The organism is Citrobacter sp. Cpo100 (genome assembly GCF_030332595.1).
GTDB lineage: Bacteria > Pseudomonadota > Gammaproteobacteria > Enterobacterales > Enterobacteriaceae > Citrobacter > Citrobacter portucalensis.
On the sequence record NZ_JAOWHM010000035.1, the window covers coordinates 1 to 230,686 of the forward strand.

Consider the following 230,686-nt stretch of genomic DNA (forward strand, 5'->3'; position numbering starts at 1 on the left):
CTGTAGGCGCGGGTGAGAACAAACGGCAGCGGGCCGGGCAGGGTGAAATCAGTTTCACCGGGCAGGACCTTGGCGCCGAGGAGCGGGTTGACCGGGGAGCCGGAGGTGACGCCGCCGGGACAGACCGAGCAGGCGACGCCGGTGGGGGCACCAATCATCACGCCCATGGCACCCTGGACAATCGGGCCGCCGAATTTTGTCATGTCACCCGTCCGGGCCGCCGGTTTGCCACCGCTCATTGCCAAATCCTTTTGTAAAACATCAGGATTTGTAACTTACGCCTGTCTGGCGACATGAAGTAGCAGGATAAACAGGATATGAATAAAATTAGGAAAACGTTTAGATCAAGATACACTAATGAAACCTTTCACCCCCTTTCCCCTTCCCTCCGCTCCTGTGTTGCTTTAATGTAAAAATCAATTGCCCCTTCCGGAGAGTCGAAATGGAACTTCGCCAGCTACGCTATTTTGTGCGCATTGTAGAAACCGGCAACATGGGTAGCGCGGCACTCGATCTCAATATCGGGGTTTCGGCACTCAGCCAGCAAATGTCGCGTCTGGAAAACGAACTCGCTATTCGCCTGCTGCAGCGCACCTCGCGAGGCGTGACGCCCACCAGCGCCGGGCTGGCTTTTTACTCCCAGGCGCAACTGGCGCTTCGTCACGCAGACGACGCGATCCTCGCCGCACGCGAGTCCCGGCTTTCCGGGCACGTCAGCGTCGGTATGGCTCCCAGTACCGCTTCCGTTCTCGGAATGCCGTTTATCAACGCCATGCGGGAAAGCTACAGTGATGTCCGTCTGCATGTGGTGGAAAGCCTCTCTGGCAATCTGGAGCGGATGATTAATACCCGCCAGATTGATCTGGCTGTCGTGTTTCAGAAAGAAAAGATCCTGCGCTGGAGCGCCATACCGATTCTCGAAGAGCGGCTGTTTTTGATTGGGACTCATGCCTTACTGGCTGATATTGCCGATGACAATATTGCTCCAGCCCAGTTGGCAAGTATCCCATTGATAATGCCAAGCCCGGGCCACGGTCTGCGCGGCCGGCTGGAAGCGATTTGTCAGGAACACGCGCTGAACATTGAGATCGCCACGGAAATTGATGGTCTGGCGCTACTCATGCGCGCCGTGCGCAGTGGCATTGGTGCCACTCTCCAGCCCGGCGCGGCAATTTCCCATCTAGATAAAGAGACGCTAAGAGTGATCGGCGTTCACAATCCAATACTTAGCCGCCCCAACTTTCTGGTGAGTCTCTCAGACGATGAACTCACCCCGGCAGGCCTCGCGGCCCGCGTGGTGCTGACGAAAGTGATGCATCAACTGGTGGAAGCAGGAAGCTGGCCTGGCGCCATCCTTTACAATAACTAAAGTACCGTTTAGCACCACGTCATAGCGCCCGCACAAGCTGTGCGTATACATTTCAATTACAAATTTAACAAATGGTTAAATGGTAATGGAGTATACGATGGTTGATGTTCTGGTGATTGGTGGTGGCAATGCCGCGTTATGCGCTGCCTTGTCCGCCCGGGAGCAAGGAGCTTCGGTACTTCTGCTCGAAGCGGCTCCCCGGGAATGGCGAGGGGGAAACTCCCAACACACGCGTAATCTGCGCTGTATGCATGATGCGCCGCAGGATGTGCTGGTGGAAAGCTATCCGGAAGAGGAGTTCTGGCAGGATCTGCGCCGCGTCACGGAAGGAAATACCAACGAAGCCCTGGCGCGTCTGGTGATCCGTACCTCTTCCCAATGCCGCGACTGGATGCGCCAGCACGGCGTTAACTTTCAGCCTCCTCTCTCTGGCGCTTTGCACGTGGCGCGGACCAACGCCTTTTTTATGGGGGGCGGAAAAGCCCTGGTGAATGCCTATTACCGCAGTGCCGAAAAGTTGGGCGTGCAAATCCGCTATGACACTCCCGTTCAGGCGCTTGAACTGCACAACGGCGAGTTCGTGGCGGCGCTGTCAGGCAACGAGCGTATCACAGCTAAATCCTGCGTGCTTGCCGCTGGCGGATTCGAATCTAACCGGGAGTGGCTGCGAGAAGCCTGGGGAGAGAACGAGCGCGGCGAGTGGCCAGCGGATAACTTCCTGATTCGCGGCACGCGTTTTAATCAGGGCGTACTGCTTAAATTTATGATGGATGCTGGCGCAGACATTATCGGCGAGCCCTCCCAGTCACACTGTGTGGCAATTGATGCCAGAGCGCCATTATATGACGGCGGGATTTGCACCCGCGTGGACTGCGTTTCGCTCGGTATTGTGGTGAACCGGGATGCTGAGCGTTTTTATGATGAAGGTGAAGATTTCTGGCCCAAACGCTACGCCATCTGGGGACGTCTGGTCGCTCAACAGCCAGGACAGATTGGCTACTCCATCATCGACAGTAAAGCTATCGGACACTTCATGCCTCCGGTCTTTCCTGGCACGCAGGCCGATACGCTGGCTGAACTGGCCTTTCAGTTAGGACTGGATGCCGAACGCTTTACCCACACCGTGACAGAGTACAACAACGCCTGCCAGCCAGGTCAGTTCGACCATACCGTTCTGGATAACTGCGCCACTAAAGATTTGCTACCCGCGAAAACGCATTGGGCGCGACCGCTGGATCAACCGCCTTACTACGGCTACGCCCTTCGGCCAGGAATCACCTTCACTTATCTTGGGTTAAAAGTGAACGAACGCGCCGCTGTGCATTTTGCAGGGCTTCCAAGCCATAACCTGTTCGTCGCCGGAGAGATGATGGCGGGCAACGTGCTGGGCAAGGGTTACACCGCAGGCGTGGGGATGTCGATCGGCACGACCTTTGGCCGCATTGCCGGAAAAGAAGCCGCGCTGGCCGCACGTAAGGAGACACGTCATGAAGCAGCTTGAGAAACTGATCATCGAAGCGCAAATTATCACCGAACCGGAAGCAGAAGTTGAACGCCTGCCGCTATTGCGAAGGCTTTTGCGCCGTGTTCCCGGCCATGGCTCAGCGTCTGGAATTCGGTAAAGCGGATATCAATTATCTGGCAAACTTGTGCCATAACTGCGGCGCTTGCCTGCACGCGTGTCAGTATGCCCCGCCTCATGAATTTGCCATAAACGTGCCGAAGGCGATGGCGGAAGTCCGGCTCGAAACCTATCAGCATTACGCGCAGCCCGCCGCTTTTGGAGCGCTATATCGTCGCGCAGGCGTAACCGTGACGCTGGCGCTGGTATTCGGTCTGATCCTGTTTTTACTCCTCGCTATAGGCTTGAAAGGTTCACTATTCCATCCTCCGCTGGCCGGGGATTTCTATCAAATTTTCCCGCATAACCTGCTGGCCTGGATGTTTGGTTCGGTCTTTGTTCTGGCGATCGGTTTGCTGATGGCAGGCGTTATCCGCTTCTGGCGCGAGATTTCTCCGGACATGCCGCGTTCCGCCGAGATTGCTGAAGCCTCGCACAATGCGCTGACTCTGAAGTATCTCGATGGAGGCCATGGCAAAGGTTGTAACGAAGCGGATGATGCTTTCACCCTGATGCGTCGCCGTTTCCACCACCTTACCTTCTATGGTTTTATGCTCTGCTTTGCCGCCACCGTGGTGGCAACGGGCTATCACTACTTTGCAGGCACAGAAGCACCCTACCCGTTCTTCAGCGTTCCGGTCATGCTGGGCACGTTGGGTGGTATTGGCCTGGTTGTCGGCCCGGCTGGCTTGCTATGGCTTAATCTCAGGCGCTCACCGCTACACGGCGACGCCCGGCAAAAACCGATGGATCGCGGTTTTATTTTGCTGCTGCTGCTGACCAGTCTGACCGGTCTGGCGCTGCTGGCGGGAAGAGATACCTCATGGATGGCTATTTTACTGGCCATTCATCTCGGCGTGGTCATGGCGCTTTTTCTGACCATTCCTTACGGAAAATTTGCCCACGGATTTTACCGCTGCGCAGCCTTACTCAAGTGGGCGATTGAGAAACGGCGCGGCAAACAGGCGGGAGTCTCAGGCGACTAACCCGCAAACTCTTACCTCTATAAATATTATGATAAGACAGTGGAGCAAACCCAATGACACAACAACCATCGCGCACCGGAACTTTCGGCGCAATACTGCGGGTAACCAGCGGTAATTTTCTCGAACAGTTCGACTTTTTTCTGTTCGGGTTTTACGCCACCTATATCGCAAAGACTTTCTTCCCCGCGGAGAGTGAGTTTGCCGGGCTCATGTTGACCTTTGCGGTTTTCGGTTCGGGTTTTTTAATGCGGCCCGTTGGCGCAATCGTGCTGGGTGCTTATATCGACAGAATTGGTCGCCGCAAAGGACTGTGGTGACGCTGGCGATCATGGGCTGCGGGACCCTGTTGATTGCCCTGGTTCCCGGTTATCAAAGTATTGGCCTGCTGGCTCCTGTGCTGGTATTAGTCGGTCGATTATTGCAGGGCTTCTCTGCGGGCGTAGAGTTGGGCGGCGTTTCGGTTTATCTTTCTGAAATCGCCACGCCTGGCAATAAAGGTTTCTACACCAGCTGGCAGTCTGCCAGCCAACAGGTTGCCATTGTGGTGGCAGCGCTGATTGGCTACGGCCTGAATGCCACGCTGGGGCACGATGAAATCTCTGAATGGGGCTGGCGCATTCCGTTCTTTATTGGTTGTATGATTATTCCGTTGATCTTCGTCCTGCGCCGCTCGCTTCAGGAAACGGACGCATTTTTACAACGTACACACCGTCCCGACACCAGGGAAATTTTCACCACTATCATCAAAAACTGGCGTCTGATCTCAGCGGGTACACTGCTGGTGGCGATGACCACAACGACGTTTTACTTTATTACCGTCTATACCCCGACCTATGGCAGGGCTGTACTCCACCTGAGCGCGCGCGATAGCCTGGTCGTCACCATGCTGGTCGGTATTTCTAACTTTATCTGGCTGCCGATTGGCGGAGCGATTTCTGACCGAATTGGTCGCCGCCCGGTGTTGATGGGGATTACCGTACTCGCACTGCTCACCACCTGGCCGGTCATGCACTGGCTCACCGCCGCGCCAGATTTTATGCGCATGACGTTGGTTCTGCTTTGGTTCTCGTTCTTTTTTGGTATGTACAATGGGGCAATGGTCGCGGCACTCACCGAGGTGATGCCTGTCTATGTCCGTACGGTGGGTTTTTCACTGGCCTTCAGTCTGGCTACGGCGATTTTTGGCGGTCTGACACCCGTCATATCCACGGCGCTGGTCCAGCTAACCGGAGATAAAAGCTCGCCGGGATGGTGGCTGATGTGCGCGGCACTTTGCGGACTCGCCGCCACGGCAATGTTGTTTGTCCGCCTGAGTCGTCATTATCAACCGGCCGAACAGAAACTCTGACATACAAACGGGCGGAGAATTCTCCGCCCGTTGTATTTTCATTTTTCGATTTACTGCGCAGTATTCTTACTGCGTATTTCCTGCCAGACCTTGTCACAATCAGCATTGACGGACTGACCGTTACCCGTGCGCGTGGCCTGGATACACTGCTGATAATCCAGCACGCGTACGCTTTCTTCATTGGCAAACTGTTGGTGCTGTTTTTCTTTCTTCAGCACATTCAACACGCTTTGGCAGGCTTCAATTTTCTCCGGCGATCCCTGCGCGGTATTAATACACGCGCTGTAGGCTTCTTTCAGACGGCTGTCCTCTTTCGGCGCAGGAGATTGCGCGCACGCCACCAGCCCTGATGCCATAACGGCGATGAGTATCAGTTTTTTCATAGCACTTTCCTCAACGAGGCGGCAGGCACCCGGCCTGCCGCTGTTGGCATTAGAAGATGGTGAACGGAGCAATAACGATGAACTTCACGTCGCGCTCATCCTGGAACATGTTGCCGTAGCCACCGCCCCAGCTCGGAATGTCTGAATGGTTGTCGTACTGAGTGAAGTGCAGCTTAAACATGGTGCCCTTCGCACGACCTTCCTGCAGGGTGTAGACCGCATCCAGGCTGTAAGAAGATTCTTCGATAGTCCGGTTTTTGTCGTAGTACGCATCCGGGTTGAGCTGCCAGGTTGATGGCTTAGCATCCCATGCGTAAACGTAGGACGCGCCTACCGCCCAGCCCGGCAGATTCCAGTTCTTCAGGTCATACATTGCGCCGAAGAAGACTGCCTTTTCACCGTTGGCGTTGAAGTCAGAACGGTTATCCCACCAGACATCCAGACGACCGTTTGAAGAGGCGTAGGTTGGGGTCATACGCTGCAGGAAGTAACCCTGCTGGCCGTCCGCTTTAACCCAGGTCCCTTCCAGACGAAGGTCAACGACTTCTGCCACTTTGTAGCCAAAGGTCAACGCCTGCAACCAGGCAGTGCCATCATAAATATCGTTCACGGTACGATCATCAACCTTGTCGCGTGCACCGTAGAACTGGTAGCTGGTGGTAAATGGGTTACCGCCTAAATCGAATTTGTAGCTGGCTTTTGCGAAGTACTGATCGACATAACCTTCAGACTGACCAAATGCCGCTTCCAGCAAGAGGTTATTCTTGAAGTCATATTTCGCGCCAATTGAGTGCAGGTAATCAACGCTGGTCTTTTTATCAGCCTGATAGAATTTATCGACTTCGGTGTGCCACGGTGCTTTATATTCGTTAGCCCACATATAGGAGAAGCTCAGTGCGCCAGCATCACCGTAATCGAAGTTGGCACCGGCTTCAGCACCCTGATAGGTACCTGGCATAAAACTCCAGTGCGGTGCCAGCAGAGTCTGCCCGGTTGGTTGAATGTAACCGGCGCGCGCCCAGGTTGGGCCGTATTTAAATTTGGCTGCTGCTTTATAAAGGCTAATCCCGCTCTTATCGCCGGAGTAATCCTCGTCATAGCCTTTATTTTTAGAAGAGAATGCGATTTCGTTTGGATGGCCGCTTTCGCTACTTTCGTTCATTTCAATAGCGGTAAATGCTGCGATATCAATACCAAACATATCGGCCGCATAACCGGACTGGAAGTCGAGGTTAGCGTTCCAGGTGGAGTGAGAAAGGTTGGTTTTATATTTGTCATGATCGGTCACATCTTTACGGTCACGCTCACGCTGCCAGTAATAGATGCCGCCGGTTAAGGTTGAGTCATCAATAAATCCTTCGGCGTGTACCTGTGGAGCGACAACAAAACCCGACATTGCTGTGATACCGGCGATAGCCAGCGCCAGCGTACTACGTTTGCCACTAAACGTACGCATATGTTAATCCTCTTTGACGTATAAAATGCTGCCGACAAAAGCGGACAGCGAAAAAACAAAAAATAAAAAAGTAGCGCTAAGAAAACCTCAGTGACTACAATGAATAGACTATTTTTCGCGACGCGAATTATCAATCTCTTTCTGTAACGAGTATGTAATAGTATGAGCAACCGCACATATTTGATTGCTTTCTGTTACATTTTCATTGGAAGATAAAAAAGCGTTGAAAAAATGAAAAAATCGCTTGTTTTCCATGGAGATGAAATCGGTTTCAGCCCATTTCATATTGAGGTAAGTTATTTAAACGTAAAAACATTCGCCCAGTCCATTATTACGGACATGTAATTAATTCGCTCCGCAAACGGAGCCTGGAACACGGTTTTTTTGCGAAAAAAAACGCCGCATGAAGCGGCGTTTAGAGAGGATGTGTTGCGGCTTATTCGCCCGCTTTAGCCCACGTGTCACGTAGACCAACGGTACGGTTAAACACCAGCTTGTCAGCCGTTGCATAACGACTGTCCAGGCAGAAGTAACCTTCACGCTCAAACTGGAACGCTTTACCTGCAACCGCTGCCTTCAGCGACGGCTCACCGTAACCCTGCTTAATGACCAGCGATTCCGGGTTAATAACGGACAGGAAGTCTTCCGCCGCGCCTGGATTTGGCACGCTAAACAGACGATCGTACAAGCGGATTTCAATCGGCAGCGCATGGGACGCGCTCACCCAGTGAATAACGCCTTTGACTTTACGACCATCGGCCGGGTCTTTGCTCAGGGTGTCGGCATCGTAGGTGCAGAAAATGGTGGTGATATTCCCTTCCGCATCTTTCTCAACACGTTCGGCTTTGATCACATAAGCATTACGCAGACGTACTTCTTTGCCCATCACCAGACGCTTGTACTGCTTGTTCGCTTCTTCACGGAAGTCTGCGCGATCGATCCAAATTTCACCGCTAAATGGCACTTCGCGGCTGCCCATTTCCGGTTTGTTCGGATGGTTAGGCATGGTGACCAATTCGCTTTCGCCCTGCGGATAGTTTTCGATAACCAGTTTAACCGGATCGATAACCGCCATCGCGCGCGGGGCGTTTTCGTTCAGATCTTCGCGGATACAGGATTCCAGAGAAGCGATCTCAATGGTGTTGTCTTGTTTGGTCACGCCAATGCGTTTGCAGAACTCACGGATCGCGGCAGCGGTGTAACCGCGACGACGCAGGCCAGAAATCGTCGGCATACGCGGATCGTCCCAGCCTTCAACGTGCTTGTCGGTCACCAGCAGGTTCAGCTTGCGCTTGGACATCACGGTATATTCCAGATTCAGGCGCGAGAATTCGTACTGACGCGGATGAACCGGAATGGTGATGTTGTCCAGCACCCAGTCGTACAGACGACGGTTATCCTGGAACTCCAGGGTACACAGGGAATGCGTAATGCCTTCCAGCGCATCGCTGATGCAGTGGGTAAAGTCGTACATCGGGTAGATGCACCACTTGTTGCCGGTCTGGTGGTGTTCGGCGAACTTAATACGGTACAGCACCGGATCGCGCATCACGATAAACGGCGACGCCATGTCGATTTTCGCACGCAGGCAGGCTTTACCTTCTTCAAAACCACCGGCACGCATTTTTTCGAACAGCGCCAGGTTCTCTTCGACGCTACGATCGCGGTACGGGCTATTTTTGCCAGGCTGAGTCAGCGTGCCGCGGTATTCACGGATTTCGTCCGCTGACAGTTCGTCAACGTACGCCAGGCCTTTATTAATAAGCTCTACCGCATAGGCGTGAAGCTGATCGAAGTAATCCGAAGAGTAGCGAATGTCGCCAGTCCAGTGGAAACCTAACCATTCAACGTCGTTTTTAATCGACTCAACGTACTCGATATCTTCTTTAACCGGGTTCGTATCATCAAAACGCAGGTTGCACTGGCCCTGGTAATCTTGCGCAATGCCAAAGTTCAGACAAATGGATTTCGCGTGGCCAATGTGCAGATAGCCATTTGGCTCCGGCGGAAAACGGGTATGGATAGTGGTGTGCTTACCACTGGCCAGATCTTCATCGATGATCTGACGAATAAAGTTACTCGGGCGGGCTTCAGCCTCACTCATCGTGGATTCCTCAAAGCGTAAACAACGTATAACGGAGTATGATCTTATAAGCGACGTCAGGAGACAACTATTAGTTGCACAAAAAAGGTGTTTCAACAGGATATATGAGGGTATTTGCTGCAAAAAAAAGCGGCGGAGGAATATCCCCCGCCGCTTAAGGCACTTAACTCACTTTACTCAGGAGCAGTTATTTACCTTTAATCTCATACAGTGGTGTTTGACCGGCAACCACATGACCTTCGGCTTTAATAACCAGAGCGCCGAAATCATCGCTGTTGCTGCACACAACCGGGCTTATCATCGAACGTGCGTTAGCGTTCAGGAACTCCAGATCCATTTCCAGAATCGGTTGGCCTGCAGTAACTTCCGCACCTTCTTCAACCAGACGCTTAAAGCCTTTGCCTTCCAGCGCGACGGTGTCGATGCCCATATGGACCACGATTTCCGCGCCTTTAACAGTTTCCAGGCAGAACGCATGGTTAGTGTTGAAGATTTTCACGATAGTGCCCGCAGCCGGAGCAACCACGATTTTATCCGTTGGTTTCACTGCCACGCCGTCGCCTACTGCTTTGCTGGCGAAGGCTTCATCAGGAACCTGTTCCAGCGCAACTACGTCACCAGTAATCGGAGAAACCAGCGCTTCAACGGTGACTGCATTCGCTACAGCCTGCGGTTTTGCTACTGGGGCCGCTGCTGCTGGCGCACTTTCACCAGATGCTGCTGCCACCGGACCACGCGCGACAACTTTCTTCATTTCGTCGCCGATGGATTCGGCTTTCGCACCCACGATGACCTGGATAGTTTGCTTGTTCAGCTTAACTACTCCAGATGCACCTAAACGCTTACACATCGCATCGTTTACGCGACCGGAGTCGGCAACGGTCAGACGCAGACGAGTGATACAGGCATCAATCGCTTTCAGGTTATCAGTACCGCCAACCGCTGCAATGTAGTTGGTTGCCAGTTGAGCCAAACCTTCTTCAGTGTTGCTGTTGGCTTCTTCAGTAACGATATCGTCTTCTTTATCTTCGCGGCCCGGCGTTTTCAGGTTAAACATACGAATAACCGCGCTGAACAGCACAAAGTAGATAACGAAGAACACCAGCCCCATCACCACCAGCATCCAGACGTTCTTACTTGCTGCCGGCAGGTTGTACATCAACACGTAGTCGATAGCACCTGCGGAGAAGGAGAAGCCTGCGTGGATCCCCAGCAGTGTTGCAACGAACAGGCTGATACCCGTTAACAGTGCGTGCAGGAGGTACAGCAGTGGGGCCAGGAACATAAACAGGAATTCCAGCGGCTCGGTAACACCGGTCAGGAACGCGGTGATCGCAACGGACAGCAGCATACCGCCAACCATCGGACGACGTGCTTTCGGAGCCGCGAAGTACATCGCCAGCGCCGCACCCGGCAGACCAAACATCATGATTGGGAAGAAGCCAGACATGAACATACCCGCAGTGCCGTCACCCGCGTAGAAGCGGTTGATGTCACCGTGGAATACGGTACCTGCAGCGTTAGTAAATTCGCCAATCTGGAACCAGGCGATGGTGTTCAGCACCTGATGCAGACCGGTTGGGATCAGCAGACGGTTGATGAAACCAAAGATACCGGAACCCAGCGCACCAGCGCCCACGATCCACTCACCACCCGCATGGATGGCGTTCTGTACCGGCGGCCATACGTAACCGAAGATAGCAGCCAGCACCAGACAGAAGAAGCCAGTGGCGATCGGCACAAAGCGTTTGCCGCCAAAGAAGCTCAGGAAGTCAGGCAGTTTGATACCAGACCAGCGGTTATACACGGCACCGCCGACCAGACCGGTGATGATACCAGCCAGCACGCCCATATTGATTGCAGGGTTAATGGTAACCATTGCTTTGGTCAATATGAAATAACCGACCGCACCTGCCAGCGCTGCTGCACCTGCGCTGTCTTTTGACCAGCTGGAAGCAACACCGATCGCAAAAATTAACGCGAGGTTATCAAAGATGGCCCCACCCGCTTGCGCGATGAAGGGTACGTTAAGTAAATCTGGTTGGCCGAATCGCAGCAGCAGTGCCGCGACTGGCAGCACAGCGATGGGGAGCTGTAACGCCCTACCCAGCCGCTGGAAAAAACCTAAAATATTCATTTTATTCCCCCTACGAGACCCCGATTAGGCTTCTTTGAAGCCATATTTTTATTGTGCGACCATTCCTGACAGCAAGATTCTGGAACAACGATATTAACCATTCATCTACATTCAGAGTGTGTGAAAAATTAATTCGTATCGCAAATTAAACGCGTGTTTTTTGTGATTCCAGTCACCAAATATCGTTATTAACCCTCCCTTTCACTGGCTAACTACGAAAACTTATTTTATCATTCAAAAAATCGAAACGGATTGATCCTTACCGATGCAAAACCAGGTTACGCTTAATACTGCACAGAGACTCAATCCGCCAATTGCTTACATTTACTTTTGAGGTGAAGAATGAGACTGATCCCCCTGAATACCGCTGAACAAGTCGGCAAATGGGCTGCTCGCCATATCGTTAACCGTATTAACGCGTTCAAACCAACGGCAGATCGTCCGTTCGTTCTGGGCCTGCCGACTGGCGGTACTCCGCTGACAGCTTATAAAGCATTGGTTGAAATGCACAAAGCGGGCCAGGTGAGCTTCAAGCATGTTGTTACGTTCAACATGGACGAATATGTTGGCCTGCCGAAAGAGCATCCGGAAAGCTACCACAGCTTTATGCACCGCAATTTCTTTGATCACGTTGATATTCCAGCAGAAAACATCAACCTCCTCAATGGTAACGCGCCGGATATTGATGCAGAATGCCGTCAGTATGAAGAAAAAATCCGTTCTTACGGTAAAATCCACCTGTTTATGGGCGGTGTAGGCAACGATGGTCACATCGCGTTCAACGAACCAGCTTCCTCTTTGGCTTCCCGTACCCGCATCAAAACGCTGACTCACGACACACGTGTTGCTAACTCACGCTTCTTTGACGGCGACGTAAGCCAGGTACCTAAATATGCCCTGACCGTTGGCGTGGGCACCCTGCTGGATGCTGAAGAAGTGATGATCCTGGTTCTGGGCCACCAGAAAGCACAGGCGCTGCAAGCCGCCGTTGAAGGCAACGTTAACCACATGTGGACCATCAGCTGCCTGCAGTTGCATCCAAAAGCCGTTGTGGTCTGCGATGAGCCTTCCACCATGGAACTGAAAGTGAAGACGCTGAAATACTTCAACGAGTTAGAAGCGGAAAATATTAAAGGTCTGTAATTGATGTCTCCGCCCTGTCGATAAGTTGCAGGGCGGCATTTTTTTGAAATCGGGGGTCGGAATGTATGCTTTAACCCAGGGCCGGATCTTTACCGGTCACGAAATTCTTGATGACCATGCGATTGTTGTCGCCAATGGCCTGATCGACAGCGTTTGCCCACTGGCTGAATTACCGTCAGGGATTGAACAGCGCTCACTGAATGGGGCCATTGTTTCCCCCGGTTTTATTGATGTACAGCTGAACGGCTGCGGTGGCGTGCAGTTTAACGATACGGCAGAAGCCGTAACCGTTGAAACGCTGGAAATCATGCAGAAAGCCAATGAAAAATCTGGCTGCACCAACTATCTGCCAACGCTTATCACCACCAGCGATGATCTGATGAAACAGGGTGTTCGCGTGATGCGTGAATACCTGGCGAAACATCCGAATCAGGCATTAGGACTTCATCTTGAAGGCCCGTGGTTGAACCTGGTGAAAAAAGGTACCCATAATCCGGGATTTGTCCGTCAGCCGGACGCTGCACTGGTTGATTTCCTGTGCGATAATGCGGATGTGATTACCAAAGTCACACTGGCACCAGAAATGGTCCCGGTAGAGGTCATCACCAAACTGGTGAATGCGGGTATCGTGGTTTCTGCGGGTCACTCCAATGCAACGGTAAAAGAAGCAAAAATCGGATTCCGTGCAGGTATTACCTTTGCAACGCATCTGTTCAACGCGATGCCGTACATTACCGGCCGCGAACCCGGTCTGGCGGGCGCTATTTTGGATGAAGCCGATATCTACTGCGGTATCATCGCCGATGGCCTGCACGTTGACTACGTTAACATTCGTAATGCTAAGCGCCTGAAAGGCGACAAGCTGTGCCTGGTTACTGACGCGACCGCGCCAGCAGGTGCAAACATTGAACAGTTCATTTTCGCTGGTAAAACAATATACTACCGCAATGGACTGTGTGTTGATGAGAACGGCACGTTGAGCGGTTCATCATTAACCATGATTGAAGGCGTACGCAATCTGGTCGAGCATGCAAATATCGCCCTCGACGAAGTCTTACGCATGGCAACGCTCTACCCTGCTCGCGCCATCGGCGTCGACAAACAACTCGGCAGCATCGCGCCAGGCAAAGTAGCCAACCTGACTGCGTTCACGCACGACTTTAAAATTATCAAGACCATCGTTAATGGCAACGAGGTCGTTACTGAGTAAGAGAAAGAATGACACCAGGCGGACAAGCTCAAATAGGTAATGTTGATCTCGTAAAACAGCTTAACAGCGCGGCGGTTTATCGCCTGATTGACCAGCATGGGCCAATCTCGCGAATTCAAATTGCCGAGCAAAGCCAGCTTGCCCCCGCCAGCGTAACCAAAATTACGCGTCAGTTGATCGAACGCGGGCTGATCAAAGAAGTCGATCAGCAGGCCTCCACCGGGGGCCGCCGCGCTATCTCTATCGTCACAGAAACCCGCAATTTCCACGCCATTGGCGTACGACTGGGTCGCCACGACACAACACTCACGCTCTATGATATGAGCAGTAAAGTTGTCGCCGAAGAGCATTACCCCCTCCCGGAGCGCACCCAGGAAACGCTGGAATATGCGCTGCTCAACACCATTGCCATCTTTATTGAGAGCTGCCAGCGGAAAATCCGTGAGCTGATCGCAATTTCTGTCATCCTGCCAGGCCTTGTCGATCCTGAAAGCGGCGTCATCCGCTATATGCCACACATTCAGGTCGAAAACTGGGGACTGGTCGAAGCGCTCGAAAAACGCTTCAAAGTCACCTGCTTTGTTGGTCATGATATTCGCAGCCTGGCGCTGGCTGAGCACTATTTCGGGGCAAGCCAGGATTGCGAAGACTCTATTTTGGTGCGAGTGCACCGCGGAACCGGCGCGGGTATCATCTCCAATGGCCGAATTTTCATCGGTCGCAATGGCAACGTCGGCGAGATTGGTCATATTCAGGTAGAGCCGCTGGGTGAGCGCTGTCACTGCGGTAATTTCGGCTGCCTGGAAACCATTGCCGCCAATGCTTCTATTGAACATCGCGTGCAAAACTTACTGAAGCAGGGTTATCCAAGTCGACTCACGCTGGATGATTGCAGCATCAAAGCCATCTGTAAGGCAGCAAATAAAGGCGATAATCTGGCATCAGAAGTCATTGAGCACGTTGGTCGCCACCTGGGTAAAACTATCGCCATTGCCATCAACCTGTTTAACCCGCAAAAAATCGTCATTGCGGGCGAAATTACCGAGGCGGATAAGGTGCTGCTGCCTGCAATAGAAAGCTGTATCAACACGCAGGCGTTAAAGGCGTTTCGCCATAATTTACCGGTGGTTCGGTCCACGCTGGATCACCGCTCCGCCATTGGCGCCTTTGCGCTGGTGAAGCGCGCAATGCTCAACGGTACACTGCTGCAACGTTTGCTGGAAAGCTAATACACGTCATCCTTCGAGCTGCCTCTGCGTTAGCTGCATCTGCTCACCCCGGTCACTTACTTCAGTAAGCTCCAGGGGTTCGCAGACTTGCCGCCTTGATGCAACTCGAATGATGTAGTGTATTTTGTGTATAGTAATGCCTTCTTTTTTTAATGTCGGATTGTCCATGGCCATTAAGAATGTAATTTGTGATATCGACGGCGTGCTGATGCACGACAATGTTGCTGTACCGGGTGCGGCAGAATTTCTGACTGGGATCCTGGAAAAAGGCCTGCCGTTAGTCCTGCTGACTAACTACCCTTCGCAGACCGGGCAAGATCTGGCAAACCGCTTCGCCACCGCGGGTGTGAATGTCCCTGATAGCGTCTTTTATACTTCCGCGATGGCTACCGCTGATTTTCTTCGTCGCCAGGAAGGAAAAAAGGCCTACGTGGTGGGTGAAGGCGCGTTAATACACGAACTGTATAAAGCTGGATTTACCATTACCGACGTGAACCCCGATTTTGTGATTGTTGGCGAGACACGTTCCTATAACTGGGACATGATGCATAAAGCGGCGTATTTTGTCGCCAACGGCGCTCGTTTTATCGCCACTAACCCGGATACCCACGGTCGCGGCTTTTATCCCGCCTGTGGAGCACTCTGTGCCGGTATTGAGAAGATCTCAGGCCGTAAACCGTTTTATGTCGGCAAACCCAGCCCGTGGATTATTCGCGCGGCGCTCAACAAAATGCAGGCACACTCGGAAGAAACCGTTATCGTTGGTGACAACCTGCGTACCGATATTCTGGCAGGTTTTCAGGCGGGTCTGGAAACTATCCTGGTACTGTCTGGCGTTTCCAAGCTTGATGATATTGACAACATGCCGTTCAGACCAAGCTGGATTTACCCGTCCGTTGCTGAAATAGACGTCATTTAATCTCTTTAGCCGGATAACAACATCTGCAAGTTATCCGGCCTGAAAAATACATCCATTCAATAAAATCACCATTTCACTGCTGATTCATCAATAATAGCGCTCATTACATATTCTTTTTTCATCAATCCACAATGACCATTGCGTTTTTTATTTTCTGACCCGTAATTCGCTTGCGCCCTCTCCAGCTTTGCGGCATTTTCTTTATCAAGCAAACATAAAAAGCATCACGCAACAGGTTAACGGAGAAGGTTATGTGTTCTATTTTTGGCGTATTCGATATTAAAACTGACGCAGTTGAACTGCGTAAAAAAGCCCTGGAACTGTCTCGTCTGATGCGCCACCGCGGCCCGGACTGGTCAGGTATTTACGCCTGTGATAACGCCATTCTGGCGCACGAACGTCTGTCCATCGTCGACGTCAATGCCGGTGCTCAGCCGCTGTACAACATGAAGAAGACACATATCCTGGCGGTTAACGGTGAAATTTATAACCACCAGACACTGCGTGCTGAATACGGCGATCGCTACCAGTTCCAGACCGGTTCCGACTGCGAAGTTATCCTCGCGCTGTATCAGGAAAAAGGACCCGCGTTCCTCGATGACCTGCAAGGCATGTTTGCTTTTGCCCTGTACGACAGCGAGCAGGACGCCTACCTGATCGGTCGCGATCATATCGGGATCATCCCGCTGTATATGGGTTACGACGAGCACGGTAACTTCTACGTTGCGTCTGAGATGAAAGCGCTGGTTCCTGTCTGCCGCACAATCAAAGAATTCCCGGCCGGTAGCTATTTGTGGAGTAAAGACGGTGAAATTCGTCAGTACTACCAGCGCGACTGGTTTGAATACGATGCCGTCAAAGACAACGTTACTGATAAAAACGAGCTGCGCCAGGCACTGGAAGATGCGGTGAAAAGCCACCTGATGTCAGATGTTCCTTATGGCGTACTGCTGTCCGGTGGTCTGGATTCATCTGTCATTTCCGCGATAACTAAAAAATATGCGGCACGCCGTGTTGAAGATCAGGAACGTAGCGAAGCCTGGTGGCCACAGCTGCACTCCTTCGCCGTCGGCCTGGAAGGCGCTCCGGATCTGAAAGCTGCGCAAGAGGTGGCGAACCATCTGGGGACCGTGCACCATGAGATCCACTTCACCGTGCAGGAAGGTCTGGATGCGATCCGCGACGTGATTTACCACATCGAAACTTACGATGTCACGACGATTCGCGCCTCGACGCCAATGTACTTAATGTCGCGTAAAATTAAAGCGATGGGCATTAAAATGGTGTTGTCGGGTGAAGGTTCGGACGAAGTGTTTGGCGGCTATCTCTATTTCCACAAAGCGCCAGATGCAAAAGAACTGCACGAAGAAACCGTGCGCAAGCTGCAAGCGCTGCATATGTTCGACTGCGCCCGTGCCAACAAAGCCATGTCGGCCTGGGGTGTAGAAGCCCGCGTGCCCTTCCTGGATAAGAAATTCCTTGATGTGGCGATGCGCATCAACCCACAGGACAAAATGTGCGGCAACGGCAAAATGGAAAAACACGTTCTGCGCGAATGTTTTGAGTCCTACCTGCCGGCAAGCGTCGCATGGCGTCAGAAAGAGCAGTTCTCTGACGGTGTCGGTTACAGCTGGATTGACACGCTGAAAGAGGTGGCTGCAGAACAAGTTTCAGACCAACAACTGGAAACCGCCAGCTTCCGTTTCCCGTACAACACGCCATCGTCAAAAGAAGCGTATTTGTACCGTGAGATTTTCGAAGAGTTGTTCCCGGTAGCAAGCGCTGCCGAATGCGTGCCTGGCGGGCCGTCGGTTGCCTGTTCTTCTGCCAAGGCGATCGAATGGGATGAGGCGTTTAAAACCATGAACGATCCATCTGGCCGTGCCGTTGGCGTACACCAGTCCGCTTATAAATAAGTTAATCCTTAGATAAGAGCCCTGCGGGGCTCTTTTTTTATGTTTGTTTTCTGTGCAAAAAAACAATTAATAACTAATAATTGCCGAATATTGCGTCATGCTGTTCGCAACCTAACCAAACAGTCACATTCCAGCTATTTTCAATGAAAAAGGGGTTGACGCTTCAAGGCTCAATACGCATAATGCGCCCCGCAACGCCGATAAGGTTACGCGAAAAAAAGATGGCTACGTAGCTCAGCTGGTTAGAGCACATCACTCATAATGATGGGGTCACAGGTTCGAATCCCGTCGTAGCCACCATCTTTTTTGCGGGAGTGGCGAAATTGGTAGACGCACCAGATTTAGGTTCTGGCGCCGCAAGGTGTGCGAGTTCAAGTCTCGCCTCCCGCACCATTCACCCGTAAGCGTTGCACGGATGGGGTATCGCCAAGCGGTAAGGCACCGGTTTTTGATACCGGCATTCCCTGGTTCGAATCCAGGTACCCCAGCCATTTTTTCTTCGATATAGCGGTTCACCGCAACGGTCATTGGGGTATCGCCAAGCGGTAAGGCACCGGTTTTTGATACCGGCATTCCCTGGTTCGAATCCAGGTACCCCAGCCATCGAAGAAAATGTTAGTATTTGGCTACGTAGCTCAGCTGGTTAGAGCACATCACTCATAATGATGGGGTCACAGGTTCGAATCCCGTCGTAGCCACCATATTAAGGACATATCGACTCGTTCGGTAAATCCAAAAAATTGTTGGGGTATCGCCAAGCGGTAAGGCTCTGGTTTCTGATACCAGCATTCCGAGGTTCGAATCCTCGTACCCCAGCCAATTTCAAAAAGTCGTCCACTCTGTGGGTGCACCCGTTGGGGTATCGCCAAGCGGTAAGGCTCTGGTTTCTGATACCAGCATTCCGAGGTTCGAATCCTCGTACCCCAGCCATATTAAAAAAGCTCGCTTCGGCGAGCTTTTTGCTTTTCTGCATTTATCGCCTGATGGCGCTCCGCTTATCAGGCCTACGTATTTTCCCCGTAGGCCTGCCTGAATTACAATCCTAACGCATACTTCAGTGCCTGACGTTTCAGTACGCCAGCGCGCTCTGCGGCCATGAGCCCGAGATTACGCATGATGCGCAGCGGCTGCAGGTTATTGCTGAATCCGGCATAGAACAGATCCATACCGCTTTGCATGATGAAATTGTCAGTCATACGGCGATTCTGATAGCGCTTGAGCACCGGCTGACTGGCCCAGGATTCACCGTAGCTGCGCGCGTTCACCAGCACATCAATCAACGCATCAACATCACGAAAGCCCAGATTAACGCCCTGCCCCGCCAGCGGATGAATGGTATGCGCGGCATCACCTACCAGCGCCAGCCCCGGTTGCACATATTGCAGCGCATGACGACGCGTAAGCGGGAACGCCCCCGCAGCCACTGGCATCACCTTACCGAGTCGCGATGGAAAATGTTTAGCAATCTCCGTCTGCAATTGCGGCATATTCAGCGCTTGCAATTGGCGGATGCGAACCGGTGAGTCGTACCACACCAACGAGGCCCAGTTATCAAACAGCGGTAAAAACGCGCGCGGGCCGTCAGGCGTAAATTGCTGCCAGGTGCTGTCTCCCGGTGAATTTTCGCATTGCACGGTTATCAACATACAGGACTGCGCGTACTGCCAGGCATGGATACCAATCCCGGCCATTTTTCGCACCTGAGAGTTGGCACCATCGGCGCCGATGACCAGCTTCGCGCTGATGGTTTCGCCGCCTGCCAGCTCAAGCTCATGTCGATCGTTATGTTGATGCAAAGAAATCAGGGACGTCGGTACGCGCAGCGTGACTTTGGGGTGAGCTTCCAGCGCCTGCCAGAGCGCCTGTTGCAGGACCGTGTTTTCCACCATATAGCCCAACAGAGGCAGCTTAAGCTCGGCGGCATCAAACATCACATGGGCATTTTCCCACTCCCACGTTTCCAGTCGACGATAAGGATGGCTGCGCATCCCCTGCACCGTATCCCAGACGCCCAGCCCTTTTAGCAACGACACCGACGCGGAACTAATGGCAGAAATTCTGACATCAGGCTGTCCGTCAGCCACAAACGGCGCGGGAACGGCATGCTCGATGACCGTTACCGTAAATCCATGCTGCGCCAGTCCAAGCGCCAGCGCGCCGCCGACCATCCCCCCGCCGACAATGGCAATTTCCGTTGGTTGATTTGTCATGGTCAATTATCCAGTTACATGTATTGTGTAAGTTTACAGGATTTTTTACCCCTTGAGGCTGACATCCGTCATACTGGTCACAACCGCGCCAAAGCAGTACACTATGCGCCCTGCATTTCAGCCACAATTTCGCAAGAGCAAGTCGATGACCAAAAAACTCCATATTAAAACCTGGGGCTGTCAGATGAACGAATACGATTCATCGAAGATGGCCGATCTGCTGGATGCCACTCATGGGTATCAACTGACTGACGTGGCGGAAGAAGCGGATGTGCTGCTGCTGAATACCTGCTCAATCCGTGAGAAGGCTCAGGAAAAAGTGTTCCATCAACTGGGCCGCTGGAAACTGTTAAAAGAGAAAAACCCCAAGCTCATCATTGGGGTCGGTGGCTGTGTTGCGTCTCAGGAAGGCGATCATATTCGCCAGCGCGCGCATTACGTCGATATTATTTTTGGGCCGCAAACGCTGCACCGCCTGCCGGAAATGATCAACAAAGTGCGTGGAAGCACGACCCGTAGCCCGGTGGTTGATATCAGTTTCCCGGAGATCGAAAAGTTCGACCGCCTGCCAGAACCGCGTGCTGAAGGTCCAAGCGCGTTTGTGTCCATCATGGAAGGTTGTAATAAATATTGTACTTACTGCGTGGTGCCCTACACCCGCGGTGAGGAAGTCAGCCGTCCGGCGGATGATATTCTGTTTGAAATCGCCCAGCTTGCAGCCCAAGGCGTGCGTGAAGTGAACCTGCTGGGGCAAAACGTGAACGCCTGGCGTGGTGAGAACTACGACGGCACGATCGGATCTTTTGCCGATCTGTTACGTCTGGTCGCAGCGATCGACGGTATTGATCGTATCCGCTTCACCACCAGCCATCCGATCGAATTCACCGATGATATCGTTGAAGTTTATCGCGATACGCCAGAGTTGGTGAGCTTCCTGCATCTGCCGGTACAGAGCGGTTCAGACCGCGTACTGAACCTGATGGGGCGTACCCATACCGCGCTGGAATACAAAGCGATCATCCGCAAACTGCGCGCTGCGCGTCCGGATATCCAGATTAGCTCCGACTTCATCGTTGGCTTCCCGGGTGAGACCACTCAGGATTTCGAGCTGACCATGAAGCTGATTGCTGACGTCAATTTTGACATGAGCTACAGCTTTATTTTCTCTGCGCGTCCTGGCACCCCTGCCGCCGATATGGTTGACGACGTACCGGAAGAAGAGAAGAAACAGCGTCTGTACATTCTACAGGAGCGTATCAACCAGCAAGCTATGGCCTGGAGCCGCCGTATGGTCGGCACGACCCAGCGCATTCTGGTTGAAGGCACATCGCGTAAGAGCATCATGGAACTGTCAGGCCGTACCGAAAATAACCGTGTGGTGAACTTTGAAGGCACCCCGGATATGGTCGGTAAGTTCGTAGACGTAGAAATTACCGATGTCTGGACTAACTCCCTGCGCGGTAAAGTGGTGCGTACCGAGGACGAAATGGGTCTGCGTATCGCAGAATCCCCTGAATCGGTCATTGCGCGTACCCGCAAAGAAAACGATCTGGGCGTCGGTATTTATCAGCCTTAATCCTGCTGAAAAACGTAAAAAAGGCCCGATACCGCTACACTTATCGGGCCTACAATCCTGGGCTCGCTGTCCCGGCGGGTCTTGTAATCTGCCCTATCATCCCCATATTTGCTGCAATGCTTGCGCCTTTCCCCCATGGCGTGAATAATTTCCTTAGATGCCGGTAAATGTTCAGCGTCCGGCGAGACATGCATAAGAGGAACAGTTTGAACATAGACACTCGCGAAATCACCCTTGAACCCGCAGACAACGCCCGCCTGTTGAGCCTTTGCGGCCCATTTGATGACAACATCAAACAGCTGGAACGTCGCCTCGGCATCGAAATTAACCGCCGTGATAACCACTTTAAACTGACCGGTCGTCCAATTTGCGTCACCGCTGCGGCAGATATTTTACGTAGCCTGTACGTCGATACCGCCCCAATGCGCGGTCAGACGCAGGACATCGAGCCTGAACAAATTCATCTGGCGATCAAAGAAGCGCGAGTACTTGAGCAAAGCGCAGACAGCGTGCCTGAATTTGGCAAAGCGGTGAACATCAAAACCAAGCGTGGAGTAATTAAGCCGCGCACGCCGAACCAGGCACAGTACATTGCGAATATCCTCGACCACGACATCACATTTGGCGTTGGCCCTGCGGGTACGGGTAAAACGTATCTCGCGGTTGCCGCTGCGGTTGATGCGCTTGAGCGTCAGGAGATCCGTCGCATTCTGCTGACCCGTCCGGCAGTGGAAGCGGGCGAAAAACTGGGATTCCTGCCAGGAGATCTCAGCCAGAAAGTCGATCCGTATTTACGACCGCTGTATGACGCGCTTTTCGAAATGCTCGGCTTTGAAAAGGTTGAAAAGCTGATTGAGCGTAACGTCATTGAAGTTGCGCCACTGGCCTATATGCGCGGTCGTACGTTGAACGATGCGTTCATCATTCTTGATGAAAGCCAGAACACCACCATCGAACAGATGAAAATGTTCCTGACCCGTATCGGCTTTAACTCCAAAGCGGTCATCACTGGCGATATCACCCAGATTGACCTGCCGCGTAGCACCAAATCCGGTCTGCGTCATGCCATTGAAGTGTTGGCTGAAGTCGACGAAATTAGTTTTAATTTCTTCCATAGCGAAGACGTGGTGCGCCACCCGGTGGTTGCCCGTATCGTCACGGCGTATGAAGCCTGGGAAGAAGCAGAACAGAAACGCAAAGCCGAGCAGGCTGCAGAACGCAAGCGCGAAGCTCAGGAGCAGGAACAAAAATGAGTCAGGTTATCCTCGATTTACAGCTGGCATGTGAAGACGAATCCGGTCTGCCAACAGAAAGTCAGTTTCAGGGCTGGCTGGATGCGGTGATCCCGCAATTTCAGGAAGAGTCTGAAGTGACGATTCGTCTGGTCGATGACGCGGAAAGCCACGACCTGAACCTGACCTATCGCGGGAAAGACAAATCCACCAACGTGCTCTCTTTCCCGTTTGAGGCTCCGCCGGGCATTGAGATGCCGCTGCTGGGCGATTTGATCATCTGCCGTCAGGTGGTTGAGAAAGAAGCGCAGGAGCAAAGCAAACCGCTTGAGGCCCACTGGGCGCACATGGTGGTGCACGGTAGCCTGCATTTACTCGGCTACGACCATATTGAAGACGATGAAGCGGAAGAGATGGAATCCCTCGAAACAGAGATTATGCTTGCTCTGGGCTATGAGGATCCGTACATTGCCGAGAAAGAGTAAGCATTTCGACATCTTGTAGGCCTGATAAGGCCTACAAGGTTTGAAGTACAATGAAGAGATATGCCGTCAACAGCTGAGTAAACGCATGACGCGCTTTGTATTAACTAACATGAGAACCCATACGACGCCATGAGCGACGACAATTCACACAGTAGTGACACCTTAAACAGCAAAAAGGGATTTTTTTCCCTGTTACTGAGCCAACTTTTCCACGGTGAACCGAAAAACCGCGACGAACTGTTGGAGCTGATCCGTGATTCCGGGCAAAACGACCTTATCGATGAAGATACGCGCGATATGCTCGAAGGGGTAATGGATATTGCGGACCAACGCGTTCGCGACATCATGATCCCTCGCTCCCAGATGATTACCCTGAAACGCAACCAAACTCTGGACGAATGCCTCGATGTCATTATTGAGTCTGCCCACTCGCGTTTCCCGGTAATTAGCGAAGACAAGGATCACATTGAAGGGATTCTGATGGCCAAAGATCTGCTGCCGTTTATGCGTAGCGATGCCGAAGCCTTCAGCATGGAGAAAGTGTTACGCCAGGCGGTTGTCGTCCCTGAAAGCAAGCGGGTTGACCGCATGCTGAAAGAATTCCGCTCCCAGCGTTATCATATGGCTATCGTCATCGACGAGTTTGGAGGTGTCTCAGGTCTGGTGACCATTGAGGACATCCTTGAACTGATTGTCGGTGAAATTGAAGATGAGTACGACGAAGAAGACGATATTGATTTCCGTCAGCTCAGTCGCCACACCTGGACTATTCGCGCGCTGGCGCCGATTGAAGACTTCAACGAAGCTTTCGGCACGCATTTCAGCGATGAAGAAGTAGATACCATTGGCGGATTGGTCATGCAGGCCTTCGGTCATCTGCCCGCGCGTGGAGAGACCATCGACATTGATGGTTACCAGTTCAAAGTGGCAATGGCCGACAGCCGTCGTATTATTCAGGTTCATGTCAGAATTCCGGACGACTCACCCCAGCCCAAACTGGACGAATAAACCCGAAACTGGATCTAAGACTACATGGCATTTGCCCCTTTAATTGAACGCCAGCGCATTCGCCTGCTGCTGGCGTTATTATTCGGTGCCTGCGGGACACTGGCTTTCTCACCGTATGACATCTGGCCCGCTGCGATTATTTCGCTGATGGGCCTGCAGGCTCTCACCTTCAACCGCCGTCCGCTCCAGTCTGCCGCTATCGGCTATTTCTGGGGACTGGGACTGTTTGGCTCAGGCATCAACTGGGTTTACGTCAGTATCGCGCAGTTTGGCGGTATGCCGGGCCCTGTTAACGTCTTCCTCGTGGTTCTGCTTGCTGCTTACCTTTCCCTCTACACTGGCCTGTTTGCCGGCGTTTTGGCGCGTCTGTGGCCGAAAACCACCTGGATACGTGTAGCGATTGCCGCGCCGGTAGTCTGGCAAATCACTGAATTTCTACGCGGCTGGGTACTGACCGGTTTTCCGTGGTTGCAATTCGGCTACAGCCAGATCGACGGTCCGTTAAAAGGGCTGGCGCCGGTAATGGGCGTTGAGGCGATAAACTTCCTGCTGATGATGGTTAGCGGCCTGCTGGCACTTGCACTGGTAACGCGTAACTGGAAGCCGCTGGCTGCCGCCGTGGTGCTTTTCGCTCTGCCCTTCCCGCTACGTTATATTCAGTGGTACACGCTGGAGCCGGAAAAAACCACCCAGGTCTCGATGGTGCAGGGTGACATCCCGCAGTCGCTCAAATGGGATGAAGGCCAGTTACTCAACACCCTGAAGATTTATCTCGACGCCACCCAGCCTGAGATGGGCAAATCACAGCTCATCATCTGGCCAGAATCCGCTATTCCGGACCTGGAAATTAACCAGCAGCGTTTTCTGAGCATGATGGATGACCTGCTGAAATCGAAAAACAGCACGCTGATTACCGGTATTGTAGACGCGCGTCTGAACAAGCAGAATCGTTACGACACCTACAACACCATCATCACACTGGGTAAAGACAGCCCATACAGCTACGACTCCAGCAACCGCTACAACAAAAACCATCTGGTACCGTTTGGCGAATTTGTCCCGCTGGAATCTATCCTGCGCCCGCTAGCGCCATTCTTTGATCTGCCAATGTCTTCGTTCAGCCGCGGTCCTTATGTACAGCCACAGTTGCATGCACACGGCTTTAAGCTGACCGCTGCCATCTGCTACGAAATCATTCTTGGCGAACAGGTACGGGATAACTTCCGCCCGGATACGGACTACCTGCTGACTATCTCTAACGATGCATGGTTTGGTAAATCTATTGGCCCGTGGCAGCACTTCCAGATGGCGCGTATGCGTTCCCTGGAGCTGGCGCGACCTCTGCTGCGTAGCACCAACAACGGTATTACGGCGGTGATTGGTCCACAGGGCGAAGTTCAGGCGATGATCCCGCAGTTTACCCGTCAGGTGCTGACCACCAGCGTGACGCCAACGACGGGCTTAACCCCTTATGCCCGTACCGGAAACTGGCCGCTCTGGCTGCTAACCGCGCTGTTTGGCTTTGGCGCAGTGGTAATGAGTCTGCGCCAACGTCGTAAGTAAAACAGCGCCCCATCAAATGCAGGCCGGATAAGGCGGTACGCCGCCATCCGGCAGTTGTGCAGCATCGTGCCTGATGGCGCTACGCTTATCAGGCCTACTTCCCCCCTCCAAAAGACCATTCTGGCACGTCTATTGCTTTGTTCTACAAGGCAAACGCTGTTTTGGCTGAATGTGCAACCTGGTCGCACCAAAGTTGAGCGCCGGTAGCACCTGAAAAGTGCAACAAGATATTTTTGCCCCCAAATGGTGCGGCGCACTTCGCAAAAATAAACAATAACACAGCAAATTCTTTACATTCATCCAAACTAAATGTTAACAAACACATACAAGACTGCACGTTTTAGTAGCAAACAATAACAACATCACAATGGGTATCAATGCGTCCCTGGCGCAGACGATAAAGGAGTTGGATATGCAATTACGTAAGCTCGCCACTGCCATGCTGGTCATGGGAATGTCCGCCGGTCTGGCGCACGCAGAAGACGCAGCACCAGCGGCAGGCAGCACGCTGGATAAGATCGCCAAAAATGGCGTGATCGTTGTCGGCCACCGTGAATCATCAGTACCGTTTTCTTACTACGATAATCAGCAAAAAGTGGTCGGTTATTCACAGGATTACTCCAACGCGATCGTTGACGCCGTGAAGAAAAAGCTGAACAAGCCTGATCTGCAGGTGAAACTGATCCCGATTACTTCACAAAACCGTATCCCGCTGCTGCAAAACGGCACCTTCGATTTTGAATGTGGATCCACCACCAACAACGTCGAGCGCCAAAAACAAGCCGCTTTCTCTGACACCATTTTCGTTGTCGGCACCCGTCTGCTGGCGAAAAAAGGCGGCGACGTCAAAGATTTCGCCGATCTGAAAGGTAAAGCCGTAGTCGTGACTTCGGGTACCACCTCCGAAGTTCTGCTGCACAAGCTGAATGAAGAACAAAAAATGGATATGCGCATCATCAGCGCGAAAGACCACGGTGACTCTTTCCGTACTCTGGAAAGCGGTCGTGCCGTTGCCTTTATGATGGATGACGCCCTGCTGGCTGGCGAGCGCGCGAAAGCGAAGAAACCAGACAACTGGGAGATCGTCGGCAAGCCACAGTCTCAGGAAGCCTACGGCTGTATGTTGCGCAAAGATGATCCTGAGTTCAAAAAGCTGATGGACGACACTATCGCCAAGGCGCAAACCTCAGGCGAAGCTGAGAAATGGTTTGATAAGTGGTTTAAAAACCCAATTCCGCCGAAGAACCTGAACATGAATTTCGAACTGTCAGACGAGATGAAAGCTCTGTTCAAAGAACCAAATGATAAAGCGCTTAACTAACTAAAATAAATGGGAGGCTTCCCCTCCCTCTCGATTGTTACTCGGCACGGACAGACTATAAGCCTGATGGTCGTTCCCCATCAGGCCTGAAAACCGCAAAACGCCGAATAACAATCTTCGAGGGTAGCGCTGCTACCCTTTTTTTTCTGGAGTAGATTTATGTCTATAGACTGGAACTGGGGTATTTTTTTACAACAAGCCCCGTTCGGCAACACCACCTATCTCGGCTGGCTCTGGAGTGGTTTCCAGGTCACTGTCGCGTTATCCATCACCGCCTGGATTATCGCTTTCCTCATAGGCTCTTTATTCGGCATCTTACGTACCGTTCCAAATCGTTTCCTTTCTGGGATCGGCACGCTGTACGTTGAGCTATTTCGTAACGTTCCGCTCATCGTCCAGTTTTTTACCTGGTATCTGGTTATTCCGGAACTGCTGCCGGAAAACATTGGGATGTGGTTCAAGGCTGAGTTGGATCCCAACATCCAGTTCTTCCTCTCATCAATGCTTTGTCTGGGGCTGTTTACCGCCGCGCGCGTCTGCGAACAGGTTCGCGCCGCAATTCAGTCTCTGCCTCGTGGGCAGAAAAACGCCGCACTGGCGATGGGGCTAACGCTACCGCAGGCCTACCGCTATGTGCTGCTGCCAAACGCTTACCGCGTGATTGTTCCGCCAATGACCTCAGAGATGATGAACCTGGTGAAGAACTCCGCGATCGCCTCCACCATCGGCCTGGTCGATATGGCGGCACAGGCGGGCAAACTGCTGGATTACTCCGCCCACGCATGGGAATCGTTTACCGCTATCACTCTGGCCTACGTCCTGATTAACGCCGTCATCATGCTGGTGATGAATCTTGTTGAACGTAAAATCCGCCTGCCTGGCAATTTGGGAGGCAAATAATGTACGAATTTGACTGGAGTTCTATCATCCCTTCCCTGCCGTATCTGCTGGATGGGTTAATCATCACGCTGAAAATCACCGTTACGGCGGTAGTCATTGGTATTGTCTGGGGAACCATCCTTGCAGTAATGCGTCTGTCCAGCTTCGCGCCGATTGCCTGGTTTGCGAAAGGCTACGTCAACGTATTTCGTTCTATTCCGCTGGTCATGGTGCTGCTGTGGTTCTACCTGATTGTGCCCGGCTTCCTGCAAAACGTACTGGGTCTGTCGCCAAAAACCGATATTCGCCTGATCTCAGCAATGGTCGCGTTTTCGATGTTTGAAGCCGCGTACTATTCCGAGATTATCCGTGCCGGTATCCAGAGTATTTCTCGTGGGCAATCCAGCGCCGCGCTGGCGCTAGGGATGACCCACTGGCAGTCGATGAAGCTCATTATTCTGCCGCAGGCATTCCGCGCGATGGTACCGCTGCTGCTAACCCAGGGCATCGTACTCTTCCAGGATACCTCGCTGGTCTACGTATTAAGTCTGGCAGACTTCTTCCGTACCGCCTCCACCATTGGCGAGCGTGACGGCACGCAGGTTGAAATGATCCTGTTTGCTGGCGCCGTTTATTTTGTATTCAGTCTGAGCGCATCGTTGTTGGTCAGCTATTTGAAGAAAAGGACAGTTTAATGATTACCCTGAAAAATGTTTCTAAATGGTATGGTCACTTTCAGGTGCTGACCGACTGCTCCACGGAAGTGAAAAAAGGGGAAGTGGTGGTGGTCTGCGGCCCTTCAGGTTCCGGTAAATCAACGCTTATCAAAACGGTGAACGGGCTGGAGCCGGTACAACAAGGCGTCATCACCGTTGATGGTACAGTGGTGAATGATAAAAAAACCGATCTGGCCAAACTGCGCTCTCGCGTTGGTATGGTGTTCCAGCACTTTGAACTGTTCCCTCACCTGTCGATCATTGAGAACCTGACTCTGGCGCAGGTAAAAGTGCTCAAGCGCGATAAAAAGCCGGCCCGTGACAAAGCGCAAAAGTTACTGGAACGCGTTGGTCTGTCAGCACATGCGGAGAAGTTTCCAGCTCAGCTCTCAGGGGGCCAGCAACAGCGTGTCGCTATCGCCCGGGCGCTGTGCATGGATCCTATCGCCATGCTGTTTGACGAACCAACGTCGGCGCTTGATCCTGAAATGATCAACGAAGTACTGGATGTTATGGTTGAACTGGCCAATGAAGGGATGACCATGATGGTGGTAACCCACGAAATGGGCTTTGCGCGTAAAGTGGCGAACCGGGTGATCTTCATGGATGAAGGGAAAATTGTTGAAGACTCGCCGAAAGAAGAGTTCTTCGCTAATCCGAAATCGGACCGCGCCAAAGACTTCCTCGCGAAAATACTGCACTAATCTTGCTGGCGCGCACCTCCATGTGCGCGCCACCTCACGCTTTATCCCTTCGCCTCTCGAAACACATACAGCCCAGCGTTAACCTTGTCACAAAGTCCCACTTACAAGGAGCAACAATGGCACTTCCTATCCTGTTTGATTGCGATCCGGGTCATGACGACGCTATCGCAATTGTGCTCGCCCTCGCCTCACCAGAACTGGATGTGAAAGCGATAACCTCATCAGCCGGTAACCAGACACCAGACAAAACGCTGCGTAACGTGTTACGCATGTTAACGTTGCTCAACCGTACGGATATACCAGTAGCTGGTGGCGCAGTGAAGCCACTGATGCGCGATCTGATTATCGCCGATAACGTTCACGGCGAGAGTGGGCTGGATGGCCCGGCGCTGCCGGAACCCGCTTTTGCGCCACAAGACTGTACCGCCGTGGAACTGATGGCGAAAACCCTGCGTGAAAGCCCGGAACCGATGACGATTGTCTCCACCGGGCCGCAAACTAACGTCGCATTGCTCCTGAATAGCCATCCTGAGCTGCACGCCAAAATCGCCCGTATCGTAATTATGGGTGGTGCGATGGGCCTCGGAAACTGGACGCCCGCCGCCGAGTTCAATATTTTCGTGGATCCTGAAGCCGCTGAAATCGTATTCCAGTCTGGCATTCCAGTGGTGATGGCTGGTCTGGACGTCACGCATAAAGCGCAAATACATCGCGAAGATACCGAGCGGTTCCGCGCTATCGGCAATCCCATTTCGACGATCGTGGCTGAACTACTCGACTTCTTCTTTGAATATCACAAAGATGAAAAATGGGGATTCATCGGCGCACCACTGCATGATCCATGCACCATTGCCTGGCTGCTGAAACCTGAACTGTTTACCACCGTTGAACGCTGGGTCGGCGTGGAAACTCAGGGTAAATATACCCAGGGAATGACCGTGGTGGATTACTACTTCCTGAGCGGCAATAAGCCAAACGCCACCGTAATGGTAGACGTGGATCGTCAAGGGTTTGTCGATTTGCTGGCAGAACGGCTGAAGTTTTACGCCTAATACACGCCGGATGGCGCTAACGCTTATCCGGCCTACAAAATCGTGCAATTTGTAGGCCGGATAAGACGCTTTGCGTCGCCATCCGGCAATAAGCGATCACGGCTCAAACGGTCGCCGCTGGAACTGATCGTGCCCGCATTTCGGACACAGCGGTAGCACATCCGGGGTGTAAACCGCTAAATGGAAGTGGCACTTCTCGCAGACCAGATTACCTAATCCGACCACCTCACCGCTGTGATAAACCCCGTGATGACTGAGATCCTGGAACACTTCTCGCCATTCGAGCTGCGTTTTATCGGTAATATCGGCCAGTTCCTGCCAGATACTCTCCTTGATAACCCGCATAAAAACGCTGTCTGTCTCCTCATCGAGACTTTCTTCATAGCTCAGAGCAAACTCTTCCAGGTCACGTCTGACGGCCCGGGTGAGCTCTTCCACCTCGGTTCGCGTTAACTCCCCGGTCTGCATAACTCGTTGACGCGCCTGCTCCACCAACGCATCAATATCGCGTTCACCATTACGCAGACGTTCGCTCAGTGAAGCCACCAGTTCACGGTAATATTGAGCAACCTTGTTCATCGCTTCGCCTCCTGGGTCGTTAACTGTCTATAATAATAGACGTTATTTACGCTACGCTTTGCAAGACTGTCCACAGAGTGTGTAAATTCGTGCAAGAATTATCCTTGCGGGAATTCAACGCTGAATGCGCGAAAGGCTGTTTTGGCGCGGGCGTTTGGGCTATGCTATGCGGATCTGAAACACCACATCTAGAGCTACGTTTGTAGCTGTATTGAAAACAGGACCACTGGCTGCCATGCAAGAGCAATACCGCCCGGAAGAGATAGAATCCAAAGTACAGCTTCACTGGGATGAGAAGCGCACATTTGAAGTTACCGAAGACGAGAGCAAAGAGAAGTATTACTGCCTGTCTATGCTTCCCTATCCTTCTGGTCGACTACACATGGGCCACGTACGTAACTACACCATCGGTGACGTGATCGCCCGCTACCAGCGCATGCTGGGCAAAAACGTACTGCAGCCAATTGGCTGGGATGCGTTCGGTCTGCCTGCAGAAGGCGCTGCGGTTAAAAACAATACCGCGCCAGCACCGTGGACGTACGACAACATCGCATACATGAAAAACCAGCTCAAAATGCTGGGTTTCGGTTACGACTGGAGCCGTGAGCTGGCGACCTGCACCCCGGAATACTACCGTTGGGAACAGAAATTCTTCACCGAGCTGTACAAAAAAGGCCTGGTGTACAAGAAAACGTCTGCGGTCAACTGGTGCCCGAACGACCAGACCGTACTGGCAAACGAACAGGTTATCGACGGCTGCTGCTGGCGTTGCGATACCAAAGTCGAGCGTAAAGAGATCCCACAGTGGTTCATCAAAATCACCGCTTACGCTGACGAACTGCTGCGTGACCTGGATAACCTGGATCACTGGCCTGACACCGTGAAAACGATGCAGCGCAACTGGATTGGCCGTTCTGAAGGCGTGGAAATCACCTTCGATGTGAACGGTTACGACAACACGCTGACCGTTTACACCACCCGCCCGGACACCTTTATGGGTGCGACCTATCTGGCCGTTGCCGCAGGTCACCCGCTGGCGCAGAAAGCTGCTGCAAATAACCCAGAACTGGCTGCCTTCATTGACGAATGCCGCAACACCAAGGTTGCTGAAGCCGAAATGGCAACCATGGAGAAGAAAGGCGTCGACACGGGCTTTAAAGCCGTTCATCCGCTGACTGGCGAAGAAATCCCCGTTTGGGCAGCAAACTTCGTCCTGATGGAATACGGTACGGGCGCAGTCATGGCCGTTCCGGGCCACGATCAGCGCGATTACGAGTTTGCGACAAAATATGGCCTGACCATCAAGCCAGTAATTCTGACCGCTGAAGGCGCAGAGCCGGACCTGTCTGAACAAGCTCTGACCGAAAAAGGCGTGCTGTTTAACTCCGGCGAGTTTGACGGCCTCGACTTCGAAGCTGCCTTCAACGCCATTGCTGACAAGCTGGTAGCGAAAGGCGTGGGTGAGCGTAAAGTGAACTACCGTCTGCGTGACTGGGGTGTTTCCCGTCAGCGTTACTGGGGTGCGCCAATTCCGATGGTGACGTTGGAAGACGGTACCGTACTGCCGACGCCAGAAGATCAGTTGCCGGTTATTCTGCCGGAAGACGTGGTTATGGACGGCATAACCAGCCCAATCAAAGCCGATCCGGAGTGGGCAAAAACCACCGTTAACGGCATGCCTGCGCTGCGCGAAACCGACACTTTCGATACCTTTATGGAATCCTCCTGGTACTACGCGCGCTACACCTGCCCGCAGTACAACGAAGGGATGCTGGATCCAGAAGCCGCAAACTACTGGCTGCCAGTTGATATCTACATTGGTGGTATTGAACACGCCATCATGCACCTACTCTACTTCCGCTTCTTCCACAAGCTGATGCGCGATGCGGGCATGGTCAACTCTGACGAACCGGCCAAACAGCTGCTGTGCCAGGGTATGGTGTTGGCTGATGCGTTCTATTACGTTGGTGCAAACGGCGAGCGTAACTGGGTTTCTCCGGTTGATGCCATCGTTGAGCGCGACGAAAAAGGTCGTATCGTCAAAGCTCAGGACGCAGAAGGCCATGAACTGGTCTATACCGGCATGAGCAAAATGTCCAAGTCGAAAAATAACGGTATCGACCCGCAGGTCATGGTTGAACGTTACGGCGCTGACACGGTACGTCTGTTCATGATGTTCGCTTCTCCGGCTGATATGACGCTGGAATGGCAGGAATCCGGCGTTGAAGGGGCGAACCGCTTCCTGAAACGTGTATGGAAGCTGGTTTACGAACATACTTCCAAAGGCGATGTTGCTGCCCTGAACGTTGATGCGTTGAGCGAAGACCAAAAAGCGCTGCGTCGCGACGTACATAAAACCATTGCTAAAGTTACCGATGATATTGGTCGTCGTCAGACCTTTAACACCGCAATTGCGGCGATTATGGAGCTGATGAACAAGCTGGCGAAAGCACCGCAGGAAGACGAACAAGACAGAGCCCTGATGCAGGAAGCCTTACTGGCCGTCGTTCGCATGCTGAACCCGTTCACCCCACACGTTTGCTTCACGATGTGGGAAGCACTGAAAGGCGAAGGCGATATCGACAACGCACCGTGGCCGGTGGCGGACGAAGCGGCAATGGTTGAAGACTCAACGCTGGTTGTGGTTCAGGTAAACGGCAAAGTACGTGGCAAAATCACCGTTCCGGTAAACGCCACTGAAGAGCAGGTTCGTGAGCGTGCTGGCCAGGAGCATCTGGTAGCAAAATATCTTGATGGCGTTACCGTACGTAAAGTGATTTATGTACCGGGTAAACTCCTCAATCTGGTCGTTGGCTAAGCGCGGGAGGAAGCGTGCGACTTCTGACAACATTGTTGTTATCTCTGGCGGTGCTTGTCACCGCCGGATGTGGATGGCATCTGCGTAATACTACGCAGGTCCCACCCTCAATGAAAACCATGATTCTGGACTCTGGGGATCCAAACGGCCCATTAAGCCGCGCGGTTCGTAATCAGCTGCGTCTGAACGGCGTTACGCTGCTAGAGGACGGCTCAATGCGTAAAGATGTGACGTCCTTGCGTCTTGGCGCGGTCAGCATATCGCAGGATACGGCGTCGGTATTCCAGAACGGTCAAACGGCAGAATACCAGATGGTGATGTCCGTGAGTGCATCCGTGCTGATCCCAGGTCATGATATTTATCCAATCAGCGCCAAAGTTTATCGTTCGTTCTTTGACAACCCACAGGCTGCGCTGGCGAAGGATAACGAGCAGGACATGATCATCAAAGAGATGTATGACAAAGCGGCTGAACAGTTAATTCGTAAGCTGCCAAGCGTACATCTGGCCGATACTCTGTCATCCAATGCTGATGATGATGCTAAGCCAGCGGCAACAAAAGCCGCAGAGCCTGCGTCATCTCCGGCGCGTGTTTCCACCACGCTGGGTAACTGATGCTCAAGTTGTACCCTGAACAACTCCGCGCACAGCTCAATGAGGGGCTGCGCGCGGCGTATTTGCTCTTAGGTAACGATCCTCTCTTGTTGCAGGAAAGCCAGGACGCTATCCGTCAGGCTGCCGCCACACAAGGGTTCGAAGAACACCACGCTTTCACCCTGGACAATAGCACCGACTGGGGAGAGATTTTTTCACTCTGCCAGGCAATGAGCCTGTTTGCCAGCCGTCAAACCCTACTTTTGCAGTTGCCTGAAAATGGCCCCAATGCCGCCATTAACGAACAGCTCGCTTCACTCGTCACACTGCTACATGACGACCTGCTGCTGATCGTTCGCGGCAACAAACTGACTAAAGCGCAGGAAAACGCCGCATGGTATACCGGACTTGCCAATAATGCGGTGCAGGTAAGCTGCCAGACGCCGGAGCAAGCACAGCTTCCTCGTTGGGTCGCCGCCAGGGCGAGGCTTAACAATCTACAACTGGATGACGCAGCGAATCAGCTGTTGTGTTATTGCTATGAAGGTAATCTGTTAGCACTGGCGCAAGCGCTGGAACGGCTAGCATTGCTTTGGCCTGATGGCAAACTAACGCTGCCTCGCGTGGAGAAAGCCGTTAACGATGCCGCGCACTTTACCCCGTTCCATTGGGTGGATGCGCTGCTGATGGGCAAAAGCAAACGCGCGCTGCACATTCTGCAACAGTTACGCCTGGAAGGCAGTGAGCCGGTTATTTTGCTGCGCACGATACAGCGTGAATTACTGCTGTTGGTCAACTTAAAACGGCAGTCAGCTCATACGCCTTTACGCACGTTGTTTGATAAACACCGGGTGTGGCAAAATCGCCGGGGTATGATGGGAGACGCGCTAAACCGGCTGAATCCTGCGCAGTTGCGTCAGGCGGTAACGCTGTTAACGCGTACGGAAATTACGCTTAAACAAGACTATGGTCAGTCAGTGTGGGCGGAACTTGAGGGGCTTTCCCTGTTACTCTGCCATAAATCGCTGGCCGATGTTTTTATTGATGGTTGATATGAAATCATTGCAGGCTCTGTTCGGTGGCACCTTTGATCCGGTGCATTATGGTCATCTTAAACCGGTTGAAATTCTGGCGAATCTGATTGGCCTTTCCCGGGTCATTATCATGCCCAATAACGTGCCGCCGCATCGTGCGCAACCCGAAGCGTCCGGCGAACAACGTCAACGCATGGTTGAACTGGCCATTGCCGATAAGCCGTTGTTCTCCCTTGATGAACGCGAACTGAAACGCGATACCGCCTCCTACACCGCGCAAACGCTCAAAGAGTGGCGCGAGGAGCAAGGACCGGACGTGCCATTAGCGTTTATTATTGGCCAGGACTCACTGCTTACCTTTCCGTCCTGGCATGACTACGACACGATTCTGGGTAACACCCACCTCATTGTCTGCCGACGTCCGGGCTATCCGCTCGAAATGGCGCAGGAAAAGCACCAGCAGTGGCTGGAGGATCATCTGACCCATTCGCCAGATGACCTGCACAACTTGCCTTGCGGGAAAATTTATCTGGCTGAAACGCCGTGGTTTAACATCTCCGCCACGCTCATCCGTGAGCGTCTGGAAAAAGGCGAGCCGTGCGACGACCTGATGCCAGCTGCAGTGCTTGACTATATCAATCAGCAGGGGTTGTACCGCTAAGCACCTTGCGTAGAGCCGCCAACAGGCGGTTATTCTCTTCCTGGCTGCGAACGGCTACCCGATAATAGCGCGCATCCAGCCCCGGATAATTAGCACAACTGCGAATCAAGACATGTTGTTCCAGCATTGCGCGTTGCAGATCAAAATCCGCCCGATCGCAGCGCAATAAGCGATAATTTGCCCTGCCAGGATACACCGTCAGGCCGGGCAGTTCTTTCAACTGCCGATCAAACCTCGCGCCCTCTTGCTCCAGCCACTTCCATGTTGCCTGCTGATATGCGCTGTCGTGTAAAATAATCTCGCCTGCCAGTGCTGCAAATGCGTTAATTGACCACGGCATTTGTCGACGGCGCATCTGTGCAACAGCCTGTTCATTACTGTTGACCAGATACCCTAACCGCAGCCCCGGTATCGCATAGAACTTGGTTAGCGAGCGCAGCACCCAAATATGCGGGTTATCCCGAAGCAGCGGAATAAACCCCTGCTCCCCGGCAATAAAATCGATAAACGCTTCATCAAGGATCAGATTGATCCCAAGCAACTCACAACGCGCGGCTATTTCGCGCAGCAGGCGGTTATCGGGCAGCAAGCCAGTGGGATTGTTGGGCGTACAGAGAAACAGGCAGTCCAGCTCTGAGGTTAACGTATCGAGGATTGCATCGGTAAGCTGCCAGCCATCGTCTTCGCGCAGCGCAAACTCATGGATCGTACAGTCTCCCCATTGCAGCGCCCGACGATATTCAGCAAACCCGGGCGTCACGATCATCGCATGACGTGGTTTAAGTCCTTGCACCAAAGTGAAAATCGACTCAGTCTCGCCGTTTCCGGCAAGTATCCATGAGGCAGGAATCTGATGATGCTCCGCCAGCGCCGCATGCAATTTAGCGTAATCAACATCCGGGTAACGCTCCGCGCAGTCCAGGTTGTCGACGATCGCGCGTTTTAAACTTGCCGGCATACCCAGCGGATTAATATTCGCGCTAAAATCCAACAATTGTTCAGGCGAGATGCCCAACAGTTCGGCGGCTTCTCGGGTATTGCCACCATGCGCGCTCTTCAATAAAGACATCGTGCCGCTCCACGCAAAAAAAGGTATTTTAGTGAAAAATCTCTGCGCAATCAGGGCAAACATCATGTTTTGTGCGAATAACCTCAAGAGGAAAAAATGAGACTCTGGTTAGTACGTCATGGAGAAACTGAAGCCAATGTCGCTGGTTTATACAGCGGTCACGCCCCCACACCGCTAACGGAACGGGGTATCGCTCAGGCGCAAACACTGGGTACGCTGTTACGCAATGTGCCTGTCGACAACGTTCTGTGCAGCGAGTTGGAACGTGCCCGCCATACAACGCAGTTGATCTTAGGCGATCGCGAGGTTCCTGTGCGCAACATGCCTGAGCTCAATGAGATGTTTTTTGGTGACTGGGAAATGCGCCATCATCGCGATCTGGCGCGAGAAGACGCCGAAAACTACGCCGTGTGGTGTAACGACTGGCAGAATGCGACGCCAACCAATGGTGAAGGTTTTCAGGCGTTTTCCCAGCGCGTGGAACGCTTTATTGCTCAGCTCGCTGATTACAAAACGTGCCAAAACCTACTGGTGGTGAGCCATCAGGGTGTTCTGAGCGTGTTGATCGCCCGTCTGCTGTCCATGCCGGCTGCAGCAATGTGGCATTTTCGCGTCGAACAAGGTTGCTGGAGCGCAATTGATTTTTGCGACGATTTTGCGGTTCTGAAAGTGCTCAACAGCCGGGCTGTATGGCACGACGGGGAGTGAAAGCCCTGTTTTTTCTGCCGAAGGGCTTCTCTCCCATTGACACCCCATGACAGGCTGTTATTCTCCGCAACCTGACTTTTCCCGCCCTTCAGAGCTTTGCAGAAATTGTTTTACAAAAATGGCGATGCATTCTGCGGCGTGGGGTGGGATGATAGCGCACTTCAAAAGCGCTTTCGGAGACATTTGTCCCGATATCGCCTCTGGTTCAGGTATACTAACAGACGTTTTTAACTCTTTTCACCCAGGGGGAACACTTGCAGGGTAAAGCACTTCAGGATTTTGTAATCGACAAAATTGATGACCTGAAAGGTCAAGACATCATCGCCTTAGACGTTCAGGGCAAATCCAGCATCACTGATTGCATGATTATCTGCACCGGCACGTCCAGCCGTCATGTAATGTCTATCGCAGACCACGTTGTTCAGGAGTCCCGCACTGCTGGTCTGCTGCCGCTCGGCGTAGAAGGCGAGAACGTTGCAGACTGGATCGTCGTTGACCTCGGTGATGTGATTGTCCACGTGATGCAGGAAGAAAGCCGTCGCCTGTATGAACTGGAAAAACTCTGGAGTTAATGCGTGAAGCTGCAACTTGTCGCTGTGGGTACGAAAATGCCTGACTGGGTGCAAACCGGGTTTACGGAGTATCTCCGTCGGTTTCCGAAAGATATGCCCTTTGAGCTGATCGAAATCCCGGCAGGAAAACGCGGCAAGAACGCGGATATTAAACGCATTCTCGACAAAGAGGGTGAGCAGATGCTGGCTGCCGCAGGCAAAAACCGCATCGTCACCCTTGATATCCCTGGTAAACCCTGGGACACGCCGCAGTTGGCGACTGAACTGGAACGCTGGAAACTGGACGGTCGTGACGTCAGTCTGTTGATTGGCGGGCCGGAAGGTCTCTCTCCTGCCTGTAAAGCGGCAGCGGAACAAAGCTGGTCACTCTCTGCGTTAACCCTTCCTCACCCTCTTGTTCGGGTTCTGGTCGCGGAGAGTCTGTACAGGGCGTGGAGCATCACCACCAACCATCCTTATCACCGTGAGTGATCATTGATTCTTGAGTAGATTAAGCAGCGGATGAAACTACAGAATTCTTTTCGCGACTATTCGGCTGAGTCCGCGCTGTTTGTGCGCCGGGCGCTGGTCGCTTTTTTGGGGATTTTGCTGCTCACCGGCGTGCTGATCGCCAACCTTTATAATCTGCAAATCGTTCGCTTTACTGATTATCAGACTCGCTCGAACGAAAACCGCATCAAACTGGTGCCTATCGCCCCCAGTCGCGGCATCATTTATGACCGTAACGGAATTCCGCTCGCCCTTAACCGCACCATTTATCAGATAGAAATGATGCCGGAAAAGGTCGACAACGTTCAGGATACCCTCGACGCGCTGCGTAACGTCGTAGACCTGACGGACGACGACATTGCCGCCTTTAAAAAAGAGCGCGCCCGTTCACACCGCTTCACCTCCATTCCGGTAAAAACTAACCTCAGTGAAGTGCAGGTGGCACGGTTCGCCGTTAATCAATATCGCTTTCCCGGCGTCGAAGTTAAAGGCTATAAACGCCGCTATTACCCCTACGGCTCTGCGCTGACCCACGTCATTGGCTACGTATCGAAGATCAACGATAAAGACGTGGACCGCCTGGACAAAGACGGCAAGCTGGCCAACTACGCGGCGACGCACGACATCGGTAAATTGGGTATTGAACGCTACTATGAAGACGTACTTCACGGCCAGACGGGTTATGAAGAAGTTGAAGTGAACAACCGTGGCCGCGTCATTCGCCAACTGAAAGAAGTGGCGCCGCAGGCCGGGCACGATATCTATCTCACCCTTGACCTGAAACTCCAGCAGTACATCGAAACGCTGCTGGCGGGCAGTCGTGCCGCGGTGGTAGTCACCGACCCGCGTACCGGTGGCGTTCTCGCACTGGTGTCCATGCCGAGCTACGACCCGAACCTGTTTGTCGATGGTATCTCGAGTAAAGATTACTCCGGGTTGCTCAATGACCCGAATACCCCATTGGTTAACCGCGCAACTCAGGGTGTCTACCCTCCTGCTTCGACGGTTAAACCTTACGTCGCGGTTTCTGCATTAAGTGCAGGCGTCATCACCCGCAATACTGGTCTGTTCGATCCGGGTTGGTGGCAATTACCGGGCTCTGAAAAACGTTACCGCGACTGGAAAAAATGGGGGCACGGCCATCTGAACATCACCCGTTCTCTGGAAGAGTCGGCGGATACGTTTTTCTATCAAATCGCCTATGATATGGGGATAGACCGCCTTTCAGAGTGGATGAGCAAGTTTGGCTACGGTCAATATACGGGTATCGATCTTGCCGAAGAGCGCGCCGGAAACATGCCAACCCGCGAGTGGAAGCAAAAACGGTTCAAAAAGCCATGGTACCAGGGTGATACCATTCCGGTCGGCATCGGTCAGGGTTACTGGACAGCAACCCCTATCCAGATGAGTAAAGCGCTGATGATCCTTATCAACGACGGTTTGGTAAAAGTTCCGCATCTGCTGATGAGTACGGCAGAAAACGGCAAGCAAGTGCCGTGGATTCAGCCGCACGAACCACCCGTTGGTGACATTCATTCCGGTTATTGGGAAATCGCAAAAGACGGCATGTACGGTGTAGCCAACCGTCCTAACGGTACTGCACACAAATATTTCGCTGGCGCACCTTACAAAATTGCGGCGAAATCCGGTACTGCACAGGTCTTTGGCCTGAAAGCCAATGAAACCTATAACGCACATAAGATCGCCGAGCGCTTACGTGACCACAAGCTGATGACGGCCTTCGCACCCTATGATAAGCCCCAGGTTGCTGTCGCCATAATTCTTGAGAACGGTGGCGCGGGCCCGGCTGTGGGTACCATTATGCGCCAGATCCTTGACCACATTATGTTGGGCGACAATAACACCAATCTGCCTGCAGAAAACCCCGCGGTTGCAGCAGCGGAGGACCAATAATCGTGACGGATAATCCGAACAAAAAAACATTCTGGGACAAAATCCACATCGATCCCACGATGTTGCTTATTTTGCTGGCGCTGCTGGTTTACAGCTCACTGGTCATCTGGAGCGCCAGCGGCCAGGATATTGGCATGATGGAGCGCAAGGTCGGTCAGATCGCGATGGGCCTGGTCATCATGGTGGTGATGGCGCAAATCCCGCCCCGAGTTTATGAAGGCTGGGCTCCCTATCTCTACATCTTTTGCATCATTTTGTTGGTGGCAGTAGATGCCTTCGGCGCTATCTCCAAAGGCGCGCAGCGCTGGCTGGATTTGGGGATTGTGCGTTTTCAGCCTTCCGAAATCGCCAAAATTGCCGTGCCGCTGATGGTCGCGCGCTTCATCAACCGTGATGTTTGCCCGCCATCGCTAAAAAATACCGCTATTGCGTTGGTGTTGATATTTATGCCCACCCTGCTGGTGGCCGCCCAGCCAGACCTCGGAACTTCAATACTGGTCGCTCTTTCCGGTCTGTTTGTTCTGTTCCTTTCTGGTTTGAGCTGGCGTTTAATCGGTGTTGCGGTAGTCCTGGTTGCGGCGTTTATCCCGATACTGTGGTTCTTCCTGATGCATGATTATCAACGTCAGCGCGTCATGATGTTACTCGATCCGGAAACCGATCCGCTGGGTGCGGGTTATCACATCATTCAGTCTAAAATTGCTATTGGCTCCGGCGGTCTACGTGGTAAGGGCTGGCTACACGGTACGCAGTCACAGCTTGAGTTTTTACCCGAACGTCATACAGATTTTATCTTCGCGGTATTAGCGGAAGAACTGGGTCTGGTAGGGATCTTAATTCTGCTGGCGCTGTACATTTTGCTGATTATGCGCGGGTTATGGATCGCTGCCCACGCGCAAACCACCTTTGGTCGCGTCATGGCGGGTGGTTTAATGTTGATATTATTCGTTTATGTCTTCGTAAATATTGGTATGGTGAGCGGTATTCTGCCCGTGGTTGGCGTTCCTCTCCCACTGGTTAGTTACGGAGGCTCGGCACTTATCGTGCTGATGGCTGGGTTCGGGATTGTTATGTCGATCCATACCCATAGAAAAATGTTGTCGAAAAGCGTGTAAGGGGTACGCAATGCGTAAGCAGTGGCTTGGTATCTGCATCGCAGCAGGAATGCTCGCGGCGTGTTCGAGTGATGATGGTCAGCAACAGGGTGCTGTCGCGCCGCAGCCTGCGGTGTGTAATGGTCCGATTGTTGAAATCAGCGGGGCCGATCCGCGCTTTGAACCCCTGAACCCAACGGCGAATCAGGACTATCAGCGTGATGGTAAGAGCTACAAAATCGTCCAGGACCCTTCCCGCTTTAGCCAGGCAGGGCTTGCCGCTATCTATGATGCGGAACCCGGAAGCAACTTAACCGCGTCTGGTGAAGCGTTCGACCCGATGCAGTTAACCGCAGCGCATCCGACGCTGCCAGTCCCAAGCTATGCCAGAATAACTAACCTGGCAAATGGCAGGATGATTGTCGTGCGCATTAACGATCGCGGCCCTTATGGCAACGATCGCGTGATTTCACTTTCACGTGCAGCAGCCGACCGTCTGAATACCTCCAACAATACCAAAGTGCGTATCGACCCGATCATCGTCGCCCAAGATGGTTCCTTGTCCGGGCCGGGAATGGCTTGTACCACGGTAGCGAAACAAACCTATGCCCTGCCCGCGCGTCCTGATTTAAGCGGCGGTGGCAGTATGGGCAGCATGCCTGCGCCATCGGATGTGGGTCAGCCGCAAGGCGATATTCGTCCGATCAGCAATTCCACGTTGAAAAGCGATGATACAACCGGTGCGCCAGTGAACAGCAGTGGATTCCTCGGTGCGCCGACCACGCTCGCTGCAGGCGTGCTGGAAGGTAGCGAGCCGACTCCAGCTCCGCAACCGACCACCACCGCACCGGTAACGCCAACCGCACCGGCAGCAACACCAGCCGCCGTCGCTGCACCTGCGCCAGCGGCAGTAGCCAACGGACGCTACGTGGTTCAGGTTGGCGCAGTCAGCGAGCAGTCGCGTGCGCAGCAGTATCAAAAACGTTTAAGCCAGCAATTTGGCGTCCCAGGTCGGGTGGTACAAAACGGCGCAGTCTGGCGTATCCAGATGGGGCCGTTCGCCAGCAAAGCTGAAGCCTCCACATTGCAGCAGCGTCTTCAAGCCGAGGCGCAATTACAGTCCTTCATCACCGGCGTGTAATAACGTAAATCAGGTATCTGAACTGTCAGTTTCTGTAAATGACATTAACAAAGTCACGCGGAAAGTCAGATGCCTGCCCGTTTTGCATTTGCTATAGTAGGGCACTTTTTTTAATTTCATCACGGACGTCGTAGTTCAGACCATGAAGACCACTTTTTCCGCTCGTTTCGTGCAGCGTATGGCGCTCACCGCGGCTCTCTGCGCAGCTTCTCTCTCTGCTGCCCATGCCGATGACCTGAATATTAAAACCATGATCCCGGGTGTTCCGCAGATCGATGCGGAGTCATATATCCTGATTGATTACAATTCAGGCAAAGTTCTGGCAGAACAGAACGCTGACACTCGCCGCGACCCCGCCAGTCTGACCAAAATGATGACCAGCTACGTCATCGGCCAGGCGATGAAAGCCGGGAAATTCAAAGAAACCGATCTGGTCACCGTCGGCAATGACGCATGGGCTACAGGTAACCCGGTCTTTAAAGGTTCATCGTTGATGTTCCTGAAGCCAGGAATGCAGGTTCCTGTTTCTCAGCTTATCCGTGGTATCAACCTGCAATCCGGGAATGACGCGTGCGTGGCAATGGCGGACTTCGCAGCCGGTAGCCAGGATGCTTTCGTCGGTCTGATGAACAGCTATGTGAACGCGCTGGGCCTGAAAAACACCCACTTCCAGACCGTTCATGGTCTCGATGCTGACGGTCAGTACAGCTCGGCTCGCGACATGGCGATGATTGGTCAGGCGCTGATTCGCGACGTGCCTAACGAATACTCTATCTATAAAGAAAAAGAGTTCACGTTTAACGGCATCCGTCAGTTAAACCGTAACGGCCTGCTGTGGGATAACAGCCTGAATGTCGACGGTATCAAAACCGGTCATACCGACAAGGCTGGCTATAACCTCGTTGCATCCGCAACCGAAGGTCAGATGCGTCTGATCTCCGCCGTCATGGGTGGCCGCACCTATAAAGGTCGTGAAACCGAAAGTAAAAAACTGCTGACCTGGGGCTTCCGTTTCTTTGAAACCGTGAACCCACTGAAAGTCGGTAAAGAGTTTGCTTCAGAGCCCGCCTGGTTTGGTAATACCGATCGTGCATCGTTAGGCGTAGATAAAGATGTCTACCTGACTATTCCGCGCGGCCGCATGAAAGATCTGAAAGCAAGCTATGTGCTGAACACCACAGAACTGCACGCACCGCTGCAGAAAAACCAGGTTGTCGGCACCATCAACTTCCAGCTGGATGGCAAAACCATTGAGCAGCGCCCGCTGGTAGTCCTGCAGGAAATCCCTGAAGGCAACTTCTTTGGGAAAATCATTGATTACATTAAATTAATGTTCCATCACTGGTTTGGCTAAAAATCGAACACTTGAAAGTGTGATTTACGTCCCCATATACTAGGTATCCAGATAACTCCCACGCGCTGTGGGAGTTATTATTTATTGATGTAACGCCGGAGCTGACATGAAAACCAAACTTAACGAACTGCTTGAATTCCCTACTCCATTTACTTACAAAGTAATGGGGCAGGCGTTGCCTGAGCTGGTTGATCAGGTGGTTGAAGTGGTACAGCGCCATGCGCCAGGTGATTACTCTCCGACGGTAAAACCGAGCAGCAAAGGCAACTACCACTCGGTCTCAATCACTATTACTGCTACACACATTGAGCAGGTTGAAACGCTGTACGAAGAATTAGGCAATATCGATATCGTACGCATGGTACTGTAAAAACCTGTTGGTTACCCGCTGCATCCACGCTCGGGTAACCCCTCCCTCCTGTGATATACTTTTCCCCCTCTTTTATATTCTCTACTCTATGTGAGTATCTTCGGAGATGCCGTTTTGTATCAGGATAAAATTCTTGTCCGCCAGCTCGGTCTTCAACCTTACGAGCCAGTTTCTCTGGCCATGCACGAATTCACCGATACCCGCGATGAAAACAGTTATGACGAAATCTGGCTGGTAGAGCATTATCCTGTTTTTACCCAGGGTCAGGCAGGTAAAGCAGAGCACGTACTGATGCCAGGAGATATTCCGGTGATCCAGAGCGATCGTGGCGGTCAGGTGACTTATCACGGGCCGGGCCAGCAGGTCATGTATGTGCTGTTGAACCTGAAGCGTCGTAAACTTGGCGTTCGCGAACTGGTTACGCTGCTGGAGCAAACCGTTGTGAATACCCTTGCGGAAATCGGTATTGACGCCCACCCGCGAGCCGATGCACCAGGCGTATACGTTGGAGAGAAGAAAATCTGCTCTTTGGGGTTACGTATTCGTAAAGGTTGTTCATTTCACGGCTTAGCGCTCAATGTGGATATGGACTTGTCGCCTTTCCTGCGTATCAATCCTTGTGGTTATGCCGGAATGGAAATGGCGAAGGTATCGCAGTGGGATAGCACAGCCACGACCGAGAGCATTCGCCCAAGGCTGCTGGCCAACATTCTGGCGCTGTTGGGTAACCCACCGCACGAGTACATCGCGGACTGAAAATACGCGCATACTTTGCCACGGCATATGTTGTGGCAAATGGCACAAAACAACAACTATTTTACATTTTGCCAGCCTGTCAGGCTGCTTTCTGGCCCGTTTCAATGATATACTGCGTATCACTAATTCAAAAATAGTTGATAAATGCAACATTCCCTTGAATTGAAACGCTTTCCTTCGTAATTCGCAACTGGAACACGCAAGCTATGAGTAAACCCATTGTGATGGAACGCGGTGTTAAATACCGCGATGCCGATAAGATGGCTCTTATCCCGGTAAAAAATGTGGCAACAGAGCGTGAAGCCCTGCTGCGTAAACCGGAATGGATGAAAATAAAACTGCCAGCGGACTCCACTCGCATCCAGGGCATCAAAGCGGCAATGCGCAAAAATGGCCTGCACTCTGTCTGCGAAGAAGCTTCCTGCCCTAACCTGGCTGAATGTTTCAATCACGGAACTGCAACCTTTATGATCCTCGGCGCAATCTGTACCCGCCGTTGCCCATTCTGTGACGTTGCCCATGGCCGTCCGGTTGCTCCTGATGCTAACGAGCCGTTAAAACTTGCTCAGACGATTGCTGACATGGCGCTGCGGTATGTCGTCATTACCTCCGTTGACCGCGACGATCTGCGTGACGGCGGTGCTCAGCACTTTGCTGACTGCATCACCGCTATTCGTGAGAAAAGCCCGTCGATTAAAATCGAAACGCTGGTGCCTGACTTCCGTGGTCGTATGGATCGTGCGCTGGATATCCTCACAGCCACCCCGCCGGATGTGTTTAACCACAACCTCGAAAACGTACCACGTATTTATCGCAATGTTCGTCCAGGTGCTGACTACAACTGGTCACTGAAGCTTCTGGAACGTTTCAAGGAAGCGCACCCGGAGATTCCGACCAAATCAGGTCTGATGGTCGGTCTGGGCGAAACCAATGCGGAAATCATTGAGGTCATGCGTGACCTGCGCAGTCATGGTGTAACCATGTTGACGCTGGGGCAGTATTTACAGCCAAGCCGCCATCACCTGCCGGTTCAACGCTATGTGAGCCCGGATGAGTTCGATGAGATGAAAGCCGAAGCTATGGCAATGGGCTTTACCCATGCAGCCTGCGGTCCATTCGTTCGCTCTTCATACCATGCTGACATGCAGGCCAAAGGGCTGGAAGTGAAGTAATCGTGTAATACTCACTTACATATCAGCAATAAAAAAACCGGCAAATTGCCGGTTTTTTTTCATGCAGAGTATGCAGTAAGAGCATCATGCTCCTGACATTACTCTTTATGAGAAAGCTTCTCAGCCTGAACGCTACCATCAGCATCTTTCTTAGCATCGGCATTATCGTCGTTCATTGCTTTCTTGAAGCCTTTGATTGCCGTTCCCAGGTCTCCACCCAGTGTACGTAACTTCTTGGTACCAAACAGCAGAACAACCAGTGCGGCAACCACCAGCAGTTTGGTAATACTAATCTCACCCATAGATACCTTCTTGACTTAAACCAGGCTGCATAAAGCGCCATATTAACCTGAGAATATTAACGGCCTTTCGACGCGCGCACACAATAGCAATCTGTAACAAGGTGAATCAAGCCTTGTTTAAAAAAACGTCATAATAATTGCGGTGGCGCAAAGCGTCGGTTACTTAACACCGGGAGTTGTGCCCTAACCTGCCTCACCCGCTCGGCGGAAACCTCGGCCATAATTAGCGCGGGCGTTTCTGCCGCAGCAGCAATGGTCACACCAAGGGGGTCGATGACCCTGCTTTGGCCGATATTCTTGTTACCGCACTCTCCCGCCGCAATCAAGTAACACGTCGCATCTAACGCTCTTGCCGCCAAAAGCGTAGCCCAGTGATGCTCTTTAAGCGATCCCCGAACCCAGGCTGCGGGTAAGACAAGAATTTCCGCTCCCTGCAATGCGTGCGCCAGCGCCAACTCAGGAAAGCGCAGATCATAACAGGTCATTAACCCTACTTTTAACCCGTCTACGTCCAGCAGCGGCGCTATGGCGTCCCCTGCATCCACATTTCGTGACTCCTGAATCGAAAAGGCATCATAGAGATGTAATTTAGCGTAATGGGCCACGACCTGACCTGCCCGTAGCGCCACCAGCATGTTAAACGCCCGGCCTGGCACAGAAGGAACATGAATCGTCAGGATTGTCGTCATCTCGTTTTGCGCGCTTTCTCGCAGCAAGCGCGTCAAAAATCCGCCCTCCAGCAGTTGAGCTGATTTCACTGACAGGTCTGGGTCCAGATCGTCACGGGCCAGAAGCGCCTCCGGTAATACCAACAGCGACGCCCCCTCTCCTGCAGCCTGTGACATCAAAAAGACGCAGGTTTCTGCATTTTTTTCCCATGAAGGTCCCACGGCAAATTGCCCTGCTGCAACGAACATATTCCCTCCAGAAAACGTTGTTAGGCTCGCCAACCACGATTATTCAGCGTTACACTCATCCTATATACAATCAAATAGCAGGATTATGCAGTGTTACAACTCCTTTTAGCGGTTTTTATCGGTGGTGGTACAGGTAGTGTAGCAAGATGGATGTTGAGCATGAGGTTTAACCCGCTACATCAGGCCATCCCATTCGGTACGCTGGCTGCAAACTTACTTGGCGCATTTATCATTGGTATGGGTCTGGCGTGGTTTAATCGCATGACTAACATTGATCCAATGTGGAAGGTGCTGATTACCACTGGCTTTTGCGGGGGACTAACAACGTTTTCCACTTTCTCAGCTGAGGTGGTGTTTTTGCTACAGGAAGGACGTTTTGGTTGGGCTATGGTGAATGTACTGGTTAATCTGTTGGGATCATTTGCGATGACCGCCCTGGCATTCTGGCTGGTTTCGGCCTCTCCCGCGCACTGAAGCGAAAAAAACCCGCAATTAAGCGGGTTTTGAATGCTTGCTGTCGTATGCTTACAGAGCGATTACGTTTGCAGCAGAAGGGCCTTTGGCACCGTTAGTGATTTCGAACTCTACACGCTGACCTTCAGCCAGAGTTTTAAAACCATTGGTCTGGATTGCAGAGAAGTGTACGAACACGTCTTTGCTGCCATCTTCCGGAGTAATGAAACCGAATCCTTTGGACTCATTAAACCACTTAACGTTACCTTTAATCTTAGACATCAAAATTACCTTTACATGAAAAATAGACACAAATGCTGTGTCGGGTATCAGTACAACAATTGTGGTGGACTTTGTCCAGTCGAACTTTATCAAAAAGTGATAAATGTCGCGTTATTTTTCAGTTAAAGTTAATATAACACTGTTTTTAAAAGACTTTTTAATAATCCACCTGACAATACAGGTAGTCCATCAAAACTGGAAACGCATCCATGCAAAGTAGACGTTACCGTTGTTGTACGTTCCCGGAATGTAGGTCATCTGGAACGTTGCCGGACCATACCCTATCGATGCCAGCGGTAACAGCACGGGTACCGGAATGTAGTTCCAGTTATCGCGCGCGGTAAAACCGGCGGTAAAACCGAGACCTGTATGAAAATTTTCATCTGCCAGCGGTCGCCAGGTTTTTTCCCAGCCATAACCACCAATGGGTTCCCATTTATTGTAGGAATCCTTAAAGGCCATTATATAAAGCCCGTGCCAGTTACCTTTATCATCCCAACGGGATTGACCAAAGCCCGCCCCCCATGGACGTTCATTGTAGCGATCCGTTTTTTCTTTATCGTAGGCAAAGCGTGCATGCCAGGTAATAGCCGGCACGTACAGATCATAATGTTCTGGCTGCTGCCAGGTTTCACTGACGTTGTCTTTAAAAGTAGCGAACCAGCCTTTATCTTCAGCAGCGCCCTGGGGAATGAAAGCTAACTGAATAAAAAGAAATGAAAAAATGAGAAAATATCGTTTAGCGACAATCACAACTTAATTACCATCCTGGGATTTATTATTAATTGTAGCAAACCCAACCTTAATGTTAGCTTAACAAAAATGCGCAGCTAAAAAATCAGAATAATCCTCAGCCTATAATTTTTAAGATAATTATCCATGAGTTTATTGAGCCATCTAATAGGAACTATTTTCTCTTTATTGCCAATAAATTGTTCTTTCCTGCGAAAAAAGTTAAATATCATCACAATAAATTAACAATTAATATTCATCATCGCCACAAAACACACACATCAGCGCTGCGCTTCACAGTTTCTTATTGTGAGATTCTTTTTTAAACCGCGATGCTGAAAAAACGGCTTAACCATCGCTTGAATCCGTATTTTTATTGATTTTAATCAGCAAGAGTTATCGGTTTATTAGGCACATTCTGTCACCACTTTTTACTTTTTTTAGTTTTTTTACTTTCTGGGCAGCAATGCGACAGGGGAAACGATGTTGACATTTATTGAACTCCTTATTGGGGTTGTGGTTATTGTGGGTGTAGCGCGCTACATCATTAAAGGTTATTCCGCGACAGGCGTACTGTTTGTTGGTGGTCTGGTTTTGCTGATTATCAGTGCGCTGATGGGGCATAAAGTTTTGCCGTCCAGCGCGGCATCAACGGGCTATACGGCAACAGACATTGTTGAATATATTAAAATTTTGCTGATGAGCCGTGGTGGCGATCTCGGCATGATGATCATGATGCTGTGTGGTTTTGCCGCTTATATGACCCACATTGGCGCGAACGATATGGTCGTTAAGCTGGCCTCCAAGCCTCTGCAATACATCAACTCACCTTATCTGCTAATGATTGCCGCCTATTTTGTCGCCTGCCTGATGTCACTGGCGGTTTCGTCAGCAACCGGTCTGGGCGTATTGCTGATGGCAACACTGTTCCCGGTCATGGTTAACGTTGGGATCAGCCGTGGCGCCGCAGCGGCCATTTGTGCCTCCCCTGCTGCAATTATTCTTTCACCAACATCCGGTGATGTGGTGCTGGCGGCAAAAGCTGCGGAAATGCCGCTGATCGATTTCGCCTTTAAAACCACGCTGCCAATTTCCATTGCCGCCATCATTGCTATGGCGATTGCCCACTTTTTCTGGCAGCGTTTTCTGGATAAAAAAGAGAACATTTCTCATGAAATGTTAGATGTGGCTGAAATCACCACGACTGCTCCGTCATTTTACGCCATTCTGCCGTTTACCCCGATTGTTGGCGTCCTGATTTTTGATGGTAAATGGGGTCCACAGCTGCATATCATTACGATTCTGGTTCTGTGCATGCTCATCGCGGCTATTCTGGAGTTCGTACGTGGGTTCAACACCCAAAAGGTTTTCTCTGGTCTGGAAGTCGCTTACCGTGGCATGGCGGATGCCTTTGCTAACGTGGTGATGTTGTTAGTCGCTGCGGGTGTATTTGCCCAGGGCCTGAGCACAATCGGCTTTATTCAGAGTCTGATTTCTATCGCCACCTCGTTTGGTTCGGCGAGCATTATTCTGATGATGGTGCTGGTGATCCTGACTATGCTGGCGGCAATGACTACGGGTTCCGGTAACGCTCCGTTCTATGCCTTCGTTGAGATGATCCCTAAGCTGGCGCATTCCTCCGGCATTAACCCAGCTTACCTTGTTATCCCGATGCTGCAGGCGTCAAACCTTGGACGCACAATCTCCCCGGTCTCCGGCGTGGTGGTTGCTGTTGCAGGTATGGCGAAGATTTCTCCGTTCGAAGTGGTGAAACGTACCTCGGTTCCGGTTCTGGTTGGGTTGTTGGTTGTGATTATCGCAACTGAAGTGATGGTACCAGGTTCTTCTTCAGCCGTCGTTGGCGGCTGATACTCAGAGAAATATAGGCCGGATAAGGCATTCACGCCGCATCCGGCATTTCGACTGCAACGTTGCCGGATGTCGATGCTAAAGCATCTTATCCGGCCTACGTCAGAAATCAGCATTTAGCCGCCGTGATAGATACGCTGCGGCCTACCCACCTTACCGTGAATAATCTCCGCAATAATCAAATGTCGGCTGGCACAGTACTCCAGGTAACGTCTGGAAGTCGTTCGGCTGATAGTGAGCGCCTGGGCGATCGTTTCTGCTGTATGGTGTACCGTCGGATCGGCAAATAATTTCAGCACTGCATTCAGCGTTAAGGCATCAATCCCAGTCGGTAAATCCCCTTTCGGCTCGCCCCGCGCGTAGGCATTAAACATCTCATCTATCTGCTTTTGACTGGCGCTATTATTACCCGCCAACATGCGTCGCCGCTGTTGATAACGCGTCAGGGTCTGCCCCAGCCGCTCGTAGGCAATGGGTTTGACCAGGTAATCAAACGCGCCGCTGCGCACAGCTTCGGAGACTGTTTCCATGTCGCTGGCCGCCGTGGTAAACACCACACCGCCCGGATAACGCGCCTGGGTTAGCTCATGCAATAAGGTAATTCCCTTGCCGTCCGGCAAGTAGTTATCGAGCAGAATCAAACCGGGCTTAAAACGCTCAATCATCATCCTCGCCTGCGCAAGATTACCCGCCAGCCAAATCTGGCTGAAGCCGGGTATATGGCGGATATATTCAGCATGCATTTCCGCCAGTAGCGTTTCATCCTCAACGATCAATAGCGTTAATGGTTCCGTCATTGTTTTTTTTCACTTTCGGAAGAAATAAAGAAAATAAGGTGCCGCAGGGGGAGTTATCTTCGAGCGTAATCACCCCGTCACAGCGCCTCACATAACTAGCAATAAGATACAAACCGATGCCATGTTCACCTGGTTCATCGGTACGGGTGCTCACACCCTGTTCAAATATTTTTTCACGCAATGCTTCCGGCACACCGCATCCCTGATCGGCAACTTCGATGATCACGTCATCCCCTTCATCGCTCAAATAGAGTTCGACGACCTTGTTGCCTTGCTGGGTGCGCAAACTCGCTTCAAATGCATTATCAAGCAGATTGCCAACAATTGCTGCAAACTCTGTGCTATCCAGCCCCTCGGGGAGTTGATGCAGTTGGCTACCCGGAACAATAGTCATGGTGAGACCCAGTTCCCGCGCGCGCTGCACCTTGCCAAACAACAGACCGGCTACCTGACGATCGGCAAACGCGCCGCGCAGACTGTCAATCAGTTGCTGTTGCGCCTGGGATTCTCCCTGCACCATGGCCAGAACCTTGTCATACTCTTTCATTTGCAGCAGACCATTGATGGTCGACATCCAGTTCAGGTGCTCATGACGCAGCGTCCTCAGGCTCTCTACATACTGTTTGATTTGCGTTAACTGCGCATTAAGAGTAGCAATTTCATCTTTACTACGAAAACTGATGATTGCCCCAAGCAGTTCGTCACCGGAGCGAATCGCCTCACGGTTGGCGATAACGCTCAGTCCATTAAAGTTGACCATCGCGTCCTGTCGTTTTTCCGCAATCTGTTGGGTGAAAAAGTCCGCTGGCTGAACCACCTCACTCACCGGTTTTCCAAGCCACTTTCTCCCAGGTGAAGACAGCCCCAGCATTTTCCTCGCACTGCGGTTTATTGCGGTGATATATCCATCAGGATCCACGGCAATCAATCCTTCATATACCGAGCTGAACAACGCTTCCTGCTGACGTACCACACGCGCAATTTGTTTCGGTTCCATCCCCAACATCTGCCGACGAATATGGGCAGCGAAAAACCAGGAGAGCAGCATAAGTACCAGCAACAGCAGGATAAACACACCGGCCATCGGGAGTAAGAAGTCCGATCGCCAGCTATCGATTTTGCTAATCAGATAACCAATTGAGACTACGCCAATGATTTTGCCATCGTCATCAAAGATGGGCGTTTTAGCGCGCATTGCCATCCCGATGGATCCTTTACCGGTAATAAAGTAGCTCTCCCCTTTTTCCAGCGCACCGGGTTTGGTGAACTGCATCGGATAGCCAATCTTTTCCGGGTTCGGATGATATAGACGAATGGAGTTGGTATCCCCGATAACCACATAGTCGAAGTCAGTTCCGCTCTGCAGTTTGTCGGCAATCGTCGCCAACCGCTTGTAATCACGATGCTTAACCGCTGTGATGATACTGTCGTTAGAGGCGATGATTTTGGCCTGATTCATTGCCATATCGCGGACATGCGTTGCCAGATAATCTTCAAAGCTGGCGGTGAAGTATTGTGCCAGGGCGGCAATGATAAAAACAGAAACGACCAGAATGAGCAGAAAGATACGTAAAGGAAACGCCAGACTGCGGAAAAAAGGAAACCGTGTTTTATTTTTCTGTTCTGCCATCACATTTTTCCTCACCGACGTTAACTAAAACTAATTTCTCATTGTAGTTGTAATTAAAATGTTCTATTTACACGTTATGGTATAAAACAAGATCGTTGCAGATTCCCCACCTTAAATCAATTAAACAAATTAAAACCACACCTTATTTTAGGGTTAAATTAATTAAAAAACTTAAAACCATAAAACACATTAAAACCTTCTAACTTATTGTGAAATAAATCAAAAATTACCTCCAAAATACCCCTTACGATGTATGCAGCAGGGAAAAAAAGAAATACTCCGTAATAAAAAACCATTCCCTTCAATTGCAAACAAAACGTTATCAGGTTGCTAAACAGAGCAACAAAAACAGAAACCCAGTAACAAATATAGCATCGGGGCTCTATTCACTATGTTCGGTAATAATATATTCACGCAAGTTAAACGCTCAGAAAATAAAAAGATGGCGGCTATCGCGCAATTTCTGAAAGAGAATGATTTGAGCGTAGATACGACCGTCGAAGTATTTATCACCGTCACCCGTGACGACCGTCTGATTGCCTGCGGTGGTATCGCTGGGAATATTATTAAGTGTGTCGCAATCTGTGAATCTGTCCGCGGCGAGGGTTTAGCGCTGACGCTGGCGACTGAGTTAATCAACCTTGCCTATGAACGCCATTGTACACACCTCTTCATCTATACCAAAACCGAGTACGAATCGCTGTTTAAACAGTGCGGTTTTTCTACGCTCACCAGCGTTCCCGGCATTATGGTATTGATGGAAAACAGCACCACACGTCTGAAACGCTACGCCGAATCACTGGCAAAACAGCGTCATGATGGGAAAAAAATTGGCTGTATCGTCATGAACGCCAACCCCTTCACCAACGGACACCGTTTTCTGATCCAACAGGCGGCCGCGCAATGTGACTGGCTGCATCTGTTTTTGGTGAAAGAAGATACCTCACGTTTTCCGTATGAAGACCGCCTGGATCTGGTGCTTAAAGGAACAAAAGACATTCCACGTTTAACCGTGCATCGCGGTTCGGAGTACATCATTTCCCGCGCCACGTTCCCGTGTTACTTCATCAAAGAACAGAGCGTTATTAACCACTGCTACACCGAAATAGACCTGAAAATCTTCCGCCAGTATCTGGCTCCGGCTCTCGGCGTCACGCACCGCTTCGTCGGTACTGAGCCGTATTGCACCGTCACCTCCCAGTATAACAACGACATGCGTTACTGGCTGGAGACCCCAACGCTTCCCGCCCCGCCGATTGAACTGGTGGAAATTGAGCGGCTGTGCTTCCAGGAGATGCCGATTTCCGCCTCCTGGGTGCGCAAGCTGCTGGTTAAAAAAGATCTCACGGCTATCGCATCCCTGGTCCCTGACGCCACGCTGCAGTATCTGCAAAGCATGGTTGAGCGAGCCTCATCGGGTGCGGCAGTCCGCCAAAATACCCCCGCATTAGCAACAGGTGAAAAATGAAAATAAACCAGGCAGCCGTCGCAGGCACACTCGAGTCCGGTGATGTGATGATTCGCATCGCCCCACTCGATTCGCAGGATATTGACCTGCAGGTTAACAGTAGCGTCGAAAAGCAGTTCGGTGATGCCATCCGGGCCACCATTCTGGACGTTCTGTCCCGCTACAACGTACGCGGCGTGCAATTGAATGTTGATGATAAAGGCGCACTGGACTGCATTTTACGTGCGCGACTGGAAGCACTACTGGCCCGCGCTGGCGGTATTCCGGCACTGCCATGGGAGGATTGCCAGTGATTTCCGAATCTTTGCAACAACGTAAAACTCGTACTCGCCGCAGCATGTTGTTCGTACCGGGCGCCAATGCCGCCATGGTCAGCAACTCGTTCATCTACCCGGCAGATGCACTGATGTTCGACCTGGAAGACTCCGTCGCGTTGCGTGAAAAAGATACCGCTCGCCGCATGGTGTACCACGCGCTGCAGCATCCGCTGTATCACGACGTTGAAACCATCGTGCGTGTAAACGCCCTCGACTCCGAATGGGGTATCAACGACCTTGAAGCCGTGGTACGTGGCGGTGCTGACATCGTACGTTTACCGAAGACCGATACCGCGCAGGATGTCATCGACATCGAAAGCGAAATTCTGCGTATCGAAAACGCCTGTGGCCGTGAGCCAGGCAGCACCGGTCTGTTAGCCGCCATCGAATCGCCGTTAGGCATTACCCGCGCGGTAGAAATTGCCCATGCTTCCGAACGTCTGATCGGTATTGCCCTGGGTGCGGAAGACTATGTACGTAACCTGCGCACTGAGCGCTCACCGGAAGGTACTGAACTGCTGTTTGCCCGCTGCTCTATTTTGCAGGCTGCACGTTCTGCCGGTATTCAGGCGTTCGACACCGTGTATTCCGATGCCAACAACGAAGCGGGTTTCCTGCACGAAGCCGCACATATCAAGCAACTGGGTTTTGACGGCAAATCGCTCATCAACCCGCGCCAGATCGAACTCCTGCACAACCTGTACGCCCCAACGCGCAAAGAACTGGCTCACGCCCGTCTGGTTGTGGAAGCCGCTGAAGCCGCTGCTCGCGAAGGTCGTGGCGTAGTTTCCCTGAACGGCAAAATGGTCGACAGCCCGGTTATCGAGCGCGCCCTTCTGGTTATCTCCCGTGCAGAACTTTCCGGCATTCGCGAAGAATAAGGCAAAAAAATGACGCAGAAAATCGAACAGTCTCAACGCCAGGATCGCGTGGCGACCTGGAGCCGTCATGCAGAAAGTGAGCTTTCCGCTTATCAGAGCACCGCAAAAGTAGAATTGCAGGCGCAAAAACCGCGCGACAAAAAGCTGTGCACTAACCTGGAAGACGCTATTCGTCGTTCAGGTTTACAGGATGGTATGACTATCTCTTTCCACCACGCTTTTCGTGGTGGCGATCTGACGATTAACCTGGTGATGGACGCCATCGCCAATATGGGCTTTAAAAATCTGACGCTGGCCTCCAGCTCTCTGAGCGACTGCCATGCTCCACTGGTTGAGCACATCCGTCAGGGCGTGGTTAGCCGCATTTATACCTCCGGTCTGCGTGGCCCGCTGGCGGAAGAAATCTCACGTGGCCTGCTAGCCGAACCGGTACAAATTCACTCCCACGGTGGCCGTGTGCACCTGGTGCAAAGTGGCGAGCTCAGCATTGATGTGGCGTTCCTCGGCGTGCCGTCCTGCGACCAGTTTGGCAACGCCAACGGTTATACCGGTAAAGCGTGCTGCGGCTCACTGGGCTATGCCCGCGTAGACGCCGAAAACGCGAAACAGGTTGTCCTGCTGACTGAACAGCTGCTGACCTATCCGCATAACCCGGCCAGCATTACGCAGGATCAGGTAGATCTGATCGTGCAGATCGATCAGGTCGGCGATGCGGACAAAATTGGTGCCGATGCGACCCGCATGACCACCAACCCGCGTGAACTGTTAATCGCCCGTAGCGCGGCTGAGGTCATTGCTAATTCCGGCTACTTCAACGAAGGCTTCTCACTGCAGACAGGAACCGGCGGCGCTTCTCTGGCCGTTACGCGTTTCCTGGAAGACAAAATGCGCAGCCGCGATATCCGTGCCGACTTCGCGCTGGGCGGCATTACCGCTACCATCGTTGACCTGCACGAAAAAGGCCTGATTCGCAAACTGCTGGACGTTCAGAGTTTTGACCGTAACGCCGCAGAATCGCTGGCCCGCAATCCAAACCACATTGAGATCAGTGCCAACCAGTATGCCAACTGGGGCTCAAAAGGCGCATCCGTCGATCGTCTGGACGTCGTGGTGCTCAGCGCGCTGGAAGTTGATACCAGCTTCAACGTCAACGTACTGACCGGTTCTGACGGCGTACTGCGCGGCGCATCCGGCGGTCACTGCGATACCGCGGTTGCCGCTGCGCTGTCTATCATCGTCGCGCCGCTGGTTCGCGGACGCATCCCGACCCTGGTTGATAACGTGCTGACCTGCGTAACCCCAGGCTCCAGCGTTGACATTCTGGTCACTGACCACGGTATCGCCGTCAACCCTGCACGTCCGGAACTGGCAGAACGTCTGAAAGAAGCCGGTATGAAAGTGGTGTCCATTGAATGGCTGCGCGAACGTGCACAGCAGCTCACCGGTCAGCCATGCGCTATCGAATTCACTGACCGCGTGATTGCCGTTGTGCGTTACCGCGATGGTTCAGTGATTGACGTTGTGCATCAGGTGAAGGAATAAACCATGCACCTGCTCCCTGAATACGCCACCCAACACGCGGTTTCCATTCCCGAGCTGCTAGCCAGCCGCGATGAGAGACAGGCAAGGCAACAGGAGTGGCTGACACGCCACTCTGCGCCGCTGGTCTCGTTTACCGTCGTCGCACCGGGACCGATTAAAGACAGCGAATTAACCCGTCGTATCTTTAATCACGGCGTAACCGCCTTGCTCGCGTTGGCGAAACAATCCACCTGGATTGTCAGGGAGCAAACAGCGCTGGTTTCTGCCAGCGGTCCAGAAGGTCTTTTGTCTATTGAGGCTCCGGCCCACGACCTCAAGCTCGCCACAATTGAACTTGAGCATTCACACCCGCTGGGACGGCTATGGGATATCGATGTCCTGACCCCTGAAGGGGAAATTCTGTCCCGGCGTCATTTCGCACTCCCTGCCCGCCGCTGTCTGCTGTGCGAGCAAAGTGCTGCCGACTGTGCGCGGGGTAAAACCCACGCGCTTTCCGACTTACTCACTCAGATGGAGGCACTGCTGCATGATGCCGATTCCCGCAACATCAACCAATAACGCAGTCCTTCCTCTGGATCTGCCTGATGCTTACGCAACGCTTGCGTGGCGCGCCATGTTGACTGAAGTCAACCTGTCGCCCAAACCCGGTCTGGTAGATCGTATTAACAACGGCGCGCATAAAGATATGGCGCTGGAAGATTTTCATCGCAGCGCTGAAGCGATTCAGTCATGGCTGCCACGTTTTATTGAATATGGGGCGTTTAGCGCACAGCTGTCGCCTGAAGATGTATTGAAAGGACTGCGCCCGCTGGGCATGGCCTGCGAAGCCGATATGTTCCGCGCCACCGCCGGGGTGAACACCCATAAAGGGAGCATCTTTTCACTGGGACTGCTGTGCGCCGCCATTGGCCGCCTGCACCAGCTCCAACTCACTGTTACCGCTGAAACCATTTGCTCTACGGCAGCAACATTTTGCCGTGGCCTGACCGAGCGCGAACTGCGCCAGAACAATCAACAACTCACGGCTGGCCAACGTCTTTATCAGCAATTGGGATTAACCGGCGCACGGGGCGAAGCCGAAGCGGGATATCCGCTTGTCATCCAGCATGCCCTGCCGCACTACCGCGCACTGCTGACTCAGGGCCGCGACCCTGAACTGGCGTTACTCGACACATTATTGCTGCTGATGTCTATCAACGGCGACACCAACGTGGCTTCACGTGGCGGCGCAGAAGGTCTGCGTTGGCTACAGCAGCAGGCTACCGCCCTGATGCAGCAAGGGGGGATTCGTACCCCTGCCGATCTCGAATATCTACACCAGTTCGACCAACAGTGCATTGAACGCAACCTCAGTCCCGGAGGCTGCGCCGATCTGCTGATCGTCACCTGGTTCTTAGCTCAGATTTCACAAGTTCATCATTATCACAATTAAAGATCCTTTCCGGAGAATCACACACATGTCTTTAGCAAAAGATAAAATATGGAAGTTATTGGCCCCCCTGGTCGTCATGGGTGTCATGTTTCTTATCCCCGTCCCTGATGGAATGCCTCCACAGGCCTGGCACTACTTTGCCGTGTTTGTGGCGATGATCGTCGGTATGATCCTGGAGCCAATTCCGGCAACAGCGATCAGCTTTATCGCCGTAACGATCTGCGTTATCGGCAGCAACTATCTGCTGTTTGATGCTTCAGAACTGGCCGACCCGGCGTTTAAAGCGGGTAAGCAAGCGCTGAAATGGGGTCTGGCTGGCTTCTCCAGCACCACCGTGTGGTTGGTGTTTGGTGCGTTTATCTTCGCACTGGGTTATGAAGTCACCGGTCTGGGTCGTCGTATCGCGCTGTTCCTGGTGAAATTCATGGGTAAACGTACCCTGACGCTGGGCTATGCGATTGTTATCATCGACATTCTGCTGGCACCGTTTACTCCATCTAACACTGCGCGTACCGGTGGCACCGTATTCCCGGTTATCAAAAACCTGCCGCCGCTGTTTAAATCATTCCCGAACGATCCTTCCGCGCGCCGTATCGGTGGATATTTGATGTGGATGATGGTCATCAGTACCAGCCTGAGTTCCTCGATGTTCGTGACCGGCGCTGCGCCTAACGTGCTGGGTCTGGAATTCGTCAACAAAATTGCCGGTATTCAAATCAGCTGGTTGCAGTGGTTCCTCAGCTTCCTGCCGGTCGGTATTATTTTGCTGATCGTTGCTCCGTGGCTGTCATACGTTCTGTACAAACCAGAAGTTACTCACAGTGCTGAAGTTGCCGCTTGGGCCGGTGATGAACTGAAAGGCATGGGTAAACTTACCCGTAAAGAGATAACGCTGATCGGTCTGGTACTGCTCAGCCTGGGCCTGTGGGTCTTCGGTGGTAAACTGATTGATGCAACCGCAGTGGGCCTGCTGGCTGTCTCCCTGATGCTGGCGCTGCACGTTGTACCGTGGAAAGACATTACCCGTTATAACAGCGCATGGAACACTCTGGTTAACCTCGCCACGCTGGTCGTTATGGCGAATGGTTTAACCCGTTCAGGCTTCATCGACTGGTTCGCCAACACTATGAGCACGCACCTGGAAGGCTTCTCGCCTAACGCGACCGTGATCGTTCTGGTGCTGGTGTTCTACTTTGCTCACTACCTGTTTGCCAGCCTTTCCGCTCACACCGCCACCATGCTGCCGGTTATTCTGGCCGTCGGTAAAGGTATCCCGGGCGTGCCGATGGAACACCTGTGTATCCTGCTGGTACTGTCCATCGGTATCATGGGCTGTCTGACTCCATATGCAACAGGCCCAGGCGTTATCATCTACGGCTGTGGTTATGTGAAGTCCAAAGACTACTGGCGTCTGGGTGCTATCTTCGGCGTTATCTACATCGCTATGCTTCTGCTGGTCGGCTGGCCGATTCTGGCAATGTGGAGCTAATCATTCCCGTTCACGCTTGATGAAAATGATGCCAGTCAGCTAAACCTGACTGGCATTTTTTATGATTAAATAGATGATATTCAGAATTTATATAAGTGTCCGAAATCATCATGACATCAACATGGCGTTATTCTTCGTTGCTGGCAGCACTCCTGCTACCAGTTTCTGCAGCTCAGGCCGATGAACTTCAGGCAAAACAGTACGCTGATTTTGACAGCTATGTGCTGGCTCTCTCCTGGCAAACCGGATTTTGTCAGAGCCAACACGAGCGTAATCGTCAGGAGCCTGACGAATGTCGTTTGCAAAAAGAGAGCGCAGACAAAGCTGATTTCCTGACCGTTCACGGTTTATGGCCCAGCCTGCCTAAATCCATTGCTGCCCGTGGAGTAGACAATCGCCGTTGGATGCGTTTTGGCTGCGCGACTCGCCCTATTCCCAACCTGCCTGAAGCCCGCGCCAGCCGTAAATGCGCGGCCCCCGAAACCGGGCTGTCGCTGGAAAGCGCGGCAAAACTCAGCGCCGTAATGCCCGGCGCTGGAGGAAGATCCTGTCTGGAACGTTACGAGTATGCCAAACATGGCGCGTGTTTCGGTTTTGATCCCGACGCGTACTTCGGCACGATGGTGCGGCTGAATAATGAGGTTAAGGACAGCGAGGTGGGCAAATTCCTGGCGGAAAACTACGGCAAAACCGTCAGCCGTAACGCATTTGACGCCGCCGTTGCCAAAAGCTGGGGCAAAGAGAACGTCAAAGCTGTGAAGCTAAGCTGCCACGGCAATCCAGCGTATCTCACTGAGATCCAGTTATCCCTGAAAGCCGACAACATCAACCAGACGTTATCTGCCCAGTCATTCTTACCGCAACCGCATCCGGGTAGCTGCGGTAAACAGTTTATTATCGACAAAGTGGGATACTGAAACTTGCGACCGACGCTGCGAGCTGGCGTCGGTCCGTAAACTTAGCATTTTGCACGGGCGTCCGGGCGAACTAAATCAAAACGATGTGTTTCACTGATCGAATAATACGCCGTTGGCCCACCTGCACGCAGTACCGGTTTCGCTTTCGCCGTCTGATAGATGCCGTCTTCCAGGAGCGTTTCATCTATGTGAATGCCTACCACTTCTCCCAACACCAGCCAGGTATCAACCGGTGAGCCATCAGCGGTAGTCAGTTGCAGGCTTTGCGATAAGCGACACTCAAAATTGACCGGGCTTTGCGCCACGCGCGGCACGTTGACTATCCGGCTATCTGCCTTGCTAAGCCCGGCGGCAAAAAACTCGTCCTCACCGTGCGGCAAGCTGGCTGACGTTTCGTTCATCGCACTGGCCAGCTCAAGAGTCGTCAGGTTCCAGACAAATTCACCGGTTTCGATAATATTCTGCACGCTGTCTTTCCAGCCGCTGCTGGCGAAACCGATAATCGGCGGATGATAGTTAAAACAGTTAAAGAAACTGTATGGTGCCAGATTGTGCCGACCGTTGCTGTCACGCGACGCAATCCAGCCAATCGGGCGCGGTCCAATGATGGCATTTAGCGGATCATGCGGTAAGCCGTGTCCCTGTGACGGTTGATAGAAATACATAGCGTTCCCTGTTGAAGTTAACGTCAGCGCAGCACAAATTATGCTTCGCTCATCCCCCTGGAAAAAGAAGATCAGCGTAGAACAATCTGCCAACGATTACGACTGAATAAAGTTGAGCAGGTCACCGTTGATCTGTTGCTTATGGGTGGTGCAAATGCCATGCGAGCCGCCGACATATACCTTTAACTGCGAGTCCGGCAGCATTTCCGCCGCGACCTTTCCGCAGGTTTCAAACGGAACAATCTGATCGTCATCACCGTGGATCACCAGCGTCGGGATGGTCATCTTTTTGAGGTCTTCACGCAGATCTGTTTCCGAAAACGCATGAATGCAGTCGTACAACGCTTTGATGGACCCTTGTAAGCCCTGTTCAACAAAACTTTCCCGTACAGCTTTCGACTCTTTCGCGCCAGGACGATTGTAGCCATAGAATGCAGCGGTCAGCTCATAGAAAAAGGCGGCGCGATCGTTCACAACCCCCTCACGGATGCCATCGAATACCTCTTTCGGCACGCCATTTGGGTTAAAGTCAGTCTTGATCATGATGGGCGTCACCGCGCCAATTAACACCGCTTTTGCCACCCGCTGCGTCCCATGCCGGCCAATATAACGAGCCACTTCCCCACCGCCGGTAGAGTGCCCAACATGTACGGCATCTTTAAGATTGAGATGCGCGGTAAGTTCAGCCAGGTCGTCAGCATACTGATCCATATGATGTCCATCCCAGGGTTGGGCCGAACGCCCATGTCCGCGCCTGTCATGGGCGATCACACGAAATCCTTTCGATCCAAGGAACAGCATTTGATCTTCAAACGCATCTGCCGTCAGCGGCCAACCGTGACTAAACACAATAGGTTGTCCACTTCCCCAGTCTTTAAAATGCAAATAGCTGCCGTCTTTCAAGGTAAGTTTGTCGTACTGGCTCATGAGATCTCCTGTCGCGGAACACTGAGTTGTTTGACGCGCCCGCAGCGAGCGCTTAAAAAGCATAATGCAAATTGGAGAACGATCACGTTTTTCGGCTAAAATCACACCATATGCGACAATGTTGATGATTTACCTGAATGTGAACTAAATCACTTCAAACATGGGGTAAGTCTCAGTATCATCATAAAAGCTAAACCCTTGCCGCCTGACGGTGAGGGTTTTCTTTTGGGATTATTTACCTGCGCACCCGCAGTATCGACGACATGGAGTAATAAATGTCCAGACCAACTATCATCATTAACGACCTCGATGCGGAACGCATTGACCGCCTGTTGGAGCAACCTGCGTTTGCTGGTTTACCGATTGCCGACGCCCTTAACGCCGAGCTGGATCGTGCCCAAATGTGTTCTCCAGAAACCATGCCGCACGACGTCGTGACCATGAACAGCCGCGTGAAATTCCGCAATCTGAGTGATGGCGAAGTCCGTGTGCGTACCCTGGTGTATCCGGCTACTATGACTGACAGCAACACACAGCTTTCGGTAATGGCACCTGTCGGCGCTGCACTTCTGGGGCTGCGCGTTGGTGATACCATTCACTGGGAACTGCCAGGCGGGACCTCAACACACCTCGAAGTTATCGAGCTTGAGTACCAGCCTGAAGCTGCAGGCGACTACCTGCGCTAACTCTGTCTTATCAAAGCCACTCGCTTTATCTTACAGGGGATGCATCCGCATCCTCTTTCCGGTTAGATCTCCCTGCTCCTCGCTTTCTTTCCTGTTCGCAAAACATAAATCTGTGTCGTGACTGACAGAATCATTTTTAATACTATGCTGTTATGTGTTCATGTAATGACAAGGAGAATGTTTATGTACAACACAATCATAATGCCAGTTGATGTATTCGAAATGGAACTGAGCGACAAGGCTATTCGCCATGCAGAATTTCTGGCCCAGGATAAAGGGGTTATCCATCTACTGCATGTGCTGCCAGGCTCAGCGAGCTTAAGCCTGCACCGCTTTGCAGCCGATGTCCGTCGTTTTGAAGAGCATCTGCAACACGAAGCGGAAACCCGTCTGCAAACGATGGTCGGTCACTTCAGCATCGATCCTTCCCGTATTAAGCAACATGTCCGCTTTGGCAGCGTACGTGACGTGGTCAACGAGTTGGGTGAAGAGTTGAATGCGGATGTCGTTGTCATTGGGTCGCGTAACCCATCAATCAGCACCCATCTGCTCGGCTCTAACGCTTCCAGCGTTGTTCGACACGCGACTTTGCCAGTGCTGGTTGTTCGTTAACAGCCACTGATTTGCTAAAGAAAACCCCTGCCAGGTTAACGCCTGACAGGGGTTTTTATAGTGCAGGTGAGTCTTACTTTTTTTATGCTACTGTCGTGCGAATCAGATAATCAAACGAACTCAACGAGGCCTTCGCGCCTTCACCGGTCGCGATGATAATCTGCTTATACGGTACGGTGGTGCAGTCACCGGCAGCGAAAACGCCTTTCACGCTGGTTTCGCACTTGGCATCGATGATGATTTCACCCATACGGTTACGTTCAACGGCGCCTTCGAGCCAGTTGGTGTTCGGCAGCAGACCAATCTGAACAAAGATACCTGCCAGTTCCACATTGTGAACATCGCCGCTCACACGGTCACGATACTCCAGGCCAGTAACTTTGCTGCCATCGCCTTTCACTTCTGTCGTTTGCGCATTCAGAATGATGTCGACGTTTTTCAGACTGCGAAGCTTATTTTGCAGCACCTGGTCGGCCTTCATTTCAGGAGCAAACTCCAGCAGCGTCACATGTTCAACAATACCTGCCAGGTCGATAGCCGCTTCAACGCCGGAGTTACCGCCGCCAATCACCGCAACACGCTTGCCTTTAAACAGCGGGCCATCACAGTGCGGGCAGTAGGTTACGCCTTTGGTGCGATACTGATCTTCGCCCGGAACGTTCATGTTGCGCCATTTCGCGCCGGTGGCGATGATAATGCTACGTGCTTTCAGCACCGCGCCGGAGGCCGTTTCAATCTGATGCAAACCGCCTTCCTGCGCTGCTGGAATGAGTTTGCTCGCGCTCTGGCTGTCAATCACATCGACATCATAATCATCAACGTGTGCTTTCAGCGCGCCTGCCAGTTTCTGACCTTCAGTTTTCGGTACTGAGATATAGTTTTCAATATCAACAGTATCAAGAACCTGGCCGCCAAAACGTTCGCCCATCAGACCGGTGCGAATGCCTTTACGTGCGGAGTACACCGCTGCCGCCGCACCTGCAGGACCAGAACCGACAATCAGCACGTCATAAGCATCGCGCTTATTCAGCTCTTCAGCCGCACGTTTTTCTGCGCCGGTATCCACTTTCGCTACGATCTCAGTCAACGTCATACGCCCCTGACCGAACTCTTTGCCGTTCATAAATACCGCCGGAACGCCCATCACGTTACGATCGGTGATTTCGTTCTGGAAAGTACCGCCGTCAATCGCCGTATGTTTGATACGTGGGTTCAGCACCGCCATCAGGTTCAGCGCCTGCACCACGTCCGGGCAGTTATGGCAGGAAAGTGAATAATAGGTTTCAAACTCAAAATCACCGTCGAGATCGCGGATCTGCTCCAGCAACGTCTGCGCCTCTTTTGACGGATGACCACCGGTCCACAACAGCGCCAGCACCAGAGAGGTAAACTCATGACCCAGCGGAGAACCGGCAAAACGCGGTCCCTGGTGAGAACCGGGATTGGTAATCAGGAACGATGGCTTACGCACCGCCAGAGTATTGTCTTCTTTGAAGGTGACTTTTTCTGACAGTTCAGCAATTTCAGTCAGGAGTTCCTTGATTTCTGCCGATTTAGCGCTGTCGTCCAGCGTCGCAATCAGCTCAACAGGTTTGGTCAGTTTCTCAAGGTAAGCCCTGAGCTGGGTTTTCATATTTGTGTCGAGCATTCTTCTTCCCTCTCTGAAAACATCATCATGCAAGCCGATTTTGCGGGACTGCATTAATGCAACTTGCGTCATGGTGCTGGAATGAAACAGGCGCAAATTTGCGCCTGTGGAATGCCGGATGCACTACGTTTATCCGGCCTACAAACTACGCGACTTAGATTTTACCAACCAGGTCCAGAGATGGCGCTAAGGTTGCTTCACCTTCTTTCCATTTCGCCGGGCAAACTTCACCTGGGTGGGAGGCGACGTACTGTGCGGCTTTGATTTTACGCAGCAGGTCAGACGCATCACGGCCGATACCTTCAGCAGTAACTTCGATTGCCTGGATGATACCCTGCGGGTCAACAACGAAGGTTGCGCGGTCAGCCAGACCTTCATCTTCACGCATGTTGTCGAAGTTACGGGTCAGGGCGCCAGTCGGGTCGCCGATCATCGCGTATTTGATTTTCGCGATGGTTTCAGAGCTGCTGTGCCATGCTTTGTGGGTGAAGTGGGTGTCGGTAGAAACGGAATACACATCTACGCCCAGTTTCTGCAGTTCTTCGTAATGGTCTGCAACGTCACCCAGCTCGGTCGGGCATACGAAAGTAAAGTCAGCCGGGTAGAAGAAGAAGACGCTCCAGCGACCTTCGGTATCTTTCTCGGTTACTTCGATGAACTCACCGTTTTTGAACGCCTGGTTTTTGAAAGGTTTAATTTTGGTATTAATCAAAGACATCTGTACTTCCTCCGTGTTTTCGTTGAGAGATAAGTTAACGAAAATCTCTTCGCAGGGCTAATGCGTTTCCTTTATCAAATCAATAAGCGTTAACTAACAACCCACTCAAACTCATGTTGTGAACCTAAAGATAAAAGTAAAAAAGGCCCCCTTTGCAGGGAGCCTCATTACCCGAGCTACCCGCAGGTAACGTCAGTGCCAGCAGGGCTGGCTATGTGTTGCGCTCTACATTACCTTAACAAAGGTCGTAACAGCGATGGGGATTACATCACCCAACTAAAGAAAGGGCAATCGACAGACCGTCGATCTTACCTATGGCTGTGATAGGTTTTGCAATTAAGCCCACTTTCCTGCTGATTTTATAAGGAAAATCAATGTTTAAACGCACCTTACTCTTAACTCTTCTCCCCGCTATCGTGCACGCAGAGGAGCTCCCTGCCCCTGTTAAAGCCATTGAGAAACAGGGAATTACCATCCTGAAGCCCTTCGACGCACCGGGTGGAATGAAAGGCTATCTGGGAAAATACCAGGACATGGGGGTCACTATCTATGTCACGCCTGACGGTAAACATGCCATCTCCGGCTACATGTATAATGAAAAAGGAGAAAACCTCAGTAATGCGCTCATAGAAAAAGAGATCTATGCCCCTGCCGGACGTGAGATGTGGCAACGAATGGAAAAAGCGTCGTGGATTCTGGACGGGAAAAAAGAAGCCCCGGTCATCGTTTACGTGTTTGCCGATCCCTTCTGTCCTTATTGCAAACAGTTCTGGCAGCAGGCGCGCCCATGGGTAGATTCCGGTAAAGTTCAGCTGCGTACGCTGCTGGTTGGCGTGATCAAGCCCGAAAGCCCGGCAACCGCTGCTGCAATCCTGGCATCCAAAGATCCGGCCAAAACCTGGCATGACTATGAAGCATCTGGCGGGAAAATGAAGCTGGAAATCCCCACGTCTGTCCATCCAGAACAGATGAAAGTACTGAATATCAACCAAAAACTCATGGATGATTTAGGTGCTAATGTGACGCCCGCGATCTACTACATGAGCAAAGACAATACGTTACAACAGGAAGTGGGATTACCCGATAAAGATAAATTAAATATTATTATGGGAAATAAATAAAGGTAACAGAATGAGTGATTGTTATGGTTCTCATTTCAATCACTCTTTAAAATGTATTTTTATCGTAACCATCAAGCAATCTGTGTTATTTTAGTTTAAGTTAATTATTCATTAAGCCATAAACATAAACTCTAAGAATGATTAGAATTTAAATTATTCAACAATTGAATTATCCTATACATTACCATCACAGGAAGGTATGCATGGCTAACCTCTATGACCTCAAAAAATTCGATCTTAACCTGTTGGTAATTTTTGAATGTATTTATCAACATTTGAGCATCAGTAAAGCTGCGGCAACACTGTATATCACCCCTTCAGCCGTCAGCCAGTCATTACAGCGACTGCGTACACAGTTTAACGACCCCTTGTTTATTCGCTCAGGCAAAGGCATTACGCCTACGGTCACAGGGGTAAACCTTCATCTTCACCTTGAAAAAAATCTCAATAATCTGGAACAAACCATCAATATCATGCACGGTTCCAGCCTGAAAAATAAATTCGTCATCTACAGCCCACAAATTACAACCAACCTGAATGTGACATCTTTAATTAATAGCCTCAGAGAAAATTCAGATATTGAAATTGAGCATCATGATATATTAATGTCAGCAGAAACGGCCGAAAACATCCTTGCCTATCGTAAAGCCGATCTGGTGATTACAACAACGCCAGTTCACAATCGTTCTATTGTATGTACTCATTTCAAGACTATTGACTGTGTTTTAGTGTGCAGTGGCAACCATCCAAGAATAAATGAGACGAGCACGCTCGAACAAATCCAACAAGAGCAATTTACATATTTTTCCTCTGAAGATCAGGGCATTAAAGATTATCGCTCCCGTGCCAGCGAATCGATGGCATTCCATAAAGTAGGTTTTAGTAGCGACTCCTTACTCTCGATTGCTAACGTTATCGCCAGTACGGATATTATTGGTGTGATCCCCAGACAAATTTATGAAATTTATCAGCCAGCATTGAAATTTAAAGAAATTAAAACCAATTTTGAATTACCAAAAGTAAAATTATTTATAATGTATAACCGGGCATCCTTGAATAACAAAGCCTTCGCAGAATACATAAGCAAACTATCCTTGGATAGTTAAGGATAACATGATTAAAAGCACATTATAATTCATATAAAATATACAATAACAAAATAGCATGCAGATAATGAATATATTTAAATATTGCATGCTGCAAGAAAAAGCTTATCCTATTACGGACATTTATTATGGCTGCAAATAATAAAAATTCGATATGGATTTGATATGTCTGTTTATAAAATACCGTTGGATAAAAATGTTCTGCAAGCAGCACAGGAACGCATTACCTGGACGCTTGAAACTCTACCGCGTGTCTGCGTTTCTTTCTCTGGGGGTAAAGATTCGGGGTTAATGTTACATCTGACCGCCGCCATTGCCCGCCAGTTACAGAAAAAAATAAACGTCTTATTTATCGACTGGGAGGCTCAGTTTTCCTGCACTATCGACTATGTCCAGGCGCTACGCGAGAATTATTCCGATGTCATCGAAGAATTTTATTGGGTTGCATTGCCGCTGACGACACAAAATTCACTGTCACAATTTCAGCCTGAATGGCAATGCTGGGAACCGGGTACTCAATGGGTTCGCCAACCGCCTGCAGATGCCATTACCGATCCCGAGTTTTTCTCTTTCTATCAACCCGGTATGACTTTCGAGCAATTTGTTCGTGAGTTCGCTGAATGGTTTTCGCAGAAACGACCAGCCGCCATGATGGTCGGGATCCGCGCTGATGAGTCATATAATCGTTTTGTCGCCATTGCGAACTCGAAAAAACAGCGTTTTGCCGATGACAAACCCTGGACCACCAGCGCCCCCGGCGGGCATACCTGGTATATTTATCCGATTTATGACTGGAAAACTGCTGACATCTGGACGTGGTTTGCGAAGTCAATGCTCCCGTGTAATCCCCTGTACAACCTGATGTATCAGGCGGGGGTTCCCACGCGATACATGCGTATCTGCGAACCCTTTGGACCAGAACAACGCCAGGGGCTGTGGCTTTACCATGTTATTGAGCCTGAACGCTGGGCAATGATGTGCTCCCGCGTCAGCGGGGTAAAAAGTGGCGGGATATATGCTGGTCAGGACAACCATTTTTACGGTCACCGCAAAATATTAAAACCCGAACATTTAAGCTGGCAGGAATACGCCATGCTGTTATTGAAGAGTATGCCGGAAACGACCGCTGAACATTACCGCAATAAAATCGCCGTCTATTTACAGTGGTATAAGAAAAAAGGCATGGAGATTATCCCACAAACCCAGGAAAGAGATATTGGTTCAGTGGATATTCCGTCGTGGCGGCGTATCTGTAAGGTTCTGCTGAATAACGACTATTGGTGCCGGGCTCTCTCATTTAGTCCAACGAAACCCAAAAACTATCAACGCTACAATGAGCGCATGAAAACAAAACGCCAGGAATGGGGACTCTTATGCAACAGCGATTAACTCAGGAACTCCTCGGCTTTCTTTCTGGTTTATCAGAACCAGAGAGAATTGAAGCCATAAATGAATTCAGAAAGGCAATACACAGCGTCAGTCCCTTTCGCGAGGAGCCCGTAGATTGCGTACTTTGGGTTAAAAATGATCATATTTCACCCAATGACTACAACCCCAATAACGTTGCGCCACCGGAGAAAAAGCTGCTGCTGAAGTCCCTCGAAGCTGACGGGTTTACGCAGCCCATTGTAGTGGTTCACTCAACGGCTGAAGAATACGAAATTGTCGACGGTTTCCACCGCCACGAGTTAGGTAAAGCCAAAGCCTCACTGAGGCCCAGGCTGAAAGGATATCTGCCGGTTGCCTGTTTAGAACGCGAACGCCATGAGCGTATGGCGGCAACCATTCGCCACAACCGCGCTCGCGGGCGTCATCAAATCCACGCCATGTCCGAGATTGTCCGCGAGCTATCGCAACTGGGATGGAGTGAAGAAAGAATTGGCAAGGATCTTGGTATGGACAGCGACGAGGTGTTACGCCTGAAGCAAATCAACGGCCTGCAAGCGTTGTTTGCCGACCGTCGATTCTCCAAAGCCTGGACCGTGAAATAGCTATAACGAAACCAGACGCTCGGCTGCCGCTAACAGCGTCGATTCTTGCTTGGCAAAACAGAGGCGAATCAGTTTATGCGGGAAAGGATCGGCGCAGAACACCGACAGCGGAATTGCCGCAACGCCCACTTCAGTGGTCAGCCACTGGCAAAACTCCACGTCGTTAAGCGAGGAAACGGCGCTGTAATCGACCAGTAAAAAGTACGTACCTTCACACGGCAGAATTTCCAGCCGACTATCACGCAGTGCGTTCACCAACACGTCGCGTTTTTTCTGATAAAACTCGGGCAGTTCACGGTAGTGTGCCGGATCTTCTCGTAGCATATCCGCCAGTGCGAGCTGAGCCGGCGTGTTGACGGAAAACGTCAGATACTGGTGCACTTTTCGTAGCTCAGCGCTAATGGCGGCTGGCGCAACGCAGTATCCGACCTTCCAGCCGGTCAGATGGTAGGTCTTACCAAACGATGAAACAGCAACAGCGCGTTCCCGCAGCTCTGAATGTGCCAGCACGCTGGCATGCCCCTGTTTGGCAAAACAGATATGCTCATAAACTTCGTCGCTGATGACAAAGATCTCGCGTTCTTTAATCGCCTGCCACAGCGCATCAAAATCGGCGTGATGCCACACGGTGGCAGAAGGATTATGTGGCGTGTTCAGGATAACCAATCGGGTACGGTCGCTGAGTAAGGCACTAAACGCCTGCCAGTCAACGCGAAAAGATGGTGGTTGCAGGGCGATACGTTTAACCACACCGCCGGATAATTCAACCGCAGGCGCATAGCTGTCGTAGCTCGGGTCAAAACAAATCACCTCATCACCAGGGCGCACCAGCGCAGTGATCGCGGCATATAATGCTTCTGTGGCCCCCGCCGTGATGGTCACTTCACTATTCGCGTCAGGTTTATAGCCGTACAGGTCTGCCGTTTTATCCGCGATGGCTTCGCGCAGCGGCTGCACGCCCGTCATCGGCGCATACTGGTTTGCGCCATGCGCGACGTGATACGCCAGACGCTCTTGCAAAAAGAGTGGACCGTCAAAATCAGGAAACCCCTGCGAGAGGTTAATGGCCTGATGCTGCTGCGCCAGCGCACTCATTTGCGTGAAGATAGTGGTGCCCAGATTAGGCAGTTTGCTTTGCGGAATCAGCGGGTTATTACTCATTATTGTTATCCCAGCGTGTGATGTTGTGGTTGAAGCCACTATAGCACGATGCTAGTATTTGGCAATCAAGACGTTCAGACGTCTATATAAAAATAACCTGCCTGGACAGGACAGCCAAAAGGACAACACAACATGAGTAATACCGAAATTCGCGTCGTCACCGGCCCAGCTAACTATTTTTCCCATCCTGGTAGTCTGTCGAGACTGAACGATTTTTTCTCTGCCGACCAACTTTCACGCGCCGTGTGGGTTTATGGTGAACGCGCCATCGATGCGGCCCGCCCTTACCTGCCAGAGGCTTTTCATCTTGCCGAGGCTAAACGCCTGCTGTTTACGGGACATTGCAGCGAAACCGATGTTGCTCAACTGGCAAAAGAGTCGGGAGAGGATCGCAGTGTGGTGATTGGCGTGGGTGGCGGTACATTACTCGACACCGCTAAAGCATTGGCCCGTCGTCTGGATCTGCCGTTTGTCGGTATTCCTACTATCGCGGCGACCTGCGCTGCCTGGACGCCGCTCTCTGTCTGGTATAACGATGCGGGCCAGGCACTACATTTCGAAATTTTCCCTGACGCGAACTTCCTCGTGCTGGTCGAACCCGGGATCGTTCTCAATGCGCCAGAAGAATACTTACTGGCGGGGATCGGCGACACGCTGGCAAAGTGGTATGAAGCCGTCGTGCTCGCACCTCAGCCGGAAACACTGCCATTGACAGTACGTCTGGGTATTCAAGCCGCGCAGACAATCCGCGACGTCCTGCTGGAAAGCAGCGAGCAGGCGCTGGCAGACAAACAACAAGGCACGCTAAGCCGCACTTTTTGCGATGTGGTGGATGCGATTATTGCCGGAGGCGGCATGGTTGGTGGTCTGGGTGAGCGCTACACCCGCGTGGCGGCGGCGCATTCTGTTCACAATGGCCTGACCGTCCTCCCACAAACCGAGAAGTTTTTACATGGCACCAAAGTGGCGTACGGCATCCTGGTGCAGAGCGCGCTGCTGGGACAAGATGACGTGCTGGCGCAGTTAATTACCGCTTATCAGCGATTCAACCTGCCAACCCGATTAGCTCAACTGGAAGTGAACATCAATAACCGCGCCGAAATCGACAAAGTGATTGCGCACACTCTGCGCCCGGTGGAGTCCATTCACGCCCTGCCGGTAACGTTAAAGCCGGAGACACTGCGCGCAGCATTCGAAAAGGTAGAGTCGTTTACGGTGTGATTATGGTGCGGGTTGCCTGATGGCGGCTTCGCCTTATCAGGCCTACGACGACAAATTACGCCAATACGATGTTGTAGGCCGGATAAGCATCAACGCCATCCGGCAAAAAATCAACAGCACTTCGCGCCACCTTTCCCGCCATATCGTGCATCCTGGCGCTCGCGGAAAAATTCTTCGTAGGTCATTGGCGTCTGGTCCGGATGCGTGACGCGCATATGTTCAACATAGTTGTCATAATCCGGCACACCTATCATTAATCGGGCGGTTTGACCTAAATACTTCCCGGCTTTGGCGAGTGTTTCAAACATAGTGTTTCCCTGTCGTACAAACGCCCTCCCCGTTCAGGAGAGGGCTGGTTGGTTAAGAGAATATTAGTGCGCGCCTTTCGCCTGCGCCACGATCTCTTCGACATTCTCAGGCATCGGCTCGTACGGTGTCTCTTTCGACGTAGGTTTGTCCTCTTTCAATGCTGCCAGCGCAGTTTTGATGGAGAACAGACCCAGCACCACAACGACGACCATGAAGAAGATGGTAAGACCCGCATCCAGGCGGTTGTTAAACACCAGTTGCGTCAGCTGCGACTGGGTGTACTGCGCCGGAATGTTACCGCTGTCGATCATCGCCTGGAACTTGTTGGCGATAGCCAGGAAGCCGATTTTCGCATCCGGGCTAAACGCTTTCTGCCAGCCAGCGGTCAGGGTACAAATCAGCAGCCAGGCCGTTGGCACCAGCGCCACCCACGCGTAGCGCTGGCGTTTCATCTTGAACAGCACCACAGCACAGAGCATCAACGCCATACCGGCCAGCATCTGGTTAGCGATACCAAACAGCGGCCACAGGGTGTTGATACCGCCCAGAGGATCCACCACGCCCTGGTGTAAGAAGTAACCCCAGGCCAGCACGCACAGCGCTGTAGCCAGCAGGTTTGCAGGCAGCGAATCGGTACGTTTCAGGCTCGGTGATACCACGCCCAGCAAGTCCTGCAGCATAAAGCGCGCGGCGCGTGTACCGGCATCTACCGCCGTCAGAATAAACAACGCTTCAAAAAGAATGGCGAAGTGATACCAGAACGCCACATCCATCATGCCGCCCAGTGCGCCATGCAGAATGTACGCCATCCCGACGGCCAGCGTCGGCGCACCACCTGCGCGGGAGATGATGGATTGCTCACCCACTTCATTGGCGATTTGATGCAGGGTGTCTGGCGTAATGGCAAAGCCCCAACTGCTGACTACCTGTGCCGCAGAAGCCACTACGTCAACCGTGCCCGCAGGAGCCAGCACCGCCATCGGGCTGTTCATTGCAAAGTACACGCCCGGATCGATGATGCACGCGGAAACCAGCGCCATAATGGCGACAAAGGATTCCATCAGCATTCCGCCGTAGCCGATAAAGCAGGCCTGCCCTTCATTAGCCAGCATCTTCGGCGTGGTGCCGGAGGAGATCAGCGCATGGAAGCCAGATACCGCACCACAGGCAATGGTAATAAACAGGAACGGGAACAAGTTACCGGTCCAGACCGGGCCAGTACCGTCAACAAACTTGGTCAGCGCTGGCATGGTCAGCGTTGGACGCATGATCAGAATCCCTACCGCCAGGCCAACGATGGTGCCGATTTTCAGGAAGGTAGAGAGGTAATCACGCGGGGCCAGCAGCAGCCACACCGGCAGGACGGCGGCAACAAAACCGTAGCCCACCAGCATCCACGTCAGCTGTACGCCGGTAAAGTCAAAGTACGGTGCCCAGGTCGGGCTTTCAGCCACCCAGCCGCCGGAAATAATGGCAAACACCAGGAACACCAGACCGATGACCGACACTTCACCAATGCGGCCCGGGCGCAGATAGCGCAGATAAATTCCCATGAAGATCGCCAGCGGGATGGTGAACGCTACGGTGTAGGTTCCCCACGGACTGTGGGTCAGCGCTTTCACGACAATCATCGCCAGTACTGCGAGAATAATCACCATGATCATAAAACAGGCCACCAGCGCAATAACGCCCGCCGTTGGGCCCATCTCTTCTTTCACCAGTTCGCCAAGGGAACGACCATCGCGACGGGTAGAAACAAACAGCACCATGAAGTCCTGCACCGCACCCGCCAGTACCACCCCGGCGAGCAGCCAGATCATCCCCGGCAAATAGCCCATTTGCGCCGCCAGCACCGGTCCAACTAACGGACCCGCTCCGGCAATTGCCGCAAAATGGTGACCAAACAGCACTTTTTTATCGGTGGGAACATAATCCAGACCGTCGTTATGGCGCACGGCTGGCGTCATACGCGTCGGGTCAAGCGCCAGTACATTTTTCGCGATGTACAGGCCGTAGAAACGGTAAGCGATAAGGTAGACACAGACCGACGCCACGACTATCCACAACGCGTTGATCTGTTCACCACGATTTAATGCGATATAGCCGAGGGCAAATGCTCCCATAACGGAGAGCACTGTCCAGACGAGGTACTTCCCTGATTTGTTCATAGTTGTTATCCGTTGTCCGATCCAGAGAGATGTTACATTTTGTTTCTATAACATCTTTTCTGAATTTAACAACCTGACAACCATGCAAAGCAGATATATCACTGATTTTTTACATTGTATTGTTAACTTGATCACTATCAACGCAGAGACAACTGAAAAAATTGCGCAGTATGTGCCAACACCTCTATGTTTTATCCAATTCTCCTCTCAGCATGATGCTGAGCGTGCCACTTAATATTTTTATTATTAATAAGGATATTAATTAACAATATTAACCTGAATTTCTCAGCTTAACGGTTATTGCTCTTAGAGATTCAGACCATCCTGATTTTGTATGCAGTAAGTGCTTTATTTCACTTTAATCACCAATTTCAAAACAAAGAATATACCTGCAGCACCAGCTTTAATGACAAAATAACCCACATAAAAAATAAAATTAATTCAGCAGAATTTTTCAGCGCCAGGTTGTTCAGGATGGCCGTATAAGGATATAAATTATGAATAAATGCTATCGCATCGTCTGGAATATCGCGAGAAATATGTTTGTGGTGACGTCAGAACTCTCGCAGGGCGATCAACGGGTTCGCGCAACCGTCGCAGGCCTGGTGTTATCGGCAGTTGGATTAACGGCAAATTGCGTTCATGCCAGCGACTACGGCCCGCTTAGCGGTGAAACCATCAACTTAAATGATGGCGATACCGTGACATCTGTCGATGGAACCACGGGTATCGAAAGTCTGTCCTCAGGGGGGCAAGGCGTACAGATTAATGGTAAAACCACCATTAACGTTACCGGTGATAGTGGTTCTATTGGGGTAAAGCTTGATAACAGCGCCAATAATAATTTAGGTACCGGTACACATATTAACGTTACAGACACAGGAACGGCGAAAGCAGCATCAACCACAGGTCTTTATATTAACAACACCAGTCCAGGCACAAATATAGACGCCGAGAATATATCAATTAACACCATCAGTAAAAAAGATGCTTACGGAATTAACGTTAATACAGAAAACACCACGCTGAACTTCGGCAACAAGAGTAAAATTATCACCGAATCCCAAAATGGTAATGCGACGGGTGTCTATTTCTATGACGACAATAATACGTTAACCATGAACGCTGGATTAATCCAGGTTAACACCGATGCAACCGGTAAGGCTGTAGGTATCGACACATACTGGGCAAATGGTACCACGCTCAATTTTGGGGATGACAGCCGCATAGAATTAACCAGCGGCACAGCCGGCGGCAGCGCGCTCTATCTTGGAAAAAACACCCAGGTTAACGCGAACGGGCTGAACATTGATTTCACCGTATCAGAGACAGGAACAGGCACCACGATTTATGGTATCCAGGAGGGGCAATACAGCCAAATTAATCTGGGCAAGAACAGCGCAATTACGCTCTCAACGCCTGGAGGTACGGCATATGGACTTGTTTCTGGTTCACAAAGTTATTTTACGGCAGATAACCTTGATATCACCCTTTCCACAACCTCTAACGAGCGCGCAAACGGTACAGGCGCGGACATCAGCGGCAACGTGGATTTTGGCAATGATTCCACCATCACCGTGCACGGTTTCTCCGAAGGATACGGGATGATTGTTGAGGATTATTCGGCAACCAGTAAAGATGATGCCATCGGAACAGTAAAGGCCAACCACCTCACCATTGACGTCACCGGCCAGAAGACGGAAGGGCTTCGAATAGAAGGCGGCGTGGTTGATTTAGGGTCAGACAGCGCCATTAGCGCAAACGGGACTGCATCAACAATTTACCTGACCGGCCGAGGATACAGTGAATTCAATGCCAGAAATCTGACCGTCACGACCGCGCAGTCCACCGCTCTTACACTAATGAGCAGCATGCATGCCGCCGTCGCCAACATTGGTGAAGGCAGCAGCATTGATGGAAGAAATTCCACAGGCCACACGACCAACGGTATTGTGGCCAACACCCCTTACAGCGCACCGACAACCATAAATTTCAACGGTTCCGCAGAGCAGCGAAACACTATCTACGCGGTTAACGGCTATGGCGCATCAGCCCAATACAGTGGCGCGACGATCAATATATCCAATACGGATATCATCATGAGCTGTAAAAATCCTTACGGTCTTTGGGCCATCGGCGATGGGGATTTTACCCATGCAGGCATCATCAATGGTGAGAATCTGACCATTGATATGACCGGCGCTAACGGCAGTGGTTACGGCGTGGTGATGCAAGAAGGCGGTATCGTGAATCTGACGGGCGATACCACCATTATCGCCGACGGCGGCGTTGCCATCTGGAATCCGAAAGTTTCTTCGGGCGGGAATGTTCTACCTGGCGGGACGGTAAATGGCTCAGGGAAAATGACCATAACCGGCGACATCGTTAACAGCGGCTGGGGATATATCAACCTCAATATGGACGCGGATTCTTATTTCGCTGGGGCAACCTCGGTTAATGAAAGCTTCAACGACCAGGGTATTGATTCAATCCTCAACCTTAACCTTGCCGACCAGAGCCTGTGGCGGGTTACCGATGATTCCACGCTCACGACGCTGACTAACGCAGGAACCCTTGAGCTGGCGGCAGACCACGCAGCCGGAACTTACAGCACCGTGCATGCTGACGAGGTCACGCTGAAAGAAAGCAGTATTCTCAGCGTCGATTTAAGCGCCGCGGCGCTGGCCAGTCGGTCCGCTAACCCGCTAATTACCGGCGGACAGGTTAATCCAGGCGGCGATCTACACATCAGCAATTCGGGTAATGCGCTGGATCTCAACGCGCTGACCTCAGACAATCAACTGGCAGACATCGACACGGTTACGCTAATTGATGCCAACTCCGCAATCGTGAGCGATTTCGCTTCGATCTCAACCGATCCGGATACCCTGCCCGACTATATCGCGATTTCTGGTCAGGTTAATGCCCTTGATAATACCCAATATGAATTGGGCGTGGGGCTCAGTTGGTACGCCGGAGACTCCGCCGCGGTCTCTACGCCTGCACACGGTACGTTCACCCTGAACGCGGGCCAGGCATTTACCGTCAATGGGTTGCTTGCAGATACCTCACCCAACGCCACCACGGGATGGGACGGTAAAAGTCTGACCAAAAAAGGAGACGGCACGCTCACCCTTACCGCAAAGAATACCTGGAGCGGAATCACAGACATTCAGCAGGGAACGCTGTGGTTGACTAGTTCTGGCGCTATTGGCTCTGAAGGGAGCAAGCAGAGCATCGATGTTGAAACTGGAGCCACTCTCAGCGGTAACGGGGTAATCAACGGTGCTGTGAACAACGTCGGCCTGCTAAGCTTTGGTGATCGTACAACGCCAGATAGCCAGTTTATCGTTAATGGTAACGTAACCAATCAAGGTGTAATCCGCAGCAGTAGCACGACTCCCGGGAATGCGTTAATCATCAACGGCGACTACACGGGCAACGGCGGTCAGCTCTCACTTAACGCCATTTTAGGCGATGATAATTCACCAACCGACCAGCTCATTGTCTCGGGTAATGTTAACGGCAGCACCACACTCTACATCAATAATGTGGATGGCGTGGGTGCATATACCGATCAAGGTATCGAGATTGTCGACGTCGGTGGGGTGTCATCAGATAACGCGTTTTCTCTTGGCAATCAGATTCAAATCGGCCTGTATGAGTATCGTCTGTATGAAGATAACGAAAGCTGGTATTTGCGTTCCAAAGCAGAAACGCCTGATGACCCGGATGATGACGTCACTCCGATCGATCCTGACGACAGCGACGTGACACCAGTCGATCCTGATGACGGCGGCAGCGACGTGACACCTGTCGACCCTGACGACGGCGGCAGCGACGTGATGCCAGTTGATCCTGACGATGGCGGCAGCGACGTGACACCGGTTGATCCTGATGACGGCGGTAGCGACGTGACACCTGTCGACCCTGACGACAGCGGCAGCGACGTAACCCCATCGAATCCACAATATCGCGCCGACATCGGCGCTTATTTGGGCAACCAATGGCTGGCGCGTAACCTGCAGATGCAAACACTATTCGATCGTGAAGGTAGCCAGTACCGCTCGGCCGAAGGAAGCGTCTGGGCGCGAATGAAAGGCGGAAAAACGGACACATCAGCTGTCAACGGCAATATCGACATGGACAGCGATTACACCCAGTTTCAGCTTGGCAGCGATATTGCTATCTGGCGCGATGAACAACAAAGCATCACGTTTGGCCTGATGGCCAGTTACCTTGACGGCAGTACCGACAGCACCGGAAATCGTGGCGCGGATGGCAGTCAGTTTACAGCCACAGGCGATATCGACGGTTACAATCTTGGCGCGTATGCCACCTGGTTCTCTGATGCCCGGCAACATCGCGGCTGGTATGTTGATACGTGGTATCAGTATGGCTTCTACAATAACAGCGTCGAGAATGGCAATGCCGGTTCAACGCATTACGACTCCCTGGCTCACGCGATTTCGCTGGAAAGCGGTTATCGCTACAACATTAACTTGAGCAGCGCTAACACAGTAAGCCTGACGCCACAGGCGCAGGTTATCTGGCAAAACTACGAGGCAGATAGCGTTGAGACAAATGGAACACGCATAGACGGGCAAAATGGCGATAGCTGGACTACACGTCTTGGTCTGCGAATTGATAGCCAGCTTTCATTCGTCGATGCAACCGTCCGGCCATTCGCAGAGATTAACTGGCTACACTCCACCGACGATCTGGCCGTATCATTTGATAACGCAACGGTAAAACAGGATCTTCCTGCCGATCGCAGCGAGCTAAAAGTGGGAATTCAGGCGAATCTCAATAGCCAGTGGAACGTCAGCGTCCAGGCGGCGGGTCAGAAAGGTAATAACGACTACCGCGATCTCAACGGGAGTTTCAATCTGCGCTATAGCTGGTAACTGGTGTCACGAAGCGCGTCTAAACGACGCGCTTATCTTCACCCCATCACTGCAGTGCCTAAACGACAGGTGCAGCAGCGTCGTCCCTGCTCATCAAAGATGACGATTTCCCAGCTTTGATTTTGACGCCCAAGGTGCAGCGGCTGGCAAACGCCCCGCACTTTCCCCTGCGATACCGCCCGATGATGCGTGGCGTTGAGTTCCGTCCCCACTACGCATTGCCCGTCGCGGGTCATCAGATAACCCGCCATTGAACCCAGCGTTTCCGCTAGGGCCGCGGATGCGCCGCCGTGCAGCAGGCCAAATGGCTGATGCGTGCGGCTATCCACCGGCATTTCGGCTTCCAGCACATCATCACCCAGCCGGGTGTAGACCATGCCTAAATGCGCCACCATCGTGTTCTGACTGGTGGCATTGAGTTCATCCAGCGTTAAATGACGCTTCCAGATCATCGTCATGCCCCCAGCGTGGAACCGCCGTCCACCACGATATCCTGTAACGTAATGTGGCTGGCCAGATCAGAGGCGAGGAATAAAATAGTGTTAGTGATCTCTTGTGGCCGGGCGATTTTCCCCAGCGGAATCCCGAGTTTAAACTGCTCGCCAAATCCACGAATGCGCTGTTGCTCCGCGTCATCGCTAACCCACAGCGTGCGCTGCATATCGGTGTCGGTCGAGCCTGGCGACACCACATTACAGCGCACACCGCTGCCCGCCAGTTCAAGTCCGACGGTCAGCGCCAGACTTTTCAACGCGGCTTTTGACGCGCCGTAAGCACTCATGCCGATACGCGGCGTGTGCGCCGCATCCGACGCGACGGTCACGATCGCCCCGCCCTGCTGGCGACGAAACTGCGCCATCGTCTGCTGAAACAGATTGAACGCCCCACCAACGTTAACCGCAAACGTCTGCTGCCACTCCTCTGCGCTCAGCGCATCGGTGGCCCCCATACGCAAAATACCTGCGGCATTGACCAACACATCTAAACGCTCGCGCGCTTTGAGGACGCGCTGGCACACTTCAGCTACCTGTCCGGCATTCGCCACATCCAGCACTTCGGTCGCAAACGGGTAGTTATCCTGAGGAAATTCGCGATCGAATCCTGTCACCTCAGCACCAGCCTCCGCAAATGCCAACGCAGTGGTGTAGCCAATCCCTTTACCCGCGCCGGTTACCCAGACGGTTTTCCCGGCAAAATCAAATCCAGCCATTACTTCACCTCGCGGGAGAGCAGCGCCCACCAAGCGTCAATGGTCGGTTTTTTCGCCAGCATCACGAAATCAATGTCACCATGAACCTTACGCCAGTGCGCCGCCAGCGCCATCATGCGCACGGAATCCAGCCCGTAGTCGATCAGGTTTTCGTCATCCATCGGCTCTTCAGACTCATCCAGCAACGGCAGAATAACGCTGCGCAACGCATCTTTACTGGTCGGGACCGGTGTCGGCAATAATTCCTGGGTCATTACCACACGCCCGGAACGTCCCGCCACGTATTTCAGCGACATCAGGTGTTCGTCACGGCTAAAGTCCGCCAGCGCATCGGCAACCATAAACGGCTTGATGTCACGCATGAAGGCGTCCGTTGCGGTGGTCATACAGCCGATATGCGCATACACCCCGGTAATGATCAGTTGATTACGCCCGGTTTCCTTGAGCATCTGTTCCAGCGGGGAACGATGAAATGCGCTATAACGCCATTTCACCAGAATGGTATCCGCTTCATCCGGCGCCAGCGCCTCAACGATCTTTTGTTGTTCCGGGGAACGCGTCAGGCCCGGTCCCCACATATCATTGAGCAGAGCGCGGTCTTCATCACTCTGTTCTTTCGGCTGAGCGGTGTAATACACCGGAATGTTATGCTCTTTGCAGTACTGGCGCAGCGCGGCGATGTTCGCGACGACCTGCTCCATCATCGGGCAGTTATCGCCCCAAAAGCCGATAAAATAATCCTGCATGTCGTGGATCAACAGCGCGGCGCGTTCAGGGTCAAATGCCCAGTCGACTTTGTTCACCGGAACATCGAGCGCCGTTGGTAGCGCATAAGCCTGCAGTTTAGGAATTGCCATTTCTATTTCTCCTTCAGGCCAGTGAACGTGATGCCAGCCACTGACGTAATTGTTTTTTATCTACCTTCCCCACTGGAGTCAGCGGTAATGACTCAACGCACTCAACACGATCGGGTAATTTGAATTCCGCTATGCCCTGTTCGCGTAGAAAACGGCGCACCTGCACCGCGCGCAGCGGCTCTTTCACCACCAGCCAGGCACAGCTTTTCTCACCCATCAGTTCGTCTTCCATACTGACCAGCGCGGCATGGATAACCATTGGATGGCGCAGCAGCAAGTTTTCAATCTCTTCAGCGGCGATCTTCTCCCCGCCGCGATTGATCTGATCCTTTTCACGCCCCTGAACGGTGATGTAACCATCCGGATCGATAGCGATCAGATCGCCGGAACAGTAAAAGCCGTTGGCGTCAAAGGCGCTGGCATTATGCTCAGGACTTTTGAAATAACCGCGGAAGGTGTACGGACCACGCGTCATCAGGCGTCCGGTCTCTCCCTGGGCTAAAGGGTTACCGTCAGCGTCTGCTACCCAGACTTCATCATCGGGACACATCGGGCGCCCCTGGGTATTGATGATGCGCTCAGGACTGTCGTCCAGACGGGTATAGTTCACCAGCCCTTCCGCCATGCCGAAGACCTGCTGCAACTGGCAGCCAATCTCAGCCGGAATACGTGCCGCAAGCGTGGCGGAAAGCCTTGCGCCACCGACCTGTAGCAGTTTCAGCGAAGCCAGTTGCGCATTACTGCCCCACTCCGCAATCGCCTGCAACCACAGGCTCACCGCAGGCGGCACCAGCGCCGTGACGTTAACCTGATGCTGTTCAATCAACGGGAAACACAGAGTGGCACTCGGGTCAGCCGCCAGCACCACGGTGCCACCGGCCAGGAATACGCCCAGCGCGCCTGGCGAACTCATGGCGTAGTTATGCGCCGCCGGGATTGCGCATAAATAACGCGTTTCCCCGGTGAAGCGGCAAATCTCATTGCTGCGACGCACGCTGTAGTAGTAATCGTTATGAGTGCGAGGAATCAGTTTTGGCGTCCCGGTCGTCCCGCCAGAAAGCTGGAAGTACGCCACCTCATCAGCAGGCGATGGCGTGGCGGAAAAATCTGTCGCAGGCTGGTTTATCGCCGTTTGCAGATTGTGTTCACCTTCATCATTACGCAGTAACACCACGCGCACTGAATTGTGTTCGGCCACAAAAGCGTTAAGAAAATCGTCGCCGCTAAACAGCGTATGCTGGCGATCGGCAATCAGCAGTGCCGGCTCAATCTGTTTGGCGTAGGCGTTGAGTTCGTTACGCTGATGGCTGAACAGCGCCAGCACTGGAGCTACGCCCAGCTTGAGCAGCGCAAAGAAGGTGATATACAGCTCAGCCACATTGCCCAGTTGTACCAGCGCGGTTTCGCCGGGTTTGATCCCCTGGCAACGCAAACTGCAGGCAAGATTGTCAGCGGCCTGATTTAGCTGGCGATAGCTCAGATGGAATTCACCATCAATAATCGCCGTATGGTCGCTGTCGGCGTGACGGGTCAGAATGTCGGTCAGCGGCAAATCCTGCCAGTAACCTTTTTCACGATACCTGCGGGCAAACTCTTCCGGCCAGCGGGTGAAAGGAATACTCATTATTGCTCCTTAAAGCCAGTCCACAAGGCTCTTAATGCAGTCCAAAAACATTCAACATCGTGGAGAGCTTGGCCCCCGTTTCACGCCATTCCGCAACCGGGGAAGAGGCTGGAACAATTCCTGCTCCGGCAAAAAAACGCACCTGATTGCGCAGCAGCTTCGCACAGCGGATCGTCACCACCCACTCACCGTTACCTTCGGCATCACACCAGCCGACAATACCGCCGAACAATTCACGATCGAACGGCTCCAGCTCGGCGATAAGCTTGCGCGCAACCTGATGTGGGAAGCCGCTTAGCGCAGGCGTCGGATGCAGCAGGCACGCCAGCGTCAGGGCGTTTTCCTGCGGGTTGGCTTTACCTTCAAACGGCGTGCCGAGGTGCCAGAGCGTCGGCGTGGTAACCAGCTGCGGAGAAGAAGGCAGTTGCAATTCACGGCTGCGATCGCGCAATACCATTTTCATCGCCTGCGTCACAAGTTCGTGCTCATGGCGGTCCTTCTCAGACGCCAGCAGGCGGATCCCTGCTTCGCGATCCAGCACATCATCAGGCTGACGACGTGCAGAGCCCGCCAGCGGTAGAGAACTGAAACGATCGCCTTCTTTGCGCAGTAGCAGTTCCGGGCTGGCACCAATCAATACGCCGCCGTCTTCAATCGGTACATGGAAGTTGTAGCTCGCTGGATTTTGCGCCACCAGACGCTCCAGCAGCGCACCGCTGTCAATGTTGGCATCGGCGGTGATATCGATCAGGCGTGACAACACCACTTTGTCGACTTCCGGAGTGGACGTCAGCGCAGCCGCCCGGGCGACCATATCTTCAAAAAAGTCCTGTTCCGGGATCGATTTACGTTCAACGACGTTCAGCGACTGATGCGCGGTAAAGTAACGTGATGATTGCTGCTTCGCCGTACGAGAGAAGCTCTGCCATGATTGGGGAATAAACAGCGATGATGGCTGGCGGGTATCAAAGGGAATCGCCCCGACCATGACAGGGTTCGCGATGCCCTGCGATTTGGCATCAGCAAACAGTGCGTTCATTTTCTGTTGGAAAGGGCTGTCTGGCGAATCGCCATCAATTGCCGGTTCCGCATAGCGGGCGAAGCATCCTGACGTCGTAAAACTACGGTACGGCGACATAAAGAAAAAACTGTCGGGAGCGAGCGTCGGCATAGTCTGCGTTTTTTCCTCGGCCAGTGACGTATCCATATCATCCTCCAAAAATGATAAAGGCTCTAATAATGATTATCATTTATATTTTCGGTCGCTAACCTAAAAGTAAAGCGGCGGTATGTCAACTCTTGTGGTAGCACAATGTGCGACTTTGGCTTGCATCCTTGCTCGCTAACAATGAAAATGAGAAGCATTACTCATACTGATAACAGGAAGCCGATTCGTGAGTCTCCCCTCTTTTTGCCGCACCGTGCTCTTACTGGCAGGTTTATCTCTTTCAGGAATTTCTTCAGGTCACGCCGCCGACTGGCCGCGTCAGGTTACTGACAGCCGCGGCACGCATACGCTTGAGCATAAGCCGCAGCGAATTGTCTCCACCAGCGTGACCCTCACCGGCTCGCTGCTGGCGATTGATGCCCCGGTCATTGCCAGCGGTGCCACTACGCCGAACAATCGCATCGGCGATGCGCAGGGCTTTTTACGTCAGTGGAGCGAAGTAGCAAAAGAACGCAAACTGAGCCGCCTGTATATCGGCGAACCGAGCGCCGAAGCCGTCGCAGCTCAAATGCCGGATCTGATTCTGGTAAGCGCTACTGGGGGAGATTCTGCCCTCGCGCTATACGATCAGCTGTCCACCATTGCGCCAACACTCATCATTAATTACGACGATAAAAGCTGGCAGTCGCTGCTGACCCAGTTAGGTGAAATTACCGGTCAGGAGCAACAGGCAGCTGCGCGAATTGCCGAGTTTGATAAGCAACTTCAGGCGGTTAAGCAACATATTACCCTGCCACCACAGCCGGTCAGCGCGCTGGTATATACCGCCGCGGCGCACAGCGCCAACCTGTGGACACCGGAGTCAGCGCAAGGCAAGCTGATGGAGCAGTTAGGGTTCACGCTGGCAACGCTGCCTGCCAACTTGCACACCAGCCAGAGTCAGGGCAAACGCCACGATATCATCCAGCTTGGCGGTGAGAACCTGGCAGCAGGCCTGAACGGCGAAGCGCTGTTCCTGTTTGCTGGCGACAGCAAAGATGCCGACGCTATTTACGCCAATCCGCTTCTGGCGCATCTGCCAGCCGTGCAGAATAAACGCGTTTACGCCCTGGGTACGGAAACCTTCCGTCTCGACTACTACAGCGCCACGCTGCTGCTGCAACGTCTGTCGGCTCTGTTTTAATGTTCAGCGCCGGATGCGGCTCACGCCTTATCCGGCCTACAACAGTAGAGCACAACGCGATCAGACATTCACGGGGACCTGCCGGAATCGGCGCACTTCTCCCAACAGCAGCAGCAGTAACAGACCGACAATCACCAGCCCAAATCCACTCACGCTTGCCGAAGCAACCGGCGTCATCATCGCGCCCAGACCACCTAACAACGCCGCGCCAATCGCATCGCCGGTGACGTTTTGCGCCGTCCACAAACCGTTAATTCGACCGAGCATCGCTTCCGGCGTCTGCGTCTGTAACAGGGTGTACTGCAACAAAGAGCTGACCGCGCTCAACCAGCCAAACAGCGCCAGACAAACCACACCAAGCTGCCAGACGGGCATCAAGCCAAACAGGCCGATAGCCAGAAATGAAGCCACGGTCGATGCCAGCATAATCAGTCCCGGACGAACGCTGTGCGCCAGTTGTCCGCTGGTCAATGCGCCCACGGCTGCCCCCAGCGGAATAGCCGCATACAGCAGGCCAATTTGCGCACTCGACATGTGCCAGTTAATCGCCAATGCCGGATACAGCACACGCACGGCGCTCGCCATGGTTAACAGACCACCGAGCAGCGCAATGCCGCCAATCAGCGGGCTGGCAAGCAGAAAGCGAAATGCTGCCAGCAGCGATTTCAGCGGATGCTCGCGCGGCTGCGGCGGAGGCGGCAACGCAGGAAGGCTCAGCAACGGTAGTAAGGTAATGAAGGTTCCCGCCGCCGCCAGTCCGTAGTTCCAGGCCACGCCGCCAGTCGCGAGCAGCACCCCGCCAAGCATCGGTGAAATTACCGATCCCAGACGCACCGTCAGCATGGTAATCGCCCCGGCCTGCATCAAATTCTCGCGCCCAACCAGCGCTGGCGTCGCAGCCAGCAATGCGGTCACGCCCAGAGAGGCAAAGAAACCATCCCATAAGCCAAGCAGATAAATCGCCAGCAACGACGGTTCGGGCAGCAGCGCATTCAGACACAGGCCAATAAAGCCAATACCACAGGTTCCACGCGCCAGCAGGATCACTTTTTTACGCTCATAGCGGTCGGCCAGCACTCCGCCCACCATCAGGCCAATAAACATTGCGCTACCGGTCAACGTCACCGACAAACCCACCTGCCAGGTCGACTGGGTCATCATCTGGATCTGTACCGGAACCGCCACGCCGAGTAGCCCCAGAGAGACAATGGAAATAAAACGGGCGAGGAAGACAGCGCGAAATGCTGGGTGGGTCTTTAACAGGCTGAGATTGAGCAGCCAGGATTGTCGATTCATTACAGAGCCTTACCAGGTACTTTTTCAATATCCATTCGATGGCTGCACATGCTAACATATCCAAATAAGATCGATAACGATAATTACTATCATTATCAGGGAAGTTGATATGTCATGCTCTGTTTCCGCGACACGTGCCTTCGCCGTGCCCGGACTATTGTTATTACTTGTTCTCACCACGGTATTAAGTCTGGTTATTGGCGCCAAGTCGCTACCTGCCTCCGTGGTGCTGGATGCGCTCACCGGCAGTTGTCAAAGTGCTGATTGCACCATCGTGCTGGACGCGCGCCTGCCGCGCACGCTGGCGGGCCTGCTCGCCGGTGGTGCGCTGGGCCTGGCTGGCGCACTAATGCAAACGCTCACGCGTAATCCTCTCGCCGATCCCGGCATTCTGGGTGTCAACTCCGGCGCCAGCTTCGCTATTGTGCTGGGGGCCGCGCTGTTCGGCTTTTCCTCTGCGCAAGAACAGCTGCTGATGGCCTTTTGCGGTGCGCTGGCTGCATCGCTGATCGTAGCTTTTACCGGTAGTCAGGGCGGCGGGCAGTTAAGCCCGGTACGTCTGACCCTGGCGGGCGTCGCGCTGGGCGCGGTGCTGGAAGGATTATCCACCGGCATCGCCCTGCTCAACCCGGACGTTTACGATCAGCTGCGTTTCTGGCAAGCCGGCTCACTGGATATCCGCAGCCTGCAAACGCTGAAAGTTGTGCTGGTACCGGTACTGATTGCCGCGGCTGTCGCACTGTTTCTCAGTCGCGCTCTGAATAGCCTGAGTCTCGGCAGCGACACCGCTACCGCGCTTGGCAGTAAAGTCGCTCGCACGCAATTTATTGGCCTGCTGGTTATTACCGTACTGTGCGGCAGTGCGACCGCGATTGTTGGTCCTATCGCCTTTATTGGCCTAATGATGCCGCACATGGCGCGCTGGTTGGTGGGGGCGGATCACCGCTGGTCACTGCCCGTAACCCTACTGGCAACGCCTTCTCTGTTACTGATTGCCGATATAATCGGTCGCCTGATTGTCCCCGGCGAGCTGCGCGTGTCGGTAGTCAGTGCGTTTATCGGTGCACCGGTGCTTATCTTTCTGGTACGCCGTAAATCGCGCGGAGGTGGCGCATGATGCACCTCTCCCGCCGCCTGATTATCAGCAGCCTGCTGCTGGTTGCAGGTTGTCTCGTCATTGGTTTGTGGAGCCTGCGTAGCGGCGTTGTTACGCTGGAAACCCAGCAAATTATTGCCGCCTTGCTCGGCGATGCGCCGCGCAGTATTACGCTGGTGGTAACCGAATGGCGTTTGCCACGCGTGCTCATGGCGCTATTGATTGGCGCGGCGCTCGGTGTGAGCGGCGCAATATTTCAGTCGCTGATGCGCAACCCGCTGGGCAGCCCGGATGTGATGGGTTTCAATACCGGAGCCTGGAGCGGTGTGCTGGTGGCAATGGTGCTGTTCGGACAGCATCTCACCGCTATCGCGCTGGCGGCCATGCTGGGTGGGATTCTGACTTCTCTGGTGGTCTGGGCGCTCGCCTGGCGCAATGGGATCGACACCTTCCGGCTGATTATTATCGGTATCGGCATTCGCGCCATGCTGGTGGCGTTCAACACCTGGCTACTGCTGAAAGCATCATTAGAAACCGCGCTGACGGCCGGGCTGTGGAACGCCGGATCGCTCAATGGCCTGACCTGGGCCAAAACCTGGCCTTCTGCCCCGCTGATTATCATCATGCTGGTGTGCGCCACGCTGCTGGTGCGCCGGATGCGCTTACTGGAAATGGGTGATGACAGCGCCTGTGCGCTTGGCGTCAGCGTTGAGCGCTCACGTCTGATGATGATGCTGGTTGCGGTGGTACTGACCGCTGCCGCCACCGCGCTGGCCGGTCCTATCTCGTTTATTGCTCTTGTCGCGCCGCATATCGCGCGACGTATAAGCGGTACATCGCGCTGGGGATTAACCCTGTCGGCGCTGTGCGGCGCGTTGCTGTTGCTGATGGCGGATTTATGCGCCCAACAGCTGTTTATGCCTTATCAGCTTCCGGTGGGCGTTGTCACCGTAAGCCTCGGCGGTATTTATCTTATCGTCTTGTTAATTCAGGAGTCCCGCAAAAAATGATCGAATCAGTAGCCCGTTTGCGTGGCGACCAGTTAACGTTGGGTTATGGCAAGTTTACCGTGGCGGAAAACCTCAATGTGTCGATTCCCGACGGCCATTTCACCGCGATTATCGGGCCAAACGGCTGCGGGAAATCAACACTACTGCGCACGCTGAGTCGTCTGATGACGCCCGTGCACGGCAAGGTCTGGCTCGACGGCGAGCATATTCAGCACTATGCCAGCAAAGAAGTCGCCCGCAGAATAGGTTTGCTGGCGCAAAACGCCACCACGCCGGGAGATATTACGGTACAGGAGCTGGTTGCCCGCGGACGCTACCCGCACCAGCCGCTGTTTACCCGCTGGCGGAAAGAGGATGAAACTGCGGTCTCAAACGCCATGCAGGCGACGGGTATCACCCATCTGGCATCACAAAGTGTGGATACCCTTTCCGGCGGACAACGTCAGCGTGCATGGATTGCGATGGTGCTGGCGCAGGAAACGTCGATTATGCTGCTCGATGAACCCACCACCTGGCTGGATATCAGTCATCAGATCGATCTGCTGGAACTGTTGAGTGAGCTAAATCGGGAAAAAGGTTATACGCTGGCCGCCGTTTTGCACGACCTGAATCAGGCCTGTCGCTATGCAACACATCTGATCGCGCTGCGTGACGGAAAAATAATTGCCGAGGGTGCACCGAAGGAGATCGTCACCGCGCAGCTTATTGAAAAAATCTATGGACTGCGCTGTATGATTATCGACGATCCGGTTGCCGGAACGCCGTTAGTGGTGCCGCTTGGACGCAACAAATAACACGCGTTACAGTATGGCGGCCAGCTTGCCGCCATACGACAATTCATCACACCAGTTGCTGATCAATAAACGTCATTTTTTGCTTACGCGACATCATGGCATGGTTCAATAGAACACCACCACACGCCACCATTCCCCCCAGTAATGCGGCCAGAATAACGATCATTGATTTAGCCGGACCGTCTTTTTTCACCGGCAGCGAAGGTGAAAGTTGATATTTAAACGGAGTAAATGTTACGTCACCCACATTCATCGCTAACAGTTGCTCAACGTGGTACTGGCGATTACGTAATTCACCGTTAATTTCAGCAACATCCGTTACTGATTTTTCTATTTCTAATTTACGTTCGATGCCGTCAGCACCCAGTGAAATAGAGAAATCGGGGTCATCCTTCACCGCCTGGCCATTACTGTAGACCGGCTTTTTAATCCCGGCGGCATTGGCGATCTCCAGCGAGTAGTTCAGTCGCTGGATATTTGCTTCCAACTGGTTTTTGAGCCTGACGCGATCCATCTCCAGTCTTTCTTTTTCATAACTGGTTTTGATGGACAATTTATTGCGAATATCTTCCAGCGTTTCTTTCACCACAAGGGCAGAAATATACTGGATATATCCCTTCAGCACTGACTGGGCTTCTTCGGCCTGAGGTGCGGTAAAACTCAGTGTCCATGAGGTATACAGCGAAGTTTCGTTCTTCTTACCCAGGTTAGTATCAACCGCTTTCATTTTCTCACTGAGCCTGACAATTGCCTGATGCAACTCCATTTCGTCGATATCAGCACCTTTCAATTGATCCATTACGTAAGGCGAAGAGCGCAGATATTCTTCTAACAATGACGGCGACTGGAATTTTTTGATAAACAGGTTAAACACATCACCACGGCTAACGCTAATATCCATATCCAGCACGCGCAATTTGGTCAGCGTATTCTCTAATCCCTGCCATTGAACCGCTTCCGCCGGCGTCACGATGGCCTGACTGGTCCATTTTTGTGGCAGCAGAAAAGAGACCAGAATACCCACACAAGCAAAGGCGAAAACGGTCGCTATAATTTTCGTTCTTGCACGCCATAAGATTTCGATTAGATTCACTAAATCGATTTCATTTGCGTTTGCCGTTGGCTGAGGATACCCAGTAAATTCCGAAACGTTATCTTGCTTTATATTTAATGATGACATGTTGCGTGACCTGAAAACTTTCCTAAAAGAAAAACATTCCTGTGGGAGAAGTCTACCAGCTAGTCAGAATTATCCGAAACAATCTTTGTGCTTGTCGCCCTACCAAAAATTATATTCGGAATTTATTCACCCCTTTCATCACCTTGCATTGCATAAAAAAGAACAATTCCATAACATATTATTTACATTATGGAATTGTTCGATCACCGCGATAGCAATATTCGTCTTGTTACACAGATTTATTAATCAGTGCATTTATTACAGGCCCTATCGCCTCAAATGAGGCAGGGGAAATAATGTCAACATGCGCGCAATCCTGGCGGTAAACATCCAGACTGGATATCCACGGCGACCAGCTGCGTTCAGGACTGACACCCGGTACTAACGTGCGCTCAGCAACGAACAGCGTAGCGTGACCTGCAAACGGCACGCTGTGTGCCGTGGTGAGCAGGCGAACCGCATCGGCATAGTTGCCTTCGATTGCGTTAAATAAAGCCTCTGACGCATTCCCCTGCTGCGCCGCCAGAAACGCTTCGCGTTCACGCTCGATCTCTGCCAGTACCGCTGGATCCAACCCATTAGCTTCTTTTTCTTGCCAGTTTTGCGTTTCTGGCGGCCAGGTATCCAACAGCCCGAGGAATGCAACCGTCTCTCCTCTGGCATGTAAGCGCGCGGCGATCCCTTGTGCCAGCGTGCCGCCCAGCGAATAACCTAATAAATAGTAAGGTCCGTGAGGTTGTTGACTGAGCAACGTTGCCAGATGATGTTCGCATACCGCGTCGAGGTTTTCCGCCGTCTGCATAGGGCCATCCGGGCGCGGCGACTGAATGCCAATAATCGACCACTGCGGGCTGAGATATCGCGACAGCACGCTAAACTGCCAGGCAAAACCCGACGCCGGATGGAAACAGAACAGCGTTGGGCCGTGACTTTCACGCAGTGGAAGCAGTGCCTCAAATCCCATATGTTGCGACTGCTCATCATCAGTGCTCTCCAGTAGAGCACTCAGTTGTTCAACGGTAGAGGCCACCATAATCTGCCCCGGCGTCACCTGACGCTCAAAAACCCGGCTCAACTGTGCCGCCAGCTTCATCGCCAGCAACGAATGTCCGCCAAGCGCAAAGAAGTCTGCCGCCACGTCATTAACCTCGCAACCCAGCAAAGCCGCAAAAGACTGCGCGATGGTGGTTTCAGTCCCTGCTCGCGGTGCGCGCCCGGAAGTATGCGACGTCAACTGCGGCATCGGCAGCGCTTTACGATCCAGTTTACCGTTCGCGCTAAGCGGAAGCTCCGCCAGCTGCAACAATACCGTCGGCACCATATGCGCAGGCAGTTTTTCACGCAGCTTTTCCCGCAACGCTGACGTATCCAGCGGTAAACCCGATTGTGACACCAGATACCCCACCAGTTGACGCGCATCGCCGCCTGTCGCCGCCGCCTGGTTGAATACGCAGGCGTGGGCAACGGCATGCTCGACATCAGGCAACTGCTGCATCACCCGGTCAATCTCGCCGAGCTCAATGCGTTGTCCGCGAATTTTAAGCTGGTCATCGCTGCGCCCGAGGTATTCCACCGCGCCATTTTCCAGCCAGCGAGCCACATCCCCGGTACGGTACATGCGTTCGCCAACGTTAAACGGATCGGCGATAAAGCGGCTTGCTGTCAGATCCGGACGGCCCAGATAACCTTGCGCCAGTTGGATCCCCGTCAGATATAAATCACCAGCCACGCCGAAAGGCACCGGGCGCATCATGGCATCCAGGATACGTAAACCGGTATTCCATACCGGATAGCCAATCGGCACGCTGTTGCCGGTTACAGCAGCAAGGTCTTCCCCCCAGGCCGGATACCAGCTCACATCAACCGCTGCTTCCGTTGGTCCGTACAAATTGTGCAGTGGCGCATGAGTTAACTGTTCCCACTCACGGCATAAATCTGCAGGCAAGGCTTCGCCGCTGCAAAATACCCGTTTCAGCGAGGCACAACTCTCCCGCGCGGTTTCCGGCGTCAGTGAAGCGACAAAAGCGGCCAACATAGAGGGAACAAAGTGCGTGGTCGTCACCCCATATTGGGCAAAGAACTGCTGCATCGCCAGCGGGTCGCGGTGCGCCTCAGGCTCTGCCATTACCAGCTTTGCCCCGGCAATAAACGGCCAGAAAAACTCCCATACCGAGACGTCAAAACTGCATGGTGTTTTTTGCGCCACCACATCATCTGCGGTCAGTGGATAGTGATTTTGCATCCACAGCAGACGGTTAACGATGGCGGTTTGCCCAACCATCACCCCTTTTGGTCTACCGGTAGAACCGGAAGTAAAAATGATATAGGCAGTATGATTGGGCTGAGATAGCGCCAGCGGAGCAGCATCTTCTGCTGGCAGGGGCGAGTCATAGCACAGACTTTCCAGCTCAGGAATATCGCTAAAGCGCGCCAGTTGCTCATTGGTCGCGATCAACAATTTTGGCTTCGCGTCTTCGAGCATCATCCGCAGGCGATCGTCCGGGTATCCGGTATCCAACGGCAGCCAGGCTGCACCGGCTTCAACGATACCGTGCAGCGCCAGCGTCAGGAACACGGAACGCGGTAATGCCACGGCGACGCTGTCGCCAGGCTTGACGCCGCGTGCACGCAAAAGGCTCGCCAGCGCCACGACCTGCTGGCGCATTTCGCGATAGCTAAACTGATAGCGGGCATCGGCCAACGCCGGGGCATCCGGCGTTTTATCGGCCTGCTGTGCCACCAGCGCGCTCAGCGTAGTGGACGGGATCTCGACGGTGGTGTCATTAATCTTCGCCAGCCGCTCATGTTCTGTTGGCAACAGCATCCCGGCGTCGCCGCAGCATAGCGCCGGATTGTCGGCAAACTGCTCGATAAGCCCGATTAAACGCGAGGCATGCTGCGCCAGCGTTTCTGCATCGTAGCGCTGTTTATTGGCCAGGATTTCAATACTCAGCCCACCGTTTTCATCCGGGAATAACGCCAGTTCAAGATCGTTCACCGGCCCTGTCGCCAGCGTGTGGGTTTGCGCCTGAACGCCGGGAATATTCAGCTGATAGTCGAATATTTTCACGTTCAGCACCGGGCCAAACAGCGGCTCGGCACCGGCTGCACGCCCGCTGTCGCGAACGATTTGTTCGGCATCATAACGTTGATGCCGACGCATTTTCTTCAACTGTCCGGCCAGTCGTTGTGCAAGCGCAGGCAAGCTTTCTGCCGCATCCAGCCTCACACCAAATGGCAGTACGTTTAAAACCGGTCCAGTGGAGGTCAACGCCGCCGACCCCATGCGCCGCATAAAGATAAACCCGGCGGCATAATCCATTCGGCTGCATAAACGTCCCAGCCACAATGCCACCAGCGCGAGGGCCAGATCCGCACGCTGAACGTCAGGCATACGTGCCGCAAGCCGACGAAACGCCCCTTCAGGCGCGGTTAACTTCATACGAATAATATCCGCGCTGGCCGATCGTCCCGGCAACGGATTGTTCGACAGCGAATCAGGAGGTGGAAGTTGCTTTCGCTGCTCGCTCCAGAAAGCGCCGTCGCGTTGCCAGGCATCGCTTTGACGGTACTGTTGATACTCTTCCACCACCTCGGCGAACGGCGTAAAAGGCGAGTCTGGCGTAGGCTCGCCGTGTAGCCATGCGCGATAAATTGCGGCTATCTGGCGGGTAATGGCCGGAAAACTGAAGCCATCGACCAGCAAATGATGGTAACGCTGATACCAATACCAACGCTTTTCTCCCACCTGTATAAGCAGGTGAAAAACCAGCGGTTTATTGCCATCAGCACGTATGTCCTGCTGCAGGTCTGCCTGCATCAACGCACGCGCCGCCTCATGTGGATTGGATTTTGCGCGCAGGTCGATAATTTCAGGTTGCGCAAAGGCGAGCGCAGAATCCACCCATTGCCAGATCTCACCGTTATCTTCGCTAAACCGCATCCGCAGGGTATCGGCCTGCTCCAGGCCCGCCACAACGGCTTTCGCCAGCAACGACGCGTCCAGTTCGCCAGTTAACTCTACGTAGTGCGCCACGCTCCACGCCGAGGGCAATGTGGAGAGTTTTTCCGCCATCCAGATCCCCGGCTGAGCCGCCACTAACGGTAAACGCTGAGTCATGGAGCCTCCTGCACATCGACGTAGTTCGCGGTCGTAAGCGTGGTCCAGTTTGCTTCCAGCCATTGTTGGCAGGCTTCCTGGGATTGGGGTTCGCAAGCAATTTGCCAGCCAGCAGGAAGCGAGCACTGCTGCGGCCAAAGGCTAAACTGACGCTGGGGATTTTGCAGAATGTAAAACTGGCCCTGCGGATTATCGAAGGGGTTACTGAATTCCATACTCAACTCCTGTCGTGGAACATCGTCCGGTTAAATCATGTCGGTAAGCGGTTGCCAGAGCGTCATTAGCCCTTGCATCAGACCGCCGCGCCAGCAAAGAGCATCGTGTCCGCCATCAACCTGACGCCAGAAAATAGACTGTGGTGCAGAAGGTAACTGGGCATATAGCGCCTGATTAGCGCGATAAATAATGGGCTCGCGGATCCCCGCTTCCAGGACAATACGCAGCCCCTGAGCACTCACCTTCCCGCTTTTCAGTTGCTCGACGATCGCCCCGTCCTGATAACCACCACGATGCGGCCACCAGTAAGAGCCCGACTGGCTAAGCACACAGCCAAAGCGCGCGGGCCAGTTCAGTCCAGCATACAGCGATGACAACCCGCCAAAACTTTGCCCAGCCACCACGGTGCGCTGCGGATCGTCACTAAACGCGGTCGTTGTCTTCACCAGTGGTAATAACTCCTCCTGCACCGCCAACCAAAAATCCGCATTACACGGTAGCTCATGGCTGCGGTGAGCCGTATCAATGGCATCAATCAGGAGATAAACGGCAGAAGGAAGGTGGCCGCGATGCGTGAGTGAAGTCAACGCAGGCCAGACCGGCATACTCTGTGCCCAAAACTGCCCATCCAGCAGGATAGCCAACGGACGCGTTTCGGGTTGAGCATCACCGGTGGTAAACACCCATACGCGACGCGTATTGCCGAGCCTGGCGCTATGCCATTGCAGGCACACTGCGGGGGATTTGGGGGGTTCAGGTTGATCCCATCCGGGCTGTACGGGTGCCTCCGGCATTTCCAGCGCAGACACCGCGTGGCCACGACCGCCCTGCCAGCTCTGCGAATTAAGGGGATCGGCAATGGCCTGTGGCAGCAATTGCCGCCAGCCTTCACGCAGTATGCTTCGGTCAGGCGCAGCATCCGCCGCCAGCGGGGAGAAGATATCGTTGCGCTCTGTTGGGATAAAACAGTAGCTGCCACGCCAGTTGGCGCTGAGGGAAACACTCCAGCACCAAACATTTGTTCCATCAATACGTCGCATCGACTGAGGGGTGGCATTTTGATGGTGGTCGGTGACGCCGGTGATATAAACCCAAACGCGATGAATGGCTGACTCATTTTCCGTTCCCTGTGGGTCACGCCACCAGAAGGTTACCCGATAATTTCCGTTATCTTCACGCTCCCACTCCGGGCCTTTTTTCGACTGCCACCACGCCTCGCTTCCCATCTTTAACGTCGTCACAGCCATAACCCCATGTTTATTGTGAAATTTTATGATCTAGCGTGAAATATATTGATAATATTATTGATAACTATTTGCATTTGCAATAGCGTATTGTCGCGCTGTGGGAAGCGCGTACAGTTTTTCACCACTTATAAACCGACCTGGCACTGCGTACTTTTTCTGGAATGGATAGTTTACGCAGATGCGGGCGACATCAGGCCAAATGCCGCACCACGGCACATTGGCACTCGTGGCTAAAAGAACAGCAGGACATACAATGAACAACAAGATTCATTCACTGGCCTTATTGGTCAATTTAGGGATTTACGGGGTAGCCCTGCCAGCAATGGCAGAAGATCAAACCGATAGCGTCGCTGTCTCTCATGAAGACACCATCGTCGTTACCGCCGCCCAGCAGAACCTGCAGGCGCCGGGCGTTTCAACCATTACCGCTGATGAAATTCGTAAGAACCCTCCCGCTCGCGATGTGTCGGAAATCATCCGTACCATGCCTGGCGTTAACCTGACCGGTAACTCAACCAGCGGTCAGCGCGGCAACAACCGCCAGATCGATATTCGCGGCATGGGGCCAGAAAACACCCTGATTTTGATCGACGGTAAACCGGTTACCAGCCGTAACTCCGTGCGTCAGGGCTGGCGCGGCGAGCGTGATACTCGTGGCGATACCGCCTGGGTTCCACCGGAAATGATCGAACGTATTGAAGTGCTGCGCGGTCCTGTCGCGGCACGCTATGGCAACGGTGCAGCTGGCGGTGTGGTGAATATCATCACCAAAAAGGGCAGCAATGAATGGCACGGCTCCTGGGATACCTATTTCAACGCCCCGGAACACAAAGACGAAGGATCGACCAAGCGCACCAACTTTAGCCTGAATGGTCCAATGGGCGGGGATTTCAGCTTCCGCCTGTACGGTAATCTTGATAAAACCCAGGCCGACGCATGGGACATCAACCAGGGCCATCAGTCAGAACGTACCGGCACTTACGCCAACACCTTACCGGCCGGTCGTGAAGGGGTGATCAACAAAGACATTAACGGCGTGGTTCGCTGGGATTTCGCCCCGCTCCAGTCACTGGAACTGGAAGCCGGTTATAGCCGTCAGGGCAACCTGTATGCGGGTGACACCCAAAACACCAACACCAACCAACTGGTGAAAGATAACTACGGGAAAGAGACCAACCGTCTTTACCGCCAGAATTACTCTTTGACCTGGAACGGCGGTTGGGATAACGGCGTCACCACCAGCAACTGGGTGCAGTATGAACATACGCGTAACTCCCGTACACCAGAAGGCCTGGCAGGTGGTACGGAAGGGATCTTCGACCCGAATGCGTCACAAAAATATGTCGATGCCGACCTGAATGACGTCATGCTGCACAGTGAAATCAGCATTCCGTTTGATCTGCTGGTGAACCAAAACCTGACGCTGGGTACTGAATGGAACCAGCAACGCATGAAGGACATGTTGTCCAATTCGCAGACCTTTATGGGCGGCGATATTCCAGGGTCCAGCAGCACCAACCGTAGCCCGTACTCAGACGCAGAGATTTTCTCCCTGTTTACTGAAAACAACATGGAACTGACCGACAGCACCATGCTGACGCCGGGTCTGCGTTTCGACCACCACAGCATCGTTGGCGACAACTGGAGCCCATCTCTGAACCTGTCCCAGGGGCTGGGCGATGACTTCACCCTGAAGATGGGGATTGCGCGCGCCTATAAAGCACCAAGCCTGTACCAGCTCAACCCGAACTACATTCTGTACAGTAAAGGCCAGGGTTGCTACGCTACCGGTTCCGCGACCGGAATTGGTTGCTACATGATGGGCAACGATGACCTGAAGGCTGAAACCAGCATCAACAAAGAGATTGGTCTTGAGTTCAAACGTGACGGTTGGCTGGCTGGGGTAACCTGGTTCCGCAACGATTATCGCAACAAAATTGAAGCAGGTACGGTACCGTTCGACAGAACATCTATCACCAACAAAGGGAAGACGACTTACACCGATATCTATCAGTGGGAAAACATTCCTAAAGCGGTGGTTGAGGGTCTGGAAGGTACGTTGAACGTGCCGGTTAGCGAAACCGTTAACTGGACCAACAACATTACCTACATGCTGCAAAGTAAGAATAAAGAGACCGGCGAGCGCCTGTCGATTATTCCTGAATATACCCTGAACTCAACGCTGAGCTGGCAGGCACGCGAAGATTTGTCGCTGCAGTCCACCTTCACCTGGTACGGCAAACAGCAGCCGAAGAAATACGATTACCAGGGTAAACCGGTAACCGGTAGTTCGGCGAGTGAAGTCAGCCCGTACAGCATCGTCGGCCTGAGCGCGACCTGGGATGTGACGAAAAACGTCAGCCTGACCGGCGGCGTGGATAACGTCTTCGACAAACGTCTGTGGCGTGAAGGTAATGCCCAGACCACGGGCGATATTGTAACCGGGAACTATATGGCGGGCGCTGGCGCGAATACCTATAACGAACCGGGCCGGACGTGGTTCATGAGCGTAAACACCCACTTCTGATAAAGCTATCCCTCTCCTCGCTGCGAGGAGAGGGATATTATAACTATCATGCACACCACACACACACCGCTCACTTTCGCAGACCACACGCTGCACATGGTCGAGTTCGATCCCGACAGCTTCCATGAGCACGACCTGCTCTGGCTCCCCCACCATTCTCAGCTTCAATCCTGTGGACGTAAGCGTAAAGCTGAGCACTTAGCAGGACGTATTGCCGCAGTACATGCATTACGTGAATACAGTATCAAAACTGTACCTGGCATCGGCGGGCAGCGACAACCGCTGTGGCCACAAAAGTTGTTTGGCAGCATCAGCCACAGTGCATCAACTGCGCTGGCGGTAGTATCGACGCATCCCGTTGGGCTGGATATAGAAGCTATTTTTACGCAACAAACCGCAGTTGAGCTGGCTGACGGTATTATCGATAACCACGAACGACCGATTTTGCATCATTCTGAATTGCCCTTTCCACTCGCCTTAACTCTGGCATTCAGCGCTAAGGAGAGCCTGTATAAGGCGTTTTCCACTCAGGCATCCGGGTTACCAGGTTTCACCAGCGCAAAAATTACCGCACTCACGAATCAGCAATTAACATTGCAAATCATGCCATCATTTTCGCCTAACCTCGCCAATCAGGAAATTAACGTGCATTGGTTTCAACGCGATTACCATGTCATTACTCTGTGCGACGTTACTTTTTAACAAAGTCACCAATCGCCAGATAGGTGGCTTTTGCTTCCTGCGGGACTTTATCCTCCAGCATCAGATAAGCATGCGTCATCCCAGGAAAGTGAACATGCTGTACGGGTATCCCCTCAGCTTGCAGTCTGGCGACAAAAGCAAAATTCTCATCCCGTAAAGGATCCAACCCACCACTGACTACCAGAGTGGGTGGAAAATCCTGGCTCAACGGCAGGTAAAGCGGAGACGTCTGTTTACGATCTTCTTCATTGCGGAAATATTGCTGAAAATACCAGCGTATTTTGCTTTCATCCAGTAGCTTTCCGGTACCGTTCTCCTGCACCGATGGCCAGTTCAGCGTGTAGTCCAGGCTCGGATAAATCAGCACCAGGCGATGAATAAATCCTGGCTGCTCGCGGGAAAAGTAGGCCGCCAGCGTCGTGCTAAATGCGCCGCCACCGCTGTCGCCGATAAGCGTGAGTTGGCGAGTGTAAGGAATATGCTGACTTTCGAGCAGCGACCAGACGTTTTCTATTACTGCTTTTGCATCAGAAAGACCAGCCGGATACGGGTTTTCTGGCGCAAGTCGATAATCAACCGACACAACGATATTTCCTGTCGCCATCGCCAGATGACGGGCAACCGGGTCATAGACTTCCACCGAACCGCTCAGATGCCCACCGCCATGGATAAACACCACCACCTTCGGCTCTCCGGTCAGTGCCGGTCGATAAATCCGTACAGGGATGCGACGCTCTCCGGTATCCACTTCCGTATTGATAATCGCCGACATCGGTTCTGAGGTGGACACATTTGCTTTTGTCAGTGCTGCTAACCCTGCTCTTGAGCTGAACGTGTCGTAGCAAAGGTTGGGATTGCGAGGTTGTGCTGTGAGTAAATCAGCCAGAAGCGCGGGCGGTGTTTGCGTCAGCGAGCCATGTTCCTGTTGCCAGCGCTGTTGATAATCTTGCTGTTGCGTCTGCACAGTCTCAACGTTGGCAGTCTCACAGGAAAAGCACTCTGCCATCGACTGGCGTTGCCGCCCGTGTTCATCAAAGTTCTCTGCGGCCAACCAGCGCTGTAACACGGCGTCACACTGGGGCCATTCGCTATCAATCATTGATAACCAGTCGCTGTCGCGATTACGCCCCTTGCGCACAATCTTCTGGCGAAAGCGACCTTCGAAGATAAACCCAAGGCGTTCCGCTGCCCGTCGAGAAGCGGTGTTCAGAGAATCGCATTTCCACTCCACGCGACGATAGCCCAGCGCAAATGCCTGGCGTAACAGCAGCCAGATGCTTTCGGTGCCGAGAACCGTATTTTTCATACGCGGTGACCAGGTCACATGACCAATTTCGACCGAACCGTGCTCCCGTTCAATCGCCATAAAGCACACCAGTCCGACAGCTCGTCCTGAACGCTGTTCAATGACGGCATAGGGAACCAGAGATGCATCAGTAACTTTCCCCTGCACCCAGCAAACTGCGGCCTCGACGCTTGTGGGGCGAGAGCTTGCAAGCCAGGTCCAGTCGCGATCGTCCGGCGCCTGCGCGTAGGCATCAAACAGATCGGCGGCATGGCTGTCGGCATCCAGGGGAACCAGTCGACAATATTGCCCTATCAGCGTTTCCCGTGGCAGTACGGCAGCGCCATTCCAGTCCGGCACGACATCGCCGACGGTCTGCCCATAAAGATTTATTTCCGGCACGATTCAACCCCAGTAGCGAAGTAAAAAATAGTTATAACACTGGCCATTACACCTTCAAAGCGTCACAAGGGTGATTTTGACGACGAACAGAAAATCAGCAGTCCTTCTATACTGATTAAAAATCAACGCGGAAGAGAGCCTTATGCCACTACCTGATTTTCATGTTTCCGACCCTTTTACGTTAGGCATTGAACTGGAAATGCAGGTGGTCAATCCGCCAGGTTACGACCTGAGTCAGGATTCTTCCCGGCTGATTGACGCCGTAAAACCGCAGCTCACCGCCGGAGAAGTGAAGCACGATATCACCGAAAGTATGCTGGAGATGGCGACCGGAGTTTGCCGAAATATCGACCAGGCTGATGCTGAATTGTCCGCTATGCAGCAGATAATTATGCGAGTTGCTGCAGAGCATCACCTCGCCATTTGTGGCGGTGGCACACATCCATTTCAAAAATGGCAACGTCAGGAAGTCTGCGATGACGAACGCTATCGGCGCAACCTGGAAAATTTTGGCTATCTTATCCAGCAAGCGACGGTGTTTGGCCAGCATGTGCATATCGGCTGCGCAAACGGCGATGATGCCATTTACCTGCTACACGGCCTGTCGCGATTTGTTCCCCATTTTATTGCGCTCTCGGCCGCTTCACCTTATATGCAGACCTCCGACACGCGGTTTGCCTGCGCGCGCCTGAATATTTTCTCCGGATTTCCCGATAATGGCCCGATGCCATGGGTGAATAACTGGCAGGAATTCGAGGGGCTATTCCGTCGACTGGCTTACACCAGCATGATTGATAGCATTAAAGATTTACACTGGGATATCCGCCCCAGCCCGCACTTTGGCACGGTAGAGGTTCGGGTAATGGATACGCCGCTGACCCTTGATCATGCGGTCAATATGGCAGGACTTATTCAGGCTACCGCCCACTGGTTACTCACCAAACGTCCATTCAAGCACCAGGAGCGTGATTACCTGTTGTATAAATTCAATCGTTTTCAAGCCTGTCGCTTTGGTATGGCGGGAATCGTCACCGACGTCAATACCGGCGACGGTTGCCGCCTGTCAGAAGACACATTGCGACTCCTGGAGAATATCGCTACCTCTGCAGATAAAGTAGGCGCAACCAGCGCGATTGAAGCTATACATCTGCAGGTTAAAAATGGTCATGATGAAGCACAAAACATGCGTGACTTTGTCGCCGAAGGCGGGTCACTGAGTGGCCTGGTGAAAAAACATTGTGAGATTTGGGCGGGGATGTAAGCGTGGGAATTTGCGTTGCCCGCTGAGATCCCGGACAATAGCTTTTTAACTCAAGTTTAACAATGTCATGAAACACCCGCTTGAATCACTGATGACTGTCGCAGGGATCCTGCTACTGGCTTTTTTGTCTTGCCTGCTGCTACCCGCCCCCTCGCTTGGCCTGGTGCTGGCGCAAAAACTCGTCGCCATTTTTCATCTGATGGATCTCAATCAGTTTTATACTTTGCTGTTTTGCCTGTGGTTTTTACTGCTGGGCGTGATTGAATATTTGGTGCTGCGCTTCATCTGGCGGCGCTGGTTCTCGCTGGCGGATTAGGCCCGCGAGAACCCTCTGCTGTTAATGCGTTCGGCTATGATTTTCTTTGCGATAAGCTCCCGGCGGCTGGCTGAACGTACGGGTGAAAATACGCGTAAAGGTCTGCTGCGAATCGAATCCGTATTTCAAACAGATGTCGTACACTTTCTGGTCGGTATCGCGTAGATCGCGCGCCGCCAACAGCAGCTTGCGCTCGCGGATGTAACGCCCAAGACTTTCGCCTTTGTACTGCATAAAAAGACGCTGCAGGTGCCATTTGGAATATCCCGCATGGCGTGCAATATCATCAATGCGCAATGGTTGATTCAAATTATCATCAATCCATTCAACAATCGTATCAATTACCTGAGCAGAAATCGTCATCATGCTCTCCCCTGTATTCATTGAGTCACCTGTTGCCACCAGGCCGTAAACGGTTGGTCCGGTTCGGACAGTATTACCGGTTCACCCAGCATTGGCGTCAGCAGTCGGTAATCCTGATGACGGCTGGCAAGCGCCAGTCGTTTGTAAGGATCATCCCAGGTATGTTTTGCCAGAACGAAACGGCCGGCATGCCCTGGCAACACGGCTTTCGCATGCAGATCTGCCGCGGCCTGAGCCGTCTCTTCCGGCATCATGTGAATAAACTTCCAGTCCTGGTCATACTGACCGTTCTCCATAATCGCCAAATCGACAGAGCCAAACTGCTCGCCGATGGCTTTAAAATGCGGTCCATAGCCGGAATCGCCGCTGTAATAAACGTTCTGCTCCGGCGTTTCGAACATGAAGCTCGCCCATAGCGTTTGGTTGCGTTTGATACCGCGCCCCGAGAAATGACGGGCGGGCAGCACATGAACGATCAGCGAATCCGTCACTCTGACGGACTGATTCCAGTCCCGTTCTTCGATTATCTCGCTGCGCATCCCCCAGTAACGCAGATGCGACCCGACGCCAAGCGGCGTAATCACCCGCTTAATTTTCGGCATTAGCGCCTTGATAGTGGCGAGATCCAGATGGTCATAGTGATCGTGCGAGATGATGAGCAGGTCTATCTCCGGCATCGTCTGTGCGGTCCACGGATAATCACCGGCAAAGGCCTTGTTCAGGAACGAGAACGGTGCGGCATAATTGCTGAAAACCGGATCAATCAGGATACGTTGACCCGCCAGCTGTAAATACCACGAAGAATGGCCCAGCCAGACCAGGGTATCCTGCTGCGGCGAAAGCCCGGCGAGATCGGTCGCGACCATAGGTAACGGTTGTGCTGGTCGTGCATTTTCACGCTTAGCGACCAGAAACTCCCACCAGGCCGCCAGCATGCCTTTGTTGCCGGTATAGCCCGGTGTCGGCACCTGGTTATGAAACTGTCCATCACGATAGTGCGGTGACTGTTCAACCTGACTCAGTTGTGCCCCTTGCGGCGCCTGACCAAACCCGGCATTGAGTACAAACGGTAAACTTGCAGCTGCAGCAATAAGCATAATAACAACCACACAAACTGTGAGACGCTTCATATCCTGACCTTAAACGCGCCCCCTTTCCGCTGGTTTGCGCGACTGACTCTTGATTATGAGTGAGTAAGCACTCATTATAGAAATCGAAAGTTCTCCGTCAAGATGATTTTCAATCTTTGACATTCGCCGTTGCGGCGCAGCAAACGCCGTGATTCAATCATGTTTTTTACAGACTTAAGGGTAAAGTGTAGTGGCTCGTCCGAAGAGTGAAGACAAAAAACTGGCATTACTGGAAGCTGCAACCACAGCATTTGCACAATCAGGTGTTGCGGCTTCGACCGCCGTGATAGCCCGTAATGCAGGGGTTGCGGAGGGAACGTTGTTTCGCTATTTCGCGACCAAAGATGATTTGATCAACGAGCTTTACCTCTTTTTGAAGCAAGACCTTTGTCAGTCGATGATGGCAAACCTGGATCGTTCAGTGACCGATGCCAAAACCATGACTCACTACATCTGGAACAGCTACATTAGCTGGGGCCTGAACCACACCTGCGGGCATCGCACGATTCGTCAGTTGGCCGTCAGCGAGAAAATAAGCAAGGAAACCGAACAACAGGCTGACGATATGTTCCCGGAACTGCGCGATCTTTGTCATCGTTCCGTACGACCCGAGTTTATGTCTGACGAATATCGCGCCTTTGGCGACGGGCTATTCCTTTCTCTGGCAGAAACCACCATGGAGTTCGCCGCCCGCGACGCTGCCCGCGCAAATGAATATATTTCGATGGGGTTTGAAGCCATGTGGCGCGCCCTGACCCGCGAGGAACAATAATGGACGGCCAGACCCTTCCTGCCTGTGCGAAACGCCTTGCGCTCGAACTACCTTTTACCGAACACTGCTGGCCTTTCGGCCCGGAATACGATGTCTTCAAGGTTGGCGGTAAAATTTTTATGCTAGTCACGGAGCTTCGCGGACGGCCGCTTATTAACCTGAAATCCGATCCGCAAAAATCACTGTTAAACCAGCAGATCTACCCCAGCATTAAGCCCGGCTATCACATGAATAAAAAGCACTGGATCTCGGTCTATCCTGGTGACGATATTACCGAGTCATTACTGGCAGAGCTGGTGAATGATTCCTGGCACCGCGTCGTCGACGGCTTGCCGAAGCGGGATCAAAAACGCCTGCGTCCAGGTTGATTTATCGCTAACCCCGATAAGTGTTTTTGCATTTTCCTGTCTTATCTTTTTCCTGCTAACCCTGTACCCTGCTGAAACAAAACGCACCCGCAGGGTATGGAAAATCACCAGGAGTAGTTATGGATATTGTTTCTGTCGCCTTAAAACGTTACTCCACTAAGGCATTCGATCCGAATAAAAAACTGACCGCTGAGCAGGCCGAAAAATTAAAAACGCTGCTGCAGTTTAGCCCGTCCAGCACCAACTCTCAGCCATGGCACTTTATTGTCGCCAGCACTGACGAAGGTAAGGCGCGTGTGGCTAAATCCGCAGCCGGCGGCTTTGTATTCAACGAACGTAAAATGCTGGATGCTTCCCACGTTGTGGTGTTCTGCGCCAAAACGGCGATGGACGATGCGTGGCTGGAACGCGTGGTGGATCAAGAAGAAAGCGATGGTCGTTTCGCCACGCCTGAAGCGAAAGCCGCAAACCACAAAGGCCGCACCTTCTTTGCCGACATGCATCGCAAAGAACTGAAAGATGACAACCACTGGATGGCAAAACAGGTGTACCTGAACGTCGGTAACTTCCTGCTGGGCGTTGCGGCGATGGGCCTGGATGCTGTGCCGATCGAAGGCTTTGATTCAGCTATCATGGATGCAGAATTTGGCCTGAAAGAAAAAGGTTTCACCAGCGTAGTGGTGGTTCCTGTGGGTCATCACAGCGTAGAAGATTTCAACGCCGCGCTGCCGAAATCTCGTCTGCCGTTGGAAACGACGCTGACGGAAGTCTAATCCTCCGCATTTGCATAAGCTCCGCGCAGCGGTCATCATAGACCGCTGTTTATTAAGGAGACGTTATGCAGGAATTGATATCTCAGGTAGAAGAACTCGGCATTGAAATAAATCACACCACCTCATTGGTGATGATTTTTGGCATTATTTTTATCACCGCCATTATTGTTCACGTTATTTTGCACTGGGTGGTATTACGCGCATTTGAAAAGCGTGCCAGCGCCAGCTCCCGCCTGTGGCTACAAATCATCACGCAGAACAAGTTATTTCACCGGCTGGCATTCACCCTGCAGGGTATCATTGTCAATATACAGGCCGCACTCTGGCTACAGAAAGGCAGCGAAGCAGCAGAAATATTAGTGACCTGCGCTCAGTTGTGGATCATGATGTACGCCCTGCTGTCCCTGTTTTCCCTGCTGGACGTTATTCTCAATCTGTCGCAAAAACTCCCTGCCGCATCGCAATTACCGCTAAAAGGCATATTCCAGGGCATCAAACTCATCAGCGCAATTCTCGTCGGAATATTGATGATTTCCCTGCTGATTGGTCAGTCACCGGCAATACTGATAAGCGGTCTGGGCGCCATGGCCGCCGTGTTAATGCTGGTGTTTAAAGACCCTATTCTCGGTCTGGTTGCCGGAATACAACTTTCAGCCAACGATATGTTGAAGTTGGGTGACTGGCTGGAAATGCCGAAATATGGTGCAGATGGCGCGGTTATCGATATTGGCTTAACCACCGTGAAAGTGCGCAACTGGGATAACACCATCACCACTATCCCCACCTGGTCCCTGGTATCAGACTCTTTTAAAAACTGGAGTGGAATGTCAGCTTCCGGTGGTCGGCGAATTAAACGCAGCATCAGCATTGATGCCACAAGTATCCATTTTCTTGATGAGGATGAGCGTCAGCGGTTGCATAAAGCCCACCTGCTGAAACCGTATTTAACCGCACGTCACCAGGAAATAGACGAGTGGAATCAGCAGTTAGATGCGCCTGAATCGGTGTTGAATCACCGCCGGATGACCAATATTGGTACCTTCCGCGCTTATCTGAACGAGTATTTGCGTCATCATCCGCGTATTCGCAAAGATATGACGTTAATGGTGCGCCAGCTTGCGCCGGACGATCATGGTTTACCGATCGAAATTTATGCCTTTACCAATACGGTGGTCTGGCTTGAATATGAAAGTATTCAGGCTGATATCTTCGACCATATATTTGCCGTAGTCGAAGAGTTTGGCTTGCGCATTCATCAGTCGCCTACCGGAAACGATATTCGTGCGCTGTCTGGCGCGTTTCAGCGATAAAGCTCAGGTACTGGCGCGTGAAATATAGCGCCAGTCCATCATCACCCTTTCCGTCTGCGCGTCAGGATTTTCTATTTTATTCAGCAATAATCCTACCGCTTTGCGGCCTATATCCCGTGAGGGCTGCTCAATGGTCGAAAGCTGTGGAGAAACCATTTCTGCCAGTTCCGTACCGTCGAAACCAACAACGGCGATATCCTGCGGGATCTGTAATCCGGCATCGAAAATAGCGCGCATCGCACCAGCGGCTAGCGTGTCCGATACGGCAAACACCGCGTCGGGTTTCACCTCTGCGGCAAGTAGTGTTTTCATCGCCGCAATTCCTGCACTGGAACTTAATTCACTGGCATATTCCACAGCCTGATATTCAAGCGACAGCGCATGCAGCGCCGCTTTATAGCCGCGTTCGCGCAAACGAGCATATTTATAACTCAGGTCATGATTGATTAAGGCAATTCGTCGGTAGCCCTTATCCACCAGGTGAGATATGACCGACTGCGCAGCGTCAACATCGTTAATCCCCACGCAGGAAACCGCGCCTTTGTCAGCATATTCCGCGCACTGAACCCAGGGCGCGTCGCCAATCAGCGTAGTCAGTTCCGGTAATTTTGAGAATGCATCCATGGTGATAATGCCATCAACAATTTTCCCCGACAGGAGCTTCAACGCCGATTTTGAGCGGGCTGTATCCGAGCCGGAATTACACAGTAAAATGCGATAGCCATTCTTCTCCGCCTCCTCTTCAATGCCTTTAACAACCTCTGCACAAAAAGGATTGGCGATGTTGGAAACCATCACCAGAATCATCGAACTACGTGCCGTACGCAGCTGACGCGCCAGCAGGTTGGGCTGATAATTGCTTTCTTTAATAGCCTGTAGCACGCGCTCGCGATTTTTGGCTTTGACGGTATCACTGTGATTCAGCACACGCGATACCGTCGCCACCGACACACCGGCAAGCTGGGCGATTTTTTGAATAGACATAACGACGACACATCCTGCGGTTTACGCTTTGCGTTGAGGCTACCATAAAATCGCCGACTGGCGAACCGGATGCGTGTTTAGCGCTGTACTGATATCCAACGCTGCTGCTGATGGCTTTTTATAATTGCATCAATAATATACATCACATCCGCACCGTCAGAAAAAGACGCAAATCGACGCTCCGCCGTCGCGGGCATTTTGCCTGCCAACACCGCCTGATAAAACTGCTGCATCATATTCTTGAACGCATCCGGCCAGCCCTCAATATGCCCACCCGGAAAGTGCGCACTGGCAGCAACATCCGCATTCATCAATCCTGGGTCGTCCGTCAGGATCTGGTTCGCCTGCTGACGGTGCCCGACCCAAAGCTGTTGCGGCGTTTCCTGATCCCAGTGCAGTGAACAGTGGCTACCGTTAATTTCAAAGCTCAGGTGATTCTTGCGCCCGGCACTCACCTGCGAAACGCTAAAGCAGCCTTTGCTGCCATCATCAAAACGTACCAGCACCGACCCACGATCTTCTGTCGTAACCGCTTTTTCCTCAAATTGCACATCAGCCGTTTGCTGGCCAAACGTAGCGTTACTGGCAATGCTGGCTTTACGTACCGGCCAGACGATAGCCAAATCGGCCATCACCTCGACAATACGTTTTCCAGTCACGAATTGCACCGTATCGCACCAGTGCGAACCGATATCCGCTACCGCCCGTGAATCGCCGCCCTGTGCGGCATCGACCCGCCAGTTGTAGTCAGTCTCCAGCAGCATCCAGTCCTGCAGATAGCTCCCCTGTACGGCAAACAGACTACCCACGCTGCCGCTTCTGACCATACTGGCCGCCTGCTGCACCATTGCAAACTGGCGATAGACAAAGCTCACGCCGTGCACCACTCCAGCCTGCTGCGCCAGCGTTTCCAGTTCACGAGCCTCATCCGGCGTCATACATAGCGGCTTTTCTGAAAACACGTGCAGACCCGCGCGTAAAATCTGCCGATTGATGTCAGCATGCAGATGATTCGGCGTACAGTTATGCACTACCTGTAGTCCTGGATGCGCCAGCAGCGCTTCAACGCTACCGTACGCATGAGGAATATGAAGAGCATCTGCGCGTTCCAGGGCAACCGCCAGCGAGCTATCACAGAGCGCCACCACGTTCACACCGCCGAGTCGACGCAACGCCTCAATATGTGCAGGCCCAATAAATCCGCTGCCAATAATGCCAACCTGTATCATTTGCGTACCTCATCGCCAGCGGCGAAATCATCAAATGCACGTGCAGAAACCGGAATAACATGGCGGCGTATAAAATCACTCCCCTCACGCGCCCCGGTTTGCGCGTCTTTCAGGCAACACTCCCATTCCAGCACCGCCCAGCCAGGGAAATCATATTGTGTGAGCTTGCTGAAGATCGTTTTGAAATCGACCTGCCCGTCCCCCAAAGAACGGAAGCGCCCGGCGCGATCGAGCCACGGCTGATAACCGCCATAGACACCGCTGCGGCTACTGGCATGGTACTCAGCGTCCTTGACGTGGAACGCTTTAATACGCGAGTGATAGACATCGATAAACCCAAGATAATCCATCTGCTGCAATAACAGATGGCTCGGGTCATAGAGAATGTTGCAGCGAGGATGATTATCAACCAGCGCAAGAAAACGCTCGAACGTCACGCCATCGTGCAGATCTTCGCCGGGATGGATCTCAAAGCAAACATCCACCCCATGGTGATCAAAGCGATCGAGAATCGGTCTCCAGCGGCGCGCCAGCTCCAGAAAAGCCTCTTCAAAGCGCTGACGATTATGCGGTGGCCACGGATAAAAGAAAGGCCAGGCAAGCGAACCTGAAAACGTGGCATGTGCCGTCAGCCCCAGTCTTTGCGAAGCCGCAGCGGCCTGGTGTAAGGTTTCGATGGCCCATGCCTGTCTGGCCTGCGGATTAGCGCGTACAGACGGCGGAGCAAATCCGTCAAAAGCGTCATCGTAAGCCGGATGGACGGCAACCAGTTGACCTTCAAGATGGGTCGATAATTCGCTAATCACTAACCCATATCCGGCCAGCATCCCGCGAATATCATCACAATAAGCCTGACTTACAGCAGCTTGTTCGACATCAAACAGCGACTTGTGATTACACGGGATTTGTAATGCCTTATAGCCCAGCTCCGCCGCCCATTTTGCCACGCCTTCCAGGGTGTTAAATGGCGGGCGATCCCCAATAAATTGCGCCAGAAAAATGCCAGGCCCCTTGATGGTTTTCATAACCCCTCCTGAAAATTATGCCTGCTCTTTGTCGTCATACTTGAAAGAGAAAAGGAAAATCACGGCAATCACTGCGGCAGCGACTGCCGGGATCCACCAAAATGTGGTCCACGCCTGAGGCACGGTTTGCCCCGCCACCAGCCGGTTGTAAAGTGCGCCTGAAATTTGCGAGCCCAGCAGCATACCGATCCCATAGGTAAACATGACGATCATGCTTTGTGCCTGACCTTTTACTTTTTCCCCGGCGATACGATCGGTGTAAATAAAGCCGACCACGAAGAAGAAGTCGTAGCACACGCCGTGCAGCAGAATGCCGAGATACAGCAGGAATCGGCCCTCTTCGCTGATGCCGAGGGCAAAGAAGGCATAACGCACGAACCAGGCGCACATCCCGATTAACAGCATGTATTTCACGCCCAAACGTCTGAACAGTAACGGGATCACCAGCATGAAGAATATTTCAGACATCTGACCAAACGACATCGCCGTACTGACGTCGCCGACGCCCGCATCAGCAAGAAACGACGCGGTATACGCGTAATAGGTTCCCAACGGTACAGAGATAAGCGTCGCGCAGAGCGAGAAGACAAAAAAGTGACGGACCTTGAGTAAGGCAAAAGCATCCGCACAAAACAGATCGCGAACTTTTACCGGCAGTCCTTTCGCCGGTGCAGGCGTGTTGGGCAGCGTCAGGCTGTAGAGCGCCAGAATCACAGAGATAATCGCCGCCAGCGTAAAGATACCGGTGGTGTCCGAAATTCCGGTTACACCGATAAAGATCCCCGCGACAATCCAGCCAATGGTGCCAAACACCCGCACCACCGGGAAGGTTTTGTCCTTATCCGACAGGCTATGAAAAGCAATATTGTTGGTAAGCGCCAGCGTAGGCATGTAGCACAACGTGTAGCCAAACAGCAGACCAATCAACAGTGCACCGTTTTGCGCCACCAATGCCTGCGGAACAAACCACAGGATTGCCGCGCCAGCAAGGTGCATCACCGCCATCACCTTTTGCGAGGCAAAAAAGCGGTCTACCAGCATCCCTAAGACGAATGGCGACAGAATAGAGGCAATGGGCCCGGCTGAAAACGCATCGCCAATCAACAGCGACATGTTGTGCTGGCTCATCACCAGCCCCAGCGTGACGGACCAACTTCCCCAGATAAAGAACTGTAAGAACATCATTAGCGACAGCCGGGGCACCAGCAGCCGGTACTGTACGCTCTGTTTTCCACTACTTTCGGTTGTTGACACCATTTTTTGCCCCACCCTTAAAAAGTAATCGATTACAAATTAGATTCAATAGAAAAGTAATCGATTACAAAATAAAGATCCTGTCAGCAGCAGCAAAATTGCGAGAACGGTCACGATAAATGTTGAGTGAGGATCCGATCCCATCCTGACGATGGGATCGGTAATAACAAGATCGGTAGAAACTTAGCGGGACTTACGACGCAGCAGTTTGAAGGCAACAAACAGGAACAGGATCCACACCGGTAGCAGGATAGCTGACAGGCGCATCTCATCCATCGTACACATCAGCACCAGAATCATGCCAAGGAAAGCAATACACAGGTAGTTCCCTGCCGGATACAGCAGCGCTTTAAACTGCGTGTCACGTCCCTTACGACGCATCGCCGCCCGGAATCGCAGATGTGCCAGGCAGATCATAATCCAGTTCAGCAGCAGCGTCGCCACCACCAGCGCCATCAGCAGGCTAAAGGCCTTTTGCGGCAGCACATAGTTGATGAGTACCACCAGCGACGTAATAGCACCGGAAAGGATCAGTGAGTTCACCGGTACGCCGCGACGGCTGACGCGGGTTAAGAACTTCGGCGCGTTACCCTGAACCGAAAGACCAAACAGCATGCGGCTGTTAGAGTAGACGCCACTGTTATACACCGACAGTGAAGCCACCAGGATGACAAAGTTCAGTGCAGAAGCCACTACGTTGCTGTCGAGATTATGGAAAATCATCACAAACGGGCTGCTATTGGATTTCACTTCCACCCACGGGTACAGCGCCAACAGCACCACCAGAGAACCGATATAAAACAGCAGAATACGGTACACCACCTGGTTTACCGCCTTTGGAATGCTTTTCTGCGGATCCTGCGCTTCCGCGGCAGTAATCCCGATAAGCTCCAGCCCACCAAAGGAGAACATAATCACTGCCAGCGACAGAATTAATCCGTTCCAGCCGGTAGCAAAAAAGCCGTTGTAACGCCACAAGTTATCGATGCTTGCATGTTCCCCGCCGTTACCGGAAAACAGCATCCACACGCCAAAACCAATCATGCCGATAATGGCCAGTACTTTAATCAGCGCAAACCAGAATTCCGTTTCGCCATACAGACGTACGTTGACCAGATTGACGGCGTTGATGATCACGAAGAATGCCGCGGCCCAAATCCAGGTTGGAACATCGGGCAACCAGTACTGCATGTAGATCCCTGCCGCTGTCAGTTCTGCCATGCCGACCAGCACAAACATCACCCAGTAGTTCCAGCCGGACAGAAAACCCGCGAACGGTCCCCAGTATTTATAGGCAAAATGGGCAAACGATCCGGAAACGGGTTCTTCGACCACCATTTCGCCCAGTTGACGCATAATCAAAAAAGCGATGATCCCGGCAACGCCGTAACCCAGTAACACCGCAGGTCCCGCCATCTGAATAGCCGGGCCAATGCCCAAAAACAGGCCGGTACCAATTGCGCCGCCCAGCGCAATTAACTGAATATGGCGGTTTTGCAACCCTCGTTGAAGCGTCGGCTCGTTCGTCGACGCGGCATCAGACACGCTGGTGTCAGATGCAGTTGACGCGTTTTTCACGCCCTTCCCCTGTGTGGTTTTTATTGAAGGGGCTTCTTTTAACATTTCAACCTGGTTGTCGCAAGGCGCAATCGATTGGATACGCCGGGCTTCCTTGCCCAACGCACCGAGGCTCGGGAGAAAAACAATAGAAAGAAGGCGAGCTGTTATTGTTTATTCAGGTCAATACGTACCACGTTATCTGGCGCAGATGTAGAGTGGTCTTTATTAAATTTCTGTTTCACGGTGACAAACAGGGTTTGCCCATCCGCCGAGAGCAGCAAGCTGTTAGGGTTTGGTGGTAAATCCCAGCTTTTCTTCACGCTGTAATCGGTCGCATTCAGGCTGAGCAATTTCCCTGAATCACGCTGGGTAATATAGATTTCGTTGCGTTTTGCGTTAAATTTCACCGCCAGCGAATCACCCACATCCAATTTTTTCAGCAGCTTACCGGTATGGATATCCAGCACCAGGGTAGTCTTCGCTTTCGAGTTGTCGGTGACAAACAGGCGACCCGTTTGTGCGTCCTCCGCCATATTCAGCAACAGCGCAGGTTGTTCTCCCAGCGGTTGCCAGCGTTTTTCTACGCGCTGATTACGCGGGTTGATAACAAGAATTTCACCGCCGCCGTTAGCTGCATAAATTCGCTGCGTCACTTCTGAATAATGCAGTCCGGTCATCCATTTACCCGTATTTTTAATGCGGGTTTTTAGCTTCAGGGTTTCAGCGTCAACCACCCAAATCACCGCTGGATCCGCCACGGCACCAATATAGAGCAAACCGTTATGCAGCAGCACCTGGCGCGCACCATACGGGAAACCTTCTGGGTTACGTTCCGGGAACAGTACGCGATTTTTCACTTTGCCGTCAGCGGTATTCAGCGCGCTCAGGCCACCATCCAGTGAGTTGGTGACATACACTGTTTTACCGTCCGGCGAGATAGCCATACCAAAGTTTTTCATATCGGTATGACTCAAGCCGAGCGTTTTAAGCGTTTTTGGATCCAGCTTGTAAACCACGCCGCCCTGCACATCTTTAAATCCTTCGGCGCTGGCAACGTACAACGCATCCCCTGCCGGGCTAAGCGCCATTTCATATAACCCATCCGCCAGCGCGCATTGTTGCACATCACTGACGGCAGGTTGCGCTGTTTTTTCCGTAACGCTGGCGTTGCTGGCTGGCGTGGTATGCGCCGCACAACCGCTTAACGCCGCAGCAATCAGCAATGCCAGCGCGGATGTTGTTTTTTTCATTGTCGGGATCCTTACCAGAAGTAATACAGGGAGTTAATAACAAAAGAGAATGAGAACTATACGCATTATCTTTACTGAATCAAGAATAATTACCCGAGAGTAAAAAACATGAAACAGAGGTTTGAAGATGCAGACAGGTGCGCGCGACTTCCGGTTTTTCATAATTACAGTGAATTATTCTGGACGAAAAGGCATCGCAGGCCACAGAATGCGCTTTACTGTTTTTCTAACATTTTCAAACGGGTGAACCTGTTGTACTTCAGCCACTCGTTTTTTAGCCAGGCCAGGCAACGACTGTCATGAATAAGATCATCAAACGACTGGAAATCGTCAAAAGCGCTATTGAACTGGAAGATGAGGAGATTATTTTCCAGCAGGTGGCGCATCTTAAAAATGAGCCTTTGTCAGTCGTACCAGGCACCATTGTGCAGGCGATCGAAGAACGACGCTTTGGTGATGCCCTGCGTGAAATCTCGGCCTGGCTGCAATCTCAACGGGCAGTCTCTACGTGGCAGGATCCCGCCATTGCCGCCAGTAAGCTGGAACTCAAAGCACTCGAAACACAGCTGCGTGACCTGATCGATAAGCGCAACACGCGCATTCAAATCCTCGATGATTTCAACGATCTGTATCACCTTCGTCTTGGACCGCTGATGAGCCGCATTCTCGAACTGCGTAAACAGCTCGCCGCCAGTGCCCAGCGCAAACAGGAAGCGGAGCGAAAACGCCGGGAAAAAGACTATCAATCCTGTCAGCACTATATTTCCCAGGCTGTTGATCAACTGGCCAGGCTCAAGCAGCACTGGATGAACCAGAATTCAGATTCGCGCGAATCGGTGGAAACACGCCAACGTATTCAGCAGCAAACTGAACTGATTACCGCCCTGCTGGCGGAGATTCGTGAGCTGGAAAACGACTTTTCTCGCCAGGACGACAGCGCAACCCGTCAGGCACAGGAAGAGGCCAGCCATGAATATGATGAATATCAGGAGCAGCAGCAGGATGCACAGCATCGTTTTAGCCGTGACCAGCGGCTTTCCTCTGATGAACGTAATGAGTTAAAACGCCTGTGGCGTCAGGCAAGCCGTCTTTGCCACCCGGACGTGGTAGCCGATGATCTGAAAGAGAAAGCGCATCAGATGATGGTGCAGCTTAACCAGGCGCGCCAAAATGCCGATCTTGCCACCGTCCGGGCGCTACTGACTCAATTGCAAAGCGGCCTCGAACCGATGATGGCCAGTGACCGATTGAACGATTTGCAGCATTTACGCAGCAAAATACAGCAGCTCAGAGAACAAATTAACGCGCTGCTCAAAGAGATTACCGAACTGGAAGCCGAAAACGCCTGGCGGCTTGCCACCTCCGTGACAGATAAAGAAGCCTACTTCTCCGATCAACAACGGGCGCTTACGGAAATCCGCAATACACTGGAACAGCAGGTACATCAGGTTGAACAGGAACTGTTGGCGGGCTAAGCCCTATCAGCAATAGCAATCAGAAAAAATAACCTCTTCAAGTGAGTTTTTAAAATTAAGCACAAAAAGCTAAAAATAGGATAATTCCCTAAAAACATCACAACGCTAAGAATTATCAACCTGGATACTCGAGTTTCAGGTCGATAACTGCAAATTTAGCGATATTTCTCTCTTCCCCTCGACGCCCCTTCTCTTTGTCCTGGTCTTGATTAAGAATTCTCCTACCCACCAGTAAGCCCATTAAGAAAAACGTATATCCATCTGAAATATAATGTTTTTCATGTAAATTCCCTCCAAAACAGATAGGAATACCCTGTCTTTATAGAAACCACTCAATCATTATTCATGCGATTCATAAGCGAAATCTATCAATCATTTACGCAGAGCTGAAATAAACGATTTATCTTAAATTTTAACAAAGTGTAATATCTACTTTAAGAATAGTTAATGATTCTAATAAATACAGAGAATATCTGTTTAATCTGGAATTAATAAGGATACGTTCACAGCACAGAACGTAATACGAGATTTAATTAACATTTCACGCGTCGCAAGAAACTCTTTTTTAACCTACAAAAAGAGGCGGCTGCTTGCACCAAAATTTCAAGGAGATCGTTATGTCAAAGGCTATTTTTTTGGGTGACTCAATTTACCCTTGGCTAGGCATGCGAGAAATCCTACGTGGCTCATCATTATATATTGATATCGCGTATTACTCCTCCCAGACGCTCTCTGCTGTCAAAATGCTTCCTTATGAAACGGATTGCATCATCATTAATCCTGACAAATCAGATTTTTTAAAATATGCCAGGATTATCCGCAACATGGCTTTACGACCTGTCACCAAAATTATTGTTTTGGCAGATGAAGCTACTTTTACTCTTTTTCAAACCGTTTGTGGGAAGAACATGCTGTTTCTTGATCAAGATGCCAGTCTTGATCGGCTACACCATGCCGTTACACGTATCACAAAAAACAATAACCAACAAAATATCAAAGCATTACACAACAAGATCACAGCAAACGAATTCAACGTAATGATGATGCTTGCACGAGGATGGTCACTGACACAAATCGCCGGGGCATCACAAAAAAGTGAAAAAACCATCGGGGCGTACAAAAGCAATATTGCCAGAAAACTCGGCAAAAATAACACCCGGCTCAAGTACACCATTTCTCACTATAGCCAGCCGTAACTGACTTATTTAAGGACAATTATCACGGTTATTATTTAAAAAAAGTTTTCTTTCGACTCGCTTTTTAATTCCGCATCGCACGGAAGGAAACCCTATTCCCAAAAATCGATTACCGGGTAGCACATCCGCGTGCCAACCATAGCCAACAACTCAATGTATTAACACATGCATAACAGGAATGTAGACGAGGGTTATATATGAACAAAGTTTACAGCATTATTTGGAACGCGGCGCTCGGTATCTGGGTGGTCGTTTCTGAATTAACCAAAGGAAAGAAAAAAAGCAGCTCGCGCAAAACTGTTGCGGTATTAGCAGCGGGTGCATTAAGCGCTGCTTCAATGCAGGTTTCCGCTGATCCGATTATCGATATCGGTGATCACAATATTTTCACCGACTACCAGGCAGGTATTTCCGTTGGGGATTATGCGGGTATCCACGACTACGGATTCTTATATAAAGATATCACTGCTGGTCAGGCGCTCAATATCAGCGGTGCGATCCCAACGATCAGTCCGGGTCAAAGTGGCGTTGTTGAATCAACGACCATCAGAGAGCTGCTGCAAACAAACAAAATCACTCTTAAGGCCACCAGCCCTGACCAGAGCGTAAAAACGATTACTAATGCTGAAGAGCTGGCGGAATACCTGACGTACAACCGGTCGTCGACGCCTTCACAGAGCACAGAATTCTCTATTAACGACCCGGCATTTCCTGGTGAGCCAGCATCAATTAAAGTCTTTGATACCCAGGAGTTAAGTAGCTTTCTTACCGAATCACAGATCGGCGATTCGGTATTAAACACCTACGATCCAACGTTGTCTAAAATCTATAAACAATTTGGCATCGCGCTGGCGACAAATGGCTCCATAGCCAATCTGGATATTGGCAACGACACGCTCAATGTCCGTGACAAAGCCAATACTATCGAGTTGCTGGCTAAAGACTCCTCCTTGCTGGAGGCTCAGGACGCAGGTAGCCAGGTTAACTGGCAATCCGATAACTATATAAAATTTAACGCCGCCCCAGTTATCCCTGAAAAAACGTTCGCCGGTTCAGCACAAACCTCCGTGTTTGGCGATGATGTAACACTCATGTCCTACGGCTATGATGCAGACGGTAAAGTAGTCGAAACGGGTACGCGCACATTTAACATTACCAGCACGCAGGAGCTGGCCGATTTTAACGACTGGCTGTTGGGTAAAAGCAGCGACGCAGCAGAAAACCCTGAAGGGCAAAAGGTCAGTCAACTGCAGTTGTGGCTGGATGTTGAAAACGGTGATATCACAACCGTCACCGCCGCGCAGACAAAATACGCGGAGCTGATTGATGGCTTGATCAACTCCAGCAAGTCTTCAGACGTGCTTACCTGGGATTACGACGTCTGGACCGACGGCTTGTCGCATAGCAATAACGCGACCGCTGGCCGCGGTGAGCTGCATGCTATTTACGCCAACGGTGCAGGCACCTCCGGCACCCTGAACAAAGATGCGATTATTGCCGTTGACGGCAGTATTAACGGTGTCATGAAATCCCTTAATGGCGGGGTTATCACTAACCTTGGCGAGCTGAACGCATTACGCACGTCTACCGGGCAGAGTCTGGCGATTGGCATGCTGGCAAAAGACGCAACGGCAACCAACAACGGGATCATCAACTCCGGGCTGTTTATCGACAAAGACGGCAATCAAAACGTCAACAGCTATGGCGCATTTGGCATGCAGGGGCAAGGCGCCAGCCAGATAGCAAACAACGGCACCATTAACCAGGCGATCACCACCGATAACTTTGGTACCGCGTCGGCAGCCGATCCCTGGAGTAAGGATGAGCCAGATTCTTCGCTGACGCTGGCTATTGGCATGCAACTGTCTGACGAATCGCAAGGCGTCAACAACGGCGATATCAACGTCGTGGACGGGCGCAAAAACGGTGCATCCTTTGCCAAAGGCACGGCTTATGGCGTAGAAGTCGCCGGGAATGCCACTTTCACTAACGCTCAGGATGCCTCAATTTATCTTGGTCGCGACGCAAGCGATCCGTCTAAAGATGTCACGATGGCTGGCGGCTCTAGTCTGAGCGCCGGGATCATGACCAAAAGTGCCAAAGAGGTGATTAACAACGGTCTGATCACGCTGGGAACCGGGATACGCAACGCCGCGGGAATTCTGGTCGGGAATGCCACGGGCAACGTTCTCAATACCGGCAATATCGTGATCAATGGAGGTTCTGACGGGGGCAGCAGTAAAAACTACGGCATCTCCGTACGCGACAGCGGCGCGGAAAATAATCAGGAAATCCGCAACGACGGCAAGATTAACGTAAATGGCACCAACAACGTGGGGATCCACGTTAGCGCCAATAACAAAAATGCCGAAGTCACCACCAGCGCTGCGGGCTCTATCGTGGTGGACGGAGAAGGCGGCGTCGGTAACCGTAACTACGCTATTTGGGCTGAAGGTGGCAGCAGCGGCCAGGCAGTGGTCAACGTTTACTCCAACATTACGCTGGATAAAGCCGGTAACATCGGTGTGCACGTACGTGATAACGCCATCGCTAACGTTGACAGTCTGAGTAGCCCGACATTCAACAACACCGATCAGATTGGTTATTACCTGTTTGGTAAAGGCGCTACCGCCAACATTGGTCAGGCGGTGATGAATGACAATGGTCAGGATCGTACCACCATTTTCCGTATCGCCAATGGCGCATTGCTGGCCGGTAACACGACTAACCCGAAAGATCAGTCCAGTTCCAACCTTGATCTTACCCTCAACGGTAAGAATTCCGTGGGCGTTCTCGCCACCGGCGCTGGCAGTAGCGTAGATACCGGTGAAGCTACGTTTACCGTTAAGGGTAGCGACTCAGCGGCGCTGGTTATCGAAGGCGGCGCGAAAGGAACTATCAGCGATAAAACGACCATCAATTTAACCGGCGAAAGAACCGTTGCCGGGGTTGTGGATGGTCAGGCTCACCAGTTGAATGGTGACACGCAGGGTAATCCGACTAGCACCACCCTCACCTCCAACGCGAAGATTACCTCTGAAGCTAGCGGCAATGAGGTTATCGCCTATGTGGCGAGGAATCAGGGCAACCTGATCCTGGATACCAACTCGATTATTGATCTGGCCAGCGTCGACAGCATCGGCGTTGATGTTCAAAAAGACGGGAGCTTAACCAATAACTCCTCCAGCGCCCTGCATGTCAGCAACGGCATCGGTGTTAGGGCTTCAGGTACCAGCGCGCAGATTAATAAGCTGGGCAAAGTTCAGGTTGATGATGGTACTGCTGGGGTTCTGCTCACCCAAGGAGCCAGCCTGCTGATTAACGGTATTTCTGGCGACAGTATTACTACCGATGGCACCGCTGACGGTATTCGTCTGGCCGAAGGCGCTGGCGCTCTGTCCGCGCAAAATGTGGAGATCAGTGCAAAGGGTGACGGTGCTGGCATTCAAAACGATGCTAACAATAACAATATCCTGTTACGAAACGTCACCATAAACTCCAACGATGGCGCAGGCATCCGCACCAGCGTGGCGTTGACCATGACCGATAAAGACAGCGCTGGAAATATCCTCAACGTCAACGGGAAAGGTACCGGCTTTGCCTTTGAAAAACGCGATGGCAGCTCGGTATCGGGCGATCTGACCATCGGCAAAGGCTACACCATTGAGGTGCTGAACAGCGAAGGCAGCGGTATCCGCGCTAATACCAACGGTAATGTCACCACCAATGCCGACATTAACGTGCATAACGACGCAGGCGGTTCGGCGATCATCGCGAAAAACGTCAGCGCCTTGACCAACAGCGGCAAGATTATCTCTGCCAGCACCACCTCACCGGTTATTGACGCCAGCGGCGACAGCAGTAAAACCATTACCAACACGGGAACCCTGCAGGCCATCAACGACACGGCCGTGGCCATTCAGTCCGGCAAAGGCAATGACACCATTGATATCAGCGGCGGTGTAACCAGCGGCGTAATCAATACCGGCGAAGGTGCGGACATCTTTAACTGGCGTAGTGGCTCCTATGCGGGTGAAGTGAATTTCGCCGGTACTGGCGGTAACAATAAAGCCAACATCGGCAATGTGACGCTGGATAAAACACGCCACATCACTACTGAAGCAGGTAGCGGCAACGCCCTCACCTTCACCGATACAAAAGGTGCGAAGATTGGTACGCTGGCTAGCGACAACCTGACCACTGGCACCAACATCGGCACCGGCTGGGATTCGCTGACCATCAGCGGCTCAAACGCAGATGTCCGCGTCGTAGAAAACCTGACGCTGGCAAGCAAAACCATTGCCGTAAACAATGGCGCAACCCTGAGCACCGGCGACCACGTCGAGCCGACCAGTACTGCCGCAAGCATTGGAGATTACAATGTTACGACCCAGGGCACAGGCAGCCGGGTTATCTTCGATACCCAGGGTGATGCTTCCGCGGCGCAAATTTATCGCGGTATCATCAGCGGTGACGGGAAGTTCGAACGTGCGGCGGGCGGTACCACGATCTTCACCGCTAACAATACCTACACCGGCTCTACCACTATCGCTCAAACCGGTACGCTGCAGTTGGGTGACGGCGGAAATACAGGCCAAGTCAGCGCCGTGTCAGACATTATCGACAACGGCATATTGGCGATTAATCGCGCCAACACCGTGCTGCTCAACGGCGTGATCTCCGGTATTGGCGCGCTGCAGCAAATCGGCGGCGGCATTACCCGTCTGAACGGCAATAACACCTATACCGGCGACACCACCGTTACCAACGGCACGCTGCTGGTGAATGGCGATCAAAGCGCGGCGCGCGGTGCCACCACCGTTAGCGGCACGTCCACACTTGGCGGTAATGGCACTATCGGCGGCAACGTGCTGATGAACGATGCCACGACCCTCAGCGCCGGTGACGGTGGTGCGGGTACGTTATCCATTAACGGTAATCTGCAGCTTGGTAGCAAAACGACTTCCGCTTTCGAACTGGGTCAGGCCTATACGCCAGGCGGCGCGCTAAACGATCTGATTAACGTCGCGGGCGATCTGCAACTGGACGGGACTCTGGATGTCACCACTTCACAGGGCGGTAACTTCGGACCGGGCGTGTACCGTATCTATAACTACGGCGGCACGCTGGATAACCAGACACTGGAATTAGGCGCAATACCGGACAGTCAGGATAAGAGCAATATTTTTGTCCAGACCTCCATCGACAAACAGGTCAACCTGGTGAACGCCAACGGCGTTACCCTGCAGTTCTGGGACGGCGCAACCGTCAATCAGAGCCACGGCGCGTCGGGTATTGAAGGCGACAGCAAAATTGACGGTGGCGATGGCAAATGGATGGCAATCGGCAGCCAGGGTGATAACAACTGGACCACCGCAACCGGTGAAGGTAACGCCCCTTGGGCACAGAAGTCCTTCGCCGTCTTCACCACCAAAGGCGGTACAGTTACCGTGGACAACGCCGCGGGAGAAGTTAACTTCTCCGGGGCACAGTTTGATGCCGATGGCTATGTCGTTAAAGGCGATGCGCTTAACGCGTATGCCACCACTGAAAACGCGACCCACGCAGGCCAGACGCCGGGAACAGGCGAACTGCTGCTGCGCGTTGGCGCCGGTGGCGCGGGGCAAAACTATACCGCGACCATTGAGTCTGTTATCCGCGAAGCCAGTACTGCTGATAAGCTGACGCTGGTGAAAACCGACCTTGGCCGTCTGATCCTCAGCGGCGATAACGAGTATCGCGGCGGCACGCGCATTGATGGCGGCACGTTGCAGATCTCCTCCGACAGCAATCTCGGCCAGAGCGGAACTGACCTGGCAATCAATAACGGTTCAACGCTGCAACTGGGCGCGGACCTGACCAGCAATCGCACCATCGAGCTGGGAGCGAATGAGAACGCAGCTGTGTTCGATCTCAATTCGCACCACTTCACGCCAACCGGTGAGATTACCGGCGACGGTAAACTGAAAGTCACCAGCAGCTCTAGCGATGCGGGCAGCACCTTGTCGCTCGACCGCGCAAACAGCTACAAAGGCGACACAGAAATTGCCGGTACCGGAAACACCAACAATGTGACGGTCAACGTCAGCAAAACCGGAGCCTTTGGCAGTAACGAAAGCAGCACCGTGAATGTCAATAAGGGCGCGACGCTCAATGTCAGCGGGACAGATACCAGCCTGAAATCCCTGACCATGAACATCGCCGACAGCCTGTTAACGCTGGCAGATAACGTCACCGCAGCGAGCGCAATGCTGAACCTGACGGGCACGGCGAAAGCGGTGTTAACCAACAACGCCACCGCGGGCAACGCGACGGTTAACGTGTCAAAAGACAGTACTCTGGCGCTGGAAGAAGACGCCAGCGGCGGTAATGCCACCGTGAACAACAGCGGACTGATGACCTTTGCTGACCAGGCGATGGCAGAAAATACCGTCGTTAAAAACCTGGCGGGCGGTAAGGTCGATATCAGCGCAGTCGACAGCGCAACATCGATCGGCTCCTTGTCCGGCGCAGGTAATGTCGAATTGGGCAATAAAGAGCTGTCACTGGGTAATCTGCATCTTGATGACACCATCAGCGGCATTATCAGCGGCAACGACGGTAGCCTGGTGAAAATCGGTGACGGTACGTTAACGCTGACCGGCGACAATACTTACACCGGCACCACGGACGTCAATGAGGGCGTGCTGCTGGTCAACGGTAATCAGTCTGCGGCTACCGGCCAGGTGACGGTGAAATCCGGGGCAACGCTTGGCGGAAACGGAATTATTGGCGGCGCGGTTGATGTGCTGGACGACGCTCATATTACCGCAGGTGCGGCCATCAACAGCGTGGGTAAACTGACTACCGGTTCGCTGACGCTCAGTGATAACGCACAGCTGGATTATCAGTTTGGTCAGGCTTACACCCCGGGCGGTGCTTTCAACGACTTGATTGATGTAAATGGCGATCTGACGCTCGACGGTAAGCTCAACATTGAAACCTCACCGGGCGGCAGCTTTGATGTCGGCGTCTATCGCGTCATCAACTACACCGGCACATTGACCAACAATGTGATGGATATTGCTAACGCGCCGGAAGCGGCTGACAGCCTGTACGTGCAGACATCGGTGAAAAATCAGGTCAACCTGGTCAACCACGCAGGACTAACGCTGCGCTTCTGGGACGGCACCGGCGGTGAGAATGGCGAGCTGAAAAACAACGGCGTCATCAACGGCGGCGACGGTATCTGGCAATCCAGCCAGGGTAACGACAACTGGACTACCGATGAATCAACGCCGGAAGGCGCGCTGAACGCACCGTTTACCGATGCCGCGTTTGCCGTCTTCCAGGGTGAAGCAGGCAACGTGACCGTCGATAACAGCAAAGGCGACGTCATCATCAGCGGCGCGCAGTTCGCCACCGATGGTTATCGCGTGGGTGGCGAAGCCATTACCACCGATACGGCCAACACCCTGATTCGCGTTGGCGATGGCACAGTAGACGGCGCCAACTACACCGCGACTATCGACAGCGTTATCCGCGGTACCGGCGGCCTGAATAAAGGCGATCTCGGTACCCTCATCCTCACGGGCGACAACACCTACAGCGGCGGAACGACCATCACCTCCGGGACGCTGCAGGTAGCGGGCGATACCAACCTGGGTGCGGCAGATACGGGAATTACCTTTAATGGCGGTACGCTGAAGTATGGCGAAGCGTTTGATACTGCCCGTCAGGTGACGCTGGAATCCGGCGGCGGGACATTCGACACCAACGGACATGACGTTTCTCTGCTGACTGAAGTCGAAGGTAACGGTCAACTGACCAAAACCGGTAAAGGCTCCCTCACCCTGACGCTGGATAACACCTACACCGGTGGCACCACCATCGAACAAGGCGTTTTACAGCTGGGTAACGGCGGTGATATCGGCAGCATTCAGGGGGATGTCGTTGATAACGGCGTACTCAACGTCAATCGTGGCGATACCCTGGCGCTGACCGGCAATATCAGTGGTAAAGGCCAGTTGCATCAGACCGGTAGCGGCATTACCGAGCTGCAAGGCGAAAACAGCTACAGCGGCGCGACGTTGATCGCCAACGGCGTGTTGCAAGCGGGTAATGCCAACACCCTGAGTAGCGCATCGCACCACTATGTGGTCGCAGACACCACGTTGAACACTCAGGGTTACAACCAAACGGTAGCGGGCCTGAGCAACGGTGGCGATGTCTCGCTCATCGGTCAGCAGACTGGCACAACCTTAACCGTCAAAGGGGATTACACCGGCGAAAAAGGGACTATCAACATGGCGGCTATCCAGAATGGTAGCGGCTCAGGCATTGCCGACCGTCTGATTATCGATGGCGGTAAAGCCAGCGGTAGCACGCTGCTGGATGTCGATGGTTCTGGTCTCGGCGCGCCGACCATTGGGGATGGTATCGAAGTGGTGACAGCGCTCAATGGCGCAACCACCACCGCACAAACGTCGCGGGATGCCTTCCATCTTGCCGCCGATCGTATGGCTGCAGGTGCGTTTGAGTACCAACTGCATGCGGGTAATGCTCAAGGCCTGGGTGAAAACTGGTATCTGAGAAGTGAATACCGTCCAGAAACCATGCTGTATTCTGGCCTCGCCAGCGTCGTACGTCAGGGTGATCTTAGCCTGTTGGGTAACATGCACCAACGTATGGGTGACGAGGTTAAACCGGGCATTGATGAAGACAATCGCGCGTGGGCAAGAATGATTGGCTACTCCGGTAAAACCAAACTGGATGACGCGGCCGGTACACAAACCAGCTCCCATACCATGGGCATTCAGGTCGGCGTTGATATGTATGCTAACGAAAGCTGGAAAGCCGGGATGTATACCAGCATCCTTGATATCGACAGCAACGTGAAAGGCACGAAGACAGGCAGCGATGGCAAAGGCGGTAACATCGACGACAACGCATTTTACGTCGGCGGCTATGCTACCTGGTTCTCGGGTGACGGTATGTATGTTGATAACGTCCTGCAGTACGGTAACCATAAATCCCGCCTGGAGGCGACCGGTAACAACGGCTCGTATACGGTCAGAGGCAACACGCTGACGGCGTCGACAGAGGTAGGTAAATCGTTCCGTTTAGGTGCCAGCGCATGGAGTCTGGAACCTCAGGCTCAGTTGATCTACCAGTACAGCGACTTTGATAACAGCACGCTGGATGGTGTGACACCAACGAAAGTGAAAATGGATACTGCGGATTCCTTTACCGCGCGTCTGGGCGTGCGTCTGGTCGCTGACTATGACACCAACCATGGCAAATTCCAGCCGTACGGCAGGGTAAACGTCTGGCAGGGTCTGGGTTCAAAAGACAAAACGCACTTTAGCAATGCGGTAGCCACCACCACGCTGGAATCTTCACAGCAGTACTCCAGCACTGAAGTTGCAGCCGGCCTGTCATGGTCCATCGACAGAAACCTGCAGGTCTACGGTGAGCTGGGTACGCAATTCAGCAACGGCGGCAGTAAATCGCAGGTAGAAGCGCCGGTCAATGCCTCTATCGGCTTTAAGAAATCGTTCTAAGCTGACATAAACTCACCAGCCCCCTGTTCTGCAGGGGGCTTTTTTTTGCCGTTCAAAGCCGCCTGATGCGCTACGCTTATCAGGCCTACAGACTTAACAGCAACGCGGAACAACTAAGGGGTTGGGAAACGTGAAAAGGAGGGATTAACGATTATATTGTGCTAAGAGTGAAGGGATCTCTTCTGCCAGCACCGGGGGAGAAATGAAAAAGCCTTGAATTTTGTCACAACCAATCTGCATCAACCGCTCCAGTTGGGACTGGGTTTCCACCCCTTCGGCAAGAACTTCAATGCCAAAATTATGCGCCAGTGAAATAATACCCTCAACAATCTTTGTTGATCGGGTGTCGGGCTCAATACCGGTGACAAATTCCTTATCAATTTTTAAGGTGTCAAAAGGATATTTCAACAGGTAATTAAGATTAGCATGGCCGGTTCCAAAATCATCAAGTGCAAGCTTGACCCCTATCGCCTTTAATTCCGTCATATTTTTAGCCGCAATCTGGCTGTCACACAGCGGTGACGTTTCCGTGACCTCTATTTGGCATCGATGGACCGGCAGTCCGGAAGTGGCAAGATTTTGTCTGACGCGTTGGGGTAGCAGAGGATCGCAGAATTCAAGCGCGGAAATATTGACGGATAATACAATGGGGTCAGGCCAGGAAGTTGCAACATCCCACGGAGAGTGAGTAACCATATCTTCAATGGAAATAATATTGCCGCTATCTTCCAGTAAGGTAATAAAAACATCGGGAGAGATCATACCCATCTGAGGACTATTCCAACGCATTAATGCTTCAAATCCGCTTATACGCTGGGCATGCAAATTGAAAATAGGCTGATAAACCATATAAAGTTGACTGGTATTCAAAGCCTTTTCAAGCGCAGTTAGCACCTCATTGGAATTAAACATTCCCCTCTCCCTCTACAAATCATAAAATTAAAAACCAGTCAAAATCACTCCCAAATTGTATCTACTATTAGGTGTATTACATCAGAAAAGAATGGTCAGGTTAGGGTAAAAAAGACATACGATGGGTAAATCTGACAATTAACTTATTTAAATCAGAGGTATTGGTCAGGCCAAGCTTGGCGACGACTCTCATCTTATGTGCCTGAATCGTTTTATAGTTCAGGCTAACTAACTCAGAAATTTCTTTGGCTGTATAACCACTTACCAGTAAGTTCAGGATCTGCTGTTCTCTTTCGGTTAATCTCTTCTGCGAACGATACAGTCGGGGGTTCCATTTCCCGACTGATAATTTCGCCAATTGACCAAAATCGCGCAGTGAAGATTTTTCAGTCAAAACTATTGTTTTTTCGACATATAATAACTCTACGCATAATTTCGCCACCAAACTATCAGCAACAATCACCACGACGTTATTATAAAATTTGAATCGGTTTTTATTCAAAAACTGAACAATGTCTGAACACGCTTGTTCATTATCAATGATATTAAAAACCATGGTTTGATGCTGGCATAATGATGACTGATGCAACATATCCTCAAACTGGAATGTTTGTATCGGTACATGTTTGCTGGTCAGGTAGGCAAACATACCATTGCCCACAAAATTATCACTGCCACACATCAACATCCTGTTCACCGTTCCTTATAAGCTTCTAATCTTGTTACTCATTAAAAATTTAATAATGATTTTCTCGACTTCAGTCTCTTCACGACGATTTTTAAAGTCGAACTCACATGAGATCTGATGACAGGAATACAACTGGTTATCCTCATCAAATTCATTGATCGGGACGACATCGATCACTTTTAAGTCCAGTTGTAAACTGCCAAAGGTATCGAAATCCAGAGATGCATTTTTAATCACCGCATCTTTGTAAAGAAAACGGGCGTTTACATCTTTAACGATTAACGCACAACCACCCTGCGAGATATTTTTAATCTTGAGAGAGTAGTTTTCTCCATTTTTGTAACGACCAAAACAGAAAAAGTCATAACCCTTCAGGAATGAAAAACGCTGATTTTGTCTCTGCTGGGCAAAGAAAATCATATCCGGGATGAAGTAGGATAATCCTGCTTCCGCACCTGCTGACGAGGTTTGTTCGAACCTGGCAGTAAACTTTACAATCCCGCTTTCACTGTGCAGGATAAAGTATTGGACCTTTTCAGGAACAATGTCTCCGTGTCCGGAGATGACAAACCGTTCGAAATCAATCTTCTCTAACTGCGTGATAACGCTACTGTCTCCACACAGGATTTCCAGTTTCGTTTTCTTATGAAGCTCTTCACGAAGGATAGCGATGATTTCAAACTTGTCTTCCTTTGCTAAGCCAAAGCTCATTCTAAAACCCTTATTTCCATATTTAAGATATGTCCCGCCTTTGGTTACTCACAAAACGCGAGATCAGCATCCACCCCTGGTGCTTAATTACCATAGTGGATTCCATGTCAAACAGTTGGTTAAAAATTAAGTTTTTAACTATCTTTAGTCAGTTATTGATACGTAAAAACATTTAATCAGGATTAATTCTAGCTCAAGCCAGGCCTAAAACCACGCGAACTTGCGTACTGGCTATAACAAAAGCGAATAACAAAATTTTTAAAATGAGGTTTTGAGATAACAAATAGCAAGAATTGTACAGAAAAAAATAAAGCAATCATGATGGAGGGGCTACGCAACATGCGGGTTGGCGTGCTATCGCGGGGGATAAGAGAAGATGTTTACTGCACTCTATCATTAACTAAAATATAGCCCTGACTCGTTATGCTTCTAAATTGAATAATTGCAATTTATATATGCTTAATAAATTTACCTTAAGTCAGAAAAAAAGCCAGCATCCTGCTGGCCCGGTAAGTACCGAATCGAACTATAGTGGCTTGCTATCTTACAGAGGGCACAACGTTAAAAATTCAATACCGCTGCTTAATTATTGATCGGGATGAATCTGCGATAATCATCACTGCTCCCGCCAACATTAACGTATCTTTTAACACCAACCGCCCGGCGCCTGACAAGTACGGAAATCCGTGGTGTAAATCACCCAGCGGCATTACCCATGCTTCTGGAGTGGTTATTAAAAATGATAAGGTAACAATTGGTGTGGCAAATGCCAGAACGCCGCCAATTAATCCCAACCAACGGCTAACAGGATTAGCCAGCACCAGCAAAGCGATAAGAACTTCGACTACGCCCAGGCCATTTGAGAACGTATACGTGTTATTCGCTGTCTGCCATTCACGAGCCTGTGGTTTGAATTCACCTTCGTGGGTTAAATGTTGTTTGTATTCTTCTGGATGCTCATAAAAAAATGACATTACCGGACTATTGGCGACAAACGGCGTAATGCTGTCGGCTTCGTAAGGTACAAATTTTAATAAACCAATCCAGATAAAAACAATCGCGATACTCAGGCGAATCAAGGTTAATCCAACTCTATCGCCTTTGCCCAATATACGAAGATACTTTTCCATCCCGGCTCTCCTTACTTGTACAAAATTGCCGTTGCGTGAGTACTGCTATCAATGCGCATTGAGGTAATTTTCCAGGAAGTAGCATTCTTTTCCTGCGCCAGTTTCGCAATGGCATCTTCCACCACGGAAGGAGATCCAGACACGGCTGATACGCTAACGTGGGCAACCTCGGTTTGCGCTAACGCGGAAAATGTCACCGGAGCAGTCAGTAACGCAGTCATTAGTAACGTAGACTTAAACATGTTCATTTCTATTTCCATTAACGAGTTATTTCAGTGGGAATATAATAAAACATGTCACTTTATTTTATTTCATCCGTAACGCCAAAATAACTGTCAATTAGTATCAGGAATATAAAAAATAAATAAAAAAAAGCCCCACACGGGTGGGGCAAATATGCAGACTACGCTATTATCATTTTATGAGAGAAAAGAGATCGTTTAATGATTCGCTCATACTTGGATGGGTAAATATCTGGTCACGTAATGTGGTATAAGGTAACCCCGCATCCATAACCGTCTTGATGATATTAATCATTTCATGAGAATCCACGCACAGCAGCGACACGCCTAATATTTGTTTCGTTTCGCTATCCACCACCGCTTTAAGAACACCACGCGTATCATTCATCACCCGCGCTCGCGGGATAGCCGCTACCGGCAACGTCACGACTTGCACCGCCGCACCGCTGGCGCGAGCCTGTTCTTCAGTCATTCCGACGCGGGAAAGCGGCGGCGTCATAAAGACGGAATACGGTACGTTTTGGCGATCGCCCGCGTTACGTAACCCCTCGCCTAGCAGGTTGTCACGCACAATACGGAAGTCATCCAGTGAGATATAGGTAAATTGTAATCCACCAGTGACATCGCCCATTGCCCAAATGTTATCTGCCGATGTACGCAAATATTTATTCACAACAATAGCACCACGATCGTTTACATCCACACCCGCTTTCTGCAATTGCAGGTTTTCTGTCGCCGGTTTGCGACCTGATGCTACCAACAGCGCATCCACCGTCTGGGCACCCTCCGGCATGTGCAGCTGTACTGCACCATCATGAGAGGAGACCGACTGCACGTTGGCATTGAGGATCAACTCGACGCCTTTGTCGCGTAAAATGTTGGCGATAGCGTCAGCAATATCCCGGTCCTCACGAGGCAAAAACTGCGGAGCTGCTTCATAAATAGTGACTTTGCTACCAAAGTTGGCAAACATCGATGCGAATTCAACGCCGATATACCCACCGCCCAAAATGCCCAGACGCTCTGGACGTTGCGTCAAATTCAACAGCCCGGTGCTGTCAAATACGCCAGGTGTCGTGGTTAATCCCTCAACGTTTGGAATCGTTGACTGGGCGCCAGTATTAATAAAGATTTTCTCGCCGCTCAGCTCAATCTCGCCTGTTGACTGCACGACTCGCACAGTATGGTTATCAACGAATTCAGCACGACCTTCAATCACATCCACGTTTTCCAGATCGGCAAGATTATGGAAATTTTTATCGCGCAGAAAACTGACAACAGAGGCCTTGCGTTGCATTGCTTCGGCAAAGTCATGCTGAAGTTCAGCATCATGTACCAGGGTTTTGGTTGGGATACAGCCGATGTTGATGCATGTCCCGCCATACATGGTGTTTGACTGTTCAATAATCGCTACCCGCCAACCCGTTTTGGCCAGTGTTGCCGCCAGCGTTTTACCCGCTTTGCCAAATCCAATAATAATCGCCTGATACTGATTCATGCTGTCTCTCCGCCAAGTCACTGTTCGTTTGATGAACTGAAATATAGCTCTAACTCTGCCGAAACAATGTATCCACAACTCGCAGATAACTGTCAGATCGTCTAAATTAGCCTTAAAGATGACTAACATTTCGAGAATGAATTATTACACTAACGCTTTGAAGGTATTAATATAATAATGAAATAAAGAGATAATATCGTTTCAATAAACGACAACAAAAAATGTTCAGGAGTCTCCATGGATGCCCTTAGCCGATTACTGATGCTTAACGACCCACAAGGCTCAATTGACCAAAACTGCCTACTGAGCAGGGACTGGCAACTGCCTCACGCAGCAGGTGAATTGTCCATTATCCGCTGGCATACGGTCACACAAGGGGCAGCCCAACTGGACATGCCCGATGGGACATCTTTTACTCTGCGGCCCGGTACTATCGTGATCCTGCCGCAAAACTCCGCACATCGGCTCTGCCAGTCTGGCGATGAACAAACACACATTGTTTGTGGCAGCCTTCGATTGCACGCTTCCTCACGCTATTTTTTAACTGCGTTACCGGAAGTATTGGTTCTGGCACCTGATGAAAATAGCCCTGTCAGCCATTGGCTCAAGGCCATGATTGCGTTGATGCAACAGGAATCCTTGAGTACTCTGCCAGGTTCCAGTGTAGTCTGCAGTCAACAATGCGCCACACTGTTCGCCTTAGCCGTTCGCGAATGGTTAACCAAGGCGACCCCCGTTCAGAACGTGTTAAATCTACTGCTTCATCCCAAACTAGGGGCTGTCGTCTTCATGATGCTGGAGTCACCGGCGTTTGCCTGGACCGTCGAAGAACTGGCGAAACGTGCGCATATGTCGCGGGCCAGCTTCGCGCAGCTATTTCGTGAAGTCTCAAACTCCACGCCGCTCGCAGTATTAACCACATTACGCCTGCAATTCGCTGCCCAGATGCTGTCTCGCGGGTCGCAGCCATTGGTTGTGGTGGCCGAGTCGGTGGGCTACGCCAGCGAATCGTCATTCCATAAAGTCTTTTTAAGGGAATTTGGCTGCACGCCGGGCGAGTACCGCAAACGCGTGAAGGCACTGGAGGTATAACGCGGCGCCTGCTTCGGCAACAAATCCGAATGCAGGCGCGCGCTTTAGAGCATTATTTTTGACCGCGGTGTCTGTGCAGCCACATCAGCTTATACGCAGCCGGAATAATGAATAGCGACAGCAATGGCGCGGTGATCATACCGCCAATCATCGGCGCGGCGATGCGGCTCATGACTTCTGAGCCTGCTCCCGTCCCCCACAAGATAGGTAACAGACCCGCGATAATCACCGCCACGGTCATCGCTTTTGGCCGCACGCGCAGCACGGCACCGTGATATAACGCTTCATCCAGCTTGTCCGCCGTAAAGGTTTGCGGATTTTCCAGCGCGGGTTCGGCTTCAATAGCGTGGCGCAAGTACATCAGCATCACCACGCCAAACTCCGCAGCAACACCTGCCAGGGCGATAAATCCGGTTCCGGTTGCGACCGACATATGGAAACCCATCCAGTAAAGGAACCAGATGCCGCCCACCAGCGCAAAAGGCACACTGGTGATAATTAGCAGCGCTTCGCCAAAGCGACGGAAGGCCAGATAAAGCAAGACGAAGATAATCATCAGCGTCATTGGCACCATCAACTTGAGCTTATGGCTGGCGCGCTCAAGCAGCTCGAATTGCCCCGAAAACGCCACGCTGGTCCCAGGCTTTAACTGGACCTTTTCAGCAATAGCCTTTTTCAGATCGTTCACCACTGAGACCATGTCACGATCTCGGGCGTCGATGTAAATCCAACTGGTTGGTCGCGCATCTTCGGTTTTCAGCATCGAAGGCCCCGAAACCACCGTCACATCGGCGACATCCGCCAGCGTAATTTGCTGTTTCATGGGCGTCAGAATCGGCAGATTACGCAATGCTTCCGGGCTATCACGATAGCTCTGCGCATAGCGCAGGTTGATAGGATAGCGTGCAATCCCTTCCACCGTTTCGCCCACCATTGCCCCTCCTACCGCTGAAGTGACAAACAGCTGCACAGCACCTACGGTCATGCCGTACCGGGCCGCTTTTTCACGATTAATATCTACGTTGAGATAGCGTCCGCCCACCAGACGCTCGGCCAGCGCCGAAGAGACACCCGGCACGGTTCTGGCCACCTCTTCAATTTGCTCCGCCGTGGCGTCGATATCTGCCAGAACATTACCCGACACCTTAATGCCAATTGGGCTTTTGATCCCCGTAGAGAGCATGTCGATACGGTTACGAATCGGCGGAACCCACAGATTCGCCAGCCCCGGCAAGCGTACGGTTTTGTCCAGCTCGGCGATGATTTTGTCCATCGTCATCCCCGGACGCCACTGGTCCTGCGGCTTCAGTTGGATCGTCGTTTCAACCATTTCCAGCGGCGCGGAGTCTGTTGCGGTTTCTGCCTTACCGGTTTTACCAAACACGCGCGCCACTTCCGGAACGGTCATGATCAGCTTGTCGGTTTTCTGCAGCATATCCGCTGCCTGCGCCGCTGAGATCCCCGGCAATGTCGAAGGCATATACAGCAGATCGCCTTCGTTAATCTGCGGCAGGAATTCACCACCGACTTTATTCAGCGGGTAGACAACCGTCAGTATTGAAAGCACCGCCACCAGAATGGTGGTCTTGGGCCAGTGCAACACCTTCAGCAACAACGGATGGTAAATACGGATCAGAAAACGGTTAAGCGGGTTGCTGCTTTCGGCCGGTATTTTTCCACGGATCCAGAATCCCATCAGGATCGGAATAACCACAATCGCCAGAAATGCCGCGCCTGCCATGGCATACGTTTTGGTGAACGCCAGCGGGCCAAACAGTCGCCCTTCTTGCCCCTCAAGCGTGAAAATGGGGATAAACGACAACGTGATGATCAACAGGCTGATGAACAATGCCGGGCCGACTTCTACCGAGGCGTCAGTAATAACCTTCCAGCGCGTTGCGTTATCGAGCTTTTCATTCGGATGCTGATGCCCCCACTCTTCCAGCCGCTTATGGGCGTTTTCAATCATCACGATTGCGGCATCAACCATCGCCCCGACGGCAATGGCAATTCCCCCTAGCGACATGATGTTGGCGTTCAAACCCTGGAAATGCATCACGATAAACGCGATACACAGCCCCAGCGGCAGGGAAATAATCGCCACCAGCGCCGAACGCAGATGCCACAAGAACAGTGCGCACACCAGCGCCACGACGATAAACTCTTCCAACAGCTTGTAGCTGAGGTTATCAATGGCGCGATCGATGAGCTGACTGCGATCGTATGTTGTAACTACCTCTACGCCTTCCGGCAGGCTGCTTTTCAGCGTATCGAGCTTGGCTTTAACGGCAGAGATCACCTCACGCGCATTTTTACCGGAACGCAGGATAACCACCCCGCCCGCGACTTCGCCTTCGCCATTCAGTTCGGCGATCCCACGGCGCATTTCCGGCCCAATCTGTACGCGCGCCACATCGCGCAGGTAAACAGGTACACCGTCGGCCCCTGTTTTCAGAACGATGTTATTGAAATCATCGAGCGTTTGCAGATATCCACTGGCGCGGACCATATATTCCGCTTCAGCCATCTCAACAGATGAGCCGCCCGCTTCCTGATTCGACGTATCCAGCGCCGATTTCACGTCCGCCAGGCTGATGCCATATTGCGTCAGCTTCATCGGATCGATAACGACCTGATACTGTTTAACCACGCCGCCTACCGAAGCGACCTCCGCCACGTTAGGAATCGTTTTTAACTCATACTTTAAAAACCAGTCCTGAAGAGAGCGTAATTCCGCCAGATCATGTTTCCCACTGCGATCCACCAGCGCGTACTCAAATATCCAGCCGACGCCCGTGGCGTCCGGTCCCATTTCCGCGCTAACGCCAGCCGGTAATTTTCCCTGAACCTGGTTGAGATACTCCAGTACGCGCGAGCGCGCCCAGTAAGGATCGGTACCATCTTCGAAAATGACGTACACGTAGGAATCACCAAACTGCGAGAAACCGCGCACGGTTTTCGCACCCGGTACCGACAGCATGGTGGTGGTCAGCGGGTAGGTCACCTGATTTTCAACAAGTTGCGGCGCCTGCCCCGGATAGCTGGTTTTGACGATCACCTGAACATCAGAGAGATCGGGCAGCGCATCAACCGGCGTATTGATGATGGTCCAGGTTCCCCAGACGCTAAGAAACAGCGCCCCCATCATCACCAGAAAACGGTTTGCCACCGAACGACGGATAATCCATTCAATCATTTATCATGTCCTCAGTGTGAATGGGTCGCCTGGGCTGGCATGGCGGCTGCGTCTTGCGCCTTACTGTTCTGGGCGCGCATACGGTCCAGTGCGCCAGAGATATTCGCTTCAGAATCAATCAGGAACAGGCCACTGGACACCACTTTTTCGCCTTCGGTCAGGCCGGAGCGGATAGCCGTCAGCCCCTGGGATTCATGGAATACCGCAACCTGTTTCGGCACAAATCGGCCTTCGTTATCAACGGTGATGACCCGCTGCTCGGTACCCGTATCAATCAGTGCTTTAGACGGGATCAGCAGCATTGGCTCGCTTTGTGTTTTCAGTTGCAGGTAAGCATTCATCCCGGGCTTGAGCGCCTCGTCGGGGTTATCGACCTGTAAACGGAGCTGGAGCGTACGCGTGGTAGCATCAACGCTTGGTAAGATACTCCACTTGCTGATGGTGAAAGGCTTATCCGGCCAGGCGGGCACGGTGATGGTAAATTGCGAGGCATCTTTAATCAGCCAGGCGATAGATTCCGGGACCGACGCGCTAACCCATACCGGGTCCATACCCTGAATTTTCGCGACCACATTGTCTTTGGAAATGTTCATACCGGTACGCAAATCGAATGCGGTGATCACCCCATCGATAGGCGCTTTCAGGGTAAAGCGAGTCTGAATTTTACGCGTCGATTTTAAGCGCTGGATATCTGCTTCAGGCATTCCAGCCAGACGTAATCTCTCCAGAATCCCTTCCACCTGCGTCGCGCTACCGCCCGTTTCCCGCAGCAATAAATATTCGCTCTGCGCCTCAACCCAATCAGGAATAGTCAGGTCGATCAGCGGCGAACCCTTCTTAATTTTGTCCCCCACGGTCAGCGGGTAAACCTTCTCGATAAAGCCCGCAGAGCGTGCCTGGACAATAACAAACTGGTATTCGTTATAACTAACGTTGGCCGGGAAAGTTTGCGCGTAGTGCAGTGGTCCACGACGCACTGGCTCTGTTTTCAGCCCCAGGTTCTGGGTCTGTGTAGGATCGATGCGCACGCCAGGCGATGACGCGTTCGCGGTCTCTTCATCGGCATATTTCGGGATCAGATCCATATCCATAAACGGCGATTTACCCGGTTTATCAAAGCGCGTGTTCGGATACATGGGGTCATACCAGAACAACACTTTTCTGGCTTCTTTTTGCTGAACTGGCCCGGCTACAGACGATATTTTTGCCGATGAATAATAAGTATAAACACCGACAGAAATAATCCCGCCGGCAATCATGCTACCGAGAATAAGCGCGGTATTTTTAATATTTAAAGACGCCATAGTGATTTCCATTGCGCGATAGTCTCACCCGCGTTCGCAAAAAACTCGGGCAAGAATAAAAGAGACCAGCGAGAACGTTATTTACTGATGTGAATATCGCGTAACACAGAGAGATTTCCCTGCTGAACAAACGTAAACGCGACCTTATCGCCTGGCTTAATATCATCAGCCTTCGTATCAGCAACCAGCGTAAAGCGCATCGTCATGGCCGGCCAGTTCACCGCTGGAATAGGGTCATGCTTAATCGTGATTTTTTTACTCTCCATATCAACAGCTTCAATCACCCCGGTAGCGCTAATGAGTTGTTCCTGTTGAGCCGCTGGCTGCATATTCATCATCTCGCCATGCTGATTTTCATTGGCCTGGGCGTTAAACATAACCACAGAGAAAAGGCTAAACAGTACGGCTTTGGCGGTAGTATTCATACATCATGCTCCTGAAAAGTTAATATTAAGGATTACTCCACCCAACCGCCGCCTAAGGCAGCAAACAGTTTAATTTCATTAACCTGTTGGGCGTAATTAAGATCGAGCAGCGATTGCCGCGTAGCGAATAAAGAACGTTCTGCGTCTAATACTTCGATATAGCTAACTGCGCCATTCTGATAAAGCGCTCTGGCGCGCTGTAGTGTGATTTGCAATGAATCCAGATAACGCTGCTGCCCACTAATTTGATCGGCAATGCTTTGGCGTAACACCAGTGCATCCGCCACTTCTTTAAACGCGTTCTGAATTTTTTGTTCGTAATTCACCACCGACTGCTGCTGGCGAATTTCGGCGAGATCGAGATTGGACTGATTACGTCCGGCGTTAAAAATTGGAATATCTATTTTGGGGACAAAATTCCACATGCCGCTGGAGGCATTAAATAAATTGGAAAGATCGCTACTGCTACTGGACACGGAACTGGTCAACGTTATCGACGGAAAAAATGCCGCCCGCGCAGCACCGATATTGGCATTTGCCGCCAATAATCCGTGCTCAGCTTCCATAATATCCGGGCGCTGCAACAGTATTTGCGACGAAAGCGATGGCGGCAGCGTTACCGGTTTAAGATCCCCACGGCTGCGCGCCTGGTCATCGGGTAATTTCCCGTATGTACCCAGCAACAGTTGCAGCGCGTTATTGGCCTGTGCCAACTCACCTTTACGCTTGGCAATTTCGCTACGCGTACTTTCAATCACGCCGCGCGCTTGTTCCAACGCCAGTACGTTGGTGCTACCGGTTATCAGTTGCTTCTCTACAAAAGCGTAAGAGCGCTGATAGTTTTGCAGCGTTTCTTCGGCAACTTGCAACTGCGCGTAAGCCAGACGCTGGTTGAAATAGCTTTGCGACACGTTGGAAATTAATAAGATATGCACCGCCCGACGCGCCTCTTCGCTGGCGAAGAAGTTCTGCCGTTCGGCTTCACTCATATTTTTAAGCCGCCCAAAGAAATCCAGGTCGAAACTGAGATTGAGTCCAGCTTCGAATTCACGATCGGTGCTGCTATCACCTTTTAATTTACCGCTGTAGGTACCGCTGGAGCCTGCCGTGATTTGCGGATAACGGTCAGCGTCCGTGACGCCATACTGCGCTCGCGCTTCCTGAACCTTCAGCGTCGCCATGCGTAAATCGCGGTTATTGATCAGCGCCTCACCAATCAACCCCTTCACCTGGTCGTCAACAAAAAAGGTTCGCCACCCCGTGTCCTGGTATTCACCAGGAGCCGACACCAGGGAATTCTGGCTTAAAGAAAATTGCTGTGGCACCGGCAAGGCCGGGCGCTGATAGTCCGGCGCCAATGAACAACCAGCGAGCACGAATATAGCGCTGAGAGTAAGAAGCTTAAATTTGCTCATAGTTCTTCTCGTCCTGACCGGACTGATGTCCCTAAAATAAGTAGGAATTTATAGTCTTGTACTTTAACGAAGTGACTCTGTTTAACCGGTGACAGGAAAATGACAAAACTGTCATTTTCCCAATAACAGATTGCTATCCGATCCCGCTTCCCTAGAATTGAAAGTCCGCACAACCAGTGCGAGAAGGAGAATGCGATGAAGGTTTTGATAGTCGAAGATGAGAAAAAAACCGGTGAATACCTGACGAAAGGCCTGACGGAAGCGGGTTTTGTTGTGGATTTAGCGGATAACGGCCTGAACGGGTATCACCTGGCGATGACCGGCGATTACGACCTGCTCATACTCGACATCATGCTGCCGGATGTAAACGGTTGGGATATCGTGCGGATGCTGCGTTCCGCCAACAAAGGAATGCCCATTCTTCTCCTCACCGCACTGGGTACCATTGAACATCGGGTTAAAGGTCTGGAATTAGGTGCTGATGATTACCTGGTTAAACCGTTTGCCTTCGCCGAACTGCTGGCACGGGTCAGAACGCTGCTGCGCCGGGGCGCTGCGGTGATTGTTGAAAGCCAGTTTCAGGTCGCGGATTTAATGGTCGATCTGGTCAGCAGGAAAGTCACCCGCAGCGGTACGCGCATCACCCTGACCAGCAAAGAGTTTACGCTGCTTGAGTTTTTCCTGCGCCATCAGGGGGAAGTTTTACCCCGCTCACTGATCGCCTCCCAGGTCTGGGATATGAATTTTGACAGCGATACTAATGCCATCGACGTCGCCGTTAAGCGTCTGCGCGCCAAAATTGATAACGATTTTGAGCCGAAACTGATTCAGACCGTGCGCGGTGTGGGATATATGCTTGAGGTTCCTGATGACCAGTAAACGATGGCGGCGCCCTTTTTCACTGGCGACACGACTGACCTTTTTTATCAGCCTAGCGACAATTGCTTCATTTTTCGCCTTTGCATGGATAATGATCCACTCCGTGAAAGTCCACTTCGCCGAGCAGGACATCAACGATTTACAAGAGATTAGCGCCACATTGGAGAGGATTATTAACCAACCCAACGAGCCAGAATCACGCCGCCTGGAAACGCTAAAAAATGTGGTGGCGGGTTATTCGAACGTCATTATTTCTCTGGAAGATAACAACCAAAAGGCCATTTTCCATTCGCCCAATGCGCCGGATCTCCGGCAGTTTATCGCCAGTGCAAGGCCGGATAAAAATGCTCATGCCAGCGATGTTTTTATTATCTCAGGCCCCACACTGCAAACCTCCAAACATATCCACGGACAGAAAACATCGTCTAACTGGCGAATGATTCGCCTGCCGGTAGGACAACTTGCCGATGGAAAACCAGCGTATACGCTGTATCTGGCATTATCGATCGACTTTCATCTGCACTATATTAACGATCTGAAAAACAAGCTGATTATGACAGCATCGCTGATTAGCATGATGATTGTTTTTATCGTGTTGTTCGCCGTATACAAAGGTCATGAACCGATTCGTAACGTCAGTCGTCGCATCCAAAATATCACCTCGAAAGATCTCGATGTACGCCTCGATCCGCAAGCTGTTCCTATTGAACTGGAACAACTGGTGAGTTCGTTTAATCATATGATCGAACGCATCGAAGACGTATTTAAACGCCAGTCGAACTTCTCAGCGGATATTGCCCATGAGATCCGCACGCCAATAACTAACCTCGTCACCCAAACGGAGATTGCACTCAGCCAGACCCGCAGCCAAAAAGAGCTGGAAGATGTGCTGTATTCCAATCTCGAAGAGTTTGGCCGTATGTCGAAGATGGTGAGTGATATGCTGTTTCTGGCGCAGGCGGATAACAATCAGCTGATCCCAGAAAAAAAAGCGCTCAATCTGGCTGATGAGGTCGGTAAAGTGTTCGACTTTTTCGAAGCCTGGGCTGAAGAGCGTGAGGTTGGTTTACGGTTTGAAGGACGCGCATGCTGGGTTTCAGGCGACCCATTAATGTTACGCCGGGCAATGAGTAATCTGCTGTCAAATGCCATGCGCTATACGCCAAAAGGCGAGTCGGTAACCGTGCGGGTGAAAGAGGCGGATGGCCAGGTGCAGATAGTCGTTGAGAATCCCGGAAACCCCATTCCCCCGCAACATCTTCCGCGACTCTTTGACCGCTTTTATCGAGTGGACCCTTCACGACAGCGTAAGGGCGAAGGCAGCGGCATTGGTCTGGCGATTGTGAAATCAATTGTGACTGCCCATCAAGGAAAAGTCTCGGTGACTTCCGACCCTCATGCCACTCGCTTTATTCTGACGCTACCCAAGCACGCGATTTAATTTATGGTGATGACGCTTATACCCGTCATCACCTGTTGTCTGACACAACCGTCATAATCCTGTCACGCCACTGACAGCCCCTATTAATTATACTTTCTTCCGTAAACCCAAACAGGAGAAATATGATGAATAAGATGTCCTCTTTTTTAGCTATCGCGTTTTTTATTTCAGCTGGCGTTAATGCGGCAGAAACACCAAAAATGCATCAGCAGGCCGCAATGGCTCATGAAATGATGAATAACAGCGACGCTCCTGCACATCAACAAATGGCACAAGCACACGCCGCGCAAGCAAATAATTCATCGTCAACACCAACCAATGCGCAATCATTTTCACAAATGAATGAACATGAAAAAGCGATGGTTGTTCACCAATCGGTAAACAACGGCCATTCATTTGCTCATGAGGTACAGGCCGAGCAGCACCGCGCGCAGATCTCCACTCAGGGGTAAAGACGAACTATATTGACAACGACATCCATAAATACGCGAAGTTTGAATATTGTGGACTACTCTCCCCACGCGGGCCTGTTTATATACAAGCCCGCGTCCCACTTCATCGTTAATGTCAATATTAATAATTCATTAAATCCTTCTTCTAAAAGTAAATACATCTTAGCTCTCTACCCGGATTGTATAAAATAAGTAAATGAACAGCTTATTATGTTGCGTATTACAGCATTCACCCCCCACCCTAATTATAAATTAGGATTCCCCCTGGTATGCTTCATTAATATTTAATGGGAGACTGCCGTCGTCGTAAACATGACAGTCAAAAAGTTCGCATTCCTATAAATAAATTTAATGATGATAGTGAGTAAAAAATGAATAAACGTCTGCTAACCCTCCTGGTCCTTGGCCTGACAACTGCCACAACAGCATGTGCAATTACCCCGGCAATGCAGAAAAAGTATGAACGTTCAGGTTGTACGCAGATGAGTGAACTCAATGGCTGCGATGTGAATAAATCCTATCAGTGGAACCGCGATCATGGCTTTATTGAGAACAGTAACGGCCAGCAGAATCGTCATCATCATGGTGAAAAACAGCAAAATACCACTAACACGGATAACCACGATAATGCCGGTATTGATGGCAAATTCAGCGGAAATTACGTGGCCAAATTTGCCAATGGTCAACGCAGCGTTGATATTCACGTCGAAGATTCCGGCGTTTACGTCAATGGTAATGAAGTGCGTGACGTAAATACCTATAAGGATACGATGACCTTCCGTGTCGGCTATGCCACCTATACGATTAAAACAAATGGTCGCGGTAGCTGGAATGACAGCGATGCAGGAAACGCAGGCAAAATTGTGCGTGAATAACGGATAACGCTAAAGAGCGCTGCGATCACAGCGCTCTCAAAAGCGATGTATTACAGTATGCCGTTTTAATACGGGAGTCAGGCATGGCTTTAACCCTCACAGTGCTGCTTGAAAACCGACGCGCTGCTGGCGCAGAAAAATCAATACTGGCCAAGCCTGGATTAAGTCTGTTAGTTCAGGATGAAACAACCACAATATTGTTTGATACCGGGCCGGATGGCAGCTTCATGCATAACGCTGCACAAATGGGCGTGGACCTGACCCAATTAACCGCCGTAGTGCTGTCGCACGGTCATTATGATCACTGCGGCGGCGTGCCGTGGCTTGCGGATAACAGCCGTATCATTTGCCATCCTCAACTGGCCTGCGAGCGTTACGCATCGATAACGGTTGCGGGAATACCACGAAAAATTAAAAAACTCTCGCGTGATAACAACTACTCTCGATTCATAATGGAATACACCCGCGAGCCGCTGGCTATCAGTGATCGTTTTTTGTGGTCCGGGGAAATCAGTGTCCCCACGCCACAGTCCTATGGCGTGATTAGCGAGAAAACACTCCAGCCAGATTACATCAGTGACGAAGGCGTATTGATCTATAAATCTGCACGCGGGTTAGTCATCATTACCGGTTGCGGGCATCGGGGAATAGAGAACATCGTACGCCATTGCCAGAAAATCACCGGGGTTACCAAAATTCACGCCCTGGTCGGTGGCTTTCATTTACGCTCCGCCTCCCCCGCTAAGCTATGGCGGACCCGACAATTTATTCAGCAACAGCAACCCGAAAAACTGCTCGGCTGTCATTGCACCGGTTCGTGGGGGCGATTGTGGCTACCGGGAACTGACGCCCCGGCAACGGGAGATGTGATAGTGCTGGCTGAGTAACAACAGTAAAACGTTGCCCAAACAGCAATAAAAAACGGGAGCCTTACGGCCCCCGTTTATCAGTCATCATTACATGGTGACAATTGCTGGCTCATCAAAGACGGTGAGTTTTGGCGCTTCACCGGTGTATTTTTCTGCGTATACCAGGCTGGTATTCCCGGCACAACCATTCGCCAGTCTTGAAGTCGGGATATCCGCCGTCAGCACGTTCGCGCCGCCATTTTTACAGATACCGTTTTCAATATCCGGCCATGCGCCTTCATGAATACAGATGATACCCGGTTTGATGCCGTCGCTGACGTGCGCCCCAACCAGAACCTGTCCACGAGCATTCCATACGCGGACCAGATCGCCCTCGGCAATCCCTCTGGCTTTTGCGTCATCCGGATGAATCGTCACCGGTTCACGATTGGCAATTGCGTACTCTTTACGTAGCGACGCGTAGTTCAGCTGGCTATGCAGACGATGTGCCGGGTGCGCCGTCAGTAGCTGCAGCTGATCTTTATCCGCAGTTCCTTTCCATTCATCCGGTTCAATCCAGGACGCATGCGGCGGACAGTCTTTATACTGATAGCCTTCAATCGTTTTCGAGTAGATTTCAATCTTGCCGCTCGGCGTTCCGAGTGCGTTCATCACCGGATCGCTGCGGAAATCCGCGTAGCGCACATATTTGTTATTCTTTTCATTCTCACGCATTTCGATCAGCTTATTCTGCTGCCAGAACGCGTTGAACTGAGGCATGGCAACACGCTGGGCGCGGGCGGCTTTTTGCGCGACGTCATAGAACTGCTTCAGCCACGCCATTTCGTCTTTGCCTTCGGTGTAGACAGCTTTCCCCCCCGGCTTGAGCATCTCAGCCAGATCGGCAAATACGTCAAAATCACTACGCGCTTCAAACTGCGGCTCAATGACCTGCTTCATCGGTACCAGATGCTGGTTACTGTAATCACCGGTCATGGTCAGATCGTTACGCTCAAACGAGGTGGTGATTGGCAGAACGATATCGGCGTGTTTGGCCGCAGCGGTCCAGTAGCATTCAGAGATGACAACCAGTTCAGGCTTCTGCCAGGCTTTGATTAAGCGGTTGGTATCCTGATGATGGGTAAAGTTAGCGCCGCCCGCCCACCAGATCATTTTGATATCCGGGAAGGTTTGCTCTTTACCGTTATGTTGATATTTGCCGCCTGGGTTTTCCAGCGCCTCGACAATTCTCGCTACCGGCAGGCTGGTCACCGCATCGGAAACCGCCCAGTCATTACCTGCCGATGACCCACCCTCAATTTTGGCGGAGATCGCCGGTAAGACTCCACCGATGCGCGTTGGATTACCGCCGTTGGAATAGTGATAAGAGAACCCGAAGCCGCCGCCTTCGGTACCAATTTGCCCCAGCATCGCCGCCAGAGTCACCAGCATCCAGTGTTTTTGCTCACCGTATTGCTGGCGCTGAATCCCCCAACCTGCCATGAGCATGGTTTTGTTGCTGGAGAAAATTTCCGCCAGCTTTTCCAGTTGCTCAGCAGGCACGCCACACACGCCAGATGCCCACTCGGCGGTTTTCTCTACTTTATCGCTCTTGCCGAGCAGGTACTCTTCAAACTGCGGATATCCGGTAGTGTATTTTTCCAGGAAGGCTTTGTCGTGAAGGTTTTTCTTCACCAGCGTATGGGCAATCCCTAACATCATTGCCACATCGGTCCCCATATGTGGCGCAATCCAGGTCGCATTATCACCAAAGAACTCGATAGTTTCAGAACGCATCGGATCGATGGCGATGACGCTTTTCCCTGATTTCTTCAGCAGATTAAAGTATTCGATCCCTTGTTCATCCGTGCTGCTCCAAGCAATCTTAAGGGTGTTGAGCGGGTTCATCCCCCACAGCACCACGACCTGACTGTGCTCAAGCACCATCGGCCAGGTGGTTTGCTGCTCATAGACCTCAACCGATCCCACAACATAAGGCATGATCACCTGCGCGGCACCGGTTGAATAATCTCCGGTATGCCCAGCGTAGCCACCGGCCATGCTCATATAACGTTGCAGTAAGGTTTGCGCCTTATGCAGAACGCCGCTGGATCGCCAGCCATAAGAACCGGCAAATATCGAAGCGGGACCATAGCTGCTGCGGATCCGGCTGTGCTGTTCATGAATGAGCTTCAGCGCCTGTTCCCAGCTGACCCGCACAAAGGGATCGTTACCGCGTTTGCCATCCGCTTTACCCGGGTTTTCCAGATAGCTTTTGCGCACCATCGGATACTTAACGCGGATATTGGTATGAACCTGATCTGGCGCGGTTTGCTGTAATGAGTTCGGCACCGTTTTCGGCAACGCACCTTTTGAGGAAACCACTTTTCCGTCTTTTACTTCCACGTATACCGCACCCCAACGTGCTGCCGTCAGGATTGCTCCGCCATTCTGGCCTTCGGCCCAGGCTGGCATTGGGATCACCGAAGAAATCGCCATTGTCCCGGTTGCCGCGCCAGCCGTCTTAATAAAGTCACGTCTTGTGAGTTTCATGATTTCTCCTGATTGATCGCTTATTTATTCATGTCTTTAGCGTTGTACTGGAAGTAACGGCTCAGGATATCCAGTTCGGTTTCACTGATATTGGTGCGAGCCCCCATCCCTTTGGCTACTGAAGGCCAGGCGTTGAGCGTGAAATGATTCGCCGGAATTGGCGCATGACAGCCTGCGCAGTACACATTGTCGAGTTTGCGCGCGTAATCCCACATAGGTTCACGGCTGGCGAGTGCGGAACCGCTCCATTCGCCCTGCAGCACGACATCTCGCCACGCATTGCCGTAGTCATCTTTTTTCCAGTCTGAGAGGATCTTCAGCGACTGTTGACCTTTTTCACTCAGGCTGGCAAGAATCAAACGCTGCCCTGCTGCGTAGTAAATAACCTGTTCACTTCCTTGCATCTGGCTACCGCGAATCTCGACCAGTCGCGCATTGTCCGTTGTTTTCAGGACCTGCATTTTGGTTGCCGGGTAAACAGTTCCCAGTTCGCCAAGCGCGGTGTTGCTTACAGCATAAAGTTCAGTTGCTGAAGCTGGGGTGGAGGCTGACTGCGCTTCAAGTCCTTTAAGCGCACTGTCATCCATTTTTATTTCAGGTGGGAAATGGGCGACGCCTTTATGGCAATCAATACAGGTTTGCTTTTCCGCGATGCCCATTTTGTGCATCTTCTGAGCATCCGCGCTTTGTGCGGCAAGATCCATGGCGTCCATACTGTGGCAGCTACGGCAGGTCGCAGAATCATTAGCCTTGAGCTGTGCCCAAACGGTTTGCGCCATCTCCAGACGGTGTTCTTCAAATTTTTCCGGGGTATCGATTTTTTTGGTTATGAACTGATGATAAACATCTTTTGAGGCCCGCAGCTTAGCCACCAGAAAATCCAGACCGCCCTCCGGGATATGACAGTCCGCGCACTCTGCGCGAATGCCTTTCTGATTCTGGAAGTGAACCGAGCCTGTATATTCTTCGTAGGGCGCCTGCATCGTATGGCAAGACAAACAGAATTCTGTACTCGAGGTTTTATGTAATGTCCATTGCCCTGCCAAAACAATAACTGCACCAAGAACAATGCACAGCAGCATCGTCCATAGGATAGTTTTATTTATTTTTCTCATCTTTTAATTCCATCAGACGAATACCCTTTTAGGGGTAGACAATAAATATCCTAAAGCAGCTATTTATTGATATTCATCAAGCACGGAGAGAAATTAGAATCAGCAAATGGGTAAGTTTGAAGAGGCTCGCATAATTAGTGAGAACGAAATGTAATTATTGTTTTTTCTTTAAAAACAGATTTTTAAACCACTTACCAAGTTTATACATCTGTAAAGTAAGATGATGTCAGAATAAAAAATTACGGAGTTCATAACGCTGTTGAAATTACCCCCTTAACGGCCATCGTTATATAATTAAATATACAATGGAAAATATAAAAAAGCACCCTTTTCTATTTCGAGATGGCAAGCATTAACGAGGGGACATCTCTTTTGGTTTTGCTGAGAAATACATTCAAGATAGGCTTACAGTACATACTGCTTAATGACACGCACTGATGCACACATCCTTGATCTGGTCACTTATTATACAGAAACAACTTTCGCTACACTCAGGGTAGAGGTAAAACAAACAGGAGGTAGTGAATATGTATCGCTCAATTCTGGTGCCCATTGATATCTCTGAAGCCGATCTCACTCGTCATGTTGTGCCGCAGGTCCAGGCGCATGCCAAAACCGCGAAGGTCCACTTTTTAGCCGTTATTCCTACCGTTCCGTTCTATGCCTCGCTGGGACTGGCCTACTCTACCGAATTTCCGGACAGAAGTGGTCTGCAGGCCAAGGCCAGCGAAAAACTCGAAGAAATTATTAAGCAGTTCAATATTCCTGCCGGCAGGACTCAAACCCACGTCGTTTACGGCCCGCCGAAGGATCAGATCCTCAAGCTGGCGGAGGCGGTTGACGCCGAGCTTATCGTCATCGCCTCACACAAACCGGGGTTTAGCACTTATTTACTGGGTTCAACGGCGGCAGCCGTAGTCCGCCACGCGAAATGCCCGGTGCTGGTTGTGCGGTGATAGGGTTAAAACGGGAGCGAATGTGCTCCCGTTTTTCTGTGGCTCAGGCCATCACTCAGTTCTGATGATCCAGCCTGACAAATGCCAGCAGCAGCTGGCTCAACGCACCGTAGAAACCAAAGTCATCATATCGGCGGCATTTAGCGGTGAACTCCGGTAACCAGCGTAACAGCCCCGCCAGCGTTTCTCTGCGCAACGCATCAATACGCTGACGGCTAACCCCTGGCTCACCAAGAGAAAAATGCAGATGGCTCAGCAGTTCGATAAAAATCGCCAGATGATCGGCTGATTCGCTAAACGTATCGCTTACCTGCATGCCCGCATCAGATAACAGTTGTTTAATGACCCCGTAGTTTGGCCCTTCTTCAAGATGAGCCGACGCATAGGGTAACGCGGCGTGTTTATCCGACATCAGGAACAGGCTGCAAAAATCAGCCGCCAGTTCCAGGGTAGCATCTTCACGTACCTTGAGCGCGGCAATTTTCGCTTCCAGCAAAAGAACATCGGCCTCAAGCGACGGTTCACCTTTGAGCACGGTGAACCACTCCGTCATTTCGCTGGACTGCAATTGCGCTAATCCCTCATCGTCACGCTCCCGGGAAAACATTTGCGCCAACCATGCATAAACACAGGCCATCTGTTCTGTCGTCAGGGAGGTGTGTTTCATCATGACGTCACCTTCTGTGCCGGGACATATTCGCACTGCGCCACCATTTTTATCGGGCCGCTGAACGCCGTCACGTTATCCACCTTACCGGTATATTTCTCAATTTCCACCAGCGTAGTATGCGCACTGGTCGCCTGCGCCAGCTGAGACGTGCCGATATCTAGGGTTAACACGTTCGGATTACCGTATTTACACAGCGCTCCGCTTTCTCCACCGTTATCAGGATCGTACCAGGCACCTTCATGGATGCGCGCCACGCCCGGCGAGTAGAGATCGGAGACAACCGCGCCGGCCAGCACTTGTCCACGCGCATTAAATACACGAACTATATCGCCGTTGCGGATCCCCCTGGCGCTGGCATCCTGCGGGTTAATAAACACCGGCTCTTTGCCACCTACCGCGTAATGCTTACGCAGCGCTTCGGACTCGCAGAGCTGTGAATGCAGACGGAAATCCGGGTGGACGGATTGCAGATGCAGCGGCCAACGCTGCGATCCAGGCCCACCGTGTGAACGTTCGATTTTCTCAAACCACATTGGATGCCCCTGACAATCGTCATATTGCATATCGGCAATAGTTTTCGAATAGATCTCGATCAAACCGCTCGGCGTCCCCAGAGGCTCAAGGTCGGGATCTTCGCGGAAGGCCTGATGACGGACAAACATCTGCGGATGTTCGAATTCAACGTACTCTTGCTGATTCCAGAAAACGTCGAAAGCCGGAAGATGAACACCGCGTCCCTTCCCTTGCTGGCTTCCTTCCTGCCAGATGCGCTTCAACCAGCCCATCTCATCCAACCCTTCTGTGAACGCTTCTTCACGGTTAAAGCGGCGGCAAAGATCGCGGAAAATATCGAAATCATTACGCGCTTCAAACTGCGGCTGCACCAGCTGCTTCATAGCGATAATGCCGCGGTTGGAGTGGTTGCCATATTGGTCGAGATCGTTACGTTCAAACTGGGTCGTCGCCGGTAATACGATATCGGCGAATCGACAGGTCGAAGTCCACTGATTGTCGATGGCGATAACGGTTTCCAGCTTGCGCCAGCCCTCAATAATACGGTTGATCTGCTGGTGACGATGGAAAGGGTTGGTCCCGGCAAAAACGCACATCTTCAACGGTGGCAGCTTGACGGTTTTACCGTTCCAGTTGATGCTCTTGCCCGGCTCCAGAATCGCATCGATAAAACGCGCGATCGGGATGGTACTGCTGTAGCCCTTATAATCGGTGCTGTCATGTACCGGTGGAACGGTGGTGGAACCAGAAAATCCGCTCAGGATAACGCCTTTACGCCCTGGGGTGCCCGCGCCGTTGTAGTGCCAGCCAAAGCCAAATCCCCCCCCGGGTAAGCCAATTTGCCCGAGCATTGAGGCCAGCACCACGATCATCCACGCCCACTGTTCCCCGTGCTGCATACGCTGCACGCACCAGCCAGCAATAATTTGCGTTCTGCCCCCCGCCATCTGCCGCGCCAGTTCACGGATTGTCTCAGCATCAATCCCGCAGATTTTTTCCGCCCACTGAGCATCTTTAGGCTGTCCGTCACTTTCTCCCAGCAGATAAGGCAGAAATTGCTCAAACCCAACGCAGTAGTTCTCGAGGAAATGCTTATCGTAGAGCTTCTCGGTATACAGCGTGTGTGCCAGCGCCAGCTGTAGCGGCACATCAGCCTGCGGATTCACGGCGATGTGCTTAACCTTGTCGCGGCCCAGGTAGTCGTGAGTCGAGGTAATGACCGGGTCAACGCTGATGACCGAAATCTCGCCCCGCGCCACTTTATCCTTCAGTTGCTCGTAGTATTCGTAGACATCATGATCTGGACACCACCAGTTCGCCTGCTGGTTTTTGATGAGGTCAGAACCCCACAGCACAATGGTTTTGCTGTTTTCGAGTACCAGTGGCCAGGAAGTCTGCTGCTCATATACCTCCATTGACCCGACTACACGCGGCAGGATCACCTGAGCGGCACCGGTGGAATAGTCGCCCCCCGTACTCACGCTGTTGCCATGCAGCGCAATGGCACGCGCCAGCATCCCGGAAGCATTGTGGAACATCCCGGTCGATTGCCAGCCGCTGGCCGTTAGCAGCGCGCTCGGACCATAAGTCTTCTGAATGCGCTCCAGCTCCTGATAGAAGAAATCCAGCGCTTCATCCCACGAAACGCGCACAAAGCGGTTATCTCCACGTTGTGAGGTATCGCTCTGATGGCGTTTACGCAACCAGTCCACGCGGACCATCGGGTAGCGAATACGCGCTCCACCGTGTACGTGATCCGGGAGTCCGGCGATCATTTTTGACGGGTATTTATCGCGCTCGAACGGCCTGGCTTCAATGAAACGACCGTCAACCACGGTGGCACGAATCGCCCCCCAGTGAGAACCGGTCAGAATCCCCTCTTTGACGCCTGCCCCCTGCACCTCTGCGGCATTAGCGCTACGCGGCGTGAGCAGCGAAGGCCCTAACATACCAGCTACGGTCAAGCCGCCCAGTTGCAGCAAAAAACGTCGGCGCGATGCCTGAAAGAGATCGTTATTTTTCATTGCTTTCTCCCTTATCGCCATGCGGCTTATCCGTAGTGTCAGAGGCATTCATCTGCAAATATTTCAGCAAGGTACGTTCTTCACGTTTATCCAGACTGGTAAATCCAATCATGCCGTTCAACGTGCCAATCCAACCGTTAGCATCAAAGTGTTCTTTCTCTGGTGCACCGTGGCATTGGTTACAGGTTCCGTTATAGAGCGAGTCGGCATAAGCCCAGATAGGTTTGATATCGTTAACCATATCGCCCTTCTGCATCCAGGCAGTGGCCTGCAATTTACTCCATGGCGTATTCGTTTCCGCAACGGTGGTTTGCTCCAGCGTCTTCACGTGCTGCTGGATGTCGCCACGAATGGAAGCCACAAAAATGCGCTTGCCCGGCAGTTGCGCCAACACGCGCTGACGCCCATTACTCTCGGTCCAGCCCACAATTTCAATTTGCAGCCAGTCACCGTCACGCTTTAACACTTTCACTTCAGAAGCGGGCAGCAGTGAACCTGCAGGTTCTTTATCACCTTTGGCGGCATAAATAGGTTTGATGTCCAGAGAGTAGAGCGTCTCGCCATCGTCGTTCGCCCTGGCGCGTAACTCATCAAACTGCTTGCGGAAACCGCTGCTCATATCGGGAAGCTGGTGTGCAATACCTTTATGGCAGTCGATACAGGATTGGTTGTCCTTGGCCGCAATCTTCATCTGGCGCGCAGCTTCAGGATGTTGTTTCGCGTGGTCCATCGCATCATAGTCATGACAAGAACGACAGGTCGCGGAGTTGTTCTCCTTCATTCGCGCCCATTCGCGCTCCGCCAGCTCAGCGCGTTTGGCTTCGAATTTCTCTGGAGTATCAATAGAGTGGGCAACAAAGGTTTGGTAAATATCGTTGCTGGCCTCCAGCTTACGTTTCACCATGCCTGGAATATCGGATGGAATGTGGCAGTCATGACATTCTGCGCGCACCCCGGAGGCATTCTGAAAATGCGCAGACTGTTTATATTCTTCGTAAACCGGCTGCATACTGTGGCAGCTCACGCAAAACTCGGTAGAACTCGTTAATTTAATACCAACGTGCGGCAAGACGATCAGCGCAATACCGACCACAATCCCGATAACGACCAGCGCCAACACTGACCAACGTGCGCTCGGTCTGAGCAGCGCCCTCCATAGTTTCCGCATAATAGCCCCTGTAATCTTATGGTTTAGTTACAGAGGATCTTATTTCTCAAATGTGAACAGCAACACTGGTCAGGATGAATGGCTTACGGCACAATGTGAACAGATATGAACAGAAAGAGAACACCATCAGGATGCCGCATCACATTGTCATTGTTGAAGATGAACCCGTTACCCAGGCGAGGTTACAGGCATATTTTGAACAGGAAGGTTATCATGTCTCTGTCACCGCCAGCGGAGCTGGTCTGCGTGAAATAATGTCACAACATCCTGTCGATCTCATTCTGTTGGATATCAACCTCCCGGACGAAAATGGCTTAATGCTGACCCGCGCCCTGCGCGAACGCTCAACGGTGGGGATCATTCTGGTGACAGGTCGTAGCGATCAAATTGACCGGATCGTTGGCCTGGAAATGGGCGCTGATGATTATGTCACCAAGCCACTGGAGCTACGTGAACTGGTGGTTCGGGTTAAAAATTTGCTCTGGCGTATCGATCTTGCCCGCCAGGCACAGCCGGAGACCAAAGATAACTGCTATCAGTTTGCCGGATACTGCCTGAATGTCTCCCGGCATACCCTGGAGCTGGGCGATGAGACGATCAAACTCACCCGCGCCGAGTATGAAATGCTGGTCGCCTTTGTCACCAATCCGGGGGAAATTCTCAGCCGCGAACGTTTACTGCGTATGCTTTCGGCACGACGGGTAGACAATCCAGACTTACGCACCGTAGATGTACTGATCCGCCGTTTGCGCCACAAGCTACGGGCTGATTTACTGGTGACACAGCACGGCGAAGGTTATTTTTTAGCGGCCGACGTGTACTGATACAGATAAACCGGACGGAACCCGCCAGGAGACAGCGAGCGTTGAACATGCTGGCTGTCGGCATTTTTCGGGGTGAGCACCAGGATCGGCGGACTGATATTTTCCGGTACCGGTTGCCCTTGTAGCACCCTGATCGCCTGTTGAATCGCCAGTTCACCTTGCCAGACCATCTGATCGCTGGCAGCCATAATGATTCTTTCGCGTTTAAGTCCGCGATACACCTGATGCGACAGGTAAAAAGAGACCACGGTTAGCGGCGTCCCCGGATTCCGCTTCTCTCCCATCGCCGCTTCCGCAGCAATTGCCGTACCGGCAACCACATCGACATCCGGGTGACGCTCAAGCATCTCCTGCAACAGGTTGCGCTGAACTTCAATATCATTATCCCCCAACGCCACATCCACGATGTTCACCTGACTAGCGGCAATCGCCTGACGGAATCCTGCCACCATTTCGCGGCTGCCTCCGGCGTCATCAGGTCCTGGCAATAGCAGAACCTTTAACGGTTTGCCGCCGCTCCACTTGACCAGATAGCGGCCCGGCTGGTACCCCATCTGGAACCACGGAACGCCGACCCGTGCTTTCACCGTCGGATCGTCTATCGCATTCACTACCTCAATGACCGGCAACGCGCCTACCTGCGCGGAAAGATCCGGGAAGGTCGTCGTGCTGCTACCCAGCAATATGGCATCTGCTCCCCATTGCTGGCACTGGGCGATTTGTGTTTTTTGCGTGGAGAACTGACGATACCCTCCCGCCTCTAACACCTTCAGACTTACTCCGTATTTTCTCGCCGCCTCAAGCATGCCGTAATTCACGGAAAGCCAATAGGAGTCTTTCAGGCTGGGATACAGCGCGCAAAGTTTCCAGACTTTGTTTGCAGTAACGTCCGATTGCACCTCCGGGACTGCCTGCTGCGTATCCTGCCAGCGCAGCAATGCGGACCCGGCCGCATAACTCAAACCGGGAAAAAGCGTGATTAACAGGAAAACCAATACGCGCATGATAGCCTCAACATTGATAAGGCTTTATCCTAGTTGCTTTCCTCTTTTGGACTCAACCTTTTTAATCTGTGGCGACCAGACAGTGAATTTATCTCTGACCAAACGACTGTGGATAGGCTTTGCGCTGATGGCGGCACTGACTCTCATCAGTACGCTGACAGGCTGGTATAACCTGCGTTTTGTCAGCCAGGTTGAGCAGGCCAATACCCAGGCGCTAATTCCAACCATGGATATGGCACGCCAGCTCAGCGAAGCCAGCGCCTGGGAACTGTTTTCCGCACAAAATCTGACCACCGCAGACAATGAAAATATGTGGCTGGCTCAGGGGAGAATGCTAACCGCCCAGAGTCTGAAAATAACCACATTACTCAAAACCCTTCGTGAACAGGGCTTTGATACTTCTGCCATTGAACAGCAGGAGAAAGAAATCGCCCGATCGTTAAGCCACCAGGGGGAGATGGTTGGCGAACGCCTGAAATTACGTGCTCAACAGCAACAACTCAGCCAGCAAATTATTGAGGCCACCGCTGACGTTGCCGAAATGGCACGCGGTCAGGCCAGTAATGCCGCCACGTCGGCGGGTGCGACACAGGCCAGCATTTACGATTTGATTGAGAGCCATCAGGGGCAGGCCGCTGAACACGCGCTGGACAGGCTCATCGATATCGATCTGGAATATTATAACCAGATGAATGAACTGCGCCTGAGTGCGCTACGCGTGCAGCAAATGGTGATGAATCTGGGGAATAACCAGGCGCAGAATAACCTGGCTGCGCTGGAAAACCAGTTGAATGCCGCCGTCAGAGTACTTCAGCGCCGACAAATACGTATTGAAGATCCCGTGGTGCGCACTCAGGTGGCCAACACCGTCAATACGATTAGCCGTTATGTTGAGCTGCTGTCCCTGTATCGCCAGGATAATGACATCACGACCCAATTGCAGATCTTATCGCAGAATAATATCGAGCAATTTACCCGTTTCAGTAGCGAAGTCAGCCAGTTGGTGGAAATCATCGGCCAGCGTAATCAAAGTGGACTGGCGCATCTCAAACAGACCAGCCAGCGCGGGCAACACTTGCTGCTGCTGTTAGGTGGCGTGTCATTATGTTTGCTGATTCTTATACTTTGGCGTGTGGTTTATCGCTCAGTCACTCGACCACTGGCACAGCAAACCCAGGCGTTACAGCGTCTGCTTGAGGGGGATATTGACTCCCCATTCCCGGAAACCGCAGGCGTTCGTGAACTGGATACCATCGGGCGGTTGATGGATGCCTTTCGCGGCAGTGTTCACGCCCTCAATAGCCATCGCGAACATCTGGCCGCACAGGTTAAAGCTCGCACCGCCGAGCTGCGTTCTATGGTATCTGAACACCGACAGGCCCGTGCAGAAGCTGAAAAAGCTAACCAGGCAAAATCGGCGTTTCTTGCCGCCATGAGCCATGAAATACGCACCCCGCTGTATGGTATCCTCGGCACTGCGCAGTTACTCTCAGACAATCCCTCCCTGGCACAGCATCGGGAAAATCTACGCGCAATCACCGACTCGGGCGAGTCTTTGCTGACCATCCTCAACGATATCCTGGACTATTCCGCCATCGAAGCCGGTGGAAAAAATGTGGCAATAGGCGATGAGCCTTTTGAACCCAAACCCTTGCTGGAAAGTACGCTTCAACTCATGAACAGCCGCGTTGCTGGTCGCCCGGTCGTGCTGGTTGCGGATTTTGCCGATGACGTTCCCGCTTCCCTGCGTGGCGATCCGCGCCGCATTCGGCAAATCATTACTAATTTATTAAACAACGCACTACGCTTTACCGATCGGGGACACATCATACTGCGTAGCCGATGTGAGGGCAAAAACTGGTACATCGAGGTTGAAGATACGGGATGTGGTATTGACCCTGCCCGCCAGCACGATATTTTTCAGCCGTTTGTTCAGGTAAGCAGTAAACGAGGTGGAACCGGACTCGGACTAACCATCAGCGCCAGTCTCGCCCAGGCAATGCAGGGAGAGCTGAGCGTCACCAGCACGCCCGGCGTCGGGAGTTGTTTCCAGCTGCGTCTGCCATTGCGGGCAACCACGATGCCCATCATGAAACCCGCACAACGCTCCATATCGTTACAGGGCTTACGCTTATTGCTTATCGAGGATAATCCTCTTACACAACGTATCAGTACTGAAATGCTCATCCTCAATGGCGCACAGGTTACTGCTGCCAGCAGCGCCGCTGAGGCGCTAAAAATATTGCAGGAAGATACACGCTACGATGCTGCTCTGGTTGATTTCGATCTTCCTGATATCGACGGGATCACGCTGGCGCAGCAGTTAGCCCACGACTATCCGGCACTTAGCCTGATCGGCTTTAGCGCGCACGTCATCGACGAAACGCTAAGCCAAAGAACCAGCACCCTGTTCCTCGGCATTATTCAAAAACCAGTCCCCCGGGATGAACTCAGTCGACTTATTACGCATTATCTGCACGGTAGTGCGACTCTCCCGCTTGCATCAGAAAATGACAACAAACGGTTAGATTTTCAGCAGTTGTCTGGAGATATCCAGGTTATGGGATGGCAAAAGGTGCACGAATGGTTAGCGCTCTTTAAGCAACACACTCTTCCTGTATTAGATGAGATTGACGCTGCCCGCGCAGCACATGACGACGAGCGGATAAAACGTCTGACGCATCAGCTAAAAAGCAGCTGCGCCAGCATGGGAATGCGCTCAGCCAGCACGATGTGTGCAGCACTTGAACAGCAGCCGTTGGGTGATTTTTCACTCAGAGAGGAGATCCAACAAAGTCTTTATGAGGTAGAACGTTGGCTGGAAAAAGAAAAACCGTCCCGCGCGTAACGATACGTTGAAGCTGAGCATAGGGACTGACTTTGAATGGTACGCCCTGTAGGATTCGAACCTACGACCTACGGCTTAGAAGTTCCTAGAACTACCTTCTAAGTCAATAACATACCCCACCAACACTGCGCTCACACGTCCCATCTTCGAAAAAGATAGAAATTGGTCGAAAGGCATATAAAAACCTTTACGTCCCATTTTTGTCCCACCTCGCCAACATGATATGTCGATCGATCCACTTTCAAATGCTAAACTTTCGGCCTCTAAGAATTAACTGATTTTTATAATGTTAAAGCTATTCGCTAGGTACACATCAATAGGTGTTATCAATACTCTTATTCATTGGGTAGTGTTCGCCATTTGCATTTACGCACTTCATACAGGGCAAGCTCTCGGTAACTTTTCCGGGTTCGTTGTTGCAGTTTCGTTCAGTTTCTTTGCTAATGCAAAATTCACCTTCAAGGCATCAGCTACAACTATGCGCTACATGCTCTATGTAGGGTTCATGGGAGCACTGAGCGTTATTGTTGGTTGGGCTGCAGATAAATCAGGAATGGCACCTATCATCACGCTAATATTATTCTCTGCCATCAGTCTGATATGCGGGTTCATCTATTCAAAATTCATTATTTTTAGGGATAAGAAATGAAAATTTCTTTAGTCGTTCCGGTCTTCAATGAAGAAGCTACCATACCAATTTTTTATAAAACCGTAAGAGAATTTGAAGATCTTAAACCATACGAAGTTGAGATAATATTCATAAATGATGGAAGTAATGACAGCACAGAGTCAATTATCAATGCACTGGCAGTTTCTGACCCGCTTGTAATGCCATTATCATTCACCAGGAACTTTGGAAAAGAGCCAGCACTTTTCGCAGGGCTCGATCATGCAACCGGAGACGCAATAATACCGATTGATGTTGATTTGCAGGACCCAATAGAGGTCATCCCTCGACTCATTGAGAAATGGAAATCCGGCTCCGATATGGTATTGGCAAAACGTTCTGATCGTTCTACAGATGGTAGACTTAAGCGCAAGACAGCAGAGTGGTTTTACAAACTACACAACAAGATAAGCACTCCTAAAATTGAGGAGAATGTTGGCGATTTTAGACTAATGTCACGTAACGTGGTTGAGAACATAAAGCAATTGCCAGAGCGTAATCTCTTCATGAAAGGCATTCTTAGCTGGGTAGGAGGAAAAACTGACGTTGTTGAATATGCCAGAGCTGAGCGTGTGGCCGGTGATTCAAAATTTAACGGCTGGAAACTTTGGAATCTTGCTCTTGAGGGGATCACAAGTTTTTCAACTTTCCCTCTCCGCATGTGGACCTACATAGGAATTGTAGTGGCTGGGATTTCTTTTATGTATGGTGCATGGATGATTGTGGACACATTAGCATTTGGTAATCCGGTCAGAGGATATCCTTCTCTGTTAGTGTCTATACTTTTCCTTGGTGGAGTTCAATTAATTGGAATTGGCGTTCTTGGTGAGTATATAGGTAGAATTTACGTAGAGTCGAAATCAAGGCCTAGGTACATTTTAAAAAAGATGGTGATTAAAAAATGATCAAGGAATGGAAGTTTTTAATTTTATTTAGCGTAATGGCTTATATTTTGCAATTTGTAGTTTTAGACATTTATTATGGAGATGATTTATTCAGAGTTGTAGATGGTTATTTTTTATGGGGTGATGATGGTAGACCTTTGGCAGATATTTTTTACAGGATATTTTTACCATTAAATTCATTATATCTTCCAGATATTTACCCAATACCATTGCTGATATCATCACTTTTATTTTCTTTTGTTTTTTACAAGATAGTAGAAAACTTATGCGATGAAGAAGGAAGTTTTAAATACATTATACCAATTGTATTTTTATCTAATACCTTCTTTATTTCAAATCTATTATTTAGGTTTGACGGGGCATTTATGCTTCTGGCCATGATTTTATCATCACTTCCATTTGCATTGAATAGGGATAACAAATGGATTTGGTCTGCATTAACAGTAATATCATTAGTTTCATCTTTTTGTTTATACCAGTCATCTGTAAATGTTTTTATTGGCTTTACTTCTATATATGCATATGTTATATACTGCAAAACAAAATATTTAAAGAAATCAATAATTTCAATTTTACATAGTGCAATTATTTTTATTTTATCTTATGCAATATATGCTTTGATATTGAAATTTATTCCATTAAACGCCCACTTCACTGAGTTTAATAAGGCAATTGATCCGTCTATAGAAGGCATGAATATATTTGTTAATAATATAAGCACGTCGATTATATATGTTAAAAAGCTTTTAGGAAGCGGGTTATTATATCCAATTACTTTTGCTTACATTGTATCATTAGCATATGTCATTCACAGATCAATGAAACAAAGAGATATTTACATTCTTATTTTTTATTTTATTGCTGTAATTACATGTGCATTCTCAATATGCGGGATAGTATATTTTGGTCAGTTTGCATCATTCTTCCCAAGGGTTTTTTGTGGTCTTTCTGTTTTCTTAGTGCTTCCTATCATTGTATTACATAAAGTTAGGGCCAGTAATATAATTGCCATGCCAGTTTGTTTGTTTTTACTTATACCTCAATTGGTTTTGTGTGCCGCTACTTTAAACGCATCAAAATTTGAGCTTAGTCAAGCTGATTCTATATCAAAATCTATAATATTTGATATGCAACAATATGGATCAGGTGAAAAAATAGCCATCATCGGCAAACCAAGCTACGCTCCAAGGACGATGCCCGTGCTAAGATCCTTCCCAATCATAGAAGACTTGTTACCTGTAGTATTTAGAGGTGGATATGATGGTGGAAGATATACATTGTTAGCAAATGGAATGCCAAGGAAACAATTTGCTTCTGATCAGGAAATTGATTATATACGTGATAATGTATCATCCTTAAACCCAGAAACATCAAACAATGTATATAATTATTACGTATACAATAATATATCAATTATTTATTTTAAGTAATTTGAAAGCATGCCAATAAAAATGGCATGCTTCATAACTAACTAAACCTATCATCTATGATTATATTTTATAGAAAACTCTTCGAGATACCTGTTATATTAATAGTAGTATTGATAGTAACATCGCTTGATGAAATGTTAACCACTTGAACATTTGCTCCCCCTGCTAAAATTGATGCTACCTGAACAACTAATCCTGGATATAGTTGGCCAAGAGTCCAACTTACAGCAGCCCCAGAAGTTAGCCCTGGGACTAAAACAAATATATTATATGTTCCTCCATTGGCCGCAATAGTTGATGATAAGGTACCTGAACCGAAAACCTTGTTATAAAAACCTACCAAGCCGTGAATTTCTTCACGAAACTGTGTTTTTAGTTGATAATCACCTAGATTTTCGCCTATGTCTGTACCAACAACAGTGCTTCTATTTCCATTTGGGTTATCAAGTATCCAATTAACTTTTGCTGGGTCATTGTATGGGAATAGCGAAAGGTTGATGAATGTTTGACGCCCTCCATCTCTAGCTTGGCATGTAAATGCGTTGCTGCTATCAATCGACATCGTGATCCATGTATTGGCATATGGAGAGTTAATGCTATAGAACCATGACCATACTTCTTGACACCCTTCAACATTTGTAGAGATAAATGTGTTTGTTTCGTATACTCCTCGAGTATTACTAAAATCATAGGCTAATGCGCAAGATGACCATGTGCAACTTATTTCAGTATTTCTATTATATACACCTGAAAAATATAAAGCTCTAATGCAATCTATAGCGGCGCACATTTCAATTTTACCAAAATATGCTTGACCGCCGATTGAAGGAGATAGCGCCCTGGGATATGTGAAATTAGGTGAAGTTCCAGTTCTTCCATCATCAATCCATCGGTTAAATGAAATTGCTTTATCGAACAGATCTGTTCTTAATCTGTATAAATGAAAGTAGTTACAATCACCAAAATCTACAGCATGAACATCCTTAGCTGATCTACCGACTAGGTATACGTCATTGATTCCAATATTATTACAGCCAGGAACCCATCCTGTTGGGCGATGAGATCTTATCATTGTTCCGCCAGCCGGAAAACTACTTGAGGCTCTGATTACTGTCTTATCGTAACCGCCGCCCTTCAACGTAACGCCAGGATATAGCAACACTGTATCTGAGATGTAAAAATCACCAATTACCGTTACTTCTGGAATACCAAGAGTAAATGCGGCCACAATAGCAGCCTGGAGATTTGCAGTCAGATCTGGTTGACCTGTAATCACCCCGCCTGGAACAAAATCAGCAGCCAGGTCGATGGAGTTTCTGAGCTTTCTGTCTACAGTGGTAAGTTGTGAGGATGGCTGGTTGAGATTGTATCCAACCATAGTAGAGCCATCAGCAGACTGTAGTTCTGCGGTAAATCTCTGCTCGAACTGGTCAGGGTCGTACTTTAATACGTTTGGATAGTAGAATTGCTGAGAGCCATAAGCGTCGTAAATTGCCATTGAATGGCCCTCAACGGTAACGAATTTAGCAATTTGCCCGTTGTAAACCGGATAGCCGGCAGCGTTTATAATGATTGGCTGAGAAACTGGTATTGGATCTGAACCATCTTCTGGGTCAATGTATACCTGAATCTGATTAGCTGGATTAACCGGGTCAGTATCAATCTGACCGATATAAACTTTACCGTTAGCGTTGGCTTTAAATGAACGAGCCAATGTGAATAACTGAGCTGGTTGGCTCACGACAACATTAGGTATGATGTCTGACATTTAATATGCTCCAGGCGCAGCAAAGCCGCACAAGCTAAAACTTGCGCAGCGTTGCGATATATTTGGGTTATAATTAGTTAAAAATAAGGAGACTTTATGGAACGTGATTTGCTTAACTTTGCTTTGTTACTATGCGGAATTGTCGTAGGTAAGTTGTTATTCGCTTAATGCGTCTGATTTAGCGCCTTGAGCAACGGAGTTAACAGCACGCTCAACTTCAGCTAATGCTTTCTCAAACGCGGTAGAACCACGCGGAGTGTTAGCGAGGCGAAGCATTGCGTTCCGAGCCGGTTCACTCTCATACATTCTCGCCAGCAATCCATAACCAGCCCCCCCCCCAACTAGCGCAGGGTTAGTTGCCGATCCAATTCCTAAGATGAATGGGATTGTCTGCTGGCCAGTTGGAGTTGTTACCCCGGCCTGACCTGCTCGCTTGGTTGACTCAAGATAGTTCTTCAGCCCCTTCAGATACGCAGCATCTCGCCCTTTAAAAGCGATTCCCGTCTGGTTAGACATCAAGTTAACCTGCCTCAGAAATTGATCTGGAGAGCCGCCTGATTTCTCCATAGCTTTTCCGATAATGCCGTTACGCATTTGTGCGCGGCCAACCTGGCCGACTGACCGGTAAAGATTCTGAACCTCTGATTTGTTCTTGCTGAAAAGCATGTTGTTGACTACTTCAGGAGTTAGGTCTCCTTTCATGATTACGTTCTTGAGGCGCGTATTCTGGAGTTTGTTGGCTTCGTCAGCGTATATGGCGTTAGCTTGCTTATAACGACGCAGGGTGTCATTACCAAGATTCTGTCCGATAGCGCTGTCGATATCCCCAGTCATTGCATTGTAAATACGCTGAATGGCTGCATCAGATCGGTTTGGTAAGACTGTCCTCTCTCCTTTAACATCCTGCCTAAACTGGCTTCTCAATCCGCTTAACTGCTGCAAATCCATTGCAATTGGGCCGTTTGCTCCAGCATTGCGGGTAAGCTCATCGCGATAGGCCTGAAGCTTAGAAATCGTATCGTTATCCGCAACCTTTCCAAGTTTCTGCAAACTGGCTATTTCAGTATCAATCTGCTGAATTGCCTTTGACGGCTGAATGTTTACGCCTGCCATTGCGTTTTGTACTTGCTCCAGACGATTACCAGCAGCGCGTTTGATGCCTGATGTTTTAGCTTTCAGGCTACCAACCACAATCGACGGATCATACTCACCAAACCGCGACGAAAACTCATCAACCAACTGACTTCGAGCTTCTTGCTGATTAGCTCGCATAGTGCTTGTGCCAGCAAATGGGATGTTTTCAGCCGTGGTCTGCGCCATGCGACCGACGCGGGAATTTGGTTGCAAAACGTCACTGGTATGCAGAGGAACGTCAGCAGCATTAGCGAACTGAATAGCCTGCTGCGCTTCTGGCGCGATTGTGCCGCGAACTCCACGATAAGCAGCACCGGCTGCACGACCTAACTGGTTAATCGTCCCACCCAATACGACACCGGTACCTAAGTCTGTTGCCAGAGCTTCAGGATTATCACGCTCACTATTTGCAGCCAATGAACCAACGGCGTTTTCAGCCAGCAAACGAGATGCTCCCTGAGCAACCCGACCGGCTATAGATGGAGCTTGCGCTGCAATTCTCTCAGCTCCAACAGGAGTCAAATATGGCAGCGCTTCTGAGAATATTTTACCTTCCGTCGTCAGAGGCGTAAGCGTCCCCTGTTGCAACCCAAAGTCCTGCTCAAGTCCTTGGGTCGTGACGCGAGGCGCTGGCTGATAATTTCCGTCACCAATACCAAGCTTCTGACCAGCCCATGCCCCGGCACTGGCGACAGCATCAGCCATTGATGCAGGTATATTTGCCAGATTAACGCCAGCCTGAAGCAATCCACGTCCAGTCTCCGCAGCAGCATTGCTAAGGTCAGACATGAAGCCACCTTGTTGCTGTGTCTGTGCCGGTTCCTGTGGTTGTTGTGCGGGTTGTTGAGTCGTTGGAGGTGGATAAGCAGCATAGAAAGCCTGTTTAGCCTGTTCTGCGTCGCTTCCAGCTTGCGGAGCTACTACTTCATTGAAGTATTGCTCCTGCGCCTGTGCTTTCTGCTCTGGTGCTAATGCCTGGTACTGTTGAGAGGCAATAACGTCTTTCCATGCCTTAGCCATTAATCACCCCATAGAGACTGGTAGCCATTTTGCTGTTGTGGTTGTTGCGCTGCCGGTGCTGCCGGCTCCTGGTAGTCAAACTGCTTCTTCACAGTCCCCAGCTTGCTTTCTAACTGAGTGCGAATTTTACCTATTGACGACCTGAACGCATCCTCGCTCATCTTTGGACTAAGCGCACCAACGGCATCAGATAGCTTTTTACCTTCAGCATCAGACAAGGCCCCCATACCTTTTAAGCTTGCTACCATAGGCAAGAACGTCTGTGCCTTGAAGGTATCAAGACGAGCTTCGAAGTTTGCTGCATCAGACCCTGGCACTGTAGGGAAAGCAGACCGGACGCCTACTGCCTTTGACAATCCCGGGCTTTTCTCTATTTCACCAAGAGAATCAAGCGCAGTGCTGAACGTATCAACCGCACCCTGCGCAGCCGCTTGCCTGTCAGACTTTGCAATTTCTGCCTTCTGACGCACATCAGCTTGTTTCTGCTTAAGCTCATCCAGTTTTATCTGGTTAGTCTCTCTGGCGATTTGACGATCGAGAACCTTATCCTGTAATTCGGCCCGCTGAATTTCACGCGAAAGCGCGGCATTCTGAGCGCTGATGTTTTGCCCACGGACGGTGATATCCTGACCGCGTTGCTGAAGAGCTTCGCCAGCCTGGTTACTGCGGATAGACTCGTTGAGTTTGTCACGATTAAGCGCCTGGCCAACTATCTTGTCCTGGGCATTGAAGTAATCAACCGGACCAAGAGCCGCCATACCCAGGTGATCAACGAACTCACCAAATTGCTGAGGATTCTGCTGATAGGTTTGCGCTACGTCCAGAGGGCTTAGCCCTACACGTTGGAGGTCTGCTGCGTTATTCTGAAGCCATGCCCCCATAGTTTCAGGAGAAGATGCCGCGAGACGTGCGCTAGCGGCAAGATTACCCACCGTCGCTCGTTGGTCATCATCTACAAATTTCATTCCATTACGAACCGCCTCTACCTGGTCAGGGAATTGAGAGGCAAGTTGTCGCATGGCATTGCGATCGCCAGAGGCATACGCTTGCCCATAAGCACTCTGAAAATCCTGCTGCCGTTTGGCTTGCTCTTGCTGCTTATAGATATCCATTACAGAACCGATACCCTGCAAAGCCTGAAGACCTACGTTATTTCTCCCTGACCTGTTGTCTTCATTATTCTGACGGATATATGCCAGTGCGGTGTTTGCATCACTTGCCTGTGGCGCGTTAGCGTTCTGAGATCCGATACCAGCAAGAAAGCCGCCAGAGCTTATGCCTTGATTCCAGGTTGCCATAGTAACCTCTTAGAAAAGTGAGCCAAGTGCACCAACACCTGCACCAATTGCAGTACCCCACCCAGGCATGATTGCAGTAAGTGCAGCGACAGGATGCCACCAACTGCTACTGGGGTCATTGTCGCTACACCATGGCAATCAACACCTGGTGGATATGCAATGAAGTGGGCCGCTAACTGTCCTGGGCATCCTGATGCAGATGAGAATGGATGGATTATCCCTGGTGCATCGTGGAAGCCAACTCACTGGCACCCATTACCTGAAGCACCAACCACATGACGCAACTGATAGCCAGTTATGAGCTGGCTATTGGGTGCGAATGCACTGCCACGTTATCCCCCATTTGCCCGGTTCGTCCGGGCATTCTTTTACCATGGAGAAAACATGAAATTCACCACATCGGCAAAGCTATTTATTGCCGCGCTAATCATCGCCTTCATCGCCTGTTCTGTAGCTCTGTATGTAGTCGCTTCCTGACAGGAGAGACCATGGAATCACACAGCCTCACACTCGATGAGGCCTGCGCATTTCTTCAGATATCCAGACCGACAGCCACAAACTGGATCCGCTCAGGCAGACTGCAAGCAACCCGAAAAGACCCCGCAAAACCGAAATCCCCTTACCTCACAACACGACAGGCCTGCATTGCGGCGCTTAACTCTCCGCTGCATACTGTCGCCGTGAGCGCGGGTGATGGCATAACAGAGGAAAAACAATGTCACTCTTCCGCAGAGGTGAAATATGGTACGCGTCCTACTCGACACCGGGCGGGAAGCGAATTAAGGAAAGCCTTGGGACTTCCGACAAGCGGCTCGCTACTGAGCTACATGACAAGCGCAAAGCTGAATTGTGGCGAGTAGACCGGCTTGGAGATTTCCCCGATGTAACGTTTGACGATGCCTGCATGAGATGGCTGGAGGAAAAGGCAGAGAAGAAATCACTGAAGGATGATCGCAGCCGAATGGCTTTCTGGCTGGCACATTTTGAGGGGATCCGGTTAAAGGATGTGACCGAGCAAAAGATTTACTCAGCAGTGAACAAGATGAGCAACCGCAAGCAGCTTGAGATATGGAAAATCAAAGCTGCAGCGGCGCAGAAGAATGGAGAACCAGCGCCAGTCTATTCAGCTAAACCGGTCACCACCTCCACCAAGGCAAAACATCTGGCGTTGATGAAGGCAATTCTGCGGGCGGCAGAACGTGACTGGAAATGGCTGGAGAAAGCGCCGGTGATCAAGGTTCCATCGGTGCGTAATAAACGCGTCCGGTGGCTTGAGGCTGATGAGGCGAAAAGGCTGATTGATGAATGTCCGGATCTACTGAAGTCGGTTGTTAAGTTTGCGCTGGCAACCGGTCTGCGTCGCTCGAACATCATCAATATGGAATGGCAGCAGATCGACATGCAGCGTCGTGTCGCCTGGGTAAACCCTGAAGACAGCAAGTCAAATCGCGCTATTGGCGTAGCGCTGAATGACACTGCCTGTAAGGTTTTACGTGATCAGATTGGTAAGCATCATAAATGGGTGTTCGTGCATACGAAAGAAGGCATCCGGCCTGATGGGTCAAAGACGCCAATCGTGAGAAAGATGCGCGTCGATGATCAGCGGGCATGGAATGCAGCGTGCCGCCGGGCCGGGATTGAGGATTTTCGCTTCCACGACCTGAGGCACACATGGGCCAGTTGGCTGATTCAGTCAGGAGTACCGCTTTCTGTCCTGCAGGAAATGGGAGGATGGGAGAGCATCGAGATGGTGCGTCGATATGCTCACCTTGCCCCGAACCATTTAACGGAACACGCGAAGCAAATTGACTCGATTTTCAGTGATGATGTCCCAAATATGTCCCATCTGGAAAATAAGGAACTTGCAGAAAATGGGTAAGTTACTGAAATATAATGGTACGCCCTGTAGGATTCGAACCTACGACCTACGGCTTAGAAGGCCGTTGCTCTATCCAACTGAGCTAAGGGCGCATTGCGAAGTGATTACTTCATGCAGATGAAACGCGTGAATTATACGGTCAGCGCCTGCTGAGTCAATGCCTTTTGTTTCAGTTGCTGGCGAAGTGAACGAATGTTGATTTTTTCTGCTTGTTCAAGGGTATCCAGGAAATCGCCTGGTAACAACTCAGCCCACGAAACGCCAGATTTAGGGATACATGTATTTAGAATATTTATGATTTTGCTTAACATTCCCTTACCCCTCTAGCGGTTCAGGAACTCTTTAATGTTAAGTATCGCCATCAAGGAAGAAAACAGTCACTTCGAACATGGACTAAAAATTATCATCTCCCATTTGGCAAATCAGTGGCATCAGGAGATTTGCTTTTTGCCTGTCGAGGATATCGATCGCGCTGACATCGCGTTTATTTCCCTGGATGAAGATTGGCTCAGCGCCGATTGCTATCAGATTCCGGTCCATACCCGCCGCCAACACCGGGTAGTCATCTGCAACAGAAACGATAAAGATAAGCTGATGTTCCGGCCCTGCCTGTACATGTTGCCACTGATCTATCGGGAAGATGACGTTGAGGAAATGACTAAAAAATTAGTCCTCATCCTGCAAAAACGTGCGCTGCGCAACAACGTGCCCGCAACTATCTGCCATTACTGCACCACTCGCAACTTTTCTATCGAAGAACGTCAGTTCTTAATGTTTCTCGCCAGCGGCTATACCTTAGCCGAAACAGCTCACTTGCTCTCGGTAAGCGAAATTCAGGCCAAAGCCACCCGTCGCAGCATTATGAAAAAGCTGCATGTGAAAAACGATCAGCAATTCTTAAGATACATCCGGGCGCATCTGAACTTTCTACAAAATTAGGTGGCATCTCTCTGCCTGATTTTTTATTGAGAAAAATCTTATCACCAATTAAGTATCGGCACCTACTGTACCTATCTCCATGCTGCCAGAATAATCCTGGCTTACTATTTCCGGGGTAACAGAAAGACACACCCGGTAATATTTTATCTAATCCCATAGAGAGGTTGAACTGGATAAAACGACTTTTTGGGCATTGAGTAAGACATCAGAAAACTTCCGGCAGATTATTCTGATGGGATACGCAATTGCCAGTCTGATGATTGCTGAAGCATTGAAACCCAACAGCACAAGGAAACTCGCCTTTACGCTGGAGAAAATTTGGGTCAGGGATGTTTATAGTCGGCAATTTATCCAGACCTGCCGCAACAGAAATGGAATGGAAAAGGATGCACAGCGCAAAACGCCGGGATCGACATCGCCGTATACGAAACACTAACTGTACCTGGCAATATCCTCACTACACATCACAGGTATTTGACCAACTTGAGTATCTGACGCAAAAACTCGAATACACATTACCGAGTGACACTATATCTCAGGCGATTATTACGACAGATTACTATCTGGCCTATGCGCTGGGTCGACATTTATTTTCAGGAGCACGTACCGCGATCTTCCAGACGATTGAATCGGCCAAAGTCAGCCTGCGAGAGTCGGTAATTAGTCAGTTAGTGGTTGATATGGAAGGTTTAACAATCTCTTATTTTGATGTTCTGGAGTATCTGCGCCAGCTAATTAAACCGCGGAATAACATCCAAATCTTCATATTGCTTTCCCGCCACGATGAAGACCTAATCCCTTTTATTTCTCTGTCCGGTCCATTTTATATCTTGTCACGTAGCCTGCGCCTCCCGGAGATGCGCCGCGCTTTATTGTCGCCAGTCCTTAACTATATTCACTCCAGGCACATAAACCAGCTCGATTGGGAGATGGTGGAATTACTTTTACAAGGTAACTCCTTAAAAGAGATTGCTTTGTTACAAGCTCGCCCCTACCACCGTATCATCTATCGCCTGAACCAGCTGATTGCGCGTCTGGGCTTAGCAAACCGGCAGCGTTTTTTGCACCTGATACATCGCCTCAGCGTTACCTCTGCTCATTTAATTTAACACCATAACCCTATGTGCCATAAGATTTTTTAGGAAATTACTTATTTTTATATGAGATAAAAGATCTAAATTTCACAACTATTTAATATTTACAACTATTCCTGGTATTATGCTATCTTCCACCACCCCAGTAAACCATACTGATTCTGTGCATACCAGCACAAATAGCGTCATTCCCACCTTAACAAATCCTAAACAATTAGTTTATTGTATTGTTTTTACCATTTAAAATTTTTTTTCAGTCTGCCATAATTCAAACAGCAGTAAAATAATGCCAATAGTCATTAACACATCTGGATCTTTTAGAACATCCTAACTGACATTAACAACCTGAATGTTGTAAGCCTTTTCCGAAAGAACAGAGCAGGTATAATCCCCATAGTTTTCTGATTAATTGTTAGTTTTCCCAGTGTGAAATGGATTTTCCACAAATTCATTGTTCTGTAGAAGAGCAGCCGAATAAACAAGGATGAAATAATATTTATTCGACTCTCCCTCAGAACAACCCTTGGCTATTTGACAATATTATAACGCCTGATGTTTTATAAAATTATCAAGATACGCATACAGTTTGAGGCATACAACAATGAAACCAGCATCCGTTATCATTATGGACGAACACCCTATTGTCAGAATGTCGATAGAAGTACTACTTGAAAAAAACAGTAATATCCAGGTTGTGTTGAAGACCGATGACAGCCGTACGGCAATAGAGCACCTGCGCACTTACCCTGTCGATCTTGTCATTCTGGATATTGAACTACCTGGTTCAGATGGATTTACATTACTCAAGAGAATAAAGTCTCTGCAGGAGAATACTCGGGTGCTGTTTCTCTCCTCCAAATCGGAGTCTTTTTATGCCGGGCGTGCTATCCGGGCCGGTGCAAATGGTTTCGTCAGTAAACGAAAGGATTTAAATGATATCTACAATGCGGTAAAAATGATTTTATCGGGATATTCTTTTTTCCCTTCAGACACCCTTAACTTCATTAACAATATAAATATGAAAAAAGGTGTATTGAATGACATGCCGCTCTCTAATCGCGAAGTTACGGTTTTGCGTTATCTGGCAAATGGCCTCTCTAATAAGGAAATTGCTGAGCAGCTGTTACTCAGCAATAAAACGATTAGTGCTCACAAAGCTAACATCTACGCCAAACTCGGCTTGCACACTATCGTTGAGCTGATCGATTACGCAAAAATGCATGAATTAATGTAATAGCACTCCCGGCGAGACTTCGTTCGGGAGCGTTTTATCCGCGCATTGATTAGTTATAGTTAATCATAAATGTGGCATCGGCCCTGGCGAGGCCTGGCTGAACCCCGTCTGCTAACGCGATATAGTTGGCGAAAAAGGTCAGCGTGGCATTGCCGTTTTCATCAATCCCTACGGTTTGGCTGGCCTGCTCGAGCGGTAATCGCGTACGGTCACTGTCATGCAGTTCGATCGCCACCTTTTGCGCCATCACCGCGTCATCAAGCGCCAGCAACGTCGTACCCGGGGCCGGAGTACCAGAAAACGTTATTGACGCGGATCCCGGCGGGCAGCCTTCCAGCTTCAGCGTAAACGCGACTGGTTGGGTAGTATCCCCGCTGGTCTGTAACTGCTTTGTTGGCCAGGTGCCCAATTCAACCGACTTATTGCTGTCGCTGGCAATCACCGCACAGGTAAAGTCCACCACGTTTCCGCGCAGTTCAATATTGATTTCGCCCAGCGATGAGGCCGCATGGCACAACGAGCTGAATGTCAGTATGGGCAGCATCACCAGAAGCGCCCATGAAGTTGGCGTTTGCTTGTTAGTCATAATCTACTCGCAGATAGCCACGGGCAGTAAAAGGCCCTTCGGTAGGTTTATTCCCCGTCACGCTGACCGGCCATGTCCGAATACTCACGTTTGCCGCGGCGTTATCATCCAGTTGAAATGGGATCGTGCTCGACAGATTATTGGGCGTCAGCGGTCTACCGGTTTTGTCGGCGACAATGAACCCTAAGTCAGGATTGTCCGATACCATCATTTGCCCGGAGGCTTTCTCGGCCTCTACCCGCATGGTTAAGTAGGCCTGAGCGGCGACGTTGGTGCATTTTATCGCCACCGTTTTGGTCTGCGGATTAATGCCTTCGGGACGGTTTCCTGCCCCCGCCTTGCTGAACAACGATGCGCCAATATCGCCAAAATCAAACTCGACAATCTGCCCTGCGTTCACCTCACAGTTTTGTGGAACCTCCACCTTACCGCTGTAGCTGATAGTATAAACCGGCGTGCTTAGCGCATCTCCAGTACTGGTCGTGACATAGACTCTGAACATGGTCTGGCGCGGGATCGGCACCATGTTAATAAACGAGCGAATCACTTTGAGTTTAAACACCAGCTTTGAATCCATTACGCCAAAAGGCTGCTGTTTCGATACGTTGGGGTGAGTCCCCATGCGGATATAATTACGCGGAGGATAAAACAACCCGGCATAGCTGTCGGTGATGCTCATGGCCCCCAGCAGGTAGTCATTGAGCTTCAGATACTGAAAACCACCCTCGGTACTTTGAACCGGAAGTTCAGTGACATAGCTTCGATAGGTGTAATTCACCGTTGTCCCAGCCGGACAGGTGGCATTAACGCCAACCCAGCCCGATTTTTCCGGTAACGTCACCACCTGCCCCGGCTGATTATTGCTGCTGTTAAAGACGTTCGACAGATCGTAAAAAACATCCGTTGGTGTGCCATTCGAGTTTTGGCAGACCGTCGCCCAGGACGAATGAGCCATCAGCAGTAAAGCGCTTCCCAGTAACAAACCTGTTTGTCGTTTCATCGTATTATTCCTGTCGTGCCGTTGGAGATTCGCACGTCACGTTCGTGAGCGTCACCGCCTGTTTCAAACTCTCCTCAGGCAAGGCATAGTGCGCCACGCAGCGAGCGTTAGCGCTTTCCCCCCATTGGATCAGCAATTCACCTTTTAGCGGCAAGCCGCTTAGGTAGATTTGCCCGTCTTCGCCCACCATACTGGTCACGCCGCTGGTGTTTTCACGCACAACGGATCCAAATGGCACAGGTTTACCTGCATATTTCGCGGTTATCAGCGCCCGCACACCGATACGTGTATCAAACGCCGCTCGCACTAATGCCCCTTGCGTTGGCACGACGCTGCTAACGTTATTTTCCACATCGGTATTGTTGTTCATTGAATTGGTATCTAACGCGACGCGGTTATAGCGATAAACGATGGCATACGGCATCACCGCGTATCCGCGCCAGTCGGTTTGCACGCCGGTCTGGTTTTCTATCCGCACCCCCTGCGCGCCAGGTGCTTTAACCAGCACATTGGTGTCCCCCAGCGGCTGACTGAGGGTAATACCGTCCGCATGCCCCACCACGCCGCCGGAGAGCTGCCAGTTATAGTCATGTTGATCGCGATCGTAGTTGTATCCCACGCCCAGCGTGCCATAAGCCGCCTGCCAGTTGGCGCTGGCGTTTCCGCTGTAACTGTTAGTACTGCTGTGCCCCTGATTCACGCTGTAGCTCAGGTTGCGTCCATCCAGTAACGTACCGCCGATCCCGCTCTGCCAGCTGTTTTGTCCGTTGCTGTTGCGGTTGGCATTAAAAGTGGCGTAGGTGCGATCGAGTGCGTTATCACGCGAGTAGCGCCGTCCACTTAGCAGGCTGAACGGCACTGACATATTGAATGCCAGAATACGGTCAGTGTCGGAGATGCCTACCGATTCATTCCACGACCAGGAGAGTGAATAGCTAATTCCCTGCCAACCGCTGGCATAGCCCACCTGATACCAGGTATTGGTGTCTGAGGTATTCCAGTACGTTTGCTGACTCCCCGAAACATACAGCGAGCCGTAGTCTCCCAGGTTCTGCGAAATGTTAATCTGGAAGCGGCCCTTTTTGCTGTAACTCAGGTTGTGGTAACTCTTCACATCGGGCACGTCGTGGCGATTGCCTTCGCTGTCGTATTCATACCCTTCCATGCTGCGATACGCGACGTCATCAAGGGTATAGAAGCCGCGCGTTGAGTAGCGATATCCCAACAGCTGGAAGTTTGTACCAAAGTTGTTCAGCGATTTTGCATACAGAAAACGCAAAGACTGCCCCTGATGCGTACTGTCATCCGCCAGTTGACTGCGCGCATGGGTTAAATCCACAGAAACCGCCCCCCAGTCCCCCAGGTTTCGGCCGGTGCCTAAAACTACCGCGGTGTAACGTGAGGCCAGCTGCGTACCGCCATAAGCGGTGTAGCCTTCTGGTAACCCGGCAATTAATGTTCCCTGGAAAAAGAACGGTGAAGATTGCTGGCTATTGCCGCTGCGAAAATCCCCGGCAACCACGTCGTATTTGAAACGCCCTTCTCGTTGTAACAAGGGAACCGTGGAGTACGGCACCGTATAGCGCTGCTGGCTGCCGTCCTTTTCGTCCACCGTCACCTCAAGGTCACCGCTGGATGACGTCGGGTTGAGATCGGTTATCGAAAAAGCGCCCGGTGACACATAGCTTTGATAAATCACATAGCCATTCTGACGAATGGTCAGTTTCGCTGCGGTACGCGCAATGCCGCGAACGGTTGGCGCGTAGCCCTGTAAGCTGTCGGGATACATACTGTCTGAGGAATAGAGCCGCGCCCCGCGAAATCCGACGCTGTCAAAAACGTCGTTGCCGGTGTTGCTGTCGCCCATCACCAGTTCACCCTTCAGCGGGATAATCGCGCGCTGAAGCCATGTACCGATATTTTTCCAGCTTTGTGAGTGGTATCCGTCACCTTTGGAATAGCTCCATGCGCCGTTATTTCTCAAGCGCCAGGGGCCATAATTCAGGCCACTGAGCATACTTAAGAAATAGCTGTCAGTGTCACTGCCGCGGCTGCCGGTAAAGCTGTAATTGACCAGCGCAGCCGGGATCCCTTCATCCCACTCCTCCGGCGGAATATAGCCACGCGCGCTGTTTAACATTGACGCCTGCGGCAGGCTGACGTTTAAGCGCAGGGTAGAAAAATCAAATGCAATCTCACTGCCTGGAATCGCCTCCGGTAGATTGATGCAGGTATCGTTCGGATCCTTACTGAGTGCCGGAAATGCGGTGATATTGACGCCAAGGCGCTTCACCCAGTCGAGTCCAAAACACGGCATCAGCCCACCAGACTTCTCCCCGGCTTTTCCCGCGCTGGTCGTAAAACGAATATCCTGAGTGGCAACAAACTCATCGTTGCGCCAGATATCCACGCGATAAACGCCTTCAGGCTGATGATTGCCTTTTTCAAAACGTGATAAATCCGCCACGGTTGCCGTATCCGCAGATAAAAAGGCCGGATTAAAATAGCTTTCCCCATGGCTTAAAGAGGGAAAGAGCGCCGCCAGCGTGGACAACGCCACCCCCGCCAGCGGTGGCGTAACCCCCGGTAACAGGCCAGGAAAATACGTTGTCTTATTCATCGTTATCTCAACGCACGCTAACCGTTTGGGCCGGGGTCACGGCGCCATAATCATTGACCGTCTGGAACGTGACGTTGCCCTGAACGCCCGTTGGTAGCAGGACCTGCGCATCACTTTTCGGCGCGACCATCACGTTATCAACCTTCGTTTTCCCCACGTTGAGATTGACCAAGGTGACGTAATACGCTGACGGATTATTGATTTTCAAGTGGTTGCCGGTACGGGAGAATTTCAGCATCCCGGGCGCATCTTCCGGAATTTGCGGCAGATTATTCGGACGGACAAAAAGCTTGATGCGGGACAGAATCGCCAGTTGCAGAACGTTTTTACCCTCAAGGCTGTTTTTATTGACTGACGGAATGGCTTTCACATTCATCCAGAACAGCGATTCACGGTCTTTGGGCAGCGGAACACCTGCATAGATGATACGCAGCGTGTTTTCGCTTTTGGGTTCGCTGACGAACAGCGGAGGCGTAACCACAAACGATTTTTCTTTAACGCCTGCGCTACTCTCGATCCATGAATTGACCAGGTAACGTTCTTTGGTATCACTATTGCTAATAGACAGGGACGTTTGTTTGGCATCGGCTGGATAAATAACGCGGGTGGCGCCTAATGCAATGCCTCCGGCAGCCTGAACACTGGCAGCAGAAAATAAGGCCAGTAAAAGGATAAAACCTGATTTTAGATAATTAAACATAGCTACAAATACCTTTGGTGTGATTATCGTTGGGAAATTAATCAGGGATAAACCAACGTAAACCACACGTCTGAACGAAGCGTTCCCGGCGTTATATTTTCCGAGACAGCCCGATAACGAGCAGTGAAATGAAACGTCATCTCTTGCGTGATAATCGGCGCATAATGAAGCGGCAGCGCATTCGGAATAATTTGCTGTTGACGCTCATCAAATAACGCCAGACCGATCCCCGAAGCCGCAGACGCATCACCACTAGCAAGAAAAACCTGCGGATCTTCTGCTGGTGTCACACCTGCAAACGCAATCCCAACGTGGTCATAAACATCGGAGCTGCATGACGTTAAGCGCAGTGAAAACGGCACGCTGGTAGAGGCAAAGCTTCCCGTCCCGGAGAAAGCATTAGTGCGATACTGCCCCATTTGCACCCGCAAATTTTGGCTGTCGGTAGCGACCGTACAGGCACCATTGACGAGCTGCCCCCGTAAGTGAAGGCGACCACTTTCCAGTATTACCGTATGTGCAAACACAGGCAGTACGCACAGCATTCCCGCCAGCGCCACGCCTTTCCCTATCATCTGCCGCATCCTTCATCATCCCCGGAAATTGCCTCATCCAGTGAGGCGAACGTCATCCTTGCGCAAATCAGAACGGCTTATTCGTACTTCATGATGAACGTCGCGTCGGCATTTGCCTGACCCGGCGTAGCGCTGGTGGCTGTGGCTTTGTAACGCGCAGAGAAACGTAGGGTGTTGGTCCCTTCTACCAGCGCCTGAGCGGTAGAGAAGGTAGCTCCATCCGGCTTCAGCGCGGTGGACGTATTGTCCAGGATCTCAATCCCGACACCGCTGGCAGTGGTACCGTTATCTGCAGAAGTGACAGCCAGCAGGTTGTTGTTGGTAATATCGGATTGACCAGAGAAAGCCACGGCTGCGGTTGCGGCAACTTTCGGGTCACAGTCGTTCAGCACGATGGAGAACGGAATTTGCGCCGTTGTATCGCCAACTGCGGTAAAACTGGCGGTACGATATTGGCCTAAGGTGACAACCTGATCGGATGACTGAGTACTGACTGCACAGGCTGCATTGACCAGTTCACCTTCAAAATGCACAGTACCGCCGCTAACGCTTACCGGATCGGCTGCAACCGCTGCACCTGCAACTAACATCAGGCTGGCAATAACAGAAGAGGTCATTAATTTACGTTTCATGGATTTCCCTTGAATTACACACATCCGGCTCCGGCATCCTGCGGGATCCGTTTGAATCATTATCGACATTAAATGTCAGGCTAATTATCTCTGCATCCTGTAAAGATATATATCGCAAGAGAATTAGCTAACCTTTTACCCCAACTCTCCTGAGTATTTGATTCACTAATTAATCTTCGCGAATATGACTATTCGTCACAGGGTTAAATTAAACATTTCAATTAATGAAAAATACCTGCAAATCCTTTTATTGACCCTGGCCAATTCTTATTGGGACCTAAGAAAAATCTGGGTGAATATTACTTAAATGCTCCCATAAAGGTACGTAACAGACTGGTTTATGGCGCATTACCCCTGAAAACACCAGGGTGATGAATTGTTTCATTCACGTTAATTTTAATTCGCATGCTCATTAATTACCCGGGGGACTTCAGCCTCTGTGCTGCTCCCATTCTCTGACCATGACACCCGTTATCGCACGTAAAAACGCAAACGAAAACTGACAGCACGCCCCGCTTCTGACAAAATAGTGACATCCCCTTCGGTTTAACGTAACAGACGGAATTCTCTCTCTGATGGCAGCAAAGATTATTGACGGTAAAACGATTGCGCAGCAGGTGCGCTCTGAGGTTGCTCAAAAAGTTCAGGCGCGTTTAGCGGCTGGATTACGCGCCCCAGGCCTGGCTGTTGTGCTGGTAGGTAGCAACCCGGCTTCGCAGATTTATGTTGCGAGTAAACGCAAAGCCTGTGACGAAGTGGGGTTTGTCTCCCGCTCCTATGACCTGCCTGAAACCACCAGCGAGGCGGAGCTTCTTGAGCTGATCGATACGCTCAATGCAGATACCACCATCGACGGTATCCTGGTACAACTGCCGTTGCCGGCGGGTATCGACAACGTGAAAGTGCTGGAACGTATTGCACCGGATAAAGACGTTGACGGTTTCCACCCGTATAACGTCGGTCGTCTGTGCCAGCGCGCGCCGCGCCTGCGCCCATGTACTCCGCGCGGTATTGTTACCCTGCTTGAGCGTTACAACATTGATACCTACGGTCTGAATGCCGTGGTCATTGGCGCCTCGAATATTGTCGGTCGCCCAATGAGTATGGAGCTACTGCTGGCTGGCTGCACCACCACCGTCACTCACCGATTCACCAAAGATCTGCGCCGCCACGTAGAAAATGCTGACCTGCTGATTGTTGCCGTCGGTAAACCGGGCTTTATTCCTGGTGAGTGGATCAAAGAAGGTGCGATTGTGATTGATGTCGGCATCAACCGTCTGGAAAATGGTAAGGTTGTTGGCGATGTGGTCTTTGACGATGCAGCCGCACGTGCGTCATATATCACGCCGGTCCCCGGCGGCGTAGGCCCAATGACGGTCGCCACACTTATCGAAAACACGCTGCAGGCGTGTGTTGAATATCATGATGTAAAGGACGTTTAAGATGGCCACATTTTCACTGGGTAAACACCCACACGTTGAACTCTGCGATTTGCTGAAGCTGGAAGGCTGGAGCGAAAGCGGTGCCCAGGCAAAAATTGCTATTGGCGAAGGGTTAGTGAAGGTCGATGGCGTTGTTGAAACGCGTAAACGCTGCAAAATCGTTGCCGGACAGACCGTCAGCTTTGAAGGCCACAGCATTAACGTCGTGGCGTGACCCTAAGTGCCGGATGAGGTTAACACCGTATCCGGCCACTTCCCCCTCTCGTTTTCAGATAATGACTTCATCCCCACTTCACAGTGAACTGATAGCATGTTGTTTTTCCTCACGAAGCGATCATCATGCCCACTATCGTTACCCACGCGGCCGTTCCGCTCTGTTTAGGGTTAGGTCTCGGACTTAAAGTCATCCCCCCACGATTACTGTTTGCTGGCGTCGTTCTGGCCATGCTGCCAGATGCCGACGTGTTGTCATTTAAGTTCGGCGTCGCCTACGGCAATGTGTTTGGTCACCGGGGTTTTACCCACTCACTGCTGTTCGCCTTCGTGGTACCGCTGCTCTGCGTCTTGATTGGCCGACGATGGTTTAAGGCGGGATTGATTCGCTGCTGGCTATTCCTGACGGTTTCACTGCTGTCGCACAGTCTGCTGGATTCTGTCACCAACGGCGGTAAAGGCGTCGGCTGGCTGTGGCCGTGGTCGGATGAGCGCTTCTTCGCGCCATGGCAGGTGATTAAAGTCGCCCCGTTTGCGTTATCACGCTACGCCACGCCGTACGGGCACCAGGTGATCATGTCGGAGTTAATGTGGGTATGGCTGCCGGGAATCGTAATGATGGGTGTGCTGTGGTGGTATCGGAAACATTAATCTGCCGGATGCGACGCGATGCGTCTTATCCGGCCTATACGGCCCGGTAAGCGTAAGCGCCACCGGGCATTACAGAGTTACTTACGACGCCAGGTGGTACCCTGCGGGCCGTCTTCCAGCACGATGCCCATCTCGTTGAGACGGTCACGCGCGGCGTCAGCTGCCGCCCAGTCTTTCGCCTTACGGGCATCCAGACGCTGTTGGATTAGCGCTTCAATTTCAGCAACTTCACCGTCATCCGCCTGCGCACCACTTTGCAGGAACGCTTCTGGATCCTGTTCCAGCAGGCCCAGTACGCTGGAAAGCTTACGCAGATGCGCAGCCATGCCGTTAGCCGCCGCCATATCTTCACCCTTCAGACGGTTAACCTCACGTGCCATATCAAACAGTACGGAGTAGGCTTCCGGGGTGTTGAAGTCATCGTCCATCGCTTCAATAAAGCGCGCTTCAAAGGCTTCGCCACCGGCTGGCGCAACGGATTTGTCGGTGCCACGCAGCGCGGTATACAGACGCTCCAGCGCAGAACGCGCCTGCTTGAGGTTCTCTTCGCTGTAGTTTAACTGGCTACGGTAATGACCGGACATCAGGAAGTAGCGGATGGTTTCGGCGTCGTAGTATTTCAGCACGTCGCGAACGGTAAAGAAGTTGCCCAGCGATTTGGACATTTTCTCGCGGTCAACCATCACCATCCCTGAGTGCATCCAGTAATTAACGTACTCACCGTCATGCGCACAGGTGGACTGAGCAATTTCGTTTTCATGGTGCGGGAACATCAGGTCCGAACCGCCGCCGTGAATATCGAAATGGTTGCCCAGCTGTTTGCAGTTCATCGCCGAACATTCGATGTGCCAGCCCGGACGGCCCGCGCCCCACGGAGACGGCCAGCTCGGCTCGCCTTCTTTGGACATTTTCCACAGCACGAAGTCCATCGGGTTGCGTTTCACATCAACCACGTCAACGCGTGCGCCTGCCTGCAGCTGATCCAGATCCTGGCGCGACAGCTGGCCGTAGTTCGGGTCAGTCGGCACGTCGAACATCACGTCGCCGTTATCAGCAACGTAAGCGTGACCTTTGGCAATCAGTTGTTCAGTGATTTCGATAATTTCAGCGATATGGTGCGTAGCACGCGGCTCCAGATCCGGGCGCAGAATATTCAGCGCATCGAAATCGCTGTGCATTTCCGCGATCATTCTGTCGACCAACGCCACAAAGCTTTCGCCGTTTTCATTCGCGCGCTTGATGATTTTGTCATCGATATCGGTAATGTTGCGCACATACTTCAGCTTATAGCCGAGGAAGCGCAGATAACGTGCAACGACGTCGAAAGAAACGAAGGTACGTCCGTGGCCAATATGACAGAGATCGTAAACGGTAATACCACACACGTACATGCCGACTTCCCCGGCATGAATAGGTTTGAATTCCTCTTTTTGGCGCGTCAGTGTATTAAAGATTTTTAACATCGAAGATTCCGTGTAGACGTGTGTGGATAGTAAAGTCTGTATAATACCCATAATTTAGACCGGAAGCAGCACACTTTGCGAGGTGATCGCAGCTTGCGGTTATGCTATAACACACCCCTAACTCTGACCCTTGACGGGGTCGAAGCACCAATCTATCGGAACAGGATGCAAAAATGGTTACTTTCCACACTAATCACGGCGATATCGTAATCAAAACGTTTGATGATAAAGCGCCTGAAACAGTTAAAAACTTCCTGGACTACTGCCGCGAAGGTTTTTACAACAACACCATTTTCCACCGTGTTATTAACGGTTTCATGATCCAGGGCGGCGGTTTCGAGCCAGGCATGAAGCAAAAAGCCACGAAAGAAGCGATCAAAAACGAAGCGAACAACGGTTTGAAAAACACCCGTGGTACGCTGGCGATGGCGCGTACTCAGGCTCCGCACTCCGCAACCGCACAGTTCTTCATCAACGTTGCAGACAACGACTTCCTGAACTTCTCCGGCGAAAGCATGCAGGGTTGGGGTTACTGCGTGTTCGCTGAAGTTGTTGAAGGCATGGACGTGGTTGATAAAATCAAAGGCGTTTCCACTGGTCGCAGCGGTATGCATCAGGATGTGCCAAAAGAAGACGTTATCATCGAAAACGTGACCGTCAGCGAGTAATCGTGGCGACACTGTTTATTGCAGATCTTCACCTCTGCACAGAAGAACCGGCGATCACCGCCGGTTTTCTGCGTTTTTTAGCCGGTGATGCGCGAAAGGCCGATGCGCTATACATTCTTGGCGACCTGTTTGAAGCCTGGATTGGCGACGACGATCCTAATCCGCTGCATCGTGAAATGGCCGCGGCGATAAAATCACTGACTGATTCCGGCGTTCCCTGCTTTTTTATTCACGGCAACCGTGATTTTCTGCTCGGTAAACGTTTTGCCCGTGCGAGCGGCATGACCTTGCTTCCCGAAGAAAAAGAGCTCGACCTGTATGGCCGCAAGGTGCTGATCATGCATGGCGACACCTTATGCACCGACGACGCAGGCTATCAGGCATTTCGCGCCAAAGTGCATCAACCCTGGTTACAGAAGCTGTTCCTCGCTCTGCCGCTGTTCGTTCGCCAGCGAATCGCTGCGAAAATGCGTGCCAACAGCAAAGCAGCCAACCACACCAAATCGCTGGAAATCATGGATGTGAATCAGCAGGCCGTGATTAGCGAGATGGAAAAACATCAGGTTCAGTGGTTAATCCACGGCCATACCCACCGCCCTGCCGTCCACGAGCTTACGGCCAATGAGCAACCCGCTTTCCGAGTGGTTTTAGGCGCATGGCACACCGAAGGTTCGATGATCAAAGTCACCCCTGACGACGTTGAACTGATCGCCTTTCCGTTTTAATTCTGCAGATACCCAGTTCCTCTTTACACAAAACTATTCGAGTTGCATCGAGGCGGCAAATCTGTGAGTCCCCTGGAGCTTACAAAAGTAAGTGACTGGGGTGAGCAGATGCAGCCAACAAAGAGGCAGCTTGAAGAGTGAAGTGCAAAGCGCGCAATCGTTTTCCTTGGCGGTGAATTATGCTATTCTCTGTGGCCTCAAAAGTCGAGTGTAGTGCACCACAGGAGTTTTCAGACGCATGTCTTCCCGCAATAATCCGGCGCGTGTCGCCATCGTGATGGGGTCCAAAAGCGACTGGGCTACCATGCAGTTCGCCGCCGAAATCTTCGAAATCCTGGACGTTCCGCATCATGTTGAAGTCGTCTCCGCCCACCGCACCCCAGACAAACTATTTAGCTTCGCCGAAAGCGCTGAAGAGAACGGTTATCAGGTGATTATTGCCGGGGCCGGTGGCGCAGCGCATTTGCCTGGCATGATTGCGGCGAAAACGCTGGTGCCTGTCCTCGGTGTTCCGGTGCAAAGCGCAGCGCTGAGCGGCGTAGATAGCCTCTACTCTATCGTTCAAATGCCGCGCGGTATTCCGGTCGGCACGCTGGCTATCGGCAAAGCGGGCGCGGCAAATGCGGCCCTGCTGGCAGCACAAATTCTGGCAACACACGACAAAGCATTACACCAGCGTCTGAACGACTGGCGCAAAGCGCAAACCGATGAGGTGCTGGAGAACCCGGACCCGCGAGGTGTCGCATGAAGCAGGTCTGCGTACTTGGCAACGGACAGCTAGGGCGCATGCTGCGCCAGGCCGGTGAGCCACTGGGCATAGCAGTCTGGCCCGTCGGGCTGGACGCTGAACCGGCTGCGGTCCCTTTTCAGCAAAGCGTGATCACCGCTGAGATTGAGCGCTGGCCGGAAACGGCACTCACCCGCGAACTGGCACGCCACCCGGCGTTTGTTAACCGCGACGTCTTCCCGATTATTGCCGACCGTCTGACGCAAAAGCAGCTTTTTGACAAGCTCGGTCTGGCGACCGCGCCGTGGCAGCTGCTGGCAGATAAAAGCGAATGGTCTGCGGTATTCGACAAACTTGGCGAGCTGGCGATTGTGAAACGTCGCGTCGGCGGCTACGATGGACGTGGACAGTGGCGCTTGCGCGCAAATGAAACTGAGCAACTGCCGGACGACTGCTACGGCGAGTGCATCGTCGAGCGGGGAATCAACTTCTCCGGTGAAGTCTCCCTGGTTGGCGCTCGTGCGCACGACGGCAGCACCGTTTTCTATCCGCTGACCCATAACCTCCATCAGGACGGTATTCTGCGCACCAGCGTGGTATTCCCGCAGGCTAACGCCAGACAGCAGGAACAGGCTGAAGCAATGCTCTCTGCCATCATGCAGGAGCTGGGCTATGTCGGCGTGATGGCGATGGAGTGTTTCATCACCCCGGAAGGTCTGCTGATTAACGAACTGGCTCCGCGCGTGCACAACAGTGGCCACTGGACGCAAAACGGCGCCAGCATCAGCCAGTTTGAGTTGCATCTACGTGCCATTACCGACCTGCCGTTACCGACGCCGGTGGTGAACCACCCTTCTGTGATGGTAAACCTGATTGGTAGCGACCTGAACTACGACTGGCTCAAGCTGCCGCTGGTGCATCTGCACTGGTATGACAAAGAGGTGCGTGAAGGGCGTAAGGTGGGTCACCTGAACCTGAGCGACAGCGATACCGCGCGCCTTAGCGCGACGCTGGAAGCGCTTATCCCCCTGCTGCCGCCGGAATATGCCAGCGGTATTATCTGGGCGCAGTCAAAGCTGAAATAAGCCAATAATGCCGGGGAGTTGATTTTATCCTTCCCCGGCCCCTCCTCTGGCGCGTAAAATCCCCTCCATTGCTGTTTTGTATTTTCAGGATCAAACATGAACGATGGAACGGACTACCGCGCAATTTTGCTCGCCGGTACGCCTTTAATCGATGTACGCGCCCCCGTCGAATTTCAGCAAGGCGCAATGCCGGGCGCAATCAACCTTCCCTTAATGAACGATGACGAACGTGCCGCCGTCGGGACCTGTTACAAACGCCAGGGACCTGAAGCTGCCCTCGCGCTTGGTCATCAACTGGTCTCGGGTGAAACCCGCCAACAGAGAATGCAGGCCTGGCAGGACGCCTGCCGTCAAAATCCTGCAGGCTATTTATGCTGCGCGCGTGGCGGTCAGCGTTCGCATATTGTGCAGCAGTGGCTGCATGAGTCCGGCATTGACTATCCGCTGATTAAAGGCGGCTACAAAGCTCTACGCCAGGCGGTCATCCAGCTAACGGAAGAACTGGTGCAGAAACCGAGCGTCTTAATTGGCGGCTGTACCGGGAACGGTAAAACCCAACTGGTGCAACAGCAGCCAAACGGTGTGGATCTCGAAGGTCTGGCGCACCATCGCGGCTCCTCGTTTGGGCGCACCGTTGAACCTCAATTGAGTCAGGCGAGTTTTGAAAACCTGCTGGCGGTTGAAATGCTCAAAACCGATAGCCGTCAGGATTTACGTCTGTGGGTACTGGAAGATGAAGGCCGCATGATCGGGGCTAATCATCTGCCCGAATGCCTGCGCGAGCGCATGACCCAGGCATCAATTGCGGTGGTGGACGATCCTTTTGAGCGTCGTCTGGAGCGACTACGCGAAGAGTATTTCGTGAAGATGCACCACGATTTTACCCACGCTTATGGCGAGAGCCAGGGCTGGCAGGAGTACAGCGAGTATCTGCACCACGGCCTGTTCGCTATCCGCCGTCGTCTGGGTTTACAACGTTTTGCCGAGCTGACCACCCTGCTCGACGAGGCTCTGCGCGAACAGCAGGCAACGGGCAGCACCGACGCCCATATGGGCTGGCTGGTGCCGTTGCTCAATGAGTATTACGACCCGATGTATCGTTATCAGCTGGAAAAGAAAGCCGCGAAAATCGTTTTTCGCGGCACATGGCAGGACGTTGCCGAGTGGCTTAACGCACAGTGATCAGTGTCTGTCGCGCTTATCTGCGCGTTTTGCCAGCCAGTCCCCCAGCACCTGAACGACCTGCACCAAAATAATCAGCGCCACCACGGTGACGATCATGACCTGGGTTTCGTAGCGGTAATAACCAAAGCGAATCGCCAGGTCGCCGACTCCACCGCCGCCAACGATCCCGGCCATCGCGGAGTAACCGATCAGACTCACCAGCGTTATCGTCAACCCACGCAGCAGACCCGCGCTCGCTTCAGGTAACAGAACGGTGCAGATGATGCGCATCGGGCTGGCACCAAACGCTTCCGCCGCTTCAATAATGCCTTTATCGACTTCACGTAACGCGCTATCAACCAGACGGGCATAGAAAGCGATTGCCGCCACCGAGAGCGGGACCGACGCCGCAATAGGGCCAATGGTATTCCCGAGCAAAAACTGGGTTAGCGGCAGCAGCAGAACCAGCAGGATCACAAACGGTACCGAACGAATGATATTCACCAGCACGGAGCTGAGCAGATACACAAAACGGTTTTGCCAGAATAAATGCCGATCGGTGACGAAAATCAGAAAACCGAGCGGCAGACCACCAATAATTGCCAGCACCGTAGAGATGCTCAGCATCTGGAAAGTTTCATTAAACGCCAGCGTCAAATCAGGCAATAAATCATCCACGAATCACCTCCACCTGTGCAGTACGTTGACGAATATGTTCCACGGCAACTTCCACCGCTGAAGGGTTATGCGGCGCGGTCAGTTGCACGACCAGAATCCCCAGCGCACGTTCGCCAATATATTCAATTTTGCCGTGCAGAATGTTCACCGCCACGCCAAATTTAACCGCGACTTCTGACAACACCGGCTGTTCCGCCGAATCGCCGATGAACAGAATTTTTAGCAACTGACCAGGCAGATGCTGGCGCAGACGCTCGGGCAGCGTCAAATTGAGGGTATGCGACACCAGCTGCTGCGTAAACGCGTGCTGCGGGTGAGCAAAAACGTCAAACACTTCACCAGACTCCACCACCTTGCCGCCGGACATTACCGCCACGCGATCGCAAATCGATTTGATCACGTTCATCTCGTGAGTGATCAGCACGATCGTGATCCCCAACTGTTGGTTGATCTGCTTAAGCAACGCCAGAATCGTGGCTGAGGTTTCGAGGTCCAGCGCCGAGGTAGGTTCATCACACAGCAGCACATCCGGGTGATTGGCAATCGCGCGGGCAATACCCACACGCTGCTTTTGCCCACCGCTGAGCTGAACCGGAAAGCGGTTCGCCTTGTCGGACAGCCCCACCAGCGCCAGGATTTCGCTCACGCGCGGACCAATTTTACTGCGCTCCCATCCGGCAGCCTTCAGGCTAAAGGCGACGTTTTGCGCCACGGTACGGGTATGCATCAGGTTAAAATGTTGAAAAATCATACCGATACGCTGACGGGCTTTACGTAGATGCCCCCCTTCCAGCGCGGAAATTTCTACGCCGTTCACCTTCACGCTTCCCTGGCTCGGACGCGTTAAGGCGTTCAGGGTGCGCAGCAGCGTACTTTTCCCCGCGCCGCTGGTCCCGACAATGCCAAATATCTCACCTGCGCCAATGCGCAAGCTAACGTCATCAACCGCCCGGGTTGATGGTCCACGGCCTGCGCTAAAATCCACGCAAACTTTCTCAATCTCAATCATAGCCACCTCAGAAATGCGAAAAGGGCAGTCGTCGCTGCCCCTGTTAACCCTTGTGCGCAGCGATTATTGGGCTGACGACATCCATTCCGGTTTCTGGAAGGCGCTGTAGATATTTTGCGGATCGTCGATCACCGCGCGATACGCCGGAGATTTCACCGCCTCAACAATATCTTTCGCGAACGGTTTATCCGCATCTTCACTGCGTACCGCGATGATATTTTTCAGATTTTCGTCCAGGTGTTCCTGCTTGATGGCGCTGGCGAGATCCATTTTTGCCGCCACGGCAAAGTTACCGTTGACCAGCGCACCGGTCACACCGTCCAGCGTACGCGGCAGTTGTGCCGCTTCCAGCGGTTTAAACACCAGCCCTTTCGGATTGCTGGCGATATCGCGCTCGGAGGCTTTAGTTGGATCAATATTGTCTTTGATGGTGATAAGGCCAATAGACTGCAGGAAACGCAGACCGCGAGCCAGGTTGGTGGGATCGTTGGAGAGCGTGATCACATCTCCTTTTTTCAACTCATCCAGGCTTTTGATTTTATGTGAGTAAAACCCCATCCCGGCCGTCGGGACCACAATCAGCTTGCTCAGCTTCAGGCCTTTATCGGCAGTGAATTTGTCAAAATAGAGCGAATGCTGGAACAGGTTAGCATCAATGCTACCGTTGGAGAGCGCCATGTTTGGCTGCACGTAATCGCTGAATTCGCGCACCACTACCTTATAGCCTTTCTCTTTCAGCGTGGGGGCAATGGCCTGTTTCACCATATCGCCGTATGGCCCAGGCGCGACGCCAAACACAATTGTGTGCGGGTCACTATTCGCATGAGCAAACTGTAATCCACAGGCCAGTAACAGCGCCCCGGTCGCGACGCGTAAACTCTGACGCAATCCCATATTCTCTCCATTTTAACGTTGTGGTGTCATGTCTCACGCCGTTCTTGCGACGTTGTTCTTGTTGGCCCGTTAACAGGCTGATTGTTAACATGACACAGATCACAACCTGCTGTCCTTGAAATTATTTCATGATGTTGCAGAGTATGTTTTTAAATGAAAGAAGGTATGAAAAAGCCGGATGTCGGCACAAGTGCCTTATCCGGCCTACAACAGCTTTCTTAAGCCCGAAAAGCGCAAGCGTATCGGGCGGCAGGCGTTCGATTAGAAGTCGTAACGCAGACGAACCAGATTCATGTCACCCAGATTGTCGGTGCTGGAGGTAAAGACGTGTTCGTAGTCAACACGGAAACCGTAATCCAGCTGGAAGCTGATCCCCACGCCGTTGTCGGTACGCAGGTAGTTACGGCCATTCACGTACTCAATACGGTCGCCCATAAAGTACGGCTGAACGGATTTCAGCGCATATTGACCCACCGGGAAGGTGTAACCGGCGAAGTATTCCAGACCCCAGGCGTCACCGGCAAAGTAGTCGTTAACAGAGACTTTTTTGGTGGTCATGAAGTTTTGATACCAACCGCCGCCCATCGAGAAGGTCCAGTTGTCCGGTTTCCAGCTCAGCGCGGTACCGACGATGTTTTGATCATAGGTTTTGCTGGTGTTGCCACGCATTTCCGCGCGAGTGTAGTTCCACGCCGTACCCCAGGTCAGGTCATCGGTAATGTGATAATCCACACCCAGTGAGCCGCCGCCTTTACGCTTGTAGCGCAGACCGTTGTTCGGGTTGTAATCATCACTGAACAGATAAGAGGCGTAGAGATCCACATCACCAACGGTATTCTTATACTTCAGTGATTTACGCGTACGATAGGAACCATCATAGTCGCCATTAATACCGTTACCTGGCGCCTGACCGATCATGTCATAGTCCCAGATATCCGTTTTCGCACCGACTACATCATAGTAAATGCTGTTCTGTTGACCGAAGGTCAGCGTACCCCAGGTTGCACTCTTCAGACCGGTGTACAGCATACGACGCGTGGTATCGTTGGCACCGTCAGCGTAGTGGTTATCCCAGTTGAACATCGCCGGGAAGTTAACGCCCAGCTCGTAGTAGCTCACCCAACTGATATCATCAAACAGATAGTAGTCAGCGGCGAAGCGGAAACGTGTACCGCCATCGAAGCCATTACGTTTGTAGCCATTCTTACCATCGTCACCGGCCATATTCTGGAACTGCGGACGAATACTGCCGCCGACGGTGAAGTTAAGACGGCTCAGCGGGTTGCCCGCCTGCGGATCTTGTTTCAGGACCGTGATTTCCGCCTGTGAAGCGAAAGTCGTTAATGCCACTGCTGCGCCGATCGATACCGCCAGCGCTGTTTTTTTTATAGTCATTATTTATACCTTGATAGATAGCCTGCCAATTATTCAGCACACAAATATTAACGTTTATTAATACTCTCGTGTTGTTGGGTTTTTATTGTTCTGTGCTGTTAAATATCAAGGAGTTATCAATTTGTGCTACATAGAAAAAAAGACGCACCGATTTTAAAACCGGTGCGTAATCATCACGAATATGAATTAACTACTGAACTGACGGAACAGCGCTTTACCTTTTAGCAGACGTGAACCGAGCCATCCGCCGCATAAAGAGAGCAGCAATGCTCCACTAAATGGTAATACTACCCACAGTCGCCAGTCTGGCTCCCACGGGAAATCAAACACTTTGGTTTGCAGTACCGCCAACGCTGTTTCCGCACCGATGGCCGCCACCAGTCCGGCAACCATCCCGAGCATGGCGAACTCGCACCACAGCGTGGTACGCAGCAGCTTCTTACCTGCTCCCAGCGTGCGCCAGACCACCAACTCCTGATGACGCTGACGCATACCGACCTGGACCTGCGCCAATAGCAGCAGCATGCCACAGGCTGTGACCAGTACCACCATCACCTCCAGTGCGCGGCTCACCTGATCCAACACCTGGCTCACCTGTTTGAGGATGGCGCCAATATCCAGCAGGCTGATGGTCGGGAATTCGCGGTTAAGCTGCGTTAGCATGCCGTTGCCGTTCTCCCAGCGAAAGCTGGTTAACCAGCTTTGCGGCTGAGCATCCAGCGCGCCGGAGGGGAAGATAAAGAAGAAGTTGGGCCGCAGGCTTTCCCAGTCCACTTTGCGCAGACTGCTGACCGTGGCGCTGAAATCCTGGGTGTCGCCCATAAAAGTCACCCGATCGCCGAGTTTGACGTTCAGCCGTTTCGCTAACCCCTCTTCCATCGACACTTCGCCCGCTTTTGGCGGCCAACTTCCGGCGGTTATCGGGTTATGATCCGGTCGGGTATCCTGCCAGGTCAGGTTAAGCTCGCGGTTCAGCGCCTCATCCTGATTGCCTTCGGTCGGCTTCTCATTGATAGCCGTCAGACGCGCCCGCACAATCGGATAGAACGATTCCGGGATCACCTGATGCTCGGACAGGAAAGCCTTCAGCGGAACCACCTGCTCGGTGGCAATGTTGATCAGATAATAGTTCGGACTTTCCGGCGGCATTTGCTGCTGCCAGCGGTCGAGCAGATCGCCGCGCAGCACCAGTAACAACGCCAGCAGCATAAAGGAAAGCGAAAATGCCGATAGCTGGCTGAGCGTTGACCACGGCTGGCGTAACAGTCGACTGACCGCCAAACGCAGCGGCAGTGAGGAGAGCGTCAGACCACGCAGCACGTTGAGCAGCATCCAGCCGAGCACCCCGCACAACAGCGCCAGTACCACCGCACCAGCCAGTACCGCCCACAGCAGTGGACTTCCGCCCATCAGTCCAGCAAGCAGTGCAATCACGACTATCACGACCACCGGCAAATAAAACTTCAGGGGCCAGACGTTTGCCACCACGTCACGGCGCAGCACCCGCAGCGGCTGCGTTGCCAGCAGCAGGCGGTAAGGGCGTAACCCCACCAATAGCGAAATAACCGTCATGGTGCCTAGTGCCCATAACCACGGCCAGGGGCTGGCAGGCGGTAGTTCTCCAGGCAGAACCGGCTTGAGCAGCAGCACCAGCACGCGCTCGAATAACAGTCCGAATAGTCCGCCGGTCACGCCAGACAGCGCCAGCACCATCAGCCATTGACCAACAATCAGCCTGCGCAGTTGCGCTCTGCCCGCACCGAGCGTTTTCAGAATAGCCACCAGATCGTAACGGCTGCGGCAATAATGGCTCATCGCCACGGCAACCGCGGCGACCGCCAGCAACAGCGTTAACAGCGCCGACAGCAGCAAGAACTGTTGCGAACGCTCAAGTGATTTCCCCAGCGCCCCTTCATCCTGCTCCAGCCCATACCAGCGCTGTTCAGGCTTTAACTGTGGCAGCAGCCACTTTTCATAGGCTTCCAGTTGCGATGGCGTCCCGCCAAATTTATAGCGCCAGGTCACGCGGCTTCCCGGCTGGACCGCCGCCGTTTTTTCGACATCCGCCATGTTCATCATCAGACGCGGTGCTATCTGGAACGGATTAAAACCAGAGTCCGGCTCCTGCACCACCTCCCCGGCAATACGCAGCGTGGCATCGCCAACGTCGATGGAATCACCGACTTTTAAGTTGAGTAGCGCCATCAGACGTGGGGCCAGCAGCACCGAGCCCGGCTGCGGTTTCAGTCCCGGCGGGTTGGTTTGCAGCGTGCCGTACATCGGATACACATCATCTACCGCTTTGACGTTCGCCAGCTGCGGCGTATCCCGGGCAAAAGTCATGGTGGCAAAGGTGAGCTGTTCGCCCACCTTCAGGCCACGCTGTCGCGCCTCGTCAATCCACGCTTTCGGCACGGTATGCGAACTTTGTAGCGACCGATCGCCCGCCATAAACTCACGGCTTTGCTGGCTCAGCCCTTTTTCCATACGATCGCTGATATTGCCCAGCGCCAGCACACAGGCTACCGCCAGGCTCAGCGCCAGCCAGACAATCAGTAGTGAAGGCGAGCGCCATTCGCGCCAGAACCAGCGTGCAATCATGCCTCCTCCTGCAACTGTCCATTCACCAGACGTAAGCGCCTGTCGCAACGCGCCGCCAACTGCGGGTCATGCGTCACCAGAATCAGGGTGGTGCCGTGTTCCCGGTTCAGAGAAAACAACAGGTCGGCTATTTTGTCTCCGGTCTGGCGATCGAGGTTGCCCGTTGGTTCATCGGCAAACAGCACGTCAGGGCGACCGTTAAACGCTCGCGCCAGCGCCACGCGCTGCTGCTCCCCGCCGGAAAGCTGGGCCGGAAGATGATCAAGACGTTTTCCCAGTCCCAGTTGTTCCAACAGCGTTTTTGCCCCGTCACGACTTTTTCCGCTATTTTCGCCGCGCAACAGCGCGGGCAGTTCGACGTTTTCCAGCGCGTTGAGGGTCGGAATTAACATGAATGACTGGAAGACAAAACCCACGTGCCGCGCCCGCAGCTGCGCCCGGGCTTCTTCGTCCATGGTGTGCAGCGCCTGCCCCACCAAGCTGACTTCACCGCTGGTGCCATCGTCAAGCCCGGCGAGAATCGCCAGCAGCGTGGATTTCCCCGATCCCGACTCGCCAATCAACGCAATGGTCTCGGCGCGTTTGACAACCAGTTCAACTCCGGTAAGGATGGATAGCTCATGATCACCCTGACCGACGGATTTCTTAAGATGATGAACTTCAACAATGTTTTCCGCTGGCATTGGCCTTTCCTGTTCCTGGTCCTGTTAACTTTCCGCGCCGCCGCAGCGGACACGTTATTAATTCTGGGTGACAGCCTGAGCGCCGGATACCGAATGTCCGCCAGCGCCGCGTGGCCTGCGCTACTTAATGATAAATGGCAAACCAAAACGCCGGTGGTGAATGCCAGCATTAGCGGCGACACCTCGCAGCAAGGTCTGGCCCGTCTGCCTGCATTACTCAAGCAGCACCAGCCGCGCTGGGTGCTGGTCGAACTTGGCGGCAACGACGGCCTGCGCGGCTTCGCGCCTGCGCAAACCGAACAAACCCTGCGCACGATTTTGCAGGACGTGAAAGCGGCAAATGCCGAACCGCTATTAATGCAAATTCGTCTGCCGGCAAACTACGGTCGCCGTTATAATGAAACCTTTAGCGCGATTTATCCAAAGCTCGCCAAAGAGTTTGATATCCCTCTGCTGCCATTTTTCATGGAAGAGGTTTATCTGAAACCCCAGTGGATGCAGGATGATGGTATTCATCCTAACCGTGACGCCCAGCCGTTTATCGCCGACTGGATGGCGCAACATCTCACCCCTTTTCTATCCTAAATAATTCGAGTTGTATGAAGGCGGCAAGTGAGAGAGTTCCCAGGAGCATAGATAACTATGTGACTGGGGTGAGCGAGCGTAGCCAACGCGCAGACAACTTGAAGTATGACGGATATAGTAAATCACGACTCGTAATTCAACGGAGATCCTGACAGGTAAAGTTATGCAAAAATCGGTCTTAATAACAGGATGTTCCAGCGGAATCGGTCTGGAAAGTGCGCTTGAGCTAAAGCGCCAGGGTTTTCAAATTCTGGCAGGCTGCCGCAAACCTGACGATGTCGCGCGTATGAACAGTATGGGATTCACCGGCGTATTGCTGGATCTGGATTCACCCGAGAGCGTGGATCGCGCCGCCGACGAAGTGATCGCCCTGACCGATAATCGTTTATATGGGATCTTTAACAACGCCGGATACGGCGTCTATGGTCCCCTGCCCACCATCAGCCGCGAACAGATGGAACAGCAGTTTTCCGCCAACTTCTTTGGCGCACATCAGCTTACCATGCGCCTGTTACCTGCCATGTTACCCCACGGCGAAGGGCGCATTGTGATGACCTCATCGGTGATGGGATTGATCTCAACGCCGGGACGCGGCGCCTATGCCGCCAGCAAATATGCACTGGAAGCCTGGTCCGACGCACTGCGTATGGAACTGCGCCACAGCGGGATTAAGGTCAGCCTGATTGAACCCGGCCCCATCCGGACCCGCTTTACCGAAAACGTCAACCAGACCCAGAGCGATGCTCCCGTTGAAAATCCCGGCATTGCCGCGCGTTTTACGCTGGGACCAGAAGCGGTTGTCGCCAAAGTGCGTCATGCGTTTGAGAGCGATAAACCAAAGCTACGTTATCCGGTTACGCTGGTGACCTGGGCAGTGATGCTGCTTAAACGCCTGTTGCCAGGCCGCATAATGGACAAAATTTTACAGGGTTGAGTTGAAGCTCGCGCGTCAGCCCCCATGTAACAAGAAATCGACAAAAGAGAGTAACTCCATGTCCACACAGAATATTGTTAACATTAACGAATCGAACCTACAGCAGACCCTCGAACAGTCGATGACCACGCCGGTCCTGTTCTATTTTTGGTCTGAGCGCAGCCAGCATTGTCTGCAATTAACGCCGGTACTGGAGAGCCTTGCCGCCCAGTATAACGGTCAGTTTATTCTCGCTAAGCTGGACTGCGACGCCGAGCAGATGATCGCCTCCCAGTTTGGTCTGCGCGCGATCCCTACGGTTTATCTGTTCCAGAACGGCCAGCCGGTAGATGGATTCCAGGGCCCGCAACCGGAAGAGGTTATTCGCGCGCTGCTGGAGAAAGTGCTGCCGAGCGAAGAAGAGCTGAAAGCACGCCAGGCTATCGAATTCATCGAAGCCGGTAATCACGCGGATGCGCTGCCGCTGCTGAAAGAAGCCTGGCAGATCTCCAACCAGAGCAGCGAAATCGGTCTGCTGCTGGCGGAAACGCAAATCGCCCTGAACCGTTCTGATGAAGCCGAAGCGGTACTGAAAACCATTCCGTTGCAGGATCAGGACACCCGCTATCAAGGGCTGATCGCACAGATCGAACTGCTGAAGCAGGCCGCTGATACGCCGGAAATCCAACAGTTGCAACAGCAGGTCGCCAGCAATCCACAGGATGCGGCGCTGGCAACGCAGTTGGCTATTCAATTGCACCAGGTCGGGCGCAACGAGGAATCGCTGGAATTACTGTTCAGCCACCTGAAGAAAGATCTTACGGCTGCCGATGGTCAGGCACGTAAGACCTTCCAGGAGATCCTTGCCGCATTAGGAACCGGCGATGCGCTGGCTTCCAAATACCGTCGTCAGCTGTACGCGCTGCTGTACTAATTGGTTCATCATGCCCGATGGCGCTACGCTTATCGGGCCTACAAACACAACCAACACCTCATTCCCGTCGGCCGGATATGGCGGTAGCCGCCATACGGCATCACATCACGGTTTCTTTAATGGCGTCACCACCAGTTGGTGGCGCGAATTATAGAACTTCCGATAGGTTAAATAGCAGGCAATAATGGTCGACAGGCTGGCGGTTGATAGCAGCATAAACGTCACCATAATCTGATACTTAATCGCTTTTACCGGGTCAATACCTGCAAAGATCAATCCTGACATCATTCCCGGTAAACTCACCAGCCCCACGGTCTTCGCTGAATCAATCGTCGGGATCAGCGAGGCGCGAATGCTGTCGCGAATAAGCGGCGCGGAGGCCACTTTCGGCGTCGCGCCGAGGCTGAGTTTTTCCTGAATTTGCTGCTGCTCGCTGTTAAACCTCTGCCCCAAATTGTTGTAACACAGCCCCACCGCCACCATCGCATTGCCTGCAATCATGCCAGAGATCGGGATGACCTGCATCGGCGTGAACTCGATAGAGCCTGAAAGAACCAGCACCGAAAGCGTTAGCCCCGCTCCCACCGTAATAGCAATAAACGACGAGAGAAAAGCTTTATCAATATATTTACTGCGTTTTTGCGCGTTATAGGCCGCGTTAAAGCAGATAAACAGCACCATCAATAAGGTCAGAATGCTATGGTTGACGCCGAAAATATATTTCAGCACGTAGCCCACGATAATAAGCTGAACCACTGCCCGGCAAACGCTCCAGAGAATATCTTTTTCCAGCGCCAGCTTTTCTTTGTTGCTGATCAGTATCGCGACCACCACCAGCATCATCGCTAACGCCAGGGATTCATTGGTAATATTATGCTCGTTCATTACTTACTTCCTGCATTTCACCGGCGTGCGGTTGAAGGGTTATGACGTTATCCGCATGATCAATTTCATCTTTGTCATGCGTCACCCACAGCACAGCAATATTCTTATCGCGAACATAGTGGTGAATTAATTCGTTCACATTACGCTTGTTGGATTCATCCAGCGCGCTGGTGATTTCATCAAGCAGCAGAATTTTCGGCAGAAACTGCAAATTACGAATTAACGAGACGCGCTGCTTTTCGCCGCCGGATAGCTCATTGATATTTTTTTTGAGGATCGTCTCGGGTAACTCAAAGCGGGCCAGATCGGTCAGAAACACATCCGGATCCGGACGTTTGTCGCGAATTTGCCAGGGGAAAATGAGATTGTCGTAAACGGTGTCACCAAACAAAGCGGGCGTTTGCGCGCAATAAGAGACCTGCTGGCGATACGTTTCCGGCTTGAGGGTATTTATCTCTTTACCCTCAAAGAGAATCTCACCACCAGTCGGACTTATTAACGACGCCACAATCTTGAGTAACGTGCTTTTACCGCAGCCGGACTGGCCGGTAATCAGCTTAAATTCTCCGGCGCGGAGATCAAAACAGATGTTATTAAGAACCTGCGTCGCCCCTGCCTGCCACGCGACATTTTTTAACTGAAGCAGAATGCTGCTTTCTTCCATTACCAATCCCTTTTTACATCTTTCGTGCAGATAGTCTATCCCTGTAATTTATTATAGGGGAGCCCACCTTGATAAATCGGGTATAATTTGACTAATGAGGCAGTAAAGGACAGCACAACAGGAGGTTTCATCAATGCTCATTTTTATTCCTATTCTTATTTTTGTCGCGCTGGTGATCGTCGGCGCAGGCGTCAAAATCGTCCCGCAGGGATATCAGTGGACGGTAGAGCGTTTTGGCCGTTACACCAAAACCCTGCAACCGGGTTTAAGCCTTGTTGTACCGTTCATGGACCGCATTGGTCGTAAGATCAATATGATGGAACAGGTGCTTGATATCCCCTCTCAGGAAGTCATCTCCAAAGATAACGCCAACGTCTCGATTGATGCTGTGTGCTTTATTCAGGTGATCGACGCGCCGAAAGCCGCGTATGAAGTCAGCAACCTGGAACTGGCGATCATCAACCTGACCATGACCAACATTCGTACTGTTCTCGGCTCGATGGAGCTCGATGAAATGCTCTCCCAGCGTGACAACATCAACACGCGCCTGCTGCATATTGTTGATGAGGCCACCAATCCTTGGGGCATCAAAATCACCCGTATTGAGATTCGTGACGTGCGTCCACCGGCAGAACTTATCGACGCCATGAACGCGCAGATGAAAGCCGAACGTACCAAGCGCGCCTACATTCTGGAAGCCGAAGGGATCCGCCAGGCGGAAATCGTCAAGGCCGAAGGTGAGAAGCAGTCGAAAATCCTCATCGCGGAAGGTGAACGTCAGTCCGCATTTTTACAGGCTGAAGCGCGTGAACGTTCCGCAGAAGCAGAAGCCCGCGCAACGCAGATGGTTTCTGAGGCCATTGCCGCCGGGGATATTCAGGCCGTGAACTACTTCGTGGCACAGAAATACACCGAAGCGCTGCAGCATATCGGCTCGTCGAATAACAGCAAAGTGGTGATGATGCCGCTGGATGCCAGCAGCCTGATGGGCTCCATTGCCGGGATCGCCGAACTGGTTAAGGACAGCGCCAGCGAGCGGAAAAAATCATGATAGCGATGATTCTGGTGCACCCGCATATCTTCTGGCTCAGCCTCGGTGGTCTGTTACTGGCCGCCGAGATGCTGGGCGGCAACGGCTATCTGCTGTGGAGCGGCGTGGCAGCGGTGATTACCGGTCTGGTCATCTGGCTCGTTCCACTAGACTGGGCGTGGCAGGGGGCAATGTTCGCTGCCCTCACCCTGCTGGCGGCCTGGCTGTGGTGGAAGTGGCTGGCAAGACGCGTTCAGGAACAGCAGCCGGCCGATAGCCATCTTAACCAACGTGGACAACAGTTAGTTGGCCGTCGATTTACTCTGGAAACTAACCTGGTCAATGGTCGCGGACATATGCGCGTCGGCGACAGTTCCTGGCCCGTTAGCGCCCGTGACGATTTGAGCGCCGGAACGCAGGTTGAAGTCATTGCCGTTGAGGGAATCACCCTGATTATAAAAGCGGTATCACACTAAAAAGACAGGAAATAAGACTATGGTCAGGAAGACACCCCTTGCCTTTGCCCTTTGCACATTGCTGACCGCCGCCCCGCAGGCATTCGCTTCGTTCGATATGGAAGACTGCAAATGGAGCGACGACAGCTGCCTGCTGAAGGGAACGCCGACCTTTAACCCTGAAAACGACAGCCGCGACAACCTGCTGCGGCTGCTGAGCCAGGAAAAATCATTTGCTCTGCCCGTGCAGTCGATGCCCGCAGACATCACTCGCTCCCGCGATTTCTATTTTGCCTATCATCCGCAATGGGATGAGGCTGCCCCGCAAACAGCGGCAGCTCAGGCATCCGCCGCGGACAGCCCTCTCTCCCGACAGATGGCCGAGCTGAACATTAGCGCCGACGAAATAAACATCAATGACGCTGAGCTAGAGAACCGTCATGTTTCGAATAACGCCGAGAGCGTTAGCGCCTTTTTTGCCGCGCTGTTGGCCGATTCCACATTAACAGCGGAACAGCGTCAGGCCTTAGCCCAGGCGCGTACAGGACTGCTTTCCGGAGCAACCCGCGAGCAAATTGAGTCTTCTCTTGCCACCTTCCCGGCAGATTCTCAAGCTCTGCCCTATAAAAGCTATCTGGCAGCAGCAGCCAGTTTCTATGCCGGTGATTATGCCAGTGCCGAACGGGATTTCACTCAGCTTGCTACAAGCGACCGTCCGTGGTTAGCAGAGACCGCGCAATACATGCTGATGCGCACGGCGTTGAACAAAAGCAGTCAGAACAGTGTGGGCGAGTACGGCGATTTTGATATTGCGAAAATTAACCGCGAGGATGCCACTCAGGCTCAAGAGTTGGCGCAGGCCTATCTGCAGCGTTTTCCCCAAGGACTCTACGCTGACTCTTCACGAGGCATGTTGCGTCGCATCAACTGGTATTTACAGTCATGGCCGCAGCTGGCCGGGTTGTATGAACAGACGCTGAAGCAGTCGGCTGACGCACAGCAACTGCGCGAAAATGTCATCGAATACGATAATGTCTATGGCATGGCGTTCTACGACCAGTCCGTCGTTGAGGCCTTCCCCGACGCGCCGCGAGTCAGCTATATCGAGCTACTACGCGCGCTGCGCCTGGATAACAATAACAAACCGACGCTGACGCAGGCACAGCTCGACGCCAGCAAACCGGTGTTTGAACAAAGCCAAAAACTGCCGCTATGGCGCGATCTGCAACTGAATCTGTGGCTGGCAACGGGCAACTACGCGGCAATTATTCAGGCAGTTACGCCAGCGCAGAAACTTGCCGCTCACGATACCCTCGCCTTCAGCGAACAGGTGCTGTACGGCGAAGCGTTGATGGGCCAAAAGAAATGGGCCGAGGCGCGCAATTTCTGGCAGCAGTTGTTAAAACTCAGCCAGGATAACGAACAGCAGCAATATGTACAGGCTAAGCTTGCCGCCACGCTGGTGTATAGCGGCGACGTGGCAGCGGTTTTCGCACCGAATAGCGCGGTGACCAACCTGCGCTTTCGTTCGCAGGTGCTGAAAACGCAGGCCACGCCAGAACTGCTGCGCCAGCAGGCCGTTCATGGCCCGAATAACGAAGAGCGTACCATTGCGTTGCATACGCTGCTGGTGCGGGATCTTACAGAGAATCGTTTTGGCGACTGGCTTACTGACAGAAAACTGGCCAGCGCGATTACATCACCGGTCATTGGCGAAGCGTTTGCTGACGTTAACCTGAGCATATTCGACTGGAATGGCGACACGGCCCAGGCGGGTTATACGTGCCGCAGCCTCAATGAAACGGTAACGGTATTGAGCAAAAAAGCGGATGATGCTCACGCGCTGAACTGCCTTGGCGAATTCTTCCGCACCACGCAAACACATGTCGACCTGTGGAAAAACAGCGCTGGCAACGACGTGCTTGAATCAGCTATTTCGCGTAAGAAACCGTTCGGCCAGTTCGACAGACAGAGCTACTACCAGCAGGTAATCACCTCACCCACCGCGGAAGTCGAAGATAAGAGCTTCGCGCTGTATCGCGCCATCATGTGCTATGCGCCATCAGGCGCTAACGAATGTGGCGGAGAAGACGTGGACAAATTGCAGCGTAAGGGCTGGTTCACCCAACTGAAAACGCAGTATCCGGGAAGCCCGTGGGCGCAAAAACTCAAATATTACTGGTAACCGCACTGCTTCTCGGCCAGGCACAGGCGGCGGATATCGTCGCCGCCCGTGAACATTCAGCCTTCTGGCTGTGGTCTGGGGTGAAAGCCAGTTACGAGCTGAAAGACGCGCAAACGGTTTATCTGCACCAGGGCGAGGTACTGGTTCGTTCCGGTAACGTGGTGTTCCAGCGCCTCGGACTGTCGGTCAGTCGTCTGTCTTTTCCCTCAATCTGGCTGACCGTACGCTTTACCACTCTCGACGTACCGGAAGAGATCCCGGCGCGTATCATACGGTTGATGCAGCGCTGGCAGACCGCCGGGAATAACGTCGTCGGCCTGCAGGTTGATTTTGACGCAGCGACCCATCAACTGACCGACTACGCCCGCTTTCTGCAGCAACTGCGCCAACAGCTCCCGGCCGAGTTTGCGCTAGGGGTAACCGGACTACTGGATTGGGCAAAAACGGGCGACGTCGCTACGCTGAACGCGTTGGCGGTCGATGAACTGGTGGTGCAAAGCTATCAGGGGCGTCGCACGGTGACGAATTATCAGGCGTATCTACCCGCGCTGAGCCGCCTGCGCATTCCATTTAAGCTGGGACTGGTGCAAAACGGTAGCCGAGATCCACTGGCTGAAGCGCAGCTTGAGAAATCTCCGTGGTACCGCGGTACGGTGGTGTTTATGCTTAATCCTTCTCGCCGTTAAGCCTTCGCTTTGTGATGGCAGCAGCCGGAGAGATTATCCATAATCGGACATTCAGCGCTGTCATCACCCGGGCAACTGTCCGCCAGCGCCAGTAAATGCAAGCGCATGGCCTGCAGCTCACTGATATGCCGCTCAATATCCGCCACCTTTTCCAGGGTGCGCTTTTTCACATCCGCGCTGTGACGCGCCGGATCGTTAAACAGGTTTACCAGCTCGCCGCACTCTTCCAGATTAAATCCAACCTGCCGCGCCTGACGCAGCAACGTCAGTTCATTCAGATGCTGTTGGTTGTAAGTGCGATAGCCATTGTCACTACGCAGCGGCGGCGTCACCAGTCCTTTCTCTTCATAAAAGCGAATGGCTTTGCTGGTTAAACCGGTTTTTTTCGCAACATCGCTAATATTCACATTTCCCCCGCGGTGCTTGTTGGTGCTGAGCCACATTATAGCCCAGATTGCCGTAATCATTTACCCGAGAAATCTGCACATTATAAGCCAACAAAGAGATGAATAAATCCTTTCTATTCACATTGTTATACCCGATACAGATCACATTTCAGTATTTATTGACCGTACAAAATTGACTCAAATCAAAAGATATATTGGTTATGCATCTTTCATATTGAACAAAGGGAAACATTTTTATATACAAATGCGAATGATAATGATGATCATTTACATTTAATAAAGGTTCTCTTATGTTGCCACGGATTAACCAAAGGCCATTTATTCTTTCAGCCCTGACATTATGCATGTCCGGCGCTGCTTCTGCAGCTACCTCTACAACACACGCTTCAGCGCCCGACGATGATACGGTGATCGTCACGGCTAACCGCTCTGAAAGTAGTCTCTGGGATAGCCCGGCAACTATTCAGGTTATCGATCGCCAGACGCTGCAAAACTCCACCAGCGTTTCTATTGCTGATGATTTACAAGATATTCCCGGCGTCGAAGTCACCGATAACGCCCTCGCTGGCCGGAAACAAATTCGTATCCGTGGCGAAGCCTCTTCGCGGGTGCTGATTTTGATCGACGGCCAGGTTGTCAGCTACCAGCGCGCCGGGCAAAACTACGGGGCCGGTTTGCTGATTGACGAATCCGCGCTGGAACGGATTGAAGTAGTAAAAGGCCCCTACTCTGTCCTTTACGGTTCGCAGGCGATTGGCGGTGTCGTAAACTTTATTACGAAAAAAGGCGGCGATAAGCCTCTCGGCGGCAGCGTTAAGGCCGTTTATAACTCCGCAACGGCAGGATGGGAAGAATCAGCAGCAGCCTGGGGCAGCATCGGAAACTTTGACTACCGCATCAATGGCAGCTATTCCGACCAGGGGGACCGCGATACGCCTGACGGGAGATTGCCCGACACCAATTTCCGTAATAACGGCCAGGGCGTGTGGCTTGGCTACAATTTCGATCGCCATAAAATCGGACTCTCCCTCGATCGTTACAAACTGTCTACTCAAACCTGGTTTGACGATCCAGAGGGCCAGTTCGACGACTTTAGCGTCAAAATACCTAAGCTGGAACGCGAGAAAATCGGTCTTTTCTACGACTACGCGGCTGGCGGGGATTACCTGAAGAAAATCCATGTTGACGCATACACCCAGACAATAGAGCGCAAATTTGAAAACCGAGTCAAAACGACTCAGGTAATCCCCAGCCCGGCGATTAAAGCGCTGACGATAAACAATCAAACCAATACCAACGACAAACAGTATACCCAGGGGGTAACGCTGCAGGGCAATTTCTCCCTTCCCGCGAACAACGAGCTGGTGATTGGCACTCAATATCAGCATGACAAAATCAAACAGGACACGGACGGCAGTACGCGCCAGACCGCAGCTACCGGCTTCTTCGATACGCAAACCCGCACCCTGTCATACAACGAAGCGGAGCAAAGCAACACCTCATTGTTCGCGCAAAACGACTGGCGCTTTGCCGATGACTGGACCTGGACCGTAGGCGCACGCCAGTACTGGCTGTCTTCGAAGCTCAATCGCAACGATACGCAAACCCTGCAAAGCAGCGGCAGCACCTGGCATTCCACCGGGGGAAATTCAGTACACGATGATGAACTGGTGACCTCAACCAGCCTACGCTATTCCGGTTTTAAAGATCTTGAACTCCGGGCAGCATATGCCCAGGGCTATGTTTTCCCCACGCTGACTCAGCTGTTTATGCAGACGTCCGCAGGCGGAAGCGTGACCTACGGCAACCCAAACCTGAAGGCGGAACACTCGAATAACTATGAGCTGGGCGCACGGTATAAAGGGAATATGTGGCTGATTGACGGCGCCATTTATTACTCCGAAGCCAAAGACTATATCGCCAGCCTGGCCTGTTCAGGCCAACCCGTTTGCAGCGGTAATACCACCTCTTCACGGGGCGGCTATTACTACTACGAAAACATTGATCGGGCCAAAACCTGGGGCATGGAACTCACCGCAGAATACAACGGCTGGGCGGTTTCACCTTACCTGAGCGGTAATCTCATTCGCCGTCAGTACGAAGGCAATACCCTAAAAACCTGGGATACCGGCGAACCCACGCTGACCGGGCGTGTCGGCCTGAAACATACCTGGTTGATGAATGTCGCTAACGTGACGTCCGATGCCTTTATCCGCGCGGCGTCCAGCGCTAAAGATAATACCGGCACCACGGAAATCAACTACCCAGGCTGGGCCACACTTAACCTCGCATTCAACACCGAGTTCGGTCCGCAGGACCAGTATCAGGTCAACCTCGCGCTCAACAACCTGACCGATAAGCGTTACAGAACCGCACATGAATCTATTCCAGATGCTGGTTTCAATGCCGCCGTTGGCTTTGCGTGGAATTTCTGACGATGAAAAAGCTCATGATTGGCTTACTGAGCCTCGCCTGCGTTTTCAGTGCCCAGTCCGCCGACCGCCTGGTGGTGGCGGGCGGCTCGCTTAGTGAACTGGTATACGCCATGGGCGTCGGCAACCGGGTGGTTGGCGTTGATGAAACCACCTCGTATCCGCCCGAAACTGCCGCACTCCCGCATATCGGCTACTGGAAGCAGTTAAGCAGCGAGGGCATTTTGTCGCTCCATCCGGACAGTTTTATCACCTGGCAGGATGCAGGTCCCCAAATCGTGTTGGATCAGTTGCGGGCGCAAAAGGTTAACGTCGTGACGTTGCCGCGCGTACCGGCCACCGTCGAACAGATGTACGCCAACATTCAAGAACTGGCTACAACACTGCACATTCCTGACCAAGGTGAGGCGCTAGTCAATCGCCTGCAGCAACGTCTGGAGCGTATTAAGCACAGCGTGGCGGCGAAAAACGCGCCGGTCAAAGCCATGTTCATTCTCTCTGCTGGCGGCAGCGCACCTCAGATCGCCGGAAAAGGCAGCGTTGCCGATGCCATTATGACCCTCGCAGGCGCACAAAATGTCGCCACCCATGCGCAATATAAAAGCTACAGCGCGGAGTCACTGATCGCCGCCAACCCGGAGGTGATCGTGGTGACGTCGCAAATGGTCGATGGCGGTCTGGCTCGCCTGAGCGCGATTGCCGGTATTACCCACACTGCGGCCTGGAAAAACCAGCGCATTGTGGCGGTAGACCAGGCGCTGATTCTGGGAATGGGACCACGCGTCGCCGATGCGGTTGAAGCCCTGCACCAGCAATTCTGGCCTCACTAACTGGATTTATTAAGAAGAATGAAAACTGAACATTCGCTGGATCTCACCGCGCATTTTGCGCTCGAGGGAAGTCAGCCATTTAAGGATCGCCGCGCCACGATGCCCTGGCGTGGGGCGATCCCGGTTGCCAAAGAGCTATTGTCACAGACCTGGCAGGAGGTCATCAACCAGCCAACCCCACCGCGTAAACGGCTGGTGTACTTGCATATTCCTTTTTGCGCAACACATTGTACTTTCTGCGGTTTTTATCAAAACCGATTTGAAGAAGACAACTGCGCCCTCTACACCAACGCGCTGTTGCGCGAAATAGAGATGGAAGCTGATAGCGCATTACATCAGTCGGCCCCCATTCACGCCGTCTATTTTGGCGGCGGTACGCCTTCTGCGCTGTCTGCACAGGACCTGGCCAGAATCATTACCGCGCTGCGTGACAAGCTACCGTTGGCGCCGGACTGCGAAATCACCATTGAGGGACGGGTGCTCAATTTTGACGATGCGCGAATTGATGCCTGCCTTGACGCTGGCGCCAATAGATTTTCAATCGGTATTCAGTCTTTTAACAGCCGAATCCGCAAGAAAATGGCGCGTACTTCGGACGGCCCGACCGCGACGGCCTTTATGCAGGGACTGGTAAAACGAGATCGTGCCGCCGTGGTGTGCGATCTGCTGTTTGGTCTGCCAGGACAAGACGCAAAACTGTGGGGCGAGGATCTGGCGATTGCCCGCGATATCGGCCTCGACGGCGTAGATCTTTATGCGCTGAATCTGATCCCTAATACACCGCTTGGCAAAGCGGTTGAAACCGGGCGCACAACCGTTCCCTCTCCCGCCGAACGCCGCGATCTCTATCTTCAGGGCTGCGATTTCATGGACAGCGCGGGCTGGCGCTGCATCAGCAACAGCCACTGGGCGCGTACCACACGGGAACGCAATCTGTACAACCTGCTGATTAAACAGGGTGCAGACTGTCTGGCATTCGGCTCTGGCGCAGGAGGGTCAGTCAATGGCTATTCCTGGATGGTCGAGCGCAACCTGAATACATGGCATGAATCTATCGCCGCCGGAAAAAAACCGCTAATGATGATGATGCGCACCGCCGAGCGTGGTTTCCAGTGGCGACACACTCTCCAGGCCGGTATTGAGACGGCCCGCATTCCGCTGGATGAGCTGACGCCTCATGCACAAAAACTGGCCCCGCTACTGACCCAATGGCATCACGCAGGACTGACGCGAGATGCCAGCACCTGTGTACGCCTGACCAATGAAGGGCGTTTTTGGGCGAGCAATATTTTGCAGTCTCTTGATGAACTGATTCAGGAACTTAACGCGCCGCGCATTGCGGTAGAGCAACCATAAAAGGAGTGAATAATGAGCCATGTCTCTTTACAGGATTTTTTGAAAACTGAGCCGGACGGTACGCTGGAAGCTATCGCAGCCCAGTACAACACTACATTGCTGGAGGTGGTGAAAAATCTCCCTTCCCCAACGCTGGTTTCCGGCAGTCAATTTGATACCGTCTGGGAAACCGTCTGCGAATGGGGCAAAGTCACCACCCTGGTCCATACTGCTGATGTCATTCTGGAATTCACCGGTGAATTACCTTCCGGATTCCACCGCCACGGTTACTTCAACCTGCGCGGCAAAAAAGGCATGACCGGTCATATCAAGGCAGAAAACTGCACGCATATTGCCCTGATTGAACGCAAATTTATGGGAATGGACACTGCGTCCATTCTCTTCTTCAACCAGGCGGGTAGCGCTATGTTCAAAATTTTCCTCGGTCGCGATGAGCATCGACAGCTGCTGGCCGAACAGGTCAGCGCCTTTCACACGTTGTCTTCATCTTTAAAGGAACATGCCTGATGGCTCCATGGCTTATTTTTGGTGCAGGTGGAAGCGGCGTCGGCGCGAAAACGCTGGAGCTCGCACTGGCGGAGCATCGTCCGGTGATTGCTGTCGTTCGCAATCCCCAGGTTGCTGCCGGGCTGCAGGAAAAAGGTGTGCAGGTCTTTATTGGCGACGCCTGCGACAGCCAGGTCACCGCCTGCGCCTGTCGCGCAGCAGGTCAGCATGCCACGGTAATCTCCTCCATGGGCGGTGCCCAGGATTATCTGGCGCACAGAACCGTCATTGATGAAGCAGAAAAAGCTGAGATCAAACGCATGATTCTGGTTACCTCTCTGGGCTGTGGCGACAGTTGGCCCTTTTTGTCCCCACGCGCCAGGGCCGCATTTGGCCAGGCCGTACGGGAAAAATCGTTGGCTGAAAGCTGGCTACAAACCAGTCTACTGGACTACGCCATTCTCCGCCCCGGCGGTTTGCTGAATGGTGAAGCCACAGGTCTGGCGCAACGCATACAGGCCGAGGAGTGTCATGGCTTTGTGATGCGCGCGGATGTTGCCAGGCACATTCACGAACTGGCCACGGCGCCGACACTCAATAACCAGATTTACAGTTTAGTTGAGCCGGGACTGAAACCCGCGTAAACCCCTCGCGGCGCGGAAACTTCGCGCCGCAAAGACGTTATGGAGCGTTGCGTGCTTAAGGACTCGCTTTCTTCCGTCAGCATTCTGACGGGCCTTTCTCTCTTGCTGGTCGCTCTGATGCTGTTCGGTGCCAGCCAGGGGGCGTTGAACATTAGCTTCAGCGCCCTGTTCAACGACGAATACCGAGATATCTGGTTGAACATCCGCCTGCCCCGCGTACTGCTGGCCGTTTTGGTCGGTGCTGCGCTGGCTACGGCAGGGGTCATTATGCAGGGACTTTTTCGCAATCCAATGGCCGATCCCGGCCTGCTTGGCGTCAGCAGCGGCTCCGCGCTGATGGTCGGCATCGCGATAGTTATCCCATTTTCATTCCCCGTAGTGCTGGTGTTGTATGAGCAGATGATTTTTGCCGTCGCGGGCAGCATGGTGGTCTGCACGATTATTTTCCTGATAAGTCAGCGTCATAACCACGGCGGAATGATGCAACTACTGTTAGCAGGTATCGCTATCAATGCTCTGTGCGGTTCGGCTATTGGTGTGCTGAGCTATGTGGGCGACGAACAGCAGCTACGTCAACTTACGCTGTGGATGATGGGGAATCTCGGCCAGGCCCAGTGGCCAACGCTGCTGGTTGCCAGCACGTTTGTTCTTCCAGCCATTGCTGTCACCGTCTGTATGGCAGGAACGCTTAATTTGCTGCAATTGGGTGATGAAGAGGCGCATTACCTCGGCGTAAACGTCAAACGTAAGCGCCAGCAGTTACTGTTGCTCAGCTCGCTCCTGGTTGGCGCTGCCGTTTCCGTCAGCGGCGTGATTGGCTTTATTGGCCTGGTGATCCCGCATCTGATCAGAATGACTACCGGCGCCGATCATCGCTGGTTGATTCCTTGCTCTACGTTGGCCGGTGCCTGTTTACTTCTGATTGCCGACACGCTGGCCCGCACACTTGTTCAGCCTGCCGAAATGCCCGTTGGTCTGTTAACCAGCCTGATCGGTGGACCGTATTTCCTGTGGTTAATACTGCGTAGCCGGAGGATGTCATGATCGTCGCTGAAAATCTGGTCTACCACATTCAGGGCAGACGACTGACCGATGACGTTTCCGTGACGCTACCTGATGGAGAAATCATCGCGATTCTTGGCCCGAATGGGGCCGGAAAATCGACGCTGCTTCGCCAGCTTACGGGCTATCTGCAGCCCCACAGCGGGCGTTGTAGCTTGTTTGGCAAGCCGCTGAACGAGTGGTCAATCACCGAGCTGGCAAAAACCCGTGCCGTGATGCGCCAGAACAGTCATATGGCCTTCCCGTTTAGCGTGCAGGAGGTCATCCGCATGGGCAGGCATCCGTATCGTACGCGCAACACGGGCGATGAAACGGAGCACATCATGACGTTGTGTGACTGCCAGGCGCTGGCCGCGCGCGATTACCGGCATCTGTCGGGAGGAGAACAACAGCGGGTACAGCTGGCGCGTCTGCTGGTTCAACTTTGGGAGCCCGAACCCAGGCCAAAATGGTTGTTTCTCGATGAACCCACCTCCGCCCTGGATATTCACCACCAACAGCATCTTTTTCGTCTGCTGCGTCGTCTGGTAGGTGAACGACAGTTCAGCGTCTGCTGCGTCCTGCACGATCTCAACCTTGCGGCGCGCTATGCTGACCGCGTTGTATTGATGGAACGCGGCAGGATAGTTGATAACGGTCGTCCGCAGGATGTTCTGCAGCAATCGTCACTAAATGCACTGTACGGCGCCGATCTCACGGTGATGAATGAACCGCAGCATCGAACGCCGCTTATCGTTCTCAATCAATAACAGACCGGGAACGTGCTGACCTGACGTTCCCGTTTTTCTTCCTTTACGCCCTTTTTGCACCTTTTCTAAAAACTCCCTTGACCTTCCCCTAGATGGAAGGTTTAACCTTTATCACAGTCAGTTAATCCTGCAATAAAGGAGTTGGTTATGTCTCAAACAATCGATCTAACCCTGGACGGCTTGTCCTGTGGTCACTGCGTAAAACGCGTTAAAGAAAGTCTGGAGCAACGCCCGGACGTTGAGCAAGCGGATGTCACTGTGACTGAAGCGCACATCACCGGGAGCGCCAGTGCTGAAGCGCTGATTGAAACCATCAAACAAGCCGGTTACGGCGCGGAGTTAAGCCACCCAAAGGCTAAACCGCTGACGGAGTCATCAATCCCGTCGGAAGCACTGGCAGCGGTCCCTTCCGAGCTTCCGGCAGCTACGGCTGATGATGACAGCCAACAGTTGCTGTTAAACGGCATGAGCTGCGCCAGCTGTGTTATCCGCGTACAAGATGCTCTGCAAAGCGTACCGGGTGTCACGCAGGCACGGGTAAACCTGGCGGAACGTACTGCGCTGGTAATGGGCAGTGCGTCCGCCGACCAGTTAGTGAAAGCGGTGGAAAAAGCGGGCTACGGCGCAGAAGCCATTGAAGATGATGTTAAGCGCCGCGAGCGTCAGCAAGAAACCGCCGTAGCAACCATGAAACGTTTTCGCTGGCAGGCGGCCGTCGCGCTGCTGTTGGGTATCCCTGTCATGGTATGGGGAATGATTGGCGAAAACATGATGGTCACTGCCGACAACCGCAGCCTGTGGCTGACGATTGGTCTGGCAACGCTTGCCGTGATGGTTTTCGCGGGCGGTCATTTTTACCGCAACGCGTGGAAAAGCCTGATGAACGGCACCGCGACCATGGATACGCTGGTGGCGCTGGGTACAGGGGTGGCATGGCTTTATTCCATGAGCGTCAACCTCTGGCCGCAATGGTTCCCGATGGAAGCGCGACACCTCTATTATGAAGCCAGTGCGATGATTATCGGTCTGATTAACCTCGGGCACATGCTGGAAGCGCGGGCTCGCCAGCGTTCGTCCAAAGCACTGGAAAAATTACTCGATCTGACACCGCCGACCGCGCGTGTTGTTACCGACGAAGGCGAAAAGAACGTGCCGCTGGCAGACGTTCAGGCGGGAATGTTGCTGCGCCTGACCACCGGTGACCGCGTTCCGGTAGATGGCGAAATCACTCAGGGCGAAGCCTGGCTGGATGAAGCCATGCTGACCGGAGAGCCTATTCCGCAACAAAAAGGCGAAGGCGATAGCGTCCACGCCGGTACGGTCGTACAGGACGGCAGCGTGCTATTCCGCGCCAGTGCCGTTGGCAGCCACACCACGCTTTCACGCATTATTCGTATGGTGCGCCAGGCGCAAAGCAGTAAACCGGAGATTGGCAAACTAGCCGACCGTATCTCCTCAGTGTTCGTTCCGGTCGTCGTCGTCATTGCGCTGGTGAGTGCGGCAATCTGGTATTTCTTCGGGCCGGCACCACAAATTGTTTATACGCTGGTGATTGCCACTACCGTACTGATTATTGCCTGCCCTTGTGCGCTGGGCCTGGCAACACCAATGTCGATTATTTCCGGTGTGGGTCGTGCTGCTGAGTTTGGGGTTCTGGTACGTGATGCCGATGCGCTGCAGCGCGCCAGTACGCTTGATACCGTCGTATTTGATAAAACCGGGACATTGACTGAAGGTAAACCGCAGGTTGTCGCCATCAAAACGTTTGGCAACACCGATGAAGCACTGGCAATTCGTCTGGCTGCGGCCCTTGAACAGGGTTCCAGTCACCCGCTGGCCAGGGCGATTCTGGACAAAGCCGGTGATGTTACGCTGCCACAGGTCAACGGTTTCCGTACGCTGCGCGGTTTAGGCGTAAGCGGTGAAACGGAAGGTCATACGCTGCTGCTGGGCAACCAGGCACTGCTCAATGAGCAACAGGTAGATACCACTGAAATGGAAGCTGAAATCACCGCTCAGGCATCCCAGGGGTCAACCCCGGTCCTGTTGGCGATTGATGGTAAAGCGGCGGCGCTGTTAGCGGTGCGTGATCCACTGCGTAGCGACAGCGTGGCAGCACTTCAGCGTCTGCACCGCAACGGGTATCGTCTGGTGATGCTTACCGGTGACAACCCGACCACGGCTAACGCTATTGCCAAAGAAGCCGGTATTGATGAGGTGATTGCCGGTGTTCTGCCGGACGGTAAAGCCGAGGCGATTAAACGTCTGCAAAGCCAGGGGCGTCAGGTTGCCATGGTGGGTGACGGTATCAACGATGCACCTGCGCTGGCTCAGGCCGATGTAGGGATTGCCATGGGTGGCGGCAGCGATGTGGCGATTGAAACCGCCGCGATTACGCTGATGCGCCATAGCCTGATGGGCGTCGCGGATGCGCTGTCTATCTCCCGGGCAACGTTGCGTAATATGAAGCAGAACCTGGTCGGCGCGTTTATTTATAACAGCATCGGTATTCCCGTTGCCGCGGGGATCCTGTGGCCGTTCACCGGAACACTGCTGAATCCAGTCGTTGCCGGGGCGGCGATGGCGCTCTCCTCCATTACTGTGGTGAGCAACGCTAACCGACTGCTGCGCTTCAAACCGAAAGAGTAACCCTCTGCCGCATGGCGCTCACGCTTATCCGGCCTACAAAGTGCAGGTAACATTGTAGGCTGGATAAGACGATTTCGCGTCGCCATCCGGCGATTCTCGCATTGCACCTTCCTGGACCACGCGCTAGCATGAAAGTCTACTTAGGGAGGTCGTATGGATCTGTTATACCGGGTAAAAACATTTTTCACCGCGCTACGCGGCAACCACTATACCTGGCCTGCCATCGACATTTCATTGCCCGGCAACCGCCATTTTCATCTGATTGGCAGTATTCACATGGGCAGTCGCGATATGGCACCTCTGCCTGCCAAATTACTCAAAAAACTCAACCATGCCGACGCGCTGATTGTCGAAGCGGATGTTTCCGGTGACGACGCGCCGTTTGCTAACCTTCCTACATTTGCCGCACTCGAAGAACGTATCAGCCCGGAGCAGTTAGAAAACCTGCGTAAAGTCACCAACGAACTGGGTATTTCCCCATCGCTGTTATCTACTCAGCCGTTGTGGCAAATCGCCATGGTTTTACAGGCGACACAGGCACAGCAGTTGGGTCTACGGGCAGAATACGGGATTGATTACCAATTGCTGAAAGCGGCAAAACAAGCGCATAAACCCGTTATCGAGCTGGAGGGCGCATCCAGTCAAATCGAGCTGTTATGTCAGTTGCCTGATAACGGACTGGCCCTGTTGGACGATACTCTGACGCACTGGCATACCAATGCCAGATTGTTGCAACAAATGATGGGCTGGTGGCTTAAAACACCGCCACGCAATAGCGAACTGACGCTTCCCAATACCTTTAGCCAGTCGTTGTATGACGTATTGATGCATCAACGCAACACAGCCTGGCGCGATCGGCTCAGGGCGATGCCTGCTGGTAATTACGTCGTGGCCGTTGGCGCGCTACATCTGTACGGAGAGGGAAATTTGCCGGAGATGTTACGGTAAAAAAAATGGCCAATATTTCTATTGGCCCGTCAAAGAGGAATTTCATCATTATTATGATCCCAATGCTTAAAGCATCGGTGTAGTTCGATTGTCGCTCAAAGTCATCATCCTGCCAATACTATTGCGCAAGATGGTACTATTTTTTAGACAGACATCAGGCGTATGCTTGAGTCGTATTTTGTCTGGTCCAGGAAAATTGCTATGACACCCGCCGTTAAATTACTCGAAAAAAACAAAATTTCTTTCCAGATCCACACCTACGATCACGATCCGTCCGAGACGAACTTTGGTGATGAAGTGGTGCGCAAGTTAGGTCTGAATGCGGACCAGGTCTACAAAACGCTGCTGGTTGCCGTGAATGGCGATATGAAGCATCTGGCAGTTGCGGTCACGCCTGTAGCCGGTCAATTGGATCTCAAAAAGGTCGCTAAGGCTCTGGGGGCTAAAAAGGTTGATATGGCCGATCCAATGGTTGCGCAACGAACCACCGGTTATCTGGTGGGGGGGATCAGCCCATTAGGACAGAAAAAGAGATTGCCAACGCTCATTGATGCCCCTGCCCAGACGTTTGACACCATTTATGTTTCCGGCGGCAAACGCGGGCTGGATATCGAACTGGCAGCGGGCGATCTGGCGAAAATTCTGGATGCGAAATTCGCCGACATCGCACGCCGCGATTAAGCGGTTATAGAATGATTGCCTGATGGCGCGCAGCTTTAAGGCCTACAAATCGCACTGACCTGTAGGCCGGATAAGGTGCCCGCACCGCCATCCGGCACTCCGCCCTGTTACTGCCAGGTAACTTCCCCCTTCGGCTCATACACACTGGCATCCAGCGGTGAGTTCTTCTGCACGAACTCTTTCAGCACTTCTGCATCAATAAACCCGGTATTCACATAGCCTGGTTTGTTATCAATTCGCGGATAGCCATCGCCGCCGGTTGCGTTGAAGCTTAGCGTTGCCATACGATAGTTTTTGGCTGGGTCAACGGGTTCGCCTTTGATTTTCAAATCGTTAAGCTTGCCGTCTTTCGCCACAAAGCTGACGTTGGCAAACTGTGGATAGGCCCCGGAGTCCGGCTTCATTTGCGCCACGGCGGTCAGATAGTCAATCACCTCTTTCCCGCTCATGTCGGCATACACCACGATGTTTCCGAACGGCTGTACTTTCAGCACGCTCTTATAAGTGATATCGCCGCCTTCGATGGAATCACGGATGCCACCGCCGCTCATCACGCCAAAATCAGCGCTGGTTCGCGCCATTTGCGCAGCCAGCAGCAAATGTCCCATGTTGGTCTGCACGAAACGGACTTTGCTTCGGTCGCCTTCGAGGCGCGCATTGACGCTACCTATTTTCACGTCGAGCTGCGCTTTACCTTTATTCTGGAACGGCGTCAGCAGCGAGAGCATTTGCTGATTTTCAGCTATTTCCGGGGTATAGAGTACGCGCTCACTTTTACCGTTGTCCCAGGTCACTTTTTTCTTCAGGTTGACGGGAATGAGCTGGTAGTTGACCATTTTCATTTCGCCGTTACGGAACTCAAAGTCCGCCCGGCCCACATATTTCCCCCACTCGTGCGCCTGCACAATCCAGATCCCATTTTGCTTGTCTGGCGCACACGGCGTACCCGGTACGTAATCAACCTGCTTCTTGTTCTCTGAAGCCATACACACCGGATCCTGCGAGTGACCACCGACAATCATCGCCAGCGATCCCGCCGGCAGGCTACGCGCCATTTCGACATCGCCAGGGGCGTTCGAGCCGTGGTTGCCGTTGTCATAATGTCCCATATGGGTGGTCGCGATAATGATGTCTGGCTTTTCACCCATATTCAGTTCCTGGATAACCAGTTTGGCTTCATCAGCAGGTTTACGGAACTCAATATCGGTAAAGAACTCGGGGTTGCCTATTTTCGCCGTATCGTCGGTGGTTAAACCGAGTACAGCAATTTTTAAATCCTGGCGCTTAAAGATGGCCCACGGCTTAAACAAACGCTCGCCGGTGCTTTTCTGATAGATATTGGCCGAGAGAAACGGAAATTTGGACCATTTTTCCTGCTGACGCAGTACGGTCATGGGATTATCAAACTCGTGGTTTCCGACCGCCATCGCGTCATAGCCAATCAGGTTCATCCCACGAAAATCAGGTTCCGCATCCTGCAGATCGGACTCCGGTACACCGGTATTAATGTCGCCACCGGAAAGCAGCAGTACGCTGCCCCCTTCCTCTGCCACCTCTTTACGAATACCGTCCACCAGCGTTTTTTGCGCCGCCAGTCCGTATTCTCCGTATTCGCTGCGCCAGAAGTGACCGTGATGATCGTTGGTATGCAGAATGGTAATTTTGTAGGTTTTATCTTTTTCGTACGCTTGTGCAGGCTGACCTGCCAGCGTAAATGCGGCTAATAACACCAGCGCCACGCCCCGTTTTAAAAACTTCATATTTCTCTCCCTGAGCCAAAATCAACGACTGAAATTACAATGATATGAAATAATAGTCGAAAATGTTTTCAGAAATGAGACTTCCTTCAAACACCTTCCGCAGGTATGTTAGTCAGGTAATAATAACAAAATAGATTACCCTCATAATCGCAACCTAAACAGAAGTGACTTTCTATGGCAATAAGTGAACCAACCCAGCCTGTGGCTGGCGCGTCAGCGTCGGTTGCTAAAGCACGCACCTCATTTGGCATTTTAGGAGCGATCAGCCTCTCCCATCTGCTAAACGATATGATTCAGTCGCTGATCCTGGCGATTTATCCGCTATTGCAGTCAGAGTTCTCGCTAACGTTTATGCAGATCGGGATGATCACCCTAACCTTCCAGCTTGCTTCCTCGCTGCTGCAACCGGTGGTGGGTTACTGGACGGACAAATACCCGATGCCGTGGTCGCTGCCCATTGGGATGTGCTTCACGCTGAGCGGACTTGTCTTGCTGGCCATGGCCGGCAGCTTCCATATGGTGCTGCTCGCCGCGGCGCTGGTTGGCACCGGCTCTTCGGTATTTCATCCGGAATCGTCCCGCGTGGCGCGCATGGCCTCCGGCGGTCGTCACGGCCTGGCGCAGTCAATTTTCCAGGTTGGCGGCAACTTCGGCAGCTCTCTGGGGCCCTTGCTGGCAGCTGTCATCATCGCGCCATATGGTAAGGGTAATGTGGCCTGGTTTGTTCTGGCTGCGTTATTAGCGATTGTCGTCCTGGCACAAATCAGCCGTTGGTATGCCGCGCAGCATCGGATGAGTAAAGGAAAACCGAAAGTCGCCATCGTAAATCCGTTACCGCGCAATAAAGTGGTGCTGGCGGTAAGCATCCTGCTGGTGCTGATTTTCTCCAAATACTTCTATATGGCGAGCATCAGCAGCTATTACACCTTTTATCTGATGCAAAAATTCGGATTATCGGTACAAAACGCCCAGTTTCATCTGTTTGCCTTCCTGTTTGCCGTCGCGGCCGGGACGGTGATTGGCGGACCATTAGGCGATAAAATTGGCAGAAAATATGTTATTTGGGGCTCTATCCTCGGCGTTGCGCCATTTACCCTCGTTTTACCCTACGCAACGCTGGAATGGACCGGAATTTTAACCGTGATCATTGGTTTTATCCTCGCATCGGCGTTTTCTGCTATTTTGGTCTACGCGCAGGAGCTGCTTCCTGGGCGTATCGGCATGGTTTCTGGGCTATTTTTCGGGTTTGCCTTCGGCATGGGCGGCTTGGGAGCCGCGGTGCTAGGGCTGATAGCCGACCATACCAGCATCGATTTGGTCTACAAAATATGTGCTTTCCTGCCACTTCTGGGGATACTGACCATATTCTTACCTGATAACCGACACAAAGCCTGATTTTCTGACGGCCAAAAGTAAATTTTGGCCGTCATTACTTGCAGTAGCCATCAGCCTTTACCTCTCACATATCACCGTACTTTTCCGATCCGTGCTTTTTTACTCTTAAAATCCCGTTTTCTTCAAAATTCAATAATTATTCATAAACATAAACATTAAAATTGTCATAAACTATTACTCGTAGTTTGGGTTTTCAGGATCATCACAGCAACCAAAGGAGACGGAATGCATCACGCCACCCCGCTTATCACCACCATTGTCGGCGGCCTTGTGCTCGCTTTTATATTAGGCATGATTGCCAATAAACTGCGTATTTCTCCTCTGGTGGGATATCTGTTAGCGGGCGTTCTGGCCGGTCCATTTACACCTGGTTTTGTTGCTGATACTAAGCTCGCGCCTGAGCTGGCCGAGCTTGGCGTTATTCTGCTGATGTTTGGCGTGGGGCTGCACTTTTCATTGAAGGATTTGATGGCGGTAAAGTCTATCGCCATTCCCGGCGCGATTGCCCAGATAGCAGTGGCAACGCTGCTGGGTATGGCGCTTTCAGCCGTATTAGGCTGGTCGCTGATGGTGGGGATCGTGTTTGGTCTGTGTCTTTCAACCGCCAGTACCGTGGTGCTACTGCGCGCGCTTGAAGAACGACAGCTCATTGACAGCCAGCGCGGGCAAATTGCCATTGGCTGGTTGATTGTCGAAGACCTTATGATGGTGCTGACGCTGGTTCTCCTGCCAGCCGTCGCCGGGATGCTGGAAAAAGAAGATGTCGGCTTCGCCTCGCTGGCCGTCGATATGGGCATTACCATCGGTAAGGTGGTGGCGTTTATCGCGATTATGATGCTGGTGGGTCGTCGCCTGGTACCGTGGATTATGGCCCGCAGCGCCGCAACCGGTTCACGCGAACTGTTTACCCTCTCTGTCCTCGCCCTCGCCTTAGGTATCGCCTTTGGCGCAGTAGAGCTGTTCGATGTCTCCTTTGCGCTGGGCGCGTTCTTCGCCGGTATGGTGCTGAATGAATCTGAACTAAGCCACCGTGCGGCGCATGATACTCTGCCGCTGCGCGATGCGTTCGCCGTGCTGTTCTTCGTCTCCGTCGGGATGCTGTTCGATCCGTTAGTTCTGATCCAGCAGCCGTTGGCGGTACTGGGCACGCTGGCGATTATCATCTTTGGTAAATCCCTTGCCGCCTATTTCCTGGTGCGCCTGTTTGGTCACTCCCAACGCACGGCGCTCACCATTGCCACCAGCCTCGCGCAGATTGGTGAATTTGCCTTTATCCTGGCGGGTCTGGGAATGGCGTTGAACCTGCTGCCACAGGCCGGACAGAATCTGGTGCTGGCGGGGGCAATCCTGTCCATCATGCTCAACCCGGTGCTGTTTGCGGTGTTAGAAAAATACCTCGCCAAAACAGAAACGCTGGAGGAGCAGACACTGGAAGAGGCTATCGAAGAAGAGAAGCAAATTCCGGTGGATATCTGCAATCATGCCTTGCTGGTTGGCTTTGGTCGCGTCGGCAGCCTGCTGGGTGAGAAATTGATGGCTGCAGGGATCCCGCTGGTGGTGATCGAAACCTCGCGTACCCGGGTGGATGAACTGCGCGAGCGTGGGATCCGCGCGGTACTGGGAAATGCCGCCAACGAAGAGATTATGAATCTGGCGCATCTGGATTGCGCGCGCTGGCTGCTGTTGACCATCCCCAATGGTTATGAAGCGGGTGAAATTGTCGCTTCCGCGCGTGAGAAATGCCCGTCGATTGAGATTATCGCCCGCGCGCATTATGACGATGAGGTGGAATATATTACCGAACGCGGCGCCAACCAGGTCGTCATGGGTGAGCGTGAAATCGCCCGCACCATGCTGGAGCTGATTGAAACGCCGCCTGCAGGTGAAGTTGCTACGGCCAGTTAATGTCCGTGCCGGATAGCGTTATCGCTTATCCGGCCTATACAAGATTTAACGGTCCCAGTACGACTCTTCGAGACTGTCTTCACGTTCCGGTAAACCGCGCGTCAGGCGCGGTGAATGCTGGTTCAGCACCTGATAACTCACGCGATTAGCATACTTACACACCTGGGCTAACGACGAATAGGTCAGCCAGGTGAACTTGTGCTTGCTGGAGTTAGGCACGTTGCTGCGGTGATAGCTGTTGGCGGTAATATCATGCAGCAATGCCGCCAGCGCGCCGTCACCCGCGCCGTTGGTGTTCATTATCTTCTCAGGCCCGCCCATATACGGTGCGATGTGCGAATACACGCGCAGCGGATTGGTACAGTCTTTATGGCGCATGGCGCGGCTGAATTCGTACTGGTTAAATTCGGCAATAGCACCAGGGAGCAGCGGATGCTGGGTTTTACGTTTCACTTCTTCTTCCGTAAAGCCCGCCATATACAGACCCGCAGGACCCGCCGTGCACAGCACCAGATCCACCCAATCCAGCGCCTTGTCAGATGCCAGCAGCGGATCGTTCTCGCCGGTCAGCGCTTCAGCCTCTTCTTCATTCATCGCCAGAATAGAGACATGCTCTTTCAGGAATGCCTGCCACCACTGCGGGTTATCGGCAATGACGAATTTGGTGCCCAGGGTCAGAACCACCGGCACATTGTGCTTTTTGGCGTATTCAATCGCCTTCATGGTCGCTTCCGGCATCGGCTCACCCGGTTCGCAGCGCACCAGATAAGACGTCAGCACCAGCGCGGACGCTCCGGCAATCACCGATTCAGGGATGCTATCCGCTCGTAGCTTATTCATATGCCCAGGGCTGATTGCGAAGGTACGCTCACCTGACTCGCCAATCAGCGTAAAGCAGCGGCCAATCGGTCCGTTAACGCCTTGCAGGTAGTTCAGGTCGGTACGGCTGGAGGTATTGCATAAATAGCGGTACGCATAGCTGCCAATCTCGATATTGCTGCACATCACGCCCAGCAGCACCGAGCGGTCATCCGCCAGCACAGAGTAGTTGTGCATCGTGTTACCGATAGTACCGCCCGCAAACTGATGGGTGATCAAGTTTTCACGCACCAGTTCCTGGTAGAGCGCTTCTGCGACATCATCGGCAATCACCAGAGAATGCCCGGCGCTTAATCCATAACGTTTTACAAAGTCATCATCCACTTTGGCTTCAATATCCACCAGCGTCTGGTCGATGCCCACCACCCAGGCTGCGCTGGTTTCATTTTCTGGCTGAATTTGTTGCAGCAACGGATCGCGCGCGCTGACGGGAAAATAGTGTTTGGATTTGCGTTTACCGGGAAATTTCATGGTCGATTTTACGGGTGGTTAACTGAGCGATGCATGGTAGCACATTCCCTGCCACGCATGCGATGCGGCGCTAAGTTTCAATATCAGACGGTGAGATCGCAGTTTATACGGGATTAATTTCTACAATAACTCACCTTCACAAGGAGCGTTTTATGAAGCCGGAAAACAAGATCCCCGTACTCGACAGAATTTCGGATGAAATGAAAAGCGTGGTGAATTTTCATCGCGACGATCTGCCGCCGTGGCCCGCTGCAGATGACTTCGTGGCCCAGCGCCAACACTACATTCATGAACGGCAGTTGTGGAATGCCGATGCCCCAGAGATGAATACCCGCGAATGCGTTATTTCTACCGCATGCGGCCCCGTGGCCACACGTATTTACTCACCGCAGCCTCATAGCCTGGCAACGTTGTATTATCTGCACGGCGGCGGTTTTATTCTCGGTAATCTGGATACCCACGACCGTATTATGCGCTTGCTGGCGCGCTATACGCAGTGCACGGTAATTGGTATCGACTATTCACTTGCGCCGGAAGCCCGTTTCCCGCAAGCCATTGAAGAGATTGCCGCCGTCTGCCAGTATTTTCATCAGCACGCTGGCGACTATTCTCTTAATGTGAATCATATCGGTTTTGCGGGCGATTCCGCCGGAGCCATGCTGGCGCTTGCCAGTGCGCTGTGGCTGCGGGATAAACGCATTGTCTGCGGCAAGGTGGCTGGGGTGCTGTTGTGGTATGGGCTTTACGGCCTGCAGGATTCACTGAGCCGACGGCTGATGGGCGGAGCGTGGGATGGGTTAACCCGCGAGGACTTGCAGATGTACGAAAACGCGTACCTGCGTAGCGCTGACGATCGCGAGTCACCGTATTATTGCCTGTTTAATAACGATCTGACACGTGACGTGCCACCGTGTTTTATCGCTGGCGCTGAGTTTGATCCGCTGATTGACGATAGCCGCTTACTATTCCAGACGTTGCAGGCGCATCAGCAGCCCTGCCAGTACAAAATGTACCCCGGTACGCTGCACGCCTTCCTGCACTATTCGCGAATGATGAAAACCGCCGACGATGCGTTGCGGGAAGGCGCTCGTTACTTCAGAGCCCAGCTTTAACGGTAAGCATCGGTCAGTTTAACCATCATTTCGATATGTTCCGGTGCGGCATTAAGCGCCGGAATATACTCATATTGCTTACCGCCAGCCTCGAGGAAAATCTCCCGGTTTTGTACCGCTATCTCTTCCAGCGTTTCGAGGCAATCTGCCGAGAAGCCCGGACACATAACCTGGATATGTTGTGTCCCTTTCTCCGCCAGCATTTTTAACGTTTCGTCGGTATACGGCGTCAGCCACGGTTCGCGACCAAAGCGAGACTGGAAGGTCATCATTACTTTTTCTGGCGGCAGACCAAGCGCTGAAACCAGCTCTCGGGTGGTATCGCGACAGCGCTGCGGGTAGTCATCGCCTTCATCGGCGTAACGCTGCGGAATGCCGTGGTAGGAGAGCAGCAGCAAATCAGGTTCACCGTGTTGAGCAAATGAATCCCGGGCACTCTTCGCCAGCGCATCGATGTAGCTGCTGTCATCGGCGTAATCACGAATAAATGAAACGCCAGGAATACCGCGTTTACGCGCTAAGATACGCGCCAGTTCGTCCCAGACGGCCGCTACCGTCGAACAGGAATATTGCGGGTACAGCGGTAACACCACCATGTGTTCAACCCCGCTTGCCAACAGTTCATCGACCGCGCTTTCAAGCGACGGCGAACCGTAGCTCATTCCCAGCGCGACAGGGGTATTTGGTAGGCGTTCTGCCAGCGCCCGCTGTTGTGCCTTGCTATAAACCATCAGCGGAGAACCGTCTTCCATCCAGATTGACTGGTACAGCTTGGCTACGCGTGGCGCACGCAACGGTAAAATCACCCCGCGCAGCAGCGGCCACCACAGTGCAGGTGACGTATCAACTACGCGTGGATCGCTTAAAAACTGGCGCAGGTAGCGCTTAACGGCTTCGGGGGTTGGGGCATCGGGAGTGCCGAGGTTTGCCAGCAGGATACCGGTTTTCGTCTGACGCATTACCGCCTCTTATCGATTCAAATTGTTGATAATTGTAGCGGAAAAGCGATAAAGAAGAACTAATTGCTGTGAGAGGTAAGACGAGAATTTGCCTGATGGCGCTACGCTTATCAGGCCTACGCGATAATGGCAGGCCTGATAAGAGGTTTATTACGCGAAAAAATTAGCCGAGGATTTTTTCCAGCGCTGCGCGCACGTCAGCAACGGCCTGGGTGCCGTCAACTTTCGCGTATTTGGTGTTACCCGCCTGCGCTTCTTTAGAGTAGTAGCCGATCAGCGGAGCGGTCATCTGATGGTATTCCACCAGGCGCTTACGTACAGTTTCTTCCTGATCGTCTTTACGGGTGGTCAGCTCTTCGCCGGTCACGTCGTCTTTACCTTCAACCTTAGGCGGGTTGAATTTGATGTGGTAAACGCGGCCAGAAGCAGCGTGTACGCGACGACCTACAATACGGTCAACGATCAGTTCGTCAGGAACATCGAACTCCAGAACGTAGTCCACGTTAATGCCCGCTTCTTTCATGGCGTCTGCCTGCGGAATAGTACGCGGGAAGCCATCCAGCAGGAAACCATTACGGCAGTCTTCCTGAGCAATACGCTCTTTTACCAGCGCGATCACCAGCTCATCAGTCACCAGCTTACCGGCGTCCATGATGTCTTTCGCTTGTTTGCCCAGCTCGGAGCCAGATTTCACGGCAGCACGCAGCATATCACCGGTGGAGATTTGCGGAATACCATACTTCTCCATGATGAACTGAGCCTGAGTTCCTTTACCCGCGCCCGGAGCGCCAAGCAGAATGATACGCATTACGAAAATCCCCTTAAAGGTTGTCGATATTTTTTAAAAAGCGCTAAACGATACCACCATCACGCAATTGGCTCAAGAAAGACGCCCGACGCTGAAACGGTTAACGGTGGGAAAATTAAAAATAAGGCGAGAAAATGCCGGATGGCGGTGGAAACACCGTATCCGGCATTACATTACGGGTATCAGGACACCAGCAACTGGTTCATACGACGGATGAACTGGTTCGGGTCTTCCAGCGTGCCGCGCTCAGCAAACAGCGCCTGATCCAGCAGCAGTTCGACCCATTCTTTGAACTGCGCTTCGTCCTGGGTATCCGCCGTGCGTTTTACCAGCACGTGGTCCGGGTTCAGTTCAAAGATATATTTCACTTCCGGTACGGCCTGGCCCGCAGCGGCAAACAGTTTCGCCATCTGGGTGCTCATTTCATCCGCATCGGTGGTGACGATGGCTGGCGTGTCGGTCAGACGGTGAGTCAGACGCACTTCTTTCACGCGGTCGCCCAGCAGGGTTTTCACGCGCTCAACGAACGGCGTCAGCGCTTTTTCCGCTTCTTTTGCCGATTCATCAACTTCATCCGCCAGCTTGTCGATGGACTCGTCAGCTTTGGCAACAGACTGGAATGCCTTACCGTCGAACTCGGTCAGGTAGTTCATCATCCACTCATCGATGCGGTCAGAAAGCAGCAGGACTTCGATGCCTTTCTTACGCAGCAGTTCCAGGTGCGGGCTGCTCTTCGCTGCCGCATAGCTGTCTGCGGTGATGTAGTAGATTTTCTCCTGCCCTTCTTTCATCCGCGACACGTAGTCTTCCAGCGACACGGTCTGTGCGGAGGAGTCAGTGTGCGTAGACGCGAAGCGCATCAGCTTAGCGATCGTTTCCTGGTTGGCGTGATCTTCCGCCGGGCCTTCTTTCAGTACCAGGCCGAACTGTTTCCAGAAGGTCTGGTATTTTTCCGCGTCGTCTTTCGCCAGTTTTTCCAGCATCTGCAGTACGCGTTTGGTCAGCGCGCTGCGCAGGTTACGGGTGACGGTGCTGTCCTGCAGGATCTCACGGGAAACGTTCAGCGGCAGATCGTTGGAATCTATCAGACCGCGCACAAAGCGCAGGTAGTTCGGCATGAACTGCTCGGCGTCGTCCATAATAAACACACGCTGAACGTACAGTTTCAGACCATGCTTGTGATCGCGGTTCCACATATCCCACGGAGCCTGGGACGGGATGTACAGCAGGCTGGTGTACTCCTGCTTACCTTCCACACGGTTGTGGCTCCAGGTCAGCGGGTCGGTGAAGTCGTGGGCGATGTGCTTGTAGAATTCGTTGTACTCGTCGTCTTTGATTTCCGACTTGTTACGGGTCCACAGCGCCTGCGCTTTGTTGATCTTTTCCCAGGAAACCACGGTCTCGCCGTCTTTTTCTTCGGATTTTTCGATCTCTACCGGCAGCGCGATATGGTCGGAATATTTGCTGATGATGGAACGTACGCGCCAGTCATCAAGGAACTCATCTTCGCCTTCACGCAGATGCAGGGTGATTTCGGTGCCGCGATCGTCTTTGGTGATGTCGGCAACGGTGTACTCGCCTTCGCCCGCAGATTCCCAGAACACGCCGTTTTCCGGCTTATCGCCCGCAGCGCGGGTACGCACGGTGACTTTGTCCGCCACGATGAACGCAGAGTAGAAACCCACCCCGAACTGGCCGATCAACTGGCTGTCTTTCGCCTGATCGGATCCCATGGATTCGAGGAAAGATTTAGTACCGGATTTTGCAATGGTCCCCAGATGATCGATAACGTCATCACGGTTCATCCCCACGCCGTTATCGGCAATGGTCAACGTACGTTTATCTTTATCGAAGGAAACACGTACACGCAGCTCACCGTCACCTTCATACAGGTCCGGGTTAGACAGGGCGCGGAAACGCAGCTTGTCTGCCGCATCCGAGGCGTTAGAGATAAGCTCACGCAGGAAGATTTCTTTATTGGAATACAGAGAATGGATCATCAGGTGCAGAAGCTGTTTTACTTCTGACTGAAAACCACGAGTTTCTTGTCCTTTCATGTAGATCTACCTCAACAATGCCATTTTCAATGGTAAAAACACGTTGAGGGTGAAATGGGGACAAGCGGGAAGGATTTCAAGCGGAAGCCGCCGTCGCGGCCTCCGTTTGTTCAGAATTTAATCTTATGTCGTCCTGCCAGAGAGTGCGACAGCGTAGTGCCATCGACCATTTCCAGCTCGCCGCCTACCGGAACGCCATGGGCGATACGACTGGCTTCAACGCCATATTGCATACAAAGCTCAGCAATATAGTTGGCGGTCGCCTCTCCTTCGACCGTGGGATTGGTCGCCAGGATCAGTTCATTGATGTGCTCAGACTCCAGTCGCTGTTCGAGACGATCCAGCCCGATATCATCAGGGCCAATACCGTCCAGCGGCGACAGGTGTCCCATCAGCACGAAGTAACGTCCGGAAAACTGCCCGGTTTGCTCAATGGCGTAGATGTCCGCCGGACTCTCCACCACACAAATCTGACCGTTTTCCTGGCGACGCGGGTTCGAGCAAATGTTGCAGACGTCTTGCTCTGTGAAGGTGCGGCAATCGGCACAATGGCCGATTTCCGACATTGCCTTCGTTAACGCCTGTGCCAGACGCATCCCGCCGCTGCGATCGCGCTGAAGTAGCGTGAACGCCATGCGCTGCGCCGACTTCGGGCCAACGCCCGGCAGACAGCGCAGTGCTTCCATAAGCTGAGTTAACAGCGGGCTGGTTTGCATCAGAACGGCATCTTAAAGCCAGGCGGCAGCTGCATTCCGGAGGAAACAGAGGCCATCTTCTCTTTCTGCGTCTCTTCAATGCGACGCGCCGCGTCGTTGAATGCCGCAGCAACCAGGTCTTCCAGCATCTCTTTGTCGTCTTCCAGCAGGCTTGGATCGATCTCCACGCGACGGCAGTTGTGCGCGCCGTTAATGGTCACTTTTACCAGACCCGCGCCAGATTCGCCGGTCACTTCCAGCTTGGCGACTTCTTCCTGCATCTGCTGCATTTTTTCTTGCATCTGCTGGGCCTGTTTCATCAGGTTACCCAGACCGCCTTTACCAAACATAGGCTTCTCTCTCAATCACGTTAAGGGATGACGACCGTCAAACCATTAGGCTCACGATCAAATGGGGCGAATACTCTCTTCGTCCAGCTCCGCATCGAAAAAACGACGCAGCGTCTGGATGTTATTATCCGCAATAATCGACTCACGCGCCTGCGCGAGTTTCTCTTCATAAATGGCCTGACGCCACTCCAGCGGCGTACGCACCGCTGGATTATCATCTTCAACGATGGTCAATTCAACCGTTGACCCCGTTAAGGAACTCAGTGCTTCAGCCAGTTTTTGCTGCGCGCCGCTGGAATTTAGGTGCCGCTGCGTGGAACGCAGGTGCAGGCAAACTACGTTGCCATTCTCTTCTTTCCAGGCATTAAGCGCCACCTGCTCCACCAGTTTAGGCAGCGAGAGCTGACTCACCTGGGCGGCCCACGGGTCACGTTCAATGGCTTCAGCCGCAAGCTTTGCCGCCAGTTCCGGCGTTTTTTCATGCTCAAGCGCTTTTTTCAGCGCTTTCGGCGTGGCAACGACTTCTTTAACTTCTGCAACAGGATTGGTCGCTTTCCAGCGATACGCTTCTTTCTTCGCCGGTGCTTTTTCCAGCGCAGAGACCGCCGGACGCGCCTGAACACGTTCCGACACCGAAGCCAGTCTTTCCAGCGCAGCATTATTCACCGGCCGCGCGCGGGAAGCGGCTGCCGGTTCACTCTTTTTTGCTTTGGTTGCTCCCTGAGCGCGTTGCAACTGACTACGCGCCGCCAACACCTGACTGGTGGCATCGGAGAGCGGCACATTCTGTTGCTGTTGTGCAGGCGCAGGCTGCTGCTGCACCTGCGTCGGGGTCATCACCGCAGTGGGTGCGACCGGGGCAAACGACTGTCGTGGAACTTCAGGTTCCGGGAGCGGCATGCGCGGATGAAAAGCCAGCGCACGCAGCAGCGTCATTTCGACGCCCATTCGCCTGTCCGGCGCATACGGCAGTTCTTTGCGCCCGATTAACAAAGTTTGGTAGTAAAGCTGCACATCAGTTGGCGGAACAATTCGCGCCAGTTCACGCATACGCTGTTCAATGGCGGCCATATCGCTGCCGAGCGCGGCAGGCGAAAGCTGAACCATGGCAATACGATGCAGCAAAGCCGACATCTCAATCAGCAGCGCTTCCCATTCGATACCGCGCGCGGCGGCGTCGTTTACCAGCGCCATAACGCGTTCGCCGTCCGCAGCCACAACCGCTTCAACGAGCGAGAGCGCCTGGTCGTCGTCCAGCGTGCCGAGCATGGTGCTGACCGCCTCGGTCGAGACCTGACCATCGCCGCTGGCGATCGCCTGATCGGTCAGGCTCAGCGCATCACGCAGGCTGCCGTCCGCGGCGCGAGCCAGCAGTTGCAGTGCACGTGGTTCATGGACGATATGCTCTTCTTTGAGGATATGCTCAAGCTGATGGCGAATCTGTTCGACATCCAACGCTTTAAGGTGGAATTGCAGACAGCGCGACAGGATAGTCACCGGCAACTTCTGCGGATCGGTAGTCGCCAGCAGGAACTTAACGTGCGCGGGCGGCTCTTCGAGCGTTTTCAGCAAGGCGTTAAAACTGTGGCGCGACAGCATGTGCACTTCGTCGATCAAGTAGACCTTAAAGCGACCACGCGCAGGCGCATACTGGACGTTATCCAGCAGGTCACGGGTGTCTTCGACTTTGGTGCGTGAGGCGGCGTCGATTTCAATCAGATCGACAAAACGCCCCTGCTCGATTTCCCGGCAATTATCGCACACGCCGCACGGCGTAGCGGTGATGCCGGTTTCACAGTTCAATCCCTTCGCCAGCAAGCGGGCGATAGAGGTTTTCCCGACGCCACGGGTGCCGGAAAACAAATAAGCATGATGAATACGCCCTAACGACAAGCCGTTCGCCAGTGCCGTCAGCACATGTTCCTGGCCGACGACGTCAGCAAAGGTTTGTGGGCGCCATTTTCGGGCTAAGACCTGATAACTCATTGGCAGGCTCTGAAAGGCTGGAGGGTGGATTCACAGGGGGATAATGCTAACACAACCTCGCAGCGACGGCGAGGTTGACACGTTATATTCGGGCGTTATCGTTGCAGTCAGTTTGGTTTCGGGCAGCGCACAGAAACCGGAGCGTACACGCAGTACGTGAGGATTTCGAGCACTGACCGGGGCCAAAATGGCAAAAAAGATAGCCCTAAATTAGTGGCCCGGGAATGGAACCAGGCTATAACAGGTAAGCCCCTGTTTTTCCAGACGCTGTTCGCCGCCCAGATCAAACAGGTTAATGATAAAAGCAGCATCGGTAACTTCACCACCCAGACGGCGGATCAGCTTCACGGTCGCTTCAATCGTGCCGCCAGTTGCCAGCAGGTCGTCCACAACCAGCACTTTATCGCCAGGTTTGATGGCATCAACGTGGATTTCCAGCTGATCGGTGCCGTACTCCAGCTCATAGGTCTCAGCAATAACTTCACGCGGAAGCTTACGGGGTTTGCGTACCGGAACAAAGCCGACGCCCAGACCCAACGCTACCGGCGCGCCAAACAGGAAGCCACGCGCTTCGGTGCCAACCACTTTAGTGATACCCGCATTTTTGTAGCGTTTAACCAGCAATTCAATGCTGAGGGCGTAGGCTTTCGGGTCTTCCAGTAAACTGGTGACATCACGAAAGAGAATGCCCGGTTTTGGGTAGTCGTGGATGCTTTTGATGCTATTTTTGAGAAACTCAAGCTGCTGTGCTGTCGCGGTCATAAGTTTGTGCCTGATTAATACAGTATTACTTCACGGCGCACTAAACACTTCATCCTCGACGAATCTTGAATGATTTTGTGTCTATATAAGAGCCAAGGTTACACTTGCTTAACCTTTGACCACCTGCGCCTGTGCTCGAAAACGGTCGAATTTACTGGCTGTGAGAGACAATTGCAACAGCGATTATTGCGCTTTACTGCTTTTGTTGTTTTTCATCAATCACCGGGATCCGCCACATAAAAATCAGTAAACAGGCGAGAATAACCAGCAGCAGGCCGCGTACCCACATCATATTGACCAGCCAGAGCGAAATACCAAACGTCACCAGGATCAACAAAATAGCGCGCGGTTTTGCTCCCGGCGGCATCGCACGGTGTTTTTGCCAGTGGCGCAAATACCCGCCGAACCACGAACGGTAAA

193 protein-coding genes, 8 tRNA genes, 6 pseudogenes and 1 other annotated feature (1 of these 208 cut by a window edge) are annotated in these 230,686 nt (G+C 52.1%); of the genes and pseudogenes, 119 read left to right on the plus strand and 88 right to left on the minus strand.

What is annotated here, in order from left to right; genetic code table 11:
- Positions 1-239, minus strand: a 239-nt coding sequence (locus OGX96_RS12530; RefSeq protein ID WP_286583203.1) for a DUF6531 domain-containing protein, incomplete at its 3' end; no start/stop codon positions are given.
- A gap of 203 nt (positions 240-442) precedes the next feature.
- Between OGX96_RS12530 and tcuR the strand changes: the two genes are divergently transcribed.
- The 4 genes and pseudogenes from tcuR to OGX96_RS12550 all read left to right on the plus strand — a co-directional run bounded on the left by tcuR (position 443) and on the right by OGX96_RS12550 (position 5,324).
- Complete coding sequence (tcuR, locus tag OGX96_RS12535) at positions 443-1,369, plus strand: tricarballylate utilization LysR family transcriptional regulator TcuR (RefSeq protein ID WP_032942702.1); 927 nt, start codon at positions 443-445, stop codon at positions 1,367-1,369.
- 97 nt (positions 1,370-1,466) lie between these two features.
- Positions 1,467-2,870 (plus strand): FAD-dependent tricarballylate dehydrogenase TcuA, encoded by a 1,404-nt coding sequence (gene tcuA, locus OGX96_RS12540; protein WP_198801718.1) that lies wholly within the window; start codon positions 1,467-1,469, stop codon positions 2,868-2,870.
- Positions 2,857-3,976 (plus strand): annotated as a pseudogene (tcuB, locus tag OGX96_RS12545) (tricarballylate utilization 4Fe-4S protein TcuB). The gene tcuA and the pseudogene tcuB overlap by 14 nt, the downstream one beginning before the upstream one ends.
- Before the next feature lie 53 nt (positions 3,977-4,029).
- Positions 4,030-5,324 (plus strand): annotated as a pseudogene (locus tag OGX96_RS12550) (MFS transporter).
- A gap of 50 nt (positions 5,325-5,374) precedes the next feature.
- On the opposite strand, the gene OGX96_RS12555 reads toward OGX96_RS12550, so the two are convergent.
- From OGX96_RS12555 to nagE, 4 genes are all read right to left on the minus strand, one after another.
- Positions 5,375-5,707 carry a ChiQ/YbfN family lipoprotein gene (locus OGX96_RS12555; RefSeq protein WP_008784106.1) on the minus strand — a complete coding sequence of 111 codons (333 nt, stop codon included), beginning with the start codon at positions 5,705-5,707 and terminating at the stop codon, positions 5,375-5,377.
- 49 nt (positions 5,708-5,756) lie between these two features.
- Positions 5,757-7,163, minus strand: coding sequence for a chitoporin ChiP (gene chiP, locus OGX96_RS12560; protein ID WP_008784105.1), 1,407 nt, complete (start codon positions 7,161-7,163; stop codon positions 5,757-5,759).
- A 436-nt stretch (positions 7,164-7,599) separates the two neighbouring features.
- Positions 7,600-9,267, minus strand: a complete 1,668-nt coding sequence (gene glnS / locus OGX96_RS12565) for a glutamine--tRNA ligase (RefSeq protein WP_048226099.1) — start codon at positions 9,265-9,267, stop codon at positions 7,600-7,602.
- Between the two features lie 187 nt (positions 9,268-9,454).
- On the minus strand, positions 9,455-11,404 hold the full coding sequence (gene nagE, locus OGX96_RS12570; protein WP_048235881.1) for a PTS N-acetyl glucosamine transporter subunit IIABC: 1,950 nt from the start codon (positions 11,402-11,404) through the stop codon (positions 9,455-9,457).
- Positions 11,405-11,746: 342 nt separating this feature from the next.
- On the opposite strand from nagE, the gene nagB reads away from it, so the two are divergent.
- The 12 genes from nagB to OGX96_RS12630 all read left to right on the plus strand — a co-directional run bounded on the left by nagB (position 11,747) and on the right by OGX96_RS12630 (position 18,751).
- Positions 11,747-12,547 (plus strand): glucosamine-6-phosphate deaminase, encoded by an 801-nt coding sequence (gene nagB, locus OGX96_RS12575; RefSeq protein WP_003022803.1) that lies wholly within the window; start codon positions 11,747-11,749, stop codon positions 12,545-12,547.
- A 61-nt stretch (positions 12,548-12,608) separates the two neighbouring features.
- Positions 12,609-13,757 carry an N-acetylglucosamine-6-phosphate deacetylase gene (nagA, locus tag OGX96_RS12580; RefSeq protein ID WP_003831339.1) on the plus strand — a complete coding sequence of 383 codons (1,149 nt, stop codon included), beginning with the start codon at positions 12,609-12,611 and terminating at the stop codon, positions 13,755-13,757.
- Between the two features lie 8 nt (positions 13,758-13,765).
- Positions 13,766-14,986 carry a DNA-binding transcriptional regulator NagC gene (gene nagC / locus OGX96_RS12585; RefSeq protein ID WP_057067711.1) on the plus strand — a complete coding sequence of 407 codons (1,221 nt, stop codon included), beginning with the start codon at positions 13,766-13,768 and terminating at the stop codon, positions 14,984-14,986.
- Positions 14,987-15,152: 166 nt separating this feature from the next.
- Positions 15,153-15,905: a ribonucleotide monophosphatase NagD gene (nagD, locus tag OGX96_RS12590; RefSeq protein ID WP_003022792.1), complete on the plus strand. Its 753-nt coding sequence runs from the start codon at positions 15,153-15,155 to the stop codon at positions 15,903-15,905.
- A 251-nt stretch (positions 15,906-16,156) separates the two neighbouring features.
- Positions 16,157-17,821, plus strand: a complete 1,665-nt coding sequence (gene asnB, locus OGX96_RS12595; RefSeq protein WP_003831332.1) for an asparagine synthase B — start codon at positions 16,157-16,159, stop codon at positions 17,819-17,821.
- Between the two features lie 223 nt (positions 17,822-18,044).
- Positions 18,045-18,121, plus strand: a tRNA-Met gene (locus tag OGX96_RS12600).
- 8 nt (positions 18,122-18,129) lie between these two features.
- A tRNA-Leu gene (locus OGX96_RS12605) sits at positions 18,130-18,214 on the plus strand.
- Between the two features lie 23 nt (positions 18,215-18,237).
- Positions 18,238-18,312, plus strand: a tRNA-Gln gene (locus OGX96_RS12610).
- Between the two features lie 37 nt (positions 18,313-18,349).
- Positions 18,350-18,424, plus strand: a tRNA-Gln gene (locus tag OGX96_RS12615).
- Positions 18,425-18,445: 21 nt separating this feature from the next.
- Positions 18,446-18,522: transfer RNA gene (locus OGX96_RS12620), tRNA-Met, on the plus strand.
- A 43-nt stretch (positions 18,523-18,565) separates the two neighbouring features.
- A tRNA-Gln gene (locus OGX96_RS12625) sits at positions 18,566-18,640 on the plus strand.
- A gap of 36 nt (positions 18,641-18,676) precedes the next feature.
- A tRNA-Gln gene (locus OGX96_RS12630) sits at positions 18,677-18,751 on the plus strand.
- Between the two features lie 104 nt (positions 18,752-18,855).
- Here OGX96_RS12630 and ubiF read toward each other — a convergent pair.
- Positions 18,856-20,031, minus strand: coding sequence for a 3-demethoxyubiquinol 3-hydroxylase (ubiF, locus tag OGX96_RS12635; RefSeq protein WP_286583206.1), 1,176 nt, complete (start codon positions 20,029-20,031; stop codon positions 18,856-18,858).
- A gap of 145 nt (positions 20,032-20,176) precedes the next feature.
- On the opposite strand from ubiF, the gene miaB reads away from it, so the two are divergent.
- The 10 genes from miaB to rihA all read left to right on the plus strand — a co-directional run bounded on the left by miaB (position 20,177) and on the right by rihA (position 30,567).
- Entirely contained in the window at positions 20,177-21,607 is a 1,431-nt protein-coding gene (gene miaB / locus OGX96_RS12640; protein ID WP_286583207.1) for a tRNA (N6-isopentenyl adenosine(37)-C2)-methylthiotransferase MiaB, read from the plus strand.
- 206 nt (positions 21,608-21,813) lie between these two features.
- Positions 21,814-22,860, plus strand: a complete 1,047-nt coding sequence (locus OGX96_RS12645; RefSeq protein ID WP_003022776.1) for a PhoH family protein — start codon at positions 21,814-21,816, stop codon at positions 22,858-22,860.
- Positions 22,857-23,324, plus strand: a complete 468-nt coding sequence (gene ybeY, locus OGX96_RS12650) for an rRNA maturation RNase YbeY (protein ID WP_286583210.1) — start codon at positions 22,857-22,859, stop codon at positions 23,322-23,324. The genes OGX96_RS12645 and ybeY overlap by 4 nt, the downstream gene beginning before the upstream one ends.
- A gap of 129 nt (positions 23,325-23,453) precedes the next feature.
- Positions 23,454-24,332 (plus strand): CNNM family magnesium/cobalt transport protein CorC, encoded by an 879-nt coding sequence (corC, locus tag OGX96_RS12655; RefSeq protein WP_003022770.1) that lies wholly within the window; start codon positions 23,454-23,456, stop codon positions 24,330-24,332.
- 24 nt (positions 24,333-24,356) lie between these two features.
- On the plus strand, positions 24,357-25,895 hold the full coding sequence (gene lnt, locus OGX96_RS12660; protein WP_198801716.1) for an apolipoprotein N-acyltransferase: 1,539 nt from the start codon (positions 24,357-24,359) through the stop codon (positions 25,893-25,895).
- Positions 25,896-26,307: 412 nt separating this feature from the next.
- Positions 26,308-27,216 (plus strand): glutamate/aspartate ABC transporter substrate-binding protein GltI, encoded by a 909-nt coding sequence (gltI, locus tag OGX96_RS12665; RefSeq protein ID WP_003831318.1) that lies wholly within the window; start codon positions 26,308-26,310, stop codon positions 27,214-27,216.
- Positions 27,217-27,375: 159 nt separating this feature from the next.
- The gene (gene gltJ / locus OGX96_RS12670) at positions 27,376-28,116 is read left to right on the plus strand and encodes a glutamate/aspartate ABC transporter permease GltJ (RefSeq protein ID WP_003831316.1); all 741 of its coding nucleotides are present in this window, start codon (positions 27,376-27,378) and stop codon (positions 28,114-28,116) included.
- Positions 28,116-28,790 (plus strand): glutamate/aspartate ABC transporter permease GltK, encoded by a 675-nt coding sequence (gene gltK / locus OGX96_RS12675; RefSeq protein ID WP_003831315.1) that lies wholly within the window; start codon positions 28,116-28,118, stop codon positions 28,788-28,790. The genes gltJ and gltK overlap by 1 nt, the downstream gene beginning before the upstream one ends.
- On the plus strand, positions 28,790-29,515 hold the full coding sequence (gene gltL, locus OGX96_RS12680; RefSeq protein WP_003022754.1) for a glutamate/aspartate ABC transporter ATP-binding protein GltL: 726 nt from the start codon (positions 28,790-28,792) through the stop codon (positions 29,513-29,515). Before gltK ends, gltL begins: the two co-directional genes overlap by 1 nt.
- A gap of 116 nt (positions 29,516-29,631) precedes the next feature.
- On the plus strand, positions 29,632-30,567 hold the full coding sequence (gene rihA / locus OGX96_RS12685; RefSeq protein ID WP_079934606.1) for a pyrimidine-specific ribonucleoside hydrolase RihA: 936 nt from the start codon (positions 29,632-29,634) through the stop codon (positions 30,565-30,567).
- A gap of 96 nt (positions 30,568-30,663) precedes the next feature.
- On the opposite strand, the gene OGX96_RS12690 is transcribed toward rihA, so the two are convergent.
- Positions 30,664-31,146 (minus strand): zinc ribbon-containing protein, encoded by a 483-nt coding sequence (locus OGX96_RS12690; RefSeq protein ID WP_003022748.1) that lies wholly within the window; start codon positions 31,144-31,146, stop codon positions 30,664-30,666.
- Between the two features lie 235 nt (positions 31,147-31,381).
- Here OGX96_RS12690 and leuS point away from each other — a divergent pair, with 235 nt between their 5' ends.
- From leuS to nadD, 4 genes are read left to right on the plus strand one after another with little or no spacing between them, the layout of a single operon-like run.
- Positions 31,382-33,964, plus strand: coding sequence for a leucine--tRNA ligase (gene leuS / locus OGX96_RS12695; protein WP_095533124.1), 2,583 nt, complete (start codon positions 31,382-31,384; stop codon positions 33,962-33,964).
- 14 nt (positions 33,965-33,978) lie between these two features.
- Positions 33,979-34,578, plus strand: coding sequence for an LPS assembly lipoprotein LptE (lptE, locus tag OGX96_RS12700; protein WP_191221715.1), 600 nt, complete (start codon positions 33,979-33,981; stop codon positions 34,576-34,578).
- A complete protein-coding gene (gene holA / locus OGX96_RS12705; RefSeq protein ID WP_234096026.1) occupies positions 34,578-35,609 on the plus strand; it encodes a DNA polymerase III subunit delta in 1,032 nt (343 codons plus the stop codon). The genes lptE and holA overlap by 1 nt, the downstream gene beginning before the upstream one ends.
- 1 nt (position 35,610) lies before the next feature.
- Complete coding sequence (gene nadD / locus OGX96_RS12710) at positions 35,611-36,252, plus strand: nicotinate-nucleotide adenylyltransferase (RefSeq protein WP_100247219.1); 642 nt, start codon at positions 35,611-35,613, stop codon at positions 36,250-36,252.
- Here nadD and cobD read toward each other — a convergent pair.
- Positions 36,227-37,321, minus strand: a complete 1,095-nt coding sequence (gene cobD, locus OGX96_RS12715) for a threonine-phosphate decarboxylase CobD (protein WP_008784087.1) — start codon at positions 37,319-37,321, stop codon at positions 36,227-36,229. The genes nadD and cobD overlap by 26 nt on opposite strands.
- 96 nt (positions 37,322-37,417) lie before the next feature.
- Here cobD and OGX96_RS12720 point away from each other — a divergent pair, with 96 nt between their 5' ends.
- The 10 genes from OGX96_RS12720 to lipA all read left to right on the plus strand — a co-directional run bounded on the left by OGX96_RS12720 (position 37,418) and on the right by lipA (position 46,891).
- Positions 37,418-38,029 carry an adenosylcobalamin/alpha-ribazole phosphatase gene (locus OGX96_RS12720; protein WP_008784086.1) on the plus strand — a complete coding sequence of 204 codons (612 nt, stop codon included), beginning with the start codon at positions 37,418-37,420 and terminating at the stop codon, positions 38,027-38,029.
- A gap of 254 nt (positions 38,030-38,283) precedes the next feature.
- A complete protein-coding gene (rsfS, locus tag OGX96_RS12725; protein ID WP_003022728.1) occupies positions 38,284-38,601 on the plus strand; it encodes a ribosome silencing factor in 318 nt (105 codons plus the stop codon).
- A 3-nt stretch (positions 38,602-38,604) separates the two neighbouring features.
- The gene (rlmH, locus tag OGX96_RS12730; RefSeq protein ID WP_003022725.1) at positions 38,605-39,072 is read left to right on the plus strand and encodes a 23S rRNA (pseudouridine(1915)-N(3))-methyltransferase RlmH; all 468 of its coding nucleotides are present in this window, start codon (positions 38,605-38,607) and stop codon (positions 39,070-39,072) included.
- 30 nt (positions 39,073-39,102) lie between these two features.
- On the plus strand, positions 39,103-41,004 hold the full coding sequence (gene mrdA / locus OGX96_RS12735; protein ID WP_003831292.1) for a peptidoglycan DD-transpeptidase MrdA: 1,902 nt from the start codon (positions 39,103-39,105) through the stop codon (positions 41,002-41,004).
- Between the two features lie 2 nt (positions 41,005-41,006).
- Positions 41,007-42,119, plus strand: coding sequence for a peptidoglycan glycosyltransferase MrdB (gene mrdB / locus OGX96_RS12740; RefSeq protein ID WP_003022718.1), 1,113 nt, complete (start codon positions 41,007-41,009; stop codon positions 42,117-42,119).
- Positions 42,120-42,129: 10 nt separating this feature from the next.
- Complete coding sequence (gene rlpA, locus OGX96_RS12745; protein WP_057067704.1) at positions 42,130-43,239, plus strand: endolytic peptidoglycan transglycosylase RlpA; 1,110 nt, start codon at positions 42,130-42,132, stop codon at positions 43,237-43,239.
- A 142-nt stretch (positions 43,240-43,381) separates the two neighbouring features.
- Positions 43,382-44,593 carry a D-alanyl-D-alanine carboxypeptidase DacA gene (gene dacA / locus OGX96_RS12750; protein ID WP_003022711.1) on the plus strand — a complete coding sequence of 404 codons (1,212 nt, stop codon included), beginning with the start codon at positions 43,382-43,384 and terminating at the stop codon, positions 44,591-44,593.
- Positions 44,594-44,699: 106 nt separating this feature from the next.
- The gene (gene ybeD / locus OGX96_RS12755; protein ID WP_003022706.1) at positions 44,700-44,963 is read left to right on the plus strand and encodes a DUF493 family protein YbeD; all 264 of its coding nucleotides are present in this window, start codon (positions 44,700-44,702) and stop codon (positions 44,961-44,963) included.
- A gap of 114 nt (positions 44,964-45,077) precedes the next feature.
- Entirely contained in the window at positions 45,078-45,719 is a 642-nt protein-coding gene (gene lipB / locus OGX96_RS12760) for a lipoyl(octanoyl) transferase LipB (protein ID WP_003831286.1), read from the plus strand.
- A gap of 206 nt (positions 45,720-45,925) precedes the next feature.
- Positions 45,926-46,891, plus strand: coding sequence for a lipoyl synthase (lipA, locus tag OGX96_RS12765; protein ID WP_003022702.1), 966 nt, complete (start codon positions 45,926-45,928; stop codon positions 46,889-46,891).
- A gap of 98 nt (positions 46,892-46,989) precedes the next feature.
- Here the strand turns inward: lipA and tatE are convergent, their stop codons facing one another.
- The gene (tatE, locus tag OGX96_RS12770) at positions 46,990-47,193 is read right to left on the minus strand and encodes a twin-arginine translocase subunit TatE (protein WP_003022699.1); all 204 of its coding nucleotides are present in this window, start codon (positions 47,191-47,193) and stop codon (positions 46,990-46,992) included.
- A gap of 128 nt (positions 47,194-47,321) precedes the next feature.
- The gene (locus OGX96_RS12775; RefSeq protein WP_060682583.1) at positions 47,322-48,110 is read right to left on the minus strand and encodes a deaminated glutathione amidase; all 789 of its coding nucleotides are present in this window, start codon (positions 48,108-48,110) and stop codon (positions 47,322-47,324) included.
- A gap of 90 nt (positions 48,111-48,200) precedes the next feature.
- Between OGX96_RS12775 and crcB the strand changes: the two genes are divergently transcribed.
- Positions 48,201-48,584: a fluoride efflux transporter CrcB gene (gene crcB, locus OGX96_RS12780; RefSeq protein ID WP_003831281.1), complete on the plus strand. Its 384-nt coding sequence runs from the start codon at positions 48,201-48,203 to the stop codon at positions 48,582-48,584.
- Between the two features lie 51 nt (positions 48,585-48,635).
- Here crcB and cspE read toward each other — a convergent pair whose 3' ends face one another.
- Together cspE and pagP are read right to left on the minus strand one after the other, a co-directional pair.
- Positions 48,636-48,845 (minus strand): transcription antiterminator/RNA stability regulator CspE, encoded by a 210-nt coding sequence (cspE, locus tag OGX96_RS12785; RefSeq protein WP_000034825.1) that lies wholly within the window; start codon positions 48,843-48,845, stop codon positions 48,636-48,638.
- Between the two features lie 189 nt (positions 48,846-49,034).
- Positions 49,035-49,598, minus strand: coding sequence for a lipid IV(A) palmitoyltransferase PagP (gene pagP, locus OGX96_RS12790; RefSeq protein ID WP_003831280.1), 564 nt, complete (start codon positions 49,596-49,598; stop codon positions 49,035-49,037).
- 462 nt (positions 49,599-50,060) lie between these two features.
- Here pagP and dcuC point away from each other — a divergent pair, with 462 nt between their 5' ends.
- Positions 50,061-51,446: an anaerobic C4-dicarboxylate transporter DcuC gene (gene dcuC, locus OGX96_RS12795; protein ID WP_003022136.1), complete on the plus strand. Its 1,386-nt coding sequence runs from the start codon at positions 50,061-50,063 to the stop codon at positions 51,444-51,446.
- A gap of 116 nt (positions 51,447-51,562) precedes the next feature.
- Here the strand turns inward: dcuC and dpiA are convergent, their stop codons facing one another.
- Together dpiA and dpiB are read right to left on the minus strand one after the other, a co-directional pair.
- Positions 51,563-52,243, minus strand: a complete 681-nt coding sequence (dpiA, locus tag OGX96_RS12800) for a two-component response regulator DpiA (protein ID WP_286583220.1) — start codon at positions 52,241-52,243, stop codon at positions 51,563-51,565.
- The gene (dpiB, locus tag OGX96_RS12805) at positions 52,212-53,873 is read right to left on the minus strand and encodes a sensor histidine kinase DpiB (protein ID WP_008784080.1); all 1,662 of its coding nucleotides are present in this window, start codon (positions 53,871-53,873) and stop codon (positions 52,212-52,214) included. Before dpiB ends, dpiA begins: the two co-directional genes overlap by 32 nt.
- A gap of 391 nt (positions 53,874-54,264) precedes the next feature.
- Here dpiB and citC point away from each other — a divergent pair, with 391 nt between their 5' ends.
- From citC to rna, 8 genes are all read left to right on the plus strand, one after another.
- Positions 54,265-55,341, plus strand: a complete 1,077-nt coding sequence (citC, locus tag OGX96_RS12810; RefSeq protein ID WP_003831277.1) for a [citrate (pro-3S)-lyase] ligase — start codon at positions 54,265-54,267, stop codon at positions 55,339-55,341.
- Complete coding sequence (citD, locus tag OGX96_RS12815; protein ID WP_003831276.1) at positions 55,338-55,634, plus strand: citrate lyase acyl carrier protein; 297 nt, start codon at positions 55,338-55,340, stop codon at positions 55,632-55,634. Before citC ends, citD begins: the two co-directional genes overlap by 4 nt.
- Complete coding sequence (locus OGX96_RS12820) at positions 55,631-56,539, plus strand: aldolase/citrate lyase family protein (protein ID WP_003831275.1); 909 nt, start codon at positions 55,631-55,633, stop codon at positions 56,537-56,539. Before citD ends, OGX96_RS12820 begins: the two co-directional genes overlap by 4 nt.
- A 9-nt stretch (positions 56,540-56,548) precedes the next feature.
- Entirely contained in the window at positions 56,549-58,081 is a 1,533-nt protein-coding gene (gene citF / locus OGX96_RS12825) for a citrate lyase subunit alpha (protein ID WP_060682585.1), read from the plus strand.
- 3 nt (positions 58,082-58,084) lie between these two features.
- Positions 58,085-58,639 carry a citrate lyase holo-[acyl-carrier protein] synthase gene (citX, locus tag OGX96_RS12830; RefSeq protein ID WP_003831273.1) on the plus strand — a complete coding sequence of 185 codons (555 nt, stop codon included), beginning with the start codon at positions 58,085-58,087 and terminating at the stop codon, positions 58,637-58,639.
- Positions 58,608-59,513, plus strand: coding sequence for a triphosphoribosyl-dephospho-CoA synthase CitG (gene citG, locus OGX96_RS12835; RefSeq protein WP_003831272.1), 906 nt, complete (start codon positions 58,608-58,610; stop codon positions 59,511-59,513). Before citX ends, citG begins: the two co-directional genes overlap by 32 nt.
- 25 nt (positions 59,514-59,538) lie before the next feature.
- Complete coding sequence (gene citT, locus OGX96_RS12840) at positions 59,539-61,002, plus strand: citrate/succinate antiporter CitT (RefSeq protein ID WP_003831271.1); 1,464 nt, start codon at positions 59,539-59,541, stop codon at positions 61,000-61,002.
- Between the two features lie 110 nt (positions 61,003-61,112).
- Positions 61,113-61,919, plus strand: coding sequence for a ribonuclease I (rna, locus tag OGX96_RS12845; RefSeq protein WP_048236469.1), 807 nt, complete (start codon positions 61,113-61,115; stop codon positions 61,917-61,919).
- A 41-nt stretch (positions 61,920-61,960) separates the two neighbouring features.
- On the opposite strand, the gene OGX96_RS12850 is transcribed toward rna, so the two are convergent.
- Complete coding sequence (locus OGX96_RS12850) at positions 61,961-62,584, minus strand: flavin reductase family protein (RefSeq protein WP_167820332.1); 624 nt, start codon at positions 62,582-62,584, stop codon at positions 61,961-61,963.
- A 96-nt stretch (positions 62,585-62,680) separates the two neighbouring features.
- Positions 62,681-63,511, minus strand: a complete 831-nt coding sequence (locus OGX96_RS12855; RefSeq protein WP_048235896.1) for an alpha/beta fold hydrolase — start codon at positions 63,509-63,511, stop codon at positions 62,681-62,683.
- A gap of 275 nt (positions 63,512-63,786) precedes the next feature.
- Between OGX96_RS12855 and rnk the strand changes: the two genes are divergently transcribed.
- Both rnk and uspG read left to right on the plus strand, forming a co-directional pair.
- The gene (gene rnk / locus OGX96_RS12860) at positions 63,787-64,197 is read left to right on the plus strand and encodes a nucleoside diphosphate kinase regulator (protein WP_003831264.1); all 411 of its coding nucleotides are present in this window, start codon (positions 63,787-63,789) and stop codon (positions 64,195-64,197) included.
- A gap of 183 nt (positions 64,198-64,380) precedes the next feature.
- A complete protein-coding gene (uspG, locus tag OGX96_RS12865) occupies positions 64,381-64,809 on the plus strand; it encodes a universal stress protein UspG (protein WP_003022101.1) in 429 nt (142 codons plus the stop codon).
- A gap of 82 nt (positions 64,810-64,891) precedes the next feature.
- Here the strand turns inward: uspG and ahpF are convergent, their stop codons facing one another.
- The gene (gene ahpF / locus OGX96_RS12870; protein ID WP_020996553.1) at positions 64,892-66,457 is read right to left on the minus strand and encodes an alkyl hydroperoxide reductase subunit F; all 1,566 of its coding nucleotides are present in this window, start codon (positions 66,455-66,457) and stop codon (positions 64,892-64,894) included.
- Positions 66,458-66,611: 154 nt separating this feature from the next.
- A complete protein-coding gene (gene ahpC / locus OGX96_RS12875) occupies positions 66,612-67,175 on the minus strand; it encodes an alkyl hydroperoxide reductase subunit C (protein WP_002894394.1) in 564 nt (187 codons plus the stop codon).
- Positions 67,176-67,549: 374 nt separating this feature from the next.
- On the opposite strand from ahpC, the gene dsbG reads away from it, so the two are divergent.
- The 4 genes from dsbG (at position 67,550) to OGX96_RS12895 (ending at position 71,393) form a co-directional block, all read left to right on the plus strand.
- Entirely contained in the window at positions 67,550-68,296 is a 747-nt protein-coding gene (gene dsbG, locus OGX96_RS12880) for a thiol:disulfide interchange protein DsbG (protein ID WP_198801711.1), read from the plus strand.
- A gap of 203 nt (positions 68,297-68,499) precedes the next feature.
- Positions 68,500-69,402 (plus strand): DNA-binding transcriptional repressor CitR, encoded by a 903-nt coding sequence (citR, locus tag OGX96_RS12885; RefSeq protein ID WP_032942668.1) that lies wholly within the window; start codon positions 68,500-68,502, stop codon positions 69,400-69,402.
- Positions 69,403-69,567: 165 nt separating this feature from the next.
- Positions 69,568-70,791: a phosphoadenosine phosphosulfate reductase gene (locus OGX96_RS12890; RefSeq protein WP_111465932.1), complete on the plus strand. Its 1,224-nt coding sequence runs from the start codon at positions 69,568-69,570 to the stop codon at positions 70,789-70,791.
- Entirely contained in the window at positions 70,776-71,393 is a 618-nt protein-coding gene (locus OGX96_RS12895) for an IbrB-like domain-containing protein (protein WP_032942666.1), read from the plus strand. Before OGX96_RS12890 ends, OGX96_RS12895 begins: the two co-directional genes overlap by 16 nt.
- Here the strand turns inward: OGX96_RS12895 and OGX96_RS12900 are convergent, their stop codons facing one another.
- Entirely contained in the window at positions 71,394-72,554 is a 1,161-nt protein-coding gene (locus OGX96_RS12900) for a pyridoxal phosphate-dependent aminotransferase (RefSeq protein ID WP_198801710.1), read from the minus strand.
- A gap of 132 nt (positions 72,555-72,686) precedes the next feature.
- Between OGX96_RS12900 and OGX96_RS12905 the strand changes: the two genes are divergently transcribed.
- Positions 72,687-73,775, plus strand: a complete 1,089-nt coding sequence (locus OGX96_RS12905; RefSeq protein WP_198801709.1) for an oxidoreductase — start codon at positions 72,687-72,689, stop codon at positions 73,773-73,775.
- A gap of 110 nt (positions 73,776-73,885) precedes the next feature.
- On the opposite strand, the gene OGX96_RS12910 is transcribed toward OGX96_RS12905, so the two are convergent.
- Together OGX96_RS12910 and cstA are read right to left on the minus strand one after the other, a co-directional pair.
- Complete coding sequence (locus OGX96_RS12910; RefSeq protein WP_003022064.1) at positions 73,886-74,083, minus strand: YbdD/YjiX family protein; 198 nt, start codon at positions 74,081-74,083, stop codon at positions 73,886-73,888.
- Between the two features lie 63 nt (positions 74,084-74,146).
- Positions 74,147-76,252, minus strand: a complete 2,106-nt coding sequence (gene cstA, locus OGX96_RS12915) for a pyruvate/proton symporter CstA (RefSeq protein WP_008784063.1) — start codon at positions 76,250-76,252, stop codon at positions 74,147-74,149.
- 497 nt (positions 76,253-76,749) lie between these two features.
- Between cstA and OGX96_RS12920 the strand changes: the two genes are divergently transcribed.
- A complete protein-coding gene (locus OGX96_RS12920) occupies positions 76,750-81,159 on the plus strand; it encodes an autotransporter outer membrane beta-barrel domain-containing protein (protein WP_198801708.1) in 4,410 nt (1,469 codons plus the stop codon).
- A 38-nt stretch (positions 81,160-81,197) separates the two neighbouring features.
- Here the strand turns inward: OGX96_RS12920 and entH are convergent, their stop codons facing one another.
- The 5 genes from entH to entC are packed head-to-tail and all read right to left on the minus strand — an operon-like array spanning position 81,198 to position 86,057.
- Positions 81,198-81,611 (minus strand): proofreading thioesterase EntH, encoded by a 414-nt coding sequence (gene entH, locus OGX96_RS12925; RefSeq protein WP_003022055.1) that lies wholly within the window; start codon positions 81,609-81,611, stop codon positions 81,198-81,200.
- Positions 81,612-81,613: 2 nt separating this feature from the next.
- Positions 81,614-82,369, minus strand: coding sequence for a 2,3-dihydro-2,3-dihydroxybenzoate dehydrogenase EntA (gene entA / locus OGX96_RS12930; RefSeq protein ID WP_032942661.1), 756 nt, complete (start codon positions 82,367-82,369; stop codon positions 81,614-81,616).
- The gene (locus OGX96_RS12935; protein WP_198801707.1) at positions 82,369-83,226 is read right to left on the minus strand and encodes an isochorismatase; all 858 of its coding nucleotides are present in this window, start codon (positions 83,224-83,226) and stop codon (positions 82,369-82,371) included. The genes entA and OGX96_RS12935 overlap by 1 nt, the downstream gene beginning before the upstream one ends.
- Positions 83,227-83,239: 13 nt before the next feature.
- The gene (gene entE, locus OGX96_RS12940; protein ID WP_198801706.1) at positions 83,240-84,850 is read right to left on the minus strand and encodes a (2,3-dihydroxybenzoyl)adenylate synthase EntE; all 1,611 of its coding nucleotides are present in this window, start codon (positions 84,848-84,850) and stop codon (positions 83,240-83,242) included.
- A 31-nt stretch (positions 84,851-84,881) separates the two neighbouring features.
- On the minus strand, positions 84,882-86,057 hold the full coding sequence (entC, locus tag OGX96_RS12945; RefSeq protein ID WP_153753580.1) for an isochorismate synthase EntC: 1,176 nt from the start codon (positions 86,055-86,057) through the stop codon (positions 84,882-84,884).
- Between the two features lie 187 nt (positions 86,058-86,244).
- Between entC and fepB the strand changes: the two genes are divergently transcribed.
- On the plus strand, positions 86,245-87,201 hold the full coding sequence (gene fepB / locus OGX96_RS12950) for a Fe2+-enterobactin ABC transporter substrate-binding protein (protein ID WP_079934792.1): 957 nt from the start codon (positions 86,245-86,247) through the stop codon (positions 87,199-87,201).
- Positions 87,202-87,261: 60 nt separating this feature from the next.
- Here fepB and entS read toward each other — a convergent pair whose 3' ends face one another.
- Positions 87,262-88,497, minus strand: a complete 1,236-nt coding sequence (gene entS, locus OGX96_RS12955) for an enterobactin transporter EntS (RefSeq protein ID WP_003831193.1) — start codon at positions 88,495-88,497, stop codon at positions 87,262-87,264.
- A gap of 109 nt (positions 88,498-88,606) precedes the next feature.
- Between entS and fepD the strand changes: the two genes are divergently transcribed.
- From fepD to fepC, 3 genes are read left to right on the plus strand one after another with little or no spacing between them, the layout of a single operon-like run.
- Positions 88,607-89,614, plus strand: coding sequence for a Fe(3+)-siderophore ABC transporter permease (fepD, locus tag OGX96_RS12960; protein ID WP_003831192.1), 1,008 nt, complete (start codon positions 88,607-88,609; stop codon positions 89,612-89,614).
- Positions 89,611-90,603: an iron-enterobactin ABC transporter permease gene (gene fepG, locus OGX96_RS12965; protein ID WP_003022026.1), complete on the plus strand. Its 993-nt coding sequence runs from the start codon at positions 89,611-89,613 to the stop codon at positions 90,601-90,603. Before fepD ends, fepG begins: the two co-directional genes overlap by 4 nt.
- A complete protein-coding gene (gene fepC, locus OGX96_RS12970) occupies positions 90,600-91,397 on the plus strand; it encodes an iron-enterobactin ABC transporter ATP-binding protein (protein ID WP_198801705.1) in 798 nt (265 codons plus the stop codon). Before fepG ends, fepC begins: the two co-directional genes overlap by 4 nt.
- 46 nt (positions 91,398-91,443) lie before the next feature.
- On the opposite strand, the gene wzz(fepE) is transcribed toward fepC, so the two are convergent.
- From wzz(fepE) to fes, 4 genes are all read right to left on the minus strand, one after another.
- Complete coding sequence (wzz(fepE), locus tag OGX96_RS12975) at positions 91,444-92,577, minus strand: LPS O-antigen length regulator Wzz(fepE) (RefSeq protein ID WP_060682602.1); 1,134 nt, start codon at positions 92,575-92,577, stop codon at positions 91,444-91,446.
- A gap of 229 nt (positions 92,578-92,806) precedes the next feature.
- Entirely contained in the window at positions 92,807-96,697 is a 3,891-nt protein-coding gene (entF, locus tag OGX96_RS12980) for an enterobactin non-ribosomal peptide synthetase EntF (protein ID WP_198801704.1), read from the minus strand.
- On the minus strand, positions 96,694-96,912 hold the full coding sequence (locus tag OGX96_RS12985; protein WP_032941816.1) for an MbtH family protein: 219 nt from the start codon (positions 96,910-96,912) through the stop codon (positions 96,694-96,696). Before OGX96_RS12985 ends, entF begins: the two co-directional genes overlap by 4 nt.
- Before the next feature lie 30 nt (positions 96,913-96,942).
- The gene (gene fes / locus OGX96_RS12990; RefSeq protein WP_198801703.1) at positions 96,943-98,160 is read right to left on the minus strand and encodes an enterochelin esterase; all 1,218 of its coding nucleotides are present in this window, start codon (positions 98,158-98,160) and stop codon (positions 96,943-96,945) included.
- A gap of 253 nt (positions 98,161-98,413) precedes the next feature.
- On the opposite strand from fes, the gene OGX96_RS12995 reads away from it, so the two are divergent.
- Together OGX96_RS12995 and entD are read left to right on the plus strand one after the other, a co-directional pair.
- Positions 98,414-100,687, plus strand: a complete 2,274-nt coding sequence (locus tag OGX96_RS12995) for a TonB-dependent siderophore receptor (RefSeq protein WP_198801702.1) — start codon at positions 98,414-98,416, stop codon at positions 100,685-100,687.
- A 48-nt stretch (positions 100,688-100,735) separates the two neighbouring features.
- A complete protein-coding gene (gene entD, locus OGX96_RS13000) occupies positions 100,736-101,389 on the plus strand; it encodes an enterobactin synthase subunit EntD (protein WP_198801701.1) in 654 nt (217 codons plus the stop codon).
- Here the strand turns inward: entD and OGX96_RS13005 are convergent.
- Both OGX96_RS13005 and OGX96_RS13010 read right to left on the minus strand, forming a co-directional pair.
- Positions 101,379-102,395, minus strand: coding sequence for an alpha/beta hydrolase (locus tag OGX96_RS13005; protein WP_353622032.1), 1,017 nt, complete (start codon positions 102,393-102,395; stop codon positions 101,379-101,381). The genes entD and OGX96_RS13005 overlap by 11 nt on opposite strands.
- Positions 102,387-103,076 (minus strand): annotated as a pseudogene (locus OGX96_RS13010) (GNAT family N-acetyltransferase); the annotation flags it as partial. The pseudogene OGX96_RS13010 and the gene OGX96_RS13005, both read right to left, overlap by 9 nt.
- 142 nt (positions 103,077-103,218) lie before the next feature.
- Here OGX96_RS13010 and OGX96_RS13015 point away from each other — a divergent pair.
- Positions 103,219-104,337 carry a YbdK family carboxylate-amine ligase gene (locus tag OGX96_RS13015; RefSeq protein WP_198801699.1) on the plus strand — a complete coding sequence of 373 codons (1,119 nt, stop codon included), beginning with the start codon at positions 103,219-103,221 and terminating at the stop codon, positions 104,335-104,337.
- A 67-nt stretch (positions 104,338-104,404) separates the two neighbouring features.
- Positions 104,405-104,653, plus strand: a complete 249-nt coding sequence (locus OGX96_RS13020) for a DUF1158 domain-containing protein (RefSeq protein ID WP_008784044.1) — start codon at positions 104,405-104,407, stop codon at positions 104,651-104,653.
- A gap of 21 nt (positions 104,654-104,674) precedes the next feature.
- Here the strand turns inward: OGX96_RS13020 and OGX96_RS13025 are convergent, their stop codons facing one another.
- Complete coding sequence (locus OGX96_RS13025) at positions 104,675-105,016, minus strand: RamA family antibiotic efflux transcriptional regulator (RefSeq protein ID WP_003021996.1); 342 nt, start codon at positions 105,014-105,016, stop codon at positions 104,675-104,677.
- Between the two features lie 17 nt (positions 105,017-105,033).
- Positions 105,034-106,146, minus strand: a complete 1,113-nt coding sequence (locus tag OGX96_RS13030; RefSeq protein WP_008784042.1) for an MBL fold metallo-hydrolase — start codon at positions 106,144-106,146, stop codon at positions 105,034-105,036.
- A gap of 190 nt (positions 106,147-106,336) precedes the next feature.
- Here OGX96_RS13030 and OGX96_RS13035 point away from each other — a divergent pair, with 190 nt between their 5' ends.
- From OGX96_RS13035 to OGX96_RS13050, 4 genes are all read left to right on the plus strand, one after another.
- The gene (locus OGX96_RS13035) at positions 106,337-106,918 is read left to right on the plus strand and encodes a TetR/AcrR family transcriptional regulator (protein ID WP_071445801.1); all 582 of its coding nucleotides are present in this window, start codon (positions 106,337-106,339) and stop codon (positions 106,916-106,918) included.
- Positions 106,918-107,286: an MmcQ/YjbR family DNA-binding protein gene (locus OGX96_RS13040; RefSeq protein ID WP_008784040.1), complete on the plus strand. Its 369-nt coding sequence runs from the start codon at positions 106,918-106,920 to the stop codon at positions 107,284-107,286. The genes OGX96_RS13035 and OGX96_RS13040 overlap by 1 nt, the downstream gene beginning before the upstream one ends.
- Before the next feature lie 119 nt (positions 107,287-107,405).
- The gene (gene nfsB / locus OGX96_RS13045) at positions 107,406-108,059 is read left to right on the plus strand and encodes an oxygen-insensitive NAD(P)H nitroreductase (protein ID WP_286583240.1); all 654 of its coding nucleotides are present in this window, start codon (positions 107,406-107,408) and stop codon (positions 108,057-108,059) included.
- Positions 108,060-108,124: 65 nt separating this feature from the next.
- Positions 108,125-109,369: a mechanosensitive ion channel family protein gene (locus OGX96_RS13050; RefSeq protein WP_057066482.1), complete on the plus strand. Its 1,245-nt coding sequence runs from the start codon at positions 108,125-108,127 to the stop codon at positions 109,367-109,369.
- Positions 109,370-109,372: 3 nt separating this feature from the next.
- On the opposite strand, the gene OGX96_RS13055 is transcribed toward OGX96_RS13050, so the two are convergent.
- From OGX96_RS13055 to OGX96_RS13080, 6 genes are all read right to left on the minus strand, one after another.
- On the minus strand, positions 109,373-110,353 hold the full coding sequence (locus OGX96_RS13055) for a LacI family DNA-binding transcriptional regulator (RefSeq protein ID WP_003831159.1): 981 nt from the start codon (positions 110,351-110,353) through the stop codon (positions 109,373-109,375).
- A 77-nt stretch (positions 110,354-110,430) separates the two neighbouring features.
- Positions 110,431-111,582, minus strand: a complete 1,152-nt coding sequence (locus OGX96_RS13060) for a Gfo/Idh/MocA family protein (protein ID WP_286583242.1) — start codon at positions 111,580-111,582, stop codon at positions 110,431-110,433.
- Complete coding sequence (locus OGX96_RS13065; protein ID WP_103284851.1) at positions 111,579-112,607, minus strand: sugar phosphate isomerase/epimerase family protein; 1,029 nt, start codon at positions 112,605-112,607, stop codon at positions 111,579-111,581. The genes OGX96_RS13060 and OGX96_RS13065 overlap by 4 nt, the downstream gene beginning before the upstream one ends.
- A gap of 15 nt (positions 112,608-112,622) precedes the next feature.
- The gene (locus OGX96_RS13070) at positions 112,623-113,864 is read right to left on the minus strand and encodes an MFS transporter (protein WP_286583244.1); all 1,242 of its coding nucleotides are present in this window, start codon (positions 113,862-113,864) and stop codon (positions 112,623-112,625) included.
- Between the two features lie 180 nt (positions 113,865-114,044).
- Positions 114,045-115,439, minus strand: coding sequence for a phenylalanine transporter (gene pheP / locus OGX96_RS13075; protein ID WP_008784036.1), 1,395 nt, complete (start codon positions 115,437-115,439; stop codon positions 114,045-114,047).
- Positions 115,440-115,585: 146 nt separating this feature from the next.
- On the minus strand, positions 115,586-116,671 hold the full coding sequence (locus OGX96_RS13080; RefSeq protein WP_286583247.1) for a YncE family protein: 1,086 nt from the start codon (positions 116,669-116,671) through the stop codon (positions 115,586-115,588).
- Positions 116,672-116,970: 299 nt separating this feature from the next.
- On the opposite strand from OGX96_RS13080, the gene OGX96_RS13085 reads away from it, so the two are divergent.
- The 3 genes from OGX96_RS13085 to OGX96_RS13095 all read left to right on the plus strand — a co-directional run bounded on the left by OGX96_RS13085 (position 116,971) and on the right by OGX96_RS13095 (position 128,884).
- On the plus strand, positions 116,971-118,146 hold the full coding sequence (locus OGX96_RS13085; protein ID WP_008784034.1) for a coiled-coil domain-containing protein: 1,176 nt from the start codon (positions 116,971-116,973) through the stop codon (positions 118,144-118,146).
- Between the two features lie 617 nt (positions 118,147-118,763).
- A complete protein-coding gene (locus tag OGX96_RS13090) occupies positions 118,764-119,342 on the plus strand; it encodes a helix-turn-helix transcriptional regulator (protein WP_008784033.1) in 579 nt (192 codons plus the stop codon).
- 197 nt (positions 119,343-119,539) lie between these two features.
- Positions 119,540-128,884 carry an autotransporter outer membrane beta-barrel domain-containing protein gene (locus tag OGX96_RS13095; protein WP_286583248.1) on the plus strand — a complete coding sequence of 3,115 codons (9,345 nt, stop codon included), beginning with the start codon at positions 119,540-119,542 and terminating at the stop codon, positions 128,882-128,884.
- A gap of 144 nt (positions 128,885-129,028) precedes the next feature.
- On the opposite strand, the gene OGX96_RS13100 is transcribed toward OGX96_RS13095, so the two are convergent.
- The 6 genes from OGX96_RS13100 to rclA all read right to left on the minus strand — a co-directional run bounded on the left by OGX96_RS13100 (position 129,029) and on the right by rclA (position 134,065).
- Positions 129,029-129,796 (minus strand): putative bifunctional diguanylate cyclase/phosphodiesterase, encoded by a 768-nt coding sequence (locus tag OGX96_RS13100; protein ID WP_003831149.1) that lies wholly within the window; start codon positions 129,794-129,796, stop codon positions 129,029-129,031.
- Between the two features lie 100 nt (positions 129,797-129,896).
- Positions 129,897-130,478 carry a helix-turn-helix transcriptional regulator gene (locus OGX96_RS13105; protein WP_003831148.1) on the minus strand — a complete coding sequence of 194 codons (582 nt, stop codon included), beginning with the start codon at positions 130,476-130,478 and terminating at the stop codon, positions 129,897-129,899.
- A gap of 21 nt (positions 130,479-130,499) precedes the next feature.
- On the minus strand, positions 130,500-131,195 hold the full coding sequence (locus OGX96_RS13110; protein ID WP_103015057.1) for a flagellar brake protein: 696 nt from the start codon (positions 131,193-131,195) through the stop codon (positions 130,500-130,502).
- A 569-nt stretch (positions 131,196-131,764) separates the two neighbouring features.
- Entirely contained in the window at positions 131,765-132,325 is a 561-nt protein-coding gene (gene rclC, locus OGX96_RS13115) for a reactive chlorine resistance membrane protein RclC (protein ID WP_008784029.1), read from the minus strand.
- A gap of 11 nt (positions 132,326-132,336) precedes the next feature.
- Complete coding sequence (rclB, locus tag OGX96_RS13120; RefSeq protein WP_032941888.1) at positions 132,337-132,567, minus strand: reactive chlorine resistance periplasmic protein RclB; 231 nt, start codon at positions 132,565-132,567, stop codon at positions 132,337-132,339.
- Between the two features lie 172 nt (positions 132,568-132,739).
- Positions 132,740-134,065, minus strand: coding sequence for a reactive chlorine resistance oxidoreductase RclA (gene rclA, locus OGX96_RS13125; protein WP_286583249.1), 1,326 nt, complete (start codon positions 134,063-134,065; stop codon positions 132,740-132,742).
- A 237-nt stretch (positions 134,066-134,302) separates the two neighbouring features.
- On the opposite strand from rclA, the gene rclR reads away from it, so the two are divergent.
- A complete protein-coding gene (gene rclR / locus OGX96_RS13130; protein WP_198801695.1) occupies positions 134,303-135,157 on the plus strand; it encodes a reactive chlorine-specific transcriptional regulator RclR in 855 nt (284 codons plus the stop codon).
- Between the two features lie 52 nt (positions 135,158-135,209).
- Here rclR and OGX96_RS13135 read toward each other — a convergent pair whose 3' ends face one another.
- The 4 genes from OGX96_RS13135 to OGX96_RS13150 form a co-directional block, all read right to left on the minus strand.
- Entirely contained in the window at positions 135,210-138,353 is a 3,144-nt protein-coding gene (locus OGX96_RS13135) for a CusA/CzcA family heavy metal efflux RND transporter (protein WP_137377129.1), read from the minus strand.
- Positions 138,354-138,364: 11 nt separating this feature from the next.
- Positions 138,365-139,657, minus strand: coding sequence for an efflux RND transporter periplasmic adaptor subunit (locus OGX96_RS13140; RefSeq protein ID WP_008784024.1), 1,293 nt, complete (start codon positions 139,655-139,657; stop codon positions 138,365-138,367).
- Between the two features lie 77 nt (positions 139,658-139,734).
- Positions 139,735-140,082, minus strand: a complete 348-nt coding sequence (gene cusF / locus OGX96_RS13145; RefSeq protein WP_008784023.1) for a cation efflux system protein CusF — start codon at positions 140,080-140,082, stop codon at positions 139,735-139,737.
- Between the two features lie 32 nt (positions 140,083-140,114).
- A complete protein-coding gene (locus tag OGX96_RS13150; RefSeq protein WP_286583254.1) occupies positions 140,115-141,497 on the minus strand; it encodes an efflux transporter outer membrane subunit in 1,383 nt (460 codons plus the stop codon).
- A 195-nt stretch (positions 141,498-141,692) separates the two neighbouring features.
- Between OGX96_RS13150 and cusR the strand changes: the two genes are divergently transcribed.
- The 5 genes from cusR to OGX96_RS13175 all read left to right on the plus strand — a co-directional run bounded on the left by cusR (position 141,693) and on the right by OGX96_RS13175 (position 146,031).
- Entirely contained in the window at positions 141,693-142,376 is a 684-nt protein-coding gene (gene cusR, locus OGX96_RS13155) for a copper response regulator transcription factor CusR (protein WP_003831137.1), read from the plus strand.
- On the plus strand, positions 142,366-143,817 hold the full coding sequence (locus tag OGX96_RS13160) for a Cu(+)/Ag(+) sensor histidine kinase (RefSeq protein ID WP_032942607.1): 1,452 nt from the start codon (positions 142,366-142,368) through the stop codon (positions 143,815-143,817). The genes cusR and OGX96_RS13160 overlap by 11 nt, the downstream gene beginning before the upstream one ends.
- 125 nt (positions 143,818-143,942) lie before the next feature.
- Positions 143,943-144,269, plus strand: coding sequence for a PcoE/SilE family metal-binding protein (locus OGX96_RS13165; protein WP_191227222.1), 327 nt, complete (start codon positions 143,943-143,945; stop codon positions 144,267-144,269).
- Between the two features lie 371 nt (positions 144,270-144,640).
- Entirely contained in the window at positions 144,641-145,144 is a 504-nt protein-coding gene (locus OGX96_RS13170) for a hypothetical protein (protein ID WP_128317226.1), read from the plus strand.
- Positions 145,145-145,227: 83 nt separating this feature from the next.
- The gene (locus tag OGX96_RS13175; protein WP_186413634.1) at positions 145,228-146,031 is read left to right on the plus strand and encodes an MBL fold metallo-hydrolase; all 804 of its coding nucleotides are present in this window, start codon (positions 145,228-145,230) and stop codon (positions 146,029-146,031) included.
- Between the two features lie 69 nt (positions 146,032-146,100).
- Here the strand turns inward: OGX96_RS13175 and OGX96_RS13180 are convergent, their stop codons facing one another.
- Together OGX96_RS13180 and OGX96_RS13185 are read right to left on the minus strand one after the other, a co-directional pair.
- Entirely contained in the window at positions 146,101-148,545 is a 2,445-nt protein-coding gene (locus OGX96_RS13180; RefSeq protein WP_032942601.1) for a trimethylamine-N-oxide reductase 2, read from the minus strand.
- A gap of 20 nt (positions 148,546-148,565) precedes the next feature.
- On the minus strand, positions 148,566-149,660 hold the full coding sequence (locus OGX96_RS13185; protein WP_286583259.1) for a NapC/NirT family cytochrome c: 1,095 nt from the start codon (positions 149,658-149,660) through the stop codon (positions 148,566-148,568).
- 527 nt (positions 149,661-150,187) lie between these two features.
- Here OGX96_RS13185 and uspF point away from each other — a divergent pair.
- Positions 150,188-150,616, plus strand: coding sequence for a universal stress protein UspF (gene uspF, locus OGX96_RS13190; RefSeq protein WP_003831130.1), 429 nt, complete (start codon positions 150,188-150,190; stop codon positions 150,614-150,616).
- Between the two features lie 55 nt (positions 150,617-150,671).
- Here the strand turns inward: uspF and torD are convergent, their stop codons facing one another.
- The 3 genes from torD to torC are packed head-to-tail and all read right to left on the minus strand — an operon-like array spanning position 150,672 to position 154,991.
- The gene (gene torD / locus OGX96_RS13195; RefSeq protein WP_286583261.1) at positions 150,672-151,286 is read right to left on the minus strand and encodes a molecular chaperone TorD; all 615 of its coding nucleotides are present in this window, start codon (positions 151,284-151,286) and stop codon (positions 150,672-150,674) included.
- Complete coding sequence (torA, locus tag OGX96_RS13200) at positions 151,283-153,823, minus strand: trimethylamine-N-oxide reductase TorA (RefSeq protein WP_235124873.1); 2,541 nt, start codon at positions 153,821-153,823, stop codon at positions 151,283-151,285. Before torA ends, torD begins: the two co-directional genes overlap by 4 nt.
- Positions 153,813-154,991: a pentaheme c-type cytochrome TorC gene (gene torC / locus OGX96_RS13205; RefSeq protein ID WP_003831126.1), complete on the minus strand. Its 1,179-nt coding sequence runs from the start codon at positions 154,989-154,991 to the stop codon at positions 153,813-153,815. The genes torA and torC overlap by 11 nt, the downstream gene beginning before the upstream one ends.
- 131 nt (positions 154,992-155,122) lie before the next feature.
- Between torC and torR the strand changes: the two genes are divergently transcribed.
- Positions 155,123-155,815 carry a two-component system response regulator TorR gene (gene torR, locus OGX96_RS13210; protein ID WP_020996565.1) on the plus strand — a complete coding sequence of 231 codons (693 nt, stop codon included), beginning with the start codon at positions 155,123-155,125 and terminating at the stop codon, positions 155,813-155,815.
- On the opposite strand, the gene torT is transcribed toward torR, so the two are convergent.
- Positions 155,788-156,819 (minus strand): TMAO reductase system periplasmic protein TorT, encoded by a 1,032-nt coding sequence (gene torT, locus OGX96_RS13215; RefSeq protein WP_198801687.1) that lies wholly within the window; start codon positions 156,817-156,819, stop codon positions 155,788-155,790. The genes torR and torT overlap by 28 nt on opposite strands.
- An 82-nt stretch (positions 156,820-156,901) precedes the next feature.
- Between torT and torS the strand changes: the two genes are divergently transcribed.
- The 4 genes from torS (at position 156,902) to OGX96_RS13235 (ending at position 162,669) form a co-directional block, all read left to right on the plus strand.
- The gene (gene torS, locus OGX96_RS13220; RefSeq protein WP_198801686.1) at positions 156,902-159,667 is read left to right on the plus strand and encodes a TMAO reductase system sensor histidine kinase/response regulator TorS; all 2,766 of its coding nucleotides are present in this window, start codon (positions 156,902-156,904) and stop codon (positions 159,665-159,667) included.
- Positions 159,668-159,953: 286 nt separating this feature from the next.
- A complete protein-coding gene (locus tag OGX96_RS13225) occupies positions 159,954-160,316 on the plus strand; it encodes a GtrA family protein (protein ID WP_167820306.1) in 363 nt (120 codons plus the stop codon).
- Entirely contained in the window at positions 160,313-161,239 is a 927-nt protein-coding gene (locus tag OGX96_RS13230; RefSeq protein ID WP_167820305.1) for a glycosyltransferase family 2 protein, read from the plus strand. Before OGX96_RS13225 ends, OGX96_RS13230 begins: the two co-directional genes overlap by 4 nt.
- Positions 161,236-162,669 (plus strand): glucosyltransferase domain-containing protein, encoded by a 1,434-nt coding sequence (locus tag OGX96_RS13235; RefSeq protein ID WP_167820304.1) that lies wholly within the window; start codon positions 161,236-161,238, stop codon positions 162,667-162,669. Before OGX96_RS13230 ends, OGX96_RS13235 begins: the two co-directional genes overlap by 4 nt.
- A gap of 1,416 nt (positions 162,670-164,085) precedes the next feature.
- Here OGX96_RS13235 and OGX96_RS22700 read toward each other — a convergent pair.
- The 3 genes and pseudogenes from OGX96_RS22700 to OGX96_RS13250 all read right to left on the minus strand — a co-directional run.
- Positions 164,086-164,437, minus strand: a pseudogene (locus OGX96_RS22700) (phage tailspike protein); the annotation flags it as partial.
- A 156-nt stretch (positions 164,438-164,593) separates the two neighbouring features.
- Entirely contained in the window at positions 164,594-166,591 is a 1,998-nt protein-coding gene (locus OGX96_RS13245; RefSeq protein WP_286583268.1) for a P22-gp16 family phage DNA ejection protein, read from the minus strand.
- The gene (locus OGX96_RS13250) at positions 166,591-167,889 is read right to left on the minus strand and encodes a phage DNA ejection protein (protein ID WP_167820303.1); all 1,299 of its coding nucleotides are present in this window, start codon (positions 167,887-167,889) and stop codon (positions 166,591-166,593) included. Before OGX96_RS13250 ends, OGX96_RS13245 begins: the two co-directional genes overlap by 1 nt.
- An 81-nt stretch (positions 167,890-167,970) precedes the next feature.
- Here OGX96_RS13250 and OGX96_RS13255 point away from each other — a divergent pair.
- The 3 genes and pseudogenes from OGX96_RS13255 to OGX96_RS13265 form a co-directional block, all read left to right on the plus strand.
- Positions 167,971-168,168, plus strand: a pseudogene (locus OGX96_RS13255) (DUF551 domain-containing protein); the annotation flags it as partial.
- A 209-nt stretch (positions 168,169-168,377) separates the two neighbouring features.
- Positions 168,378-168,470 (plus strand): annotated as a pseudogene (locus OGX96_RS13260) (helix-turn-helix domain-containing protein); the annotation flags it as partial.
- 134 nt (positions 168,471-168,604) lie between these two features.
- Positions 168,605-169,768 carry an integrase gene (locus OGX96_RS13265; protein ID WP_198801685.1) on the plus strand — a complete coding sequence of 388 codons (1,164 nt, stop codon included), beginning with the start codon at positions 168,605-168,607 and terminating at the stop codon, positions 169,766-169,768.
- Positions 169,769-169,783: 15 nt separating this feature from the next.
- On the opposite strand, the gene OGX96_RS13270 is transcribed toward OGX96_RS13265, so the two are convergent.
- Together OGX96_RS13270 and OGX96_RS13275 are read right to left on the minus strand one after the other, a co-directional pair.
- Positions 169,784-169,860: transfer RNA gene (locus tag OGX96_RS13270), tRNA-Arg, on the minus strand.
- Positions 169,861-169,899: 39 nt separating this feature from the next.
- Complete coding sequence (locus OGX96_RS13275; RefSeq protein WP_003831122.1) at positions 169,900-170,079, minus strand: hypothetical protein; 180 nt, start codon at positions 170,077-170,079, stop codon at positions 169,900-169,902.
- Between the two features lie 34 nt (positions 170,080-170,113).
- Between OGX96_RS13275 and fimW the strand changes: the two genes are divergently transcribed.
- From fimW to fimZ, 3 genes are all read left to right on the plus strand, one after another.
- Complete coding sequence (gene fimW / locus OGX96_RS13280; RefSeq protein WP_008784010.1) at positions 170,114-170,707, plus strand: fimbria biosynthesis transcriptional regulator FimW; 594 nt, start codon at positions 170,114-170,116, stop codon at positions 170,705-170,707.
- Between the two features lie 386 nt (positions 170,708-171,093).
- Positions 171,094-171,816: a fimbria biosynthesis regulator FimY gene (gene fimY, locus OGX96_RS13285; RefSeq protein ID WP_128612050.1), complete on the plus strand. Its 723-nt coding sequence runs from the start codon at positions 171,094-171,096 to the stop codon at positions 171,814-171,816.
- 586 nt (positions 171,817-172,402) lie between these two features.
- Positions 172,403-173,035, plus strand: a complete 633-nt coding sequence (gene fimZ, locus OGX96_RS13290; RefSeq protein WP_003831119.1) for a fimbria biosynthesis transcriptional regulator FimZ — start codon at positions 172,403-172,405, stop codon at positions 173,033-173,035.
- Positions 173,036-173,084: 49 nt separating this feature from the next.
- On the opposite strand, the gene sfmF is transcribed toward fimZ, so the two are convergent.
- From sfmF to fimA, 6 genes are all read right to left on the minus strand, one after another.
- Complete coding sequence (gene sfmF / locus OGX96_RS13295) at positions 173,085-173,579, minus strand: fimbria assembly protein (RefSeq protein WP_187392937.1); 495 nt, start codon at positions 173,577-173,579, stop codon at positions 173,085-173,087.
- A gap of 34 nt (positions 173,580-173,613) precedes the next feature.
- The gene (gene fimH, locus OGX96_RS13300) at positions 173,614-174,621 is read right to left on the minus strand and encodes a type 1 fimbria D-mannose specific adhesin FimH (RefSeq protein WP_103284831.1); all 1,008 of its coding nucleotides are present in this window, start codon (positions 174,619-174,621) and stop codon (positions 173,614-173,616) included.
- Positions 174,622-174,625: 4 nt separating this feature from the next.
- Entirely contained in the window at positions 174,626-177,241 is a 2,616-nt protein-coding gene (locus OGX96_RS13305) for a fimbrial biogenesis usher protein (RefSeq protein WP_198801684.1), read from the minus strand.
- Positions 177,242-177,248: 7 nt separating this feature from the next.
- On the minus strand, positions 177,249-177,941 hold the full coding sequence (gene fimC / locus OGX96_RS13310) for a type 1 fimbria chaperone FimC (protein WP_153686910.1): 693 nt from the start codon (positions 177,939-177,941) through the stop codon (positions 177,249-177,251).
- A gap of 41 nt (positions 177,942-177,982) precedes the next feature.
- Positions 177,983-178,516, minus strand: a complete 534-nt coding sequence (gene fimI / locus OGX96_RS13315) for a type 1 fimbrial protein subunit FimI (RefSeq protein ID WP_048214759.1) — start codon at positions 178,514-178,516, stop codon at positions 177,983-177,985.
- A gap of 77 nt (positions 178,517-178,593) precedes the next feature.
- Positions 178,594-179,148 carry a type 1 fimbrial major subunit FimA gene (gene fimA / locus OGX96_RS13320; protein WP_032934356.1) on the minus strand — a complete coding sequence of 185 codons (555 nt, stop codon included), beginning with the start codon at positions 179,146-179,148 and terminating at the stop codon, positions 178,594-178,596.
- Between the two features lie 575 nt (positions 179,149-179,723).
- On the opposite strand from fimA, the gene folD reads away from it, so the two are divergent.
- The 3 genes from folD to OGX96_RS13335 all read left to right on the plus strand — a co-directional run bounded on the left by folD (position 179,724) and on the right by OGX96_RS13335 (position 181,454).
- Entirely contained in the window at positions 179,724-180,590 is an 867-nt protein-coding gene (gene folD, locus OGX96_RS13325) for a bifunctional methylenetetrahydrofolate dehydrogenase/methenyltetrahydrofolate cyclohydrolase FolD (protein WP_003831112.1), read from the plus strand.
- 1 nt (position 180,591) lies between these two features.
- On the plus strand, positions 180,592-180,804 hold the full coding sequence (gene ybcJ / locus OGX96_RS13330; RefSeq protein WP_003831111.1) for a ribosome-associated protein YbcJ: 213 nt from the start codon (positions 180,592-180,594) through the stop codon (positions 180,802-180,804).
- A gap of 125 nt (positions 180,805-180,929) precedes the next feature.
- The gene (locus OGX96_RS13335) at positions 180,930-181,454 is read left to right on the plus strand and encodes a metal-dependent hydrolase (protein ID WP_153686909.1); all 525 of its coding nucleotides are present in this window, start codon (positions 180,930-180,932) and stop codon (positions 181,452-181,454) included.
- Between the two features lie 77 nt (positions 181,455-181,531).
- Here the strand turns inward: OGX96_RS13335 and cysS are convergent, their stop codons facing one another.
- On the minus strand, positions 181,532-182,917 hold the full coding sequence (cysS, locus tag OGX96_RS13340; protein ID WP_003831109.1) for a cysteine--tRNA ligase: 1,386 nt from the start codon (positions 182,915-182,917) through the stop codon (positions 181,532-181,534).
- 173 nt (positions 182,918-183,090) lie between these two features.
- Here cysS and ppiB point away from each other — a divergent pair, with 173 nt between their 5' ends.
- From ppiB to mnmH, 5 genes are all read left to right on the plus strand, one after another.
- Entirely contained in the window at positions 183,091-183,585 is a 495-nt protein-coding gene (gene ppiB, locus OGX96_RS13345; RefSeq protein WP_003021875.1) for a peptidylprolyl isomerase B, read from the plus strand.
- Between the two features lie 2 nt (positions 183,586-183,587).
- Positions 183,588-184,310, plus strand: a complete 723-nt coding sequence (gene lpxH / locus OGX96_RS13350) for a UDP-2,3-diacylglucosamine diphosphatase (RefSeq protein ID WP_208744601.1) — start codon at positions 183,588-183,590, stop codon at positions 184,308-184,310.
- 238 nt (positions 184,311-184,548) lie between these two features.
- Positions 184,549-185,058, plus strand: a complete 510-nt coding sequence (gene purE / locus OGX96_RS13355; protein ID WP_003831107.1) for a 5-(carboxyamino)imidazole ribonucleotide mutase — start codon at positions 184,549-184,551, stop codon at positions 185,056-185,058.
- A complete protein-coding gene (purK, locus tag OGX96_RS13360; RefSeq protein ID WP_003831106.1) occupies positions 185,055-186,122 on the plus strand; it encodes a 5-(carboxyamino)imidazole ribonucleotide synthase in 1,068 nt (355 codons plus the stop codon). Before purE ends, purK begins: the two co-directional genes overlap by 4 nt.
- A gap of 96 nt (positions 186,123-186,218) precedes the next feature.
- Entirely contained in the window at positions 186,219-187,304 is a 1,086-nt protein-coding gene (gene mnmH, locus OGX96_RS13365) for a tRNA 2-selenouridine(34) synthase MnmH (protein ID WP_286583276.1), read from the plus strand.
- Here mnmH and OGX96_RS13370 read toward each other — a convergent pair whose 3' ends face one another.
- From OGX96_RS13370 to ybbA, 6 genes are all read right to left on the minus strand, one after another.
- On the minus strand, positions 187,305-187,964 hold the full coding sequence (locus tag OGX96_RS13370) for a methionine ABC transporter permease (RefSeq protein ID WP_003831085.1): 660 nt from the start codon (positions 187,962-187,964) through the stop codon (positions 187,305-187,307).
- Positions 187,957-188,973: a virulence-associated ABC transporter ATP-binding protein SfbB gene (sfbB, locus tag OGX96_RS13375; RefSeq protein WP_032942581.1), complete on the minus strand. Its 1,017-nt coding sequence runs from the start codon at positions 188,971-188,973 to the stop codon at positions 187,957-187,959. Before sfbB ends, OGX96_RS13370 begins: the two co-directional genes overlap by 8 nt.
- A gap of 63 nt (positions 188,974-189,036) precedes the next feature.
- Positions 189,037-189,867: a MetQ/NlpA family ABC transporter substrate-binding protein gene (locus OGX96_RS13380; RefSeq protein ID WP_079934834.1), complete on the minus strand. Its 831-nt coding sequence runs from the start codon at positions 189,865-189,867 to the stop codon at positions 189,037-189,039.
- 261 nt (positions 189,868-190,128) lie between these two features.
- The gene (locus OGX96_RS13385; RefSeq protein ID WP_008783995.1) at positions 190,129-191,262 is read right to left on the minus strand and encodes a porin; all 1,134 of its coding nucleotides are present in this window, start codon (positions 191,260-191,262) and stop codon (positions 190,129-190,131) included.
- 186 nt (positions 191,263-191,448) lie between these two features.
- Entirely contained in the window at positions 191,449-193,863 is a 2,415-nt protein-coding gene (gene ybbP / locus OGX96_RS13390; protein WP_286583279.1) for a putative ABC transporter permease subunit YbbP, read from the minus strand.
- Positions 193,860-194,546 carry a putative ABC transporter ATP-binding protein YbbA gene (ybbA, locus tag OGX96_RS13395; protein WP_008783992.1) on the minus strand — a complete coding sequence of 229 codons (687 nt, stop codon included), beginning with the start codon at positions 194,544-194,546 and terminating at the stop codon, positions 193,860-193,862. Before ybbA ends, ybbP begins: the two co-directional genes overlap by 4 nt.
- On the opposite strand from ybbA, the gene tesA reads away from it, so the two are divergent.
- The 3 genes from tesA (at position 194,517) to OGX96_RS13410 (ending at position 196,978) form a co-directional block, all read left to right on the plus strand.
- Positions 194,517-195,131, plus strand: coding sequence for a multifunctional acyl-CoA thioesterase I/protease I/lysophospholipase L1 (gene tesA, locus OGX96_RS13400; RefSeq protein ID WP_043015448.1), 615 nt, complete (start codon positions 194,517-194,519; stop codon positions 195,129-195,131). The genes ybbA and tesA overlap by 30 nt on opposite strands.
- A gap of 163 nt (positions 195,132-195,294) precedes the next feature.
- The gene (locus OGX96_RS13405; protein ID WP_003835790.1) at positions 195,295-196,065 is read left to right on the plus strand and encodes an SDR family oxidoreductase; all 771 of its coding nucleotides are present in this window, start codon (positions 195,295-195,297) and stop codon (positions 196,063-196,065) included.
- A 58-nt stretch (positions 196,066-196,123) separates the two neighbouring features.
- Positions 196,124-196,978: a co-chaperone YbbN gene (locus OGX96_RS13410; protein ID WP_048226259.1), complete on the plus strand. Its 855-nt coding sequence runs from the start codon at positions 196,124-196,126 to the stop codon at positions 196,976-196,978.
- 105 nt (positions 196,979-197,083) lie between these two features.
- Here OGX96_RS13410 and fetB read toward each other — a convergent pair whose 3' ends face one another.
- On the minus strand, positions 197,084-197,863 hold the full coding sequence (gene fetB, locus OGX96_RS13415) for an iron efflux ABC transporter permease subunit FetB (RefSeq protein ID WP_008783989.1): 780 nt from the start codon (positions 197,861-197,863) through the stop codon (positions 197,084-197,086).
- The gene (fetA, locus tag OGX96_RS13420) at positions 197,850-198,527 is read right to left on the minus strand and encodes an iron efflux ABC transporter ATP-binding subunit FetA (protein ID WP_286583282.1); all 678 of its coding nucleotides are present in this window, start codon (positions 198,525-198,527) and stop codon (positions 197,850-197,852) included. Before fetA ends, fetB begins: the two co-directional genes overlap by 14 nt.
- 133 nt (positions 198,528-198,660) lie before the next feature.
- On the opposite strand from fetA, the gene OGX96_RS13425 reads away from it, so the two are divergent.
- The 4 genes from OGX96_RS13425 to OGX96_RS13440 are packed head-to-tail and all read left to right on the plus strand — an operon-like array spanning position 198,661 to position 202,883.
- Positions 198,661-199,578: an SPFH domain-containing protein gene (locus tag OGX96_RS13425; RefSeq protein ID WP_003831073.1), complete on the plus strand. Its 918-nt coding sequence runs from the start codon at positions 198,661-198,663 to the stop codon at positions 199,576-199,578.
- Positions 199,575-200,033 carry an NfeD family protein gene (locus tag OGX96_RS13430; protein ID WP_048235951.1) on the plus strand — a complete coding sequence of 153 codons (459 nt, stop codon included), beginning with the start codon at positions 199,575-199,577 and terminating at the stop codon, positions 200,031-200,033. The genes OGX96_RS13425 and OGX96_RS13430 overlap by 4 nt, the downstream gene beginning before the upstream one ends.
- A 19-nt stretch (positions 200,034-200,052) precedes the next feature.
- Complete coding sequence (locus OGX96_RS13435; protein WP_286583284.1) at positions 200,053-202,197, plus strand: PA5441 family protein; 2,145 nt, start codon at positions 200,053-200,055, stop codon at positions 202,195-202,197.
- Positions 202,167-202,883 (plus strand): DUF3142 domain-containing protein, encoded by a 717-nt coding sequence (locus OGX96_RS13440; protein WP_286583287.1) that lies wholly within the window; start codon positions 202,167-202,169, stop codon positions 202,881-202,883. The genes OGX96_RS13435 and OGX96_RS13440 overlap by 31 nt, the downstream gene beginning before the upstream one ends.
- Here the strand turns inward: OGX96_RS13440 and cueR are convergent.
- The gene (gene cueR / locus OGX96_RS13445; protein WP_008783984.1) at positions 202,880-203,290 is read right to left on the minus strand and encodes a Cu(I)-responsive transcriptional regulator; all 411 of its coding nucleotides are present in this window, start codon (positions 203,288-203,290) and stop codon (positions 202,880-202,882) included. The genes OGX96_RS13440 and cueR overlap by 4 nt on opposite strands.
- A gap of 290 nt (positions 203,291-203,580) precedes the next feature.
- Here cueR and OGX96_RS13450 point away from each other — a divergent pair, with 290 nt between their 5' ends.
- From OGX96_RS13450 to ybaK, 10 genes are all read left to right on the plus strand, one after another.
- Positions 203,581-205,725: a TonB-dependent receptor plug domain-containing protein gene (locus tag OGX96_RS13450; RefSeq protein ID WP_071445842.1), complete on the plus strand. Its 2,145-nt coding sequence runs from the start codon at positions 203,581-203,583 to the stop codon at positions 205,723-205,725.
- 2 nt (positions 205,726-205,727) lie between these two features.
- Positions 205,728-206,552, plus strand: a complete 825-nt coding sequence (locus OGX96_RS13455) for a heme/hemin ABC transporter substrate-binding protein (RefSeq protein ID WP_020996571.1) — start codon at positions 205,728-205,730, stop codon at positions 206,550-206,552.
- Positions 206,553-206,570: 18 nt separating this feature from the next.
- The gene (hutW, locus tag OGX96_RS13460; protein WP_008783980.1) at positions 206,571-207,908 is read left to right on the plus strand and encodes a heme anaerobic degradation radical SAM methyltransferase ChuW/HutW; all 1,338 of its coding nucleotides are present in this window, start codon (positions 206,571-206,573) and stop codon (positions 207,906-207,908) included.
- Between the two features lie 12 nt (positions 207,909-207,920).
- Entirely contained in the window at positions 207,921-208,415 is a 495-nt protein-coding gene (gene hutX / locus OGX96_RS13465; RefSeq protein WP_032942563.1) for a heme utilization cystosolic carrier protein HutX, read from the plus strand.
- The gene (chuY, locus tag OGX96_RS13470; RefSeq protein ID WP_100272828.1) at positions 208,415-209,038 is read left to right on the plus strand and encodes an anaerobilin reductase; all 624 of its coding nucleotides are present in this window, start codon (positions 208,415-208,417) and stop codon (positions 209,036-209,038) included. The genes hutX and chuY overlap by 1 nt, the downstream gene beginning before the upstream one ends.
- Before the next feature lie 51 nt (positions 209,039-209,089).
- Positions 209,090-210,082, plus strand: a complete 993-nt coding sequence (locus OGX96_RS13475; RefSeq protein ID WP_048235958.1) for a FecCD family ABC transporter permease — start codon at positions 209,090-209,092, stop codon at positions 210,080-210,082.
- The gene (locus tag OGX96_RS13480; RefSeq protein WP_048235959.1) at positions 210,079-210,849 is read left to right on the plus strand and encodes a heme ABC transporter ATP-binding protein; all 771 of its coding nucleotides are present in this window, start codon (positions 210,079-210,081) and stop codon (positions 210,847-210,849) included. Before OGX96_RS13475 ends, OGX96_RS13480 begins: the two co-directional genes overlap by 4 nt.
- 147 nt (positions 210,850-210,996) lie before the next feature.
- Complete coding sequence (gene copA, locus OGX96_RS13485; protein ID WP_032942557.1) at positions 210,997-213,498, plus strand: copper-exporting P-type ATPase CopA; 2,502 nt, start codon at positions 210,997-210,999, stop codon at positions 213,496-213,498.
- Positions 213,499-213,651: 153 nt separating this feature from the next.
- The gene (locus OGX96_RS13490; RefSeq protein WP_286583294.1) at positions 213,652-214,446 is read left to right on the plus strand and encodes a TraB/GumN family protein; all 795 of its coding nucleotides are present in this window, start codon (positions 213,652-213,654) and stop codon (positions 214,444-214,446) included.
- Between the two features lie 201 nt (positions 214,447-214,647).
- Positions 214,648-215,127, plus strand: a complete 480-nt coding sequence (ybaK, locus tag OGX96_RS13495) for a Cys-tRNA(Pro)/Cys-tRNA(Cys) deacylase YbaK (protein WP_003831056.1) — start codon at positions 214,648-214,650, stop codon at positions 215,125-215,127.
- Between the two features lie 107 nt (positions 215,128-215,234).
- Here the strand turns inward: ybaK and ushA are convergent, their stop codons facing one another.
- Positions 215,235-216,887 carry a bifunctional UDP-sugar hydrolase/5'-nucleotidase UshA gene (ushA, locus tag OGX96_RS13500; protein ID WP_286583297.1) on the minus strand — a complete coding sequence of 551 codons (1,653 nt, stop codon included), beginning with the start codon at positions 216,885-216,887 and terminating at the stop codon, positions 215,235-215,237.
- 174 nt (positions 216,888-217,061) lie between these two features.
- Between ushA and fsr the strand changes: the two genes are divergently transcribed.
- Together fsr and ybaL are read left to right on the plus strand one after the other, a co-directional pair.
- Positions 217,062-218,282 (plus strand): fosmidomycin MFS transporter, encoded by a 1,221-nt coding sequence (gene fsr, locus OGX96_RS13505; protein WP_003021788.1) that lies wholly within the window; start codon positions 217,062-217,064, stop codon positions 218,280-218,282.
- 225 nt (positions 218,283-218,507) lie between these two features.
- Complete coding sequence (gene ybaL / locus OGX96_RS13510; RefSeq protein ID WP_003021783.1) at positions 218,508-220,187, plus strand: YbaL family putative K(+) efflux transporter; 1,680 nt, start codon at positions 218,508-218,510, stop codon at positions 220,185-220,187.
- A 45-nt stretch (positions 220,188-220,232) separates the two neighbouring features.
- Here ybaL and gsk read toward each other — a convergent pair whose 3' ends face one another.
- Positions 220,233-221,537 carry an inosine/guanosine kinase gene (gsk, locus tag OGX96_RS13515; protein ID WP_003021781.1) on the minus strand — a complete coding sequence of 435 codons (1,305 nt, stop codon included), beginning with the start codon at positions 221,535-221,537 and terminating at the stop codon, positions 220,233-220,235.
- 152 nt (positions 221,538-221,689) lie between these two features.
- Between gsk and aes the strand changes: the two genes are divergently transcribed.
- A complete protein-coding gene (gene aes, locus OGX96_RS13520) occupies positions 221,690-222,649 on the plus strand; it encodes an acetyl esterase (RefSeq protein WP_003831053.1) in 960 nt (319 codons plus the stop codon).
- Here aes and hemH read toward each other — a convergent pair.
- The 8 genes from hemH to OGX96_RS13560 all read right to left on the minus strand — a co-directional run.
- Positions 222,646-223,608: a ferrochelatase gene (gene hemH / locus OGX96_RS13525; RefSeq protein WP_003831052.1), complete on the minus strand. Its 963-nt coding sequence runs from the start codon at positions 223,606-223,608 to the stop codon at positions 222,646-222,648. The genes aes and hemH overlap by 4 nt on opposite strands.
- Positions 223,609-223,771: 163 nt before the next feature.
- Positions 223,772-224,416, minus strand: a complete 645-nt coding sequence (gene adk / locus OGX96_RS13530; RefSeq protein WP_003021773.1) for an adenylate kinase — start codon at positions 224,414-224,416, stop codon at positions 223,772-223,774.
- A gap of 182 nt (positions 224,417-224,598) precedes the next feature.
- A complete protein-coding gene (gene htpG / locus OGX96_RS13535) occupies positions 224,599-226,473 on the minus strand; it encodes a molecular chaperone HtpG (protein ID WP_032942554.1) in 1,875 nt (624 codons plus the stop codon).
- A gap of 110 nt (positions 226,474-226,583) precedes the next feature.
- Complete coding sequence (recR, locus tag OGX96_RS13540) at positions 226,584-227,189, minus strand: recombination mediator RecR (protein ID WP_032942553.1); 606 nt, start codon at positions 227,187-227,189, stop codon at positions 226,584-226,586.
- On the minus strand, positions 227,189-227,518 hold the full coding sequence (locus OGX96_RS13545; RefSeq protein ID WP_003021764.1) for a YbaB/EbfC family nucleoid-associated protein: 330 nt from the start codon (positions 227,516-227,518) through the stop codon (positions 227,189-227,191). Before OGX96_RS13545 ends, recR begins: the two co-directional genes overlap by 1 nt.
- 57 nt (positions 227,519-227,575) lie before the next feature.
- Positions 227,576-229,504: a DNA polymerase III subunit gamma/tau gene (gene dnaX, locus OGX96_RS13550; RefSeq protein ID WP_100272830.1), complete on the minus strand. Its 1,929-nt coding sequence runs from the start codon at positions 229,502-229,504 to the stop codon at positions 227,576-227,578.
- Positions 228,179-228,243 (minus strand) — a sequence feature (DnaX frameshifting element). Its footprint overlaps the gene before it by 65 nt.
- Positions 229,505-229,714: 210 nt before the next feature.
- Complete coding sequence (apt, locus tag OGX96_RS13555) at positions 229,715-230,266, minus strand: adenine phosphoribosyltransferase (RefSeq protein ID WP_286583301.1); 552 nt, start codon at positions 230,264-230,266, stop codon at positions 229,715-229,717.
- A 193-nt stretch (positions 230,267-230,459) separates the two neighbouring features.
- Positions 230,460-230,686: the 3' portion of a DUF454 family protein gene (locus OGX96_RS13560; protein ID WP_008783969.1), read on the minus strand. Its footprint extends 151 nt past the window's final position; only the last 227 of its 378 coding nucleotides appear in the window; the start codon falls outside the window, past its right edge; the stop codon is at positions 230,460-230,462.

What these genes read in the sequence shown, in the direction of transcription:
- tcuR (WP_032942702.1), top strand. Translation starts at nt 443, where the DNA reads ATGGAACTTCGCCAGCTACGCTATTTTGTGCGCATTGTAGAAACCGGC.
- tcuA (WP_198801718.1), top strand. Translation starts at nt 1,467, where the DNA reads ATGGTTGATGTTCTGGTGATTGGTGGTGGCAATGCCGCGTTATGCGCT.
- OGX96_RS12555 (WP_008784106.1), bottom strand. Translation starts at nt 5,707, where the DNA reads ATGAAAAAACTGATACTCATCGCCGTTATGGCATCAGGGCTGGTGGCG.
- chiP (WP_008784105.1), bottom strand. Translation starts at nt 7,163, where the DNA reads ATGCGTACGTTTAGTGGCAAACGTAGTACGCTGGCGCTGGCTATCGCC.
- glnS (WP_048226099.1), bottom strand. Translation starts at nt 9,267, where the DNA reads ATGAGTGAGGCTGAAGCCCGCCCGAGTAACTTTATTCGTCAGATCATC.
- nagE (WP_048235881.1), bottom strand. Translation starts at nt 11,404, where the DNA reads ATGAATATTTTAGGTTTTTTCCAGCGGCTGGGTAGGGCGTTACAGCTC.
- nagB (WP_003022803.1), top strand. Translation starts at nt 11,747, where the DNA reads ATGAGACTGATCCCCCTGAATACCGCTGAACAAGTCGGCAAATGGGCT.
- nagA (WP_003831339.1), top strand. Translation starts at nt 12,609, where the DNA reads ATGTATGCTTTAACCCAGGGCCGGATCTTTACCGGTCACGAAATTCTT.
- nagC (WP_057067711.1), top strand. Translation starts at nt 13,766, where the DNA reads ATGACACCAGGCGGACAAGCTCAAATAGGTAATGTTGATCTCGTAAAA.
- nagD (WP_003022792.1), top strand. Translation starts at nt 15,153, where the DNA reads ATGGCCATTAAGAATGTAATTTGTGATATCGACGGCGTGCTGATGCAC.
- asnB (WP_003831332.1), top strand. Translation starts at nt 16,157, where the DNA reads ATGTGTTCTATTTTTGGCGTATTCGATATTAAAACTGACGCAGTTGAA.
- ubiF (WP_286583206.1), bottom strand. Translation starts at nt 20,031, where the DNA reads ATGACAAATCAACCAACGGAAATTGCCATTGTCGGCGGGGGGATGGTC.
- miaB (WP_286583207.1), top strand. Translation starts at nt 20,177, where the DNA reads ATGACCAAAAAACTCCATATTAAAACCTGGGGCTGTCAGATGAACGAA.
- ybeY (WP_286583210.1), top strand. Translation starts at nt 22,857, where the DNA reads ATGAGTCAGGTTATCCTCGATTTACAGCTGGCATGTGAAGACGAATCC.
- corC (WP_003022770.1), top strand. Translation starts at nt 23,454, where the DNA reads ATGAGCGACGACAATTCACACAGTAGTGACACCTTAAACAGCAAAAAG.
- lnt (WP_198801716.1), top strand. Translation starts at nt 24,357, where the DNA reads ATGGCATTTGCCCCTTTAATTGAACGCCAGCGCATTCGCCTGCTGCTG.
- gltI (WP_003831318.1), top strand. Translation starts at nt 26,308, where the DNA reads ATGCAATTACGTAAGCTCGCCACTGCCATGCTGGTCATGGGAATGTCC.
- gltJ (WP_003831316.1), top strand. Translation starts at nt 27,376, where the DNA reads ATGTCTATAGACTGGAACTGGGGTATTTTTTTACAACAAGCCCCGTTC.
- gltK (WP_003831315.1), top strand. Translation starts at nt 28,116, where the DNA reads ATGTACGAATTTGACTGGAGTTCTATCATCCCTTCCCTGCCGTATCTG.
- gltL (WP_003022754.1), top strand. Translation starts at nt 28,790, where the DNA reads ATGATTACCCTGAAAAATGTTTCTAAATGGTATGGTCACTTTCAGGTG.
- rihA (WP_079934606.1), top strand. Translation starts at nt 29,632, where the DNA reads ATGGCACTTCCTATCCTGTTTGATTGCGATCCGGGTCATGACGACGCT.
- OGX96_RS12690 (WP_003022748.1), bottom strand. Translation starts at nt 31,146, where the DNA reads ATGAACAAGGTTGCTCAATATTACCGTGAACTGGTGGCTTCACTGAGC.
- leuS (WP_095533124.1), top strand. Translation starts at nt 31,382, where the DNA reads ATGCAAGAGCAATACCGCCCGGAAGAGATAGAATCCAAAGTACAGCTT.
- holA (WP_234096026.1), top strand. Translation starts at nt 34,578, where the DNA reads ATGCTCAAGTTGTACCCTGAACAACTCCGCGCACAGCTCAATGAGGGG.
- nadD (WP_100247219.1), top strand. Translation starts at nt 35,611, where the DNA reads ATGAAATCATTGCAGGCTCTGTTCGGTGGCACCTTTGATCCGGTGCAT.
- cobD (WP_008784087.1), bottom strand. Translation starts at nt 37,321, where the DNA reads ATGTCTTTATTGAAGAGCGCGCATGGTGGCAATACCCGAGAAGCCGCC.
- OGX96_RS12720 (WP_008784086.1), top strand. Translation starts at nt 37,418, where the DNA reads ATGAGACTCTGGTTAGTACGTCATGGAGAAACTGAAGCCAATGTCGCT.
- mrdA (WP_003831292.1), top strand. Translation starts at nt 39,103, where the DNA reads ATGAAACTACAGAATTCTTTTCGCGACTATTCGGCTGAGTCCGCGCTG.
- rlpA (WP_057067704.1), top strand. Translation starts at nt 42,130, where the DNA reads ATGCGTAAGCAGTGGCTTGGTATCTGCATCGCAGCAGGAATGCTCGCG.
- dacA (WP_003022711.1), top strand. Translation starts at nt 43,382, where the DNA reads ATGAAGACCACTTTTTCCGCTCGTTTCGTGCAGCGTATGGCGCTCACC.
- ybeD (WP_003022706.1), top strand. Translation starts at nt 44,700, where the DNA reads ATGAAAACCAAACTTAACGAACTGCTTGAATTCCCTACTCCATTTACT.
- lipA (WP_003022702.1), top strand. Translation starts at nt 45,926, where the DNA reads ATGAGTAAACCCATTGTGATGGAACGCGGTGTTAAATACCGCGATGCC.
- tatE (WP_003022699.1), bottom strand. Translation starts at nt 47,193, where the DNA reads ATGGGTGAGATTAGTATTACCAAACTGCTGGTGGTTGCCGCACTGGTT.
- OGX96_RS12775 (WP_060682583.1), bottom strand. Translation starts at nt 48,110, where the DNA reads ATGTTCGTTGCAGCAGGGCAATTTGCCGTGGGACCTTCATGGGAAAAA.
- cspE (WP_000034825.1), bottom strand. Translation starts at nt 48,845, where the DNA reads ATGTCTAAGATTAAAGGTAACGTTAAGTGGTTTAATGAGTCCAAAGGA.
- dcuC (WP_003022136.1), top strand. Translation starts at nt 50,061, where the DNA reads ATGTTGACATTTATTGAACTCCTTATTGGGGTTGTGGTTATTGTGGGT.
- dpiA (WP_286583220.1), bottom strand. Translation starts at nt 52,243, where the DNA reads ATGACGGAACCATTAACGCTATTGATCGTTGAGGATGAAACGCTACTG.
- dpiB (WP_008784080.1), bottom strand. Translation starts at nt 53,873, where the DNA reads ATGGCAGAACAGAAAAATAAAACACGGTTTCCTTTTTTCCGCAGTCTG.
- citC (WP_003831277.1), top strand. Translation starts at nt 54,265, where the DNA reads ATGTTCGGTAATAATATATTCACGCAAGTTAAACGCTCAGAAAATAAA.
- citD (WP_003831276.1), top strand. Translation starts at nt 55,338, where the DNA reads ATGAAAATAAACCAGGCAGCCGTCGCAGGCACACTCGAGTCCGGTGAT.
- citF (WP_060682585.1), top strand. Translation starts at nt 56,549, where the DNA reads ATGACGCAGAAAATCGAACAGTCTCAACGCCAGGATCGCGTGGCGACC.
- citX (WP_003831273.1), top strand. Translation starts at nt 58,085, where the DNA reads ATGCACCTGCTCCCTGAATACGCCACCCAACACGCGGTTTCCATTCCC.
- citG (WP_003831272.1), top strand. Translation starts at nt 58,608, where the DNA reads ATGATGCCGATTCCCGCAACATCAACCAATAACGCAGTCCTTCCTCTG.
- citT (WP_003831271.1), top strand. Translation starts at nt 59,539, where the DNA reads ATGTCTTTAGCAAAAGATAAAATATGGAAGTTATTGGCCCCCCTGGTC.
- rna (WP_048236469.1), top strand. Translation starts at nt 61,113, where the DNA reads ATGACATCAACATGGCGTTATTCTTCGTTGCTGGCAGCACTCCTGCTA.
- OGX96_RS12850 (WP_167820332.1), bottom strand. Translation starts at nt 62,584, where the DNA reads ATGTATTTCTATCAACCGTCACAGGGACACGGCTTACCGCATGATCCG.
- OGX96_RS12855 (WP_048235896.1), bottom strand. Translation starts at nt 63,511, where the DNA reads ATGAGCCAGTACGACAAACTTACCTTGAAAGACGGCAGCTATTTGCAT.
- rnk (WP_003831264.1), top strand. Translation starts at nt 63,787, where the DNA reads ATGTCCAGACCAACTATCATCATTAACGACCTCGATGCGGAACGCATT.
- uspG (WP_003022101.1), top strand. Translation starts at nt 64,381, where the DNA reads ATGTACAACACAATCATAATGCCAGTTGATGTATTCGAAATGGAACTG.
- ahpF (WP_020996553.1), bottom strand. Translation starts at nt 66,457, where the DNA reads ATGCTCGACACAAATATGAAAACCCAGCTCAGGGCTTACCTTGAGAAA.
- ahpC (WP_002894394.1), bottom strand. Translation starts at nt 67,175, where the DNA reads ATGTCTTTGATTAATACCAAAATTAAACCTTTCAAAAACCAGGCGTTC.
- dsbG (WP_198801711.1), top strand. Translation starts at nt 67,550, where the DNA reads ATGTTTAAACGCACCTTACTCTTAACTCTTCTCCCCGCTATCGTGCAC.
- citR (WP_032942668.1), top strand. Translation starts at nt 68,500, where the DNA reads ATGGCTAACCTCTATGACCTCAAAAAATTCGATCTTAACCTGTTGGTA.
- OGX96_RS12890 (WP_111465932.1), top strand. Translation starts at nt 69,568, where the DNA reads ATGTCTGTTTATAAAATACCGTTGGATAAAAATGTTCTGCAAGCAGCA.
- OGX96_RS12895 (WP_032942666.1), top strand. Translation starts at nt 70,776, where the DNA reads ATGCAACAGCGATTAACTCAGGAACTCCTCGGCTTTCTTTCTGGTTTA.
- OGX96_RS12900 (WP_198801710.1), bottom strand. Translation starts at nt 72,554, where the DNA reads ATGAGTAATAACCCGCTGATTCCGCAAAGCAAACTGCCTAATCTGGGC.
- OGX96_RS12905 (WP_198801709.1), top strand. Translation starts at nt 72,687, where the DNA reads ATGAGTAATACCGAAATTCGCGTCGTCACCGGCCCAGCTAACTATTTT.
- OGX96_RS12910 (WP_003022064.1), bottom strand. Translation starts at nt 74,083, where the DNA reads ATGTTTGAAACACTCGCCAAAGCCGGGAAGTATTTAGGTCAAACCGCC.
- cstA (WP_008784063.1), bottom strand. Translation starts at nt 76,252, where the DNA reads ATGAACAAATCAGGGAAGTACCTCGTCTGGACAGTGCTCTCCGTTATG.
- OGX96_RS12920 (WP_198801708.1), top strand. Translation starts at nt 76,750, where the DNA reads ATGAATAAATGCTATCGCATCGTCTGGAATATCGCGAGAAATATGTTT.
- entH (WP_003022055.1), bottom strand. Translation starts at nt 81,611, where the DNA reads ATGATCTGGAAGCGTCATTTAACGCTGGATGAACTCAATGCCACCAGT.
- entA (WP_032942661.1), bottom strand. Translation starts at nt 82,369, where the DNA reads ATGGCTGGATTTGATTTTGCCGGGAAAACCGTCTGGGTAACCGGCGCG.
- OGX96_RS12935 (WP_198801707.1), bottom strand. Translation starts at nt 83,226, where the DNA reads ATGGCAATTCCTAAACTGCAGGCTTATGCGCTACCAACGGCGCTCGAT.
- entE (WP_198801706.1), bottom strand. Translation starts at nt 84,850, where the DNA reads ATGAGTATTCCTTTCACCCGCTGGCCGGAAGAGTTTGCCCGCAGGTAT.
- entC (WP_153753580.1), bottom strand. Translation starts at nt 86,057, where the DNA reads ATGGATACGTCACTGGCCGAGGAAAAAACGCAGACTATGCCGACGCTC.
- entS (WP_003831193.1), bottom strand. Translation starts at nt 88,497, where the DNA reads ATGAATCGACAATCCTGGCTGCTCAATCTCAGCCTGTTAAAGACCCAC.
- fepD (WP_003831192.1), top strand. Translation starts at nt 88,607, where the DNA reads ATGTCATGCTCTGTTTCCGCGACACGTGCCTTCGCCGTGCCCGGACTA.
- fepG (WP_003022026.1), top strand. Translation starts at nt 89,611, where the DNA reads ATGATGCACCTCTCCCGCCGCCTGATTATCAGCAGCCTGCTGCTGGTT.
- fepC (WP_198801705.1), top strand. Translation starts at nt 90,600, where the DNA reads ATGATCGAATCAGTAGCCCGTTTGCGTGGCGACCAGTTAACGTTGGGT.
- entF (WP_198801704.1), bottom strand. Translation starts at nt 96,697, where the DNA reads ATGACTCAGCGTTTACCGTTAGTGGCGGCTCAGCCGGGGATCTGGATG.
- OGX96_RS12985 (WP_032941816.1), bottom strand. Translation starts at nt 96,912, where the DNA reads ATGGAATTCAGTAACCCCTTCGATAATCCGCAGGGCCAGTTTTACATT.
- fes (WP_198801703.1), bottom strand. Translation starts at nt 98,160, where the DNA reads ATGGCTGTGACGACGTTAAAGATGGGAAGCGAGGCGTGGTGGCAGTCG.
- OGX96_RS12995 (WP_198801702.1), top strand. Translation starts at nt 98,414, where the DNA reads ATGAACAACAAGATTCATTCACTGGCCTTATTGGTCAATTTAGGGATT.
- entD (WP_198801701.1), top strand. Translation starts at nt 100,736, where the DNA reads ATGCACACCACACACACACCGCTCACTTTCGCAGACCACACGCTGCAC.
- OGX96_RS13005 (WP_353622032.1), bottom strand. Translation starts at nt 102,395, where the DNA reads ATGGCAGAGTGCTTTTCCTGTGAGACTGCCAACGTTGAGACTGTGCAG.
- OGX96_RS13015 (WP_198801699.1), top strand. Translation starts at nt 103,219, where the DNA reads ATGCCACTACCTGATTTTCATGTTTCCGACCCTTTTACGTTAGGCATT.
- OGX96_RS13020 (WP_008784044.1), top strand. Translation starts at nt 104,405, where the DNA reads ATGAAACACCCGCTTGAATCACTGATGACTGTCGCAGGGATCCTGCTA.
- OGX96_RS13025 (WP_003021996.1), bottom strand. Translation starts at nt 105,016, where the DNA reads ATGACGATTTCTGCTCAGGTAATTGATACGATTGTTGAATGGATTGAT.
- OGX96_RS13030 (WP_008784042.1), bottom strand. Translation starts at nt 106,146, where the DNA reads ATGAAGCGTCTCACAGTTTGTGTGGTTGTTATTATGCTTATTGCTGCA.
- OGX96_RS13040 (WP_008784040.1), top strand. Translation starts at nt 106,918, where the DNA reads ATGGACGGCCAGACCCTTCCTGCCTGTGCGAAACGCCTTGCGCTCGAA.
- nfsB (WP_286583240.1), top strand. Translation starts at nt 107,406, where the DNA reads ATGGATATTGTTTCTGTCGCCTTAAAACGTTACTCCACTAAGGCATTC.
- OGX96_RS13050 (WP_057066482.1), top strand. Translation starts at nt 108,125, where the DNA reads ATGCAGGAATTGATATCTCAGGTAGAAGAACTCGGCATTGAAATAAAT.
- OGX96_RS13055 (WP_003831159.1), bottom strand. Translation starts at nt 110,353, where the DNA reads ATGTCTATTCAAAAAATCGCCCAGCTTGCCGGTGTGTCGGTGGCGACG.
- OGX96_RS13060 (WP_286583242.1), bottom strand. Translation starts at nt 111,582, where the DNA reads ATGATACAGGTTGGCATTATTGGCAGCGGATTTATTGGGCCTGCACAT.
- OGX96_RS13065 (WP_103284851.1), bottom strand. Translation starts at nt 112,607, where the DNA reads ATGAAAACCATCAAGGGGCCTGGCATTTTTCTGGCGCAATTTATTGGG.
- OGX96_RS13070 (WP_286583244.1), bottom strand. Translation starts at nt 113,864, where the DNA reads ATGGTGTCAACAACCGAAAGTAGTGGAAAACAGAGCGTACAGTACCGG.
- OGX96_RS13080 (WP_286583247.1), bottom strand. Translation starts at nt 116,671, where the DNA reads ATGAAAAAAACAACATCCGCGCTGGCATTGCTGATTGCTGCGGCGTTA.
- OGX96_RS13085 (WP_008784034.1), top strand. Translation starts at nt 116,971, where the DNA reads ATGAATAAGATCATCAAACGACTGGAAATCGTCAAAAGCGCTATTGAA.
- OGX96_RS13090 (WP_008784033.1), top strand. Translation starts at nt 118,764, where the DNA reads ATGTCAAAGGCTATTTTTTTGGGTGACTCAATTTACCCTTGGCTAGGC.
- OGX96_RS13095 (WP_286583248.1), top strand. Translation starts at nt 119,540, where the DNA reads ATGAACAAAGTTTACAGCATTATTTGGAACGCGGCGCTCGGTATCTGG.
- OGX96_RS13100 (WP_003831149.1), bottom strand. Translation starts at nt 129,796, where the DNA reads ATGTTTAATTCCAATGAGGTGCTAACTGCGCTTGAAAAGGCTTTGAAT.
- OGX96_RS13105 (WP_003831148.1), bottom strand. Translation starts at nt 130,478, where the DNA reads ATGTGTGGCAGTGATAATTTTGTGGGCAATGGTATGTTTGCCTACCTG.
- OGX96_RS13110 (WP_103015057.1), bottom strand. Translation starts at nt 131,195, where the DNA reads ATGAGCTTTGGCTTAGCAAAGGAAGACAAGTTTGAAATCATCGCTATC.
- rclC (WP_008784029.1), bottom strand. Translation starts at nt 132,325, where the DNA reads ATGGAAAAGTATCTTCGTATATTGGGCAAAGGCGATAGAGTTGGATTA.
- rclB (WP_032941888.1), bottom strand. Translation starts at nt 132,567, where the DNA reads ATGTTTAAGTCTACGTTACTAATGACTGCGTTACTGACTGCTCCGGTG.
- rclA (WP_286583249.1), bottom strand. Translation starts at nt 134,065, where the DNA reads ATGAATCAGTATCAGGCGATTATTATTGGATTTGGCAAAGCGGGTAAA.
- rclR (WP_198801695.1), top strand. Translation starts at nt 134,303, where the DNA reads ATGGATGCCCTTAGCCGATTACTGATGCTTAACGACCCACAAGGCTCA.
- OGX96_RS13135 (WP_137377129.1), bottom strand. Translation starts at nt 138,353, where the DNA reads ATGATTGAATGGATTATCCGTCGTTCGGTGGCAAACCGTTTTCTGGTG.
- OGX96_RS13140 (WP_008784024.1), bottom strand. Translation starts at nt 139,657, where the DNA reads ATGGCGTCTTTAAATATTAAAAATACCGCGCTTATTCTCGGTAGCATG.
- cusF (WP_008784023.1), bottom strand. Translation starts at nt 140,082, where the DNA reads ATGAATACTACCGCCAAAGCCGTACTGTTTAGCCTTTTCTCTGTGGTT.
- OGX96_RS13150 (WP_286583254.1), bottom strand. Translation starts at nt 141,497, where the DNA reads ATGAGCAAATTTAAGCTTCTTACTCTCAGCGCTATATTCGTGCTCGCT.
- cusR (WP_003831137.1), top strand. Translation starts at nt 141,693, where the DNA reads ATGAAGGTTTTGATAGTCGAAGATGAGAAAAAAACCGGTGAATACCTG.
- OGX96_RS13160 (WP_032942607.1), top strand. Translation starts at nt 142,366, where the DNA reads ATGACCAGTAAACGATGGCGGCGCCCTTTTTCACTGGCGACACGACTG.
- OGX96_RS13165 (WP_191227222.1), top strand. Translation starts at nt 143,943, where the DNA reads ATGAATAAGATGTCCTCTTTTTTAGCTATCGCGTTTTTTATTTCAGCT.
- OGX96_RS13170 (WP_128317226.1), top strand. Translation starts at nt 144,641, where the DNA reads ATGAATAAACGTCTGCTAACCCTCCTGGTCCTTGGCCTGACAACTGCC.
- OGX96_RS13175 (WP_186413634.1), top strand. Translation starts at nt 145,228, where the DNA reads ATGGCTTTAACCCTCACAGTGCTGCTTGAAAACCGACGCGCTGCTGGC.
- OGX96_RS13180 (WP_032942601.1), bottom strand. Translation starts at nt 148,545, where the DNA reads ATGAAACTCACAAGACGTGACTTTATTAAGACGGCTGGCGCGGCAACC.
- OGX96_RS13185 (WP_286583259.1), bottom strand. Translation starts at nt 149,660, where the DNA reads ATGAGAAAAATAAATAAAACTATCCTATGGACGATGCTGCTGTGCATT.
- uspF (WP_003831130.1), top strand. Translation starts at nt 150,188, where the DNA reads ATGTATCGCTCAATTCTGGTGCCCATTGATATCTCTGAAGCCGATCTC.
- torD (WP_286583261.1), bottom strand. Translation starts at nt 151,286, where the DNA reads ATGATGAAACACACCTCCCTGACGACAGAACAGATGGCCTGTGTTTAT.
- torA (WP_235124873.1), bottom strand. Translation starts at nt 153,823, where the DNA reads ATGAAAAATAACGATCTCTTTCAGGCATCGCGCCGACGTTTTTTGCTG.
- torC (WP_003831126.1), bottom strand. Translation starts at nt 154,991, where the DNA reads ATGCGGAAACTATGGAGGGCGCTGCTCAGACCGAGCGCACGTTGGTCA.
- torR (WP_020996565.1), top strand. Translation starts at nt 155,123, where the DNA reads ATGCCGCATCACATTGTCATTGTTGAAGATGAACCCGTTACCCAGGCG.
- torT (WP_198801687.1), bottom strand. Translation starts at nt 156,819, where the DNA reads ATGCGCGTATTGGTTTTCCTGTTAATCACGCTTTTTCCCGGTTTGAGT.
- OGX96_RS13225 (WP_167820306.1), top strand. Translation starts at nt 159,954, where the DNA reads ATGTTAAAGCTATTCGCTAGGTACACATCAATAGGTGTTATCAATACT.
- OGX96_RS13230 (WP_167820305.1), top strand. Translation starts at nt 160,313, where the DNA reads ATGAAAATTTCTTTAGTCGTTCCGGTCTTCAATGAAGAAGCTACCATA.
- OGX96_RS13235 (WP_167820304.1), top strand. Translation starts at nt 161,236, where the DNA reads ATGATCAAGGAATGGAAGTTTTTAATTTTATTTAGCGTAATGGCTTAT.
- OGX96_RS13245 (WP_286583268.1), bottom strand. Translation starts at nt 166,591, where the DNA reads ATGGCTAAGGCATGGAAAGACGTTATTGCCTCTCAACAGTACCAGGCA.
- OGX96_RS13250 (WP_167820303.1), bottom strand. Translation starts at nt 167,889, where the DNA reads ATGGCAACCTGGAATCAAGGCATAAGCTCTGGCGGCTTTCTTGCTGGT.
- OGX96_RS13265 (WP_198801685.1), top strand. Translation starts at nt 168,605, where the DNA reads ATGTCACTCTTCCGCAGAGGTGAAATATGGTACGCGTCCTACTCGACA.
- OGX96_RS13275 (WP_003831122.1), bottom strand. Translation starts at nt 170,079, where the DNA reads ATGTTAAGCAAAATCATAAATATTCTAAATACATGTATCCCTAAATCT.
- fimW (WP_008784010.1), top strand. Translation starts at nt 170,114, where the DNA reads ATGTTAAGTATCGCCATCAAGGAAGAAAACAGTCACTTCGAACATGGA.
- fimY (WP_128612050.1), top strand. Translation starts at nt 171,094, where the DNA reads ATGCACAGCGCAAAACGCCGGGATCGACATCGCCGTATACGAAACACT.
- fimZ (WP_003831119.1), top strand. Translation starts at nt 172,403, where the DNA reads ATGAAACCAGCATCCGTTATCATTATGGACGAACACCCTATTGTCAGA.
- sfmF (WP_187392937.1), bottom strand. Translation starts at nt 173,579, where the DNA reads ATGCTGCCCATACTGACATTCAGCTCGTTGTGCCATGCGGCCTCATCG.
- fimH (WP_103284831.1), bottom strand. Translation starts at nt 174,621, where the DNA reads ATGAAACGACAAACAGGTTTGTTACTGGGAAGCGCTTTACTGCTGATG.
- OGX96_RS13305 (WP_198801684.1), bottom strand. Translation starts at nt 177,241, where the DNA reads ATGAATAAGACAACGTATTTTCCTGGCCTGTTACCGGGGGTTACGCCA.
- fimC (WP_153686910.1), bottom strand. Translation starts at nt 177,941, where the DNA reads ATGTTTAATTATCTAAAATCAGGTTTTATCCTTTTACTGGCCTTATTT.
- fimI (WP_048214759.1), bottom strand. Translation starts at nt 178,516, where the DNA reads ATGATAGGGAAAGGCGTGGCGCTGGCGGGAATGCTGTGCGTACTGCCT.
- fimA (WP_032934356.1), bottom strand. Translation starts at nt 179,148, where the DNA reads ATGAAACGTAAATTAATGACCTCTTCTGTTATTGCCAGCCTGATGTTA.
- folD (WP_003831112.1), top strand. Translation starts at nt 179,724, where the DNA reads ATGGCAGCAAAGATTATTGACGGTAAAACGATTGCGCAGCAGGTGCGC.
- ybcJ (WP_003831111.1), top strand. Translation starts at nt 180,592, where the DNA reads ATGGCCACATTTTCACTGGGTAAACACCCACACGTTGAACTCTGCGAT.
- OGX96_RS13335 (WP_153686909.1), top strand. Translation starts at nt 180,930, where the DNA reads ATGCCCACTATCGTTACCCACGCGGCCGTTCCGCTCTGTTTAGGGTTA.
- cysS (WP_003831109.1), bottom strand. Translation starts at nt 182,917, where the DNA reads ATGTTAAAAATCTTTAATACACTGACGCGCCAAAAAGAGGAATTCAAA.
- ppiB (WP_003021875.1), top strand. Translation starts at nt 183,091, where the DNA reads ATGGTTACTTTCCACACTAATCACGGCGATATCGTAATCAAAACGTTT.
- purE (WP_003831107.1), top strand. Translation starts at nt 184,549, where the DNA reads ATGTCTTCCCGCAATAATCCGGCGCGTGTCGCCATCGTGATGGGGTCC.
- purK (WP_003831106.1), top strand. Translation starts at nt 185,055, where the DNA reads ATGAAGCAGGTCTGCGTACTTGGCAACGGACAGCTAGGGCGCATGCTG.
- mnmH (WP_286583276.1), top strand. Translation starts at nt 186,219, where the DNA reads ATGAACGATGGAACGGACTACCGCGCAATTTTGCTCGCCGGTACGCCT.
- sfbB (WP_032942581.1), bottom strand. Translation starts at nt 188,973, where the DNA reads ATGATTGAGATTGAGAAAGTTTGCGTGGATTTTAGCGCAGGCCGTGGA.
- OGX96_RS13380 (WP_079934834.1), bottom strand. Translation starts at nt 189,867, where the DNA reads ATGGGATTGCGTCAGAGTTTACGCGTCGCGACCGGGGCGCTGTTACTG.
- OGX96_RS13385 (WP_008783995.1), bottom strand. Translation starts at nt 191,262, where the DNA reads ATGACTATAAAAAAAACAGCGCTGGCGGTATCGATCGGCGCAGCAGTG.
- ybbP (WP_286583279.1), bottom strand. Translation starts at nt 193,863, where the DNA reads ATGATTGCACGCTGGTTCTGGCGCGAATGGCGCTCGCCTTCACTACTG.
- tesA (WP_043015448.1), top strand. Translation starts at nt 194,517, where the DNA reads ATGAACTTCAACAATGTTTTCCGCTGGCATTGGCCTTTCCTGTTCCTG.
- ybbA (WP_008783992.1), bottom strand. Translation starts at nt 194,546, where the DNA reads ATGCCAGCGGAAAACATTGTTGAAGTTCATCATCTTAAGAAATCCGTC.
- OGX96_RS13405 (WP_003835790.1), top strand. Translation starts at nt 195,295, where the DNA reads ATGCAAAAATCGGTCTTAATAACAGGATGTTCCAGCGGAATCGGTCTG.
- OGX96_RS13410 (WP_048226259.1), top strand. Translation starts at nt 196,124, where the DNA reads ATGTCCACACAGAATATTGTTAACATTAACGAATCGAACCTACAGCAG.
- fetB (WP_008783989.1), bottom strand. Translation starts at nt 197,863, where the DNA reads ATGAACGAGCATAATATTACCAATGAATCCCTGGCGTTAGCGATGATG.
- fetA (WP_286583282.1), bottom strand. Translation starts at nt 198,527, where the DNA reads ATGGAAGAAAGCAGCATTCTGCTTCAGTTAAAAAATGTCGCGTGGCAG.
- OGX96_RS13425 (WP_003831073.1), top strand. Translation starts at nt 198,661, where the DNA reads ATGCTCATTTTTATTCCTATTCTTATTTTTGTCGCGCTGGTGATCGTC.
- OGX96_RS13430 (WP_048235951.1), top strand. Translation starts at nt 199,575, where the DNA reads ATGATAGCGATGATTCTGGTGCACCCGCATATCTTCTGGCTCAGCCTC.
- OGX96_RS13435 (WP_286583284.1), top strand. Translation starts at nt 200,053, where the DNA reads ATGGTCAGGAAGACACCCCTTGCCTTTGCCCTTTGCACATTGCTGACC.
- OGX96_RS13450 (WP_071445842.1), top strand. Translation starts at nt 203,581, where the DNA reads ATGTTGCCACGGATTAACCAAAGGCCATTTATTCTTTCAGCCCTGACA.
- OGX96_RS13455 (WP_020996571.1), top strand. Translation starts at nt 205,728, where the DNA reads ATGAAAAAGCTCATGATTGGCTTACTGAGCCTCGCCTGCGTTTTCAGT.
- hutW (WP_008783980.1), top strand. Translation starts at nt 206,571, where the DNA reads ATGAAAACTGAACATTCGCTGGATCTCACCGCGCATTTTGCGCTCGAG.
- hutX (WP_032942563.1), top strand. Translation starts at nt 207,921, where the DNA reads ATGAGCCATGTCTCTTTACAGGATTTTTTGAAAACTGAGCCGGACGGT.
- chuY (WP_100272828.1), top strand. Translation starts at nt 208,415, where the DNA reads ATGGCTCCATGGCTTATTTTTGGTGCAGGTGGAAGCGGCGTCGGCGCG.
- OGX96_RS13480 (WP_048235959.1), top strand. Translation starts at nt 210,079, where the DNA reads ATGATCGTCGCTGAAAATCTGGTCTACCACATTCAGGGCAGACGACTG.
- copA (WP_032942557.1), top strand. Translation starts at nt 210,997, where the DNA reads ATGTCTCAAACAATCGATCTAACCCTGGACGGCTTGTCCTGTGGTCAC.
- OGX96_RS13490 (WP_286583294.1), top strand. Translation starts at nt 213,652, where the DNA reads ATGGATCTGTTATACCGGGTAAAAACATTTTTCACCGCGCTACGCGGC.
- ybaK (WP_003831056.1), top strand. Translation starts at nt 214,648, where the DNA reads ATGACACCCGCCGTTAAATTACTCGAAAAAAACAAAATTTCTTTCCAG.
- ushA (WP_286583297.1), bottom strand. Translation starts at nt 216,887, where the DNA reads ATGAAGTTTTTAAAACGGGGCGTGGCGCTGGTGTTATTAGCCGCATTT.
- fsr (WP_003021788.1), top strand. Translation starts at nt 217,062, where the DNA reads ATGGCAATAAGTGAACCAACCCAGCCTGTGGCTGGCGCGTCAGCGTCG.
- ybaL (WP_003021783.1), top strand. Translation starts at nt 218,508, where the DNA reads ATGCATCACGCCACCCCGCTTATCACCACCATTGTCGGCGGCCTTGTG.
- gsk (WP_003021781.1), bottom strand. Translation starts at nt 221,537, where the DNA reads ATGAAATTTCCCGGTAAACGCAAATCCAAACACTATTTTCCCGTCAGC.
- aes (WP_003831053.1), top strand. Translation starts at nt 221,690, where the DNA reads ATGAAGCCGGAAAACAAGATCCCCGTACTCGACAGAATTTCGGATGAA.
- hemH (WP_003831052.1), bottom strand. Translation starts at nt 223,608, where the DNA reads ATGCGTCAGACGAAAACCGGTATCCTGCTGGCAAACCTCGGCACTCCC.
- adk (WP_003021773.1), bottom strand. Translation starts at nt 224,416, where the DNA reads ATGCGTATCATTCTGCTTGGCGCTCCGGGCGCGGGTAAAGGAACTCAG.
- htpG (WP_032942554.1), bottom strand. Translation starts at nt 226,473, where the DNA reads ATGAAAGGACAAGAAACTCGTGGTTTTCAGTCAGAAGTAAAACAGCTT.
- recR (WP_032942553.1), bottom strand. Translation starts at nt 227,189, where the DNA reads ATGCAAACCAGCCCGCTGTTAACTCAGCTTATGGAAGCACTGCGCTGT.
- OGX96_RS13545 (WP_003021764.1), bottom strand. Translation starts at nt 227,518, where the DNA reads ATGTTTGGTAAAGGCGGTCTGGGTAACCTGATGAAACAGGCCCAGCAG.
- dnaX (WP_100272830.1), bottom strand. Translation starts at nt 229,504, where the DNA reads ATGAGTTATCAGGTCTTAGCCCGAAAATGGCGCCCACAAACCTTTGCT.
- apt (WP_286583301.1), bottom strand. Translation starts at nt 230,266, where the DNA reads ATGACCGCGACAGCACAGCAGCTTGAGTTTCTCAAAAATAGCATCAAA.